Origin of the sequence: Enterobacter sp. kpr-6, from assembly GCF_900116015.1 — a bacterium.
Classification (GTDB): domain Bacteria; phylum Pseudomonadota; class Gammaproteobacteria; order Enterobacterales; family Enterobacteriaceae; genus Enterobacter_D.
Window position 1 is genome coordinate 1 of sequence record NZ_FOYH01000005.1, and the last position, 230,686, is coordinate 230,686.

General features: G+C 55.9%; 198 protein-coding genes, 1 tRNA gene, 1 other RNA gene, 5 pseudogenes and 1 other annotated feature (1 of these 206 cut by a window edge). Of the genes and pseudogenes, 120 read left to right on the forward strand and 85 right to left on the reverse strand.

From position 1 onward, the window contains the following. Positions 1-173: 173 nt before the first annotated feature. On the reverse strand, positions 174-1,202 hold the full coding sequence (gene rsmC / locus BM373_RS13420) for a 16S rRNA (guanine(1207)-N(2))-methyltransferase RsmC (RefSeq protein WP_090462208.1): 1,029 nt from the start codon (positions 1,200-1,202) through the stop codon (positions 174-176). Positions 1,203-1,305: 103 nt separating this feature from the next. Here rsmC and BM373_RS13425 point away from each other — a divergent pair, with 103 nt between their 5' ends. From BM373_RS13425 to BM373_RS13460, 8 genes are all read left to right on the forward strand, one after another. Next, positions 1,306-1,719 carry a DNA polymerase III subunit psi gene (locus BM373_RS13425; RefSeq protein WP_090462209.1) on the forward strand — a complete coding sequence of 138 codons (414 nt, stop codon included), beginning with the start codon at positions 1,306-1,308 and terminating at the stop codon, positions 1,717-1,719. After that, the gene (rimI, locus tag BM373_RS13430; RefSeq protein WP_090462211.1) at positions 1,688-2,128 is read left to right on the forward strand and encodes a ribosomal protein S18-alanine N-acetyltransferase; all 441 of its coding nucleotides are present in this window, start codon (positions 1,688-1,690) and stop codon (positions 2,126-2,128) included. The genes BM373_RS13425 and rimI overlap by 32 nt, the downstream gene beginning before the upstream one ends. 19 nt (positions 2,129-2,147) lie before the next feature. Beyond that, positions 2,148-2,825: a pyrimidine 5'-nucleotidase gene (gene yjjG, locus BM373_RS13435; RefSeq protein ID WP_090462213.1), complete on the forward strand. Its 678-nt coding sequence runs from the start codon at positions 2,148-2,150 to the stop codon at positions 2,823-2,825. Between the two features lie 93 nt (positions 2,826-2,918). Continuing rightward, a complete protein-coding gene (gene prfC, locus BM373_RS13440; protein WP_090462215.1) occupies positions 2,919-4,508 on the forward strand; it encodes a peptide chain release factor 3 in 1,590 nt (529 codons plus the stop codon). A gap of 418 nt (positions 4,509-4,926) precedes the next feature. After that, entirely contained in the window at positions 4,927-5,550 is a 624-nt protein-coding gene (osmY, locus tag BM373_RS13445; protein ID WP_090462217.1) for a molecular chaperone OsmY, read from the forward strand. A 115-nt stretch (positions 5,551-5,665) separates the two neighbouring features. Continuing rightward, on the forward strand, positions 5,666-5,827 hold the full coding sequence (locus BM373_RS13450; protein ID WP_143102665.1) for a DUF1328 domain-containing protein: 162 nt from the start codon (positions 5,666-5,668) through the stop codon (positions 5,825-5,827). Positions 5,828-5,944: 117 nt separating this feature from the next. After that, complete coding sequence (locus tag BM373_RS13455) at positions 5,945-7,018, forward strand: patatin-like phospholipase family protein (protein ID WP_090462220.1); 1,074 nt, start codon at positions 5,945-5,947, stop codon at positions 7,016-7,018. After that, positions 7,015-7,809: a TatD family hydrolase gene (locus tag BM373_RS13460; RefSeq protein ID WP_090462222.1), complete on the forward strand. Its 795-nt coding sequence runs from the start codon at positions 7,015-7,017 to the stop codon at positions 7,807-7,809. The genes BM373_RS13455 and BM373_RS13460 overlap by 4 nt, the downstream gene beginning before the upstream one ends. Here BM373_RS13460 and BM373_RS13465 read toward each other — a convergent pair. Next, the gene (locus BM373_RS13465) at positions 7,784-8,647 is read right to left on the reverse strand and encodes a YjjW family glycine radical enzyme activase (protein ID WP_090462224.1); all 864 of its coding nucleotides are present in this window, start codon (positions 8,645-8,647) and stop codon (positions 7,784-7,786) included. The two genes, BM373_RS13460 and BM373_RS13465, sit on opposite strands and share 26 nt — an antisense overlap. Then, complete coding sequence (locus BM373_RS13470; protein WP_090462226.1) at positions 8,619-10,169, reverse strand: YjjI family glycine radical enzyme; 1,551 nt, start codon at positions 10,167-10,169, stop codon at positions 8,619-8,621. The genes BM373_RS13465 and BM373_RS13470 overlap by 29 nt, the downstream gene beginning before the upstream one ends. Positions 10,170-10,440: 271 nt before the next feature. Between BM373_RS13470 and deoC the strand changes: the two genes are divergently transcribed. The 4 genes from deoC to deoD all read left to right on the forward strand — a co-directional run bounded on the left by deoC (position 10,441) and on the right by deoD (position 14,711). Beyond that, positions 10,441-11,220 (forward strand): deoxyribose-phosphate aldolase, encoded by a 780-nt coding sequence (gene deoC, locus BM373_RS13475; RefSeq protein WP_090462610.1) that lies wholly within the window; start codon positions 10,441-10,443, stop codon positions 11,218-11,220. Positions 11,221-11,286: 66 nt separating this feature from the next. Beyond that, entirely contained in the window at positions 11,287-12,606 is a 1,320-nt protein-coding gene (deoA, locus tag BM373_RS13480) for a thymidine phosphorylase (RefSeq protein WP_090462228.1), read from the forward strand. 89 nt (positions 12,607-12,695) lie between these two features. Beyond that, a complete protein-coding gene (gene deoB, locus BM373_RS13485; RefSeq protein WP_090462230.1) occupies positions 12,696-13,919 on the forward strand; it encodes a phosphopentomutase in 1,224 nt (407 codons plus the stop codon). A gap of 72 nt (positions 13,920-13,991) precedes the next feature. Then, complete coding sequence (gene deoD / locus BM373_RS13490; RefSeq protein ID WP_090462232.1) at positions 13,992-14,711, forward strand: purine-nucleoside phosphorylase; 720 nt, start codon at positions 13,992-13,994, stop codon at positions 14,709-14,711. A 219-nt stretch (positions 14,712-14,930) separates the two neighbouring features. On the opposite strand, the gene lplA is transcribed toward deoD, so the two are convergent. Next, positions 14,931-15,947: a lipoate--protein ligase gene (gene lplA / locus BM373_RS13495; RefSeq protein WP_090462233.1), complete on the reverse strand. Its 1,017-nt coding sequence runs from the start codon at positions 15,945-15,947 to the stop codon at positions 14,931-14,933. A gap of 21 nt (positions 15,948-15,968) precedes the next feature. After that, positions 15,969-16,616, reverse strand: a complete 648-nt coding sequence (locus tag BM373_RS13500) for a YtjB family periplasmic protein (RefSeq protein ID WP_090462234.1) — start codon at positions 16,614-16,616, stop codon at positions 15,969-15,971. A gap of 103 nt (positions 16,617-16,719) precedes the next feature. On the opposite strand from BM373_RS13500, the gene serB reads away from it, so the two are divergent. The 3 genes from serB to nadR all read left to right on the forward strand — a co-directional run bounded on the left by serB (position 16,720) and on the right by nadR (position 20,398). Beyond that, entirely contained in the window at positions 16,720-17,691 is a 972-nt protein-coding gene (serB, locus tag BM373_RS13510; protein WP_090462237.1) for a phosphoserine phosphatase, read from the forward strand. Between the two features lie 10 nt (positions 17,692-17,701). Then, the gene (radA, locus tag BM373_RS13515; protein ID WP_090462239.1) at positions 17,702-19,084 is read left to right on the forward strand and encodes a DNA repair protein RadA; all 1,383 of its coding nucleotides are present in this window, start codon (positions 17,702-17,704) and stop codon (positions 19,082-19,084) included. 78 nt (positions 19,085-19,162) lie between these two features. Further along, positions 19,163-20,398, forward strand: a complete 1,236-nt coding sequence (nadR, locus tag BM373_RS13520) for a multifunctional transcriptional regulator/nicotinamide-nucleotide adenylyltransferase/ribosylnicotinamide kinase NadR (RefSeq protein ID WP_090462241.1) — start codon at positions 19,163-19,165, stop codon at positions 20,396-20,398. 148 nt (positions 20,399-20,546) lie between these two features. On the opposite strand, the gene ettA is transcribed toward nadR, so the two are convergent. After that, entirely contained in the window at positions 20,547-22,214 is a 1,668-nt protein-coding gene (ettA, locus tag BM373_RS13525; RefSeq protein ID WP_090462243.1) for an energy-dependent translational throttle protein EttA, read from the reverse strand. Positions 22,215-22,449: 235 nt separating this feature from the next. On the opposite strand from ettA, the gene sltY reads away from it, so the two are divergent. Then, complete coding sequence (gene sltY, locus BM373_RS13530) at positions 22,450-24,387, forward strand: murein transglycosylase (RefSeq protein WP_090462244.1); 1,938 nt, start codon at positions 22,450-22,452, stop codon at positions 24,385-24,387. A gap of 54 nt (positions 24,388-24,441) precedes the next feature. After that, a complete protein-coding gene (trpR, locus tag BM373_RS13535; RefSeq protein WP_090462246.1) occupies positions 24,442-24,771 on the forward strand; it encodes a trp operon repressor in 330 nt (109 codons plus the stop codon). Here trpR and yjjX read toward each other — a convergent pair. Then, positions 24,762-25,277 (reverse strand): inosine/xanthosine triphosphatase, encoded by a 516-nt coding sequence (yjjX, locus tag BM373_RS13540; protein ID WP_090462613.1) that lies wholly within the window; start codon positions 25,275-25,277, stop codon positions 24,762-24,764. The genes trpR and yjjX overlap by 10 nt on opposite strands. A 52-nt stretch (positions 25,278-25,329) precedes the next feature. On the opposite strand from yjjX, the gene gpmB reads away from it, so the two are divergent. Next, a complete protein-coding gene (gene gpmB, locus BM373_RS13545) occupies positions 25,330-25,977 on the forward strand; it encodes a 2,3-diphosphoglycerate-dependent phosphoglycerate mutase GpmB (RefSeq protein ID WP_090462248.1) in 648 nt (215 codons plus the stop codon). Here gpmB and robA read toward each other — a convergent pair. Further along, entirely contained in the window at positions 25,974-26,843 is an 870-nt protein-coding gene (gene robA / locus BM373_RS13550; protein WP_090462249.1) for an MDR efflux pump AcrAB transcriptional activator RobA, read from the reverse strand. The genes gpmB and robA overlap by 4 nt on opposite strands. A gap of 211 nt (positions 26,844-27,054) precedes the next feature. Between robA and creA the strand changes: the two genes are divergently transcribed. Genes creA through creD form a run of 4 tightly spaced genes read left to right on the forward strand, consistent with a single transcriptional unit; the run spans position 27,055 to position 31,080 of the window. Continuing rightward, entirely contained in the window at positions 27,055-27,531 is a 477-nt protein-coding gene (gene creA, locus BM373_RS13555; RefSeq protein ID WP_090462251.1) for a protein CreA, read from the forward strand. 13 nt (positions 27,532-27,544) lie between these two features. Then, the gene (gene creB / locus BM373_RS13560; RefSeq protein WP_090462253.1) at positions 27,545-28,234 is read left to right on the forward strand and encodes a two-component system response regulator CreB; all 690 of its coding nucleotides are present in this window, start codon (positions 27,545-27,547) and stop codon (positions 28,232-28,234) included. Continuing rightward, entirely contained in the window at positions 28,234-29,658 is a 1,425-nt protein-coding gene (gene creC, locus BM373_RS13565) for a two-component system sensor histidine kinase CreC (RefSeq protein WP_090462255.1), read from the forward strand. The genes creB and creC overlap by 1 nt, the downstream gene beginning before the upstream one ends. 57 nt (positions 29,659-29,715) lie before the next feature. Further along, positions 29,716-31,080, forward strand: a complete 1,365-nt coding sequence (gene creD / locus BM373_RS13570; protein WP_090462257.1) for a cell envelope integrity protein CreD — start codon at positions 29,716-29,718, stop codon at positions 31,078-31,080. A 35-nt stretch (positions 31,081-31,115) separates the two neighbouring features. Here creD and arcA read toward each other — a convergent pair whose 3' ends face one another. Further along, a complete protein-coding gene (gene arcA, locus BM373_RS13575) occupies positions 31,116-31,832 on the reverse strand; it encodes a two-component system response regulator ArcA (RefSeq protein WP_090462259.1) in 717 nt (238 codons plus the stop codon). A 95-nt stretch (positions 31,833-31,927) separates the two neighbouring features. Between arcA and yjjY the strand changes: the two are divergent. From yjjY to thrC, 6 genes and pseudogenes are all read left to right on the forward strand, one after another. Next, a pseudogene (gene yjjY, locus BM373_RS13580) lies at positions 31,928-32,067 on the forward strand (protein YjjY). A gap of 395 nt (positions 32,068-32,462) precedes the next feature. Beyond that, positions 32,463-33,149 (forward strand): tRNA/rRNA methyltransferase, encoded by a 687-nt coding sequence (locus BM373_RS13585; protein ID WP_090462261.1) that lies wholly within the window; start codon positions 32,463-32,465, stop codon positions 33,147-33,149. 212 nt (positions 33,150-33,361) lie between these two features. After that, a complete protein-coding gene (gene thrL, locus BM373_RS13590) occupies positions 33,362-33,427 on the forward strand; it encodes a thr operon leader peptide (protein ID WP_090462616.1) in 66 nt (21 codons plus the stop codon). After that, positions 33,363-33,483 (forward strand) — a sequence feature (Thr leader region). It overlaps the preceding gene by 65 nt. Positions 33,484-33,507: 24 nt before the next feature. Further along, positions 33,508-35,970, forward strand: coding sequence for a bifunctional aspartate kinase/homoserine dehydrogenase I (thrA, locus tag BM373_RS13595; protein WP_090462263.1), 2,463 nt, complete (start codon positions 33,508-33,510; stop codon positions 35,968-35,970). 1 nt (position 35,971) lies between these two features. After that, the gene (thrB, locus tag BM373_RS13600) at positions 35,972-36,901 is read left to right on the forward strand and encodes a homoserine kinase (protein ID WP_090462265.1); all 930 of its coding nucleotides are present in this window, start codon (positions 35,972-35,974) and stop codon (positions 36,899-36,901) included. 3 nt (positions 36,902-36,904) lie between these two features. Then, entirely contained in the window at positions 36,905-38,191 is a 1,287-nt protein-coding gene (gene thrC / locus BM373_RS13605; RefSeq protein ID WP_090462267.1) for a threonine synthase, read from the forward strand. Positions 38,192-38,391: 200 nt separating this feature from the next. Here the strand turns inward: thrC and yaaA are convergent, their stop codons facing one another. Both yaaA and BM373_RS13615 read right to left on the reverse strand, forming a co-directional pair. Further along, positions 38,392-39,165: a peroxide stress protein YaaA gene (gene yaaA / locus BM373_RS13610; RefSeq protein ID WP_090462268.1), complete on the reverse strand. Its 774-nt coding sequence runs from the start codon at positions 39,163-39,165 to the stop codon at positions 38,392-38,394. Positions 39,166-39,220: 55 nt separating this feature from the next. Next, positions 39,221-40,672 carry an alanine/glycine:cation symporter family protein gene (locus BM373_RS13615; protein WP_090462269.1) on the reverse strand — a complete coding sequence of 484 codons (1,452 nt, stop codon included), beginning with the start codon at positions 40,670-40,672 and terminating at the stop codon, positions 39,221-39,223. A 192-nt stretch (positions 40,673-40,864) separates the two neighbouring features. On the opposite strand from BM373_RS13615, the gene tal reads away from it, so the two are divergent. The 4 genes from tal (at position 40,865) to BM373_RS13635 (ending at position 45,036) form a co-directional block, all read left to right on the forward strand. After that, positions 40,865-41,818 (forward strand): transaldolase, encoded by a 954-nt coding sequence (gene tal / locus BM373_RS13620; protein ID WP_090462271.1) that lies wholly within the window; start codon positions 40,865-40,867, stop codon positions 41,816-41,818. 111 nt (positions 41,819-41,929) lie between these two features. Further along, positions 41,930-42,517 carry a molybdopterin adenylyltransferase gene (gene mog / locus BM373_RS13625; protein WP_090462273.1) on the forward strand — a complete coding sequence of 196 codons (588 nt, stop codon included), beginning with the start codon at positions 41,930-41,932 and terminating at the stop codon, positions 42,515-42,517. A 124-nt stretch (positions 42,518-42,641) separates the two neighbouring features. Further along, the gene (locus BM373_RS13630; RefSeq protein WP_090462275.1) at positions 42,642-43,949 is read left to right on the forward strand and encodes an MFS transporter; all 1,308 of its coding nucleotides are present in this window, start codon (positions 42,642-42,644) and stop codon (positions 43,947-43,949) included. A 145-nt stretch (positions 43,950-44,094) separates the two neighbouring features. Continuing rightward, entirely contained in the window at positions 44,095-45,036 is a 942-nt protein-coding gene (locus tag BM373_RS13635; protein ID WP_090462277.1) for an Rpn family recombination-promoting nuclease/putative transposase, read from the forward strand. Between the two features lie 50 nt (positions 45,037-45,086). On the opposite strand, the gene satP is transcribed toward BM373_RS13635, so the two are convergent. After that, positions 45,087-45,653, reverse strand: a complete 567-nt coding sequence (satP, locus tag BM373_RS13640; protein WP_090462279.1) for an acetate uptake transporter — start codon at positions 45,651-45,653, stop codon at positions 45,087-45,089. A gap of 298 nt (positions 45,654-45,951) precedes the next feature. Between satP and dnaK the strand changes: the two genes are divergently transcribed. The 4 genes from dnaK (at position 45,952) to BM373_RS13660 (ending at position 50,874) form a co-directional block, all read left to right on the forward strand. Beyond that, entirely contained in the window at positions 45,952-47,868 is a 1,917-nt protein-coding gene (gene dnaK, locus BM373_RS13645) for a molecular chaperone DnaK (RefSeq protein WP_090462281.1), read from the forward strand. 85 nt (positions 47,869-47,953) lie between these two features. Then, positions 47,954-49,093: a molecular chaperone DnaJ gene (dnaJ, locus tag BM373_RS13650; protein ID WP_090462283.1), complete on the forward strand. Its 1,140-nt coding sequence runs from the start codon at positions 47,954-47,956 to the stop codon at positions 49,091-49,093. 335 nt (positions 49,094-49,428) lie between these two features. Next, positions 49,429-50,382, forward strand: a complete 954-nt coding sequence (locus BM373_RS13655) for a LysR family transcriptional regulator (RefSeq protein ID WP_090462284.1) — start codon at positions 49,429-49,431, stop codon at positions 50,380-50,382. Between the two features lie 153 nt (positions 50,383-50,535). After that, the gene (locus tag BM373_RS13660; protein WP_090462286.1) at positions 50,536-50,874 is read left to right on the forward strand and encodes a phage holin family protein; all 339 of its coding nucleotides are present in this window, start codon (positions 50,536-50,538) and stop codon (positions 50,872-50,874) included. Between the two features lie 33 nt (positions 50,875-50,907). Here the strand turns inward: BM373_RS13660 and BM373_RS13665 are convergent, their stop codons facing one another. Both BM373_RS13665 and BM373_RS13670 read right to left on the reverse strand, forming a co-directional pair. Beyond that, positions 50,908-51,453: a glycoside hydrolase family 108 protein gene (locus BM373_RS13665; protein WP_090462288.1), complete on the reverse strand. Its 546-nt coding sequence runs from the start codon at positions 51,451-51,453 to the stop codon at positions 50,908-50,910. Further along, positions 51,443-51,877 (reverse strand): winged helix-turn-helix domain-containing protein, encoded by a 435-nt coding sequence (locus BM373_RS13670; protein WP_090462290.1) that lies wholly within the window; start codon positions 51,875-51,877, stop codon positions 51,443-51,445. Before BM373_RS13670 ends, BM373_RS13665 begins: the two co-directional genes overlap by 11 nt. Before the next feature lie 398 nt (positions 51,878-52,275). Here BM373_RS13670 and BM373_RS13675 point away from each other — a divergent pair, with 398 nt between their 5' ends. The 3 genes from BM373_RS13675 (at position 52,276) to nhaA (ending at position 58,785) form a co-directional block, all read left to right on the forward strand. Continuing rightward, positions 52,276-54,342: a glycoside hydrolase family 18 protein gene (locus BM373_RS13675; protein ID WP_090462291.1), complete on the forward strand. Its 2,067-nt coding sequence runs from the start codon at positions 52,276-52,278 to the stop codon at positions 54,340-54,342. Positions 54,343-54,420: 78 nt separating this feature from the next. After that, complete coding sequence (locus BM373_RS13680) at positions 54,421-57,459, forward strand: chitinase (protein WP_090462293.1); 3,039 nt, start codon at positions 54,421-54,423, stop codon at positions 57,457-57,459. 165 nt (positions 57,460-57,624) lie between these two features. After that, positions 57,625-58,785, forward strand: a complete 1,161-nt coding sequence (gene nhaA / locus BM373_RS13685) for a Na+/H+ antiporter NhaA (RefSeq protein WP_090462295.1) — start codon at positions 57,625-57,627, stop codon at positions 58,783-58,785. 104 nt (positions 58,786-58,889) lie between these two features. Here the strand turns inward: nhaA and rpsT are convergent, their stop codons facing one another. Further along, entirely contained in the window at positions 58,890-59,153 is a 264-nt protein-coding gene (gene rpsT, locus BM373_RS13690; RefSeq protein WP_032966233.1) for a 30S ribosomal protein S20, read from the reverse strand. Between the two features lie 104 nt (positions 59,154-59,257). On the opposite strand from rpsT, the pseudogene BM373_RS21845 reads away from it, so the two are divergent. The 7 genes and pseudogenes from BM373_RS21845 (at position 59,258) to rihC (ending at position 66,207) form a co-directional block, all read left to right on the forward strand. After that, positions 59,258-59,473 (forward strand): annotated as a pseudogene (locus BM373_RS21845) (DUF2575 domain-containing protein). A gap of 7 nt (positions 59,474-59,480) precedes the next feature. After that, the gene (gene ribF / locus BM373_RS13700; protein WP_090462299.1) at positions 59,481-60,419 is read left to right on the forward strand and encodes a bifunctional riboflavin kinase/FAD synthetase; all 939 of its coding nucleotides are present in this window, start codon (positions 59,481-59,483) and stop codon (positions 60,417-60,419) included. Positions 60,420-60,456: 37 nt separating this feature from the next. Further along, the gene (ileS, locus tag BM373_RS13705) at positions 60,457-63,273 is read left to right on the forward strand and encodes an isoleucine--tRNA ligase (protein ID WP_090462301.1); all 2,817 of its coding nucleotides are present in this window, start codon (positions 60,457-60,459) and stop codon (positions 63,271-63,273) included. Next, positions 63,273-63,770: a signal peptidase II gene (gene lspA / locus BM373_RS13710; protein ID WP_090462302.1), complete on the forward strand. Its 498-nt coding sequence runs from the start codon at positions 63,273-63,275 to the stop codon at positions 63,768-63,770. Before ileS ends, lspA begins: the two co-directional genes overlap by 1 nt. 54 nt (positions 63,771-63,824) lie before the next feature. Continuing rightward, complete coding sequence (gene fkpB / locus BM373_RS13715) at positions 63,825-64,274, forward strand: FKBP-type peptidyl-prolyl cis-trans isomerase (RefSeq protein WP_090462304.1); 450 nt, start codon at positions 63,825-63,827, stop codon at positions 64,272-64,274. Position 64,275: 1 nt separating this feature from the next. After that, positions 64,276-65,226 carry a 4-hydroxy-3-methylbut-2-enyl diphosphate reductase gene (ispH, locus tag BM373_RS13720; protein WP_090462306.1) on the forward strand — a complete coding sequence of 317 codons (951 nt, stop codon included), beginning with the start codon at positions 64,276-64,278 and terminating at the stop codon, positions 65,224-65,226. A 66-nt stretch (positions 65,227-65,292) separates the two neighbouring features. Then, positions 65,293-66,207 (forward strand): ribonucleoside hydrolase RihC, encoded by a 915-nt coding sequence (rihC, locus tag BM373_RS13725; protein ID WP_090462308.1) that lies wholly within the window; start codon positions 65,293-65,295, stop codon positions 66,205-66,207. 235 nt (positions 66,208-66,442) lie between these two features. On the opposite strand, the gene BM373_RS13730 is transcribed toward rihC, so the two are convergent. Both BM373_RS13730 and BM373_RS13735 read right to left on the reverse strand, forming a co-directional pair. Beyond that, positions 66,443-69,100, reverse strand: coding sequence for a glycoside hydrolase family 38 N-terminal domain-containing protein (locus BM373_RS13730; RefSeq protein ID WP_256214643.1), 2,658 nt, complete (start codon positions 69,098-69,100; stop codon positions 66,443-66,445). A gap of 12 nt (positions 69,101-69,112) precedes the next feature. Beyond that, positions 69,113-71,071 (reverse strand): fructose-specific PTS transporter subunit EIIC, encoded by a 1,959-nt coding sequence (locus BM373_RS13735; protein WP_090462310.1) that lies wholly within the window; start codon positions 71,069-71,071, stop codon positions 69,113-69,115. Positions 71,072-71,293: 222 nt separating this feature from the next. Here BM373_RS13735 and BM373_RS13740 point away from each other — a divergent pair, with 222 nt between their 5' ends. Further along, positions 71,294-71,854: a glucose-6-phosphate isomerase family protein gene (locus BM373_RS13740; protein ID WP_090462312.1), complete on the forward strand. Its 561-nt coding sequence runs from the start codon at positions 71,294-71,296 to the stop codon at positions 71,852-71,854. Beyond that, a complete protein-coding gene (locus tag BM373_RS13745; protein WP_090462314.1) occupies positions 71,847-72,629 on the forward strand; it encodes a glucose-6-phosphate isomerase family protein in 783 nt (260 codons plus the stop codon). The genes BM373_RS13740 and BM373_RS13745 overlap by 8 nt, the downstream gene beginning before the upstream one ends. Before the next feature lie 159 nt (positions 72,630-72,788). On the opposite strand, the gene BM373_RS13750 is transcribed toward BM373_RS13745, so the two are convergent. From BM373_RS13750 to BM373_RS13770, 5 genes are read right to left on the reverse strand one after another with little or no spacing between them, the layout of a single operon-like run. Further along, the gene (locus BM373_RS13750; RefSeq protein ID WP_090462316.1) at positions 72,789-73,604 is read right to left on the reverse strand and encodes a PTS system mannose/fructose/sorbose family transporter subunit IID; all 816 of its coding nucleotides are present in this window, start codon (positions 73,602-73,604) and stop codon (positions 72,789-72,791) included. Further along, positions 73,604-74,401 (reverse strand): PTS mannose/fructose/sorbose/N-acetylgalactosamine transporter subunit IIC, encoded by a 798-nt coding sequence (locus tag BM373_RS13755; RefSeq protein WP_090462318.1) that lies wholly within the window; start codon positions 74,399-74,401, stop codon positions 73,604-73,606. The genes BM373_RS13750 and BM373_RS13755 overlap by 1 nt, the downstream gene beginning before the upstream one ends. Beyond that, positions 74,398-74,907 carry a PTS sugar transporter subunit IIB gene (locus BM373_RS13760; protein WP_090462319.1) on the reverse strand — a complete coding sequence of 170 codons (510 nt, stop codon included), beginning with the start codon at positions 74,905-74,907 and terminating at the stop codon, positions 74,398-74,400. The genes BM373_RS13755 and BM373_RS13760 overlap by 4 nt, the downstream gene beginning before the upstream one ends. A gap of 9 nt (positions 74,908-74,916) precedes the next feature. Then, a complete protein-coding gene (locus BM373_RS13765; protein ID WP_090462321.1) occupies positions 74,917-75,345 on the reverse strand; it encodes a PTS sugar transporter subunit IIA in 429 nt (142 codons plus the stop codon). Between the two features lies 1 nt (position 75,346). Next, positions 75,347-77,086: a class I mannose-6-phosphate isomerase gene (locus tag BM373_RS13770; protein ID WP_090462323.1), complete on the reverse strand. Its 1,740-nt coding sequence runs from the start codon at positions 77,084-77,086 to the stop codon at positions 75,347-75,349. Positions 77,087-77,271: 185 nt separating this feature from the next. Between BM373_RS13770 and BM373_RS13775 the strand changes: the two genes are divergently transcribed. The 8 genes from BM373_RS13775 to folA all read left to right on the forward strand — a co-directional run bounded on the left by BM373_RS13775 (position 77,272) and on the right by folA (position 87,646). Then, complete coding sequence (locus BM373_RS13775) at positions 77,272-78,279, forward strand: LacI family DNA-binding transcriptional regulator (RefSeq protein WP_090462325.1); 1,008 nt, start codon at positions 77,272-77,274, stop codon at positions 78,277-78,279. A gap of 137 nt (positions 78,280-78,416) precedes the next feature. Continuing rightward, on the forward strand, positions 78,417-79,238 hold the full coding sequence (gene dapB, locus BM373_RS13780) for a 4-hydroxy-tetrahydrodipicolinate reductase (RefSeq protein WP_090462327.1): 822 nt from the start codon (positions 78,417-78,419) through the stop codon (positions 79,236-79,238). A gap of 454 nt (positions 79,239-79,692) precedes the next feature. Then, positions 79,693-80,841 (forward strand): glutamine-hydrolyzing carbamoyl-phosphate synthase small subunit, encoded by a 1,149-nt coding sequence (gene carA / locus BM373_RS13785; RefSeq protein ID WP_090462329.1) that lies wholly within the window; start codon positions 79,693-79,695, stop codon positions 80,839-80,841. Between the two features lie 18 nt (positions 80,842-80,859). Beyond that, a complete protein-coding gene (gene carB / locus BM373_RS13790) occupies positions 80,860-84,084 on the forward strand; it encodes a carbamoyl-phosphate synthase large subunit (protein ID WP_090462331.1) in 3,225 nt (1,074 codons plus the stop codon). 143 nt (positions 84,085-84,227) lie between these two features. Further along, positions 84,228-84,461, forward strand: coding sequence for a YgdI/YgdR family lipoprotein (locus tag BM373_RS13795; protein WP_090462334.1), 234 nt, complete (start codon positions 84,228-84,230; stop codon positions 84,459-84,461). Between the two features lie 145 nt (positions 84,462-84,606). After that, positions 84,607-85,137 (forward strand): glutathione-regulated potassium-efflux system oxidoreductase KefF, encoded by a 531-nt coding sequence (gene kefF, locus BM373_RS13800; protein WP_090462336.1) that lies wholly within the window; start codon positions 84,607-84,609, stop codon positions 85,135-85,137. Then, on the forward strand, positions 85,130-86,992 hold the full coding sequence (kefC, locus tag BM373_RS13805; protein ID WP_090462337.1) for a glutathione-regulated potassium-efflux system protein KefC: 1,863 nt from the start codon (positions 85,130-85,132) through the stop codon (positions 86,990-86,992). The genes kefF and kefC overlap by 8 nt, the downstream gene beginning before the upstream one ends. Positions 86,993-87,166: 174 nt before the next feature. Beyond that, positions 87,167-87,646 (forward strand): type 3 dihydrofolate reductase, encoded by a 480-nt coding sequence (folA, locus tag BM373_RS13810; RefSeq protein ID WP_090462339.1) that lies wholly within the window; start codon positions 87,167-87,169, stop codon positions 87,644-87,646. Positions 87,647-87,839: 193 nt separating this feature from the next. Here folA and apaH read toward each other — a convergent pair whose 3' ends face one another. The 6 genes from apaH to lptD are packed head-to-tail and all read right to left on the reverse strand — an operon-like array spanning position 87,840 to position 94,566. Beyond that, a complete protein-coding gene (gene apaH / locus BM373_RS13815) occupies positions 87,840-88,688 on the reverse strand; it encodes a bis(5'-nucleosyl)-tetraphosphatase (symmetrical) ApaH (RefSeq protein ID WP_090462341.1) in 849 nt (282 codons plus the stop codon). Positions 88,689-88,692: 4 nt separating this feature from the next. Beyond that, a complete protein-coding gene (gene apaG, locus BM373_RS13820) occupies positions 88,693-89,070 on the reverse strand; it encodes a Co2+/Mg2+ efflux protein ApaG (protein WP_090462342.1) in 378 nt (125 codons plus the stop codon). 3 nt (positions 89,071-89,073) lie between these two features. Then, positions 89,074-89,895 (reverse strand): 16S rRNA (adenine(1518)-N(6)/adenine(1519)-N(6))-dimethyltransferase RsmA, encoded by an 822-nt coding sequence (gene rsmA / locus BM373_RS13825; RefSeq protein ID WP_090462344.1) that lies wholly within the window; start codon positions 89,893-89,895, stop codon positions 89,074-89,076. After that, a complete protein-coding gene (pdxA, locus tag BM373_RS13830; protein WP_090462346.1) occupies positions 89,892-90,878 on the reverse strand; it encodes a 4-hydroxythreonine-4-phosphate dehydrogenase PdxA in 987 nt (328 codons plus the stop codon). The genes rsmA and pdxA overlap by 4 nt, the downstream gene beginning before the upstream one ends. After that, a complete protein-coding gene (gene surA / locus BM373_RS13835; protein WP_090462348.1) occupies positions 90,878-92,164 on the reverse strand; it encodes a peptidylprolyl isomerase SurA in 1,287 nt (428 codons plus the stop codon). The genes pdxA and surA overlap by 1 nt, the downstream gene beginning before the upstream one ends. A gap of 53 nt (positions 92,165-92,217) precedes the next feature. Then, on the reverse strand, positions 92,218-94,566 hold the full coding sequence (lptD, locus tag BM373_RS13840) for an LPS assembly protein LptD (protein ID WP_090462350.1): 2,349 nt from the start codon (positions 94,564-94,566) through the stop codon (positions 92,218-92,220). A 197-nt stretch (positions 94,567-94,763) separates the two neighbouring features. Here lptD and djlA point away from each other — a divergent pair, with 197 nt between their 5' ends. Further along, positions 94,764-95,582, forward strand: coding sequence for a co-chaperone DjlA (gene djlA, locus BM373_RS13845; RefSeq protein WP_090462351.1), 819 nt, complete (start codon positions 94,764-94,766; stop codon positions 95,580-95,582). A 118-nt stretch (positions 95,583-95,700) separates the two neighbouring features. Here djlA and hemW read toward each other — a convergent pair whose 3' ends face one another. From hemW to BM373_RS13870, 5 genes are read right to left on the reverse strand one after another with little or no spacing between them, the layout of a single operon-like run. Continuing rightward, positions 95,701-96,837 (reverse strand): radical SAM family heme chaperone HemW, encoded by a 1,137-nt coding sequence (gene hemW / locus BM373_RS13850; protein WP_090462354.1) that lies wholly within the window; start codon positions 96,835-96,837, stop codon positions 95,701-95,703. Continuing rightward, positions 96,830-97,423: an XTP/dITP diphosphatase gene (locus BM373_RS13855; protein WP_090462356.1), complete on the reverse strand. Its 594-nt coding sequence runs from the start codon at positions 97,421-97,423 to the stop codon at positions 96,830-96,832. Before BM373_RS13855 ends, hemW begins: the two co-directional genes overlap by 8 nt. A 9-nt stretch (positions 97,424-97,432) precedes the next feature. Then, the gene (yggU, locus tag BM373_RS13860; RefSeq protein WP_090462358.1) at positions 97,433-97,723 is read right to left on the reverse strand and encodes a DUF167 family protein YggU; all 291 of its coding nucleotides are present in this window, start codon (positions 97,721-97,723) and stop codon (positions 97,433-97,435) included. After that, positions 97,720-98,286 carry a YggT family protein gene (locus tag BM373_RS13865; protein ID WP_090462360.1) on the reverse strand — a complete coding sequence of 189 codons (567 nt, stop codon included), beginning with the start codon at positions 98,284-98,286 and terminating at the stop codon, positions 97,720-97,722. The genes yggU and BM373_RS13865 overlap by 4 nt, the downstream gene beginning before the upstream one ends. Positions 98,287-98,304: 18 nt before the next feature. Continuing rightward, positions 98,305-99,009 carry a YggS family pyridoxal phosphate-dependent enzyme gene (locus BM373_RS13870; RefSeq protein ID WP_090462362.1) on the reverse strand — a complete coding sequence of 235 codons (705 nt, stop codon included), beginning with the start codon at positions 99,007-99,009 and terminating at the stop codon, positions 98,305-98,307. Positions 99,010-99,026: 17 nt separating this feature from the next. On the opposite strand from BM373_RS13870, the gene BM373_RS13875 reads away from it, so the two are divergent. Then, positions 99,027-100,007 (forward strand): type IV pilus twitching motility protein PilT, encoded by a 981-nt coding sequence (locus tag BM373_RS13875; protein ID WP_090462364.1) that lies wholly within the window; start codon positions 99,027-99,029, stop codon positions 100,005-100,007. Here BM373_RS13875 and BM373_RS13880 read toward each other — a convergent pair. Beyond that, positions 100,004-102,262 (reverse strand): FAD-dependent oxidoreductase, encoded by a 2,259-nt coding sequence (locus tag BM373_RS13880; protein ID WP_090462366.1) that lies wholly within the window; start codon positions 102,260-102,262, stop codon positions 100,004-100,006. The two genes, BM373_RS13875 and BM373_RS13880, sit on opposite strands and share 4 nt — an antisense overlap. Before the next feature lie 66 nt (positions 102,263-102,328). On the opposite strand from BM373_RS13880, the gene BM373_RS13885 reads away from it, so the two are divergent. Then, on the forward strand, positions 102,329-103,021 hold the full coding sequence (locus BM373_RS13885; protein WP_090462368.1) for an IclR family transcriptional regulator: 693 nt from the start codon (positions 102,329-102,331) through the stop codon (positions 103,019-103,021). A 126-nt stretch (positions 103,022-103,147) separates the two neighbouring features. Here the strand turns inward: BM373_RS13885 and ruvX are convergent, their stop codons facing one another. The 8 genes from ruvX to metK form a co-directional block, all read right to left on the reverse strand. Beyond that, on the reverse strand, positions 103,148-103,564 hold the full coding sequence (gene ruvX, locus BM373_RS13890) for a Holliday junction resolvase RuvX (protein ID WP_090462370.1): 417 nt from the start codon (positions 103,562-103,564) through the stop codon (positions 103,148-103,150). Beyond that, positions 103,564-104,127: a YqgE/AlgH family protein gene (locus BM373_RS13895; RefSeq protein WP_090462372.1), complete on the reverse strand. Its 564-nt coding sequence runs from the start codon at positions 104,125-104,127 to the stop codon at positions 103,564-103,566. Before BM373_RS13895 ends, ruvX begins: the two co-directional genes overlap by 1 nt. Positions 104,128-104,222: 95 nt before the next feature. Further along, positions 104,223-105,170 (reverse strand): glutathione synthase, encoded by a 948-nt coding sequence (gene gshB / locus BM373_RS13900; protein WP_090462374.1) that lies wholly within the window; start codon positions 105,168-105,170, stop codon positions 104,223-104,225. A 12-nt stretch (positions 105,171-105,182) separates the two neighbouring features. Beyond that, the gene (rsmE, locus tag BM373_RS13905; RefSeq protein ID WP_090462375.1) at positions 105,183-105,914 is read right to left on the reverse strand and encodes a 16S rRNA (uracil(1498)-N(3))-methyltransferase; all 732 of its coding nucleotides are present in this window, start codon (positions 105,912-105,914) and stop codon (positions 105,183-105,185) included. A 163-nt stretch (positions 105,915-106,077) separates the two neighbouring features. Continuing rightward, positions 106,078-106,785 carry a deoxyribonuclease I gene (endA, locus tag BM373_RS13910; protein WP_090462377.1) on the reverse strand — a complete coding sequence of 236 codons (708 nt, stop codon included), beginning with the start codon at positions 106,783-106,785 and terminating at the stop codon, positions 106,078-106,080. A gap of 94 nt (positions 106,786-106,879) precedes the next feature. Further along, entirely contained in the window at positions 106,880-107,380 is a 501-nt protein-coding gene (locus BM373_RS13915) for a SprT family zinc-dependent metalloprotease (RefSeq protein ID WP_090462379.1), read from the reverse strand. Positions 107,381-107,465: 85 nt separating this feature from the next. Then, positions 107,466-108,899: a sugar porter family MFS transporter gene (locus BM373_RS13920; RefSeq protein ID WP_090462381.1), complete on the reverse strand. Its 1,434-nt coding sequence runs from the start codon at positions 108,897-108,899 to the stop codon at positions 107,466-107,468. 235 nt (positions 108,900-109,134) lie between these two features. Next, the gene (gene metK / locus BM373_RS13925) at positions 109,135-110,286 is read right to left on the reverse strand and encodes a methionine adenosyltransferase (protein ID WP_090462619.1); all 1,152 of its coding nucleotides are present in this window, start codon (positions 110,284-110,286) and stop codon (positions 109,135-109,137) included. A 665-nt stretch (positions 110,287-110,951) separates the two neighbouring features. Between metK and yqgB the strand changes: the two genes are divergently transcribed. Both yqgB and speA read left to right on the forward strand, forming a co-directional pair. Further along, entirely contained in the window at positions 110,952-111,083 is a 132-nt protein-coding gene (gene yqgB, locus BM373_RS13935) for an acid stress response protein YqgB (protein WP_090462383.1), read from the forward strand. A gap of 8 nt (positions 111,084-111,091) precedes the next feature. Continuing rightward, entirely contained in the window at positions 111,092-113,068 is a 1,977-nt protein-coding gene (speA, locus tag BM373_RS13940) for a biosynthetic arginine decarboxylase (RefSeq protein WP_090462385.1), read from the forward strand. A gap of 89 nt (positions 113,069-113,157) precedes the next feature. Here speA and BM373_RS13945 read toward each other — a convergent pair whose 3' ends face one another. Together BM373_RS13945 and BM373_RS13950 are read right to left on the reverse strand one after the other, a co-directional pair. Further along, positions 113,158-120,756, reverse strand: a complete 7,599-nt coding sequence (locus tag BM373_RS13945; RefSeq protein ID WP_090462386.1) for a two-partner secretion domain-containing protein — start codon at positions 120,754-120,756, stop codon at positions 113,158-113,160. A gap of 13 nt (positions 120,757-120,769) precedes the next feature. Further along, positions 120,770-122,497 carry a ShlB/FhaC/HecB family hemolysin secretion/activation protein gene (locus BM373_RS13950; RefSeq protein ID WP_256214644.1) on the reverse strand — a complete coding sequence of 576 codons (1,728 nt, stop codon included), beginning with the start codon at positions 122,495-122,497 and terminating at the stop codon, positions 120,770-120,772. Positions 122,498-123,017: 520 nt separating this feature from the next. On the opposite strand from BM373_RS13950, the gene speB reads away from it, so the two are divergent. Then, the gene (gene speB / locus BM373_RS13955; protein ID WP_090462388.1) at positions 123,018-123,938 is read left to right on the forward strand and encodes an agmatinase; all 921 of its coding nucleotides are present in this window, start codon (positions 123,018-123,020) and stop codon (positions 123,936-123,938) included. A gap of 237 nt (positions 123,939-124,175) precedes the next feature. Here the strand turns inward: speB and BM373_RS13960 are convergent, their stop codons facing one another. After that, positions 124,176-124,934 carry a metalloprotease LoiP gene (locus tag BM373_RS13960; RefSeq protein WP_090462390.1) on the reverse strand — a complete coding sequence of 253 codons (759 nt, stop codon included), beginning with the start codon at positions 124,932-124,934 and terminating at the stop codon, positions 124,176-124,178. A 278-nt stretch (positions 124,935-125,212) separates the two neighbouring features. On the opposite strand from BM373_RS13960, the gene tkt reads away from it, so the two are divergent. The 7 genes from tkt to BM373_RS13995 all read left to right on the forward strand — a co-directional run bounded on the left by tkt (position 125,213) and on the right by BM373_RS13995 (position 132,846). After that, positions 125,213-127,204 (forward strand): transketolase, encoded by a 1,992-nt coding sequence (tkt, locus tag BM373_RS13965; protein ID WP_090462392.1) that lies wholly within the window; start codon positions 125,213-125,215, stop codon positions 127,202-127,204. Between the two features lie 297 nt (positions 127,205-127,501). Next, entirely contained in the window at positions 127,502-127,945 is a 444-nt protein-coding gene (cmtB, locus tag BM373_RS13970; RefSeq protein ID WP_090462623.1) for a PTS mannitol transporter subunit IIA, read from the forward strand. A 30-nt stretch (positions 127,946-127,975) separates the two neighbouring features. Continuing rightward, positions 127,976-129,364: a PTS mannitol transporter subunit IIBC gene (locus BM373_RS13975; protein WP_090462394.1), complete on the forward strand. Its 1,389-nt coding sequence runs from the start codon at positions 127,976-127,978 to the stop codon at positions 129,362-129,364. A gap of 13 nt (positions 129,365-129,377) precedes the next feature. After that, positions 129,378-130,655, forward strand: coding sequence for a zinc-binding dehydrogenase (locus BM373_RS13980; RefSeq protein WP_090462396.1), 1,278 nt, complete (start codon positions 129,378-129,380; stop codon positions 130,653-130,655). Further along, on the forward strand, positions 130,652-131,623 hold the full coding sequence (gene glpX / locus BM373_RS13985) for a class II fructose-bisphosphatase (RefSeq protein WP_090462398.1): 972 nt from the start codon (positions 130,652-130,654) through the stop codon (positions 131,621-131,623). The genes BM373_RS13980 and glpX overlap by 4 nt, the downstream gene beginning before the upstream one ends. 15 nt (positions 131,624-131,638) lie before the next feature. Next, positions 131,639-132,148 (forward strand): MltR family transcriptional regulator, encoded by a 510-nt coding sequence (locus BM373_RS13990; RefSeq protein WP_090462399.1) that lies wholly within the window; start codon positions 131,639-131,641, stop codon positions 132,146-132,148. After that, positions 132,145-132,846: a nucleoside/nucleotide kinase family protein gene (locus tag BM373_RS13995; RefSeq protein ID WP_090462401.1), complete on the forward strand. Its 702-nt coding sequence runs from the start codon at positions 132,145-132,147 to the stop codon at positions 132,844-132,846. Before BM373_RS13990 ends, BM373_RS13995 begins: the two co-directional genes overlap by 4 nt. 38 nt (positions 132,847-132,884) lie before the next feature. Here BM373_RS13995 and BM373_RS14000 read toward each other — a convergent pair whose 3' ends face one another. From BM373_RS14000 to BM373_RS14040, 9 genes are all read right to left on the reverse strand, one after another. Further along, positions 132,885-135,452 carry a glycoside hydrolase family 38 N-terminal domain-containing protein gene (locus tag BM373_RS14000; protein WP_090462403.1) on the reverse strand — a complete coding sequence of 856 codons (2,568 nt, stop codon included), beginning with the start codon at positions 135,450-135,452 and terminating at the stop codon, positions 132,885-132,887. Next, positions 135,449-137,473 (reverse strand): DUF5054 domain-containing protein, encoded by a 2,025-nt coding sequence (locus BM373_RS14005; RefSeq protein WP_177220154.1) that lies wholly within the window; start codon positions 137,471-137,473, stop codon positions 135,449-135,451. The genes BM373_RS14000 and BM373_RS14005 overlap by 4 nt, the downstream gene beginning before the upstream one ends. A 4-nt stretch (positions 137,474-137,477) precedes the next feature. Further along, positions 137,478-138,692 carry a CehA/McbA family metallohydrolase gene (locus BM373_RS14010; RefSeq protein WP_090462406.1) on the reverse strand — a complete coding sequence of 405 codons (1,215 nt, stop codon included), beginning with the start codon at positions 138,690-138,692 and terminating at the stop codon, positions 137,478-137,480. Then, complete coding sequence (locus BM373_RS14015) at positions 138,692-140,326, reverse strand: PTS transporter subunit EIIC (protein WP_090462408.1); 1,635 nt, start codon at positions 140,324-140,326, stop codon at positions 138,692-138,694. Before BM373_RS14015 ends, BM373_RS14010 begins: the two co-directional genes overlap by 1 nt. A 238-nt stretch (positions 140,327-140,564) precedes the next feature. Then, complete coding sequence (locus tag BM373_RS14020) at positions 140,565-141,218, reverse strand: ABC transporter ATP-binding protein (protein ID WP_090462410.1); 654 nt, start codon at positions 141,216-141,218, stop codon at positions 140,565-140,567. Continuing rightward, the gene (locus BM373_RS14025) at positions 141,212-141,889 is read right to left on the reverse strand and encodes an ABC transporter ATP-binding protein (RefSeq protein ID WP_090462412.1); all 678 of its coding nucleotides are present in this window, start codon (positions 141,887-141,889) and stop codon (positions 141,212-141,214) included. Before BM373_RS14025 ends, BM373_RS14020 begins: the two co-directional genes overlap by 7 nt. After that, positions 141,877-142,584 carry an energy-coupling factor transporter transmembrane component T gene (locus BM373_RS14030; RefSeq protein ID WP_090462414.1) on the reverse strand — a complete coding sequence of 236 codons (708 nt, stop codon included), beginning with the start codon at positions 142,582-142,584 and terminating at the stop codon, positions 141,877-141,879. Before BM373_RS14030 ends, BM373_RS14025 begins: the two co-directional genes overlap by 13 nt. Continuing rightward, positions 142,585-143,163 carry an ECF transporter S component gene (locus tag BM373_RS14035; RefSeq protein WP_090462415.1) on the reverse strand — a complete coding sequence of 193 codons (579 nt, stop codon included), beginning with the start codon at positions 143,161-143,163 and terminating at the stop codon, positions 142,585-142,587. Positions 143,164-143,189: 26 nt separating this feature from the next. Continuing rightward, entirely contained in the window at positions 143,190-143,609 is a 420-nt protein-coding gene (locus tag BM373_RS14040; protein WP_090462417.1) for a PPC domain-containing DNA-binding protein, read from the reverse strand. A gap of 372 nt (positions 143,610-143,981) precedes the next feature. Between BM373_RS14040 and epd the strand changes: the two genes are divergently transcribed. The 6 genes from epd (at position 143,982) to BM373_RS14070 (ending at position 150,234) form a co-directional block, all read left to right on the forward strand. Then, positions 143,982-145,001, forward strand: a complete 1,020-nt coding sequence (epd, locus tag BM373_RS14045; protein ID WP_090462419.1) for an erythrose-4-phosphate dehydrogenase — start codon at positions 143,982-143,984, stop codon at positions 144,999-145,001. Between the two features lie 57 nt (positions 145,002-145,058). Continuing rightward, positions 145,059-146,222: a phosphoglycerate kinase gene (gene pgk / locus BM373_RS14050; protein ID WP_090462421.1), complete on the forward strand. Its 1,164-nt coding sequence runs from the start codon at positions 145,059-145,061 to the stop codon at positions 146,220-146,222. 94 nt (positions 146,223-146,316) lie between these two features. Next, positions 146,317-147,393 carry a class II fructose-bisphosphate aldolase gene (gene fbaA, locus BM373_RS14055; protein ID WP_090462423.1) on the forward strand — a complete coding sequence of 359 codons (1,077 nt, stop codon included), beginning with the start codon at positions 146,317-146,319 and terminating at the stop codon, positions 147,391-147,393. Between the two features lie 307 nt (positions 147,394-147,700). Beyond that, positions 147,701-148,564: a small-conductance mechanosensitive channel MscS gene (locus BM373_RS14060; RefSeq protein WP_090462425.1), complete on the forward strand. Its 864-nt coding sequence runs from the start codon at positions 147,701-147,703 to the stop codon at positions 148,562-148,564. Positions 148,565-148,729: 165 nt separating this feature from the next. Beyond that, positions 148,730-149,362: an arginine exporter ArgO gene (gene argO, locus BM373_RS14065; protein WP_090462626.1), complete on the forward strand. Its 633-nt coding sequence runs from the start codon at positions 148,730-148,732 to the stop codon at positions 149,360-149,362. Positions 149,363-149,457: 95 nt separating this feature from the next. Further along, positions 149,458-150,234 (forward strand): oxidative stress defense protein, encoded by a 777-nt coding sequence (locus BM373_RS14070; RefSeq protein WP_177220155.1) that lies wholly within the window; start codon positions 149,458-149,460, stop codon positions 150,232-150,234. A gap of 34 nt (positions 150,235-150,268) precedes the next feature. Here the strand turns inward: BM373_RS14070 and argP are convergent, their stop codons facing one another. Beyond that, positions 150,269-151,162 carry a DNA-binding transcriptional regulator ArgP gene (gene argP / locus BM373_RS14075; protein ID WP_090462427.1) on the reverse strand — a complete coding sequence of 298 codons (894 nt, stop codon included), beginning with the start codon at positions 151,160-151,162 and terminating at the stop codon, positions 150,269-150,271. A gap of 173 nt (positions 151,163-151,335) precedes the next feature. Between argP and rpiA the strand changes: the two genes are divergently transcribed. Further along, positions 151,336-151,995, forward strand: coding sequence for a ribose-5-phosphate isomerase RpiA (rpiA, locus tag BM373_RS14080; protein WP_090462429.1), 660 nt, complete (start codon positions 151,336-151,338; stop codon positions 151,993-151,995). A 251-nt stretch (positions 151,996-152,246) separates the two neighbouring features. Then, entirely contained in the window at positions 152,247-153,479 is a 1,233-nt protein-coding gene (gene serA, locus BM373_RS14085; protein WP_090462431.1) for a phosphoglycerate dehydrogenase, read from the forward strand. Positions 153,480-153,587: 108 nt separating this feature from the next. On the opposite strand, the gene BM373_RS14090 is transcribed toward serA, so the two are convergent. From BM373_RS14090 to zapA, 3 genes are all read right to left on the reverse strand, one after another. After that, positions 153,588-154,184: a 5-formyltetrahydrofolate cyclo-ligase gene (locus BM373_RS14090; protein WP_090462433.1), complete on the reverse strand. Its 597-nt coding sequence runs from the start codon at positions 154,182-154,184 to the stop codon at positions 153,588-153,590. A 26-nt stretch (positions 154,185-154,210) separates the two neighbouring features. After that, a non-coding RNA gene (gene ssrS, locus BM373_RS14095) (6S RNA) lies at positions 154,211-154,394 on the reverse strand. A 41-nt stretch (positions 154,395-154,435) separates the two neighbouring features. Further along, entirely contained in the window at positions 154,436-154,765 is a 330-nt protein-coding gene (gene zapA, locus BM373_RS14100) for a cell division protein ZapA (RefSeq protein ID WP_090462435.1), read from the reverse strand. A 215-nt stretch (positions 154,766-154,980) separates the two neighbouring features. On the opposite strand from zapA, the gene BM373_RS14110 reads away from it, so the two are divergent. From BM373_RS14110 to BM373_RS14145, 8 genes are all read left to right on the forward strand, one after another. Beyond that, a complete protein-coding gene (locus tag BM373_RS14110; protein WP_143102667.1) occupies positions 154,981-155,559 on the forward strand; it encodes a YecA/YgfB family protein in 579 nt (192 codons plus the stop codon). A gap of 27 nt (positions 155,560-155,586) precedes the next feature. After that, complete coding sequence (pepP, locus tag BM373_RS14115; RefSeq protein ID WP_090462440.1) at positions 155,587-156,903, forward strand: Xaa-Pro aminopeptidase; 1,317 nt, start codon at positions 155,587-155,589, stop codon at positions 156,901-156,903. Then, positions 156,900-158,078: a 2-octaprenyl-6-methoxyphenyl hydroxylase gene (gene ubiH, locus BM373_RS14120; RefSeq protein WP_090462441.1), complete on the forward strand. Its 1,179-nt coding sequence runs from the start codon at positions 156,900-156,902 to the stop codon at positions 158,076-158,078. The genes pepP and ubiH overlap by 4 nt, the downstream gene beginning before the upstream one ends. Before the next feature lie 10 nt (positions 158,079-158,088). Continuing rightward, entirely contained in the window at positions 158,089-159,291 is a 1,203-nt protein-coding gene (gene ubiI / locus BM373_RS14125; protein ID WP_090462443.1) for an FAD-dependent 2-octaprenylphenol hydroxylase, read from the forward strand. A gap of 448 nt (positions 159,292-159,739) precedes the next feature. Further along, the gene (gcvT, locus tag BM373_RS14130; RefSeq protein WP_090462445.1) at positions 159,740-160,834 is read left to right on the forward strand and encodes a glycine cleavage system aminomethyltransferase GcvT; all 1,095 of its coding nucleotides are present in this window, start codon (positions 159,740-159,742) and stop codon (positions 160,832-160,834) included. A gap of 23 nt (positions 160,835-160,857) precedes the next feature. Next, complete coding sequence (gene gcvH / locus BM373_RS14135) at positions 160,858-161,247, forward strand: glycine cleavage system protein GcvH (RefSeq protein WP_090462447.1); 390 nt, start codon at positions 160,858-160,860, stop codon at positions 161,245-161,247. Between the two features lie 132 nt (positions 161,248-161,379). Continuing rightward, positions 161,380-164,253 (forward strand): aminomethyl-transferring glycine dehydrogenase, encoded by a 2,874-nt coding sequence (gene gcvP, locus BM373_RS14140; protein ID WP_090462448.1) that lies wholly within the window; start codon positions 161,380-161,382, stop codon positions 164,251-164,253. Positions 164,254-164,319: 66 nt separating this feature from the next. Next, positions 164,320-165,063 carry an SDR family oxidoreductase gene (locus BM373_RS14145; RefSeq protein ID WP_090462450.1) on the forward strand — a complete coding sequence of 248 codons (744 nt, stop codon included), beginning with the start codon at positions 164,320-164,322 and terminating at the stop codon, positions 165,061-165,063. Between the two features lie 154 nt (positions 165,064-165,217). On the opposite strand, the gene BM373_RS14150 is transcribed toward BM373_RS14145, so the two are convergent. The 7 genes from BM373_RS14150 to tagK all read right to left on the reverse strand — a co-directional run bounded on the left by BM373_RS14150 (position 165,218) and on the right by tagK (position 173,068). Next, complete coding sequence (locus BM373_RS14150) at positions 165,218-166,651, reverse strand: 6-phospho-beta-glucosidase (protein WP_090462452.1); 1,434 nt, start codon at positions 166,649-166,651, stop codon at positions 165,218-165,220. A 234-nt stretch (positions 166,652-166,885) separates the two neighbouring features. Beyond that, positions 166,886-167,932, reverse strand: a complete 1,047-nt coding sequence (gene tssA, locus BM373_RS14155) for a type VI secretion system protein TssA (RefSeq protein ID WP_090462454.1) — start codon at positions 167,930-167,932, stop codon at positions 166,886-166,888. Positions 167,933-167,942: 10 nt separating this feature from the next. Beyond that, positions 167,943-168,947 carry a type VI secretion system baseplate subunit TssG gene (gene tssG / locus BM373_RS14160; protein ID WP_090462456.1) on the reverse strand — a complete coding sequence of 335 codons (1,005 nt, stop codon included), beginning with the start codon at positions 168,945-168,947 and terminating at the stop codon, positions 167,943-167,945. Next, on the reverse strand, positions 168,944-170,827 hold the full coding sequence (gene tssF, locus BM373_RS14165; RefSeq protein ID WP_090462458.1) for a type VI secretion system baseplate subunit TssF: 1,884 nt from the start codon (positions 170,825-170,827) through the stop codon (positions 168,944-168,946). Before tssF ends, tssG begins: the two co-directional genes overlap by 4 nt. A gap of 15 nt (positions 170,828-170,842) precedes the next feature. Then, a complete protein-coding gene (tssE, locus tag BM373_RS14170) occupies positions 170,843-171,337 on the reverse strand; it encodes a type VI secretion system baseplate subunit TssE (RefSeq protein WP_090462460.1) in 495 nt (164 codons plus the stop codon). Then, positions 171,334-172,164, reverse strand: a complete 831-nt coding sequence (locus tag BM373_RS14175) for a type VI secretion system accessory protein TagJ (protein WP_090462462.1) — start codon at positions 172,162-172,164, stop codon at positions 171,334-171,336. The genes tssE and BM373_RS14175 overlap by 4 nt, the downstream gene beginning before the upstream one ends. Further along, the gene (tagK, locus tag BM373_RS14180) at positions 172,151-173,068 is read right to left on the reverse strand and encodes a type VI secretion system-associated protein TagK (protein WP_090462464.1); all 918 of its coding nucleotides are present in this window, start codon (positions 173,066-173,068) and stop codon (positions 172,151-172,153) included. Before tagK ends, BM373_RS14175 begins: the two co-directional genes overlap by 14 nt. Positions 173,069-173,414: 346 nt before the next feature. On the opposite strand from tagK, the pseudogene BM373_RS14185 reads away from it, so the two are divergent. From BM373_RS14185 to BM373_RS14200, 5 genes and pseudogenes are all read left to right on the forward strand, one after another. Continuing rightward, positions 173,415-175,031 (forward strand): annotated as a pseudogene (locus BM373_RS14185) (AAA family ATPase); the annotation flags it as partial. A 1-nt stretch (position 175,032) separates the two neighbouring features. Continuing rightward, positions 175,033-175,745 (forward strand): annotated as a pseudogene (locus BM373_RS21895) (RHS repeat-associated core domain-containing protein); the annotation flags it as partial. After that, positions 175,737-176,075 carry a polymorphic toxin type 8 domain-containing protein gene (locus BM373_RS21990; RefSeq protein WP_371261120.1) on the forward strand — a complete coding sequence of 113 codons (339 nt, stop codon included), beginning with the start codon at positions 175,737-175,739 and terminating at the stop codon, positions 176,073-176,075. The pseudogene BM373_RS21895 and the gene BM373_RS21990, both read left to right, overlap by 9 nt. After that, positions 176,051-176,440 carry a DUF2750 domain-containing protein gene (locus BM373_RS14195; protein ID WP_090462468.1) on the forward strand — a complete coding sequence of 130 codons (390 nt, stop codon included), beginning with the start codon at positions 176,051-176,053 and terminating at the stop codon, positions 176,438-176,440. Before BM373_RS21990 ends, BM373_RS14195 begins: the two co-directional genes overlap by 25 nt. A gap of 497 nt (positions 176,441-176,937) precedes the next feature. Then, positions 176,938-177,231, forward strand: coding sequence for a hypothetical protein (locus tag BM373_RS14200; protein ID WP_090462470.1), 294 nt, complete (start codon positions 176,938-176,940; stop codon positions 177,229-177,231). Positions 177,232-177,298: 67 nt separating this feature from the next. Here BM373_RS14200 and BM373_RS14205 read toward each other — a convergent pair whose 3' ends face one another. From BM373_RS14205 to BM373_RS14215, 3 genes and pseudogenes are all read right to left on the reverse strand, one after another. Further along, positions 177,299-177,520, reverse strand: coding sequence for a SymE family type I addiction module toxin (locus BM373_RS14205; RefSeq protein ID WP_090462472.1), 222 nt, complete (start codon positions 177,518-177,520; stop codon positions 177,299-177,301). Continuing rightward, positions 177,481-177,770, reverse strand: a pseudogene (locus BM373_RS14210) (family 1 glycosylhydrolase); the annotation flags it as partial. The pseudogene BM373_RS14210 and the gene BM373_RS14205, both read right to left, overlap by 40 nt. Positions 177,771-177,783: 13 nt before the next feature. Then, positions 177,784-178,512: a MurR/RpiR family transcriptional regulator gene (locus tag BM373_RS14215; protein ID WP_090462629.1), complete on the reverse strand. Its 729-nt coding sequence runs from the start codon at positions 178,510-178,512 to the stop codon at positions 177,784-177,786. Positions 178,513-178,817: 305 nt separating this feature from the next. Here BM373_RS14215 and BM373_RS14220 point away from each other — a divergent pair, with 305 nt between their 5' ends. After that, positions 178,818-179,477, forward strand: a complete 660-nt coding sequence (locus tag BM373_RS14220; protein WP_090462474.1) for a PAQR family membrane homeostasis protein TrhA — start codon at positions 178,818-178,820, stop codon at positions 179,475-179,477. Positions 179,478-179,544: 67 nt separating this feature from the next. Here BM373_RS14220 and ygfZ read toward each other — a convergent pair whose 3' ends face one another. Continuing rightward, entirely contained in the window at positions 179,545-180,528 is a 984-nt protein-coding gene (gene ygfZ / locus BM373_RS14225) for a tRNA-modifying protein YgfZ (protein ID WP_090462631.1), read from the reverse strand. Between the two features lie 241 nt (positions 180,529-180,769). On the opposite strand from ygfZ, the gene sdhE reads away from it, so the two are divergent. Continuing rightward, the gene (gene sdhE / locus BM373_RS14230) at positions 180,770-181,036 is read left to right on the forward strand and encodes an FAD assembly factor SdhE (RefSeq protein ID WP_090462475.1); all 267 of its coding nucleotides are present in this window, start codon (positions 180,770-180,772) and stop codon (positions 181,034-181,036) included. Further along, positions 181,017-181,433 carry a protein YgfX gene (locus BM373_RS14235; protein ID WP_090462477.1) on the forward strand — a complete coding sequence of 139 codons (417 nt, stop codon included), beginning with the start codon at positions 181,017-181,019 and terminating at the stop codon, positions 181,431-181,433. The genes sdhE and BM373_RS14235 overlap by 20 nt, the downstream gene beginning before the upstream one ends. 6 nt (positions 181,434-181,439) lie before the next feature. Here BM373_RS14235 and fldB read toward each other — a convergent pair whose 3' ends face one another. Beyond that, the gene (gene fldB, locus BM373_RS14240; protein ID WP_090462479.1) at positions 181,440-181,961 is read right to left on the reverse strand and encodes a flavodoxin FldB; all 522 of its coding nucleotides are present in this window, start codon (positions 181,959-181,961) and stop codon (positions 181,440-181,442) included. Between the two features lie 160 nt (positions 181,962-182,121). Here fldB and xerD point away from each other — a divergent pair, with 160 nt between their 5' ends. From xerD to BM373_RS14280, 8 genes are all read left to right on the forward strand, one after another. Next, complete coding sequence (gene xerD, locus BM373_RS14245; RefSeq protein WP_090462481.1) at positions 182,122-183,018, forward strand: site-specific tyrosine recombinase XerD; 897 nt, start codon at positions 182,122-182,124, stop codon at positions 183,016-183,018. A gap of 24 nt (positions 183,019-183,042) precedes the next feature. Beyond that, complete coding sequence (dsbC, locus tag BM373_RS14250; protein WP_090462483.1) at positions 183,043-183,756, forward strand: bifunctional protein-disulfide isomerase/oxidoreductase DsbC; 714 nt, start codon at positions 183,043-183,045, stop codon at positions 183,754-183,756. Positions 183,757-183,761: 5 nt separating this feature from the next. Further along, on the forward strand, positions 183,762-185,495 hold the full coding sequence (gene recJ, locus BM373_RS14255; RefSeq protein ID WP_090462485.1) for a single-stranded-DNA-specific exonuclease RecJ: 1,734 nt from the start codon (positions 183,762-183,764) through the stop codon (positions 185,493-185,495). A 90-nt stretch (positions 185,496-185,585) separates the two neighbouring features. Then, positions 185,586-186,684, forward strand: a protein-coding gene (gene prfB / locus BM373_RS14260) for a peptide chain release factor 2 (protein WP_143102668.1) whose coding sequence is annotated in 2 segments (ribosomal slippage) — positions 185,586-185,660 and positions 185,662-186,684 — 1,098 coding nt in all. Because the reading frame shifts where the segments join, the coding sequence is not laid out codon by codon here. Positions 186,685-186,693: 9 nt separating this feature from the next. Beyond that, positions 186,694-188,211, forward strand: coding sequence for a lysine--tRNA ligase (lysS, locus tag BM373_RS14265; RefSeq protein ID WP_090462487.1), 1,518 nt, complete (start codon positions 186,694-186,696; stop codon positions 188,209-188,211). Positions 188,212-188,388: 177 nt separating this feature from the next. Then, positions 188,389-189,087, forward strand: coding sequence for an amidase activator ActS (gene actS / locus BM373_RS14270; protein WP_090462489.1), 699 nt, complete (start codon positions 188,389-188,391; stop codon positions 189,085-189,087). Positions 189,088-189,177: 90 nt separating this feature from the next. Continuing rightward, positions 189,178-189,251: transfer RNA gene (locus tag BM373_RS14275), tRNA-Gly, on the forward strand. A gap of 124 nt (positions 189,252-189,375) precedes the next feature. After that, on the forward strand, positions 189,376-190,341 hold the full coding sequence (locus BM373_RS14280) for an apurinic/apyrimidinic endonuclease family protein (protein ID WP_090462491.1): 966 nt from the start codon (positions 189,376-189,378) through the stop codon (positions 190,339-190,341). A gap of 3 nt (positions 190,342-190,344) precedes the next feature. On the opposite strand, the gene BM373_RS14285 is transcribed toward BM373_RS14280, so the two are convergent. Further along, entirely contained in the window at positions 190,345-191,259 is a 915-nt protein-coding gene (locus BM373_RS14285) for a LysR family transcriptional regulator (protein WP_090462634.1), read from the reverse strand. A gap of 147 nt (positions 191,260-191,406) precedes the next feature. Between BM373_RS14285 and BM373_RS14290 the strand changes: the two genes are divergently transcribed. After that, positions 191,407-192,156, forward strand: a complete 750-nt coding sequence (locus BM373_RS14290; protein WP_090462493.1) for an SDR family NAD(P)-dependent oxidoreductase — start codon at positions 191,407-191,409, stop codon at positions 192,154-192,156. 33 nt (positions 192,157-192,189) lie between these two features. Here the strand turns inward: BM373_RS14290 and BM373_RS14295 are convergent, their stop codons facing one another. The 4 genes from BM373_RS14295 to katG form a co-directional block, all read right to left on the reverse strand. Continuing rightward, entirely contained in the window at positions 192,190-193,098 is a 909-nt protein-coding gene (locus BM373_RS14295) for a manganese catalase family protein (RefSeq protein ID WP_090462495.1), read from the reverse strand. 38 nt (positions 193,099-193,136) lie between these two features. Continuing rightward, positions 193,137-193,649, reverse strand: a complete 513-nt coding sequence (locus BM373_RS14300; RefSeq protein ID WP_090462497.1) for a ferritin-like domain-containing protein — start codon at positions 193,647-193,649, stop codon at positions 193,137-193,139. Positions 193,650-193,737: 88 nt separating this feature from the next. Further along, positions 193,738-194,214: a YciE/YciF ferroxidase family protein gene (locus tag BM373_RS14305; protein ID WP_090462499.1), complete on the reverse strand. Its 477-nt coding sequence runs from the start codon at positions 194,212-194,214 to the stop codon at positions 193,738-193,740. Between the two features lie 392 nt (positions 194,215-194,606). Further along, complete coding sequence (katG, locus tag BM373_RS14310) at positions 194,607-196,787, reverse strand: catalase/peroxidase HPI (protein WP_090462501.1); 2,181 nt, start codon at positions 196,785-196,787, stop codon at positions 194,607-194,609. Between the two features lie 230 nt (positions 196,788-197,017). Between katG and BM373_RS14315 the strand changes: the two genes are divergently transcribed. The 7 genes from BM373_RS14315 to crtB all read left to right on the forward strand — a co-directional run bounded on the left by BM373_RS14315 (position 197,018) and on the right by crtB (position 208,674). Beyond that, complete coding sequence (locus BM373_RS14315) at positions 197,018-201,631, forward strand: ATP-dependent helicase (RefSeq protein WP_090462503.1); 4,614 nt, start codon at positions 197,018-197,020, stop codon at positions 201,629-201,631. Positions 201,632-201,901: 270 nt separating this feature from the next. Then, positions 201,902-202,825: a polyprenyl synthetase family protein gene (locus tag BM373_RS14320; protein WP_090462637.1), complete on the forward strand. Its 924-nt coding sequence runs from the start codon at positions 201,902-201,904 to the stop codon at positions 202,823-202,825. A gap of 18 nt (positions 202,826-202,843) precedes the next feature. Next, the gene (gene fni, locus BM373_RS14325; protein WP_090462505.1) at positions 202,844-203,887 is read left to right on the forward strand and encodes a type 2 isopentenyl-diphosphate Delta-isomerase; all 1,044 of its coding nucleotides are present in this window, start codon (positions 202,844-202,846) and stop codon (positions 203,885-203,887) included. Beyond that, entirely contained in the window at positions 203,884-205,125 is a 1,242-nt protein-coding gene (locus tag BM373_RS14330; RefSeq protein ID WP_090462507.1) for a glycosyltransferase, read from the forward strand. The genes fni and BM373_RS14330 overlap by 4 nt, the downstream gene beginning before the upstream one ends. Further along, the gene (crtY, locus tag BM373_RS14335) at positions 205,122-206,273 is read left to right on the forward strand and encodes a lycopene beta-cyclase CrtY (protein WP_090462508.1); all 1,152 of its coding nucleotides are present in this window, start codon (positions 205,122-205,124) and stop codon (positions 206,271-206,273) included. The genes BM373_RS14330 and crtY overlap by 4 nt, the downstream gene beginning before the upstream one ends. Further along, on the forward strand, positions 206,270-207,748 hold the full coding sequence (locus tag BM373_RS14340) for a phytoene desaturase (protein ID WP_090462510.1): 1,479 nt from the start codon (positions 206,270-206,272) through the stop codon (positions 207,746-207,748). The genes crtY and BM373_RS14340 overlap by 4 nt, the downstream gene beginning before the upstream one ends. Beyond that, positions 207,745-208,674, forward strand: coding sequence for a 15-cis-phytoene synthase CrtB (gene crtB / locus BM373_RS14345; protein ID WP_090462512.1), 930 nt, complete (start codon positions 207,745-207,747; stop codon positions 208,672-208,674). The genes BM373_RS14340 and crtB overlap by 4 nt, the downstream gene beginning before the upstream one ends. On the opposite strand, the gene BM373_RS14350 is transcribed toward crtB, so the two are convergent. Continuing rightward, the gene (locus tag BM373_RS14350) at positions 208,613-209,140 is read right to left on the reverse strand and encodes a sterol desaturase family protein (protein ID WP_090462514.1); all 528 of its coding nucleotides are present in this window, start codon (positions 209,138-209,140) and stop codon (positions 208,613-208,615) included. The two genes, crtB and BM373_RS14350, sit on opposite strands and share 62 nt — an antisense overlap. A 279-nt stretch (positions 209,141-209,419) precedes the next feature. Here BM373_RS14350 and BM373_RS14355 point away from each other — a divergent pair, with 279 nt between their 5' ends. The 5 genes from BM373_RS14355 (at position 209,420) to BM373_RS14375 (ending at position 214,411) form a co-directional block, all read left to right on the forward strand. Further along, the gene (locus tag BM373_RS14355; protein ID WP_090462516.1) at positions 209,420-210,442 is read left to right on the forward strand and encodes a methionine ABC transporter ATP-binding protein; all 1,023 of its coding nucleotides are present in this window, start codon (positions 209,420-209,422) and stop codon (positions 210,440-210,442) included. After that, positions 210,435-211,103, forward strand: a complete 669-nt coding sequence (locus BM373_RS14360; RefSeq protein WP_090462518.1) for a methionine ABC transporter permease — start codon at positions 210,435-210,437, stop codon at positions 211,101-211,103. Before BM373_RS14355 ends, BM373_RS14360 begins: the two co-directional genes overlap by 8 nt. Positions 211,104-211,130: 27 nt before the next feature. Beyond that, positions 211,131-211,943, forward strand: coding sequence for a MetQ/NlpA family ABC transporter substrate-binding protein (locus tag BM373_RS14365; RefSeq protein ID WP_090462520.1), 813 nt, complete (start codon positions 211,131-211,133; stop codon positions 211,941-211,943). Positions 211,944-212,099: 156 nt separating this feature from the next. Then, complete coding sequence (locus BM373_RS14370; protein WP_090462522.1) at positions 212,100-213,281, forward strand: acetyl-CoA C-acetyltransferase; 1,182 nt, start codon at positions 212,100-212,102, stop codon at positions 213,279-213,281. 449 nt (positions 213,282-213,730) lie between these two features. Next, positions 213,731-214,411: an oligogalacturonate-specific porin KdgM family protein gene (locus BM373_RS14375; RefSeq protein WP_090462524.1), complete on the forward strand. Its 681-nt coding sequence runs from the start codon at positions 213,731-213,733 to the stop codon at positions 214,409-214,411. A gap of 212 nt (positions 214,412-214,623) precedes the next feature. Here BM373_RS14375 and BM373_RS14380 read toward each other — a convergent pair whose 3' ends face one another. Further along, on the reverse strand, positions 214,624-215,799 hold the full coding sequence (locus BM373_RS14380; protein ID WP_090462526.1) for an oligogalacturonate lyase family protein: 1,176 nt from the start codon (positions 215,797-215,799) through the stop codon (positions 214,624-214,626). Positions 215,800-216,267: 468 nt separating this feature from the next. Between BM373_RS14380 and kduI the strand changes: the two genes are divergently transcribed. Together kduI and kduD are read left to right on the forward strand one after the other, a co-directional pair. Continuing rightward, entirely contained in the window at positions 216,268-217,104 is an 837-nt protein-coding gene (gene kduI / locus BM373_RS14385) for a 5-dehydro-4-deoxy-D-glucuronate isomerase (protein ID WP_090462528.1), read from the forward strand. A gap of 61 nt (positions 217,105-217,165) precedes the next feature. Next, entirely contained in the window at positions 217,166-217,927 is a 762-nt protein-coding gene (gene kduD, locus BM373_RS14390) for a 2-dehydro-3-deoxy-D-gluconate 5-dehydrogenase KduD (protein WP_090462530.1), read from the forward strand. A gap of 192 nt (positions 217,928-218,119) precedes the next feature. Here kduD and BM373_RS14395 read toward each other — a convergent pair whose 3' ends face one another. The 6 genes from BM373_RS14395 to BM373_RS14420 form a co-directional block, all read right to left on the reverse strand. Beyond that, the gene (locus tag BM373_RS14395) at positions 218,120-219,250 is read right to left on the reverse strand and encodes an oligogalacturonate lyase family protein (RefSeq protein WP_090462531.1); all 1,131 of its coding nucleotides are present in this window, start codon (positions 219,248-219,250) and stop codon (positions 218,120-218,122) included. Positions 219,251-219,314: 64 nt separating this feature from the next. Next, positions 219,315-220,604, reverse strand: coding sequence for an ABC transporter substrate-binding protein (locus BM373_RS14400; protein ID WP_090462532.1), 1,290 nt, complete (start codon positions 220,602-220,604; stop codon positions 219,315-219,317). A gap of 13 nt (positions 220,605-220,617) precedes the next feature. Continuing rightward, a complete protein-coding gene (locus BM373_RS14405) occupies positions 220,618-221,745 on the reverse strand; it encodes an ABC transporter ATP-binding protein (protein ID WP_090462534.1) in 1,128 nt (375 codons plus the stop codon). 12 nt (positions 221,746-221,757) lie between these two features. After that, positions 221,758-222,660 carry a carbohydrate ABC transporter permease gene (locus BM373_RS14410; RefSeq protein ID WP_090462535.1) on the reverse strand — a complete coding sequence of 301 codons (903 nt, stop codon included), beginning with the start codon at positions 222,658-222,660 and terminating at the stop codon, positions 221,758-221,760. Continuing rightward, positions 222,653-223,543 carry a carbohydrate ABC transporter permease gene (locus BM373_RS14415; RefSeq protein WP_090462537.1) on the reverse strand — a complete coding sequence of 297 codons (891 nt, stop codon included), beginning with the start codon at positions 223,541-223,543 and terminating at the stop codon, positions 222,653-222,655. The genes BM373_RS14410 and BM373_RS14415 overlap by 8 nt, the downstream gene beginning before the upstream one ends. Before the next feature lie 481 nt (positions 223,544-224,024). After that, the gene (locus tag BM373_RS14420; protein ID WP_090462538.1) at positions 224,025-224,351 is read right to left on the reverse strand and encodes a cupin domain-containing protein; all 327 of its coding nucleotides are present in this window, start codon (positions 224,349-224,351) and stop codon (positions 224,025-224,027) included. Between the two features lie 141 nt (positions 224,352-224,492). Here BM373_RS14420 and BM373_RS14425 point away from each other — a divergent pair, with 141 nt between their 5' ends. After that, on the forward strand, positions 224,493-225,185 hold the full coding sequence (locus BM373_RS14425) for an aspartate/glutamate racemase (RefSeq protein ID WP_090462540.1): 693 nt from the start codon (positions 224,493-224,495) through the stop codon (positions 225,183-225,185). On the opposite strand, the gene BM373_RS14430 is transcribed toward BM373_RS14425, so the two are convergent. Beyond that, positions 225,182-226,108 carry a LysR family transcriptional regulator gene (locus BM373_RS14430; protein WP_090462542.1) on the reverse strand — a complete coding sequence of 309 codons (927 nt, stop codon included), beginning with the start codon at positions 226,106-226,108 and terminating at the stop codon, positions 225,182-225,184. The two genes, BM373_RS14425 and BM373_RS14430, sit on opposite strands and share 4 nt — an antisense overlap. A gap of 119 nt (positions 226,109-226,227) precedes the next feature. On the opposite strand from BM373_RS14430, the gene lysA reads away from it, so the two are divergent. Then, complete coding sequence (gene lysA / locus BM373_RS14435; protein WP_090462543.1) at positions 226,228-227,490, forward strand: diaminopimelate decarboxylase; 1,263 nt, start codon at positions 226,228-226,230, stop codon at positions 227,488-227,490. Here the strand turns inward: lysA and BM373_RS14440 are convergent. Further along, complete coding sequence (locus BM373_RS14440; protein ID WP_090462545.1) at positions 227,487-228,500, reverse strand: LacI family DNA-binding transcriptional regulator; 1,014 nt, start codon at positions 228,498-228,500, stop codon at positions 227,487-227,489. The two genes, lysA and BM373_RS14440, sit on opposite strands and share 4 nt — an antisense overlap. A 421-nt stretch (positions 228,501-228,921) precedes the next feature. Between BM373_RS14440 and BM373_RS14445 the strand changes: the two genes are divergently transcribed. Together BM373_RS14445 and BM373_RS14450 are read left to right on the forward strand one after the other, a co-directional pair. Continuing rightward, entirely contained in the window at positions 228,922-230,259 is a 1,338-nt protein-coding gene (locus BM373_RS14445; protein ID WP_090462547.1) for a PTS sugar transporter subunit IIC, read from the forward strand. Positions 230,260-230,266: 7 nt separating this feature from the next. Further along, positions 230,267-230,686: the beginning of a glycoside hydrolase family 1 protein gene (locus BM373_RS14450; RefSeq protein ID WP_090462549.1), read on the forward strand. It continues 1,008 nt past the right edge of the window; 420 of the gene's 1,428 nt are visible here — the first part of the coding sequence; its start codon is at positions 230,267-230,269; its stop codon lies off the right edge, out of view.

Sequence of the window (230,686 nt, forward strand, 5' to 3'; positions counted from 1 at the left end):
AAGGACACTAACACCTGAAGCTAGCGCGTCTACCAATTCCGCCACCTTCGCAGACCATCGATACTTTTAAAGTATCGTAACCACGGAGGCGCATTCTAGATGTTTTATACTGTTCGTCAATAGTTAATTATGTGCCGCGTCCTAATTTGTAGTAAAAAGCGGCACTTCGACGATTAGCGTTTAGCCTGGCGGGTTAACACCGTGCGGTAAACTTTAAAACGGCCGTTTTGGGCCAGCACTTCGTGGAAGCCAAAGGTCTCGTCCAGCACCTGCGGATAGGGCAGGAAGGCGTTCGCAACAATGCGCAATTCGCCGCCGGTACCCAGATGACGTACCGCACCGCGGATCAGCGTTTGTGCCGCTTCCAGACTGGTTTGCAGACCATCATGGAAAGGCGGGTTAGAGATGATCATGTCAAAGCGACCGGTCACCTCCGAGAAGACATTGCTGGCGAAAACGTCACCTTCCAGACCGTTAGCGGCAAGCGTTGCACGGCTGGCTTCGATGGCCGATGCGCTCACGTCGCACAGCGTCAGGCGCACTTTTGGCGAGTGGCTCGCCAGTACCGTGGACAGCACGCCCGCGCCGCAGCCAACATCAAGCACTTTGCCTTTGGTGTGCGGTGTCAGGGTGGAAAGCAGCAGATTACTGCCCACATCCAGCCCGTCACGGCTGAACACGCCCGGCAAGGTTTTGATGGTCAGATCGCCCAGCGCATAGGCATCCCAGTATTTTTCCGCATCAAACGACGGCTGTTTTTCGAGGCGACCGTGGTACAGACCACAGCGGCGGGCGCTGTCGATTTTGGTCAGCGGGGCATACTCTTCCAGCATCTGTTCGGCGCTACGCACACCGCTGCGGTTTTCGCCGACCACAAAAATATCAGTACCGACCGGCAGCAGGGACAGAATGTTCATCAGCTGGAACTGGGCTTCCGGCTTGTTCTTCGGCCAGTAGTAAATAAAGGTATCGCTGTCGCCCACATCGGTGGCGTCGGCGACCAGGCTAAAGCGCGCGCGCTCGTCCATCTGGCGGCTCAGCGTCTGCCAGTGGTGGAACTGCTGGGTGTGCGCACGGCTCGCTAAGGTTTCCAGGCGAGCAGGCAGGTCATCCTGCATATCTCCGGCAAACAGAATACGGCTCTCTTCGAAATCATCACTGTGGCGCAGCAAGACTTCACTTGCCGGGGTAAACGCAGACATTAAACACTCCTCATTAAACTCAGGCGGCGATTATAGTAGTTTGTTGGCGCAGATACGACGAATTTGCTATATTTGCGCGCCTGACAAACAGGAGTGATTCGCTATGACATCCCGACGCGACTGGCAATTACAGCAACTGGGCCTGACCCAGTGGTCTTTGCGCAGGCCCCAGGCGTTGCAGGGCGAGATTGCGATTTCGCTACCGGCCCACATTCGTCTGGTGATGGTGTCAGACGCGCTACCTGCACTGACAGAACCGCTTATCAGCGATGTCCTGCGCGCGCTAACGGTCACCCCCGATCAGGTGCTGCAACTCACGCCCGAGCGGGTCGCGATGCTCCCACAGGGGAGTCGTTGCAACAGCTGGCTACTGGGCACAGAAGCCCCTTTGCTGCTGGAAGGCGCACGCGTGTCGTCGCCAGCATTTGATAAGTTACGGGCAAACCCGGCGGCCTGCGCCGCACTATGGCAACAAATCTGCGAACATGAACACGATTTCTTCCCTCACCACGACTGATTTAGCGGCTGCATTCCAGATTGAACAACGCGCCCATGCCTTTCCGTGGAGTGAAAAAACCTTCGCCAGCAATCAGGGCGATCGTTACCTTAATTTGCGCGTCATGTCCGGCGAGACGCTGGCCGCCTTTGCGATTACGCAGGTCGTGCTTGATGAAGCGACGCTGTTTAACATCGCCGTCGACCCGGCGTTCCAGCGTCAGGGGCTGGGCCGGGCGCTGCTTGAACACCTGATCGGCGAGCTGGAAAAGCGCGACGTGCTGACCCTCTGGCTGGAAGTGCGGGCATCAAATTCAGCGGCCATCGCGCTGTATGAAAGCCTCGGCTTCAACGAAGCCACCGTGCGGCGCAACTATTATCCGACCGCCGACGGACGCGAAGACGCCATCATTATGGCGCTACCGATTTAAACAGAATAAAGGTTATGCCATGAACTGGGACTGGATTTTCTTTGATGCCGACGAAACGCTGTTCACATTCGATTCGTTTGGCGGCTTACAGCGGATGTTTCTCGATTACAGCGTCAAATTCACCGCCGAAGATTTTCAGCACTATCAGTCGGTTAATAAGCCTTTATGGGTGGATTACCAGAACGGTGCCATCACCGCATTACAGCTTCAGCACCAGCGTTTTGAGGGCTGGGCGGCGCGGCTTAACGTGCCCGCAGGCGATCTGAATAACGCGTTTCTTAATGCCATGGCGGAGATCTGCACGCCGCTGCCGGGCGCGGTGTCGCTGCTGAAGTCGCTGAAAGGCCACGCCAAACTGGGTATTATCACCAACGGCTTTACGGCCCTGCAGGAGATCCGCCTTGAACGCACCGGGCTGCGCGACTATTTTGATGCTTTAATTATTTCGGAGCAGGTTGGCGTGGCAAAACCGCATCCGCGTATTTTTGATTATGCGCTGGAGCAGGCGGGAAATCCGGATCGCAGCCGCGTACTGATGGTGGGCGATACCGCCGCCTCTGACATTCTGGGCGGCATGAACGCCGGGCTGTCGACCTGCTGGCTGAACGCGCATCACCAAGAACTGCCGGAAGGTATTGAACCGACGTACACCGTTACCTCCCTTCGCGAACTGGAGCAACTCCTGTGTAAACATTGATTGTCAGTCAAAAGCACTTGAGTACAATAGCCGCAATTTTGAATTCCATGCTGCGTGGCGTCAGGCCGCGCATTAATACAGAAGAAAGCCATTATGACGTTGTCTCCTTATTTACAAGAGGTGGCTAAGCGCCGCACGTTCGCTATCATCTCGCACCCCGATGCCGGTAAAACCACCATCACCGAAAAGGTGCTGCTGTTCGGACAGGCGATCCAGACCGCCGGTACGGTAAAAGGCCGTGGCTCTAACCAGCACGCCAAATCCGACTGGATGGAAATGGAAAAGCAGCGAGGTATCTCCATTACCACCTCCGTGATGCAGTTCCCGTATCACGACTGCCTGGTGAACCTGCTCGACACCCCAGGCCACGAAGACTTCTCCGAAGATACTTACCGCACGCTGACGGCGGTGGACTGCTGCCTGATGGTGATTGACGCCGCGAAAGGCGTTGAAGATCGTACCCGCAAGCTGATGGAAGTGACCCGTCTGCGCGATACGCCGATCCTCACCTTTATGAACAAACTCGACCGCGATATCCGCGACCCGATGGAGTTGCTCGATGAAGTCGAAAACGAGCTGAAAATCGGTTGTGCGCCTATCACCTGGCCGATTGGCTGCGGCAAGCTGTTTAAAGGCGTGTATCACCTCTATAAAGATGAAACCTATCTCTATCAGACCGGTAAAGGCCACACCATTCAGGAATTGCGCATCGTTAAAGGTCTGAACAACCCGGAACTCGACAGCGCGGTTGGCGAAGAGCTGGCCCAGCAGTTGCGCGATGAACTGGAGCTGGTGCAGGGCGCATCCAATGAATTCGACCAGGAACTGTTCCTCGCGGGCGAAATCACCCCGGTCTTCTTCGGTACCGCACTGGGTAACTTCGGCGTAGACCACATGCTCGATGGTTTAGTTGACTGGGCACCCGCGCCGATGCCGCGCAATACCGATACCCGCACGGTAGAAGCTCAGGAAGAGAAATTTACCGGCTTCGTGTTTAAAATTCAGGCCAACATGGATCCGAAACACCGCGACCGCGTGGCATTCATGCGTGTGGTGTCCGGTAAATATGAGAAAGGCATGAAGCTGCGCCAGGTGCGCACCGGAAAAGATGTAGTGATTTCCGACGCGTTGACCTTTATGGCGGGCGACCGTTCGCATGTAGAAGAGGCTTTCCCTGGCGACATCCTCGGTCTGCATAACCACGGTACCATCCAGATCGGCGACACCTTTACCCAGGGCGAAATGATGAAGTTCACCGGTATTCCGAACTTCGCCCCGGAACTGTTCCGTCGTATTCGCCTGCGCGATCCGCTCAAGCAAAAGCAGCTGCTCAAAGGCCTGGTTCAGCTTTCGGAAGAGGGCGCGGTGCAGGTGTTCCGTCCGATCTCCAACAACGATCTGATCGTGGGTGCGGTTGGTGTGCTGCAGTTCGACGTTGTAGTTGCGCGTCTGAAGAGCGAGTACAACGTCGAAGCGATCTACGAATCGGTCAACGTTGCGACCGCCCGCTGGGTGGAAAGCAACGATGTGAAGAAATTCGAAGAGTTTAAACGTAAGAACGAAATTCAGCTGGCGCTGGATGGTGGCGATAACCTGACGTACATCGCGCCGACCATGGTTAACCTGAATCTCACGCAGGAACGTTACCCTGACGTTCAGTTCCGTAAAACACGCGAACACTAATCTGCTTTACTCATCTGCTTTAGAGGCCGCGGCAGCCGCCGCGTCCTCTTACTTTCCCTGTCTTTTTAACCCCTTGCGGAATGTTCTTAAATACCCCGCTTTTCCCTCTTGTTGCTCATTTTTTACCCAATTGCGCAAGCGCTTTTATGATTGTTAGCTATATTTAACAAAGTGGTTACCTGATGTGTAGATGAACGGCCTGTTCAATACGTGAATTATAGCCTTTCAGTCTGCACTGCGGATTAACTGCAATATTAAAAACTGGAACAGAGCAATGTGCAGGAACGCGACCAGTAAGCTACTTTTATTGTGACCGATGCCATTGATTTCTGAATTGGGTGATCTTCACCACAGCAGTAGAGCGGCCACATGGCGGCTTGAGGCCCAAATTGCGGGCAAACTGAACAGGACTAAATCGATGACTATGACAAGACTGAAGATTTCTAAAACTCTGATGGCAGTGATGCTGGGTTCGGCACTGGCTAGCGGTTCCGTTCTTGCGGAAACCAACACGGTCGATAAAACGCAATCCACCGCTGACCGCGCAGGGGACAAAATCGATAGCTCTATGAATAAAGTCGGTGACTTCATGGATGACAGCGCCATTACCGCCAAAGTTAAAGCGGCACTGGTCGATCATGAAAGTATTAAGAGCACGGATATCTCGGTGAAAACCGACAAAGCCGTTGTGACATTAAGCGGGTTTGTAGAAAGCCAGGCTCAGGCTGAAGAAGCGGTGAAAGTCACCAAACAGGTTGAAGGTGTCGCATCAGTCAGCGATAAGCTGCATATCCGCGACGGCGGCGACAAATCCCAGTCTGTTGAAGGCTATGCGGGTGACACCGCGACCACCAGCGAAATCAAAGCCAAACTGTTAGCCGATGACATCGTCCCGTCACGTAAAGTGAAAGTCGAAACCACCGATGGTGTGGTTCAGCTCTCCGGTACGGTGGATTCCCAGGCACAAGTCGAGCGTGCGGAAAGTATCGCCAAAGCGGTCGATGGTGTTAAGAGCGTGAAAAACGATCTCAAAGCGAAGTAAGGAAAGGGCCCGGTGAGTGCCGGGCTTATAAAGCAGCAGACCGATAAAAAATCGCAGTGAGCAGCCTGAGCGCTCATAACAGCGGTCGACGTTAACTATGGTAAAGGAGAGTCTTATGTTTCGTTGGGGCATTATATTTCTGGTTATTGCGTTAATCGCCGCCGCTCTGGGTTTTGGTGGCCTGGCAGGTACGGCAGCAGGCGCGGCGAAAATCGTCTTTGTCGTCGGGATCATTATCTTCCTGGTCAGCCTGTTCATGGGCCGTCGGCGTCCATAGCGTGCGCTAAATAAGCTAAACCATTGCAAAGCCAGTCCTCGTGACTGGCTTTCACGGTTTTAGCCGCCGGGAAAATGCGTTACTTTGTCAAAGATAACCATCTTAAAGGAAAGCAGAGTGGGGCAGCGAATTCCCGTAACGCTCGGTAATATTACACCGCTTGCGTTAAGTCCGTTTCGTCCGGGTCGACTCGCTTTAGTGTGCGAAGGCGGCGGGCAGAGAGGCATCTTTACAGCCGGGGTTCTGGACGAATTCATGCGCGCGCAATTTAACCCGTTCGATCTCTTTTTTGGCACCTCTGCGGGGGCGCAAAACCTTTCGGCTTATCTCTGCAACCAGCCCGGCTACGCGCGTAAAGTGATTATGCGCTACACCACGAAGCGTGAATTCTTTAACCCGGTGCGTTTTGTGCGCGGCGGGAATCTTATCGATCTGGACTGGCTGATTGACTCCACCGCCAGCCAGATGCCGCTGGCAATGGACACGGCCTCGCGCCTGTTCGACAGCGGGAAGTCCTTTTATATGTGCGCCTGTCGCGGCGATGACTACACGCCCGGTTACTTTTCACCGACCAGCGCCACCTGGCTTGATCTGATCCGCGCGTCCAGCGCGATCCCCGGCTTCTACCGCCCCGGCGTCATGCTTGAGGGCATTAACTATCTCGACGGCGGAATCAGCGATGCGATCCCGGTGCAGGAAGCGGCAAAACGCGGCGCGCAGACGATCGTGGTGATCCGCACCGTGCCGTCGCAGATGTATTACACCCCGCAGTGGTTTAAGCGCATGGAGCGCTGGCTGGGCGACAGCAGCCTGCAACCTTTTGTGAATCTGGTGCATCATCATGAAAACAGCTATCACGCGATCCAGAAATTCATCGAAAAACCGCCGGGCAAACTGCGGATCTTTGAAATTTACCCGCCAAAGCTGCTAAAAAGTATGGCGCTCGGCAGCCGTTTACCCGCGCTGCGCGATGACTATAAATTGGGCCGCCTGTGCGGACGTTATTTCCTCGCCACGGTCGGTAAACTGCTGGTGGATGAGCCGCCGCTGTTGCGCCACGCCCCGCGGATCGTCACGCCTGCGACCGTGGTTGTGCCGCCGGTGGTGGTCGCCAACGATGCCGTTGCCACACCGCTGGTGGATGCACCGCAGGCGAACGACACTCTGTTTAATGATGAGGATACCGCGTGACGTTTCGCTTTATCGATACTCACTGCCATTTTGATTTCCCGCCGTTTACGGGCGATGAGGCGAACAGCCTCGCCCGGGCTGCCGAGGCGGGAGTGACCGGGATTATCGTTCCGGCGACCGAAGCGGCAAACTTTGCCCGCGTCACCGCCCTTGCCGATGAGCATGATGCGCTCTATGCCGCGCTGGGATTACACCCGATAGTCATTGAAAATCACACAGACGCCTGCCTGGAAAAACTGGAAGAGGTGCTAAAAACGCGGCCGAAAAAGTTGCTGGCGATGGGTGAGATCGGGCTTGATCTCTACCGTAACGATCCGCAGTTTGATCGTCAGGAGCAGATCCTGGATGCACAGCTTAAGCTGGCGAAGCGCTACGATCTGCCGGTGATCCTCCACTCGCGGCGCACCCACGATAAACTGGCGATGCACCTGAAGCGCCACAATCTGCCAAAAACCGGCGTGGTACACGGTTTCGCTGGCAGCCTGCAACAGGCGCAGCGCTTTATCGATCTGGGCTACTGTCTCGGCGTGGGCGGCACCATTACCTACCCGCGCGCGAGCAAAACCCGCGATGTCATCGCGCAACTGCCCCTCTCGTCGCTGCTACTGGAAACCGACGCACCGGATATGCCGCTGAACGGTTTTCAGGGCCAGCCTAACCGCCCTGAGCGGGTGGCGAAGGTGTTCGACACCCTGTGTGAGTTGCGTCCTGAAGCGCCGGACGTGATCGCCGCCACTATCCTCGATAACACCCGCCGCCTGTTTTTTACAGATACAGCGCAGGCAGCGTAACGCTTTTCACCCCCCGTGATTGCAAAGCGGCGGCCAGCGGCTCTACATCCGCCGCCGTCGCACTGCGCCACTGCCGGGCCTCGCCGTAGACACCGTGAGCGTGAAAGGCGTTGAGCCTCACCGGGACGTCACCCAGCGAACCGATAAATTCACCCAGCGCATCAATGTGCTGCAAATAGTCCGTGCGATCCGGGATAACCAGCAGGCGCAATTCGGCCAGTTTGCCCTGCGCCGCCAGCCAGCGAATGCTCTGTTTTACCTGGGCGTTGTCGCGCCCGGTCAGGGCAAAATGGCATTCGCTGTCCCAGGCTTTCAGGTCGATCATCGCGCCGTCCAGCACCGGGCGTAATTTTTGCCAGCCGGTTTCCGGGAGCAGGCCGTTGCTGTCCACGAGGCAGGTGAGACGGGTAAGCGCGGGATCGGCTTTGATCGCCGAAAACAGCGTGAGCAAAAAAGGCAGTTGCAGCGTCGCTTCCCCGCCGCTGACGGTGATACCTTCGATAAAACCCGCCACGCTTTTTAGCTTCAATAGCACGTCGTTTACGCTCATCGTCTGCGCCATCGGCGTCGCGCGCTTCGGGCACATCTGTAAGCAGGTATCGCACTGCTGGCAGGCAGAATGATCCCACGTCACCCGGCCATCCACACAGGACAGCGCCTGATGCGGGCAGCCGGGGACACATTCACCGCAGTGATTGCAGCGCCCCATCGTCCACGGGTTGTGACAGTTTTTACAGCGCAAATTGCAGCCCTGTAAAAACAGAGCCAGGCGACTGCCCGGCCCGTCCACGCAGGAGAAGGGGATGAGGTTACTGACTAAAGCGCATCTGCTGTTCATGACTGACCACGCGCGGTTGTCGTTCCAGAATGCGCGTATTGCGCGCCGCCTCTTCACCGAGCCAGGTGGTGTTGATACGCGAGCCTTCCGTCCTGAATTTTTCCAGATCCGACAGGCGCACCATATACCCGGTTACGCGCACCAGATCGTTGCCCGCGACGTTGGCGGTAAACTCGCGCATCCCGGCATTAAACGCACCGAGGCAGAGCTGAACCACCGCCTGCGGATTGCGTCTGATGGTTTCATCAAGGGTTAAAATGTCGCTGATCCCGGCATGGTACCAGGCATGGTGAGGGGCAACGGTTTGCAGATGGGTGATGGGGTCCGGTTCATCGCCGTAAGGCAGACGCGCGCCCGGCGTGGTGCCGGAATCGGAGCTGATGCCGGACTGCGCGTGCAGCATCGCCCGCTGCTGCCAGCCATGTTTTACCGGCGTGTTCGCAACAAATTCAGCCAGTTGCGCGCTGATGCGGTAGCCAAGCTGATTTGCTGCGTCATCTTTCCCGTAGCGCCCGGCAATGCTCGCCTTTTCGCACAGCGTATTCACCGCTTCAGCAAGACCGTACAGGCCAAACATCGGCACAAAACGCTGCGGATCGATCAGCCCTTCTTTCACCAGGAAGCTATTCTCAAAGAAGCGGGATTGTTCATATAAAAAGTCACATCGCGCGTCGATGATGGCGATCTGCTGCTGGCAGTAATGCGGTAGCGTGCGGGTAAAGAAGTCGTCAACGGAAGTACTGCGTTCGGCGATAGCCTTCAGATTCAACCGCACCAGCGTACTGCCGCCGCCCGCCAGCGGGAGCGAGTTGTAACAACTCACCACTCCATAACCGCCTTTTGTGAAAATTTTATCATTCACCGGGCCGTTAGAAATATGCGGCTTGCTGCATTCACAAATATTTTTTGCCACGTTTAACAGCAGATCGTCCGGCGTGATTTCCGGGTCATAAATAAAGGTCAGATTCGGCGCAACCTGCTTTAACTCTGCGTCAGCACGTAAAATGGCGCGGGTCACCGGCGTATCGTGCGGGCCAATATTGGCGTGCATGAACGCGTCAGGCAGGGTGCGATCAAGGTAGCGCCAGAAACGTTTTATTCGAATATCGATTTCGTCTTGTGTTAGAATTTTAACATAGGGTTGCAGCAGGGCGTCGAGATGACCGAGGAACACCGGCATCGAGGTCACTGACGGTACGTGGTGATAAAGAATGGTGAGCATCGAGAGCGCATCATCAAAGTCTTTCGCCCCTTCCAGCTCAAGCCATGCCGAACCGTTGGTGAGAAATTTCGCATAGTCCGGCAGAACGTAGCGGGGTTTGTATGGCGCGTGCCCCTCGAACATATCGCAGATCGCGCCGTCATCCAGCGCCTGGCGGGCATCTTCAGGCAAGGCAGGGTAAGGCAGAGCGTTCTCCGCCTCCAGCGCCAGAAAATGTCGCTTTTGTTCGGATGAGAGTACAGGGCTTGTCACAATTTGCTGGCAACGTTGCAGCAAAGATGGGGTCACGGACGCAGACATACGATTTCCTCAGGTTCCTTGAGTGGATCGGCAGTGTAGGAAATTTGTCTGCCCGGACTTTTGATCCCGCCCCATACCTGGCGGAATAGCGCGCCCTGGTAGTATTAAAAGTTTGATCAAGATCGCAAAGCAGTTATGCAAATATGAACGTCGTTTTCATTAACTGTGATGAATGTCGAAGTGTCGTGGCGGGTGAATGTTAGAATACTCACAGACCCGCCGGGTAAAATTTGAACCGGCAAATGCCGTCTTCAGCTCACTGGAGAAAGTTATGACTGATTTAAACGCAAGCAGCCTGCGCGCATTAAAACTGATGGATCTGACCACCCTTAACGATGATGACACCGACGCGAAAGTGATCGCGCTGTGCCACCAGGCGAAGACCCCGGTTGGCAATACCGCCGCTGTCTGCATCTACCCGCGTTTTATTCCGATTGCGCGCAAGACGCTGAACGAGCAGGGCACTCCGGATATTCGCATCGCCACTGTGACCAACTTCCCGCACGGTAATGACGATATCGACATTGCGCTGGCAGAAACCCGCGCGGCCATCGCCTACGGCGCTGACGAAGTTGACGTGGTGTTCCCGTACCGTGCGCTGATCGCAGGCAACGAGCAGATCGGTTTCGATCTGGTAAAAGCCTGTAAAGAAGCCTGTGCCGCGGCGAACGTGCTGCTAAAAGTGATCATCGAAACCGGTGAGCTGAAAGAAGAAGCGCTGATTCGCAAGGCATCTGAGATCTCCATCAAAGCCGGTGCTGATTTCATCAAAACCTCTACCGGTAAAGTGCCGGTTAACGCCACGCCGGAAAGCGCGCGCATCATGCTGGAAGTGATCCGTGATATGGGCGTTTCTGAAACCGTGGGCTTTAAGCCAGCGGGCGGTGTGCGTTCGGCGGAAGATGCTGCGCAGTTCCTGGCGATTGCTGATGAACTGTTTGGCGCGAGCTGGGCTGATTCCCGTCATTACCGTTTTGGTGCCTCCAGCCTGCTGGCAAGTCTGCTGAAAGCGCTGGGTCACGGCGACGGTAAAAGCGCAAGCAGCTACTAAGTTTTTGCCCGGTCAGCCTTGCGCTGCCGGGCAACAGCCTTCCACTCTTTTCCCCTGGGGGTTCCCTTGTTTCTCGCTCAAGAAATTATTCGTAAAAAACGTGATGGTCACGCGCTGAGTGATGAAGAGATCCGTTTTTTCATCAACGGCATCCGCGATAACACCGTTTCTGAAGGCCAGATCGCGGCACTGGCGATGACCATTTTCTTTCATGACATGGCAATCGAAGAACGTGTTTCGCTGACGATGGCGATGCGCGATTCCGGCAGCGTTCTGGACTGGAAAAGCCTCAATCTCAACGGCCCGATTGTGGATAAACACTCCACCGGCGGCGTGGGTGATGTCACATCGCTGATGCTCGGCCCGATGGTCGCGGCCTGCGGTGGCTATATCCCGATGATTTCCGGGCGCGGCCTGGGTCACACCGGCGGTACGCTCGATAAGCTCGAAGCCATTCCGGGCTTTGACATCTTCCCGGACGATGCACGTTTTCGCGCGATCATTAAAGACGTGGGCGTGGCGATCATCGGCCAGACCAGCTCGCTGGCCCCGGCGGATAAACGTTTTTACGCCACCCGCGACATTACCGCCACCGTCGATTCTATTCCGCTGATCACCGCTTCTATCCTCGCCAAAAAACTGGCCGAAGGACTGGATGCGCTGGTGATGGACGTGAAGGTCGGCAGCGGCGCATTTATGCCTACCTATGAATTGTCTGCTGAACTGGCGCAGGCGATTGTCGGCGTGGCGAACGGCGCAGGAGTACGCACCACCGCGCTGTTAACGGACATGAATCAGGTGCTGGCCTCCAGCGCCGGTAACGCGGTAGAGGTGCGCGAAGCGGTGCAGTTCCTGACCGGCGAGTACCGCAATCCGCGTCTGCTGGAAGTGACCACCGCGCTGTGCGTCGAGATGCTCATTTCCGGTAACCTGGCGAAAGATGACGCCGAAGCCCGCGCTAAATTGCAGGCGGTGCTGGATAACGGCAAAGCGGCGGAAATCTTCGGTCGCATGGTCGCGGCACAAAAAGGCCCGACCGATTTCGTTGAAAACTACGCTAAATACCTGCCGACCGCGATGCTCAGCAAAGCGGTGTATGCGGAAACCGAAGGCTTCGTGGCTGAAATGGACACGCGCGCGCTGGGTATGGCGGTGGTTTCCATGGGCGGCGGTCGTCGTCAGGCGTCCGATACCATTGATTACAGCGTTGGCTTCACCGATATGGCCCGTCTGGGCGACAGCGTTGACGGTCAGCGTCCGCTGGCGGTTATCCATGCTAAAGACGAAGCAAGCTGGCAGGACGCCGCGCGCGCCGTGAAAGCGGCTATCCGCGTGGATGACGCAGCGCCTGAGCAAACCCCTGTGGTTTACCGCAGGATCACCTAATAACCGCCCGGCCTTCTTCCCGTTACAGGGAGAGTTCGGGTATACTGATCTGATCGCTTTTTTACAGCGCGCAAGGTACGGAGAAATATATGAAACGTGCATTTATTATGGTGCTGGACTCCTTCGGCATCGGTGCGACTGAAGATGCGGAGCGCTTCGGCGACGCAGGTTCAGACACCCTCGGCCACATCGCAGAAGCCTGTGCGAAAGGTGAAGCTGACCATGGTCGTAAAGGCCCGCTCAATCTGCCTAACCTCACCCGTCTGGGTCTGGCGAAGGCGCATGAAGGCTCTACCGGTAAAATTGCCGCGGGTCTTGATGGTAACGCCGAAGTGATTGGCGCTTACGCCTGGGCACATGAACTCTCCTCCGGGAAAGATACCCCGTCGGGCCACTGGGAAATCGCTGGCGTGCCGGTTCTGTTTGACTGGGGCTACTTCAGCGACCATGAAAACAGCTTCCCGCAGGAGCTGCTCGACAAACTGGTTGAGCGCGCAAACCTGCCGGGTTATCTCGGCAACTGCCACTCCTCCGGGACGGTGATTCTGGACGAACTCGGCGAAGAGCATATGAAAACCGGCAAGCCGATTTTCTATACCTCCGCAGACTCGGTGTTCCAGATTGCCTGCCACGAAGAAACCTACGGTCTGGACAAGCTGTATGAGCTGTGCGAAATCGCCCGCGAAGAGCTGACCGAAGGTGGCTACAACATTGGTCGCGTGATTGCCCGTCCGTTTGTCGGTGACAAACCGGGTAACTTCCAGCGTACCGGTAACCGTCACGATCTGGCCGTTGAACCGCCAGCGCCGACCATCCTGAAAAAACTGGCTGAAGAGAAAAATGGCCAGGTAGTTTCCGTGGGTAAAATCGCGGATATCTATGCTCACGTCGGTATCACGAAAAAAGTGAAAGCGACCGGTCTGGATGCGCTGTTTGACGCCACCGTCAAAGAGATGAAAGAAGCGGGCGACAACACCATCGTCTTTACCAACTTCGTGGATTTCGACTCCTCATGGGGTCACCGTCGCGATGTGGCAGGCTATGCGGGCGGCCTTGAGCTGTTCGACCGTCGTTTGCCGGAGCTGCTGGAACTGGTGAAAGAAGATGACATCATTATCTTCACCGCCGACCACGGCTGCGATCCGACCTGGAAAGGCACCGATCACACCCGTGAGCACATTCCGGTGCTGATTTACGGCCCGAAAGTGAAGCCTGGCTCGCTCGGTCACCGTGATACCTTCGCGGATATCGGTCAGACGCTGGCGAAGTACTTCGGCACGTCCGACATGGAATACGGTAAATCCATGCTCTAAACGTCTTGCCCGGCGGCGCATTGTCTGCCGGGCCTACGGTTTTGTAATTTCGTATTTTAAAAGGATAGAACGATGGCTACCCCACACATTAATGCAGAAATGGGCGATTTCGCAGACGTTGTACTGATGCCAGGCGATCCGCTGCGCGCTAAACACATTGCGGAAACTTTCTTTGAAGACGTGCGTGAAGTGAACAATGTGCGCGGCATGCTGGGTTACACCGGCACCTACAAAGGCCGTAAAGTGTCGGTAATGGGTCACGGCATGGGTATCCCGTCCTGCTCCATCTATACCAAAGAGCTGATCACCGATTTCGGCGTGAAGAAAATCATCCGCGTGGGTTCCTGCGGCGCGGTGCGTGCCGATGTTAAACTGCGTGACGTTGTGATCGGCATGGGTGCCTGCACCGATTCCAAAGTGAACCGTCTGCGTTTTAAAGATCATGATTTTGCGGCGATTGCGGATTTTGACATGGTGCGCAATGCGGTTGACGCGGCAAAAGCGCTGGGCGTTGAAGCCCGCGTCGGCAACATTTTCTCTGCCGATCTGTTCTATACGCCGGACCCGACCATGTTCGACGTGATGGAAAAATACGGCATTCTGGGCGTGGAAATGGAAGCGGCAGGGATTTACGGCGTGGCGGCGGAATTTGGTGCGAAAGCACTGACCATCTGCACCGTGTCTGACCATATCCGCACCCACGAGCAGACCACTGCTGCTGAGCGCCAGACGACGTTCAACGATATGATCAAGATTGCGCTGGAATCAGTCCTGCTGGGCGATAAAGAGTAACGCTTACCCCCTCACCCCGGCCCTCTCCCCAGGGGAGAGGGGGAAGGGCAGTCCGAGCTCAATCTGTCCCCTCTCCCCGCGGGAGAGGGTGAGGGGAAGGGCAGCCCACACTCGATCTGTTCCCTTTTCCTGCGGGAGAGGGCTAGGGTGAGGGGAGAAAGGCAGTCCGTGCTCGATCTGTCCCCTCTCCCTGTGGGAGAGGGTTAGGGTGAGGGGAAACTACCGCACTGCCCCCGCAATCCACGCCGACAACTCCCGCAACTCTTTTTCCTGCTCCGGGAACTCCGCAATCAGCGCGTCACACGCCTGTGCCAGCCGGTCCGACCGATACAGACACCCCTGCAAACGTGCGGCCAGCGCTTCTAACGGCGCGGGATTCAGGCTATCCGTAAACACCTGAGTACGGGTGATATGACCCTTTTCAACGTCAAAGTGCAGTTCGACGCCGCCCCAGGTAAAGCGCTCATCCAGCAAATGGCTAAAGGCGGGTGCCTGACCAAAGTTCCACTCCCAGCTGCTCTGACGGGCGAAGGTTTCGGCGAAGTTGGGCAGATCCGGCGTCTTGTCCGGGGAGATCACTTCCGCGTCCACCGATTCGCCGTAGTAATCGAAAAACGCCTGCGTCACCGCCTCGCAAATCTTCTCGTGGCTGATGCCGGGCAGCAGATCGACCAGGTTTGCCACCCGGCCCCGCACGGAAGTAATCCCTTTTGCCTGGAGCTTTTTCTTGTCCGGATTCAGGTAGTTTGCCAGGCGGCTGAGATCGGCGTTTAACAGCAGCGTGCCGTGGTGGAAGCCACGATCCGGCGTTTCCCGGTAGGCGGAACCGGATACTTTGCGGTCGCCGTCGGCGGTTTTTACCACCAGATCGTTACGCCCGGACGCTTCCGCCGTCGCACCCAGCGCGGTCAGCGCATTGAGCACAATGGCGGTGGAAATGGTTTTATCGTACTCCGGCTTGCCCGCCATAAAGGTAAAGCAGGTGTTGCCGAGATCGTGAAACACCGCACCGCCGCCGCTGCTGCGCCGGGCCAGCCGCACGTTATCTTCTTCCATGCGCCGGGTATTGCACTCTTTCCACGGGTTTTGCGCGCGGCCAATGACCACGGTATCGGCGTTGCGCCACAGAAACAGCACCCGCTGAGTGGCGGGCATCTGGCGAAAAATGCACTCTTCGACCGCCAGGTTAAACCAGGGATCGTATGAGTCAGAAATTAATAAACGCAGTGTGGACATGACAGATTTCCTTTCCGGGGATCACGGTTCTTTTTTTTCCGCCTCTTCCTCTTCCGGCACCGGCTTGCTGGCCGTTAACAGGAAGGGAGATTGTTGCCAGCGGGTGCGCTTGCCCTGCAATAAGGTGCGGGTGAGCACGACGCCAATCGCCAGCGAGAGCAGCAGCATCAGGCGTAAAATATTGGTGGTGTTATCGACCTGGCGGGCTTCGGTAGCCAGCGTGTGGGTATCCAGCGTCAGACGCAGATACCCGAGCGGGCCATTTTTGCCCTGAATAGGTTCGACGATTTGCTGATTAAAGTAGCCGCCCGCTTTTTTACCATCCAGCGCCAGGCGGTCGCGCACCTCAACGCTCTCGCCGGCGCGCACCACCAAATCGCCCTGTTCATCGTACACGCCCGCGTCAAGAATGCGGCTCTCGTCGGTCAACTGGCGCAGCACCGCGCTGATGCTCTTTTCATCCGGGGTTTCCGTACGCATGTGCGGGGCGAGATTGAGCGTAACCTGACGGGCAAGCGTGCGGGCGAGCTCCTCAAGCTGCGGATTACGCGCGCGCTGGTGGCTCTGACTGAACCAGGACGCACCCTGCATCAGGGCGACGAGAAGGGCGAGACAGATCAAGACAATCACGGCGCGATGCAGCCGGAATTTCAGTTTTGCGCGAGCCATAGAGTACCTGCTGAAAATTTAACGCTTCATGTTGCCAGAAGCGATGGATACAGGGTAGCCTCATGCGTTATTTTCACCCGCGAATGTGTTTACAGGAGCTTTAATGCCTAACAGTCTGACCTGGTGCGACCTGCCTGAAGATGTTTCTCAGTGGCCAGGGTTGCCGCTCTCGTTAAGTGGCGATGAGGTTATGCCGCTGGATTATCACGCTGGTCGCAGTGGCTGGCTTCTGTATGGTCGCAGCCTGAACAAAGCCCGTCTGACGGCGTATCAACGCAAACTGGGCGCGGCGATGGTGATTGTGGCGTCCTGGTGCGTGGACGATTATCAGGTTATTCGCCTTGCCGGATCGCTGACGCCGCGCGCGACGCGTCTGGCGCACGACGCGGGGCTGGACGTCGCGCCGCTCGGTAAGATCCCGCATCTTAAAACGCCGGGCCTGCTGGTGATGGACATGGATTCCACCGCCATTCAAATCGAATGTATCGACGAACTGGCGAAACTGGCCGGAACGGGTGAAATGGTTGCGGAAGTGACCGAGCGTGCGATGCGCGGCGAGATCGATTTTGCCGACAGCCTGCGTCACCGCGTGGCAACCCTGAAAGGGGCCGATGCCAACATTTTGCGCCAGGTGCGCGACGTGCTGCCGCTGATGCCGGGCCTGACGCAACTGGTCCTGAAACTCCAGTCGCTGGGCTGGAAGGTGGCTATCGCCTCCGGTGGCTTTACTTTCTTCGCCGATTACCTGCGCGAGAAGCTGCACCTGAGCGCCGTGGTCGCCAACGAACTGGAGATCATGGACGGTAAACTGACCGGGCAGGTGCTCGGCGATATCGTCGATGCGCAATATAAAGCCAACACCCTGACCCGTCTGGCCGCTAAATACGAAATCCCCGCCGCGCAGACCGTAGCCATTGGCGACGGAGCCAACGATCTGCCTATGATTAAAGTGGCGGGGCTGGGCGTGGCGTATCACGCCAAACCAAAAGTGAATGAAAAAACAGAAGTGACTATTCGTCACGCTGACCTGATGGGCGTGTTCTGCATCCTGTCGGGCAGTTTGAATCAGAAATAACGAGGTAAACGTGGCAAAAGCGCCGAAACGGGCATTCGTCTGTAATGAATGTGGGGCGGATTATCCGCGCTGGCAGGGGCAGTGCAGCGCCTGCCACGCCTGGAATACCATCACCGAAGTGCGCGTGGCGGCATCGCCGACGGTAGCGCGCAACGAGCGCCTGAGCGGTTACGCGGGTAATGCCGGCGTGTCGAAAGTGCAGAAACTTTCGGAGATCAGCCTTGAAGCGCTGCCACGTTTTTCCACCAGCTTTAAAGAGTTTGACCGTGTGCTCGGCGGCGGCGTGGTGCCAGGCAGTGCGATCCTGATTGGCGGCAACCCGGGTGCTGGGAAATCAACGCTGCTGCTGCAAACCCTGTGCAAGCTGGCCGAGCAGATGAAAACCCTGTACGTGACCGGCGAAGAGTCGCTGCAACAGGTGGCGATGCGCGCGCACCGTCTCGGCCTGCCGACGGCGAACCTGAACATGCTGTCGGAAACCAGCATCGAGCAGATTTGTATGATTGCCGATGAAGAGCAGCCGAAGCTGATGGTGATTGACTCGATCCAGGTCATGCACATGGCGGATATCCAGTCCTCGCCGGGCAGCGTGGCGCAGGTGCGTGAAAGTGCGGCCTATCTGACGCGCTATGCCAAAACGCGCGGCGTGGCGATTGTGATGGTCGGCCATGTCACCAAAGATGGCTCGCTCGCCGGGCCAAAAGTGCTGGAGCACTGTATCGACTGTTCGGTACTGCTCGACGGCGATGCCGATTCCCGTTTTCGTACCCTGCGCAGCCATAAAAACCGCTTCGGTGCGGTCAATGAACTGGGCGTGTTTGCTATGACCGAGCAGGGCTTGCGTGAAGTGAGCAACCCGTCGGCAATCTTCTTAAGCCGTGGCGATGAAGTCACCTCCGGCAGTTCGGTGATGGTGGTCTGGGAAGGGACGCGCCCGCTGCTCGTTGAAATCCAGGCGCTGGTCGATCAGTCGATGATGGGCAACCCCCGCCGCGTGGCCGTGGGGCTTGAGCAGAACCGTCTGGCGATCCTGCTGGCGGTACTGCACCGTCACGGCGGTCTGCAAATGTCGGATCAGGATGTGTTCGTCAACGTGGTCGGCGGCGTGAAAGTCACCGAAACCAGCGCGGATCTGGCGCTGCTGCTGGCGATGGTTTCCAGCCTGCGCGACCGTCCATTGCCGAGTGATCTAGTGGTGTTTGGCGAAGTGGGGCTGGCGGGGGAAATTCGTCCGGTGCCGAGCGGCCAGGAGCGGATCTCCGAGGCGGCAAAACACGGCTTTAAACGCGCGATTGTGCCCGCGGCCAACGTGCCGAAAAAACCGCCGGAAGGTATGCAGGTCTTTGGTGTGAAAAAGCTTTCGGATGCGCTAACCGTTTTTGACGACTTATAATCACATCTTGTCGTCTTTCTGACGGCTGTTCTCCAGGCCCGGCAAGCGCCGGGCAGATCCACTTAGCAGGAGGCTCTTGTGTCATCATTTGACTATCTAAAAACGGCCATCAAACAGAAGGGCTGCACCTTGCAGCAGGTGGCGGACGCCAGCGGTATGACCAAGGGCTATCTCAGCCAGTTGCTTAACGCCAAAATCAAAAGTCCCAGCGCGCAAAAACTTGAAGCATTGCATCGCTTTCTTGAACTGGAGTTCCCCCGTCGGCACAAAACCGTCGGCGTGGTTTTTGGCAAGTTTTACCCTCTGCACACCGGACATATCTATCTGATCCAGCGCGCCTGTAGCCAGGTGGACGAGCTGCACATCATTATGGGATATGACGATACTCGCGATCGCGAGCTGTTTGAAAATAGCGCGATGTCGCAACAGCCAACCATCAGCGACCGCTTGCGCTGGCTGCTTCAGACTTTTAAGTATCAGAAAAATATCCGTATTCATGCTTTTAATGAAGAGGGGATGGAGCCGTATCCGCACGGCTGGGATGTCTGGAGCAACGGCATCAAAGCCTTTATGGAAGAGAAGGGTATACACCCGGACAGGATCTACACCTCCGAAGAGGCCGATGCCGAACAGTATCTGGCGCATCTGGAAATCGAAACGGTGCTTATCGATCCCAAACGTACTTTTATGAACATCAGCGGCGGCCAGATCCGCGCCAATCCGTTCCGCTACTGGGATTACATTCCTACCGAAGTGAAGCCGTTTTTTGTGCGTACCGTGGCGATTTTGGGCGGTGAATCAAGCGGCAAGTCGATGCTGGTAAACAAGCTCGCTAACATCTTCAACACCACCAGCGCGTGGGAATACGGGCGTGATTATGTCTTCTCGCATCTCGGCGGCGACGAGATGGCGCTGCAATATTCCGACTACGATAAAATCGCGCTCGGTCAGGCACAGTACATTGATTTTGCGGTGAAATACGCTAATAAAGTGGCGTTTATTGATACTGATTTTGTCACTACGCAGGCGTTCTGCAAAAAGTATGAAGGGCGTGAGCACCCGTTCGTGCAGGCGCTGATCGACGAATACCGCTTCGACCTGGTGATTTTGCTGGAGAATAACACCCCCTGGGTGGCCGACGGGCTGCGCAGCCTGGGCAGTTCGGTAGACAGAAAAGAGTTCCAGACGCTGCTGGAGTCGATGTTGCATGAGAACAAGATAGCGTATGCGCATGTGAAGGACGCGGATTATGATTCGCGGTTTTTGCGCTGCGTGGAGCTGGTGAAGGAGTTGATGGGGGAGCGGGGGGAGTAAGAACACCCTCACCCCGGCCCTCTCCCTGAGGGAGAGGGGGAAAGGCCAGCCCGCACCCGCTGAGAGATAGAGAGTGAGGGGGAATCCGCACTCGATCTGTCCCCTCTCCCATGGGGAGAGGGCCAGGGTGAGGGGAAGCCCGTTAACCTTACTTAGAAATACGCTTGTACTTAATACGCTTCGGCTCCAGCGCGTCTGCGCCCAGCGTGCGTTTCTTGTACTCTTCGTACTCGGTAAAGTTACCTTCAAAGAACTCCACTTTCCCTTCATCCTGGTAATCCAGAATGTGGGTCGCGATACGGTCAAGGAACCAGCGGTCGTGCGAGATCACCATCGCGCAGCCCGGGAATTCCAGCAGGGCGTTTTCCAGCGCGCGCAGGGTTTCGATGTCCAGGTCGTTGGTCGGTTCATCGAGCAGCAGCATGTTGCCGCCCACCTGGAGCAGTTTGGCTAAATGCAGACGGCCACGCTCACCACCGGACAGTTCGCCCACGCGTTTACCCTGATCCACACCTTTGAAGTTAAAGCGGCCCACGTAGGCGCGGCTTGGCATTTCGGTGTTGCCGATTTTCATGATATCCAGCCCGCCGGAGACTTCTTCCCACACGGTTTTGCTGTTATCCATTGCGTCACGGAACTGGTCAACGGAGGCCAGTTTCACGGTTTCACCCAGCTCAATGTTGCCGCTGTCAGGCTGTTCCTGGCCGGACATCATGCGGAACAGGGTCGATTTACCCGCGCCGTTCGGACCGATGATGCCGACAATCGCGCCTTTCGGTACGGAGAAGCTGAGATCGTCGATCAGAACGCGGTCGCCGTAGGATTTACGCAGATTGGTGACCTCAACGACTTTATCGCCCAGACGCGGTCCAGGTGGAATAAACAGTTCGTTGGTTTCGTTACGTTTCTGGTATTCGGTGTTGTTCAGCTCTTCAAAGCGGGCCAGACGCGCCTTGCCCTTAGACTGACGGCCTTTCGCACCCTGACGTACCCACTCCAGCTCTTTCTCAATGGATTTACGGCGAGCCGCTTCCTGAGAGGCTTCCTGCGCCAGACGCTGATCTTTCTGCTCAAGCCAGGAGGAGTAGTTGCCTTCCCATGGAATACCTTCACCGCGGTCAAGCTCCAGGATCCAGCCCGCTACATTATCAAGGAAGTAACGGTCGTGGGTGATCGCCACCACGGTGCCTTCGAAGTCGTGCAGGAAGCGTTCCAGCCAGGCGACGGATTCGGCGTCCAGGTGGTTAGTCGGTTCGTCGAGCAGCAGCATGTCTGGCTTTTCCAGCAGCAGACGGCACAGCGCGACGCGGCGGCGTTCACCACCGGAAAGTTTTTCGATTTTGGCGTCCCAGTCCGGCAGACGCAGCGCATCGGCGGCGCGCTCCAGTTGCACGTTCAGGTTATGACCGTCGTGCGCCTGGATGATCTCTTCAAACTTGCCCTGTTGCGCGGCGAGTTTATCGAAGTCTGCGTCCGGTTCAGCGTACTTCGCATACACTTCGTCCAGACCTTTCAGCGCGCTGACCACTTCAGCCACCGCTTCTTCCACGGACTCACGCACGGTGTGTTCCGGGTTCAGCTTCGGTTCCTGCGGCAGGTAACCCACTTTAAGACCCGGCTGCGGGCGCGCTTCCCCTTCGATATCGGTATCAATACCGGCCATGATGCGCAGCAGCGTGGATTTACCGGCACCGTTCAGGCCCAGTACGCCGATTTTTGCGCCAGGGAAGAAGCTCAGAGAGATGTTTTTCAGAATATGACGTTTCGGCGGAACCACTTTGCCGACACGATGCATGGTATAAACGAATTGAGCCACGTTGGACTTCGCCTCTTTTATCGTGATGTGAATATCCCGCTCAGGGGATAGGTGTTAACTGCGGAGTGTAGCCGTTTTCGCCGCCCAATCCCAGTCGACCCACGCGCGAGTGTTAAATTGCGCCTGAATGGTAAAAAAGTGTTCAGAGCGTGGCGCATTCTGGCCTGCCTGGTTAGCATAAAGTAACTGAACGCATGATGCGGCGAAGCGATTTATTTATAAGAGGAAATAGCCTGTGCAGAAAGCTAAACACGCCGCCTGGCGGTGGCTGGCGGTAAGCTGTTGTTTGCTGTCTATCAGTCATATGGCGCGAGCCGATTCGCTGGAAGAACAGCGCGACCGTTATGCACAAATTAAGCAGGCGTGGGACAACAAACAAATGGATGTGGTGGCGCAACTGATGCCCACGTTGCAGGATTATCCGCTCTATCCCTATCTGGAATACCGCCAGATCACCAGCGATCTGATGAACCAAACCAGCGTCAAAGTCTCGCAATTTATCGCCGCCAACCCGACGTTGCCGCCTGCCCGATCTCTGCAATCCCGTTTCGTGAATGAACTGGCACGACGCGAGGACTGGCGCGGTTTGCTGGCCTTCAGCCCGCAAAAACCGGGCAGCACCGAGGCGCAATGTAACTACTACACCGCGAAGTGGAACACCGGCCAGGCGACCGAAGCCTGGGAAGGCGCGAAAGAACTGTGGCTGACCGGGAAAAGCCAGCCTAATGCCTGCGACACCCTGTTCGGTGCGTGGCGCGCCTCCGGGACGCAGGATCCGCTGGCTTACCTTGAGCGTATTCGCCTGGCAATGAAAGCCGGGAATACCTCGCTGGTCAGGGTGCTGGCCAGTCAGATGCCTGTGGAGTATCAGACCATCTCCACGGCCATTGTGACGCTGGCGAACGATCCCAACAGCGTCCTGGATTTTGCCCGCACCACTGGCGCGACCGATTTTACCCGTCAGATGGCGGAGGAAGCCTTTACCAGCGTCGCGCGTCAGGATGTGGAAAACGCCCGCCTGATGTTGCCGTCGCTGGTGCAGGCGCAGCAGCTTAATGAAGATCAGACCCAGGCGCTGCGCGATATTATCGCCTGGCGGCTGATGGGTAACGACATCACCGACGAGCAGGCCCGCTGGCGTGACGATGCGATTATGCGCAGCCAGTCCACGTCGCTGGTCGAGCGCCGCGTGCGCATCGCGCTGGGGGCAGGCGATCGCCGTGGGCTGAATACCTGGCTTGCCCGCCTGCCGATGGACGCCAAAGAGAAAGATGAGTGGCGCTACTGGCAGGCTGATTTACTGCTGGAGCGTGGGCGTGAGGACGAAGCCAAACCGATTTTGCGCTCGCTGATGCAACAGCGCGGTTTCTATCCGATGGTGGCGGCGCAGCGGCTTGGTGAAGATTATCCGCTGAAGGTCGATAAGGCGTCCGGCACCGTCAGTCCGGCACTGGTGCAGGGGCCAGAAATGGCGCGCGTGCGCGAGCTGATGTACTGGGGGCTGGATAACACCGCCCGCAGCGAATGGGCGAATCTGATCACCAGTCGCACGGCGGGCGAGCAGGCACAACTGGCGCGTTACGCCTTTGAGCGGCAGTGGTGGGATCTGAGCGTGCAGGCGACGATCGCCGGGAAGCTCTGGGATCATCTCGAAGAGCGCTTCCCGCTGGCCTATAAAGATCTGTTTGATCGCTACACCAGCGGCAAGGATATTTCACAGAGCTACGCGATGGCCATTTCGCGTCAGGAGAGCGCGTGGAACCCGAAAGTTCGCTCGCCAGTGGGCGCAAGCGGCCTGATGCAGATCATGCCCGGCACCGCGACGCACACGGTGAAAATGTTCTCTATTCCTGGCTATACCAACCCGGCGCAGCTTCTGGATCCAGAAACGAACATCAACATTGGCACCAGCTATCTGCAATACGTCTATCAGCAGTTTGGCAATAACCGCATCTTCGCTTCAGCGGCCTATAACGCCGGGCCGGGTCGCGTGCGCACCTGGCTCGGTAACAGCGGCGGGCGCATTGACGCGGTGGCGTTTGTCGAAAGCATTCCGTTCTCTGAAACGCGCGGGTATGTGAAAAACGTGCTGGCCTACGACGCCTATTATCAGTATTTCATGGGCGGTAAGCCGACGCTGCTCACCGCAACGGAGTGGGGTCGCCGTTACTGATCGGTGTGGGTTGTGTTATGCTGATGTACTCGTTAGCGAGTATGGCGGTATAACATGACCCAACAATCCCCTTATTCAGCCGTTGTCGCTGAACAGCGCCACCAGGAATGGTTGCGCTTCGTTGAACTGCTTAAGCAATCCTATAAACAGGATCTGCATTTGCCGTTGTTGAATCTGATGCTGACGCCGGACGAGCGTGAAGCATTAGGCACGCGGGTACGCATTATTGAAGAACTGTTGCGCGGTGAGATGAGCCAGCGCGAGTTGAAAAACGAACTGGGCACCGGGATTGCGACCATCACCCGTGGCTCTAACAGTCTGAAAGCCGCGCCCGCTGAACTGCGTTTATGGCTTGAACAGGCGCTGCTCCGCGATCAGCGGTAGACCGCGTTGTGGAACGGGCTTAACGCGAGGATCACCGCCTGGTGATAGACGCTTGCCCGCGTCAGCTTACCTGCGGTGAAGACGCCAATGGCACCCTCTTTGCGTCCTATCTCATCAATGCCGGTGTAGTGTGACATCACCGGCCCCAGGGCTTCACCCGCCCGCACTTTATCCAGAATCACCGCCGGCAGCGGCAGGGTAGCGGAACGCGCTTCGCCGCGCTGATCCTGGCTTTCAATGACCACCCAGCTAAAGGTGCTGTCATCATCAATCCCCGCCTCAATCGCCACCCAGAAATCGGCCTGCGGTTTTTCACGGCGCGCATTTTCGACGCGATTACGTGCGCCAGCCCGCGTTTCTGTGCTGCCAAAAGGCTGTTCAGGAACGCCACTCTCGACGGCGACAGACTCAATATGGCAGGATCCTTCGCCGAAAATCTCGTTAAATGCGTGCAGAATAGCCTTAATTTTGGCGGGATTAGTGGTAGCTGAGACAACATGGTGCATAATCATTATCAACTCAGAAAAAAATTTCATCGCAGTATAACGGATAAAAAGCATGTTACAGGTATACCTTGTTCGCCACGGTGAAACGCAGTGGAACGCCGAGCGTCGTATTCAAGGGCAGTCAGACAGTCCGCTGACTGCAAAAGGGGAACAGCAGGCATGGCAGGTGGGTGAGCGGGCTAAAATGCTCGGCATCACGCACATTATTGCCAGCGATCTGGGACGTACGCGTCGCACGGCGGAAATCATCGCGCAAGCCTGCGGCTGCGAGATCACCTTTGATTCGCGTCTGCGTGAACTGGACATGGGTGTGCTCGAACAGCGCCATATTGAATCGCTGACCGAAGAGGAAGAGGGCTGGCGGCGTCAACTGGTGAACGGCACCGCGGATGGCCGTATCCCGGATGGCGAGTCGATGCAGGAGTTAAGCGATCGTATGCACGCGTCGCTGGCGACCTGTCTGGATCTGCCGGAAGGCAGCCGACCACTGGTGGTCAGTCACGGCATGGCGCTTGGGTGTCTGGTCAGTACGATCCTTGGGCTGCCTGCGTATGCGGAACGCCGTCTGCGTCTGCGTAACTGCTCAATCTCACGCATTGATTATCAGCAAAGCCCGTGGCTGGCGTCTGGCTGGGTGGTGGAAACTGCCGGGGACGTCTCGCATCTGGATGCCCCGGCGCTGGATGAATTGCAGCGTTAACGGCGAATGGGAATCAGGTACTCGCAGCGCAGTTGAATAGGCGGTTCCTGATTCCTGGCTTCATCGCGCGGGAAGAAACGTTCGATATCCACTCCCCGACGGCGGGTCAAATCCAGCATCGGCATACAGGTGCCATATAACGTCAGGATGAACTCCTGCAGCTTATTACCCGGCCCTTCATAAACGAACATCACGTACTCACCGCCTTCCAGTTTGACGGGATGGGCGTTTTCCATATGTCCATTGGCCAGATCGGGCGTAACGGCCGTGGTGTAATAGACTTCCTGTTCATCATCTTTATTCGGGCTTGGGCGCGATTCATGCAGCCCGTAAAGCGTCGCCGGAAGGCTTGGCGCATTACCCAAAAATTCCTGCCAGAACTGAATGCGCATTTGATGGCGGAAGGTAGAGATTTCTTCCAGCGTGCAGGAATAACTCTGCGTGGTACCGACGAGATCCGTTTCCGGCAGGGTGACAAACTGATATTGCGGCATAGCAAATTCACCCAGTTGCAGCGGCGGGCGAATGCCATACACGCTCCAGTCAGGCGAACGGCGATACAGCGCAGGCGTAAATTTAAACTGCTTTTTGAAGGCACGCGTGAAGGTTTGCTGAGAATCAAAACGGTATTGCAGGGCGATATCCAGAATGGGCCGCGCGGTTAAACGCAGTGCCACTGCCGAGCGGGACAGCCGACGTGCGCGGATATAAGCCCCGATGGGCAGACCGGTCACATCTTTAAACATCCGTTGCAAGTGCCACTTGGAATACCCGGCCTTCGCCGCCACATTATCCAGTGATAATGGCTGATCCAGGTGACTTTCCAGCCAGCTAAGCAGATCGCGAATAATCCCAGCCTGATCCATATAATGTCCTCATCCTTTAACAGCGGGTGCCTGATACTAAGGTAGCGGATGATAGCACTTTTTGTTGTTTTAGCATTCAGTGTTTTTTTTGTCCATCCGTGCTTTGAATGATTAGTTATGCTAATTATGTCCATATAATTCAGTTGGTTATGAACGTTTATGCTTCAATATCAAATAATTACTTCACGTCATTTTAAAGAATGGTAACAATATGAAATGTAAGTGCTTAATTCTGTGTTTAATGATGAGCGGTGTCGCGCAGGTGGCACACGCTGAAGAGATTGGTTCGGTCGATACCGTATTTAAAATCTTCGGTCCCGATCACAAAATCGTGGTGGAAGCGTTTGACGATCCTGATGTTAAAAACGTGACCTGCTATTTAAGCCGTGCGAAAACGGGCGGTATTAAAGGGGGCCTGGGGCTGGCGGAAGATACCTCCGATGCGGCCATTTCCTGTCAGCAGGTTGGCCCCATTGAGTTGAGCGAAAAGGTGAAAACCGGCAAAGCACAGGGCGATGTCGTGTTCCAGAAACGCACCTCGCTGGTGTTCAAGAAATTACAGGTGGTGCGTTTTTATGACGCCAAACGTAATACGCTCGCCTACCTGACTTACTCCGACAAGGTTGTTGAAGGTTCGCCGAAGAACGCTTTAAGCGCGGTGCCGATTATGCCGTGGGCTGCAAAATAAAAGGGAATGAGTGATGTCGCAACCGCTGATCTGGCTGGTCGAAGATGAAATCAGCATCGCAGAAACGCTGATCTATATGCTGCAACAGGATGGTTTTGCGGTGACGGCGTTTGAACGCGGCCTGCCAGCGCTTGAGGCTGCCACGCACCGGTTGCCGGATCTGGCGATTCTGGATGTCGGTCTGCCGGATATCAGCGGGTTTGAATTGTGCCGCCAGTTGCTGGCCCGCGAGCCGGGGCTGCCGGTTCTGTTTCTCACCGCCCGCAGCGATGAAATCGACAAACTGCTGGGGCTGGAAATAGGGGCCGACGATTACGTCGCGAAGCCTTTTTCGCCCAGAGAAGTGTGCGCGCGGGTGCGTACCATTCTCCGGCGCTTGCAGAAATCGACGCTCAGGCCCGCGATTATTCGCGTGGGGCAGTTCGAAATGGAGGAGTCGGCGGCGCTGATCCGCTGGTACGGCGAACCGCTGCTGCTGACGCGGTACGAATTTTTGCTGTTAAGAACCCTGATTTTGTCCCCCGGCCAGGTCTTTTCCCGCCAGCAACTGATGGACAACGTGTGGACCGATGCGGAAGAGAGTTTTGATCGCACCGTCGATACGCACATCAAAACGCTGCGTGCCAAACTGCGCGCCATCAATGAAAGCGTTTCGCCTATCAATACCCATCGCGGAATGGGTTACAGCCTCGGAGTCCGTTGATGCGCATCGGAATGCGTTTGCTGCTGGGGTATTTCCTCATCGTGGCGGTAGCCGCCTGGTTTGTGCTGGCGATATTCGTTCAGGAGATCAAACCCGGCGTGCGGCGGGCCACCGAAGGCTCGCTGGTGGACGCGGCGACCCTGCTGGCGGAAATCGCCCGTGAGGATATTCTTGCGGGACACCCACAAAACGGCGAACTGGCCGGGGCGTTTAGCGCCGTGCATAACCGCGCGATCAACGCCAACATCAGCGGCATCCACAAAGTACGCAATGAATACCATGTCTACCTGACCGATGCGGCCGGGAAGGTGATCTTTGATTCAAAAGGCGTGGCGCAAGGGCAGGATTACTCCCGCTGGAACGACGTCTGGCTGACGCTGCGCGGCAAATATGGCGCACGCAGTACGCCAACCGATCCCGAAAATGCAGAAAGCTCAGTGATGTATGTGGCCGCACCGGTAATCGATCAGGGCCGCATTATTGGCGTTGTCAGCGTCGGCAAAGCCAACAGCGCGCTGAATCCGGTTATTAAACGCAGTGAGCGGCGCATTCTGTGGGCGGGCGGGGCGCTGCTGGGAATTGCGTTGCTGATCGGCGCTGGCATGGTCTGGTGGATCAACCGCTCCATCAGCAGGCTGACGTATTACGCTGATTCCATTACTGAAAATAATCCGGTGCCGTTGCCTTCGCTTGGCAGCAGTGAACTGCGCAAACTGGCGCGGGCGCTGGAAAGCATGCGTATTAAGCTCGAAGGGAAAAATTACATCGAGCAGTATGTCTATGCGCTGACGCATGAGCTTAAAAGCCCGCTGGCGGCGATACGCGGCGCGGCAGAAATCCTGCGGGAAGGGCCGCCGCCGGAGGTGGTGGCGCGATTTACCCATAATATTCTGAGCCAAAACGCGCGGATGCAGTCGCTGGTGGAAAAGCTGCTTTCGCAGGCGAAGCTGGAGAACCGGCTCGATATCGCTTTCACGCCGGTGAATACGCGGGCTTTATTTTTGCAGCTCCAGGATGAACGCAGCGTGGCGCTGGCAGCTAAAGCCCTGCATCTGGAGTGCGGCGAGGAAGAGACGATCGTTTCCGGTGATGAAAACCTGCTCGCTCAGGCGCTGGGCAATTTGCTGGATAACGCCATTGATTTTACGCCATCCGGCGGCGCGATCCGGCTTTACACCTCTGAGCAGGGCAGCCGCGTTGAGGTTGTGGTCGAAGATAGCGGAAGCGGAATTCCTGATTTCGCTCAGGCCCGTATTTTTGAGCGCTTCTACTCACTCCCGCGGTCAAACGGCCAGAAGAGCAGCGGGCTGGGCCTGGCTTTCGTTCAGGAGGTGGCCCGCTTACATCAGGGTGACATCCGGCTGGAGAATCGTCCGCAGGGTGGCGTGACTGCCACGCTCACACTTCACCGTCACTTCACATAACTTCAATTTCTTCCCATTTAACGCCTCTATGCTGCACGCATCATAAAAGGAGGCGTTATGTTCAAATCACCATTGTTCTGGAAAATATTCACGCTGGCAGGCTGTATGGTTGTCCTGCTGATCCCCTTAACCATGCTCAGTAATCTCATCGAGGAGCGCGCAAATTACCGCGCTGATGTCGCTGACACGCTACGTCAGAGCAGCGCGGGGGCGCAGAAGCTCACCGGCCCTTTGATTGCGGTCCCCATCACCGAGATCACCACCGTTATTCAGGCCGACGGCGATAACCCGGCAAAAGAGATCAAACGTGAAAAAAATTACATTCGCTACTGGCTGCCCGAGTCGCTGATGGTGGACGGCAAGCAGCAGGTGGAGACTCGCGACATCGGCATCTATGAGGGACAAATCTGGCACGGCGATATCTCAATCAAAGCGGAGTTCGACCCAAAGCGACTGGGTATTAAGGCCGATGAAAACACGCTCATCGGTGAGCCTTTTGCGGTGCTGATGGTCAGCGATTCACGGGGTATTGGTCAGGTGAGGGCGACGAAAATCAATGGTGAGACGCTGAGCGTGGAGCCGGGCACCGGTTTGACCAGCGATCTGGAAGGGATACATATCCCGCTCGGAAGTGCCGACAGGCTTTCACAGGTGCAGACGCTGGAGATGGATTTTCGTCTTAACGGCACCAGCGAGTTTTCTGTGGTGCCGCTGGGAAGAAACAGCGCAATGACGCTCAACAGCGACTGGCCGCATCCGGGATTCATGGGCGACTTCCTGCCGGAAAAACGTGAGGTCAGCGCCAGTGGTTTCCAGGCGAGCTGGCAGAGCTCCTGGTTTGCCAATAATCTGGACAGCAAAATCGCTGACCGGGAGTTGTCTCAGTGGCAGTATTTACCCGCTTTCAGCGCCAGCATCGCCACCACCGCCGATCAGTATCAGTTGACCGATCGCGCGCTGAAGTATTCCATCCTGCTGATTAGCCTTACCTTTATGGCGTTTTTTGTATTCGAGATGCTCACGGCGCGGCAGTTGCATCCGTTGCAGTATCTGCTGGTAGGACTCTCGCTGGTGATGTTCTATCTGGTGTTGCTGGCGCTTTCCGAACACATCGGCTTCACGCCTGCCTGGATCATCGCCAGCATACTGGGAGCCATGATTAACGGTGTTTATTTGCAGGGTATTATGCAAAGCCGCTACGTCAGTATGGCGTTTGCCGGTGCGTTACTGCTGCTTGATGGCGTGATGTGGGGACTGTTGAATTCAGAGGATAATGCGCTGTTGCTGGGGACGGGGGTGCTGTTTGCGGCGCTCAGTACGGTGATGATCCTGACCCGCCGCTTTGACTGGTACTCGCTGTCGCATAGCAACAAAAAAGCGCAGCCTCAGCCCGCCGACGATGAGTTACGGATTTGGAAATAAAAAAGCGGCGCTGAGCGCCGCTTTTTTTTGAAGACTTATTCCTGCAAATCGCCGCAGAAACGGTAACCTTCACCGTGAATAGTGGCGATGATTTCCGGCGTATCCGGCGTGGATTCGAAATGCTTACGAATGCGACGGATAGTCACGTCCACAGTACGGTCGTGCGGCTTAAGCTCGCGGCCAGTCATCTTTTTCAGCAAATCGGCACGGGACTGAATCTTGCCCGGATTTTCGCAGAAGTGCAGCATGGCGCGGAATTCGCTGCGCGGCAGTTTGTACTGCTCACCGTTAGGGCTGACCAGAGAGCGGCTGTTGATATCCAGCTCCCAGCCGTTGAACTTGTAGCTATCAACGCTGCGACGTTCTTCACTGACGGCACTCAAATTCATGGTGCGGGACAGCAGGTTACGTGCACGGATAGTGAGTTCGCGCGGGTTAAAAGGTTTGGTGATGTAATCGTCAGCGCCAATTTCCAGGCCAAGGATTTTATCGACTTCGTTATCACGACCCGTCAGGAACATCAGCGCAACGTTTGCCTGCTCACGCAGTTCGCGCGCCAGCAAAAGCCCGTTTTTCCCAGGCAGGTTGATATCCATAATCACCAGATTAATGTCATTTTCGGAAAGGATCTGATGCATTTCAGCGCCATCCGTCGCTTCAAAGACATCGTAGCCTTCTGCTTCGAAAATGCTCTTTAACGTGTTGCGTGTTACCAACTCGTCTTCAACAATAAGAATTTGCGGGGTCTGCATGTTTGCTACCTAAATTGCCAACTAAATCGAAACAGGAAGTACAAAAGTCCCTGACCTGCCTGATACATGTCGCAAATTAACATGAACGGCGTAACATGACTAAAGTACGTAATGGCGTTCTTGATGCACTTTCCATCAACGTCAACAACATCATTAGCTTGGTCGTGGTTACTTTCCCCTGGACCCGACAGTGTCAAAAACGGCTGTCATCCTAACCATTTTAACAGCAACATAACAGGCTAAGTGACACCGGACACCCAATAAAACTACGCTTCGTTGACATATATCAAGTTCAATTGTAGCACGTTAACAGTTTGATGAACTCATCGCATCTTACTGTCATCGACATTAACAATTTATCAATAAACCAAGTAGTTGCAACACAAAATTAGTAAACAGAGTGAATCCAAGGGCAGGTAAGCAGTGCTAATCCAATAAATCAGGATAAACATAGGGATATGCAAGTTCTGTTAACATAAAGTCCGGTAATAAACTTAAGCAACAGTGTAGTCCTTTTTAAGCGTTCAAAAGGCAAATTTCAGTGATTGCTGTTGCAAAATTGTAAATTCGCATCGCGTATTATCTTTAAGAAATCAGCGACGGCGCGCAATAAGATTAAGAGAGTCACAAATGCAGCTATCTATTATTTTAGTTTCACCTGCCAGACCTGAAAACGTCGGTGCCGCCGCCCGGGCGATGAAGACCATGGGATTTACCGATATGCGCATTGTGGCGAGTGACGCCCATTTGCAGGAAGGGGCGCGCCGCGTGGCGCACGGTGCGGGTGATGTACTTGATAATATTACAGTTTACCCGACGCTTGCTGAAGCGTTAGCGGGCATTCAGTTTACCGTTGCGACCACCGCACGTAGCCGATCAAAATTTCATTACTACGCAACGCCTAATGAGCTGGTGCCGCTGTTACGGGAAAAGAGTGAATGGCTGAATCACGCCGCACTGGTTTTTGGTCGTGAAGATTCTGGGTTAACCAATGAAGAGCTGGCGCTGGCCGATATTTTAACGGGTGTGCCGATGGTGGCGGATTATCCGTCGCTGAATCTCGGCCAGGCGGTCATGGTGTATTGCTATCAGTTAAGCGAACTCATGCAGCAAATTGGTGAACAGGTCAGTAAAAGTGATGATAACCAGCTACAGGCGCTGCGCATTCGGGCGCGTATGCTGCTGGAAAAACTTAACGTCAGTGACGACACCAAAATGGTCGACTGGCTGGAGCAGCGCATCGGTCTTTTTGAACAGCGCGACACGGCTATGTTGCACCGATTGCTGCATGATATTGAAAAAAAGATGGCAGAGTAATTCCCTGATTTTATCTTTATCCATGGTTTAAGTGGCTGCTTTTCCCCTGAGAGGTGCAGGGTATTCGCTTAATGCGGTATCCCTCACAGTACCATCAGCAGGGAGCACAAAAGGTCACAAATTTAAAAATTCGTTGACTTAGCGGGCCGGATACTTTAACCAATATAGGCATACAGCACAGACAGATAAAAACTACAGAGCACACAACATCCATGAATCGCATCAGCACCACCATTATTACGACCACCACCATTACCACAGGTAACGGTGCGGGCTGACGCGTACAGGAAACACAGAAAAAAGCCCGCACCTCTACAGTGCGGGCTTTTTTTTCGACCAAAGATCAAGGGGTAATACCATGCGAGTCTTGAAGTTCGGCGGTACATCAGTGGCAAATGCAGAACGTTTTCTGCGGGTTGCCGACATTCTGGAAAGCAATGCCAGGCAGGGGCAGGTTGCCACCGTGCTGTCTGCCCCTGCCAAAATCACTAACCATCTGGTGGCCATGATTGAGAAAACCATCAGTGGTCAGGATGCCGTACCCAATATCAGTGATGCTGAACGTATTTTTGCCGAACTTCTGCAGGGTCTGGAAGAGGTGCAGCCGGGCTTCCCACATGCCCGGTTAAAAGCGGTGGTCGATCATGAGTTCGCACAGATCAAACACGTTCTGCACGGCATCAGCCTGTTAGGACAGTGCCCGGACAGTATCAACGCCGCCATCATCTGCCGGGGTGAAAAGCTCTCAATCGCTATCATGGCCGGGCTTCTGGAAGCGCGCGGTCATCAGGTTTCGGTTATCGATCCGGTCGAAAAATTACTCGCGCATGGTCATTACCTCGAATCTACGGTCGATATTCCTGAGTCCACCCGCCGTATTACCGCCAGCAAAATTCCTGCTGACCATATGATCCTGATGGCGGGCTTTACCGCCGGGAATGAAAAAGGCGAACTGGTGGTACTGGGCCGTAACGGTTCAGACTATTCAGCCGCCGTGCTGGCCGCCTGTCTGCGCGCCGATTGTTGTGAAATCTGGACCGACGTTGACGGCGTATATACCTGCGATCCGCGTCAGGTACCCGATGCCCGCCTGCTGAAATCAATGTCGTATCAGGAGGCGATGGAGCTTTCTTACTTCGGTGCGAAAGTGCTGCACCCGCGCACCATTACTCCTATCGCCCAGTTCCAGATCCCCTGCCTGATTAAAAACACCGGTAACCCGCAGGCACCCGGCACGCTGATTGGCGCGAGCGCCGATGAAGACGGCCTGCCGGTAAAAGGCATCTCCAATCTGAATAACATGGCGATGTTCAGCGTCTCCGGCCCCGGCATGAAAGGTATGGTCGGCATGGCGGCGCGCGTATTCGCGACCATGTCACGCGCCGGGATTTCGGTAGTGCTGATCACCCAGTCGTCGTCCGAATACAGCATCAGCTTCTGCGTGCCGCAGGCCGATTGCGCCCGCGCTCAACGTGCGATGGCCGATGAGTTTTATCTGGAGCTGAAAGAAGGGCTGCTGGAACCGCTGGCGGTGATGGAGCGGTTGGCGATCATCTCCGTGGTCGGTGATGGCATGCGCACGCTGCGCGGCATCTCGGCAAAATTCTTTGCGGCGCTGGCCCGCGCCAACATCAACATTGTCGCAATCGCCCAGGGCTCTTCTGAGCGTTCAATTTCAGTGGTGGTGAATAATGACGATGCCACAACGGGCGTGCGCGTCACTCACCAGATGCTGTTTGCCACCGATCAGGTGATTGAAGTCTTTGTCATCGGCGTGGGTGGCGTAGGCGGTGCCTTGCTGGAGCAGTTAAAGCGTCAGCAAACCTGGCTTAAGAATAAACACATCGATCTGCGCGTCTGCGGTATCGCCAATTCAAAAGCGCTGCTGACCAACGTGCACGGGCTGAATCTGGAGAACTGGCAGGCGGAAATGGCCGAAGCCAAAGAGCCGTTCAACCTGGGGCGCTTAATTCGTCTGGTGAAAGAATATCACCTGCTAAACCCGGTGATCGTCGACTGTACCTCCAGCCAGGCGGTGGCGGATCAGTACGCCGACTTCCTGCGCGAAGGGTTCCACGTCGTCACGCCGAACAAAAAAGCCAACACTTCGTCGATGGATTATTACCATCAACTGCGTTATGCGGCGGCCAAATCGCGCCGTAAATTCCTCTACGACACCAACGTGGGCGCAGGTCTGCCGGTCATTGAAAACCTGCAAAACCTGCTGAACGCCGGTGATGAATTGCAGCGTTTCTCCGGCATCCTTTCCGGTTCGCTGTCGTTTATTTTTGGCAAACTGGATGAGGGGATGAGCCTGTCAGAAGCTACCGGCATCGCGCGTGAAATGGGCTATACCGAGCCGGATCCGCGTGATGATTTATCCGGGATGGACGTGGCGCGCAAATTGCTGATCCTCGCCCGTGAAACCGGACGCGAGCTGGAGCTTTCTGATATTGTCATTGAACCCGTGCTGCCTGAAAGTTTCGATGACAGCGGTGATGTCACCAGCTTTATGGCCCGTCTGCCGCAGCTTGACGATGCCTTTGCCGCGCGCGTGGCGAAAGCCCGTGATGAAGGCAAAGTGCTGCGCTACGTCGGCAACATTGAAGACGACGGCGTGTGCCGGGTGAAAATCGCTGAAGTGGACGGCAACGATCCGCTGTATAAAGTGAAAAACGGCGAGAACGCGCTGGCGTTTTACAGCCACTATTATCAACCGCTGCCGCTGGTTCTGCGCGGTTACGGGGCGGGCAATGATGTGACGGCGGCGGGCGTGTTTGCCGACCTGCTGCGCACCCTCTCATGGAAGTTAGGAGTTTAACATGGTGAAAGTGTATGCCCCGGCTTCCAGCGCCAATATGAGCGTCGGATTTGACGTGCTGGGTGCGGCGGTCACGCCAGTGGATGGTTCACTGTTAGGCGATACAGTGACGGTGGAAGCGGCGGAGCAGTTTAGCCTCAATAACGTGGGCCGTTTCGCCAGCAAACTGCCTGCGGAACCGCGTGAGAATATCGTCTATCAATGCTGGGAGCGTTTCTGTCTTGAGATCGGCAAAACTATCCCGGTGGCGATGACGCTGGAAAAGAGTATGCCGATTGGCTCGGGCTTAGGCTCCAGCGCCTGTTCGGTAGTGGCCGGCTTAATGGCAATGAACGAGTTTTGCGGCAAGCCGCTTAACGACACACGCCTGCTGGCGCTGATGGGCGAGCTGGAAGGGCGTATCTCCGGCAGTATCCATTACGACAACGTTGCCCCCTGTTTCCTCGGCGGCATGCAGTTGATGATCGAAGAAAACGGCATCATCAGCCAGCAGGTGCCAGGCTTTGATGACTGGCTGTGGGTACTGGCGTATCCGGGCATTAAGGTCTCTACCGCCGAAGCCCGCGCGATCCTGCCCGCGCAGTATCGTCGTCAGGATTGCATCGCGCACGGTCGCCATCTGGCGGGCTTTATTCACGCCTGCTACACGCAGCAACCGCAGCTTGCGGCGAAGCTGATGAAAGATGTGATTGCTGAACCGTATCGCACCAAACTGCTGCCAGGTTTCCATGAAGCCCGTCAGGCGGTGGCGGATATTGGCGCGCTGGCCAGCGGCATCTCCGGCTCCGGGCCAACGATGTTTGCGGTGTGCGATAAACCTGATACCGCGCAGCGTGTGGCTGACTGGCTACGCCTGAACTATCTGCAAAACAACGAAGGCTTTATTCATATTTGCCGGCTGGACACGGCGGGCGCACGAGTACTGGGATAACACATGAAACTCTACAATCTTAAAGATCATAACGAGCAGGTCAGTTTTGCCCAGGCGGTGACGCAGGGGCTGGGGAAAAACCAGGGGCTGTTTTTCCCGCACGATCTGCCGGAGTTCAGCCTGACCGACATCGACGCGATGCTGGAGATGGACTTCATCACCCGCAGCAGCAAAATTCTGGCGGCCTTTATCGGCGATGAAATCCCGCAGGATGAACTTGAAGCCCGCGTTCGCGCCGCGTTCGCTTTCCCGGCTCCGGTCAGCCACGTTGAAGAGGACATCGGCTGTCTGGAACTGTTCCACGGCCCGACGCTGGCATTTAAAGATTTCGGCGGACGCTTTATGGCGCAGATGCTGACGCACATCAGCGGCGACAAGCCGGTTACCATTCTGACAGCCACCTCCGGCGACACCGGGGCGGCGGTCGCCCATGCGTTTTACGGCCTGAAAAACGTGCGCGTGGTGATCCTCTATCCACAGGGGAAAATCAGCCCGCTTCAGGAAAAACTGTTCTGCACGCTGGGCGGCAACATTGAAACTATCGCCATCGACGGCGATTTTGATGCCTGCCAGGCGCTGGTGAAACAGGCGTTTGACGATGAAGAAATGAAGGTCGCGCTGGGGCTTAACTCCGCCAACTCGATTAACATCAGCCGTCTGCTGGCGCAGATTTGCTACTACTTCGAAGCGGTCGCGCAACTGCCGCAGGAAGCACGTAATCAACTGGTGGTTTCCGTCCCCAGCGGTAACTTTGGCGATTTAACCGCGGGCCTGCTGGCGAAATCTCTCGGCCTGCCGGTGAAGCGTTTTATCGCGGCCACCAACGCCAACGACACCGTACCGCGTTTCCTGCAGGCGGGAGAATGGTCACCGAAAACCACTCAGGCGACGCTGTCTAACGCGATGGATGTGTCACAGCCGAACAACTGGCCGCGTGTGGAAGAAATTTTCCGCCGCAAAATCTGGCGTCTGAACGAGCTGGGCTATGCTGCCGTGGACGATGAAACCACCAAAGAGACGATGCTGGAGCTTAAGGCGAAGGGCTATCTTTCCGAGCCGCATGCGGCGGTGGCCTATCGTGCGCTGCGCGATCAGCTGAATCCGGGCGAATACGGGCTGTTCCTGGGGACAGCGCATCCGGCGAAATTCAAAGAGAGCGTGGAAGCGATCCTCGGCGAAGAACTGGCCCTGCCGCGCGAGCTGGCAGAGCGCGCCGACCTGCCGCTGCTGTCGCATAATCTGCCTGCGGATTTTGCTGCGCTGCGTGAATTGATGATGAGCAAAGCGTAAGTTTTCTGTTTTACCCTCACCCCGGCCCTCTCCCTCAGGGAGAGGGAGAAAGGCGGGATCGGCATCGAACTGTCCCCTCTCCCCTGGGGAGAGGGTTAAGGTGAGGGCAGTTTTAGTCCCTTCTCCCCTGGGAAGAGGGTTAAGGTGAGGGCGGTTTTAGTCCCCTCTCCCCGGGGGAGAGGGTTAGGGTGAGGGGAAAATTACTGCTCCCGGCGCTTAAACACCAGCTCGCCTTTCCCTGACGTCTCCTCGTCAAAGAAATAACCATCCACATCAAACGCTTTCAACTGCTCAGGTTTAGTCAGGCGGTTTTCAATGATATAGCGGCTCATCAGCCCGCGCGCTTTCTTGGCATAAAAACTGATCACTTTAAACTTGCCGTTTTTCTCATCCAGAAACACCGGTTTGATCATCTCAGCCTTGAGCTTTTTCGGCTTCACCGCGCGGAAGTATTCGTCTGAAGCGAGGTTGATAACAATCTCATCCCCCTGCGCTGCCAGCGCCTCATTGAGCTTATCGGTGATGGTGTCGCCCCAGAACTGGTAGAGATCGCTGCCTTGCGCATTTTGCAGGCGGATACCCATCTCCAGGCGATAGGGCTGCATCAGATCCAGCGGGCGCAGCACGCCGTACAGCCCGGAAAGCATGCGCAGATGCTGCTGGGCAAAATCAAAATCGGCTTCGCTGAAGGTTTCTGCCTGAAGACCGGTATACACGTCGCCTTTAAACGCCAGAATGGCCTGGCGGGCGTTATCCGGGGTGAAATCGGGCTGCCAGTCGTGAAAGCGGGTGACGTTCAGATCGGCCAGTTTATCGCTGATACCCATCAGCGCTTTAACGTCCGACGCCGTCAGTTCACGCGCCACTTTGATAAGTTGCTGTGAATGATCCAGCAGTTCAGGCTGGGTGTAGCGGGCGGTCGCCAGCGGACTTTGGTAATCCAGGGTCTTGGCCGGTGAAATCAGAATAAGCATATCCAGTCCTTGCAGAAATTTTGGCTGACTGTAACAAAAAAAGGGCGTGGCTTGATCAATTGTTGCGATTGCTGTCCTGGTTTAGCGAGGCGTGATTCCAGGCACCCGGCGCAAGCTGGCGGTCAATATCCGGGTAGCGTTTTGAATCAAAAACGGGCCGGATCCCCAGTTTGCGCTGGCGCAGATAATCGCTGGCGATAATGCGCACCACGGGGGACAACAGCAGAATGGCCGTCAGGTTGATAATGGCCATCAGCGCCATCAGCACATCGGCTAACTGCCAGATCATCGGCAGAGAGATGAGCGAGCCGGTTACTACCATCACCACAGTAAACAGCCGCAGCAGCCAGACATTTCGCCTGCTGTGCGCGCGCAAAAAGATCAGGTTATTTTCCGCGTAGATGTAGTTCACCACAACCGAGGTAAAGGCGAAAAACAGGCTAATCAGCGCGACAAAGCCCGCCGCCCAGTCGCCGGTGAGTGACACCATCGCCTGCTGTATAAGCTGGATACCGCTATCCGAAGACTCGGTGGAATAGTCGCCCGCCAGCAGAATGAGCATTGCGCTGGCCGTGCTGACGATAATGGTGTCGATAAAAACGCCAATCATCTGCACAATTCCCTGCGCTGCGGGGTGTGGCGGCCATGACGCGGCAGCGGCGGCAGCGTTGGGTGTCGAGCCCATGCCCGCTTCATTCGACAGCATCCCGCGCTGAAATCCGCTGGTCAGCGCCTGGCTGATGGTATAACCAAGAGTGCCCGCTGCGGCTTCCTGCCAGCCAAAGGCGCTCTTCACAATCAGCGCGATAATGCCGGGCCACTGATCGAGATGCCAGAGACTCAGTAAGAGGCTGGCGCTGACCCAAAGGGTGGCTAATACCGGCACCAGCCACTGCATCAGGCGGGCCACGCCGCGCAATCCCCGGACAATCACCAGCAGGCTCAGTGCCGCGAGGAATAACCCGGCGGCAAGGCCGGGGATGTCCCAGGCAAAATGTAAGGCATTAGCGACGGAGTGAGCCTGAACGGTATTGAAAATGATCCCGTAGGCAAGCAGTAAAACGATCGAGAAGAGGACGCCCATCCAGCGCATACCCAGTCCACGGGCGATATACCAGGCGGGGCCGCCGCGAAACTGCTGGTGTTCATCACGCTCTTTATACAACTGCGCCAGCGAGCACTCGGCAAAGGAGGTCGCCATGCTCAGCAGCGCGGACATCCACATCCAGAAGACTGCGCCCGGTCCGCCTGCGACAACCGCCAGCGCCACGCCAGCAAGATTGCCGCTGCCAATACGTGCACCCAGGCTGGTACACAGCGCCTGGAAAGAGGTTAACCCGCCGGGCTGCGGGGTGACGCTGCTTTTCAGGCTGCGGCCAGCGTAGCGGAGATAGCGAAACTGGATAAACCGGCTGCGAACAGTGAACCAGATCCCTGCGCCCATCAGCAGGTAGATCATCACTGCGCCCCAGAGTATTTCATTGATAAATGAGAAAAAATCAGGCATTAACATCCCTCTTGTTGATGCCGTTATCGTGCCATTAGCGTTGTGCGCGGATGGCTGCTCGTCAGGTAAACGGCGAGTCTACCATACTCTGCGGATGCGCATTGTCTGCGGTTGCGCCAGCGTAGTGGCGTGATATTATCAGGGCAGACCGGTTACATCCCCCTAACAAGCTGTTTAAAGAGAAACACTATTATGACGGATAAATTGACCTCCCTTCGTCAGTTCACCACCGTGGTGGCCGACACTGGAGACATCGCGGCAATGAAGCTGTACCAGCCGCAGGATGCCACAACTAACCCTTCTCTGATCCTTAACGCAGCCCAGATCCCTGAATACCGTAAACTGATTGACGATGCTGTTACCTGGGCGAAAAACCAGAGCAGCGACCGTGCTCAGCAGATCGTTGATGCGTCTGACAAACTGGCCGTCAATATCGGTCTGGAAATCCTCAAGCTGATCCCAGGCCGTATCTCTACCGAAGTGGATGCGCGCCTCTCTTACGATACCGACGCGTCCATCGCCAAAGCGAAAAGCCTGATCAAACTGTATAACGATGCGGGCATCAGCAACGATCGTATTCTGATCAAACTGGCTTCTACCTGGCAGGGTATTCGTGCCGCTGAACAGCTGGAAAAAGAAGGCATCAACTGTAACCTTACGCTGCTGTTCTCCTTCGCTCAGGCGCGTGCCTGTGCCGAAGCGGGCGTATTCCTGATCTCTCCGTTCGTGGGCCGTATCCTCGACTGGTACAAAGCGAATACCGACAAGAAAGAGTATGCCGCTTCTGAAGATCCGGGCGTTGTTTCCGTGACCGAAATCTACGAATACTACAAGCAGCACGGTTATGAAACCGTTGTGATGGGCGCAAGCTTCCGTAACGTCGGCGAAATCATTGAGCTGGCTGGCTGCGACCGTCTGACCATCGCGCCGGCACTGCTGAAAGAACTGGCTGAAAGTGAAGGCACTATTGAGCGTAAACTGAGCTTCAGCGGTGAAGTGAAAGCCCGCCCTGAGCGCATTACCGAATCTGAGTTCCTGTGGCAGCACAACCAGGATCCGATGGCGGTAGACAAACTGGCGGACGGTATCCGTAAGTTTGCGGTCGACCAGGAAAAACTGGAAAAAATGATCGGCGATCTGCTGTAATCATACTGGCGTGGCCGGGTTCCCGGTCACGCTACCTCTTCTGAAATCTGTCTGTCCCTCTCTTCGCCGTGTATCATTCTGTTTAACCAGACTTGTTTAAACGGAAATCTCATGAACACTTTACGCATTGGCTTAGTCTCCATCTCAGATCGCGCATCCAGCGGCGTTTATCAGGATAAAGGCATCCCCGCCCTCGAAGAATGGCTGGCGCGCGCATTAACAACGCCGTTTGAAATTGAAACCCGGCTGATCCCCGATGAGCAGGCGATCATCGAGCAGACTCTGTGCGAACTGGTAGATGAAATGAGCTGCCATCTGGTGCTGACGACCGGCGGTACGGGCCCGGCGCGTCGTGATGTGACCCCGGACGCCACGCTTGCGATTGCCGATCGGGAAATGCCCGGTTTTGGTGAGCAGATGCGGCAGATCAGCCTGCACTTTGTGCCGACGGCGATTTTGTCCCGTCAGGTGGGCGTGATCCGTAAACAGGCGCTGATTCTGAATCTGCCAGGCCAGCCAAAATCCATTAAGGAGACGCTGGAAGGGCTGAAATCGCCGGACGGAAAGGTGGTTGTCGCGGGTATTTTTGCCAGTGTACCTTATTGTGTACAGTTGCTTGAGGGGCCGTATGTGGAAACCGATAGCGATGTGGTAGCAGCATTTCGCCCAAAAAGCGCCATTCGCGAGATAATCTCCTGAAAATAGTGCGTTCATGAATTAAGCCGCACCGTCTCTGGCGTGTTACTTTATTTACGGTATAGTAATTTTTACTTTACAGTATGTGTTTAAATAATTTATCACGCCTGTTTACAAATGGTCGGCTATGTCAAATTACACACGTCCCCTCAATCGTCAGGATTATAAAACGCTGTCGCTCGCTGCATTAGGCGGGGCGCTGGAGTTTTATGACTTCATCATTTTTGTCTTCTTTGCTGCCGTCGTGGGAGAACTGTTCTTCCCGGCTGACATTCCCGAATGGCTTCGTCAGGTGCAGACCTTCGGTATTTTTGCCGCAGGCTATCTGGCGCGTCCGTTGGGCGGCATCATCATGGCGCACTTTGGCGATCTGGTCGGCCGCAAGAAAATGTTTACCCTCAGCATCCTGCTGATGGCGGTACCGACGCTGGCGATTGGCCTGTTGCCGACCTACGCCTCGATGGGCATTCTTGCGCCGCTATTGCTCCTGCTGATGCGCGTGCTTCAGGGAGCGGCCATCGGCGGTGAAGTGCCGGGGGCGTGGGTGTTCGTTGCGGAGCATGTACCCGCGCGTCGCATCGGCATTGCCTGTGGCACGCTGACCGCAGGATTGACCGTTGGGATTTTACTGGGTTCGGTGGTCGCCACGCAGGTAAACACCCGCCTGACGCCGCAGGACGTTCATGATTTTGGCTGGCGTATTCCGTTCCTGCTCGGCGGTGCGTTTGGCCTGGTGGCGATGTATTTACGCCGCTGGTTGCAGGAGACGCCGATTTTTCTCGAAATGCAGCAGCGTAAAGCGCTGGCACAGGAACTGCCGGTCAAAGCGGTGGTGGCTAACCATAAAAAGGCAGTGATTGTCTCGATGCTGCTGACCTGGCTGCTGTCTGCCGGGATTGTTGTGGTGATCCTGATGTCACCCGTCTGGCTGCAAAAACAGTACGGCCTGGCCCCGGCGCTGACCTTAAAAGCTAACAGTATCGCCACCATTATGCTCTGCATCGGCTGCCTGCTGGCGGGTCTCGCGGCGGACCGGTTTGGTGCCAGCAAAACCTTTATTGTCGGTAGCCTGTTGCTCGCCTGCTCAAACTGGATCTTCTATCACTTTGCGGGTGCGCACCCGGAACATCTGTTCCTTTTATACGGACTGGTGGGGCTGTGCGTAGGTGTCGTCGGCGCAGTACCTTACGTCATGGTGCGCGCGTTTCCGGCGGAAGTGCGATTCACCGGGATCTCGTTTTCCTACAACGTGTCGTATGCCATTTTTGGCGGCCTGACGCCGATTGCGGTCACCATGCTGATGGGCGTATCGCCAATGGCCCCGGCCTGGTACGTGCTGGCGCTGTCGCTGGTAGGATTAATGCTGGGGATCTGGCTGCGTCAGGATCTGTATCATAACGATGCGCGGGCGCAGTCCCTGCAACACACCTCGTAAGAATTTGCCGGGTAGCGGAAGGTTACCCGGCCTGCGCTTTATCGTTCACATTTTTTCCGAGCCTCCTCGCAGGGTTTTCACCTCATTCTGACAACGATCAGGATGAGGTAAATACTGCGAGCAGGTTTTGTTTAATGGAAAAAACATGACAAGGACATCGTCGTCTACGCCGCATGATGCGGTATTCAAACACTTTATGACCCATCCCGACACCGCGCGCGATTTTCTGGAGATTCATCTTCCCGAACATCTTTTGCAACTGTGCGACCTCTCAACGCTACGTCTCGAATCAGGCAGTTTTATAGAAGAAAACCTGCAGTCCCGCTATTCCGATGTGCTTTGGTCGCTGCAAACCCGGCATGGCGCGGGCTATATTTATGCCCTGCTGGAACATCAAAGTACGCCTGACAGACAAATGACGTTGCGGCTCATGCGCTATGCGCTGGCAGCAATGCAACGCCATGTTGACGCCGGGAACGAGAAACTCCCGCTAGTGATCCCCGTTCTTTTTTATCACGGAGCTATCAGTCCGTATCCCTATTCACTGCGCTGGCTGGATGGATTTGAAAACCCGGCGCTGGCGCAGGCACTCTATACGCAGGCTTTCCCGCTGGTTGATGTGACGGTCATTCCCGACGATCGGATCCTGACGCATCGCAGAGTGGCGATCCTGGAGTTCCTGCAAAAACATATTCGTGCGCGGGATCTCATGGAGTTTCATGCGCATTTGGCTTCACTACTTTTGGGAAGCTACACTACCGGGCACCAGCTACGGACAGTCATTCACTATATTGTGCAGGCCGGAAATGCCACCGATCACGGCGCGCTTATTCGTTTGCTGGCAAAAAAAGCACCGCAACATAAGGATATTCTAATGACGATTGCAGAACAGCTCAGGCAGGAAGGTCACGGAGAAGGATTGCTTCAGGGGCGTAAAGAAGGGCGAGGCGAAGGTTTAGTGCAAGGCCGTCTGGAGGCCACCATGCGTATTGCACAAGCGATGCTTGATAGTGGGCTTTCACACGCGCAGATCATACAGCTCACAGGATTATCAGAAGAAGCGCTGAATACGCTGACGCACTCTTAAAACATCAGCGCAATCATGCTCCAGCGTCAGCCGCTGGAGCATTGAATAAATCAGTGCTTTTCACCAATCGGCAGCACCGTGCGGCCAAATTGTTCGTTCAGAACTTCGCCCATTGCCAGGTAAATGGCGCTTGCGCCGCACACCAGACCAATCCAGCCCGCGATGTGAACGATGCTTTCATTATCGGCCAGGTGCCCAATGCACAGCAGGGCAAACAGCACGGTCAGGCTCAGGAACACGAATTGCAGCATACGTGCGCTTTTCAGGGTGCCAAAGAACATGAACAGGGTGAACACGCCCCAGATGCCTAAATACACGCCCAGGAAGTGGCCGTTAGCCGCTTCAGTCAGGCCCATCTTCGGCATCAGTAGAATGGCCACCAGCGTCAGCCAGAACGAGCCGTAAGAGGTAAATGCAGTTAAACCGAAAGTATTGCCTTTTTTGAACTCCAGCAGACCCGCAAAAATTTGCGCAATACCGCCGTAGAAAATGCCCATCGCCAGGATAACGCCGTCCAGCGGAAACAGACCAATATTATGCAGATTAAGCAGAATAGTGGTCATGCCGAAGCCCATTAAGCCCAGCGGTGCCGGATTAGCCAACTTAGTGTCGCCCATAAGTCCTCAAAAGAAATCATCAATAAAATGGTGAAAAGTAAAAACCCCGCACCAGGGATAGAGGAGGCGGGGCGCGGCATCATAATGAGCACCGTTAACTGTGTCTATGATCTGAGCAGGGTGAAATTAAAAAATTTTTTAGTCGCCCCCCTTGATGCCTTCCGTTACGTCCCCATCTTGTAGTCAACCGAAGTGAGTGGATCTGGAAAAAAACAGCCTGGGCAGTTGAAACCGCATCATTTGCCCTTATTACAGATACACAACCACATGCTGACAAATTTTTAGTGGAGACGTTTAGATGGGTAAAATTATTGGTATCGACCTGGGGACTACCAACTCTTGTGTAGCGATTATGGATGGCACAACCGCACGTGTGCTGGAGAACGCTGAAGGCGATCGCACCACGCCTTCTGTTATTGCATATACTCAGGACGGTGAAACTCTGGTTGGTCAGCCGGCTAAACGTCAGGCAGTGACAAACCCGCAAAACACACTGTTTGCGATTAAACGCCTGATCGGTCGCCGCTTCCAGGATGAAGAAGTTCAACGTGACGTTGCCATCATGCCGTACAAAATCAGCGGCGCTGATAACGGCGATGCATGGATTGACGTGAAAGGCCAGAAAATGGCACCGCCGCAGATCTCTGCTGAAGTGCTGAAAAAAATGAAGAAAACGGCAGAAGATTACCTGGGTGAGCCGGTAACTGAAGCGGTTATCACCGTTCCGGCTTACTTCAACGATGCTCAGCGTCAGGCAACCAAAGATGCCGGTCGTATCGCTGGTCTGGAAGTCAAACGTATCATCAACGAACCGACTGCTGCGGCGCTGGCTTACGGCCTCGACAAAGAAGTGGGCAACCGTACTATCGCGGTCTATGACCTGGGCGGCGGTACTTTCGATATCTCTATTATCGAAATCGACGAAGTTGACGGCGAAAAAACCTTCGAAGTTCTGGCAACCAACGGTGATACCCACCTGGGTGGTGAAGACTTCGACAGCCGTATGATCAACTACCTCGTTGAAGAATTTAAGAAAGACCAGGGTATCGATCTGCGTAACGATCCGCTGGCGATGCAGCGTCTGAAAGAAGCCGCTGAAAAAGCAAAAATCGAGCTGTCTTCTGCACAGCAGACCGACGTGAACCTGCCGTACATCACCGCAGACGCGACCGGTCCGAAACACATGAACATCAAAGTGACTCGCGCGAAACTGGAAAGCCTGGTAGAAGACCTGGTGAACCGTTCCATCGAGCCGCTGAAAGTGGCGCTGCAGGATGCTGGCCTGTCTGTTTCTGACGTGCAGGACGTGATCCTGGTCGGCGGTCAGACTCGTATGCCAATGGTTCAGAAGAAAGTGGCTGAGTTCTTCGGCAAAGAGCCGCGTAAAGACGTTAACCCGGACGAAGCAGTGGCAATCGGTGCTGCGGTCCAGGGCGGCGTACTGACCGGTGATGTGAAAGACGTTCTGCTGCTGGACGTAACCCCGCTCTCTCTGGGTATCGAAACCATGGGCGGCGTAATGACAGCGCTGATCACTAAAAACACCACCATCCCGACCAAGCACAGCCAGGTGTTCTCGACTGCGGAAGACAACCAGTCTGCGGTAACGATCCACGTGATTCAGGGTGAGCGTAAACGCGCTTCTGATAACAAATCACTGGGTCAGTTCAACCTGGATGGGATCAACCCGGCACCGCGCGGCATGCCGCAGATCGAAGTGACCTTCGACATCGACGCCGACGGTATCCTGCACGTTTCCGCGAAGGACAAAAACAGCGGCAAAGAGCAGAAGATCACCATCAAAGCATCGTCTGGTCTGAACGAAGAAGAAATTCAGAAAATGGTGCGCGAAGCAGAAGCGAACGCGGAATCTGACCGTAAGTTCGAAGAGCTGGTGCAGACCCGTAACCAGGGTGATCACCTGCTGCACAGCACCCGTAAGCAGGTTGAAGAAGCAGGCGAACAACTGCCGGCTGACGACAAAACGGCTATCGAGTCTGCGCTGAGCGCGCTGGAAACTTCTCTGAAAGGCGAAGACAAAGCGGATATCGAAGCGAAAATGCAGGCACTGGCGCAGGTTTCCCAGAAGCTGATGGAAATTGCTCAGCAGCAGCATGCCCAGCAGCAGGCGGGTGGCGCTGATGCTTCTGCAAACAACGCGAAAGATGACGACGTAGTCGACGCTGAGTTCGAAGAAGTTAAAGACAAAAAATAATCGCCCTTTGAACGGGTAATACACTGGCACGGGCGAAGAGGTTTCCTCTCCGCCCGTGCACGCATGTTAGGGGCAGAAAAAAAAGATGGCAAAGCAAGACTATTACGAGATTTTAGGCGTTTCCAAAACAGCGGAAGAGCGTGAAATCAAAAAGGCTTATAAACGCCTGGCCATGAAATTTCACCCGGACCGCAACCAGGGCGATAAAGAGGCCGAAGCCAAATTCAAAGAAATTAAAGAAGCCTACGAAATCCTCACCGATGCCCAAAAACGCGCGGCCTACGATCAGTACGGTCATGCGGCGTTTGAGCAGGGCGGCATGGGTGGCGGTCACGGCGGCTTTGGCGGCGGCGGTGCCGACTTCAGCGACATCTTCGGCGATGTGTTTGGCGATATCTTCGGCGGTGGCCGGGGGCGTCAGCGCGCGTCACGCGGTGCCGATTTACGCTACAACATGGAATTAACGCTGGAAGAGGCCGTTCGCGGCGTCACCAAAGAGATCCGCATTCCGACGCTGGAAGAGTGTGACATTTGCCACGGCAGCGGCGCAAAAGCCGGTACGCAACCGCAAACCTGTCCAACCTGTCACGGTTCCGGTCAGGTGCAGATGCGTCAGGGCTTCTTTGCGGTACAGCAGGCCTGTCCGCACTGTCAGGGTCGCGGGACCATCATTAAAGATCCGTGCAACAAGTGCCACGGTCATGGTCGCGTTGAGAAGAGCAAAACGCTGTCGGTTAAAATCCCGGCGGGTGTCGATACCGGTGACCGTATCCGTCTGTCCGGTGAAGGCGAAGCGGGTGAGCACGGCGCGCCAGCAGGCGATCTGTACGTTCAGGTGCAGGTTAAACAGCACCCGATTTTTGAGCGAGAAGGCAACAACCTGTACTGCGAAGTGCCAATCAACTTTGCGATGGCAGCTCTGGGCGGTGAGATCGAAGTCCCGACGCTGGATGGCCGCGTGAAGCTGAAAGTGCCTGGCGAAACGCAGACCGGCAAGCTGTTCCGTATGCGCGGTAAAGGCGTGAAATCAGTCCGTGGCGGTGCGCAAGGCGATCTGCTGTGCCGTGTGGTCGTTGAAACGCCGGTAGGTCTGAACGACAAGCAGAAGCAGTTGCTTAAAGATTTGCAGGACAGCTTCGGTGGCCCGACGGGTGAGCACAACAGCCCGCGTTCCAAAAGCTTCTTTGATGGTGTAAAAAAGTTCTTTGACGATTTGACGCGTTAATTTCGATGTAACATATCAAAAAAGCTAATATTACATTTGTAAACCGGTGTCGTTTAATTAACGGCACCGGTTTTTTTTTGGTTTTGAAATTGTGATCGCGATGAAAAGTGAATTAAGTATTTATGCCCTGTGAACTCATCATCCTGAAAAATATAAAAATAAAATTATAAGATAAATCTTAACTAAAAATGTAAATGGGCTAAACTATGCGCGAAACGAGACGATCAATTACTCATCGTCACTCAAAAATCATCTTTTTACGAAATATCATTTCAGGTTGTAACGTTATCCTAAGAAGATATTTGATATATTTGTAAGCGTAGGATTTTCGTCAAATGTCTAATATGTCTGCGATCAAAGACTTCGATTACAATTTGATTAAGGTTTTTGATGCGACGATAGCAACCGGAAATGCTACACGGGCTTCGCATCATTTGTCAGTGACACCGGCGGCGGTGAGTCTGGCATTACAACGACTTCAGGCGTTTTACAAGGAAGAGTTATTTACCCGTTCCCGAAATGGTCTGGTGCCGACAGCCAGAGCGAAAGAGCTGCACCGATCGTTTTCTCAGGCGATGGAGCTGATTCATCACACTTTTCATCTCCAGGATGATACTCAACAACGTGAAATAAGAATTCTGGGTAATGAAAGTGTTGAAGAGTTTTATCTGTCGGTGTTATTTGAGCTAAATCTTCTGGATGATTTATTCATTAGTTTTCATCGAAAAAAACATCACCAGGCAGATGAGATCAAAAGGTTAATTTGTGAGGGCGAAATTGATCTGTTTGTTGGGGATATGCCAATAAATGATGATAACGTTGAAACAATCGTTTTTGAACGGCTAAGCCAGTTTGTGTTAGTTTGCGCGGCGGATAACCCTTTGGCAGGCTTAGAAAAAATCTCGGCCTATAACTTTTATGCCGCCCAGCACGCCGTTTATCAAAATACTATGCAGGAGAACGTTTACAGTAATGAGAAGAGTTTACTTTCCTCCACAGCGGAGTATACCGGGCGAAGAAAAATTGCCTACCGTTCCGATTCTGTAAACGGGATGATAAATGTTATTGAGAAGAGTTCAATGGTTGGCATTCTGCCTGAGCGCCTGGCCCGCTTCTATATGAATAACCGTCAGCGTAATCTGGTGGCGATGCCATTACCGGAGGAAGTCACCTTTCGGCCACTCACAGTTTATGCCTCATGGTTGCGTAACCGGAATAAATTTAAAAAGCGCTATGATATTAAAGATATTGTTGAGTTATTACGCACGGGCTCCGGGTTCCGTAAATGAGACGTAATGATTTCCACAAAAGATATCGCAGAGGTTAATGTTATTTTTTTAGTTGTTCTTAGCGCTTTTTGGGGTAATTGATTAGTTTGCTTGCCCGTTCGTGAATATCCTGTTGCGACGTTAATCTTACTTGCATCGTAATGGAGCACGATCTTGAATACATTTACACACATCGAATCATCGAAAGTTATTCTTCTGGAGTTAGAAGTCCTGGTTCTTGTTTTGGTCATCGGAGGGTGGGGCGGATTCGTCAGCTATCTGATGAAACGAAAAAACACCGCAGTGCACCGTAATATTATGGAGTGTTTAACACAAATTATTATTTCGTGTTTCACTGGCTTCATATTAAGCGCAATTGCCATAGATCGGCAGATGACGCTTAACATGACGATTATGGTGGCGGGTCTGGGTGGCGTCTTTGCCACGCCGATTCTGCGGTTGCTCAGCAACAAGGTGAAGGATTTTTTGCTGAAGAACGACAAACTTTCCTGAAAAGAATGCCGGGATTGCTCCCGGCATTTAGGTTTAGCGAACGACGACGCGCTCACGCAGCCAGCCATAAATAAAGGCTTCATTCTGCGGTCTGGCTTCTGTCACACCGAGGTAATAATGCCCCTGACTACAATTCAGCGCCGCAATAAGCACCGTTTCACCTTCTTTTCCCCGGTCCTCTAAGAAACAGTTCAAAGCCTGTAAAGTATTGCGGCCAATAATGCCATCGGCAGCAATATCCGCGTAGCGCTTTTCCTGCAAATTAAAGACATTCAGCCAGCGCTGTAACCAGCGGGACGGTTGTGCCGGGCCGACATTCACGCCCGCATCACACAGTTCATAGGCCACTAATAAAGAAACTTTTGCCACCTTGTCAAAGCCTGGTTTTATCCAGTAATTAGCTTCCAGGATTTCCCAGGCTTCCGAACGGGTTAAATCCCGCATATCGCCCGTATATCCCCATTCACGCGCGGTTCTTTCGGTAATACCCCAGTTGGTGGGGCCGCCGCGATCGGCGGGATGGTTAACATAGCCGCCTTCTTTTTCAAGAATACCGTCGAGCACCGGATTATTCGCCATGATGTTTTCCCCGCATAAATAGAATTTTTGCTAAATGAGCCGTTAATTTTTTCCAGAATGGCGCAGGGGCGGCAGCCGGCGCGTCTTCAGTAATCTGATTGATGGTGATGGTATCGTTAACTTTGATCCCCAGTCGTGGAATGGTGATAAAGAAGTCCAGGATACCGAGCGCTTTCAGATCCCGGCGAATGAGATACAGAAGCTGGGTTAAGTTCGCATCGCTGACAAACTGGCCGCGTGAGCCCCATAGCGCAGTGGTCAGTTGTTGTTTTTCAATCAACGGGTTATGCGCATTTTCAATAATATAACTCAGGCAACGCGCACGCATTGACGTCATTTTAATGGTCACTGCGTTTTTGGTATTCCTTAATTCGCACTTGCCTTCGTTATATAAACAATCATTGTTGATAAGATATTTGTTCATTACATACCTGTGTAAGAGCATTGCTCCGTGAAAAGTCCTTTGGTGAGGCAAATAATATTTATGGCGATGTATTGTTACCAGCATAAACAGATATCTTCAGCAATTGTGTCTTTATAAAATGACGCTGCATCACAAAAATGGCTATGAATTAAATACGATTTAATTGTCAGTTAAATCAGACTTGAAACCCGAACGGAGAAACGCCTGGCCATAAAGCAGTTGAGGTCACTGACAGGTCATTTATCAGATGTGCAGACGGTATCAATTCCCTGTGAGGGAATATCATATTCTCATTTCCTTTTTTGCGATGCCTTGTGATTTGAGTGGCAGGGGCTTTTCGAACATTCTGATGGCACAGCAAATCGCTGTTTTAACCAATTAATGAAAGGATTTTCGAAATGGCTACTAGCAAATTAATTCAGGGTGACGATTACACGGAAATGAGTAATGCCGCCGATGGCTTTAACCCGGCAACAGAAGTAGAAAAATATAGCTATACTTCTGCCCGCGTGACTAAACCAGTTTATAACAAATATAAAGGTACGAATAAGCCGAAAGTATTCGGTTATTATACCGACTGGTCCCAGTACGATGGCCGTCTGTCTGGTCAGAATGAACCGGCTAACCGTGGCCGTGGTTACGACCTGGCAAAAGTTTCTCCAACTGCTTATGACAAAATCATTCTGGGCTTTGTCGGCATCGTTGGCGATAAAGGTGAAAAACAGTACGTTATCGAACAGGCTGCGATTAACACCAAAAAATCCACTAACGAACCGACCTTCCTCGACCCGTGGGGCGATTTCCAGTCTTCTACCAACGTAAACGTTGACGGCGGCTGGGAAGAGATGGACTGGGCGACAGTTACTCAGGAAAAAGCTAAAGGCATCATCGGCGGTCTGCGTAACCTGCAAAAAGCGGCAAAAGCACAGGGCCACACCCTGGCGCTGTCCATGAGCATCGGTGGCTGGACCATGAGTAACGGTTTCCACGAAATGGCGAAAACTGCGTCTTCCCGTAAAACCTTCGCCGCAGGCGTGGTGAAACTGTTCAAACAGTTCCCGATGTTCAGCGAAGTGGATATCGACTGGGAATACCCGAACAACATCGGTAATAACAACCCGCACGGCCCGGAAGATGGCGCGAACTATGCGCTGCTGATCGCTGAGCTGAAATCCCAGCTGAACGCCGCAGGCCGTAGCGATGTGAAAATCTCTATCGCCAGCTCCGCTGTGGTAGAAACCCTGGGCTACTCCAACGTGAAAGCGCTGCTGGAAGCCGGTCTGTACGGCATCAACGTGATGACCTATGACTTCTTCGGTACGCCGTGGGCAGAAACCCTGTCTCACCACACTAACCTGAAAGCGTTAGTGACCGGTGGCTGGGGCGTGGATAGCGTGATTGACTATCTGATCGCTGAAGGCTTCCCGTCTGACCGCATCAACATTGGTTATGCTGCTTACACCCGTAACGCCCGCAACGTTGAGATCGAAAGCTTCTCTCCGCTGAAAGGCTCATACAACGCAGGTCAGGGCACCACCACGGGTACTTTCGAATCCGGTTGCACCGAATGGTACGACACCATTTACAACTACCTGGATCTGGAAAACCAGAAAGGTCGTAACGGCTTTAACGTTTACACCGACAAAGTGGCCGATGCGGACTACCTGTACAACCCGCAGTCCAAACTGTTCATGTCTCTCGATACTCCGCGTTCAGTGAAGGCGAAAGGTGAATACGCAGCCAAACACAAGCTGGGCGGCCTGTTTACCTGGACTATCGACCAGGACAACGGTGTGCTGGTGAACGCCGCGCGTGAAGGTCTGGGCTATGAGCTGGTGACCAAAACTGTCGATATGGCTCCGTTCTACTTTGAAGGGATCAACATCGAAGGTGGCAACACTGAAACCGAAGAACCAACCACCATCAACCATGCACCGGAAGCGATGATCGCGCTGAACGTGGTAGGCGGTTCTGTAGTACAGCTGACTGCGGAAGGGTCAACCGACGCGGACAACGACGAACTGAGCTATAGCTGGGGCGTACCTGCTGGCGTGAGCGTGGCAGATAAAACGGCAGCCGTTATCGAGTTCACCGTTCCTGAAGTCGCGGCGAAAAAAGAACTGAACTTCACTCTGTTCGTGCGTGATGTTCATAACGAGCCGTCTTCTCAGCAGCGTTTTGTGCTGACGGTTGTTCCGGCGCTGGGTAACGCCGCAGAGCAGGAAGAAGAGGAAGAGGAAGAAAACAATACGCCGAACCCAACGCCTGTTGAGCCGGAAGAAAACACCGCTTCCACGCCGTTCCCGCTGTGGAATGCCAATACCGTGTATGGCGGTAACTGGGGCACCTTCGAAACCGTAAGCTGGAAAGGTCACAACTACCGTGTGAACTGGTACTCCCAGGGTCAGCAGCCGGATAAAAACTGCGCGCCGTACTCTGTATGGACCGATCTGGGTGCTTATTAATCTGAATTAATTTGACCCCGTTGCCCCGGGCAGGATCCCGGGGCTTTTTTTTACCTATCAAGGACCAGGAAGATTCATATGTCCTCTCAACTGACGATCAAAACGAACAAGATCGACGCATTCAACTGGTATCAAAAAGTCGTTGTCACTATCACCAATACCGGCACGCAGGCGGCCGATTTGAATCGCGCCACCCTGAGTTTTTCTGCCAGCGGTCATCCCGATCCCTGGGGCGTATTTGATGGCTCGCTTATCGGCAACCAGCCGCTGACGCTGAACAACACGCCGCAGGGTGTGAGCGAAGACAACGAAATCATCATCAATAACAGCACGCCGCTGATGCTCAAACCCGGTGCCAGCGGCAAAATCAGTTTTAGCCTTGCAGCCAGCAGCGTACCTTTGCTGTTTGATAACCTGACACTGCGCCTGGCGAACGAAGCGGACAGCACCCCAATCCCGCCGGTCGACGAGCCGGAGCCGGTGATACCTGAGCCGGAAGAAGAACCCACGCCTGAGCCAGAAGAGATCCCGGAAACGCCCGAAGAACCCCTCGATCCTGTGACGCCGATTGAGCCTGTCACCGGCAGCGGTATTTCCCTTAGCCACAGCAGCGTTAACAGCAATAGCTGGTATCAACGTCTGACCTTTACCCTCACCAACGGCTACAACCAGCCGGTGGATATCAACAAGCTGGCGATCCACTTTACCGCCTCTGCCCGTCCGGACATTTACTCTCCCTTTACCGGCAGTCTTGCGGGCAATCAGGCCCCGACATTCACCAGCGACGGCGGATGGCCGATTCAAAAAAACGGTATCATCATTAATAACAACGGCCCGCTGTGGCTGGCGGCAGGCGCGTCCGGAACGCTGGAGTGCGCCCTGGCTGCCACGCAAACCCCGGTCAAATTAGCCGATATCAGCGCGACGCTGGCGAGCGATCCCGGCAGTCAGGGCACGCTCGCCGTGAGCTTTCCGGCGCTGAGCGCAACGGCCGGATTGCTGCCGACTTTCACCCTGACTCGTCCCGACGGCAGCCAGAAAAGCTACACCGGCGCGTGGGGCGAAACGCAGATCATCGACGGCCTGAGCCGGGGTGAATACCGCCTGAATGTGGATACGCTGGAAAACGCCACCCTTAAACTGACGCCGAAACAGGCGCAAACGGCGATCACCCTGGCCAGCAGCAACGATCGCCAGCAGTGTCAGATCGACTGGCTGCCCGCCGTTTATTATGCCGATGTGGAGTTGACCCTGGCGGATGCGCCCGACCTGGAGGGGGGCTGCGTTCAGGTTGAACTGCGCCAGCATGACGCCGTGGTGCGTGCCGTCACCCTGACCTTTGGCGCGACCACCACCGTCAACAAGCTGGTGGCCGGAGAGCGCTACGATATCGCCCTCATCCCCACGACCATCAATAACGTACAAATCGTGTCACCGCTGTTTGGCGCGAATTTTATCGCCGGACAGAACCAGCGCGCCGCGCAAACGGTGCATTTCCAGCAGCAGCAGGTGAATACGGCGAATTTTGTTGAGGTGCAGGCGACCATCCTCGGCTTGCCATCCGGCACACCAGGACAGCGCTATCGCTTCACCACCGCAAGTGGCAGCATTCAGTACATCGTGATGCTCTCCAGCGATACCGCCAAACAGAAGCTACCGCTGCGGTTTGCCAGCGGTCAGTACAGCGTACCGGCGATGAAAATCAGCCAGAGCGGGGCGATTTATCAAAGCGCGTTCCCGACCACGCTGACGCTGGCGCAAAGTAAAAATGTCATCACCCTGCCGTTTGAGAAGGGCGTGCATTTACAGGTGCGCGGCTGGCCTGCGTATCTGGCACACGGTGGCGTCACCGTGAATGCCTCCTCAAGCGTTGCCGCCTATGCGGGCGTGCCGGTGGATGCGCTGTTTAAATACGACGGCTTTGATGGCGGCGGCGATCCCATTCCGGCTGCGGAAGTGGATGCCAACGGCGACGGCTTCCTCGATCTCAATTTGCTGCCGATCCACAAAACCATGGATGTGGCGCGCAAAATCGAAAAAGAGGCCGGGCGTCCGGTGATGCCGGTGATGGTGGTGTATACCGCCAACGCCAGCGGTGGCAGCGCGCTGCCAGATTTGCAGGATATCCAAAAGCTGCGTAACCACTTCGGCAACTTTATTACCCAGTGCGTGGCTGCACAGTCTTACAAAGACGCGGATCATCCGGTGCCCGCCACCTTTGTGATGAACCCGGATTTCCTCGGCGCGATGCAGCAAGAGCCTTACGGTTATACCGCCGTGCGGGCTAAAAACAGCATGCAGGTGAATCAGCAACTGGCGGAAGCGGTGAATGCGCTGGCGGGACAATTGCACTACAGCGTGCCGGTACTGCCGCGATTTAGCGACGATCTGTACGGCTATCTGCAGGCCATTAACTATGTGAAGCACCAGTTTGCGCCAGATGTGCCGTTTGGCTGGCAGACGAACGTCTGGGCGACCGGTAGCGCTGACTGGCTGCTGCGCGACAATGCCGATCCGTCTGCACAGGCGCAGCAGATCGTGGCGTTCATTGACGAACTGGGGGTGTATAAAGGCAACTACGTGCCGGACTTTATCGTTTTCGATAAATTTGAGCGTGACTGCTTCAGCCCGGATGCGCTGGCGCACTACGGCTGGAACGCCACTTGCTGGTTTAACTATCTCAACATGGTGAAGGGCACCGCGTCCGGTCTGAATAAACCGGCGATGATCTGGCAGATACCGGGCGGCCATATGCCGACCCGCGAAGAGGGGACTTCCCTGATCACGTCCAGCCATTTTGCCTCTGGCGGCACGTTCCTGATGGGGGATGCGCGGATTGGTTCCAGCATCAGCGCGATTACGCCAGCGTTGACCACGCTTGCGCTCAATCGGAACACCTACGGTGCGGCGACGGTGGGTGAGTTCCTGTTAAAAGACAATGGCTACGACTGGGGCCAGATGCAGGCGAAAAACCTGCCGGAGTACAACATCTTCTCTGTACTGTGGGGCGGTGGCTCAACGGTCAGTCTCACCACTATCGGCTCAAACGGCGATGACGGCGGCTGGCTGGCGGAGAAAATGCGCGAGTATGCCGCGTCACCCCGCTTTTTTATCTGATGTTTTATGAATAATCACGCGCCTTCGGGCGCGTTTTTTTATGGCGTTGCGCCGAATCATGGATTTGGCGAACGGGCGGGCGATTAAACCATAATCTGCTTTTATCGCGCTTTCATACTCTTTAAGATGTCTAACGTGCATTTTCTGGCTGTCTGAGAGAGTAAAATGAAGTATTTACATCGATTTATTAATAGCGATGCCTCCGGGGGAGTGGTGCTGATCATCGCGGCGGCATTAGCGATGCTGCTGGCTAACCTGGACGCGACGCAGGGCATTTACCACGGTTTTCTTAGCACGCCGGTAGAACTGACCATCGGTTCGCTCGAAATCCATAAAGATGTGCTGCTGTGGATTAATGATGCCCTGATGGCGATTTTCTTCCTGGCGGTAGGTATTGAGGTGAAAAGCGAGCTGGTGCAGGGCTCTCTGGCGACACGCCAACAGGCGGTGTTCCCGGTGATTGCCGCACTGGGCGGGATGGTCTTCCCGGCGCTGGTCTATTTGCTGTTTAACGCGCACGACCCGATTGCCCGCCACGGTTGGGCCATTCCTACCGCAACGGACATCGCTTTTGCTTTGGGTGTGCTGGCGCTGCTGGGTAGCCGCATTCCTGTCACGCTGAAGATTTTCCTGATGGCGCTGGCGATCATTGATGACCTGGGTGCCATCGTCATTATCGCGCTGTTTTATACCAGCCAGCTTTCGATGCTTTCCCTTAGCGTAGCCGGGGGCGCGATAGCGGTACTGGCGCTGATGAACGCCCTGAACGTGCGGCGCACCGGGATCTATATTCTCGTCGGGCTGGTGCTGTGGGCGGCGGTGCTGAAGTCCGGGGTACACGCCACCATTGCCGGGGTCATCATCGGCTTCTTTATTCCGCTGAAAGAGAAAGAGGGCAGGTCGCCGGCTAAAGATCTTGAGCACGTGCTGCGCCCGTGGGTGGGCTGGCTGATCCTGCCGCTGTTTGCTTTTGCAAACGCGGGTGTTTCGCTTCAGGGCGTGACGCTGGGTGGATTAACCTCAATGCTGCCGTTGGGGATTATGGCGGGACTGTTTATCGGCAAGCCGCTTGGCATCACCATTTTCACCTGGCTTGCGCTGCGACTGAAAATGGCGAAGCTGCCACACGGCGCATCGTTTTCGCAAATCATGGCGGTTGGCGTGCTGTGCGGGATTGGCTTCACCATGTCTATCTTTATTACGACGCTCGCCTTCGCAGAGCTGGATCCCAAACTGGTGGACTGGGCCAAACTGGGCATTCTGATAGGTTCAGTGCTGTCGGCTGTGGTGGGTTACGGGCTGCTACGTCTGAAGTTTAAAGCCTGATAACAATCGGGCCTGCGTGATATTTCGCAGGCCCATTGCCGGATTACAGGCATAAAAAAACCCGCCTGAGCGGGTTTCTTTAACAAAGTACAACAAGCGGGCGATTAAGCCAGTTTGCTGATCTGCGCGGCCAGGTTAGCCTTATGACGCGCTGCTTTGTTTTTGTGGATCAGACCTTTAGCGGCCTGACGATCCACGATCGGTTGCATTTCGTTAAATGCTTTCTGCGCAGCTGCTTTGTCGCCAGCTTCGATTGCTGCGTATACTTTCTTGATGAAAGTACGCATCATAGAGCGACGGCTTGCGTTGTGCTTGCGTGCCTTTTCAGACTGAACGGCGCGCTTCTTAGCTGATTTGATATTAGCCAAGGTCCAACTCCCAAATATGATCTATGTGGACAATTCAAAGGCCGAGGAATATGCCCTCTGCACCTTCTTTTGTCAATGGATTTGTGCAAATAAGCGCCGCTAAGTTGCAACGCTCGTTACGTGTGATGGCGCAGGATTCTACCAGCAAGCCGCACGTGAATACAGCTTTTCTGCCATAAAAATCACAGTCAAAGGCGAGATTTTTGCCGTACCTGGCAGAAGGGCAATGAAATCAAGACGGCTTTCTGTTTCGTGAAGCCAATCGCCGGTTAACCTTGAACGCTGTACAAGGTATACTCTGCCGATTTCCCTGTTTTTGAGCCAGACATGAAGCTGATACGCGGCATACATAATCTCAGCCAGGCCCCGCGTGGGTGTGTGTTGACCATTGGTAATTTCGACGGCGTGCATCGTGGTCATCAGGCCCTTTTACAGGGACTGCGTGAAGAAGGCGTTGCGCGTGGTCTGCCGGTTGTGGTGATGATTTTTGAACCGCAACCGCTTGAACTGTTCGCTGGTGACAAAGCGCCTGCTCGCCTGACGCGTCTGCGTGACAAGCTGCGCTATCTGGCTGAATGCGGCGTGGACTACGTGCTGTGCCTGCGCTTTGACAGGCGTTTCGCGGCACTGACGGCACAAAACTTCGTCAGCGATTTGCTGGTGGAGCGCCTCGGCGTGAAGTTTCTCGCCGTGGGTGATGATTTCCGCTATGGCGCTGGTCGTCAGGGCGATTTCTTGTTATTACAGAAAGCGGGGCTGGAGTACGGTTTTGACGTCACCAGCACGCAAACGTTCTGCCAGGCGGGAGTTCGCGTCAGCAGCACGGCGGTGCGCCAGGCGCTCGCCTGTGACGATCTCGCGCTTGCTGAAAACCTGTTGGGGCACCCGTTCACCATTTCCGGGCGCGTGGTGCACGGCGATGAACTGGGCCGCACCATTGGTTTTCCCACAGCGAATTTACCGCTGCGTCGGCAGGTCTCCCCGGTGAAAGGGGTCTACGCGGTAGAAGTCGCGGGTCTGGGGGAGCAACTGCTGCCGGGCGTTGCCAATATCGGCACCCGTCCAACCGTGGCGGGCGTGCGTCAGCAGCTTGAAGTTCATCTCTTAGACGTTGTAATGGACCTCTACGGTCGCCATATAGATGTCATACTGCGTAAAAAAATACGCAACGAGCAGCGATTTGCCTCACTGGATGAGCTCAAAGCGCAAATTGCCAAAGATGAGTTAACCGCCCGCGAAATTTTAGGGCTAAAAAACCCGGCTTAACGCCAAAATACGTTTTAAATACGGAACCGAGAATCTGATGAGTGACTATAAATCTACCCTGAATTTGCCGGAAACAGGGTTCCCGATGCGTGGCGATCTCGCCAAACGCGAACCGGGAATGCTGGCGCGTTGGACCGATGATGATCTGTACGGCATCATCCGTGCGGCGAAAAAAGGCAAAAAAACCTTCATTCTGCATGATGGCCCTCCTTATGCGAATGGCAGCATTCATATTGGTCACTCGGTTAACAAGATTCTGAAAGACATTATCGTGAAGTCCAAAGGACTCGCCGGTTTTGACTCGCCGTATGTGCCGGGTTGGGACTGCCACGGTCTGCCGATCGAGCTGAAAGTAGAGCAGGAATTTGGCAAACCGGGTGAGAAATTCACCGCCGCAGAATTCCGTGCCAAGTGCCGTGAATACGCCGCCACTCAGGTAAACGGTCAGCGCGAAGACTTTATTCGTCTGGGCGTGCTGGGCGACTGGTCGCACCCGTACCTGACCATGGACTTCAAAACCGAAGCCAACATCATCCGTGCGCTGGGTAAAATCATCGGCAACGGCCACCTGCATAAAGGCGCGAAGCCGGTGCACTGGTGCGTGGACTGCCGCTCTGCACTCGCCGAAGCGGAAGTCGAGTATTACGACAAAACCTCCCCATCCATCGACGTGGCATTTGCCGCCGCCGATCAGGATGCGATCAAAGCGAAATTTGGTCTGCCGGGCGTCAGCGGTCCGATCTCTCTGGTGATCTGGACCACGACCCCGTGGACGCTGCCGGCGAACCGCGCTATCTCTCTGTCAGCTGAGTTTGAGTATGCGCTGGTGCAGATCGAAGGCCAGGCGCTGATCGTGGCAAAAGATCTGGTCGAAAGCGTAATGAAACGCATCGGCGTCACTGAATTCACCGTGCTTGGCACCGTGAACGGCGCTGAACTCGAACTGCTGCGCTTTAACCATCCGTTTATGGGCTTTGACGTACCGGCGATCCTGGGCGATCACGTTACCCTCGACGCGGGTACCGGTGCGGTGCACACCGCGCCAGGCCACGGCCCGGACGACTATGTCATCGGCCAGAAATACGGTCTGGAAACCGCTAACCCGGTTGGTCCGGACGGCTGCTATCTGCCGGGGACTTACCCGTCGCTTGATGGCGTTCACGTCTTCAAAGCCAACGATTTAGTGGTTGAACTGCTGCGTGAGAAAGGCGCACTGCTGCACGTTGAAAAACTGCTGCACAGCTACCCGTGCTGCTGGCGTCACAAAACGCCGATCATCTTCCGTGCCACCCCGCAGTGGTTTGTGAGCATGGATCAGAAAGGTCTGCGCGCGCAGTCGCTCTCTGAGATCAAAGGCGTGCAGTGGATCCCGGACTGGGGCCAGGCGCGTATCGAATCGATGGTCGCTAACCGCCCGGACTGGTGTATCTCCCGTCAGCGCACCTGGGGTGTGCCGATGTCGCTGTTCGTGCATAAAGAGACCGAAGAGCTGCACCCGCGCACGCTGGAACTGATGGAAGAAGTGGCGAAGCGCGTTGAACAGGACGGCATCCAGGCCTGGTGGGATCTCGACGCCCGCGACATCATGGGTGACGACGCCGACAACTACGTGAAAGTGCCGGATACCCTGGACGTGTGGTTCGACTCCGGTTCCACCCACTCCTCGGTTGTGGATGTGCGCCCGGAATTCGCCGGTCACGCTGCCGACATGTATCTGGAAGGTTCCGATCAGCATCGCGGCTGGTTCATGTCCTCGCTGATGATCTCCACCGCCATGAAAGGCAAAGCGCCGTATCGTCAGGTGCTGACCCACGGCTTCACCGTGGATGGACAGGGCCGCAAAATGTCCAAATCCATCGGTAACACGGTCTCCCCGCAGGATGTGATGAACAAACTGGGCGCGGATATTCTGCGTCTGTGGGTGGCGTCCACCGATTACACCGGTGAAATGGCGGTCTCCGACGAGATCTTAAAACGCGCTGCCGACAGCTATCGTCGTATCCGTAACACCGCGCGCTTCCTGCTGGCGAACCTGAACGGTTTCGATCCGGCGAAAGACATGGTGAAACCGGAAGAGATGGTAGTACTGGATCGCTGGGCAGTCGGCTGTGCGCAGGCCGCGCAGGAAGATATCGTCAAAGCGTATGAATCCTACGATTTCCACGAAGTGGTGCAGCGCCTGATGCGCTTCTGCTCCATCGAAATGGGCTCGTTCTATCTCGACATCATCAAAGACCGTCAGTACACCGCGAAGGCTGACAGCGTTGCCCGTCGTAGCTGCCAGACCGCGCTGTATCACATCAGCGAAGCGCTGGTACGCTGGATGGCACCGATCATGTCCTTCACCGCGGATGAAATCTGGGGTTACCTGCCAGGCGATCGCGAAAAATACGTCTTCACCGGCGAATGGTACCAGGGCCTGTTTGGTCTGGCCGATACCGAAGCCATGAACGATGCCTTCTGGGACGAGCTGCTGAAAGTGCGCGGCGAAGTGAACAAAGTCATCGAGCAGGCGCGTGCCGATAAGAAAGTGGGCGGTTCTCTGGAAGCGGCAGTGACCCTGTACGCCGAACCGGAACTGGCAGCAAAACTGACCGCGCTGGGCGAGGAATTACGATTTGTCCTGTTGACCTCAGGCGCACGTGTTGAGGATTATGCCAGTGCTCAGGCCGACGCCCAGCAGAGCGAATTGCTCAAAGGGCTGAAGGTGTCGCTCGCGAAAGCCGAAGGTGATAAATGCCCGCGTTGCTGGCACTACACCACCGATGTGGGCAAGGTGGCGGAACACGCAGAAATTTGCGGACGCTGTGTCGTTAACGTTGCCGGTGACGGCGAAAAACGTAAGTTTGCCTGATGAGTAAACCGATCTTTTCAACAGGGCTACGCTGGCTGTGGCTGGTGGTAGTCGTGCTGATTATCGATCTGGGCAGCAAATTCCTGATCCTCCAGAGCTTTGCTCTGGGGGATACGGTATCGCTGTTCCCGTCGCTTAATCTGCATTACGCGCGCAACTATGGTGCCGCATTCAGTTTCCTGGCCGATAAAGGCGGCTGGCAGCGCTGGTTCTTCGCCGGGATCGCTATCGGCATTTGCGTCATACTGATGGTGATGATGTATCGCGCGAAGGCGTCGCAGAAGCTGAACAACATCGCCTATGCGCTGATCATTGGTGGCGCGCTGGGTAACCTGTTCGACCGTCTGTGGCACGGCTTTGTGGTCGATATGATCGACTTCTATGTCGGCAACTGGCACTTCGCGACCTTCAACCTCGCCGATACCGCCATTTGTATCGGTGCGGCGCTGATTGTGCTGGAAGGTTTTTTACCTTCAGCGGCGAAAAAAACAGCGTAAATAACACCCGCCCGGTGGCGCGACGCGTACCGGGCAAAACACAGGCAAATCTGCATGTCTAAATCTGTACAGAGCAACAGCGCGGTGCTGGTGCATTTCACGCTGAAACTTGAAGATGGTTCCACGGCGGAGTCAACCCGCAACAACGGTAAACCGGCGCTGTTTCGCCTGGGCGACGGTTCGCTGTCCGAAGGTCTTGAGCAGCACCTGCTGGGCCTGCACGCGGGCGACAAAAAAGCCTTTTCGCTGGAGCCTGACGCAGCGTTTGGGATCGTCAGCCCGGATCTGATTCAGTATTTCTCGCGCCGTGAATTTATGGACGCGGGCGAACCTGAAATCGGCGCAATCATGCTCTTTACCGCTATGGATGGCAGCGAAATGCCAGGGGTTATCCGCGAGATTAACGGCGATTCCATCACCGTGGATTTCAATCACCCGCTGGCCAACCAGACCGTTCATTTTGATATAGAAGTACTGGAAGTCGATCCGGTACTGGAGGCATAAGATGCAGATCCTGTTGGCCAACCCGCGCGGCTTTTGCGCAGGTGTAGACCGCGCTATCAGCATTGTTGAAAACGCGCTGGCGATTTACGGCGCGCCCATTTATGTGCGTCATGAAGTGGTGCACAACCGCTATGTCGTCGACAGCCTGCGCGAGCGCGGCGCGATTTTCATCGAGCAGCTAAGCGAAGTGCCGGACGGTGCGATCCTGATTTTCTCGGCGCACGGCGTCTCGCAGGCAGTGCGCAATGAAGCCAAAAGCCGTGATTTGACCGTCTTTGACGCCACCTGCCCGCTGGTCACCAAAGTGCATATGGAAGTGGCGCGTGCCAGTCGTCGCGGCGAAGAGTCCATTCTGATTGGTCACGCCGGGCACCCGGAAGTCGAAGGCACCATGGGCCAGTACAGCAACCCGAAAGGTGGCATGTACCTGGTGGAATCCCCGGAAGATGTGCTGACCCTGGATGTGAAAAACGAAGCGAAGCTGTCGTTTATGACCCAGACGACGCTTTCGGTGGATGATACCTCCGAGGTGATTGACGCGCTGCGTGCGCGATTCCCCAAAATCGTCGGCCCGCGCAAAGATGATATTTGTTACGCCACCACCAACCGTCAGGAAGCGGTGCGTGCGCTGGCAGAACAGGCGGATGTAGTGCTGGTGGTCGGGTCGAAAAACTCCTCCAACTCAAACCGTCTGGCTGAACTGGCACAGCGTATGGGCAAGGCAGCATTTTTGATCGACGACGCCACCGACATTCAGGAATCCTGGGTGGTTAACGCTGCCTGCGTAGGCGTGACGGCGGGCGCATCGGCACCGGATATTCTGGTGCAGAACGTGATCAAGCGTCTTCAGTCGCTGGGCGGCGGAGAAGCCATTCCGCTTGAAGGGCGTGAAGAAAATATCGTTTTTGAGGTGCCGAAAGAGCTGCGCGTGGACATCCGTGAAGTCGAATAATTTATTCGCGCGCTGAAAATGAGACGATGCCAGACCCTTGTGTCTGGCATTTTTTATGGAGAAAACATGTCCCAGCCGATTATTCTCGATACCGATCCCGGCATTGACGATGCCGCCGCGATCGCCGCGGTGCTTTTTGCCCCTGAACTGGATCTCAAACTCATGACCACCGTGGCGGGCAACGTCTCGGTGGAGAAAACCACCCGCAATGCGCTGCAACTCCTGCACTTCTGGCAGGCCGATGTGCCGCTGGCGCAGGGCGCGGCAACGCCGCTGCTGCGTCCGCTACGCGATGCCGCTTATGTGCACGGCGAATCCGGTATGGAAGGGTATGATTTTATTGATCATCAACGTCAGCCGCTGGCGAAACCGGCGTTTCAGGCGATCCGCGATTTGCTGATGCATTCTCCTGAACCGGTCACGCTGGTGGCGATTGGCCCGTTAACCAATATTGCGCTGCTGCTGTCCCAGTACCCGGAGTGCCAGTTCAATATCCGCCGGCTGGTGATTATGGGCGGCTCCGCCGGGCGCGGGAATTTCACCCCAAACGCGGAATTTAATATCGCCATCGACCCGGAAGCCGCCGCGCGGGTGTTTCAAAGCGGGCTGCCGATCGTGATGTGCGGGCTGGACGTGACCAATCAGGCGGTGCTGACGCCGGAGTATCTGGCGGCGCTGCCCACGCTCAATAAGACCGGGGAAATGCTTCATGCCCTGTTCAGCCACTATCGCAGCGGCAGTATGAACAGTGGGCTGCGGATGCATGATTTATGCGCCATTGCATACCTGGCGCGCCCGGAGATTTTTACGCTTAAGCCTTGTTTTGTAGCGGTGGAAACCCAGGGGACCTATACCGCTGGCACCACGGTAGTGGATATCGAAGGCCGCCTCGGCCAGCCCGCCAACACCGAAGTAGCGCTGGGGCTGGATGTGGAAGGTTTCCGCCGTTGGGTGGCAGAGGTGCTGGCGCTGGCACCGTGAGTATCGTTGTCCCTCACCCCGGCCCTCTCCCACGGGGAGAGGGGGAAGGGCAGTCCGCACTCGATCAGTCCCCTCTCCCTCAGGGAGAGGGTTAGGGTGAGGGTGGAAGGGTTTTGTTCCCTCTCCCTGAGGGAGAGGGCCAGGGTGAGGGTGGAGGGTTTTGTTCCCTCTCCCTGAGGGAGAGGGTCAGGGTGAGGGTGGAAGGGGTTTAGTCCCCTCTCCCTCAGGGAGAGGGCTAGGGTGAGGGTGGTCCCAGCACCACTGCCAGCGTCAAATAATCCCGTGCCGCCACCATCACATCTCCCGCCAGCGGCGCAACGCGCTCCTCGCGCAGCGACAACTGAAACAACTCCATCTTCCGCGTACTCTTCAGCGCCAGTTTTTCCGCCTGCTCGCCGGGGTTAAACACGCGCAGAATAATTTCATTGCGGGCCGCGCCGGGCTTGCACACACTCATCAGCAGATTCGGGTTATCCAGCGTCAGCCACCGGGCGTAGCTGGCGATCCCCTCGTTGACCAGCGGCAGGCTAAAGCGCTCCAGCCGCTCTTCAAAGGTATTGAGCGTTTGTAACTGGTAGCTCAGATAGCGCTCCCGGTAGCGGTTCGCCTGAGCCAGCAGCGCAGCGTCGGTTTTTGCCGCATCCAGCAGCAGCGCATAGTGAAACGTCATCGGCTGCAACAGTTGCGCATCCGGGGTTTCCACCACTTTATTGTTGATGCCCGACGCCCGGCCAGGCCGCCAGGGGGTGTCGTCTTTCCCCAGCAACCCCACGCTGCGGTAGAGCGTCAGCGCCAGGGTATCTTCATCCGGCAGCACCTCGTACTCTTTGATCCCCTGGGTTATCGCCGCCATCACGTTTTTCCCGTCGCGCAGGCAGACCAGATTTTCCATCGTGTAGATCGGCACCGGTTTTTCGACAAAACCCTGCTCCCGCCAGCCGTCAAGATAACGGCTGCGCGTGTCGCGGCGGATCAGCGAAAAGCCCTGATCCGCCCAGGATTCTGCCGGGTTCACCACCGGGGTTTTGATCTGCACCCGCAGACGGTGATCCTGCGCGACATTCACCAGCGCGTGCATGATCCGCAGCAACGGCTCCCTGGCGCGTAGCTCAAGCGTGGTGGTAATGGTCATCGGCGTTAAACCGGCGCGGGCTTTGCGGGCGTTCATATCCGCAGGCAGCAGGAGGGTGCTCTCCAGCGTCATGCGTGAAAGCAGATCCCCCGTCTCGCAGGCGATAAGCCGGAACGCACCCGCCTCGATGGGCGTCTCACCTTCCAGCGGGGCGAAATCAAACTCATCGCCATCATCGCCGCAGTCCACAAAACGCAGAAAATCAGTGACGCTCTGCCCGGTCAGACGATTTTCCAGCGTCAGGCCACCGTCAACGAAACGCAGCGCATAGTGGTCATTTTCAATGGCCGTCACCGTCGCCTGAGAGAGCACATTCGCGGCACCGCCTTCTTCCACCAGCAGCGTCTGATAGCCGAGACCGCGCATCGGCGGGACGCGAAGCAGCACTTCGTTGCGCCAGTAACCTTCCACCGGCTGAAGTTTTTCCCCGCCTGCGGTGACAATAACGATTTGCCCGCCATCAAGCGGGGTCTGTTCCACCACGGTCAGGGCGACCGCTTCGCCGTTCTGCGTTAAGGCAAACTCTTTCTGCCGGGTAAAAATCACCGCCGAAACCAGCCCGTCGAGGGGCGAGATATCGCCATTAAAGATGGTCAGAATGTTGTTCTGCCCAAGCTGGCAGGCGATCTGGTGGCTGATTTTCTTCTTTAACAGATTGATCAGGCTGAGGGCAGAGCGCTCAACGCTCACCAGTCGCGCCATATTATTCTGGTTCACCGCATCGGCGTTCGAGGCTTCAATGCCGTTGTGCGCATGAGCGGAAAAGACCTTTTTCCACATCTCGTCCATCAGCGGCGCGGGCCAGCTTACGTTTAGCTGCTGCGCAATGACGGTGAGCGGTTCGAGCTTATCCAGCAAAAGCTGCTCGGTGCGCCAGGTCTGGCGTTTAAGATCGTAGCGTGTGGAGTGGCAGGTGCGGTGGATGCGCGATTTCTGGCAGGCAAACAGCTCCCCGTCCAGAGTGTGGCTGAATTCGCTCTCCGACCACGCATCGCGCATGTAGGATTCATAATCCGCCATCTGAAAATGCCACGGCAGATCCTGCGCGTTAAGCGCCCGCACGGTGGTGGGGAAGGAGGCGTTCGGCAGCACCTGATCGCCGCCGCAGGGCAGGAGGATTTTATCGGTACGGGTGTTCATCGCGGCAAGCTGTTCCAGGATCGGCAGCAGGCGGCCTTCCAGATATGCCTTATCGGTGGATAAAAACTTACCGGGGCCGTAGCCGTAATAGAGATAGTTGGTGGCGATGGTTTGCTGGTTCGGCGCGCGCCAGTTGAGGTTCAGATCGCCCTGGATCTGATCGGTGTAGATCCCGCGTTGCAGTACGCAATAATCAATCCCCAGATCGCGGAACAGGGCGGGCAGATACGCGTGCTGGCCGAAAATGTCCGGCAGGTAGCCCACGTTCATGCTGTGCCCGAAGCGTTCCGCCGTCGCGATCCCATACTGTAAATTGCGGATCAGCGATTCAGTGCGGATCAGCAGCGAATCACATTGCGTATACCAGGGCCCGACAAACAAACGGCGGGCGCTAATCAGCGCTTTTAAGCGCGCTTCGTTTTCCGGGCGCACCTGCAAATAGTCGTCCAGCACAATGGCGAGGCCGTCAAAGGTGTAGCTGGTAAAGCTGGCATCGGTTTCCAGCAGTTCGAGCAGGTAATCGAGGTTTTCCACCAGCAAAATATGCGAGTCTTCGCAGGTGAAATACCACTCCGCATCCCAGTGGCAGTGCGCCACCACGTAAATCTGTTTCTTTTTCATCGTAACGTCCTGTTATTCAATCGCCATCCGGCCGCGCTTAATCAGGTGATAGCGAACAAACACATTGGCGAGGGCAATAAATGCGATCCCCGAGGCCATGCCCGTGAGATACGCAGGCAGATTTTGCACCAGCGGCCAGCCCCAGATTGCCGGCAGCGGAAGCCACTGCACCGAGCCCAGGCTAATCGCGATGACCGCGCCCAGCACCGCGCCGAGCATATTAATCGAGATGGTGATCAGCGGATTTTTCAGCATAAAAGGGATCGCCCCTTCGCCGATGGCGAGAAAGCCCAGGATCAGCGAGGTGGTGCCCGTGATGCGCTGGTTTTCGTCAAACACCCGCTGGCGCACGATGTAGCGGTCGATAATCGTCGCCAGGCCAATACCAATCGGCGGGATCACAATCGCCAGCACGCGGGCGGTGAGCGGGAAAATATGATCCGCCGCCAGACCAATGGCGATCGCGCCTGCGGATTTGTTCACCGGGCCGCCGAGATCAAAGGCGGTGAGCGAAGCGATGATCATCGCCAGAATCAGGGTGCTGCCGGTGCCGTGAGCGACGATAAAACGCTGGAAGAACTGGTTAATGCCGCCAAACACCGGATCAACGAAATAGAAATTGATAAAGAAAATCGCCAGCACGGTGAGGCCCGGCACGATCAGCATCGGTTTCATCGCCTGCAAATGCTTGTGCAGCCGGATATGCCGGTTCAGGTGATCCGCGATAAGCCCGGCGAGCAGGCCAAGGATCAGCGCGCCGAGAAACCCGGACGGAATACCGCCGCTGCCGCCCCACAGGGTGTAATGCAATCCTCCGGCGAACGCACCGCCGATAAAACCCGGCACGAGTCCGGGGCGGTCGGCGATGCTGTAAGCCATGTACGCCGCAAAGACCGGGTACATAAACTTCATGATCATTGAACCGTAGAGCGTCAGGAAATGCAGGATCACCAGCGTCTCGCTGGCGTGATCGGCATAGCGGTTGCTGCCGATATCCGTCACCCCAAAAATGCTGGCGGCGAGCTGGCCGATGCCAATCATCAGCCCGCCCGCGACAATCACCGGGATCATGTACGAAATGCCGCTCGACACGCCCATATAGAGCGTGGAGAGAAAACGTGGCTGCTGCCCCTGCGCGGGTGCAGTCTGCTCGCGCGTTTCCGCCATGATCCCGTCGGGCTGATGCAGCAGCCGCTCAATCAGGCCATCGGCATTTTTTAACGGTTCAGAAACCGAGGTGGAGACATAGGGTTTGCCGTTAAAACGCGCTTTGCCCTTCGGCGGAACCGAGGTGGCAAAAATCACCCCCTGCGCCCGGGCGATCTGCGCGTCGGTCACCGCGTCCTCAATGCCGCTCGCGCCCTGTTTCTCGCAGAGCATAGTGATACCGCGCGCCGCGCCCGCTTTCTCCAGCGCTTCGGCGGCCATATAGGTGTGGGCGATACCGGCTGAACAGGCGGTGATCACAATAATGCTCTGGCTGCTGGCCGGGAGAACAGGCTTTGCCGGCGTGTTGTTCACGCCGTCGAGCGTGGCAAGAAAAGCCGCGACGGAATCTGCCTTTTTCAGCGCGGCGACGTTGGCCTCATCCATTAGCGCGGTGCTGAGCGTGGAGAGCAGGCGCAAATGGCCTTCGTCATCTTTTTCCGGTACCGCCAGCAGGAACACCAGATCCACCTGATCTTCGCCATCCATGGTGGGCCAGTCAGCGACAGGTTTTGTCAGGCGGGCGACAGCAAAGGCAGGCTGTAAAACGGTGGGGGATTTGCCATGGGGAATGGCGATGCCCTGTTCAAATCCGGTTTCAGAGAGGCTTTCCCGGTGCCACACCGCCTGTAAAAAAGCGGCTTTATCCGTGATTTTCCCCGCGTCAAACAGGCGCTGGCACAGGTTTTCTAAAATGATTTCCCGGCTGCTCCAGGGTTGATCCAGAAAAATCAGCGCGTCCGATGTGACATGACTCAGCAACATACACCCTCCTGTGATGTTGGCGGTACGAAATGTGCAGGCTAGGTTAATCGATTAACTTAAAACGAAAAGGGTGATTAACGCGATTAACCTGTCATAACTAAAATTATTAGCAGCTTTTAGCGCCGGGTTGTGAGGCCCTTCACAGGGTAAAACCGCGCGCGAGGTTATTCGATTAACTTGCTGGTATAAGTACAGAGTTCTCCTCGGGCGGAGACTAAAAATATGAGTGCTTTTCTGTTACCACCGCAGGTGGCATGGGCTGACGGCGTATTATCCGGCGGCCCGCTGATCCGTAAATCAACCCGGATGCAGGCGCTTGCCGGTGTTTTTTCTAATCAATCCGCATGGTCTGAGTGCGATCCCGAACGGGTGGTGTACGACGTTGAACTGTTTGACTCGCCCTCGGCTGAAGGCGAGTTATACGTGGGTGTCACGCATCTGTATGCCGGGCGCGTCGGCGATGAGTTCTTTATGACGCGCGGCCATTTCCATCAGCGACGGGAGCAGGGCGAAGTCTATTTCGGGCTGCATGGCGAAGGGCTTCTGCTGCTGCAAAGCGAGCAGGGCGAAGCGCGGCTGGAGTACGTTTTCCCCGGCTCGGTACACATCATTCCAGGCAACACAGCGCACCGTTTAATTAACACCGGCGCGGTAACCCTTTCCGCACTGGCGGTCTGGCCATGCGCGGCCGGGCATGATTATGCATCGCTGGCAGGCGGTTTTGCCCTGCGTGTGGTTGATGATGACGGCGTGGTGCAGACGAAGGAGGTGCAAAATGGCTGATGCGTCTCTCAGGTTTGGCCTCGACATGGCGGTGCATCACGATCCGCTGGGCTTCAGCTACGGCGACGACGTGATGGGGCCGATGGCGGAGATCCGCACTCTCGATCAGATCCGCGCCTCATTACGCGATCCGAACTGCGAAGGTCCTCATGAGTTGTACGCCATTGCGATGGATGTGGCGCGTCTTGAGGATCGCGACGAGCTGAAAAAGCGGATGCTGCTGTTTGGCGTGGTGACGTATGCCGCCGGGAAACTGGGCGATGAACCGGTGCGCAGCCAGGGGCATGTACACCGCATCAGCCAGCACAGCGGCTGGTCACCGCCGGAGCTGTATGAGATCTGGCAGGGGAAAGCGATCATTTACATGCAGGAGTATGTCGAAGACGATCCGGGGCGCTGCTTTGCGGTGCTCGCAGGGCCTGGTGATAAAGTGCTGGTGCCGCCCGGCTGGGGCCATGCCACGATCTCGGCGTCGGTAGATGAACCGCTGACTTTTGGGGCCTGGTGCGATCGGGAGTACGGCTTCGAATATGATGCGGTGCGCGCCCGCAAAGGGCTGGCGTGGTATCCGCTGGTGCAGGATGAACATATTATCTGGCAGCACAACCCGCATTATGTGCCGGGGCGTTTACAGGTCATCACCGCCCGGCGCTACAGCGAGTTTGGTATTACCGATGCGCCGCTGTACCAGCAGTTTATTGATGACCCGGCGCGGTTCCAGTTTATTTCAAAGCCAGGACTGGCGGGGCAGAAGTGGGTGGGATTTCATCCTTAAGATCGGTTTACCCCTCACCCCGACCCTCTCCCCAAGGGAGAGGGGGAAAAGCAAGTCCGCGCTCGGGCTGTCCCCTCTCCCTCAGGGAGAGGGTTAGGGTGAGGGTGGAATTCTCCCTCTCCCTCAGGGAGAGGGCCGGGGTGAGGGTGGAAAACTGAATCACCCAAACACCCCCACCGCCACACCCACCGCCGCAAGCACCAGCAACAGCAGCATCGCTTTCACCGGCGACACGCCGCGTTTCGCCATCAGATACCAGGTGCCGAGCACCACCACCAGCGGCAGTAACTGGGGGAAAATCCCGTCGAGCATCTGCTGGACGTGAATGTTCACCCCGTCTTTGGTCACAAATTCCAGCCCGGTGCCGAGTTTCACGTAGCTTGCCGCCACGCCGCCCATCACAAAAACGCCGAGCAGCGACAGCGCTTCACGCAGGCGCGTCGATTTACTGCTGACCAGCATTTCCACCGAGCCGGAACCCATCTGGTAGCCTTTCAGAAACAGGAACCAGGAGCCGGGAATAATGATCCCAAGCCAGGCGACGGTATAAAAAATCGGGCCGAGCACGCTGCCGCCCGCTGCCAGCGCCATGCCGATACTCAGCAGGATCGGGATCAGCATCCCTGGGATCATCGAATCGCCGATCCCCGCCAGCGGTCCCATCAGCCCCACTTTCAGGGTGTTGATCGTTTCGCCATCGACCGGTTCACCGTTGGCTTTTTTCTCTTCCAGCCCCAGCGCCATGCCGTTGACGATCGCGCCGATCTGCGGTTCGGTATTATAAAAAGAGGCGTGGCGACGCAGCATCTCAGTGCGCTCGGCGGCGTCCGGGTAGAGCTTGCGGGCGACGGGCAGCATGCTGAGACAAAAGCCAAACGACTCCAGCCGCTCAAAGCTCATCGAGGAGAGATTGTGCATCATCCATGCGCGCCAGCAGCGGCGCAGATCCTTACGGGTCAGTTTACGCGCTTCCATCAGAATTCATCCTCGTCATCAGCGGCCGCGACAGGTCGTACAGCAGGCAGCGCGTCCGGTTTGTAGTTGTAGTGAATGAGCGCCAGCAGCGAGCCGACAATCACCAGCGCCACCATGTTCAGCTTCAGGAAAACGATACAGATGAAGCCCACCAGGAAGTAAATCAGCAGGCTGTAACTCTTAATAATTTGCTTCAGCAGAATGGCGATCCCCACCGCCGGAAGAATGCCCCCGAGCACGTTCATAATGGAGAGAACCATCCTCGGCAGGCTGTCCATCAGGCCGCTGATGTACTGCGCGCCAAAATAGACGGCGATAAAGGTCGGCACAAAGCGCAGCAGGAAGTTGGTGGCCTGCGGGAAAATCGCGCTGTTGAGGTATAAGCCCCGATCGTCGCCGTGTTCAATGGCGATATCGGCGCGATGGTTCCAGTAAGAGTTCAAAACCATCATGGCGTTAAACAGGATCGTCCCGGCGATGCCGATGGTCGCCGCCAGCGCAACGGCGACTTCCGGGCCTTTGCCGGACAAAATGCCCAGCGCAATCGCCGGATAAGCCACAAAGTTCAAATCGGCGGGCATCGAGCCGCCGGGCGTCACCATCGCGATGTACACTGCCTGCACCGCTACGCCTATCATAATGCCGGTTTTGACATCGCCCAGAATCAGGCCGACCAGCATCCCGGAAACCAGCGGTCGGGTAATCAGATACCAGCCTCCCGTCAGGCCGAACAGCCAGGGGCTGCTGAGCGCCCCCAGGTAACAAAGAATGCCGATAAGTGTGGCTTCAAAAATCATGATGATCCCCTCATGTCGATTTTTTGTCGGGCGTCCTGCCAGCTAAAGCTACTGGCATCGGGCACCAGGCGGAAATCGATGTGGTGCCCCTTAACGACCAGCCACTCAAACGCGGCGGCCTCTTCGCTGTTTACCGACTGATTCGGCCCGATGGTGGTGGTGCTCGCGCGGGCGCTCATCGGCCCGACGTTGATTTTGCCGTTGGCGTTTTTCAGGCTGATGCCTGCTTCTTCAAGGCGTTGCAGAATGACGGGCGATTTGGCGATCACGAAATAGCGCTTTTCGCTGGCGATCACTTTCGGCAGTTTTTCAATCGCCGTCGCGGTATCGAACAGCCAGACTTTGGTGTCCGGCACCGCGCCTTTCATCACCGAAGAGAGCAGGGGATCGGCGGCGACGGCATCATCAATGGCGATAATCCCGTCGCAGGGCAGTTCTTTGGCCCAGCGCGTCACGAGCTGCCCGTGGATCACGCGGTCATCTATACGAACAAACGAAAGACTCATAGCGGTTCCTTAAAAATCATCGGATTGGGTTGATGCGACGGGGATCGCCTGCACCAGCGTCGGCTGAGTGAGTTGCAGCAACTGCTTCGCGGCGTCATGAACGTCAGTCAGCGGCATCACGTCATCTGTTTGCAACAGCATCGGAAAGTTAACCCCGGCGATGACCGCGACCGGCGGCGCGGTGTCGGCGGCAAAAGCGTGGGTACAGGCGACATTCCACGGCGTGCCGCTTTGCATATCGCAGAGCACCAGCACGCCATCTGCGCCTGAGCGCGCCTGCTCCAGCACGGCGGCAAAGTTGCGTTTAAAGCCGTCGATGCCTGCATTGTCGTCGAGTGAGACGGCATAAACATGCGGCAGTTCGCCGTAGACCATGCGGGCGCTTGCCAGAAATGCCTCCGCCAGCGGCCCGTGCGTGGCAATCATAAAATGGATCATCCTACCCCCTTACCCAGGCTTTCATGGTGGCAAGCGTCTGACCCACGCCGTCGCCATAAGGTGAAATGCGGTACGCGCCGACGGCGGCCGGAATAATGAAGGTTTCGGCGTAGTTGACCACAAAGGGGGCAAACGCCCCGGTCGGGCTGTCCACCCGCGCCTGTGCCCCTTCAACCAGGTTAAGCACATTGACGCCGCCGTCGGTGTGATGGATGACCGGCGCGCTGAACCAGTGGCGGCGGGTTTCAATAAATTCCCGCTCGTGCAGCCCGGTACGCTCCTCGCGCCAGCCTTCTCCTTCGGCGACAGGCTCAATGCGGTTAACCAGGTTTTCTTCCACCCAGGCGGTGTCGCGGCTCCAGTCAATTACCTGCTCGCCGTGATGCAGATGCACCGGGCGCGGCAGCCCGTCAAGCCCGACGCGGCCCCAGTCCCACAGCTTAAAGGTGAAGATGTACGGCGTGGCGCTGATCTCCAGCACCATGGTGCCCGCGCCTGAGCAGTGCACCGTGCCTGCCGGGATCAGGAAGTGATCGTGTTTACGCGCCGGGAACTGATTCACAAACCGCGCGTCGTCGAAGGCTTTCTCGCCGCGTTCCGCCTGCGCCAGATCGTCGAGCATCGCCTGCGGTTCGGTGCCGGTTCGGGTGCCCAGATAGACCGTCGCGCCCGGCTCCGCCTCCAGAATGTAGTAACTCTCATCCTGGGTGTAGTGCATCCCAAACTGCTGCTGGATGTATTCGGTCAGCGGATGTACCTGGAAACTCAGATTCTGCCCGCCAATGGTATCGAGAAAATCAAAGCGGATCGGGAACTCCGCGCCGAAGCGGGCGTGTACTTTTTCACCCAGTAACGGACGCGGGTAAAGCAGCACCAGATCCTGAGAGGGGATCTCGATCCGCACCTTGCCGAAACGCAGTAACAGGCTGTTTTCCTCGGGCACGCAATCAAAACACCACGCGTAATTCGGCGCGGTGGGATCGAGATCGAACTGGTTTTTCATCCACTGGCCGCCCCACACGCCGGGGTCAAAAAACGGCACCACGCGAAACGGCTGGCGGGTGGTCTGCTCAAGCCCTTCGCGCAGCGCTTCGCCGCTGACCATCGCCGGGGCGTCGGCAAGGGTGGTATCAAGCAGGAAATCCGCGCGCTTAAGCAGCGGGGTTTTATGCCGATCGAAGACGCGCCACTCGATAAAAAAGGCGCGTTTGTAGCGGCGCAGCATATCTTCCGTCTGGTTCTCAACGCCCCAGTTTCCCTGCTCGCCACGCCGCATCCGCTGCTGGATCTCCCATCGCGGGAGATCGGCGTACACCAGCACATCGCCCTGGTGAACCAGTGCCGCGCCGGGGCCGTAAATCACCGTTAAACCGGATGCGCCCGACACCTGTTCACACAGGGCGGTGAGGGCGGTGGGATCAAAAAATTCATCAAGATGGTGGCAGGAGAGCACGCCAAAAACGCGATCGTCCGTCAGATGACGCGCCAGCAGATCGTAGATCGCCTGTTCACTGCGGCGCGCGGTTTCCACGTTTATCGTCAGATCCGCGCCGAGCAGGGGCAGGAGCTTGTCTTCCAGTTCCTGCAACCGCACGCCGGGGTAGCAGTCAATCACCAGCACCGTGTGTGGCAGGCCGTTCAGGCGCTGGCTGACCGCCGCAGCGATGTCCGCCCAGCCCGCCCATGCGCTGTCGTCGTATCCCTCAACTCTGACTTCCGGTTGTTTATCGTAATTTGGCATCGTCGTTCTCTCCTTTGGTAAAAATAAGATTAATCGATTAACCTTGATTTAAAAGATCGGTTAACGCGATTAACCCGCCATAATCAGCAAAAATTGGCGTTTTTGAGCGGGCGCTGTGAAGAGAGTCACACGAAAAAGAGACGGTTAAGGTTATTCGATTAATCAGAAGTCAATCGGGAGGGATGATGACCACAATAACTCTGGCGCAGGTCGCGCTGCGGGCGGGCGTATCGACCGCGACCGTATCCATGGTGCTGCGCAATCGCGGGCGCATATCGCAGGCCACGCGCGAACGGGTGCTACAGGCGCTGGATGAATCCGGCTATGTCTATAACCAGACGGCGGCTAATCTGCGTAACCGCAGTAGTAATCAGGTCGGCCTGTTGCTGCACGACATTACTAACCCTTTTTATAGCGAGATGACGGCGGGGCTCAGTCACGAAATGGAGCGTCACGACCTGCTGCTGTTTCTGGCGAACAGCGAAGAGTCCGGCGAGCGGCAGCAAAAATTTGTCGATTCGCTGATGCGCAACAGCGCCTGCGGCATGGTGCTCTGTGCCGCCCGCGAAACGCCACAGACCTTTTTCGACGCCCTGAAGCGGCGCAATATTCCGGCCATTATGGTGGTGCGGCCGTTAAGCGATCCCGATTTTGATTTCGTCGGCACCGATAACTTTCTTGGCACGCAAATGGCGACGGCGCACCTGCTGAAAATGGGCCACCGTAACATCGCCTTTATCGGCGGCAGTCTGAGTTCCGGTTCGCGTTCGCAGCGTATCGGCGGTTTTACCAGCAAGCTGCTGGAAAGCGGCGTTTCACCGCAGGCGGAGTGGATGGTGACGTCGCAGGCGACGCAAAGCGATGGCGCGCGGGTCGCCGAAGCGCTGCTGCGCCGCTACCCGGAAATCACCGCCGCGGTGTGTTACCAGGATATTGTGGCGCTCGGCGTGATGCAGGCGCTGCGCAAAATGGGGCGCGAGCCGGGGCGGGATTTTGCGCTGGTCGGCTTCGATGACATCAGCGAAGCGGCGCTGGTGCAGCCCGCGCTGACCACCGTGTCGGTCGCAGCGAAAGAGATAGGCCGTAAAGCGGGCGAACTGTTGTTCAGTCGTATTCAGGGCAATGATGAGCCACCAAAACGCATCATTTTGCCGCCCGCGCTGGTGGTGCGGGGATCGTGCGGTTTTCGCTAGGCATCATGTCTTTTACTGATATTTTCCGGCGTATATCATTAAATTCTAATTATCGGTGTTTTCGGCTGGCAGCGGCTTTCCCGGCTGGTTAATCTGGAAACGATTTTTGAGCATTTCATTAACAAAAGAGTACAACTATGCATGATGCACACATCCGCGTTGCCATCGCGGGAGCCGGTGGTCGTATGGGCCGCCAGTTGATTCAGGCTGCAATGGGAATGGATGGCGTCGAACTGGGCGCAGCCCTTGAGCGGGAAGGGTCATCACTGCTGGGCAGCGATGCGGGCGAGCTGGCGGGCGTTGGCAAAACGGGCGTGACGGTTCAAAGCAGTCTGGAGGCGGTAAAAGAAGATTTTGATGTCTTTATCGACTTTACCCGCCCGGAAGGGACGCTGGCGCACCTCGCGTTCTGCCGCGAGCACGGCAAAGGCATGGTCATTGGCACCACCGGTTTTGACGATGCGGGCAAAGCGGCCATCAGCGAGGCGGCAAAAGAGATCGGCATTGTCTTCGCGGCCAATTTCAGCGTCGGCGTCAACGTTATGCTGAAGCTGCTGGAGAAAGCGGCGAAGGTGATGGGCGACTACACCGACATCGAAATCATTGAAGCGCATCACCGGCATAAAGTGGATGCGCCATCAGGTACGGCGCTGGCGATGGGCGAAGCCATTGCACAGGCGATGGACAAAGATTTAAAAGCGTGCGCCGTGTACAGCCGCGAAGGCTATACCGGTGAGCGCGTGCCGGGCAGCATCGGTTTTGCCACCGTGCGCGCAGGCGACATTGTTGGTGAACATACCGCGATGTTTGCGGATATCGGCGAGCGTATTGAGATCACCCATAAGGCGTCGAGCCGCATGACCTTTGCCAATGGTGCGGTCCGTTCGGCGTTGTGGCTGAAATCGAAAGATAATGGCCTTTTTGATATGCGGGATGTGCTTGATCTCAACAACTTATAGCGTTTATTACCCATCGTGATGTGGTTATTGTAATCGTAAGTATTTGATTGCATAGGGCAATAATTTATTGCCCTTTATTTTATCTCTCTCATGCTGTTTTCGTCGCAAATCATTCAAAAAACAACCTCTTCTGGGCTTTTTTTGTTTCAAAAATGTAAATTTTGACCATCTGGTCTGGTTTTTGGCATTTTTTAACCGACACTGACGTTCTTTATGGCGCGCAAGCGTTTTCGTACCCATTCTGGCTGATCTTTTTATGTCATTTGCAGGTTAATTACAGCCAGTGCCGCAAAATAACGATTAAAAATGCGCTTTATGGTAGACTTTTGCTCACCGCGTCTCTAGAATGCCGCCGTTTGCCGAAAATTCGCGGGTAAGCAAATTTGCATTGATTCACGCCGTCATTATGAATTAATATGCAAATAAAGTGAGTGAATATTCTCTGGAGGGTGTTTTGATTAAGTCAGCGCTATTGGTTCTGGAAGACGGAACCCAGTTTCACGGTCGGGCCATAGGGGCAACAGGTTCGGCGGTTGGGGAAGTCGTTTTCAATACTTCAATGACCGGTTATCAAGAAATCCTCACTGATCCTTCCTACTCCCGCCAAATCGTCACTCTTACTTATCCCCATATTGGTAATGTCGGCACTAACGTTGCTGATGAAGAATCTTCTCAGGTTCATGCGCAGGGTCTGGTCATTCGCGACCTGCCGCTGATTGCCAGCAACTACCGTAACGTTGAAGATCTCTCTTCTTACCTCAAACGCCATAACATCGTGGCGATTGCCGATATCGATACCCGTAAGCTGACGCGTCTGCTGCGTGAAAAAGGTGCGCAAAACGGCTGCATTATCGCGGGCGATAGCCCGGATGCGCAGCTTGCCCTTGAAAAAGCGAAAGCGTTCCCTGGCCTTAACGGGATGGATCTCGCCAAAGAAGTGACCACCAGCGAAACCTATAGCTGGACGCAGGGGAGCTGGCGGCTTGAAGGCGACCTGCCGGAAGCGAAGAAAGAAGAAGACCTGCCGTTCCACGTGGTCGCTTACGACTACGGTGCCAAGCGCAACATCCTGCATATGCTGGTGGATCGCGGCTGCCGCCTGACCGTGGTGCCAGCGAAAACTCCGGCGGAAGATGTCCTCAAGATGAACCCGGACGGGATTTTCCTCTCCAACGGTCCCGGCGACCCGGCACCGTGCGACTACGCCATCGACGCGATTCAAAAATTCCTTGAAACCGACATTCCGGTATTCGGCATCTGCCTCGGCCATCAGTTGCTGGCACTGGCAAGCGGCGCGAAAACCGTCAAGATGAAGTTCGGTCACCACGGTGGCAACCACCCGGTGAAAGATATTGATAACAACACGGTGATGATTACCGCGCAGAACCACGGCTTTGCGGTGGATGAAGCGAGTATGCCCGCTAACCTGCGCGTGACGCACACCTCGCTATTCGACAACACCCTGCAGGGCATCCATCGCACCGATAAACCGGCGTTCAGCTTCCAGGGTCACCCTGAAGCCAGCCCCGGCCCGCACGATGCCGCGCCGCTGTTCGACCACTTTATCGAGCTTATTGAGCAATACCGTCAGTCCGCGAAATAATCAGGAGTTAAGAGAGCCATGCCAAAACGTACAGACATAAAAAGTATCCTGATTCTGGGCGCGGGCCCGATTGTTATCGGTCAGGCGTGTGAGTTTGACTACTCCGGCGCACAGGCGTGTAAAGCGCTGCGCGAAGAGGGTTATCGCGTCATTCTGGTGAACTCCAACCCGGCCACCATCATGACCGACCCGGAAATGGCCGATGCCACCTATATCGAGCCGATCCACTGGGAAGTGGTACGCAAAATCATCGAAAAAGAGCGCCCGGACGCGGTGCTGCCGACCATGGGCGGCCAGACGGCGCTGAACTGTGCGCTGGAGTTAGAGCGCCAGGGCGTGCTGGAAGAATTTGGCGTGACCATGATTGGCGCGACCGCTGATGCGATTGATAAAGCCGAAGATCGCCGTCGTTTCGATATCGCCATGAAGAAAATTGGCCTCGATACTGCCCGTTCCGGCATCGCGCATAATATGGAAGAAGCGCTGGCGGTGGCCGCTGACGTGGGCTATCCGTGCATCATCCGTCCTTCCTTTACGATGGGCGGCACAGGCGGCGGCATCGCTTATAACCGCGAAGAGTTCGAAGAGATTTGCTCGCGTGGCCTCGACCTTTCCCCAACCAAAGAGCTGCTGATTGATGAGTCGCTGATTGGCTGGAAAGAGTACGAAATGGAAGTGGTGCGCGACAAGAACGACAACTGCATCATCGTCTGTTCTATCGAAAACTTCGACGCGATGGGTATCCACACCGGTGACTCAATTACCGTTGCGCCAGCCCAGACGCTGACCGACAAAGAGTACCAAATCATGCGTAACGCCTCGATGGCGGTACTGCGTGAAATCGGCGTCGAAACCGGCGGTTCAAACGTGCAGTTCTCCGTGAACCCGAAAAACGGTCGCCTGATTGTTATCGAAATGAACCCGCGTGTTTCCCGCTCCTCCGCGCTGGCGTCGAAAGCCACCGGCTTCCCGATTGCTAAAGTGGCAGCGAAACTGGCGGTGGGTTACACGCTGGACGAACTGATGAACGACATCACCGGCGGACGTACCCCGGCGTCGTTTGAACCGTCCATCGACTACGTTGTGACCAAAATCCCGCGCTTTAACTTTGAGAAATTTGCGGGCGCAAACGACCGTCTGACCACGCAGATGAAATCCGTCGGCGAAGTGATGGCGATTGGTCGCACGCAGCAGGAATCCCTGCAAAAAGCGCTGCGCGGCCTGGAAGTGGGCGCGACCGGTTTTGACCCGAAAGTGAGCCTGGATGATCCGGAAGCGCTGACCAAAATCCGCCGTGAACTGAAAGATGCCGGTGCCGAGCGTATCTGGTACATCGCTGATGCCTTCCGTGCGGGCCTGTCGGTAGACGGCGTGTTCAACCTGACCAACATCGACCGCTGGTTCCTGGTGCAGATTGAAGAACTGGTGCGCCTGGAAGAGAAAGTCGCCGAAGTGGGCATCAACGGCCTCGACGCGGATTTCCTGCGCGCGCTTAAGCGTAAAGGCTTTGCCGATGCGCGTCTGGCGAAACTGGCGGGCGTGCGTGAAGCGGAAGTGCGCAAACTGCGTGAGCAGTACAACCTGCATCCGGTTTACAAGCGCGTGGATACCTGTGCGGCGGAATTCTCCACCGACACCGCTTACATGTACTCCACCTATGAAGAAGAGTGCGAATCCAATCCGCATCCGGATCGCGACAAAATCATGGTACTGGGCGGCGGGCCGAACCGTATCGGTCAGGGCATTGAGTTTGACTACTGCTGCGTACACGCGTCGCTGGCGCTGCGCGAAGACGGGTACGAAACCATCATGGTTAACTGTAACCCGGAAACCGTCTCTACCGATTACGACACCTCCGACCGCCTCTACTTCGAGCCGGTCACCTTCGAAGACGTGCTGGAAATTGTGCGTATCGAGAAGCCAAAAGGCGTGATCGTGCAGTACGGTGGGCAGACGCCGCTGAAACTGGCGCGCGCGCTGGAAGCCGCTGGTGTGCCGGTTATCGGGACCAGCCCGGACGCCATTGACCGCGCCGAAGACCGCGAGCGCTTCCAGCAGGCGGTCGATCGCCTGAAGCTGAAGCAGCCAGCGAACGCCACGGTGACGGCGATTGATTCCGCTATCGAACGCGCCAAAGAGATCGGCTACCCGCTGGTGGTGCGCCCGTCCTACGTGCTGGGCGGCCGCGCAATGGAAATCGTCTACGACGAAGCCGACTTACGCCGCTACTTTATGACCGCTGTTAGCGTGTCCAACGACGCGCCGGTACTGCTGGATCGCTTCCTGGATGACGCGGTAGAAGTGGACGTGGATGCCATCTGCGACGGTGAAACCGTACTGATTGGCGGCATTATGGAACACATCGAACAGGCAGGCGTGCACTCCGGCGACTCTGCGTGTTCTCTGCCTGCGTACACCCTGAGCCAGGAAATTCAGGACGTGATGCGCCAGCAGGTGCAGAAGCTGGCCTTTGAGTTGCAGGTGCGCGGTCTGATGAACGTGCAGTTCGCGGTCAAGGACAACGAAGTCTACTTAATCGAAGTTAACCCGCGTGCCGCGCGTACCGTGCCGTTTGTCTCCAAAGCCACCGGCATTGCGCTGGCGAAAGTCGCCGCGCGCGTGATGGTCGGGCAGACGCTGGCCCAGCAGGGCGTGACCAAAGAGATCATCCCGCCGTATTACTCGGTGAAAGAAGTGGTGCTGCCGTTCAACAAATTCCCGGGCGTTGACCCGCTGTTAGGGCCAGAAATGCGCTCCACCGGGGAAGTGATGGGCGTGGGCCGCACCTTCGCGGAAGCCTTTGCCAAAGCGCAACTCGGCAGTAACTCCACCATGAAGAAACGCGGTCGTGCGCTGCTCTCCGTGCGTGAAGGCGATAAAGAGCGGGTGGTGGATCTGGCGGCGAAGCTGTTAAAACAGGGCTTCGAGCTGGATGCGACCCACGGCACGGCGATTGTGCTCGGTGAAGCCGGGATTAACCCGCGTCTGGTGAACAAGGTGCATGAAGGGCGTCCGCACATTCAGGACCGTATTAAGAATGGCGAGTACACCTACATCATCAACACCACCGCAGGCCGCCAGGCGATTGAGGATTCCAAACTCATCCGCCGCAGCGCGCTGCAATACAAAGTGCATTACGACACCACGCTGAACGGCGGTTTCGCCACCGCGATGGCGCTCAATGCCGATGCCACCGAGAAAGTGATTTCGGTGCAGGAGATGCACGCGCAAATCAGTAAATAAGCGCTCACTCTGTTGCCGGGCAGCGCAATCTGCCCGGCCTGTTGAGCGTGTCCCCCTTCAGAGTGTTCTGCTTTTGCCCCATATCTCAGTCAGTTAATCTAAAGTTGTACAAGAGATAATTAACAAAATGCGGGGAGAACACCATGCAACATAAACTTCTGCTGGCCTCACTGTTGGCCGCCACGACCCTGCTGTCAGTCGCGGGCTGTAGCTCTAATCAGGCAGTTAAAACCACCGACGGAAAGACCATCGTTACCGACGGTAAGCCGGAGGTCGATGATGACACCGGGCTGGTGTCATATGAAAACGCCGAAACCGGAAAAACCGAGCAGATTAACCGCGATCAGGTTAAAGGCATGAATGAGCTGGATAACTGATCTCACGATGTGAAAAAACGCCCTGGCCTGTGCCGGGGCTTTTTTTTGAGCAATTGTTACGGCGATGTATTTTTCTCTGTAAGCCGGGCGCGTATCTGTCTACACTCACTTTCGGTACAACAGTGCTGCACAGACAGGTAAACCAATGATTCTTATTATTTATGCGCATCCGTATCCGCGTCATTCGCACGCGAATAAACGGATGATTGAACAGGCAGGGACGCTTGATGGTGTGGAAATTCGTTCGCTTTATCAGCTCTATCCCGACTTTGATATTGATATTACTGCTGAACAGGCGGCGCTGACGCGGGCCGATCTGATTGTCTGGCAGCATCCGATGCAGTGGTACAGCGTGCCGCCGCTGCTCAAACTGTGGATGGACAAAGTGCTCTCCCACGGCTGGGCCTACGGCGAGGGCGCAAAGGCGCTGCACGGTAAACACCTGCTGTGGGCGGTGACGACTGGCGGCGGTGAGCACCATTTTGATATTGGCTCATACCCTGGTTTCGGCGCGCTTGCGCAGCCCCTTCAGGCCACCGCCCTGTACTGCGGAATGCAGTGGCTGCCGCCTTTCACCATGCATAACACCTTCGTCGGCGATGATGAATCGCTCCATGCGCAGGCCCGTCATTATAAACAGCGCCTGATGGACTGGCAGGAGGCACACCATGGATAGCCATACGCTGATACAGGCGCTGATTTATCTCGGATCGGCAGCGCTGATCGTACCCATTGCCGTGCGCCTCGGCTTAGGCTCGGTGCTCGGCTATCTCATCGCCGGGGGAATTATCGGCCCGTGGGGATTACGGCTGGTCACCGACGCGGAATCTATTTTGCATTTTGCCGAAATCGGCGTGGTGCTGATGCTGTTTGTCATTGGCCTGGAGCTGGATCCGCAGCGGTTGTGGAAACTACGTGCCTCTGTGTTTGGCGGCGGGGCGCTGCAAATGGTGCTTTGCGGTCTGCTGCTCGGCGCGTTTTGTATGGCCCTCGGATTACGCTGGCAGGTGGCAGTACTCATCGGCCTGACGCTGGGGCTCTCCTCCACGGCTATCGCGATGCAGGCGATGAATGAGCGCAACCTGATGGTATCGCAGATGGGACGCAGTGCATTTGCGGTGCTGCTGTTCCAGGATATTGCGGCGATCCCGCTGGTAGCGATGATCCCGCTGATGGCCGCCAGCGGCGAGGCGATTACCCTCGTCTCCTTTACGCTCTCGGCCATTAAAGTGGTGGTGGCGCTGGCGCTGGTGGTGCTGATTGGTCGCTACGTAGCGCGCCCGGCGCTGAGGTTTGTCGCCCGCTCAGGCCTGCGCGAAGTGTTCAGCGCCGTGGCACTTTTTCTGGTATTCGGTTTCGGCCTGCTGCTGGAAGAGGCCGGACTGTCGATGGCGATGGGCGCATTCCTGGCCGGGGTGCTGCTCGCCAGCTCTGAGTATCGTCATGCGCTGGAAAGCGATATCGAACCTTTCAAAGGGCTGCTGCTGGGGCTGTTTTTCATCGGCGTCGGCATGTCGATCGATTTCGGCACCCTGATCAGTCACCCGCTGCGGATTGCGATTTTGCTGGTGGGTTTCCTCGTCATCAAAATGCTGACGCTGTGGCTGATTGCCCGTCCGTTAAACGTCCCGGCCCGCCAGCGGCGCTGGTTTGCGGTGCTGCTGGGGCAAGGGAGTGAGTTTGCGTTCGTGGTGTTTGGCGCAGCGCAGATGGCAAACGTGCTCGATCCCGAATGGGCCAAAGCGCTGACCCTGGCGGTGGCGCTGTCGATGGCGGTCACGCCGCTGTTACTGGTGCTGCTGACCAGACTGGAAAGCAGTTCGGAGGATAACTCGCGCGAAGCAGACGAGATCGATGAAGAACAGCCCAGGGTGATCGTCGCCGGTTTTGGTCGCTTCGGGCAGATCGCCGGACGTTTGTTGCTCTCCAGCGGGGTGAAAATGGTCGTTCTCGATCACGATCCTGACCACATCGAGACGCTGCGTAAATTCGGCATGAAAGTGTTTTACGGCGATGCCACTCGCGTGGATCTGCTGGAGTCGGCGGGGGCGGCGAAAGCGGAGGTGTTTATTAACGCCATCGACGATCCGAAGGCCAACCTGCAACTGACTGAGCTGGTAAAAGAGCACTTCCCGCATTTGCAGATCGTCGCCCGCGCCCGTGATGTCGACCACTATATCCGTTTGCGGCAGGCCGGTGTCGAACGCCCTGAACGTGAAACGTTTGAGGGGGCGTTAATGCTCGGCAGGCTGGCGCTGGAAGAGCTGGGGCTGGGGCAGTATGAAGCGAAAGAGCGTGCCGATCTGTTCCGCCGCTATAATACTCAGATGGTGGATGAGATGGCGGCGGGGGAAAACGATACCCAGTCGCGCGCCGACGTCTACAAGCGCACCAGCGCGATGCTGACTGAAATCATTACCGAAGACCGGGCGCATCTTTCGCTTATCCAGCGCCACGGCTGGCAGGGTACGGAAGAAGGAAAACACACGGGCGACAGCGCCGATGAACCGCCTGTAAAGCCGCTGTCATAAGCCTTTACAGGTAAGCGACTGATTTCCTGTGAACTGTCATGCTGGCGTGCCGATCGCTATTCGTGGGCCCGCCAGCATAATGGAAAATTTTCATACTCTTTACCTTGCCGCCAGTCGACGAAGGATTGCGCTTTCCGTATAGTGGCGACAATTTTTTACACCGGGATATATTCAATGATCAGTCTGATTGCGGCGTTGGCGGTGGATCGCGTTATCGGCATGGAAAACGCCATGCCATGGAATTTGCCTGCCGATCTCGCCTGGTTCAAACGTCATACTTTAAACAAACCTGTAGTGATGGGCCGCCTGACCTGGGAATCCATCGGGCGTCCGCTGCCAGGACGTAAAAACATCGTGATCAGCAGTAAGCCTGGCACCGACGATCGCGTGCAGTGGGTTTCATCTGTGGATGAAGCGATGGCCGCCTGCGGTGATGCCGAAGAGATTATGGTGATCGGCGGCGGGCGTGTGTATGAGCAGTTCCTGCCGAAAGCGCAAAAACTCTATCTGACGCATATTGATGCCGAAGTGGAAGGGGATACCCATTTCCCGGACTACGAGCCGGACGACTGGGAGTCGGTGTTCAGTGAGTTCCATGATGCCGATGCGCAGAATTCGCATAGCTATTGTTTTGAGATTTTAGAGCGGCGGTAGGGTTTTGCCCTGTGGTTCCCCTCACCCTAACCCTCTCCCGGTGGGAGAGGGGACAGATCGAGCGCGGACTTGCCTTTCTCCCTCTGTTTCCCCTCACCCTAACCCTCTCCCGGTAGGAGAGGGGACAGAAGATCGAGCGCGGACTTGCCTTTCCCCCCTCTCCCTGAGGGAGAGGGCCGGGGTGAGGGGTGTTTTATAGCAGCGAAGCCTCGTCGCCACCCACTTCCAGATGCCGGTTCGAACTTTGCGCAAAGTACGTCTTATCTTCCCAGCGCAGACACGTCAGTACGCCCCCCCAGCAGCAGCCGGTATCCAGCGCGTAAACATTTTCCGGCGTACCTTTGCCTTCCAGCGATGCCCAGTGACCAAAGGCCACGCTGTACTCTTCCATCACCGGGCCTGGGATCATAAACCACGGCTTCAGTGGCGCGGGCGCGCTTTCCGGCACGTCTTTGCAGTACATATCCAGTTGACCGTTCGGGAAGCAGAAGCGCATGCGGGTAAACGCATTGCTGATAAAGCGTAAGCGCGACAGGCCGCTCAGTTCCTCGCTCCAGTGGTTCGGCATGTCACCGTACATGGCATCAAGAAACAGGGGATAGGTGTCGCTGGCGAGCACGGCTTCAACGTCTCTGGCGCAGGTTATGGCTGTCTCCAGATCCCACTGTGGGGTGATACCCGCGTGCGCCATGACCAGTTTTTTCTCTTCGTCCACCTGCAACAGCGGCTGACGACGCAGCCAGTTGATCAGCTCATCCGCGTCCGGGGCTTCCAGCAGCGGCGTGATACGATCTTTGGGCTTATTGCGGCTAATCCCGGCATACACGCCCAGCAGATGCAGGTCATGGTTACCGAGCACCATCCGTACCGAGTCACCGAGAGACTTTACAAAGCGCAGGACTTCCAGCGATGCCGGGCCGCGTGCAACCAAATCGCCGGTGAGCCATAGGGTGTCCGTCGCAGGATCAAATTGAACCTGTTTTAACAATGCGATCAGTTCATCGTAGCAACCATGAATGTCGCCAATAAGATATGTAGACATGGATTTAGTGGATTAGTGTTGGAACGGCAAGTCGGAAGACCGGGATGGCGAGGCGGAACGGCTGACCGTCCGCGTCGATCATTTCATAATGGCCCTGCATGGTGCCCAGCGGCGTTTCGAGCACCGCGCCGCTGGTATATTGGTATTCACCGCCCGCTTCAATGTGGGGCTGAACACCGATAACGCCTTCACCCTGAACTTCAGTTTCACGGCCATTGCCATTAGTGATAAGCCAGTAGCGCCCTAACAACTGCACAGGCGCTCGCCCCAGATTGCGTATGGTGACAGTGTAGGCAAATACAAAACGCTCTTCGTCGGGTGAGGACTGGGATTCAATATAAACGCTTTGCACCTGAACACATACGCGGGGCGAATTAGTCATGGCTTAACTCTCCTTTGACGGCGCGTTATCGATAAGGTAATTCGCCATCTGGCAATATTGTGCAACGGTAATGTTCTCTGCACGCACCGTTGGGTCAATCCCCAACTGCGTCAGCACGTCAAGAGAGAACAGATTGCCGAGGCTATTACGAATCGTTTTACGGCGCTGATTGAACGCTTCAGTGGTAATGCGACTCAGAACCCGAACATCTTTTACCGGGTAAGGCGGCGTGCTGTGCGGCACCAGTCTTACCACGGCGGAATCCACTTTCGGTGCTGGCGTAAAGGCCGTTGGCGGGACTTCGAGCACCGGAATGACATTGCAGTAATACTGCGCCATCACGCTTAATCGACCATACGCTTTACTGTTCGGCCCCGCAACCAGACGGTTTACCACCTCTTTTTGCAGCATAAAGTGCATGTCAGCAATGGCACCAGTATAGCTAAACAGGTGGAACATCAACGGCGTGGAGATGTTATACGGCAGGTTACCAAACACGCGTAGCGGTTGACCCAGCGTTTGCGAAAGCTCGAAGAAATTCATCGTCATCGCATCTTGCTGATAAATAGTCAGTTTAGGCGCAAGGAACGGATGAGTTTGCAGACGGGCCGCCAGATCGCGATCCAGCTCGATGACCGTCATTTTATCCATGCGCTCACCCACCGGTTCGGTGAGTGCGCCAAGGCCCGGACCGATTTCTACCATCGCCTGGCCTTTTTGAGGATTGATCGCCGCAACGATACTGTCGATCACGAACTGATCGTTGAGGAAGTTTTGCCCGAAGCGTTTGCGGGCGAGATGGCCCTGATGGACTCTGTTATTCATTGAGTATTAACAATCATTTTGATGGCGAGATTAAGCGCCGTAATAAAACTGCCGACATCGGCTTTCCCCTGGCCCGCCAGTTCAAGAGCGGTCCCGTGGTCAACGGATGTGCGAATAAAGGGCAGGCCGAGCGTGATATTCACACCACGGCCAAAGCCCTGGTATTTTAGCACGGGCAGGCCCTGATCGTGGTACATCGCCAGCACGGCATCTGCGTGCTCAAGATATTTGGGCTGAAACAGCGTGTCGGCGGGCAGCGGCCCGCTCAGATTCATCCCCCGCGCCCGCATTTCTTCGAGCACCGGAATGATGGTGTCGATCTCCTCCGTACCCATATGTCCGCCTTCACCCGCGTGAGGGTTCAGGCCGCACACCAGCACATGCGGATCGCGGATACCAAATTTGGTCTGCAAATCGTGATGAAGAATGCTGATGATTTCACGCAGCAATTCAGGCGTGATGGCATCAGGAATGGCTTTGATCGGCAGATGGGTCGTGACTAACGCCACACGCATCTCTTCCGTCGCCAGCATCATCACCACTTTCGGGCTGTGCGAACGCTCTTCAAAAAACTCGGTATGCCCGGTAAAGGGCACACCCGCGTCGTTGATCACGCCTTTATGCACCGGCCCGGTGACCAGCGCCGCAAATTCGCTGTTAAGGCAGCCATCGCAGGCGCGCGCCAGGGTTTCAACCACATACGCACCGTTAGCCACGTTTAATTGCCCGGCGATGACGTCGCTGTGCAGGGCCACGGGCAGAATGGTCAACGTATGTGCGCGCTGCGGCTGTGCCGGGAAGTCAGGCTGATAGGGGAGGAGCGTAAGCGGCAGACCGAGCAGAGTTGCCCGGTCTGTGAGAAGTGTTGCATCGGCGCAGACCACTAATTCCATCGGCCAGTCGCGCTGGGCGAGCTGAATGACGAGGTCCGGGCCAATCCCGGCGGGTTCGCCGGGAGTGATAACCACACGCTGAGCGTTCATTAGTTACTCAGAATTTTGACGTAAGCGCCTGCGCGCTGTTCCTGCATCCAGGTCGCCGCTTCTTCAGAGAATTTACGGTTCATCAGCATACGGTAAGCACGATCTTTCTGCGCCGCGTCGGTTTTATCCACATTGCGGGTGTCCAGCAGTTCGATCAAATGCCAGCCGAAAGAGGAGTGGACAGGGCCGCTGATCTGGCCTTTGTTCAGCTTGCTTAATGCATCGCGGAACGCCGGATCGTAGATGTCTGCGGCTGCCCAACCCAGATCGCCGCCCTGGTTAGCAGAGCCGGGATCCTGAGAGAACTCTTTTGCAGCGTTAGCAAAGCTGGTTTTGCCACTTTTGATATCCGCTGCAATCTGCTCGATTTTCACGCGCGCTTGCTCGTCGGTCATGATCGGTGACGGCTTCAGCAGAATATGACGGGCATGAACTTCGGTTACCGAAATACTCTGGCTTTGACCGCGCAGATCGTTCACTTTCAGGATGTGGAAGCCCACGCCTGAACGGATGGGGCCGACAACATCGCCTTTTTTCGCGGTGCTAAGCGCCTGAGCAAAAATGCCCGGCAGTTCCTGAATGCGTCCCCAACCCATCTGGCCGCCCTGCAGCGCCTGCTGATCGGCAGAGTAGGTGATCGCCAGTTTGGCAAAATCATCACCGTTACGTGCCTGCTCAACAATGGATGTCGCCTGGCTACCGGCTTCATTAACCTGATCGGAGGTTGGATTTTCCGGCAGCGGAATGAGGATGTGGCTCAGATTCAGTTCGGTGCTGGCATCGTTTTGCGTGCCGACCTGCTTCGCCAGAGCGTCCACTTCCTGCGGCAGGATAGTAACGCGGCGACGCACTTCACTGTTACGCACTTCAGAGATCAGCATTTCTTTGCGGATCTGGTTACGGTAGGTGCTGTAGTTCACCCCATCGTAAGCCAGACGGCTGCGCATCTGATCCATCGTCATATTATTTTGTTTCGCGATGTTGGCGATCGCCTGATCGAGCTGCTCGTCAGTGACCTTCACACCCATTTTGGTGCCCATCTGTAAAATGATTTGATCCGTGATTAACCGTTCCAGAATCTGATGGCGCAGCGTGGCGTCATCGGGTAACTGCTGGCCCGCCTGACCGGCGTTAGCTTTCACTGATTGCATCAAACCATCAACGTCACTTTCCAGCACAACGCCATTATTGACGACGGCAGCGACTTTATCGACAACCTGCGGCGCGGCGATACTGGTATTCGCAACCATCGCGATACCAAGAAGCAGCGTTTTCCAGTTCTTCATACATTTTCCATTTCTATTAACCGCAAAGCGGATTACGTTGCAAATCAACTACATCACAATGAGCTACGATAAGGCAGAATGTTCGAACGCAGCATTTGCTGTGTGCCCAGACCGTAGTTAGAACTCAGACCACGCAGTTCGATATTAAATCCAATGACTTTATCGTATTTGCTTTGGTTGTTTGAAGTATCCCAGCCGTTCAGCTTGCGTTCATATCCAACGCGGATAGCGTAACAGCAGGAGTTATATTGCAGACCGACCATCTGATCCGCCGGTTTGCTGGTATTGGTATCAAAGTAGTACGCGCCGACGACAGACCAGCGATCGACGATCGGCCAGCTTGCCGCACCGCCTACCTGAGAAATGCCTTCGTTATATTGCTCTGAGGTCGCAAAGTTTGGCAGCGTCGCCTGGATGTACTCCGGGCTGGCATAACGATAGCTCAACTGTAACAGACGGTCTTCATCACGACGGTACTCCAGCGTGGAACTGCTGGTGGCGACGTTGTTAAGACGCGTATCGTATTGCACCCCACCACGCAGGCCCCAGCGATCGGAGATGCGCCAGTAAGTATCGCCCGCCCAGACCAGTGAACCTGTATTTTTGTCTTTCTCCCACTGGATATTGTCATCACCGGTACGGGATTCGGTGAAATAGTAGATTTGACCAACGGAAACGTTAAAACGTTCAACCGCTTCCTGATCATAAATACGTGACGTAACACCCGTTGTAACCTGGTTGGCAGAGGCAATGCGGTCAAGGCCACCGTAGGTACGATCGCGGAACAGGCCGCTGTAGTCGGACTGCAACAATGACGAGTCATAGTTATTGATGTTGCTCTGATCGCGATACGGCACGTAGAGATACTGCGCACGCGGCTCCAGCGTCTGGGTGAAGCCCTCGCTCCAGTTCATATCGCGCTCGAAGACCATTTTGCCGTCGACTTTGAACTGCGGCAGGACGCGACTCACTGAACTCTCATAATGAGTTCGATAAGTCGCATTGAAGTCATCAATATTGGTCTGCTGATAATGCGTCGCCATCACTTTGGCTTCGGTATTCAGGCTTCCCCAGTCGTTTGATAACGGCAGATTGATGGTCGGTTCAAAGTGAACACGTGTGGTTTCAGGCATGTAATCTGTGGTGTTCACAAAATTCACGGCCTGCGCATAAACACGAGTGTCAAACGGTCCAACGTCATTCTGATAGAAGTTGACGTCCAGTTGCGGTTCGGCGGAATAAGAACTTTGAGTTTGAGTATCAAAGACCTGGAATTGCTTCGTCGACACCGTAGCGTTAAAGTTTTCAATCCAGTAACCAGCACTAAATATTTGCGTGGCGTAGCCATCGGTACTGGAACCATACTTTGACGTAAAGTCGTTAAAATAGGTTGGATCGCTGACTTTTGTATAGTCAACGTTAAATCGCCAGACTTCGTCCATTACACCGGCATGCCGCCAGTAGAACAACCAGCGATGACGATCGCCATCTGCAGGGTATTCGTTTTCGTAAACTTTGTCCGACGGCAGATAGTCAAATTCAACAAGGCCGATACCCGCCTGAGTCAGGTAGCGGAATTCGTTCTCCCACTGCACGTTACCGCGCTTGTGAATATAGTGCGGGGTAATGGTCGCATCGAAGTTTGGCGCAATGTTCCAGTAATACGGCAGGTAGAACTCAAAATAGTTCGTGGTGCTGTATTTCGCATTGGGGATCAGGAAACCGGAGCGGCGCTTATCGCCAATTGGTAACTGTAAATAAGGGCTGTAGAACACCGGCACCGGACCGAGTTTAAAGCGCGCGTTCCAGATTTCCGCGACCTGTTCTTCACGGTCGTGAATGACTTCCGAGCCCACCACGCTCCAGGTATCGGAGCCCGGCAGACATGAGGTAAAGGTGCCGTTATCCAGAATGGTGTAGCGGTTCTCACCGCGCTGTTTCATCAGATCGGCGGTCCCGCGTCCCTGACGACCCACCATCTGGTAATCGCCTTCCCAGACGTTAGTATCTTTCGTATTCAGATTCGCCCAGGCTTTAGGCCCTTTCAGGATCACCTGGTTGTCATCATAGTGAACGTTACCCAGGGCATCGACGGTGCGTACCGGATCGGCCTGACCTTCAGCCTGCTGCTGATGAAGCTGCATTTCGTCGGCCTGTAACCGGCTGTTACCCTGCTGCACATCGACGCTGCCGGTGAACACGGCATCGTCCGGATAATTGCCTTTCGCATGGTCAGCATTGATGGTGACAGGCAGATTATTGGTTTCGCCGGTCACCAGAGGGCGGTTGTAGCTTGGGATGCCCAGCTTACACTGCGAGGCAAGATCGGCCGCCTGCCCATACTGACTGTACAGGGCTGCGCTGATCATCGTGGCCAGAAGGGTGGGAATACGTTTTTTCATACGTTGTATTTGTTGTTCCGTCATCAGTGGCTTTTCGGCATGTAAACGCTCAGAGACTAACTTACTCACCTTCACAGCGCTAGTGTTAATCCTGCCCGCTTTCGAGCCTCCCGAAGAAGGCTGTGCCTGTGCACGGCATAGAATGACGGGTATGATAATGCAAATTTTAGCCGACGGCATGACGATTTGGGGAGTATATGCAGTATTGGGGAAAAGTGATTGGTGTCGCCATCGCCCTGTTAATGGGCGGCGGCTTTTGGGGCGTGCTCCTCGGGCTTTTAATCGGGCATATGTTTGACAAGGCGCGCAGCCGTAAAATGGCGTGGTTTGCGAATCAACGTGAACGTCAGACGCTGTTTTTTGCCACCACCTTCGAGGTGATGGGGCATCTGACCAAATCCAAAGGTCGCGTGACGGAAGCGGATATTCAGGTCGCCAGTCTGTTTATGGATCGTATGAATCTGCACGGTGAGTCGCGCGCCTCTGCGCAACATGCGTTCCGCGTTGGCAAGACGGATAACTACCCGCTGCGTGACAAAATGCGTCAGTTCCGCAGCGTCTGTTTTGGCCGCTTCGATTTGATTCGGATGTTTCTGGAAATTCAGATTCAGGCCGCGTTTGCCGATGGTTCATTACACCCGAACGAGCGCGAAGTGCTGTATGTAATTGCTGAGGAGCTGGGCATCTCCCGGATGCAGTTCGATCAGTTCCTGCGCATGATGCAGGGCGGAGCGCAGTTTGGCGACGGGTATCAGCGTCAGCAGCAGTCCGGTGGCGGCTGGCAGCAGGCATCTCGCGGGCCGACGCTGGAAGACGCCTGCAACGTGCTGGGAGTGAAGCCCACCGACGATGCCACCACCATCAAGCGCGCCTATCGTAAGCTGATGAGCGAGCATCACCCGGATAAGCTGGTGGCAAAAGGCTTACCGCCGGAAATGATGGAGATGGCGAAGCAAAAAGCGCAGGAAATCCAGAAAGCTTACGAGCTGATCAAAGAGTCAAAAGGATTCAAATAACGGCGGGTTCGCTTTTCCCCTCACCCTAACCCTCTCCCCATGGGAGAGGGGACAGATCGTGCGCGGTGCCGCTTTTCCCCCTCTCCCTGCGGGAGAGGGCCGGGGTGAGGGGCAAACATTACTCCGCGAGAAAAAGCTCCAGCAGGGAGTTTAAAAACAACTTACCGTGCTCCGTGATCTGCCAGTACTCCTCGCTTTCCGTCAGATACCCCAGCGCAACAGCCTCGTCGATCTGCTTACGGATCGCCGACTCATCAAGCCCCGTGTAGCGCGTAAACTCTGCGCGCGGCGCGGCTTCCAGCAGGCGGAAGCGGTTCATAAAGAACTCAAACGGCTTGTCGGCCTCTTCAACATCATGCTGCTTATCAAGATAGTTGCCCTGCATATAGCCGCGCGGATGACGCGTCTTCGCCGTACGCATAATCCGCCCGTCCGGGAAAGTCACTTTGCCGTGTGCGCCACAGCCAATCCCCAGATAATCGCCAAAGCGCCAGTAGTTGAGGTTGTGCTCACACTGATAGCCCGGCTTCGCATAGGCCGACGTTTCATATTGCTGATAGCCTGCGGCGGTTAACAGTTTGTCGCCCTGCTCGAAAATATCCCACAGTGCGTCGTCGTCCGGCAGCACGGGTGGGCGAGAGCTGAACAGCGTATTGGGCTCGATCGTCAACTGATACCAGGAGAGATGCGGGGGATTAAGGGCAATCGCCTGACGCAAATCATCCAGCGCTTCTTCCAGCGACTGATCCGGCAAACCGTGCATTAAATCCAGGTTAAAACTGCGCAGTCCCAGCCCCGTCGCCAGATGTGCGGCACGTTTAGCTTCACCGGCATCGTGGATGCGCCCCAGACGCTTGAGTTTGGTTTCACTGAAACTTTGCACGCCAATGGAGATCCGGTTGACGCCCGCCCGCTGGTAATCGACAAAGCGGTCGGCTTCCACCGTGCCAGGGTTAGCCTCCATGGTGATTTCCGCATCGGAAGCCAGCTTCAGACGAGCACGGACGCCGTCCAGCAGGGTTTGCATCGCCGGGCCGGAGAGCAGGCTCGGCGTGCCGCCCCCGATAAAAATAGTCTTCACTTCACGCCCCTGAGCGTAAGCGACGTCACCGTCCAGATCGCGTAACAGGTGCGCGACATAGTCGTCATGCGGAACTTCGCCCTTTAACGCGTGGGAATTGAAGTCACAGTACGGGCATTTCTGCACGCACCAGGGGATGTGAATATAAAGACTCAGGGGTGGCAAATCAGCCATTACGCAGTGCTTCCAGTAACAGTTTTAACGCTTGCCCACGATGGGACACGGCGCTCTTTTCTTCGCGGGTGAGTTCCGCAGCGGTTTTGCACAGGGCCGGGACATAAAAAATCGGATCGTAACCGAAACCGCCTTCCCCGGCGGATTGACGTGCAATCACGCCCGGCCAGCTACCGTGGCACACCAGCGGGGTCGGATCGTCAGCGTGACGCATGTACACCAGCACACAGTGGAACTGCGCCTGACGCTTATCGTCCGGCACGTCCTGCAACTCTTCGAGCAGCTTTTCCAGATTCTGCTGGTCGGTGGCATCAACGCCTGAAAAACGGGCGGAATAGATGCCCGGCGCGCCGCCGAGCACATCCACTGCCAGCCCTGAATCATCGGCGAGAGCCGGTAATCCGGTTACCTGAGCGGCATGGCGCGCTTTGATAATCGCGTTTTCGATAAACGTCAGGCCGGTTTCTTCAGCAGACTCAACGCCCAGTTCGGTTTGCGCCACCACGTCCAGCCCAAAATCATTGAGCAGCGAGGCGAGCTCACGCACTTTACCGGCGTTACCGGTCGCGAGGACAACTTTTTGCATGGGTAGATCCTAATTAAGTAATGCCGCGACGTCTGTCGGGATGTGTTGCGGATGAATAATTTTAACCTGCTTATGGCGGCCCAGTTCGCCTTTTTCGATGGTGATCTGACTTTTGGCCACGCGGAACTGTTTGGCGAGAAATTTCACCAGATGGGCATTCGCCTTGCCGTCAACCGGCGGGGCGGTGATGGCGACTTTTACCTCGTCGCCATGCAAACCGACAATCGAATCCCGGCTGGCTTTGGGCTGAATATACAGCCGCAAAACCAGCCCGTCATCGCAGGCGCTGACTGCACTCACAGCGCCATCCACAGCCCCGGCAACAGCATATTGCCGGTCGACTGTAACAGTTCAGCGATCCCCATATTGAGCACGTACAGCAGCAGCACCAGGATCATCGGCGAGAAATCGATCCCGCCCATCGAGGGCAGCAGACGACGGATCGGGCGCAGCAGCGGTTCGGTCAACTGCATCAGCACAAATTCAACCGGGCTGCGGCCCTGGCTGACCCAGCTCATCAGCGCCATCACCAGCAGCACCCAGAAAATAATCAGGCCGATGGTTTTCAGCAGGATCAGCACCGCGGCGATCCAGATAATCGGCTCGAAGGTGATGACCGAAAACAGCACGATTGCTTTGATGACGCAGAGAATAAAGGCGATCAGCAGCGATGAACTGTCAATCGGCCCCATTGCCGGGATGACGCGGCGCAGCGGGCCAACGATAGGCTGAGTAATTTTGACGACAAATTGTGAGAACGGGTTGTAAAAATCAACGCGCGCCCACTGCATCCAGACGCGCAGCAACAGCACCATTGTGTAAAGTTCAATGATCGTTGAAAGCAGGAAAGTCAACGTATTCATGGCGTTCCTTAGTTTTCCTTAATTTTTTGTGTAATCGCGGGCACCAAAAATCGCGGTACCGATACGCACCATCGTGCTGCCAGCCGCAATCGCGGCGTCCATATCCTCCGTCATCCCCAGAGATAACGTATCGACGGCTGGATAACGCAATTTAAGCGCGTCAAATGCTACAGCCATTTGCTGTGCCACCGCAAACTGCCTTTCAAAATCTGACACTGGCGCGGGGATAGCCATCAGCCCGCGCAGGCGAACGCCCGGCAGCGCCACAACCTGATCGGCCAGCGCATCAAGTTCGCTTAATGCAATGCCAGATTTGCTCTCTTCATCGCTAATATTGATTTGAATCAGGATGTTAAGCGGGGGGAGATGGGCCGGGCGCTGCTCGCTTAAACGGCTGGCGATTCGCAGGCGATCGACCGTATGGCACCAGTCAAAATGTTCGGCCACCAGGCGGCTTTTATTGGACTGTAGCGGGCCAATAAAATGCCACTCCAGCCCCGCGATCCCTTCATCCTGAAAGTGGCGGATTTTATCGACGCCTTCCTGAACGTAGTTTTCCCCAAATGCGCGCTGCCCGGCGGCGATGGCTTCTGCGACGGCGCTCGCAGGTTTCGTTTTGCTGACTGCAAGCAGGGTAACTTCTTCTGAAGCACGGCCGCAACGCATTGTAGCCGCTGAGATTTTATCCCGGACCTGTGCCAGGTTATGCGCAATGTCGTTCATTTTGTCCTGGAGGCTGTATGAATATGGAAGAAATTGTGGCCCTTAGTGTAAAGCATAACGTCTCGGATCTACACCTGTGCAACACCCGGCCCCCGCGCTGGCGACGGCTGGGCAAACTGGAAGCGGCCCCCTTTCCGCCCCCCGATATCGAGACGCTGATGCGCGAGGCGCTGAGCGACGAACAGCAGGGTGAATGGTGGGCAAACCGGCAGGTTGATTTTGCGATTGAAGTCAGTCAACGGCAGCGGCTGCGCGCCAGTGCGTTTATGCATCATCACGGCGCATCGCTTGCACTGCGACTGCTGCCGACCCGCTGCCCGCAACTGGACGCCCTGGGCGTGCCTGCGGCCATTGATGAAATTCTGGCACGGGAAAATGGCCTGATTCTGGTGACCGGGGCGACCGGCAGCGGTAAGTCCACCACCCTTGCAGCCATTGTCGATGCGCTAAACCACCGGATGCACGGGCATATCCTGACTCTCGAAGATCCGATTGAATATGTGCATGAGGGGGTGCAATGCCTGATCCAACAGCGCGAAATCGGTCTGCACTGTCCGTCGTTTGCCGACGGATTACGCGCGGCGCTGCGTGAAGATCCCGACGTGATTTTACTGGGTGAATTGCGCGACAGCGAAACCATCCGGCTGGCGCTCACCGCAGCCGAAACCGGGCATCTGGTACTCGCCACGCTGCACACGCGCGGCGCAGCGCAGGCTATTGAGCGGCTGGTGGATACCTTCCCGGCGCAGGAAAAAGATCCGGTCCGCAGCCAGCTTGCGGGCAGCCTTCAGGCGGTGCTGGCGCAAAAGCTGGAGCCGGATAAACAGGGCGGACGCGTGGCGCTGTATGAACTGCTGGTCAATATCCCGGCGGTGGCGAATTTAATCCGCGAAGGCAAAACCCACCAGATCCCCGGCGTGATGCAGACCGGACAGCAGGCGGGGATGCAAACCTTCGCGCAAAGTTACCAGCAGCGGGTGGCGCAGGGCAGGCTTTAGCGCACGTGCAGCGCATAAACTGCCGGCAGCGCGCCTGCGGTGGCGAGGATCTCCAGGCGAAGGATGTGCGCCGTTTGCGGCGTGGCAAAACGATGTTCGCAGACCGAACGGTGGTTATGGTCAACGTCCGCGATTAACTGGTCGTCTGCCCACAGGCGATAACGCGTGATGCAGTGCGGAGTCACGGGCAGCGGATGGCCCATCTGCACGGTTTCCATGGCGTTATCAAAATCGTTGTCATGAATTAACGTCACCTGGCTAAAACGGTGCGCGGCGGGCCAGTGCAAACTGATCCACGGCTGCGCATCTTCCGGCGCAGGCACCCAGGCGTTGGTTTGCTGCTCCGGGCGCAGACGACCATTGAGCAGGTTGTGCGGCTCAAAGCAGTGCAGCGGGGCGCTTAACTGCATTGCGGGCATGATCTGCTGCGGGCGGCGGCGCGGTAGCCAGAAGTCGAACTCGTCCACGCCGTAATCGCCGTCGGCGATCTGGCGGGTATGTTTGGCAACGCGGGCATTCAGGCTGTTAAACACCGTCATAATGCCGGGCAGCGCCACGTCAGTCAGGGCAATTTCAACGTCGTCAGTGGCGTCGAAGGCAACAAAAACGTACTGATCGCGCTCGCTTTGCCAGCTAAACGTGCAGCGGTGATCCTGTTCGCCATTAACCGGGAATGCGCATTCATCATACGCAAGCTCCGGGGTGAAATTCCCGGCGCGCTGGCTTCCGAGCAGTCTGACGGTGACGTTTTGCGGCGTCCGGGCGCGCAGTGTCACGGTAAAATCGGGCAGTGACTCTCCGGCTTTGACCGGTAACAGGATCGCCATGCGCGCGGAAAGTGGCTCCCATTTGCCGTTGGGCGGCAACCGGGCCAGATGATATTCACTGCTGGCGGTGACGGTTGCGCCAGCAGCCGGATCGGTGAGGAACTGACGCGGGATATAGCAGCCCGTCGCCTGCAAATGCTGTTGTAGCTCGCCAATTTTCTCAGGCGCAGCCAGTTCGTGCGTCGTTAGCTTTTGCTGGTGGCACAGCGCTGCTGCACGCCCAACAACTTCACCGAGCAGCCCGCAGGTGCACATCACGCGGGCGCTGCCGAAGGCGACGTGGGAGGCGGAGATCAGCCGCCCGGTCAAAAACAGATTGTCGAGCGAGCGGCTGTAGAGGCTGCGATAGGGGATCGTGTAGGTGCCTTTGCTGTGAAACTGGCGGCAGCCGTCGTGGGTGCTGTAAACGCCGTCTGCCGGATGAAGATCGATGGACCAGCCGCCGTAGGCCACGGCGTCGTAGTGGTCGCGCTGTTCAATAATGTCCTGCTGGCAAAGCAGATGATCGCCCATAAAACGGCGGCTCTCGCGCTTGCCGGGGATCGCGCCGACCCACTCAATGGTCATGTTCGCCGCTTCCGGAAACTCACCCGAATTTTTGATGTAGTTCCAGACGCCCCAGACGATCTTCCACAGCTCCCATTTGATGGCTTCGCTTTCGTGAACGGTATCGAGACGCCCGCCCCATTCGAGCCACCACAGATCGCAGCCGTTGAGGGTGGAGGTGAGCCGTTTGTAGCGCGGGATAGCGGTGATATCGTCAAGCGCAAAAGAGGGCGGGACGAAATTCACCGGGCCGTCGGTGTGTTTGGTGTAGAAGTAAATCGAGTGCCCGAGTTTATGCCCGAAGCTGTCACCCGGTGCCATTTTCTCGCCCAGTTCGCTGATGTCTTCCGCGCCTTCCCGGTATTCCGCGCCTGCGAGATAGCCGAGCACGCCATCGCCAGTGGCATCGCAAAACTGCGTGGCGCTGACCTCATAAAAGGTCTCATTGATTGGGTTAAAGGCTTTCACCTGGTGAATGCACTGCTCCCAGGCCTCGACCTCATACACGGCGGTGTTGAGCAGCAGCGTCAGTCCCGGCTGGCTTTTGGCGAGATCCAGCAGCACCAGATCAAACATCACCGGGTTGCCTTCTTTATTGCGCCACAGGTTTTCTTCGAGGATCTCGCCCATAATGCCGCCTTCCCGTGCCCAGCGGTTATTATTACCCATATGCGAGGTCGCGCCGTTGGCCCACAACCGGACTTCGCTGGAGGCATTACCGCCGAGCACCGGCCTGTCCTGGATCAGCACCACCTGTAAGCCATCGCGGGCGGCAGCCAGCGCCGCGCACAGTCCGGCCAGACCGCCGCCTGCGACCAGCAGGTCAGTTTGTAGCTGCCGGACAGGAAATGATCGGGTATCGCGCCGGGGAAAGATTTTCATTGTCTTGTTTCCTTCTGTGCTGACGGTAAAATCACACGCTGTTAAAGCTGAATAATGAGCGCCGCTATGTCATCCCAACCAAACCAAAGCCTGATTGACGGGATCCGCTGTCTGCAATACCTGGTCTCCAGTGGCCGTGCAATCGGCTGTCGCGAGCTGGCGCGTCTGATGGGCATTAACACTACCCGCGTCAATCGCCTGCTGATGACCATGGCCTCCATCGGTCTGACGATGCAGGACGAGCAGCGCCGTTACCTTCCCGGCCCCGGCATTCACGCCCTTGCAGCCCAGGCGATCCGCGGGTCGGCCCTGTTCTCCCAGGCGCTACCTCTGTTAGAACGCCATGCCCCGAAAGATATCGTGGTGGCGATGGGCGTCCTCTGGGAGGATCAGGTCATCTACATCTACCACTCCGAACCCGGCAGCCAGGTCACCCAGGCGCTGGCTGGATTTCATATGCTGCCTGCCTGGCAGTCGGTCATCGGTATGTCGCTGCTGGCGGCGGAAAGCGACGAGGCACTCATTCCGCGCTTTACGCCTGAACAGTGGCAGCAACTTCATCCGCACCTCGTCCAGCAACGCACCCAGGGTCATGTGGTGTGGCATCACGACGACGGCGAAGTATCAATGGCGCAACCCTTAGGCGCTCGCCCGGCGGCGCTGGCTTTTGCCGGTATGTGGCAGGTGAATGACGACGTGGTAAATACGCGCCTGGAAGCGCTGCATCAACTGGCCGCACAGCTCACGCAAAAAGCCTGATTTGCTCGTATATTGTTTCTTTTATAGAAACATTAAGATGAATGCAAAAATCCTGGCTCTGAAGTGTGAGGGCGATCGAGAGAATGCTACCCGCCTGCGGCACAGCGAGGCGGGAAAGGGCGGCGGTTAGCCGTGCTGGTCGAAGTAGCTTTCGAGGATGATAACAGCGGAGGCAGAGTCAACGTTGCCTTTGGTGAGGGAGCGGAAGCCGCCATGTTCAAACAGCCCGGCGCGGGCTTCAACCGTGCTCAGACGCTCATCATGTAACTGAACACGCACACCGAAGCGGCCATGGATTTTATTGGCGAAATTGCGTGCCCGCGCGGTCAGCGGCTGCTCAGTGCCATCCATATTCAGCGGTAACCCGACGATCACTTCATCGGGCTGCCACTCTTTCAGCAGGCGCTCGATCAGTTTCCAGTCCGGTGTACCGTCCTGGGCTTTGAGTGCCGTCAGCGGGCGGGCGGTGCCGGTGATGCGCTGCCCAATCGCCACGCCAATACTTTTGGTGCCAAAATCAAACGCCAGCAGAGTGCCGCTCATCAGGCATGCCCCGCAGAGTCAGGCATTGTGGAAATATCAATGCCAATCAGTTTAGCCGCTTCGCGCCAGCGATCGGCAATAGGCGTTTTGAACAGAATGTTTTTATCGGCCGGGGCTGTCAGCCAGGCGTTATCCAGAATCTCCTGTTCGAGCTGGCCCTTTTCCCATGAGGAGTAGCCCAGCGCGACCAGCACGTCTGTCGGCTGCGCATCGGTGCCGAGCGTTTCCAGCACATCGCGCGAAGTGGTGATCACCGTGTTATCGGAAATACGAATGCTGGAGGCAAATTTAGCAGGCGGCGTATGCAGAATAAAGCCGCGATCTTCCGCCAGCGGGCCGCCGAGGAACACAGGTTTATCCAGCCGGATGTCCGGGTCACGCGATTCAGGGTTAATTTTGAGTTTCTCGAGAACGCCTTCGACTTTCAGGTTTTCCAGAGGCTTATTGATGATGATCCCCATCGCGCCCTCATCGTTATACTCGCAGATATAGATCACGGCACGACGAAAAAGAGGATCCTGGAGAGCAGGCATGGCAATCAGAAAGTGATGCTGTAAATTCATTGTCAGAGGTTCTGTTTCCTGGTTCACAAAAGCAACAAGCGCTCAGTATGCGGGCAAAGCGGCGCGTATAGCAAGCTGGCGCGCCGCCGTCATGCTTATTTGCCCAGACGTTTTTCAATGGCGTCCATCAGCATACCGGTGATAGAAACCGGGAAAACGGCTTCAATTTCACGAATGCAGGTGGGACTGGTGACGTTAATTTCGGTCAGGCGATCGCCGATGATGTCGAGACCAACAAAGATCAGACCTTTGGCTTTTAGCGTCGGTGCAACGCGGCGGGCAATTTCCCAGTCGCTGTCGCTGAGCGGACGCGGCTCGCCACGGCCACCGGCCGCCAGATTGCCACGCGTTTCGCCGCCCTGCGGAATACGCGCCAGGCAGTACGGCACCGGTTCGCCATCCACCACCAGCACGCGCTTATCACCGTCTTTAATCGCGGGCAGATAGTTCTGCGCCATGCAGTAGCGATTGCCCAGCATCGTCAGGGTTTCAGCGATAACCGGCAGGTTAGGATCGCCTTCTTTGACGCGGAAAATCGACGTACCGCCCATGCCATCCAGCGGCTTGAGGATGATGTCATGATGCTTTTCCCAGAAGGCTTTTAGCTGGGCTTTGCTGCGCGTCACCAGCGTTTCCGGGGTCAGATCGGCAAACCAGGCGGTGAACAGCTTTTCGTTACAGTCACGCAGGCTCTGCGGTTTGTTAACGATCAGCGTGCCTTTCTCTTCCGCGCGCTCAAGGATATAAGTGGCGTAAATAAATTCGGTGTCGAACGGCGGATCTTTACGCATCAGCACCACGTCGAGTGAGGCCAGATCAATATCCTGCTCGCCGCTGAAGTCATACCATTTGTCGTAGTTTTGCTCGACGGAGAGCAGACGCGTGCGGGCGCGGGCTTCACCGTTGATCAGATAAAGATCCGCCATTTCCATGTAGTGCAGCTCGTAGCCGCGACGTTGTGCTTCCAGCAGCATAGCGAAGCTGGAATCTTTCTTGATGTTGATGTCTGCGATGGGATCCATCACGATGCCGAGCTTAATCATTGTTCTTCTCCTTTACCCCAAATCGCCGAAGCGGACTTGCAGGGCGGTAATGGCGGTGAGTGCAGTCGTCTCTGTGCGCAAAACACGTGGCCCTAACAGAATATCAGTAAACTGGTAGCGTGCGGTCATGGCGATTTCATCTGCCGTCAGGCCGCCTTCCGGACCAATCAGCAGGCGCACACGCTCAACGGGTAACGGCAGCGTGTTGATGCTGGCGCTGGCCCGCGGGTGCAGGTTCAGCTTCAGACCGTCATCGGCTTCTGCACACCAGTCTTCCAGATCCATCGCCGGGCGGATCTCAGGAATGCGGTTGCGACCACACTGTTCGCAGGCGGCAATGGCGATTTTCTGCCACTGCTGGATTTTCTTGTTCAGACGTTCAGCATCCAGTTTAACGCCGCAGCGTTCAGAAAAGAGTGGCGTAATGAGGCTTACACCCAGCTCAATGGATTTCTGGATAGTGAATTCCATTTTTTCACCGCGCGACATGACCTGGCCCAGATGGATATGCAGGGGCGATTCACGGTCATCGGTTTCCGCGGTGCGAACATTCACCACCACGCTTTTTTTATCCGCGCGCAGGATCTCCGCGTCAAAAATCTGATTGCTGCCGTCAAAGAGCTGCACCGCCTGCCCGGCGCTCATGCGTAAGACGCGACCCACGTGATTCGCCGCGTCATCGCTAAGCGCCACGTCCTGGCCTGCGGTTAAAAATTCGGGGTGGTAAATGCGGGGTTTACGCATGTGTTGATTTCCGTGTAGTTGATTTTTCCCCTCACCCTAACCCTCTCCCGGGGGAGAGGGGACAGATCGAGCCAATCATGCCTGGATCGAGCACAAGTCCGCTTTTCACCCTCTCCCCGGGGGAGAGGGCCGGGGTGAGGGGCCTTAATTTTCTCAGTGTAAGTTAGCGGTTTTGCGCCTGACAAGCATCAAGCACATAACGGTTATGATTTCCCTGCACCTTCGCGATGCGGCGTTCGCGCTCACATTCCCAGTTATTGACCGGGTAAAGTTTATCCCAGGCGGTAAACAGCTGCGTTTGCGAGCGTGACAGGGTGAGCTGGTACTGGTCGCGCATATAGAAATAGGTGCGGGCGATCATGCCGCGGGCGCGGGCGGGTGGTTCTGCGAGTTTTTCCTTAAAATCGACCTTCATCTCGCATTGTCCGTACTGACCTTCGCCGCCGTTCCACTGGCTGTACATCAGGTTGCCGCGATCGGCGTTCACTTCGCCCAGCGCCGGTTGCAGGTTGTGCATGTCGCTTTCCATTTTGCGATAGACCGGATCTTTGCTGCAATTTTTGCGACCGCCATCCTGCCAGCACTGGCGCTGGTGGCCAAACTGCCAGGCCGGAACTACGTGTTCCCACTCAATACGCCGGGCGCGGTTTTCATTTTTACGCACTTTATAACCGCACGATTCCAGATCGACGACGCCTTTTTTACCCTGCCAGTTAATCTTGCAGCCGCAGTAAAAATCGCCGGGCGCATCTGCATGGATTTTAACGCCTGCCGCTTTGGCCTGCGAAAAACTGTTGATGCCTTGCGCCAGAGCAGGCATAGCGCAGCATCCTGCCAGCAGGCTAAGAATAAAAGTAAGTTGACGGAACATGTTGAACTCCAGGCCAGTTGAGCCCGCACCGTAGCGAATGGCGTTGCCGGATGCAATCAGTTAGCGCAGAAAAACACGTTAATGGTTCCGGTAATCAGACGCAGGCAATCAGGGGTTCACCGCAATGCACGCAGCGGTAAACGGCCTCATTGCGCAGCACTTTATTGTGCCGACGCACGGTAAGCTGATGCTCCTGGCAGCGACAGCGGTAAGGAAAGGTATTCTGACGAACAGAGTGAAGCTCAAACTGATGAGTGCGGTGGGCGGGAACGCCTAACACGCTCTCCATCATCCACTTCCACTCTTTCCCGTGCGGCGCGACCCGGCCAAAGTGCTTCCACACCAGCAAATGCGCCAGTTCGTGGGGAACGACTTCATTGATAAAAGCCTGCTCGTTTTCCAGTAACAGCACCGGATTTAAGCGGATCTCATAGCGTTCAGCCCATGCGGTACCCGCGGAGGTTCCCCGCTGCTGATACACCAGTTTAGGTTCGGGATAATGGCGTTCGAGCTTCAGGTTCGCCTGAGCGAGATGCTGGCGCAGGCTGCGCATAATGGCCTGTTGCAGAGCGATGGGGAGACGGGGCGTTTTCATAGAGGGCCAGAATAATGGGGCCGACGGACAAGTGCAAGACGTGCGGAGAGGAGAGCCCGGCAGCGTGCGCCGCCGGGCGACAGGGTTAATCGTGTGAACCAATCTCGCGCAGTTTGCGGCCTTTCATCAGGTTACGCTCGATGTGCTCAAGTGATACATGCTTGGTTTCCGGCACCAGCCAGATGGTCAGCACGATAAAGAACAGGTTCAGCGCGCCGTAGACCCAGAAGGTGTTGGCGTTGCCCAGCGTGTTGAGCATGGTCAGGAACGTTGCGCCGACAATCATATTGGCGATCCAGTTGGTCGCGGTTGAGCAGGTGATACCGAAATCACGGCCTTTCAGCGGCTGGATCTCAGAACACAGAACCCAGATTAACGGACCAGCGCTCATCGCAAAACCAACGATAAACATCAGCAGCATGGCGACAGCAATGTACTGCTCGTTTGGCGACTCGATACCGAAATGCATCATGGTACCCAGAATACCCATGCCCGCCGCCATCACCATAAAGCCCAGCGTCAGCGTTGGCTTACGGCCCCAGCGGTCCACCAGACCGATTGCGATAAAGGTGGCCAGCACGTTGGTCAGACCGACAATTACCGTGCCCCACATCTGCTCGGTGGTATTGGCGTAGCCTGCCAGTTCAAAGATTTTCGGTGCGTAGTACATGATCACGTTCATGCCGGTGAACTGCTGCATCACCTGAAGCAGCACGCCCAGGAAGACCGCGCGACGGAAATTGCTGTTCTCTTTAAACAGCGCCCAGCCGCTCTGCTTAACCTGCAGGCTTTCGCGGATCTCATCCAGTTCGTTTTTCGCTTCTGCGCTGGTATCACGCAGACGCAGCAGCACGCGCTCGGCATCGTGGAAGCGGCGCTTCGCGGCGTACCAGCGCGGGCTGTCCGGCAGGAAGAACACGCCAATCAGCAGCAGGATCGCCGGGATGATGATAATGCCCAGCATCCAGCGCCACGCACCGCTGTAGCTGAACGCGGTATCCGACAGATACGCGCCTAAAATCCCGATGGTGATCATCAGTTGATACATTGAAATCATGCTGCCACGAATTTTTTCGGGCGCGATTTCAGACAGATATAGCGGAGCGGTATAAGACGCGACACCGACCGCCAGCCCCAGCAACACGCGGGAGAGGATCAGGATTTCGACGTTTGGCGCGGCGGCGGAGAACAGCGAGCCGAGCACAAACAGGATTGCGCCGATCATCAGGCTTTTTTTACGCCCGAGACGGTAAGACAACCAGCCGCTGCCGACAGCACCGACGGCGGCACCAAACATCATGGAGCTGACCACCCACTCCTGGGTGTGCGGGCTGATTTTGAATTCATCAGCAATAAAGGGCAGGGCCCCTGCGATGACGCCGATATCCAGGCCAAAAAGTAATCCCGCCAGCGCGGCGAGGAAGCAGACAAAAAAGGTCATTGCCTTATTTGAGCGTCCCTTTTTTTTATTATCAGGCATGATGCCCTCCCGTTGGGTTATCTGTTTTATCAACGTCATAGACTGGCAGACAGATGATGTTGATGTAATCGCTTACACGATTGTCAAGAAATGTTAGTCAGGTAAAACATAGCATTAAGGAGGGGAGGGGCAAGGCAGGCGCGGTGTTTTCAGACTAAACCGAACGGGTGAGATAACGTGCTGATGAAATCGCTTTCATCCCAGGCGTGGAGGGGGTTACGCAGGCAAAAAAAATCCAGCCCGCAGGCTGGATCCAATGGATGGCGGAGAGGTCTTACAGACCGGCCGCATCACGCAGCAGTTGCGCTTTGTCGGTTTTTTCCCACGGGAAATGTTCGCGACCAAAGTGACCGTAAGCAGCGGTTTCTTTGTAGATCGGGTGCAGCAGATCCAGCATCTGGATCAGGCCGTACGGACGCAGATCGAAGAACTCGCGTACCAGCAGGGTCAGTTGCTCAGACGGCAGCTTTTCAGTGCCGAAGGTTTCGACCATGATGGACGTCGGCTCTGCCACGCCGATAGCGTAGGACACCTGGATTTCACAACGATCGGCAAGGCCCGCTGCCACGATGTTTTTCGCGACATAGCGCGCCGCGTATGCCGCGGAACGGTCAACTTTCGACGGATCTTTACCGGAGAACGCGCCGCCACCGTGACGAGCCATGCCGCCGTAGGTATCAACGATGATCTTACGACCGGTCAAACCGCAGTCGCCCATTGGACCACCGATAACGAAACGGCCCGTCGGGTTGATGAAGAATTTGGTAGAGGCATTCAGCCATTCCGCAGGCAGAACCGGCTTGATGATCTCTTCCATCACGCCTTCCTGCAGCGATTTCTGGTCGATATCTTCAGCGTGCTGAGTGGACAGGACCACCGCATCAATACCCACGATTTTGCCGTCGTCGTATTGGAAGGTGACCTGGCTTTTCGCATCCGGACGCAGCCACGGCAAGGTGCCGTTTTTACGCACTTCAGCCTGACGCTGCACCAGACGGTGGGCGTAGGTGATCGGCGCTGGCATCAGCACGTCGGTTTCATTGGTCGCATAGCCAAACATCAGGCCCTGGTCGCCCGCGCCCTGCTCCAGCGGATCGGCACGGTCAACGCCCTGGTTAATGTCCGGGGACTGCTTGCCGATTGCGCTCAGCACGGCACAGGAATTGGCATCAAAGCCCATGTCAGAGTGCACGTAGCCGATGTCACGAACGGTGTTACGGGTGATCTCTTCGATATCAACCCAGGCGCTGGTGGTGATCTCACCACCGACTAAAACCATCCCGGTTTTAACGTAGGTTTCGCACGCGACGCGTGCTTTCGGATCCTGCTCCAGGATTGCATCCAGTACCGCATCAGAGATTTGGTCTGCGATTTTATCAGGATGTCCTTCTGAGACGGATTCGGACGTAAAAAGGTGTTTTGCCATGTTCTGATTCACCTGGGGGTAATTTAATAAGCTCAGACCCTGCGCCATACACCCCGTTCAGGGTGACAGGTAAAAGACACAGGAAGTCTAAGTGTTAATCTGTATAGATGGATTAACATCTGGACGGCTATTTTAGGTCAATTCTTAAGCCCATTTCCAGCCTTTTTTTGACTCCTCCCGCATTATGCGTGAAGCGTGTCTGGCGATTTTTCCTGGTTACGCAGCAAACCCGGCTTTTTTATTTTGCTTTTTACCCCCTTTGTCGGTATAAAACGCCGCACGCGGCTATCCCCCGCCACGCAGTGTTACGGGGGGTAAAAAAGCGCACGACAACATCATCGTGTCGCCACTTCCCGCCGGGTAAGCAGTTAATCTGTCTGAGCTTATCGCCGATCATCAAACGGTTGGCGTGGAGGTGATACGAAATAATGAACCGTTGTTTACCGCTGAATCTGTCACGCCGTCCGGTCGTGCATCTGTCTCCCGCAACCCGCAATTCTTTACTGCAATCCTGCCGATGTTATACCCATTTCGGCGCTTCTCAGGACTCCAGAGCCGGTAAGACCTTGTGATTCCTGAACAAGGGCGCTCCTGGTCTGACAGGGGTTTTCTCGTGGTTTCGCCGGCCTGTCATCATTAAGTCCGGATACGTGTTTTACTATCATATGAACAAGAAACCGATCGCGCAGTCGATCACACAGCGCAATGTGCTGGGAAATCAGACTGTTTATGGGTTGTTATCGCAGTTTTTCGCTGCGATAGTGGTCAACTGTTTTACACTTACTAAGACAAATTGAGGTTCGCTATGTCTGACGACATTTCTATGGATTCGCCTTCGTCAGCAGGCGAACAGGGTGTACTACGCTCCATGCAGGAGGTTGCAATGAGCTCCCAGGAAGCCAGCAAAATGCTTCGCACTTACAATATTGCCTGGTGGGGCAATAACTACTACGACGTTAACGAACTGGGCCACATCAGCGTGTGCCCGGATCCCGACGTCCCGCAAGCGCGTGTCGATCTTGCTGAACTGGTAAAAGCGCGTGAAGCACAGGGACAGCGCCTGCCCGCACTGTTCTGCTTCCCACAGATCCTGCAACACCGCCTGCGTTCGATTAACGCCGCGTTCAAACGTGCGCGTGAGTCTTACGGTTACAACGGCGACTACTTCCTGGTTTACCCGATTAAGGTTAACCAGCACCGCCGCGTGATTGAATCACTGATCCATTCCGGTGAACCGCTGGGTCTGGAAGCCGGTTCCAAAGCGGAACTGATGGCTGTACTGGCGCACGCCGGTATGACCCGCAGCGTGATTGTCTGTAATGGTTATAAAGACCGTGAATATATTCGCCTGGCGCTGATCGGCGAGAAGATGGGCCACAAGGTCTATCTGGTGATCGAGAAGATGACCGAAATCGCCATCGTGCTGGAAGAAGCCGAGCGTCTGAACGTGGTGCCGCGCCTCGGTGTGCGTGCGCGTCTGGCGTCACAGGGCTCCGGCAAATGGCAGTCGTCCGGCGGTGAAAAATCCAAATTTGGTCTGGCGGCAACGCAGGTTCTGCAACTGGTGGAAATTCTGCGCGAGCGCGGTCGTCTGGACAGCATTCAGTTGCTGCACTTCCACCTCGGTTCGCAGATGGCCAACATCCGCGACATCGCCAACGGCGTGCGTGAGTCTGCGCGTTTCTACGTTGAACTGCACAAACTGGGTGTCAACATTGAGTGCTTCGATGTGGGCGGCGGCCTGGGCGTGGATTATGAAGGGACCCGTTCGCAGTCCGACTGTTCCGTGAACTATGGCCTGAATGAATACGCCAACAACATTATCTGGGCGATTGGCGACGCCTGTGAAGAACACGGCTTGCCGCATCCAACGGTGATCACCGAGTCTGGCCGTGCGGTGACCGCGCACCATACTGTGCTGGTGTCGAACATCATCGGCGTTGAGCGTAACGAATATACCGAACCGACCGCGCCGTCTGCCGAAGCCCCGCGCGCGCTGCAAAGCCTGTGGGAAACCTGGCAGGAGATGCACGAGCCGGGTACGCGCCGTTCGCTGCGTGAATGGCTGCACGACAGCCAGATGGATCTGCATGACGTTCACGTCGGCTACTCTTCCGGTTCGTTCTCGTTGCAGGATCGCGCCTGGGCTGAACAGCTTTATCTGAGCATGTGCCACGAAGTGCAGAAGCAGCTCGATCCGAGCAACCGCGCGCATCGTCCGATCATCGACGAACTTCAGGAGCGCATGGCGGACAAGATGTACGTCAACTTCTCGCTGTTCCAGTCGATGCCGGATGCGTGGGGGATCGATCAGTTGTTCCCGGTGATGCCGCTCGAAGGGCTGAATCAGGCACCGGAGCGCCGCGCGGTACTGCTGGATATCACCTGTGATTCTGACGGTGCTATCGATCACTACGTGGACGGCGACGGGATTGCCACCACCATGCCGATGCCGGAATACGATCCAGAAAATCCGCCGCCGCTGGGCTTCTTTATGGTTGGCGCGTATCAGGAAATTCTTGGCAACATGCACAACCTGTTCGGCGATACCGAAGCGGTTGACGTGTTTGTGTTCCCGGATGGCAGCGTGGAAGTGGAGCTGTCCGACGAAGGCGATACCGTGGCCGATATGCTGGAATATGTGCAGCTCGATCCGAAAACGTTGCTGACGCATTTCCGCGATCAGGTTAAACAAACCGATCTGGATGCGGCACTGCAACAGCAGTTCCTGGAAGAGTTTGAAGCGGGCCTGTACGGGTATACCTACCTGGAAGACGAGTAAGATTTCCCCTCACCCTGACCCTCTCACGTGGGAGAGGGAACAGTTTGGGCGAACGAAAAGGCCATCTCCTGCGAGATGGCCTTTTTTATTTACGCCAGGTGGTCGTCTTCAAAACCCACGCGCACGGCTGCGTAGATATTGATCGGCGTTCGTGACATCAATGGGATCCACGCACCTTTATTAATGGTGGTGCCGTTGCCGTTCGTCGCCGCTGGCGCTTTCGGCGTCACCGTTCCCGGTTTAGCCGTCGCAGAGCCAGGCGACAGGGTAGGGTAACTGGTATTAGGCACAGGCCATTTCTTCGCACCCTGTGCAGGCTTAGGAGCCGGGGCGGGCTTCGGCGCAGGCGCAGGTTTTGGAGCCGGGGCGGGCTTCGGCGCAGGTGCAGGTTTTGGAGCCGGAGCGGGCTTCGGCACAGGCGCAGGCTTTGGAGCCGGGGCTGGCTTCGGCGCGGGTGCAGGGTTCGGAGCCGGGGCTGGCTTGGGTGCCGGTTTAGGCGCAGGTGCGGGCGGTTGCGCTGCATTCGAACCGTTCTGATTCTTGTCTTTCGCCGACATACCTATACTCCAGGAGATATCATTGCCCGCTATTTTTTCATCTTTCGTCACATCCGAAAGTTTACTGGTATCGGTATTGATCGCGCCGCTTGTGCCCTTCCCGGTGGTGATGTCCCCCACGCTAATCGTCGATTTCTGCGTTTCCGCATAGTGCACTTCATCGACCGTATTCACGTAGACGTCAACCCCGCCGCCTTTGATCTGTCCTTTCGGCGACACGCTGATACTGGCCCCGGCACCGCCATACGCGCCATCTTTCTCAACGTGATCCTGCACGTCGCTGGCATTGATTTTCCCGCCAACGTCCACGTGTCCGGTTTTGTTATCCGAAATCAGATGTGAACCGGCCATATTCAAATCGCCGCCAGTGTTAACGTTCAGCGCCTCTGCGGTATGAATGCCCGACTGCTGCCCGGTGGTTGCCGCGTCATTGAATTCAGAACCACCGCCCCCGTTGGCGGCGGCATCAATGGCCAGCCCTTTCTTTCTCCCGCCGGTTTCAACGCTCACCCCAAGAGATAATCCCCAGTTAGCGCTGGAGGCGTCATCGCGGGCGGTATCCTGCACAGAGCTTACGTTCATATCGCCCGCCACATCGATATCCGCGCTCTTCGCCGTGATATCCGCGCCGTGCATCGTCATGTCGCCCCCCGCATTCACGGAAACGTTATTGCCGTTGATGGAGGTGTTTTCATGGCTGGTGGTGCTGCCAGACGACTGCGCTTTGCTGCCGTCATAGCCAAGCGACACCGCAGCGCCGAAATCCTGTTGGCCGATGCCTTTACTGCCGGAAATAGTCAGCCCGCCGTTATGCTCGCTGCCGGACGTCTCATAACGGGTGGTGGATTGCGCCGCGTTCAGGGAGACGTCCCCGCCTGCATTAATGCTCGCTTTATCCGCCGCGTTCATCTCAGTGCCGTTGAGTTCAACGTCCTTTTTGGCGTTGATGGTGATGTTGCTGCCATTAATATGGGTGGTGTTTTCTGCGGTCGCGGTGCTGGTGGCGGCGGTTTTTTTGGTGTTACCGCCGATAGTGAGAGACGCGCCAGCCATGTCGCCAAACACCACATTACTCACCTGTCCGAGCGCTTCCGCACTCATGGATGCGCCATTCACATCCTGGCCGTCCACCGCGTTTTTAATCATGGTGCCCGCTTTATCAACGCTATCGAGAAGAGAGCTATGCACCTCGCCGCTGAGACCTGCAAAACTTTCTTTGTGGGTTTGAGTCGTGCTGTGTTCATCCACATATTTAGTGGTCGCCACATCGCTGGCATTAATCTCAACATTATTTTTCGCCGAGATATCCGCGCCGCCAATATCAGCCGTTTCACCGGCTTCAATCTTCACGCTGTCGCCGAAATTCAATTGTGCGTTGCTATTGGTTTTGCTCTGCTTCGTTTCCGTCTCGCTGACGGTTTCCATCCCCAGTTTGAAGCCGACGCCTGGATTGGTTTGACTGCCGGTTTCCACGTCCTTATCTGAATCAGGGGTCGTCATGGTACTGGATTTGCCGTTCATGGCCCCGCTTTTGGCTTCGGCGGAATAGCCCACCACGTTGGCATCAATAGAGGCGATAAATTCACGTGATTTGGTGGTGGACTGCTCCCAGGCGACATCTTCCGACGTTTTAATGGTGACATTTTCACCCGCATGAATATCGCCGGTTGCGGCGGTGTAGCTGCCACCTTCCATCACCACGTCTTTAGCGGCGTTGATTTCAAGCGTGCCGCCCGCGTTAACATTTGCGCCAATCCCTTTTGCGCTGGCGCTCTGTTGATGTTGCTCAACGTAGCTGCCTGCGCCGGTAATCTGGCTGTCGATGGTGTGAGAGGCGTCGATTTGATGCAAATCGTTAAAGGTCACATCGCCGCTGGTGGCGGTCATGCTGATGTTATTTTCAGCCGTGATATCCGCCGCGTTCGCGGTGATGGATTTTGCCTCCATGCTGATGTTGCCTTTTGCGGTGATGGCATCGTCATAGGCATGGATCTTCTGCTTACCGTTTTCGTCGCGCCCGACGCTGGCGGTCAGGGTGATATCGCCTTCGCGTGCCGACAGGGAGATATCGCCCCCGGCATTGAGCGCCGCACCGGTATTATTGATGTTGCCGTGGGCGGTGGAGATATCCAGGGCCCCGCCCGCAGAAATCCCGCTGTTGATGCCGCTGCTGGCGTTGGTGATATCGCCCCCAGAAACCAGCGTCATATTGCCGCCGGATGCGATCCCGCCGCTCACATTGTTAATGGCGTCAGCGTTGACGTTCACCTCATTACCGGCGTGAATATTTGCCGTGCCGCTGCTGACGTCGCCGTTCTCAATCTGACGGAGCGTTTCCGGGCACAGATAGATCACCGGCACCAGCACATCCACACCATTAACTTTTTGGCTGACGTACCAGACGATGTCCTGATCAAGCTGGCTACGCTGTTCATCGGTTAACGCTTCGCCGACCACCAGGCCCAGTTCAGGATCTTTTGCCGCTTCTCCGGCATTGTTCATCAGATCCTGCACCAGCGCATCGCCTTCCAGCCCGTCGCGGATGGCAAAGAAGCTGCCGACGGATTCTGCGATCTGGCGGCGGATCAGCTCAGAGGTAAAGTAGTTGTCGCCAATGACCGTCACCGGTGACGCAGGTTTGTAGCCCACTTCTTCAAAGAAATAATCGGAACCGGTGAACTGGCTCTGGTCGATCATCTCCGGGCGGGTTTCATACATCGGCACAATATGATTAGTCGGGGTGGGGGAGGGCTTGCCCTCTTTTTGCGCAATGGCGGCCTGCTTAAATTCATCGGAGAATTCAAACATGCCGGGGATCGCGGCCATCTCTTCGATCACCGGCGTCGGGCGGATGCCCGTGGCGATTTCACCGATCTTTTTGGGATTAACTATCACATCGTAACCCGCAAGGGCGGTATCAATGCTGTGATCGCCCACGTCAACGGTGGCAATGGCGGTCTGGGTATTTACCACGCCCGCCCCGGCGAGCCCGTTATTCAGTGTACCGCCGTCATGGTTGAAATTACGGCCTGCGGTGATTTCGCTCTTTTCCTGTGGGACGATATAAAACATCGTGTTTTTTAACGTTGCACTGTCGTAGTAATACCACTGCCACTCCCTGGATAAATTCGCCATGCTGCTGTTGATCCAGTTTTCGCCGAAAATTTTAGCCAGAGTGGTCTTAAGCTGCGGCGACTGGTTTGCTGCATCAATTAAGGAATACAAATACCAGTTAGTATCAACTTCAATGCCTTTATTATCGCCGATACCCCCAAAGACAAAATTCAGGTAATCATAGAGGGAATTAAATTCCAGCGTGGTGGAATGATCCACCGCGACGCGCCAGTCATAGGTGATGGTAATCGGCGTATCCAGCGGCGTTTTCAGGTAATCGTAAACGGAAAGGGAATGATATTTTGGCGAGTTGTAGATATCGCCAGTAATAGTAATATCCTGCGCCGCCTGAATCAGTCCACCTTCGTTAGTGATGCTGTGTGCGGTATATATTCCGCGCTGATTAACATTTATATTCCCTCCGGCGCTGATTTCCGCCTTATGCTCAAGCGTCAAATCAGAGGTGAGTAACGGCAGCGAGAAGACCGTATCCATGTTGATTTTCGTGGTCACGTTGGTGACGGTGGCATAATGCCCGTGACTGTTTTCGGTGGTGCCGCCTGATACGGTACCGCCACTGTATTTACTGATGTTTTTTATCTGTTCCGCGTCAAGATTGATATTCTTCTCCGCGCGAATAATCCCGGCAGCGTTTTCAATATTTTTAGCGATTATCGACATATCGCCCATGCTCATCACGTTGCCTTGCAGGCCGTTGTAGACATTGCCGTTACGGGCATCCAGCGACATATCGCCAATTGACCACAGCAGGGCGTTTTGCGCATTGGTGATATTTTCCGCAGTGAGCGTCAGATCGCCACCGGTCACAATTGACTGAGTGTTAATCACATTCTTATCGGCCCGCGCCGTAAAGTCTCCCATCACTTCCAGCTCTTTATTATTGGTAAAGCTGCCGTGGGTTATAAAATTGAGGTCATTCCCGGAGAGAATGTGACCGTTCTCATTATTAAGCGTGAGGTCGTCGTCTATTTCCAGCGTCAGCGTATTGGCCGCTTCCATCGCGCCGCCGGTATTATTCATATGGACCAGATCGAGATTAAAATCGCGATCGGCTGTGATAAAACCGCCTGCGGTATTGTTCAGCGAGCCGCTGGCAAGATTGACGTTATAGCCCGCAAGCGTGGCGTTTTTGGTATTGGTGAGGGAGTCTGCAATATTCAGCGTCAGGTTTTTATCCACGGCGACAATCGCCCCGTGATCGTCATTCGTCAGTTGATTCGCCGTCAGGGTGACATCACCCCCTGCCACGATGGTTGACTCCGCCCCGCTGTTATTTATCGTATCGGCGGTAATATTCAGCGTGCCGTCAATGGCCTGCACAATCCCCGACGCAGAGTTCACCACCGTGCCTATTGCATTGAGCACGGTATTCACCGATGCGGAAATAACCGCCCGATCGGTGTTAGTCACTGAGCCAATATGATCAAGGGTTAAATTATTCATGGCGGACAGCACATGATTGCTGCCCTGATTGACCAGGCTGTGAATATTGCGGAGCGTTAAATCCGTCCCGGCCTGAATAATCCCTTCGTTTTTCAGGGTATCGCTATTTTCGATAGTGACCTGAGCGTCGCTGACAATCTGACTTTGATTATTAAAGGTAGTTATCCCGGACAGGGTCATTGCCGCCGTGGACGAGAGAAACGCGTTATTACTGTTGGTCAGGCTGCCAATATCGGCCAGTGACATCACGCCGCCGGAGGAGAGAATGGCATTGTCATTGAGCAGCGAATCCACCGCTGAAATGGTCAGCGTATCGCTGGCGTAAATTGTCCCTGCATGGGTATTTTCCAGCTCGTCAATATTTTCCATGTTCAGGCTGGCGGCCTGGATCGTGGCACCCTCATTGATGAGCGTGTCCAGATTCGCCAGGTTAAGACTGTTTTCAGCCAGTATGACCGCCGCGGTGGTGTTATAGAGAGAGGTGGCATTGGTGGTGATCGTCTGGCCCTGGATCCAGCCATCGCTGGCGTTGGTGACCGACATGCCCGCCTTGCCATTAATAGCCATCGCTTTTTCCGCGAGGATCTCACCGCCACGTGTGTTGATCATCTCTTTATCAACATTAACGGTAATATCAGAAGCCGCGCTGAGCGAGCCGCCATCGTTATTCAGACGGGCGACATTCACCTGCACATCTTTTTTACCGCTGATGGTGCCGCTGTTAGTCATCTCCGCGCTGGCGTCCGTGGCGGTAATGGTGACATCACGAGCCTGGATTTTGCCTTTGTTATTAACGGATTTGCCGTTAACGTTCAGCGCGACGTCATTTTTATTACTGACGATCGTTCCGCTGTTATCCAGATTGCCGCCCGTATTCAGCGTCAGGCGGGCATCATCGCCGCTGATGGTGGCTGAGTTCACCAGATTATCGCGGGTGGTCAGTTGCATTTCGCCATGAGATACGCCGATGTTACCTTTGTTATTCAGCGCGCTGGCGTTCATTACCAGTTTTTTATCGGCAAAAACACGGCCACTGTTATCCACGTCGCCCACGGTTAATGTCTGCGTATCCGTGGCGTACATAATACCGTTATTTTTCATGCTTCCGGAAGCGATGGCGACACTGCCTGTTGCGCTGACTGAACCGTTATTTTCAAAGGCTTTTTTCAGGTTAATCTGTAAGGTGCCTTTTTTCGCCAGCATCACCCCTTCGCTATTTTTCACGCTGCCCGCGTTGATATTAATATTTCCGCTGTGGCTGACGACCTGCGCATCCGAGACGATGGCGCTAAAGGGCGCGGGTTTGCCGTTAACCATCACCACAAAGTCCCCGTCTTTCAGGGTGACCGTGCCGTTACCGATTACATTACCTTTGGCATCCAGCGCTTTTAATTTACCGGTGAGGATATACTCATTTTCGACATTAATTTCGATGGCCGGGATGGTGGTCATCGTGGTGCTGTTGGTCAGTAAAGTGGCGGCATTTTGCACCAGCGAACTGGCGTCAATGCGCAGGGTTCCCCCCTGAGAAATGACGTCGCTGTTAAGGGTCACGCCTGCCAGCGCTTTAATCGCAATATTGGCCTGCGCCGTGGTGCCCGTGGATTTATTCAGCGTGACGTTATTCCCGGCAAGCGTAATATTTTTATCGCTGCGTAATCCGGTGAGAATAACATCGCCGTTGGCATTAATATCAATATCTTTACTGGCGACAATACCGCCCGCATGACGCACGCCCGCCCCGGATTCGGTGCTGATCAACTGGATCTTACCGCCGTACATCGATCCCAGCGCGCTGCCGTCAATCGCAACGGCGGGCGTGGTGGCGTCGCCTTTATTACGCACGGTGTGGCTACGCGTTTGCAGGTTATAGTTGTTCTGACCTGCCAGCACTTTGACATCTGCGGCTCCGGCAATTTCACCTTCCAGTTGGGCGCTGCGGCTGACAATATCGAAATAGCTTAACCCGTCGGTAGAAATCCCCTGGCCGGTGAGAGTAACGTTGCCTTTTTCCACGGAAAGCGAATAAGTGCCGTCGCTTTTAGCCTGAACTTTGCCGGTACTTAACGTCAGGCCATTAGCATTAATGGTGGTTGCGCCATTGACCGAAATGCCGTTTTCGTTAGCGATAATGATGTCGGATTTTTTACCAAAGACTTCCATTGTCCCGTTAATATAAGAGGCCTGCGCACCGGTTACTTCGCTAATAATCGCGCTGGCTTCCTGCTGTAGCTGACCATTTTTTACCGCATAGCCACCAATTTTTGTCACGCCATCGGTTTTGCTGTTGTTAAATACCAGGCCTTTTTTATCGACATTAAACTGGTCGAATTTATTGTGCGAAACGCCTTTGGCATTCGGATTAACAATATTGACCATCGGCGTGTCGTTGGCCGTTTTTCCCATCGTCGGGCCACCAGGCTGACGCGGATCGGGCACCGTTCCGGCGGCTTCCGCCAGCGGTGAAAAAATACTGGCCAGAGATAAATAGAGAGGGGCAAGGCGTAAATGCAAATTGCTCTCTGTTATTTTGTCTTTTTTAATCGTTTTCATTGTGTTCCCTTACTTAGAATTTTAATTCCAGCTTGTAATAAACGACGGTGTTGTCTGTTTTTTGATGTGCAAAGGCGTCGGGCTTTTTAACCGGCCAGCCAGCCATAATGGAAGTGAAGAAATATTCGCCCGTCAGATTTGCGCCCACAGATGCGCCCATCATGAACTGGCTATGACAGGTATTAACACCCTCAGGGCAATTATCTTTGGCGAAGCCAAAATCATAGCCAACAAAGGGCGTAAATTGATGGACTCCGGCGAGGCCAATAGCAAACGGAAATTGCAGCGTGTTGGAAATCCACGCGCCGCTATCCACCAGTAGCGTGTCATCTTTAAAACCGCGCACGGTATATTCATCCCCGAGGGACATTTTGGCATCGCTGACTAATACATCCGGGGTGTACTGAAACCCGCTGTTTAATTCGTAGATTCCCCCCAGGCGGCCCAGGTTAAACAGCGGGCGCGTCCAGCTCGCCACGCCGTTATATTTCACGTAATCGAGATCGAACCCGTCGAGATCCTTATCGCCCGTCCAGGCTGCGCCAAACCAGGGGACCGCGGCCGACACGCCCAGATCGCCATAGAACCAGCCGTCCATCAGTGCGCCGACCCAGGTGACGCCGGAGGAGAGCGTGGTGTAGGACTTTGAACTGACGTCGATCTGGCTGTATTCAATGCCGTTGTAGTTGTCGCGTTTTTCCAGCTTTACCCAGCCGCTGGTTTTACCGGTGGCATTGCGCGAAAGCAGGCGAGAAACGCGCAAAGAGGCTCGTTCAGAATCCCCGTCGGAGGCGTAACTTTCATTGTTGCCCAGCAGGGTTTTTTCATAGCGTGATTGATACCAGGCACCATCAAAACTCCAGTAGCCGAGCGGAATGCTGTAGTTGAGTGACAAGGCATCCTGACTGTCCGGGCTGTGATTCAGATCGTTCCATGAATAATAGGCGCTAAAAATATCATTCATACCGGCAATATTTTTTGCCGCGAGGCTGGCGTAATATTGCCGCCAGCCCTCCGCTTCGATACCGGAATTATTCAGCCCGACCGTCATCGACAAGGGGAAAGACGGTTGATGCAGCAGATTTAAATCGGAATAACCATCCAGCACCGACGGCTGAACCTGAAGATTATCCTGACCGGAGACGCGAAGCAGGTTTTCTACCGCCTGATCGATATCCTGCATGTTGAGGACGTTATCTTTTGAAAAGGGGTAGGCGGCAAACAGGCGCGTTTTTTCCCGCAGCGTGGGTGCCTGCCCGTTAACCTTCACGTCGTTAATTTTTCCCCACATCACCCGCAGTTTAAGCACGCCGCTTTTAATATTTCCTGGTTCAATCGCAATCAGGGTGGTGGCATAACCACGAGAAATATAAAAATCGGTCAGTTCTTTTACCAGGGCGAAGATTTCTGCTTTACCTAACGCCTTGCCGCGATAGCGCGCAATGATGGCCTCGCGCTGTGGCGCATCGGTGAACAGATCGTCATTGAGGATCTCTATCTGCTCTATTTTAAAGGTCCAGGTGGAATTGACGTCTGCGTCGCGGTTGTCATCCGTTTCCCGGTTAACACGTTGTTGTTGCAGAAATTGCTCGGTACGTTTGGCCTCCTCAATGAGAAACTGGTTATTTTGTTTTTCCAGCCGGTCAAGCTCGTGTTTATTTTGTTGAATGGGCAGTGGACCTGCCGCATGAGCCAGAGAAATAAATGGAACGAATAAGAGTGCTTTATTAAGACTAGCCACGTGCCTTCCTTGATATTCATGACGTTTAACAATTGCCGCTGTCATGTCTGAATAGTGCTGCTGTGCTACCATCTATTAACATGCTTTATTAACGGAAGGTTAGTGTAACGGGGCAGTGTTAAATGTCTATTTTATAAGCCCAAATATATTCTTAAAATGCATTGTTATATTGATGAGGCGAATTTCTAACGATCGTTTTTATAATATAAATAATTTATATTTCTTTTTGTTTATATAAAAGACAGGATGTATTGGGGATATTAATAATGACGGCCATAATGCCTAAAAAAGCCGGACGACTGGAGGCACCCGCCAGGTTGAACCATACTGTAAAACCCGATAGCGTTTTAAGCGCGGCAATGAGGGTGACAGGGCGGTAAAGATGGCGGATCTTGAACCCGCCGGGAATTACAGGGATAATCCGCCTCACATGCACTTATCGAACGCTAACCCTTCCTCGTCGGGCCTAACGACGCGGAGGGGTTTTTTTATGTCGACTTTCCAACAAGAGGTCATCTCTATGAGCACCTTAGGTCATCAATACGATAACTCTCTGGTATCTAACGCATTTGGTTTTTTACGTCTTCCGATGAACTTCCAGCCGTATGACAGCGATGCTGACTGGGTGATCACGGGTGTGCCGTTTGATATGGCAACGTCAGGTCGTGCCGGTGGTCGTCATGGCCCGGCGGCGATCCGTCAGGTATCGACGAATCTGGCGTGGGAGCACAACCGCTTCCCGTGGAACTTCGACATGCGTGAGCGCCTGAATGTCGTTGACTGTGGCGATCTGGTGTATGCCTTCGGTGACGCCCGTGAAATGAGCGAAAAATTGCAGGCCCACGCAGAAAAACTGCTGGCAGCCGGTAAGCGTATGCTCTCTTTCGGTGGCGACCACTTTGTGACCCTGCCGCTGCTGCGCGCGCACGCCAAACACTTTGGCAAAATGGCGCTGGTGCATTTCGATGCGCACACCGACACCTACTCCAACGGCTGCGAATTCGACCACGGCACCATGTTCTACACCGCGCCGAACGAAGGCCTGATCGATCCGAACCATTCTGTGCAGATTGGTATCCGCACCGAGTTCGATAAAGACAATGGCTTTACCGTGCTGGATGCCTGCCAGGTGAACGACCGCACCGTGGATGACATCATTGCTCAGGTGAAACAGATCGTCGGCGATATGCCGGTGTACCTGACCTTTGATATCGACTGCCTGGATCCGGCTTTTGCGCCGGGCACCGGCACGCCGGTGATTGGCGGGCTGACCTCCGATCGCGCGATTAAACTGGTTCGCGGTCTGAAAGATCTGAACATTGTGGGGATGGATCTGGTGGAAGTGGCTCCGGCTTACGACCAGTCAGAGATCACCGCCCTGGCTGCGGCGACGCTGGCGCTGGAAATGCTGTATATCCAGGCGGCGAAGAAAGGCGAGTAAGGACTTACCCCTCACCCTAACCCTCTCCCCATGGGAGAGGGGACAGATCGAGCACCGACTGGGTTTTCCCCCTCTCCCTCAGGGAGAGGGTCTGGCTTTTCTCCCTCTCCCCAAGGCAGTGAGCCGGGGTGAGGGTCTGCTTTTCCCCCTCTCCCTGAGGGAGAGGGCCGGGGTGAGGGTTTGCTTTTCTCCCTCTCCCTGAGGGAGAGGGTCGGGGTGAGGGTGTGCCTCAGCGGATTACTTAATCCCGTCCGCCGCCATGCGTTCACGCACATGCTGCGCACGTGCTTCTGACGCCGGGTGGTCATCGAACATCGAGCTCTGGCGGCCCGCTTCCAGTTTAGACAGCTTCTCAAAGCTGGTTGCCAGCCCGGTTGGGTTGATCCCACGCTTGCGCAACAGATCGTAAGAGTAGTCGTCCGCTTCCGATTCCTGGCGCTGCGAGAACTGAGAATTCACCAGCTTCTCACCCAGATCGCCAAGCTGCGACTGCGACAGGCTGCCGACCACGCCACCCGCTGAGGCTGCGGCCACGCGCACGGCGTTGGTGCCCAGCGCAACCTGCATCCCGCGCTTCACGTGACCAAGCGCCACGTGGCCCATTTCATGGCCGATCACCGCTTCCACTTCGTTGTCGTTCATCATGTCCATCAGGCCGCTGTAAACGCGGATGCAGCCGTTCGCCATGGCGAAGGCGTTAACATCTTTCGCCACGTAAACCTTGTAGTTCACCGGCTGGCCATTGATCTCATTGCCGAGGGCCGCAGAAATTTTGCTCAGGCGCTGGCTGTAGGTGCTGCTCGCCGGGGCAATCTGCGCTTTCCCGTCCATCTCTTTACAGGCTTCATCACTGAGGGCAATGACCTGCTGATCGCTTAATGAATAAGCCTGGAACGCCTCTGCGCCTGAGCTCATTAAGCCGTTTGAATCCATATTCTGACAACCGGTTAACGCCGTTGCGATACCCAGAGCAAGCAATGCTGAGCGAATCTTCATCTCTTATCTTCCGCAATGAATGATGCATATTTTTGATAATGTGCCCGCCGCCTGGGGCGGGGGTTCTGCGCTAAGTATAAAGAAGGAAACGATACGCGGGCGAGTGTTTGCGCAACCTGCGAGGCTGATCCAGAGATTTCTTAAACCGGCAAAAGGATGCTCCATATACATGAGTTGCCGCTTGGGTTACATTGTTGGCACTTTTTTCCGGCGTAGCCCAAAACGCGCTGTAGTCAAGTCGCGGGGCGTGGCCTTTAACTATCCGATCTGGAGTCAAAATGTCCTCACGTAAAGAGCTTGCCAATGCTATTCGTGCGCTGAGCATGGACGCAGTACAGAAAGCCAAATCCGGTCATCCGGGTGCCCCGATGGGCATGGCAGACATCGCCGAAGTTCTGTGGCGCGATTTCCTGAACCATAATCCGCAAAACCCGGCCTGGGCTAACCGCGACCGCTTCGTGCTGTCCAACGGCCACGGTTCTATGCTGATTTACAGCCTGCTGCACCTCAGCGGCTACGATCTGCCGATTGAAGAGCTGAAAAACTTCCGCCAGCTGCACTCCAAAACCCCGGGCCACCCGGAAGTGGGTTACACCGCAGGCGTCGAAACAACCACCGGCCCGCTGGGCCAGGGCATCGCTAACGCAGTCGGTATGGCGATCGCAGAAAAAACGCTGGCAGCGCAGTTTAACCGCCCGGGCCACGACATCGTTGACCATCACACCTACGCCTTCATGGGCGACGGCTGCATGATGGAAGGTATCTCCCACGAAGTCTGCTCGCTGGCCGGTACCCTGGGCCTCGGCAAACTGGTGGCGTTCTATGATGACAACGGCATCTCCATCGACGGTCACGTTGAGGGCTGGTTCACCGATGACACCGCAAAACGCTTTGAAGCCTACGGCTGGCACGTCGTGCGCGGCGTGGACGGTCATGACGCCGACGCCATCAAACGCGCCGTTGAAGAAGCGAAAGCCGTTACCGACAAACCGTCCCTGCTGATGTGCAAAACCATCATCGGTTTCGGTTCCCCGAACAAAGCCGGTACCCACGACTCCCACGGTGCGCCGCTGGGCGACGCAGAAATCGCACTGACCCGCGAGCAACTGGGCTGGAAACACGCGCCGTTTGAAATCCCGTCTGAAATCTACGCGCAGTGGGATGCCAAAGAAGTCGGCACCGCGAAAGAAAACGCCTGGAACGACAAATTTGCCGCCTACGCGAAAGCCTTCCCGCAGGAAGCCGCAGAATTTACCCGCCGTATGAAAGGCGAAATGCCGGCTGATTTCGACGCGAAAGCCAACGAATTCATCGCTAAATTGCAGGCGAATCCGTCCAAAATCGCCAGCCGTAAAGCCTCTCAGAATGCCATCGAAGCCTTTGGCCCGCTGCTGCCTGAATTCCTCGGCGGTTCCGCTGACCTGGCACCCAGCAACCTGACCATCTGGTCTGGCTCGAAAGCAATTAACGAAGACGCTGCCGGTAACTACATCCATTACGGCGTGCGCGAATTCGGTATGACCGCCATCGCCAACGGCATCGCGCTGCACGGCGGTTTCCTGCCGTACACTTCCACCTTCCTGATGTTTGTGGAATACGCGCGTAACGCGGTGCGTATGGCTGCGCTGATGAAACAGCGTCAGGTCATGGTCTACACCCACGACTCCATCGGTCTGGGCGAAGATGGCCCGACTCACCAGCCGGTTGAGCAGGTGGCTTCCCTGCGCGTAACGCCGAACATGAGCACATGGCGTCCGTGTGACCAGGTTGAATCTGCCGTGGCGTGGAAATACGGTGTTGAGCGTCAGGACGGCCCGACCGCGCTGATCCTCTCCCGTCAGAACCTGGCCCAGCAGGAACGTACCGAAGAGCAACTGGCAAACATCGCACGCGGTGGTTACGTGCTGAAAGACAGCGCTGCACAGCCTCAGGTGATCTTCATCGCCACCGGCTCTGAAGTTGAGCTGGCTGTTGGCGCATGGGAAAAACTGACCGCTGAAGGCATCAACGCGCGCGTGGTTTCCATGCCGTCTACCGATGCGTTCGACAAGCAGGATGCCGCTTACCGCGAATCCGTGCTGCCGAAAGCTGTGTCTGCCCGCGTGGCCATCGAAGCGGGCATCGCTGACTACTGGTTCAAATATGTGGGCCTGAACGGTGCCATCGTTGGCATGACCACCTTCGGTGAATCTGCTCCGGCAGAGCTGCTGTTCGAAGAGTTTGGCTTCACCGTTGAGAACGTGGTGAGCAAAGCGAAAGAACTGCTGTAATCGCGTAAAAGTAAAAACGGGTCGCAAAAGCGGCCCGTTTTTTTATGCGTGACCTCACTAAAAAAGAGTTTGGCAAGCGCTTAAATGTGATTCGTCCTGCAAATATACTATTATTGTTTGTGTGGTTATTGAGCGTGGGATCACGTTTGTATTATTGCTTTTTTATAATTATTTGATTTTATTAGCCATCTAAAAGCATTTTTTGTTTTCCTCGCTATTTCCCCCGCATTGATTTTGCTTATTCCCGCGAGTATTTTATTTTCACCCAAACAGGGATATAAATCAGGGGGCATAATGATGCGATTAAGGGATTATTTCCCGGATGGTGCTATTGCTATTGAAAATGCAGTAAAGGACTGGCAGCAGGCAATAGACTTTTCAATGGAAGCATTACTCAAACAACATTACATCACTCATGAATATATCGATGCGATAAAAGCATCAACGCTTAACCATGGCCCGTATTATATTCTTGCGCCCGGTGTGGCAATGCCTCACGCCCGGCCTGAGAATGGGGCATTAAAAACCGGCCTTTCATTAGTACTGCTTAATCATTCAGTATTATTCCCGGCGTGCGATGAGCCCGTCAAATTACTTATTGGTTTATCAGCGGCAAATTCCGACGCGCATATCGGCGCAATCCAGGCGCTGAGCGAACTATTATGCGAAGAAGAAAATATCAACAGACTATTAACGGCCAATAGCGAAGCGCAACTCAGAAATATTATCGCCGAGGCGTAATAACTCTCTTCCCTACAGGATATTATTATTATGGAAAATAAGTCTGCTCGTGCAAGAATCCAGGCTTTTGGCGGCTTTTTAACCGCGATGGTGATCCCCAATATCGGCGCATTTATTGCGTGGGGATTTATCACCGCGCTCTTCATTCCCACAGGCTGGCTGCCCAATGCGCATTTCGCCAAAATTGTCGGCCCCATGATCACCTATTTACTGCCGGTGATGATCGGTTCGACAGGTGGCGCGCTCATCGGCGGTAAACGTGGCGCGGTAATGGGCGGTATCGGCACGATTGGGGTCATTGTCGGCGCGGATATCCCAATGTTTTTAGGGGCGATGATCATGGGGCCATTAGGCGGCCTGCTGATTAAGCATATTGATAAAGCATTAGAGCATCGTATTCCCGCCGGTTTTGAAATGGTGATTAACAACTTCTCGCTGGGGATTGCCGGGATGGTGTTATGCCTGCTGGGATTTGAAATCATCGGCCCGGCGGTGCTGATTGCCAACAACATGGTCAAAGAGAGCATTGAAGCACTGGTTCACGCCGGATATTTACCGCTGCTCTCGGTCATTAATGAACCGGCGAAAATCCTGTTCTTAAATAATGCCATCGATCAGGGTGTGTATTATCCGCTGGGGATGCAGCAGGCTTCCGAGCACGGTAAATCCATCTTCTTTATGGTGGCCTCAAATCCCGGCCCCGGTTTAGGTCTGCTTCTGGCGTTTACCCTTTTTGGTAAAGGCATGAGTAAGCGCTCTGCGCCGGGCGCGATGATTATTCATTTCCTCGGCGGCATTCATGAGCTTTATTTCCCCTACGTTCTGATGAAGCCGCTGACGCTTATCGCCATGATTGCAGGCGGTATGTCAGGCACCTGGGTCTTTAATTTACTGGATGGCGGCCTGGTGGCCGGGCCAAGTCCGGGATCGATTTTTGCGTATCTGGCCTTAACGCCGAAGGGGGGTTTCCTCGCTACCCTGGCAGGGGTCACCACCGGCACGCTGGTCTCTTTTGCGATCACCTCGTTTATTTTGAAAATGGAAAAACAGGCAGATGCTGAGGGCGAAGATGAATTTTCGCAGTCAGCGAGCGCAGTCAAAACCATGAAACAAGAGGGCGCATACGCAGCTCACCGTATTACCCGCATCGCGTTTGTTTGCGACGCCGGAATGGGCTCCAGCGCAATGGGCGCAACCACTTTCCGCAAGCGTCTGGAAAAAGCAGGAATGGTGCTGAACGTGCAGCACTACGCCATAGAAAACGTGCCGCAGGATGTGGATCTGATTGTGACGCACGCCAGTCTGGAAGAGCGCGTTAAACGCGTAAGTCAAACGCCACGGGTGCTGATTAATAATTACATCGGCGATCCACAGCTTGATGTTCTGTTTACCCAGTTAACCGCTGAAAATAAAAAATAATGCCGGAGTCAAAATGAAAACTAAAGTTGCTGCCATTTATGGCAAGCGGGATATCCGTATTCGTGAGTTTGAACTTCCCCCTATTACCGATAATGAGTTATTAGTCAGCGTTATTTCGGACAGCGTATGTTTATCCACCTGGAAAGCAGCACTGTTAGGCAGCGATCATAAACGCGTGCCGGATGATTTAGAAAACCATCCGGTAATTACCGGTCATGAATGCGCAGGCGTTATTGTTGAAGTGGGCAAAAATCTAACCGGGAAATATAAAAAAGGGCAGCGCTTTGTTTTACAGCCTGCCATGGGGTTGCCGAGCGGATATTCCGCCGGTTACAGCTATGAATATTTTGGCGGCAACGCCACGTATATGATCATCCCGGAACTGGCGATTAATTTAGGTTGCGTATTGCCCCTGCACGGCTCCTATTTTGCGGCGGCGTCACTGGCTGAACCGATGTGCTGCATTATTGGGGCCTATAACGCCAATTATCACACCACGCCTTATGTCTATGAGCACCGGATGGGAATTAAGCCCGGCGGCAATCTGGCGCTGTTAGCCTGCGCCGGGCCGATGGGGATCGGGGCCATTGATTACGCGATTAATGGCGGCATAAAACCTGCGCGCGTGGTGGTGGTAGATATCGACGAAAAACGGCTGGCGCAGGCCCGCACGCTGTTGCCCGTTGAGCAGGCGGCAGCGAAAGGCATCGAGCTGATTTATGTTAATACGCAGGGGACGGAGAACCCCACGGCGATGCTTCGCGCGCTGACTGACGATGCCGGCTTTGATGATGTGTTTGTTTACGCCGCCGTACCTGCGGTGCTGGAGATGGCCGATGAACTGCTGGCGGAAGATGGCTGCCTGAACTTCTTCGCGGGCCCGACGGATAAACATTTCAAAGTCCCGTTTAACTTTTACAACGTGCATTACAACAGCACGCACGTGGTGGGTACCTCTGGCGGCTCCACCGACGATATGAAAGAGGTCATTGCATTGAGCGCATCCGGCCAGCTTCAGCCCTCTTTTATGGTCACGCACATTGGCGGCCTTGATGCGGTGCCGGAAACGGTGCTGAACCTGCCGGACATTCCGGGCGGCAAAAAGCTTATCTATAACGGCGTCACCATGCCGCTGACGGCGATTGCCGATTTTGCTGAAAAAGGCAAAACCGACCCGCTGTTTAAAGCGCTGGCGGAGTGCGTCAGCGACACGCACGGCATCTGGAATGAACGGGCAGAGAAAACGCTGCTGGCGCACTTTAACGTTTATACCGGGGAGGATACGCAATGATGTCACTGGCGTGGCCGCTGCTGCGCATCACGGAACAGGCGGCGCTCGCCGCCTTTCCACAAACCGGGTGCGGCGACAAAAATAAAATCGACGGTCTGGCGGTCACCGCCATGCGCAAGGCGATGAACACCGTCGCCATGCAGGGGCGGGTGGTGATCGGTGAAGGGGAAATCGATCGTGCCCCGATGCTCTACATCGGTGAAGCGGTCGGCACAGGCAGCGGGCCCGCGGTGGATATCGCCGTCGATCCGATAGAAGGTACACGGATGGTGGCCATGGGGCAAAGCAACGCGCTGGCGGTGATGGCGTTTGCGCCCCAGGGAAGCCTGTTTCATGCCCCGGATATGTACATGAAAAAGCTGGTGGTGAATCAGCGGGCGCGCGGGGTGATTGATCTTACTCAGCCGCTGGATGAAAACCTCAGGCGCGTGGCGAACGCTCTCGGCAAACCGCTGGAGTCACTGCGCATGGTGACGCTGGATAAACCGCGTATGCACGCCGCCATTGCGCAGGCGAAGCAGCTCGGCGTTAAAGTTTTCGCGCTGCCGGATGGCGACGTGGCGGCCAGCGTGCTGACCTGTCAGCACGATAATACCTTTGACCTGATGTACACCATCGGCGGTGCGCCGGAAGGGGTGATCTCCGCCTGTGCCGTCACGGCGCTCGGGGGCGATATGCAGGCGGAACTGATCGATTTTAGTGAGGCTAAAGGCAACACGCCTACCTGTCGGGAAATCGCGCGCAATGAGCGTCGCCGCTGCGCCAGCATGGGCGTTGAGGTCAATCGCATTTACACCCTGAATGAACTGGTGAAGCACCACGACGTTCTGTTTTGTGCGACGGGCGTGACCGATGGCGAACTGCTTAAAGGCGTTCATGAATACCAGGGGAGGGTGAAAACGCAGACATTACTCATCAATGGCGCAGACCGAACGTGTAATATAATAGATTCCCTGCATGGCTGGTGATCTAACGAGAAACGAATGACGACGCTGACAGAAGACGACGTGCTGGAGCATCTGGACGCTCAGGAGGATTTACTCTCCTTTATGACCGCCGCGAATGAGATGTTGCTGCGGGCAATCCGGCAGTTTTTGCCGTCGTTATTCGTTAATAATGATGCCGAAATCGTTGAATACGCAGTAAAACCGCTGCTGGCGCAAAGTGGGCCGCTTGATGATATTGATGTGGCGTTACGCCTGATTTATGCGCTGGGTAAAATGGATAAATGGCTGTATGCCGACATTACCCATTTTTCTCAGTTCGGACAGTATCTGGCAGAACAGGCGTGCGCGCCGGGTTATACCGATGAAATAACCTGGGATTTTATCAGCAATATTAACAGCATAACGGCTAACGCAACGCTCTATAACGCGCTGAAATCCATGAAGTTTGCGGATTTTGCCGTCTATTCAGAAGTGCGTTTTAACGCCACTACCAAAACAGCGCTGGCGCTCGCGGTAACGACGATCATAAAGGAACTCACGCCGTGAAATTAACGCTGACGATCAACGGGCTGGCAACGCAGGCCACATGGGACGATCGTGAAATAGAACACCTCCACAAGCCGCTGCTCAGGCGGCTGGCAAACATAGATTCCGATCACCGGACCATTATCTTTCTCAGCGCGCCGCCGGGGACGGGGAAATCCACCCTCACGGCGTTCTGGGAATATCTCTGCGCACAAGACTCAACGCTGCCTCAACTCCAGGCGCTGCCGATGGATGGTTTTCATCACTATAACGACTGGCTGGAGGCGCATCAGCTCAGAGGGCGCAAGGGCGCGCCGGAAACCTTCGACGTGGATAAACTGGTACAAAACCTGCGGCAAATTCGCGCAGGTGATGGGGGCTGGCCGCAATATGACCGCCAGCGCCACGATCCGGTGGAATCGGCGATCCCGGTTTCTGCCCCGCTGGTTATCGTGGAGGGAAACTGGCTGCTGCTTGACGATCCACGCTGGGATGCCGTGCGAAAATATTGTGACTTTTCTCTTTTTATTCATGCTCCGGAGGCGGCGTTAAAAGCGCGGCTGGTGGCGCGAAAAATCGCCGGGGGATTAACCCGCGAGCAGGCAGAAGATTTTTATCAGCGCACGGACGGGCCAAACGTCCGCAAGGTGTTAACCCAAAGCCTTGCAGCCGATGTCACGTTACAGATGGATGCCGACGGGCATTTATATTCGGCGTAGAAGATGTGCTTTCGCCCGGCAGCCTTGCCGGGCGTGTTTTACGCCAGTTTCACATTCACATGCTCAGATGGCTTCACTTCATGTTTATCCAGCGGCTCGCCCAGCGCGTTGCAGGTCTGCCAGTGGGCGGGAAGCGTAAGTGGGTACTCACCAGGGTTGTAGAGTCGCACCAGGGTTTCGCCGTACAGCACGTCCACGCCGCTTAACGCCATGCCTTCCGGAATATCCTCCAGCAGGTGTCGCACCGTGACGGGGTGCACAGGCAAAAAGAGATCGAAATTATCCAGCCGGTGCAGACAACGCTGATCGCACTGCCATTGCCAGAGCGTGGGATTGACGCGATAACGCTGGGCCATCTCCACGCGCGCAACGGGCGTCAGCGGTGCCAGGCACAGCGCGAAATCAAACGTCAGAGGCCCCAATAAATTCGCTTCCGGCGTGGCTAAACGCTGGCCCGACGCCCGGCCCGGACGCCAGAGCAGATCGTCTTTTCCCAGATGCTCCGCGCCCCGAAACAGCGTGACGCGAAGCTCGCGGTCGGCGTATTCATACTCTTTCAGGCCACGGGCAAACAGATGGAAATCGTCGTGAGCGCGCAATTGATGCATGAACGGTTCGATGTCCACCGGGCGTTCGCTAAAACCCTGGGCGTCGGTAATGTTCTGGTTCTGGCGGGTGATCCAGCCGAAAGGCATATCCGCCTGCACCGCGTTAATCGCTTCCCCGGTATCAAAAATAAGCTGCATCCGGTGTTCGCGGACCTGATTATCGATATCCAGATGAAAGCGAATAAGCTGCTCTTCCAGGGTGACGGTCAGCGTGACAGCGACCGGTTTTTGCTGCTCGCTGCGCCCGCTGCGATCCGCGTTGAGGCATTCGGGCAGCATTAATGTACTGGCGACGGTCATCTCCTGTTTGGCGGGGTGCTGCTTAACGCCCACCAGTTCCATCCAGCCAGCGCGCAACTCGTGGTCGCCTGCCAGCGGCGAGAAGTCATACAGATCGCCGTCGTTGCCCAAATCACTGAGCTGCACCAGCCGCGTTAGCGTGCGCTGGCTGCGCTTGTCGAACAGTTGCAGGTTCTGATCGTGCCAGCTAATGCGGTAGTGCTGATTTTCAATAAAGGTCTGGCGCAGAGGCTTCATCCACGGCAGCGCCACGGGTTCGGCACAATTCACAAAAAAGACCGCCATGCCCAGTCTGGGTACCGGGGCGTGAAGAATATCGACCCGGTTAAGGTAGTAATAGTCTGCGGAGAAGGTTTCGACCTCGCCATCCGGGGTCAGTAAGACCGCGCGCGGCCTGCGAATGCGCTGTTGTTCCAGCAGCACAAATTCCAGCGCGACGCCCTGCTCATCGGTCAGCGTAAAGGTGGCTGCCGGGGAGATCAGAACCTGATCGTGCACGCACACCGTCGGGGCACTGGTGCCGTTGACCAGTAAAAAGCGGTAGTCCCGATCGGCAGCGAGATTCGCCAGCAGCAACTGGGCGTGCAGGCTGAACAGCGCGTCGCCGGTTTGCTGCGCGTGGGCGCAACGGGTGAGCACATCACGGTTGGTTTCATCGCTGTTGCAGCCGCCCATGCTGTCGTGGGCGTGTGATTCCAGCAGCATACGCCAGGCTTTTTCCAGCATCTCCTCGCTACAGGCCAGTCCGTTGGCGCGGGCCAGCGCCAGCAACGGTTCGGTTTGATGGATAAGCTGCGTTTCGGCGGCGTCGTTGGCCTTTTTAATGTCGTAGCGTGAAGAGCCGATGGTTTTGTGCACGCGGGACAGACGCGGCTGGCGGAACTCGCCCTCGTAGAGCGGCAGGTCGTTTTCGTTCAGGGCAGCGAAATAATCCTCATAGCTGCTGGCGATGTAATGGTCGTCGGAGTGAGCGTCCACTTTCGCGATAAGCCTGTCGAACTCTGCATCGCAGCTTACCTGATCGCCCCCAATCGGGCAGAGCAGATGGCGGCTGGTGGTCAGTTGTTTGAGCTTTTCAACCAGCGGCCAGGTTTCAAGTTTGAAGTGATGCAGCGAGAAATTGCGGTAGCGCCCGCCGCGCTCCGGATGCGCCAGCGAATAACCAAAGGGAATAATCGCCGTTTTCACCGCGTCGCCACTGGCCGTCTGCCAGCACACCTCCGTAGGGCCCATGTGCTGTGGATCGTAACCCCGGCGCAGCAAAATATTGTGCAGATTAAAGGCGGCGGCGATCTGCGGCAGTTGCGCGTGGCTGCCAAAAGTATCCGGCAGATAAAGCACATCCATGCAGCCCCCGGCGGCCTGCGCGTGATGAATGCCGATGCGCAGATTGCGGAACATCGATTCGGTGGCGATGTTAAAAAGGTCCGGCTGCGTGTACCAGGGGCCGGTCAGCAGGCGTCGCGCCTTCACCAGCGCGTTCACCCGTTCAGTGAGCGCCGGGCGGATTTGTAAAAAGTCGCTCAGCAGCGAGCTTTGTCCGTCGAGGTGGTAGATCAACGCCGGGTTAGCTTCCAGCGCGTCGATCAGCTTGCTAAACGCTTTGACCGCGAACACCTGCGTGTCCAGCGTGGTGAAATACCATTCCCTGTCCCAGTGGGTGTGTGACACCGCATGGATAATCCGTTGGTCGCTCATTCGCTCTCCTTGTCACTCACCAGATGCAGCAGGTATTCGGCGTGAATATCCTCTTCGTACCACATCGGGAAATTGGTGCCCCAGATGTTGTTATAGAGGTGCGCGAAGAGGCTGTCGGGCTGGTCATGGGGTTCGCCAAACCACAAAATGCGCGGCTCGTGCAGGGCGATCAGCGGCGCGTCGAGGGGTTGCAGTCGCCAGTCAGGGGCATTCACCGATTCCACGCCGTGCAGGTTGCGGTTGCCGTTGTGCACGACGTGCTGCCAGTCAATGATCTGCCCAATCTTGCGGCACAGGCTCTGTGATTTATTAATAAGCCCGAATTGCAGCCAGATCTCTTCCGGCAGGCGGTTGGCCTGCTTGCCGATCACTGAAACCTGATAGCGGATCTCCGCGTGTTGCTTGCTGAAGCGCCAGCCGTGCAGCACTTTTTCCGGCAGGCGCAGCACCATCCCCGGCTCGTTTTGCACAAAGCGGGTGTCGATAAACAGCCGGTAGTCGTCCGGCGTTTCATCAATCCAGACGCTGTGCAGTTTCAGCGTGGCGCACCGGGATGTCACCGGAACGGCGGTGAGTTCCAGTCCCGGCTTGGTGAAATCAGCAATCGCCCAGTCGTGGGTGGAGTCCAGATTTTGCAGATAATGCCCGGCAAAACGCTGGTATTCGTCATCGCTCACCTGGCGATAAATGAGTTTCGCCAGCGGTGCGGCGGCGTAGTTTTTGCCGTTGACTCTCAGCGCGCTCAGGCTGCCATCCGGCGCAATATCGAGGTGATAATCGCCCAATGTCAGCGAGCGGTCATGGGTCAAAATGCCATCGGGCGTGACGGGGGCGGCGGGGATAAATTTCTCGCGCACCTCCGGGGGCAGGCAGGCGAGGGCGTTTTCAACGTAGTCGCGCTGCTCCTGCCATGAGGCGGCGATATTCCGGTAGCCCGGCTCATTGCGATGCGGCAGCCGGGCAGCAAACTCAGCGATAAACCGGTACGGTTTGGGAATGCCGTTTTCAATCTGGTCGGCCTGTCTCGCCACGTCGAATTCGGCGGGCAGGTAGTGGTTGTAATCTGACAGATGCAGTTTGAGATCCATCCCCCAGGTGTGCTCCGGCACCATGATGAGCTGGGCCATCGCCTGACGGCAGGCTTCATCAACGGGCGAAAGATGCCCGGCTGACACCTCCTGCCCCAGCAGGCGGATCAACCGCTGGTAGCGGCTCACTTTGCCCGGATCGGTCGCCAGACCGTGATTCCAGGTATCGCCGATCTCACGGCTGATCACCGGCAGGCGATCTTTAATCGTCGTCACCCGCGCGGCAAAGTCATCCAGCGTGGACGCGCTGACCACCGCATCCGGGTAACGCGCCCGGTAGCGGTTAATGGTGGCGTAAACCTGGTCGGCATCCGGCGGCGCGCAGTTGTCGGCGGCGTGGCAGAACACCAGCAATTCATCGAGCGGCTCGCAGTAGTATTCGTTGCCGTACCCGCCAGGGGAGTAGTTGACGATGATTTCCGCCTCGCCCAGCCGCCAGCGAAACAGCAGCGGCACATCCGGCGAGGTGGAGGCCTCGTTAACGCCGAGGTGCAGATAAGTGATCCCGGCCCCGGCCAGCCAGGGAACGATCGCCTGAGTGTAGCCGGGCACGTCGGTCATTTTAGCGGCGATGGTTCGCTTGTTGAAATGCAGATCGAGATCCAGCGCGTAATCAAGACCGAATTGCAGGGTGCTGGCGTTAAGCAGTTCGCTGTGCGAGGTAAACGGCAGACCATGCCAGGCGATGTCGCCCCGCTCAATAGCGGCGATCAGCTCCCGGCGCGACGTTTCGCTGGCCGTTTGCAGAAAGCGGGTGATAAGCCACGCGCCGCAGGTCCAGATAAAGTTCTTCTGCGTCGGCGTGTTGACCTCCTGCGCAAGGCGGATCACCGACGGAATAAATTCATGCAGGTATTTGTCTTCGATGATGCTGGCCAGATCGGTAAAACCAATATCCAGATGCGTTTTGTAGATGATATGGACACGTTGCAAGGGACTATCCTCGATAAACAGGGTTGGTAATAAGTTGGGCGACGGGGCCGTGGTTGACGCGCAGCAGGGCGAAAGCGGCATCGTTGATGTCGATGTGCTGATCCACGTGGCCGTTGTGGGGCAGCGTGATGACGTGCCGGTCGGTGTAAAGCAGCACGTGGTTATCCGGATGGGTGCTCAGACTGACATGCAGCAGGCTGCCGGATGCGGTTTCGCCAGGCCCGGCCTCGCCGATGCAGAACTGGTGCAGGTCGGTAGGCCCGTCGCTTTTCAGGTAGCAGCGCCCCTGAGCGAGGGCATTCAGAATGTCTTCCCGTTCGGTGCTTTGCGCCCGCGTCCAGGTGTACGCGCAGATCAATCCTTTCTCTTTATGAAAGTCGCTGCCCGCCACGACGCTTATCCGCTTGCCCGCGCAGAGTTGCTGATACCACCAGGCAAACGCCTGCTCGTTGTTGGTGCTGGCGTCCCATGGCCCGTTCCAGATCTCCAGCCAGTCGTAATCACTCAACGGGTTCTGCCACGGGCAATGGCGGCAGAAAGGGTGATTGATGCCGATGCGCGCGCCGTTTTGCCGCGCTTCATTCATTCTGGCGGCGATGTCGGCGGCGGTGAAATGGGGCAGAAACGAGGCCACTGGCTGCGCTGTGCCGGTGAAATTAACGTGGCCCCGCTCGCTGGTCAGTTCCATGCCGGGGATCAGACACAGCGGCGAGTTAATGCCTGCGATCTCGCGGTTTTGCGAGGTGGTGTTGTGATCGGTAAAACAGAGAAAATCGAGGCCCTGCGCCTGCGCACGACTGATGAGCTCTGCAATGGTTAACTTCCCGTCGCTGTGGACAGAATGCAGATGGGTGTCGCCTTTTAACCAGCGGTAGTGCTTTTTAAACAGCGTGACGGTGACCGTCACTTCGCAGGCGGCGCGGATTTTATACAGGCCGAGCAGGACGCTCCACGTGCCGTCAACGATGGCGGTGCGCGTGTAGCCTTCGGTGGCGAAATTTTCACTGATGATAAACTGCCGTCTGGCCCCGCCGCTCCAGCCTTTGACTTGCCCGTTTATTTCAAGGCCCAGATCGACCACGCTCTCGCCGCTGACCTGGTATTCCACCCCGATTTTTTCGATGCCCGCGCCCGGCGTGAAATCAACGCGGGCGATCTGTTTTTCATCGCGCGGGGTGAAGGTCAGCGTCCGGTGGAATGTCTCCTGAAGCGCGTTCATCAGGCTTCCTCCTCATCCAGCAGTTCCTTGCAGTCGCCCGCGATCATGATGACTTCTGCGCCATAGATGATCTGAAAGCCGTTATCGCCCACCCGGACAAACCCTTTTGCGCCGAGCGTTTTCTTCCACAGGATTTCGTTCGCCACCCGGGTGGGATCTTTCACTTCGACACGCAGGCGGGAGATGCAGTTATCGAACTGTTCGATGTTCTCTTTGCCGCCAAACGCGGCGATGATGCGCGGGGCAAGCGACGGGGTTTTCTCCTGCTGCGCCTGCCGCGCTTTATAATCCTGTTTGGTATAGAGCTTCGTTTCCCCCTCGCCGCGCTCGTCGCTTTCGCGCCCCGGAGTCATAACGTTAAAACGCAGGATCAGATAGCGAAATAAGCCGTAATAGATGACGAAAAACAGCGGCGTTAACCATAAATAACCCCACAGGTTGAGCTTATTCGGTTGCAGAAGCACGGGCAGAATATCTTTCAGGCTGCCGCCATAAATCGACACGTTAGCCATTTCGGTTAATACAAATGCCAGTCCGGTTAACGGGACATGGACAAAATAAAACAGCCACGGGGCGACAAATAAAAAGGTGTATTCAATGGGTTCGGTGACGCCAAATAACATCATGGTGGCGACCACGGGAATTAATAATCCGGCGACCACCTTTTTTTGTGGCGCGCGCGAGCACTGATAAATCGCCAGCGCCGCACCCGGCAATGCGCCGAAATGAACGACCACCCGGCCCGACTGAAAACCGCGCACCAGCAGTTCGGGCGTCTCTTCACAGCCCAACTGGGCCATATAAATATTGGTGGTGCCGCTCACCAGTTGCCCGCAAATCTCCATCGAACCGCCCAGTTCAGTCAGGCGAATGGGCGTGGTGATCAAATGATGCAGGCCGACGGGCAGTAATGATTTATCGGCAATCGCCCAGATAAAAGTTCCGGCTAAACCTGAGTTAGCTATGAGCTTGCTGAACTGCGCCAGCATCCCGCCCACGGGCGGCCAGATAAAAAACAGCGTGACGCCGAGCAGCGATCCCACCATCAGCGTCACAATCGGCACCGTGCGGGTTCCGGCGAAAAAGGAGAGCACCAGCGGGAGCTTAACGTTATAGAGCCGGTTGTGCAGATACGAGGTCACGAGGCCGACAATCATGCCGCCAAACACGCTCATGCGGTAAGAGAACATGCCCAGTTCCGTGGTGTAGATAGAGGCTTTTTGCACCGCCGTGGTGGGATCCAGATGCTGATGTTGCACGAACCAGTCGGCGGTGGTGGTTTGCGGCGTGAGGCCGTTTAACTCCAGCAGAACGCTGATAATAAAGTGCATTGCCATAAAGCACACCGCGCCGGAAAAGGCGGCCCAGGCCTTCTCTTTTTTGGCCAGCCCGAACGCCACGCCAATGGAGAAAAAGAGCGGCAAATTACGGAAGACGACATCTCCCGTTGCCTTCAGCACGCTAAAAAAGGCAAACCAAAACGAGTCGCGGGTAATGACCGAATCCAGATGCAGGGCCGCAATCGTCCCGCTACTGGTAAATGCGCTGCCAAAGCCCATAAACATCGAGCCGATGGTAATAATCGAAATAGGCACCAGCATGGCCTGACCGACCATTTGCATTTTTTGTTTCATCACAAGTCCTTTTGATTTTATCTGTCATCCTGACTATTCCAATTAGCGCAGTGAATGAGTTAAATATAATCAGGGTGAATATAGATAGAGCGCTAATAATATTAGCATTGGGAAAGGGCGTGTTTTGTGATGAAAATAACGGAAGGTAAGCGCCTGTACTTATTTAGCCATTTAAGTCAAACAGGCGAAAAGTAAATAAAATAAGGGGGGCGGGATTATTTATTATTCATGAAATTTATTATTTTCCGGTAATAACACCGTCCTTCAGGCGGATCACGCGCGTAAAATGGCGGCGAATAAATTCCGCATCGTGGCTTATCGCCAGTACGGTGGTGCCCCTTTCGCGGCAGACGGCAAGCCAGCGTTCGAATACCGCTAGCCATGCATCGTCAAAATCTCGGCTGGGTTCATCCAGTAACAGCACGGGCGGGGCGATGGCTTCAAGGCTGGCGACGGCGACCATCCGGCGCTGCGCGGTATGCAGATCCAGCGGATGCGCGCTGGCCACGTCGTCAAGGTTGCACAACGTCAGGGCAGCAGCGGTGCACTGCGCGATTTCCTGTTGCGGGCGCTTTTGCAGCCGCAGGCCAAAGGTCACTTCCTGGGTGACATCGCTGTGAAAGATCTGATTTTCCGCTTCCTGAAACAGCACGCCTAACCTTTGCGCCCGCGCGGCATCCTGCATTTTTGCCAGCGGTGCGCCGTCGAGTGTTACCGTGCCCGCAGAAGGTTTCAGCAATCCGGCCATCACGCGCAGTAACGTTGATTTACCCGCGCCGTTGTCGCCGGTCAGCGCCACCCATTCTCCCGGTTCCAGGCTGAGTGACACCTCCCGTAAACAATCTGCCGTGGCACCCGGCCAGCGATAACGCACTTTATCGAGAGTTAACATAGCGGGTTTAATTCTCCGTCGTGTAACTGCCAGGCGTGCTGACAAAAGCGCAGAAAGGGATCGCGCTGGCGTTCAAAAAGGATAATCAGCGCCTGGTGTTCCTGCGCCCACGTTTGCAGGCGCGTAAGCAGCGTGAGCGTCGCCGCTGCCGTCAGGCGGCTGAACGCTTCGTCGAGAATTAATATTTTGGGCTGCATCGCCAGCGCGCAGGCGATAACCACCCGCTGTGATTCGCCGCCGGATAACGTCGCCGGATGGCGGTGGCGCAACGGCTGGCAGTCGGTTAAGGTCAGCGCCGCCTCAAGCCGGGCCAGGATCGTCGCTTCATCCAGACAGAGGTTTTCTGGCCCAAAGGCGACTTCTTCTTCCACGCTAAAGGTGCAGCCCGAAAGCTGAAGGTAAGGGGATTGCTGCACCAGTTGGATGGTTTGTGCCTGCTCAACAAGAGAAAGCTCACCGATGGGATGACCGCATAAGCTCCCCGTTCCACTGATGCTGCCCGGCAGCCACGTCGGATACCAGCCCGCCAGCAACTGCGCGAGCGTGCTTTTACCACTGCCGTTGCCGCCCAGGATCGCCACCATGCCAGGTTCGGTGAGGTTAAGCGAAAACGCCCTGGCGGGGACTGACGAGTGCGCTGGCAGATAGCTGAAATTATCTAACGTAACCATATCCAGGCTCCCATTTCGGCCAGCATGAACGCCACCATCACATAGCGAAAGAGGCGTTGCCCGGCGCTGTCAGGCGGTGCCCACAGCGTCGTGCGGGTGCGGTGCAGACGAAACGCGCGCATATCCAGGGCGGCTCCGCGTATAGAGAGATCGTTCAGGGCGCTGTGCGTTAACGGCACAATCAGCGCCGGAATCGCGCGCAGACGCTGATACCAGCGCCCGCCAAGCGGCACACCGCGCGCCCGTTGCGCCTCGTGAATACTCGCCAGACGGTGCTTTAACTGCTCCACAATCAGCAGCGGGCCGGAGAGCAGATAAGCCAGACCTGGTGGCAGTCGGCTGGCAAACAGCGCACGAACAAATAGTGGAACGGGTACGCAGGCCATCCACAGTTGAGAGGTGGCGACGACGATCAGAATGCGCTGCCAGAGCACGATTGCGTGGGCAAAGGCGAGCGGATTACGCGGCTGACCGCTAAGCCAGGCGGCCAGCCAGCCGCCGTGCACCAGCCACATTCCCACCCCCAGTGAAAGCATCAGCCAGACGACATACCGCGCCCGCTTGCGGGCCGCAGGGACGATCAACAGGCTGACAAACGACAGCGTGCTTACCGCCGTCAGTAGCAGGCTGGCGGGCATCAGCAGCGCCGTGCATGCCGCCACGCCCCACAGGGAGAGGGAAGTAAACGGATGCATTTAACGTACAGCCGACATCGCCGGGAAGTGGCGCAATGTGCGCTGCGGAAGCTGGCGCAGTAATCCCCAGACGATAATCGCCGTCAGGATCTTATCGACCAGGTTCGCGCCCAGCACCGTCAGTGCCACCGATTCCATCAGATCGTTGCCCATTGAATGCACCCAGGCGACCACCAGATCGGCCCCGCTGCCGGTTACACCGCCAAACAGCGCGGTACGGATGGGCACGGCGACAACGGTAACGGCAAGGGTAATGACGACACCGCTGGCGATCACTTTTGGCAGGGTCTTAAACCAGCCAAGCCGCGCCAGCACGCCTGCCACTAAGCCAATCACCATGGCGACCGGCGCAAAGGCGGCGGCGATGGGATCGGTAAGCAGCCCCCACAGCAGGTTGGTTAATAACCCGGTCAGCATGCCAATAAACGGCCCGAGCAGCACGGCGCTGATAAGAGTGCCGATGGAATCGAGAAAAATCGGCAGCTTAAGCAGGCTGATAAGCTGCCCGCCAATCATATTAATGGCGACAGAAATGACGATCAGGGCCAGCGTCTGGCTGGAAAGTTGGCGACGCGCCATAACAACCTCAGAGTAATAAAAGTGGGTTAACGGGATTTCACGACAAGTTCTTCATACCCGGAGAGCGGGCACGGCTCGCGTGAGAAAGAGAGGGCGGTTAATTCGCCAATGACCAGCTCAAGCGTGGTGCGCACCGTACAGCCAGGCATGACATGGCCGCCCAGCACCGCACCGTTTTCATCGGCGATGCTGAGGTGCAGATGTTCTCCGGTAGACTCCAGCGTGCCGCTAAGCGACAGCACTTCAAACTTGCCGGAAAGTAAGGTGGTGTCTTCGCGGCCCGCATAGCGCAGCGCGACATCCGTTAAACTGCCGGTGCAGCCCGCAATCCACGCGGCGTGCAGTTGATGGTGTGTAATAAAGAGGCGTAACTGGCTCAGAACTTCCTGGCCGGGGGCCAGACGCAGCGCATAAAAGCGGGCATCTGATTGAGGGGATAAGGTCATAGCGTAAGTTAACTCCGAGACTCGGACGTGCCAGCATCATACGGATGGCGGTAAGTTGAATCACTGATGTATATCAGGAAAAAAGCGCGGCGCTACGATGATTTTCGTATACGGGAATGCGGATTCCAGTAATAGAATAATCGCGCGTGCCATTTGCGTTAAAGTGTGACGCAGATCAGATAACCGTTTTAACCCGCCGGGCGCGGATTCCTTTTATTCCACAATTCGCTTATTCTGGCTGAAGCGTTTCAGTTGATGAAGTGTTCGTCATTTAACCAATCATTTGCAGTTTGTGACACGTAAGGTTCCACCCGACTGACGGCTGAACTATTCTGTCAGCCACATGAAGTGGAATGGCCTTGCAGGAGATCTATGACCGTACGCATAGCGATAAATGGCTTCGGTCGCATCGGGCGTAACGTGGTTCGTGCTTTATATGAATCCGGGCGTCGTGCGGAAGTAAGCGTGGTGGCAATCAATGAACTGGCGGATGCTGCGGGCATGGCGCATTTATTGAAATATGACACGACGCATGGCCGTTTTGCGTGGGACGTGCGCCTGGAGCGTGAACAGCTTTTTATCGGTGACGATGCTATCAGGCTCCTGCATAAGCCTGATATCGAATCCCTGCCATGGCGCGAACTCGGCGTCGACATCGTGCTTGATTGCACCGGTGTGTATGGCAACCGTCAGGATGGCGAAGCACATCTGGCGGCGGGCGCGAAAAAGGTGCTTTTTTCTCACCCCGGCAGCAGCGATCTCGACGCCACCATCGTGTTCGGCGTGAATCAGCATACGCTGCGCGCCGACGACCGCATGGTTTCTAACGCCTCCTGCACCACCAACTGCATTATTCCGGTGATTAAACTCCTCGACGACGCTTACGGAATTGATTCCGGGACGGTCACAACGATCCACTCGGCGATGAACGATCAACAGGTGATCGACGCCTGGCACCCGGATCTCCGACGCACTCGCGCTGCCAGCCAGTCGATCATTCCGGTCGATACAAAACTGGCCGCAGGCATCACCCGCTTCTTTCCTAAATTTAATGATAAATTTGAAGCGATTGCCGTGCGTGTGCCGACCATCAATGTGACGGCCATCGATTTAAGCGTGACGGTAAAGGAACCGGTAAAAGCGTGTGAAGTCAACCTGTTGCTGCAAAAAGCGGCACAGGGGACATTTCATGGTATAGTTGACTATACGGAATTACCGTTGGTGTCCACAGATTTTAACCACGATCCGCACAGTGCCATTGTTGATGGTACCCAGACGCGGGTTAGCGGTGCCCACCTGATCAAAACGCTGGTCTGGTGTGATAACGAATGGGGCTTTGCTAACAGAATGCTCGACACGACGTTAGCCATGGCCGGGCAAGGTTTCAGGTAGAGCGCTTCTGGCGCTCGCAAAACTTTAAGAATCAACGAATCAACGAGAGGATTCACCATGTCTGTAATTAAGATGACCGATCTGGATCTGGCTGGTAAACGTGTTTTTATCCGTGCGGATCTGAACGTACCGGTTAAAGATGGGAAAGTAACCAGCGATGCGCGTATCCGAGCTTCTTTGCCGACCATCGAACTGGCACTGAAACAGGGTGCAAAAGTGATGGTAACCTCCCACCTGGGTCGTCCGACCGAAGGTGAGTACAACGAAGAATTCTCTCTGCTGCCGGTTGTTAATTACCTGAAAGACAAACTTTCAAGCCCGGTACGTCTGGTTAAAGACTACCTGGACGGCGTTGAAGTGGCTGCCGGTGAACTGGTGGTTCTGGAAAACGTTCGCTTCAACAAAGGCGAGAAGAAAGACGACGAAGCGCTGTCCAAAAAATATGCCGCGCTGTGCGATGTGTTTGTTATGGATGCGTTTGGTACTGCACACCGTGCGCAGGCTTCTACCCACGGTATCGGTAAATTTGCTGACGTGGCGTGCGCAGGCCCGCTGCTGGCTGACGAACTGGAAGCACTGGGTAAAGCGCTGAAAGAACCGGCTCGCCCGATGGTTGCCATCGTTGGTGGTTCTAAAGTTTCTACCAAACTGACCGTGCTGGATTCCCTGTCTAAAATCGCTGACCAGCTGATCGTGGGTGGCGGTATCGCCAACACCTTCGTTGCCGCTCAGGGCCACAATGTGGGTAAATCCCTGTATGAAGCTGACCTGGTTGACGAAGCAAAACGCCTGCTGACCACCTGCGACATCCCGGTTCCGACCGATGTTCGCGTGGCAACCGAGTTCTCTGAAACCGCAACCGCCACACTGAAATCTGTAAACGACATCAAAGATGAAGAGCAGATTCTGGATCTGGGCGACGCTTCCGCTGAGAAACTGGCTGAAATTCTGAAAAACGCCAAAACCATTCTGTGGAATGGTCCGGTAGGCGTGTTCGAATTCCCGAACTTCCGTAAAGGTACGGAAATCGTGGCGAATGCTATCGCTGACAGCGAAGCGTTCTCCATCGCAGGCGGTGGTGATACCCTGGCTGCAATCGATCTGTTCGGCATTTCTGACAAAATCTCTTACATCTCCACTGGCGGCGGTGCATTCCTCGAGTTCGTGGAAGGCAAAGTGCTGCCAGCAGTCGCTATGCTTGAAGAGCGCGCTAAGCAGTAAGTATTCAAGGGGCAGGGAAACCTGCCCAACTTTCAGCGTGCTTTGATAGCAGGGCTCGCAATTTTCAACGGCCGAAGATACAGGACAACGAAACATGTCTAAAATTTTTGATTTCGTAAAACCGGGCGTCATCACGGGTGACGACGTACAGAAAGTGTTCCAGGTAGCAAAAGAAAACAACTTTGCTCTGCCTGCTGTTAACTGCGTGGGTACTGACTCCATCAACGCCGTTCTGGAAACCGCTGCCAAAGTTAAAGCACCGGTTATCGTTCAGTTCTCTAACGGTGGTGCTGCATTCATCGCCGGTAAAGGCTTCAAAGGCGAAGGCCAGCAAGCGGCTATCCTTGGCGCAATCTCTGGTGCTCACCATGTTCACCAGATGGCTGAACATTACGGCGTGCCGGTAATTCTGCACACTGACCACTGCGCGAAGAAACTGCTGCCGTGGATCGACGGTCTGCTGGACGCGGGTGAAAAACATTTCGCCGCTACCGGTAAACCGCTGTTCTCTTCTCACATGATCGACCTGTCTGAAGAGTCTCTGGAAGAGAACATCGAGATCAGCGCTAAATACCTGGAGCGCATGTCCAAAATGGGCATGACTCTGGAAATCGAACTGGGTTGCACCGGTGGTGAAGAAGATGGTGTGGACAACAGCCACATGGACGCTTCTGCCCTGTACACTCAGCCGGAAGACGTTGATTACGCGTACACCAAACTGAACGCAATCAGCCCGCGCTTCACTATCGCGGCGTCCTTCGGTAACGTTCACGGCGTGTACAAGCCGGGTAACGTTAAGCTGACCCCGACCATCCTGCGTGATTCTCAGGAATACGTTTCTAAGAAACACAACCTGCCGCACAACAGCCTGAACTTCGTCTTCCACGGCGGTTCCGGTTCTTCTGCTCAGGAAATCAAAGACTCCGTAAGCTACGGCGTGATCAAAATGAACATCGATACCGATACTCAGTGGGCTAACTGGGAAGGTATTCTGAAGTACTACAAAGAAAACGAAGCTTACCTGCAGGCTCAGCTGGGCAACCCGAAAGGCGACGACCAGCCGAACAAGAAATACTACGATCCGCGTGTATGGCTGCGTGCCGCGCAGACCAGCATGGTCGCTCGTCTGGAGCAGGCATTTAAAGAACTGAACGCGGTTGACGTTCTGTAATCTTTTTAATGTCTGAATAATGGCTTCCTTCGGGAGGCCATTTTTTTTGCCTGTGTATTCCCCTCACCCTAACCCTCTCCCCAGGGAGAGGGGACCGATCGAGCGCGGACTGGCCTTTCCCCCTCCCCATGGAGAGGGCACGGACTCGCTTTTCTCCCTCTCCCTGTGGGAGAGGGCCGGGGTGAGGGGCATGCATTAATCCATTGAAATTTGGCAGATGATCCCTTTTTTGTTTACCCTTTACTGACCTGGCTCACGTTTTTGCCGTGAGCGTTGAGCCGTTTTTGGCAAGAAAAAGGAACAGTAAATGGAAGATCTCAACGTAGTAGGCAGCATCAATAACGCGGGCGGCTGGCTGGTGCGCAACCAGGCGTTACTGCTGAGTTACGCGGTTAACATCGTGGCGGCTATTGCCATCATCATTATCGGGATGATCATCGCCCGCATCATTTCTAACGCCCTTAACCGCCTGATGGTGGCACGCCACATTGATGCGACGGTCGCTGACTTTTTATCGGCGCTGGTGCGCTATGGGATCATCGCCTTTACGCTGATCGCCGCATTAGGACGGGTTGGGGTTCAAACCGCCTCGGTGATCGCAGTGCTCGGTGCCGCAGGTCTGGCGGTCGGTCTGGCGCTGCAGGGCTCGCTCTCTAACCTGGCCGCAGGCGTCCTGCTGGTGACCTTCCGTCCCTTCCGTGCAGGTGAATACGTGGATTTAGGCGGCGTTGCTGGCACCGTGCTGCACGTGCAGATTTTCTCCACCACCCTGCGTTCGGCCGATGGTCGCTTTGTGGTGATCCCTAACGGGAAAATCATCGCCGGGAATATTATCAACTTCTCCCGCGAACCGGTGCGTCGTAACGAGTTGATTATTGGCGTCGACTATAGCGCAGATATCGATCAGGTCAGAAAACTGCTGATGGAAATCATTGAATCGGATGACCGCATTCTTAAAGATCGTGAGATGACCGTGCGCATGAATGAACTGGGCGCATCGTCTGTGAATTTTGTGATCCGCATCTGGAGCAAGAGCAGCGATCTGCAAAACGTTTACTGGGACGTGCTGGAACGCATCAAGAAAACCTTCGATGCGAACGGTATCAGCTTCCCGTATCCGCAGATGGATGTGAATTTCAAACGTGTAAAAGAAGCAAAACCAGAAGAATAAACGCACCTGGGCCGGGCGGTATGCCCGGCCTGCCCGCCCGTTGACGGTTTATGTCAGCCACTACCGCATTAATCTCACTTATACCCGATTAAAATTATCCATTTCCGCTAATAGCATGAGCGAGATATAGTCTGCGTTATTCACCAAATGCACAGGCTTATTATCGTGTTATCTTATTATTTTCAAGGGCTTATACTTGGCGCGGCCATGATTTTGCCCCTCGGCCCGCAAAACGCTTTCGTCATGAATCAGGGCATTCGCCGCCAGTACCATTTGATGACGGCCACGCTGTGCGCGTTCAGCGATCTCCTGCTGATTTGCGCCGGGGTGTTTGGCGGCAGCGCGCTACTGATGCAGTCCCCGTGGCTGCTGGCGCTGGTAACCTGGGGCGGCGTGGCGTTCCTGCTGTGGTATGGCTTTGGCGCACTGAAGACGGCGCTTGGCACTTCAATTGAACTTGAAAGCGCGCAGGTGCTGAAGCAGGGGCGGGGCAGGATTGTGGCGACCATGCTGGCGGTGACCTGGCTTAATCCGCATGTGTATCTGGATACTTTTGTCGTGCTGGGCAGCGTGGGTGGGCAACTGGCCCAGGAGCCGAAGCGCTGGTTTGCCCTCGGCACGATCAGCGCCTCTTTCCTGTGGTTCTTTGGCCTCGCGGTACTGGCTGCCTGGCTTGCGCCGCGCCTGCAGACTGCCCGCGCTCAGCGCATTATTAATGCGCTGGTGGGCATCGTTATGTGGGTTATCGCCTACCAGCTTGCCCGCGACGGCGTGCAACATTTGCAGGCGCTGTGGTAATCAGACCAGGATTATGGACAAGTTCGCCGGACACGCTAAGCTTGCTCGCAGATGCCTGTATTCCTGAGGCGATGACGAGACATGGAGGAGCTACAGTGAAGTTTAAAGTAATGGCCCTGGCGGCATTAGTTGGATTCGGTGCAGTGTCGGTTCAGGCGAATGAATTGCCAAACGGCCCGCACATTGTGACTTCTGGTACGGCAAGCGTTGATGCGGTGCCGGATATCGCCACTCTGGCGATTGAAGTCAACGTGGCGGCAAAAGATGCCGCTTCCGCAAAAAAACAGGCTGACGATCGCGTTGCGCAATACCTGAGCTTCCTTGAGCAAAACGGTGTGGCCCGCAAAGACATCAATTCAGCCAACCTCCGTACCCAACCCGATTATGACTATCAGGATGGCAAAAGCATTCTGAAAGGCTATCGCGCCGTGCGTACCGTTGAGGTGACCCTGCGTGAACTGGATAAACTGAATTCATTGCTTGATGGCGCGCTCAAGGCCGGACTCAATGAAATTCGCTCCGTCACGCTGGGCGTTGCCGAGCCGGAAGCCTTCAAAGATAAAGCCCGTAAAGCGGCGATTGATGATGCTGTCCGTCAGGCGGAGCAGTTAGCGGCTGGCTTTAACAGCAAGCTGGGTACGGTGTACAGCGTGCGCTACCACGTCTCCAATTATCAGCCAAGCCCGATGGTACGGATGATGAAGGCCGAAGCTGCGCCCGCTTCCGCGCAGGAAACCTACGAGCAGCCGACCATTCAGTTTGACGATCAGGTTGATGTGGTGTTTGAGCTTCAGCCTGACAACGCCGCAAAAGGAACCGCGCCTGCGCAAACGTCCACACCGGCTACGCCAGCCACGCCGTCCGCGCAATAATTCCCGCATGACTCCACGCCCGTGGAGTCATTTTTTAATCCTGACGCAGTACGCGATGACCGTGCGCCAGCAGCGCATCGGTGACGTTGCGCATCATGCGGCTTTCTGGCGCAAAGCGGTGCCAGTAAAGCATCCGGCGCTGAAACAGGCCGGGCGTGAGGTCAATCAGTTCGCCGCTGGCTAACTCTTTCTCAATTTGCAGATGCGGGATCATACAGCAGGTGGTGCTCTGGCGCGCCAGCTGGACGAAGGCTTCTGAGGAATTCACGATGTGGCACGGCACGCTGCCTGGCGGCAAATCAAAGTTTTGCTGTAAAAAGGCCTGATGCATGTCGTCGAGGTGGTCGAACGCCACGGCAGGTGCTTTCAGCAGCGCCTGACGCGTAACCCCGTTCGGGAAATAGCGCTCCGCAAAGGCTTTTGAGGCGACAAACAGATAATCCAGCGCCCCCAGTTGATCGACCAGACAGCTCGGCAGAGCCTGAGGCTGGATGGACACCGCACCCACCACTTCGCCCCGACGCAGGCGCTCCTGAGTGCGGGTTTCATCTTCTACCTGCAAATTCAGGCGGATAGGGGAGTCAGCCAGCACCGGAGCCAGCGCCGGCAGCAGCCAGGTTGCCAGACTGTCGGCGTTGACCGCCAGCGACAGCAGCAGCGGCGTGGAACCCGTTTGTTCATCGCCCAGCCACTCATCTTCCAGCAACTCCACCTGACGCAGCAACGCCAGCAGTTTTTGCCCCTGCTCGGTTGGACGTGGCGGTACGGTACGCACCAGCAGCGGCTGACCGAACATATTTTCAAGCTGTTTAATGCGTTGAGAAACGGCGGACTGAGTGATACACAGCTTTTGCGCGGCGCGCTCAAACCCACGTTCTCTGATGACCGCGTCAAGCGCCTGTAGTGTTCTGTAGTCCGGACGTTTCATTGCTCTGGGGTGCTCCAAAAGGTGATTAGCAGCACTATGACACAAATTTCCTCCAGGTACAGACGAAATCCATTCATCGCTGTTTCACCTCATAATGTGACGTGGCTCACAGGGACATTTCACGGTGGGGTCTTTATAATGCGTTAAGAATTTCTCACCACAGGCAAGCGATCATGACGCAGGATGAACTGAAAAAAGCAGTAGGATGGGCGGCGCTCAAGTATGTTGAGCCAGGCACGATTGTCGGCGTGGGCACCGGCTCCACTGCCGCGCACTTTATCGATGCGCTCGGGACGATGAAAGGGCAGATTGAAGGCGCGGTGTCCAGCTCGGACGCTTCCACGGCAAAACTGCAAAGTCTCGGTATCACCGTTTTTGATCTCAATGAAGTTGACCGGCTGGGCGTGTACGTCGATGGTGCCGATGAAATCAACGACCAGATGCAAATGATCAAAGGCGGCGGCGCGGCGCTGACGCGCGAAAAAATTATCGCCTCGGTCGCCGACAAATTTATCTGTATCGCCGATGCATCAAAAGAAGTGGCGATCCTCGGTGCCTTCCCGCTGCCGGTGGAAGTGATCCCGATGGCGCGCAGCGCGGTGGCGCGTGAACTGGTCAAGCTGGGCGGTCGCCCGGAGTACCGCCAGGGCGTGCTGACCGATAACGGCAACGTGATCCTTGATGTACACGGCCTGGAAATTATCGATCCCATCGCGCTGGAAAATGCCATTAACGGCATTCCGGGCGTAGTAACGGTAGGGCTTTTCGCCAACCGTGGCGCGGATGTGGCGCTGATCGGCGGCCCGGATGGCGTGAAAACCATCGTAAAATGATCTGACGGGGGGCGCTCTCCCCCCGGTAAAAATTTTTGCGGCGCTCATTTCGGTGACATGTATCACGTTTTAAGGCCAGCGCTGCGTTTCCTGCCGCTTTCGCTTTTATTGCCAGCATTTTCCTCTGCCAAACTTCGCTGTATGACTTTTCTTCATACGGGCGACGCAAACGTTCATATTGCCGCAATAGTTTTTTTTGATATGTTGGCTAAAGCGAACACACATAAGTTATGACAAACAGGGTCGGGGAAATGGCAAAAGTATCACTGGAAAAAGACAAAATTAAATTTCTGCTGGTTGAAGGCGTGCACCAAAAAGCAATCGATAGCCTTCGTGCAGCGGGTTATACCAACATCGAATTCCACAAAGGTGCGCTTGATAGCGAACAGCTTAAAGCGTCCATCCGTGATGCCCATTTTATCGGCCTGCGATCGCGCACCAACCTGACGGAAGAGATCTTCGCGGCGGCTGAAAAGCTGGTGGCCGTGGGCTGTTTCTGTATTGGTACGAACCAGGTGGACCTTAACGCGGCGGCCAAACGCGGCGTGCCGGTATTCAACGCACCATTCTCCAACACCCGCTCGGTCGCCGAACTGGTGATCGGTGAATTGCTGCTGCTGATGCGCGGCATCCCGGAAGCTAACGCCAAAGCGCACCGTGGGATCTGGAATAAACTGGCAACGGGCTCCTATGAAGCGCGTGGCAAAAAGCTGGGCATTATTGGTTACGGTCATATCGGCACCCAGCTTGGCATTCTGGCGGAATCGCTGGGGATGCACGTCTTCTTCTATGATATTGAAAACAAACTGCCGCTCGGTAACGCTACCCAGGTTCAGCATCTCTCCGACCTGCTGAACATGAGCGATGTGGTGAGCCTGCACGTGCCGGAAAACGCCTCCACTAAAGATATGATGGGTGCGGAAGAGCTGGCGCTGATGAAGCCGGGTTCACTTCTGATTAACGCCGCGCGCGGCACCGTGGTGGATATTCCGGCGCTGTGCGATGCGCTCAAGCGTAAGCATCTGGCGGGCGCGGCCATTGACGTGTTCCCGACTGAACCTGCGACCAACAGCGATCCGTTCAACTCACCGCTGTGCGAATTCGACAACGTGCTGCTGACGCCGCACATCGGCGGTTCGACGCAGGAAGCGCAGGAAAATATCGGCCTGGAAGTGGCGGGCAAGCTGGTGAAATACTCCGATAATGGCTCAACGCTGTCGGCGGTGAATTTCCCGGAAGTTTCGCTGCCGCTGCACGGTGGCCGTCGTCTTCTGCACATCCACGAAAACCGTCCGGGCGTGCTGACCGCGATTAACCAGATTTTTGCCGAGCAGGGCGTGAACATCGCGGCGCAGTATCTGCAAACCACGCCGCACATGGGCTATGTGGTGATTGATATTGAAGCGGAAGAAGATGTCGCGCAGAAAGCGCTGCAAAGCATGAAGGCGATCCCTGGGACAATCCGCGCCCGTCTGCTGTACTGATTATTACCCTCACCCCGGCCCTCTCCCTCAGGGAGAGGGGGAAAAGCGAGTCAGTGCTCGATCAATTCCCTCTCCCCTGGGGAGAGGGCTAGGGTGAGGGGGCTTTTCTCACCACTCCCAAATCTTCGACGGCGTCACCACCGCAGGCAGCGGCACATCCCACTCTTCAACCGGCAGTACATCCACAAACTGGCAATCGTGCGCATACCCCACAGGCGTCAGCGCATACTGTTGCCAGTTTTGCAGCGTCCGGTCGTAAAATCCGCCACCCATCCCGAGGCGTTGTCCTCCCGCATCGAAGGCGACCAGCGGCGTGATCAGCACGTCAAGCTGCGCCAGCGGCAGCACATCGCGCACGTCGAGTTTGGGTTCGTAAATTTTCAGATGATTCACTACCAGTTCGCTGTGCGGATGGTAATGCAAAAAAAGCAGATTGCCCGGACTAAACGGATGCAGCACAGGTAAGTAGACCCGCTTGCCGCTACGCCAGAGCTGTTCGATCAGCGGGCGCGTATCCAGTTCGCCATCAAAAGAGAGAAACAACGCGACCGTGTGCGCCATGACCACAGGCGGATATGCCATCATACGAGCGGCGGCCTGGTCGGCGAAATGCAGTTGTTGATCGGCGGTTAATGCGCGTCGGTGCTGGCGTATTTGCTGGCGAATCTGTTGACGAGAAGTCGGGATAAGTAAGGGTTGTGTCATGATGGTAGAGGCTTGGTAGAAGAAGGGGAATCTCCGAGATGCCGCCGCAGGCTGTAACCCTTGAACCCTTGGTTCAAGGTGAATGTGTCGTCACGGTTTTAAGGCTTCTCGGACGGACCGAGCATGCTCACCAACCGTGGAGCGCCACATTCTGTTGGTATGAAATATCGGCTCAGGGGACTGGCCCGCTTGCGAACATCTCAGAGAAATTTTTTCTTCAAAGTCACTCTACCATAGTCGACATTGAAGTGTTATTCAAACTTAGGCCCCGGCCTTTCAGTTATGCGACCCTGATCAAGCAATGCCTGTTCGATGGTCTGCTGTAACATCCGAATACGCTGCTCCATGTTAGCGGCGTAGTCGCGGGTTTTTGCCTTTTCCTGAGCCAGTTCATAGCTGATGTTTAACGCAGCGATGAAAACCAGTTGCTCAGTATTTGTGACTCTAGTGCGTACTTTCAGATCTTGCAACCGCTGATTCAGATCTTCCGCGGCCTGATTAAGGGCATCCTGTTGCTCAGGCGGGCAATTCACTCGCAGTGAACGGCCAAAAATTTGGATATCGACGGGTTGTGCAGACATGCCACCTTCCTGCTGTTTGACTGCGCTCTGCCTTCCCAGCCGAGCCCTAGCTGCGAAGGGGCGACACTATAGCTACCCCGATGAGCGTATTCAAGCTCTTTATCAGGCTTTCCCTCAATGAAATACATGAGGTAACGTGATGCCTGACGGGTATATCACCAGGGTCCAAAGTGGTAGCATACCATGAATATTCCTCTCAACGACGATGAATGCGCATGTCAATACAGAACGAAATGCCTGGTTACAATGAACTGAACCAGTTACTCAACCAGCAGGGTGTGGGCTTAACCCCGGCTGAAATGCACGGTCTGATCGCGGGCATGCTGTGCGGCGGTAATCACGACAGCTCCTGGCTGCCATTGCTGCACGACCTCACGAACGAGGGGCTGGCATTTGGGCATGAGCTGGCGGAAGCGCTGCGTAAACTCCACGCCACCGTCAGCGATACGCTGGAAGATGATGGTTTCCAGTTTCAGCTCTACCTGCCGGATGGTGACGAGGTGAGCGTGTTCGAACGTGCCGACGCCATGGCAGGCTGGGTGAATCACTTCCTGTTAGGACTTGGCGTCACGCAGCCGAAGCTCGATAAAGTGACGGGCGAAACGGGCGAAGCGATTGATGATTTACGCAATATCGCCCAGCTTGGCTACGATGAAGACGAAGATCAGGAAGAGCTGGAGATGTCGCTCGAAGAGATCGTCGAGTATGTGCGCGTTGCCGCGCTGCTCTGCCACGATACCTTCACCCGCCCGCAACCAACGGCCCCGGAAGTGCGTAAGCCAACTCTGCATTAATAAAAATCGTGATGATATGGAGGTGTCATGACCCAGCAAGAATATGAACGCCGTCGCCAGACGCTACTGGCGCAAATGGCACCCGCCAGCGCGGTACTCATTTTCGCCGCGCCAGAAGCAAACCGCAGCGCTGACAGCGAATATCCCTACCGCCAAAGCAGCGATTTCTGGTACTTCACCGGTTTTAACGAACCTGAAGCGGTACTGGTGCTGATTAAAAGTGATGACACCCACAACCACAGCGTCCTGTTCAATCGGGTTCGCGATATCACCGCTGAGATCTGGTTCGGCCGCCGCCTTGGGCAGGATGCCGCGCCGGAAAAACTCGGCGTCGATCGCGCGCTGGCCTTCAGCGAAATCAACGAGCAGCTCTACCAGCTTCTGAACGGGCTGGACGTGGTTTACCACGCGCAGGGCGAATACCGCTATGCTGACGAGATCGTGTTTGCCGCTCTCGACAAACTCCGCAAAGGCTCCCGCCAGAATTTAACCGCGCCTGCGTCCCTCACCGACTGGCGACCTCTCGTGCATGAGATGCGTTTGTTTAAATCGGAAGAAGAGATCGACGTCCTGCGCCGGGCGGGGGAAATCAGCGCGCTGGCCCATACCCGCGCGATGCAAAAATGCCGCCCCGGTATGTTTGAATACCAGCTTGAAGGCGAAATCCACCACGAATTTAACCGTCACGGCGCGCGCTATCCGTCGTACAACACCATTGTTGGCAGCGGTGAAAACGGCTGCATCCTGCACTACACGGAAAACGAAAGCCAAATGCGCGACGGCGATCTGGTGCTGATCGACGCGGGTTGTGAATATCAGGGCTATGCGGGCGACATCACCCGCACCTTCCCGGTTAACGGCAAATTCACAACGGCGCAGCGGGCCATTTACGACATCGTGCTGGAATCGCTTAACACCTCTCTGCGGCTGTTCCGCCCAGGTACCTCCATTCTGGAGGTGACGGGCGAGGTCGTGCGGATCATGGTCACTGGCCTGGTCAAGCTCGGCATCCTCAAAGGTGAGGTTGATGAGCTCATCGCCGACAACGCGCATCGCGCCTTCTTTATGCATGGCCTGAGCCACTGGCTGGGGCTGGATGTGCATGACGTCGGTGTTTATGGCGCGGATCGCTCGCGCACGCTGGAGCCTGGCATGGTGCTGACCGTAGAACCGGGTTTGTACATCGCGCCAGACGCCGATGTACCGCCGGAGTATCGCGGCATTGGCATTCGCATTGAAGACGACATTCTCATTACCGCAGACGGCAACGAAAACCTGACGGCGAGTGTGGTGAAAAACGCGGACGACATCGAGGCGCTGATGGCGGCGGCGAAAGGCGTATGAGCGTCATCATTGTTGGCGGCGGGATGACGGGCGCGACGCTGGCGCTGGCCATTTCACGTTTATCGAACGGCACGCTGCCGGTTCATCTGGTGGAAGCCAATGCGCCTGATACCGCTGCGCATCCAGGCTTTGATGCCCGTTCGATTGCGCTGGCGGAAGGCACCTGCCAGCATCTCACCCGGCTGGATATCTGGAAAAGCCTTGCCGAGTGCGCCACGCCGATCACCTCGGTCCACGTCAGCGATCGCGGTCATGCCGGGTTTGTGACGCTGGAAGCGCAGGATTATCGCGTGGACGCGCTGGGGCAAGTGGTTGAGCTACATGACGTCGGGCAACGACTGTTTACGTTGTTAAAGCGTGCGCCGGGCGTGACGCTACACTGTCCGGCGCGGGTGCGTGATTTTACCCGCACCGCAGAGCAGGTAAGCGTGACGCTTGAAAACGGCGACACGCTGAACGGGCAGTTGCTGGTCGCCGCTGACGGATCGCGTTCATCGCTGGGTGCGCAGTGCGGCATCACCTGGCAGCAAACGCCGTATCAGCAGGTCGCGGTGATCGCCAACGTGACCACCTCGGCAGCAAAACCGGGCCGCGCATTTGAGCGATTTACCGCTCACGGTCCGCTGGCGCTGTTGCCGATGTCGCAGGGGCGCTACTCGCTGGTCTGGTGCCACGCGCAGGATAAACAGCAGGAAGTGATGGCGTGGTCGGACGAAAAATTCTGCCACGAACTGCAGCAGGCTTTCGGCTGGCGGCTTGGTCGCATCGTACATGCGGGGGCGCGAAGCGCCTATCCGCTGGCGCTCACCACCGCATCATCATCTGTTTCGCACCGTACCGTGCTGGTGGGTAACGCCGCGCAAACGCTGCATCCGATTGCCGGCCAGGGTTTCAACCTGGGTATGCGCGATGTGATGAGTCTTGCTGAAACGCTGACTACCGCATGGGCGACGCAGGCAGACGTGGGGCACTATGCACTGCTGTGCCACTACCAAAAACGTCGTCAGGCCGACAAAGAGGCCACCATTGGCGTAACCGATGGACTGGTGCATCTGTTCGCGAACCGCTGGGCACCGCTGGTCGTCGGGCGCAACCTCGGGCTGATGGCGATGGAATTATTTACCCCGGCACGCGATGTGCTGGCGCAGCGGACACTGGGTTGGGTCGCGCGTTAAGGAGTTCTGAGTGCAAAGTGTAGATGTGGCAATTGTAGGCGGTGGTATGGTTGGACTGGCCGTCGCCTGTGGGTTACAGGGGAGCGGGCTGCGCGTGGCGGTTCTGGAACAAAATGCACCGGTCGCGCTTTCCGACAATGCCCCCCCTGAGCTTCGCGTGTCGGCTATCAATGCCGCCAGCGAAAAACTCCTTACCCGCCTCGGCGTGTGGTCTGAGATCGTGGCGCACCGTGCCAGTTGCTATCACGGCATGGAGGTGTGGGATAAAGACAGCTTTGGTCGCATTACCTTTAACGATGAAAGCATGGGTTACAGTCATCTCGGGCATATCATCGAAAACGCCGTGGTGCACCAGGCGCTGTGGCAAAAAGCGCAGCAGAGCACGGACGTCACCCTGATCACGCCCGCTGAACTGCAACAGGTGGCGTGGGGCGAAAACGAAGCCTTTCTGACGCTCAAAGACGCCAGCATGATCACCGCCAGGCTGGTGGTGGGTGCGGATGGCGCAAACTCCTGGCTACGCGATAAAGCCGATATCCCGCTGACCTTCTGGGATTATCATCATCATGCGTTAGTCGCCACCATTCGCACCAGCGAACCGCATAACGCCGTCGCGCGGCAGGTTTTCCACGGCGACGGTATCCTCGCGTTTCTGCCCCTTAGCGATCCGCATTTATGCTCTATCGTCTGGTCGCTGTCGCCGCACCAGGCGAAAGCGATGCAGGAAGCCGATGACGCGACGTTCAACCAGGCACTGTGCGTGGCGTTCGATAATGCGCTCGGGCTGTGCCAGGTAGAAAGCGAGCGGCAGGTCTTCCCGCTGACGGGCCGTTATGCCCGGCAGTTTGCGGCGCACCGGCTGGCGCTGGTGGGCGACGCGGCCCACACTATTCACCCGCTGGCCGGGCAGGGCGTCAATCTGGGCTTTATGGATGCCGCAGAACTGATCAACGAACTGCGTCGTTTACACCGCGAAGGCAAAGATATCGGGCAGCATCTCTATCTGCGTCGCTACGAGCGTAGCCGCAAGCACAGTGCCGCCCTGATGCTGGCAGGTATGCAGGGGTTCCGTGAACTCTTTGCCGGGCAAAATCCGGCGAAAAAACTGCTCCGCGACGTTGGCCTGAAGCTGGCTGACACCCTTCCCGGTGTGAAAACGGGTCTTATCCGCCAGGCAATGGGCCTTAACGATCTGCCAGAGTGGTTACGTTAAGTTTTTCCCTCCGCTTTAAATTATGACCCCCATCACATTCTCCCTTCCCGCCACCGGGAAGGGAGGAATTTCCTCATTTGAAATAATCTAATTTCACTCGCTTTTTCGCATTACTTTTTCTCATCTCTTCTTTTTTCGATTTCGGGAAATCAACGCTATTTGCGGTGAATAATATCGTTTTAAACCGGGTTCATCATTTTGCGTATGAATATAAAAAGCGGTTACAGCTTTTTTGCAGGATAAAACGCTGACACGGGTGTGTGGCAAAAAGACCATAAGCTAATGTGATGACCCATTTTTGCTTATGGTTAAGGGCGCTTTTCAGTGATAAGTTCAGGGGAAAGGTAACGTTTGCGTCGGCTCTCATCCTGAAGGCTGACGCCGGGTTTCGTGGCGCGTTTATTCCCCCTGAAATCCTTAATAGCCCCGCTTATTCAATGAGGAAAAGATGGCTCAAGAAACCCCTTTGTTTGAACAACACGTCCTGTGCGGCGCGCGTATGGTGGATTTCCACGGCTGGATGATGCCGCTGCACTATGGTTCGCAGATTGATGAGCACCACGCCGTGCGCACCGATGCGGGCATGTTCGACGTTTCGCACATGACCATCGTTGATCTGAAAGGCGAGCGCACCCGTGAGTTTCTCCGTTACCTGCTGGCGAACGATGTGGCTAAGCTCACCAAAACGGGCAAAGCGCTCTACAGCGGCATGCTTAACGCCTCCGGCGGCGTGATTGACGATCTGATCGTTTACTACTTCAGCGAAGATTTTTTCCGCCTCGTCGTCAACTCCGCCACCCGTGAAAAAGACCTCGCCTGGATCACTCAACACGCTGAACCGTACGCTATCGACATCACCGTGCGTGACGATCTGTCGCTGATTGCCGTGCAGGGCCCGAATGCGCAGGCGAAAGCCGCGACGCTGTTTACTGAAGAGCAGCGCGAAGCCGTAGAAGGCATGAAGCCATTCTTTGGCGTGGAAGCGGACGATCTGTTTATTGCCACCACCGGCTACACCGGCGAGGCGGGTTACGAAATTGCGATGCCGAACGAAAAGGCACCTGCATTCTGGCACGCGCTGGTTGAAGCGGGTGTCAAACCCTGCGGTCTGGGCGCGCGCGACACGCTGCGTCTGGAAGCGGGCATGAATCTCTACGGCCAGGAGATGGATGAAGGGGTTTCCCCGCTGGCGGCCAACATGGGCTGGACGATTGCCTGGGAGCCAGCCGACCGTGATTTCATTGGTCGTGAAGCGCTGGAAATGCAGCGTGAGAAGGGCACCGAACAACTGGTTGGCCTGGTCATGACTGAAAAAGGCGTCCTGCGTAATGAGTTGCCCGTGCGTTTTACTGACGCCTCCGGCAATCTGCAGGAAGGTCAAATCACCAGCGGGACGTTTTCGCCTTCACTGGGTCACAGCATTGCGCTGGCCCGGGTGCCTGCGGGCATCGGCGACACCGCGATTGTCCAGATCCGCAACCGTGAAATGCCGGTTAAAGTGACGAAACCCGTTTTTGTCCGCGCCGGTAAATCGGTTATTTAAGCGTTTTTATCAGGAGATTTTTCATGAGCAATGTACCGGCTGAACTGAAATACAGCAAAGAACACGAATGGCTGCGCCAGGAAGCGGACGGCATTTATACCGTGGGTATCACCGAGCACGCGCAGGAGCTGCTGGGCGACATGGTGTTTGTCGATCTGCCGGAAGTGGGCGCGACCGTCAGCGCAGGCGATGACTGTGCAGTTGCGGAATCCGTCAAAGCGGCATCGGATATCTATGCGCCAGTTGGCGGCGAAATCGTGGCTGTTAACGATGCGCTGAGCGACTCCCCGGAACTGGTCAACAGCGAGCCTTATGCAGGTGGCTGGATCTTTAAAATCAAAGCCAGCGATGAAGCGGAAGTTGCCGCGTTGCTGGACGCCACGGCGTACGAAGCGCTGGTGGACGACGAGTAATTTATCACCCTCACCCTAACCCTCTCCCTGAGGGAGAGGGGACGAAAACCTCCCTCTCCCTCAGGGAGAGGGCCGGGGTGAGGGTAAAGCCTTGCAATCACATCACACTGCACGTTTCAGGAACCATCGCTCATGACTCAGACTTTAAACCAGCTTGAACATCGCGGCGCATTTATCGAACGCCATATCGGGCCGGATGCGTATCAGCAGGAAGAGATGCTGAAAACCGTTGGCGCAGATTCACTCAACGCCCTGACAGGCCAGATTGTGCCCAAAGATATTCAGCTCGCCGCGCCGCCGCAGATCGGTGAAGCGACCACGGAATTCGCCGCGCTTGCTGAGCTGAAGGAGATGGCCTCGCGCAACAAGCGTTTTAAGTCTTACATCGGCATGGGTTACACCGCCGTGCAGTTGCCGCCGGTGATCCTGCGCAACATGCTGGAAAATCCGGGCTGGTACACCGCCTACACGCCGTATCAGCCGGAAGTCTCGCAGGGCCGTCTGGAAGCGCTGTTGAATTTCCAGCAGGTGACGCTGGATCTGACCGGGCTGGATATCGCCTCCGCTTCGCTGCTCGATGAAGCGACCGCCGGGGCGGAAGCCATGGCGATGGCAAAACGCGTCAGCAAACTGAAAAACGCCAACCGCTTTTTCGTCGCCGCCGACGTGCACCCGCAGACGCTGGACGTGGTGCGCACTCGCGCGGAAACCTTTGGCTTCGATGTGATTGTCGATGACGCCGATAAAGTGCTCGATCATCAGGATGTGTTCGGCGTGCTGTTGCAGCAGGTCGGCACCACCGGTGAAGTGCACGATTACACCGCGCTGATTAGCGAGCTGAAAGCGCGCAAAGTGGTGGTCAGCGTAGCCGCAGATTTTATGGCACTGGTGCTGTTAACCGCGCCGGGCAAACAGGGTGCCGACATCGTGTTTGGCTCAGCCCAGCGCTTTGGCGTGCCGATGGGCTACGGCGGCCCACACGCGGCGTTCTTTGCCGCAAAAGATGAATTCAAACGCTCCATGCCAGGCCGCATCATCGGCGTATCTAAAGATGCCGCCGGTAACACCGCGCTGCGCATGGCGATGCAGACCCGCGAGCAGCATATCCGCCGCGAGAAAGCGAACTCCAACATCTGTACCTCGCAGGTTCTGCTGGCCAACATCGCCAGTCTGTATGCGGTCTATCACGGTCCGGTTGGCCTGAAGCGCATTGCCAGCCGTATTCACCGTCTGACGGATATTCTGGCGACCGGCCTGCAACAAAAAGGCTTTAAACTGCGCCACGCTCATTTCTTCGACACCCTGTGTGTGGAAGTGGCGGACAAAGCCGCCGTGATTGCCCGCGCCAGCGCACATGAAATCAACCTGCGTAGCGACATTATCAACGCCGTGGGCATCACGCTGGATGAAACCACCACCCGTGAAGACGTGCTGGCGTTGCTGAATGTGATTGCCGGTGACGATCACGGTCTGAACATTGAAAAACTGGATCAGGACGTGGCCCTCGACAGCCGCTCGATCCAGGAAACTATGCTGCGCGATGACGCGATCCTGACGCATCCGGTGTTTAACCGCTATCACAGCGAAACCGAAATGATGCGCTACATGCACAGCCTTGAGCGCAAAGATCTGGCGCTTAATCAGGCGATGATCCCACTCGGCTCCTGCACCATGAAGCTCAACGCCGCCGCAGAAATGATCCCAATCACTTGGCCGGAATTTGCCGAGCTGCACCCGTTCTGTCCGGCGGATCAGGCCGAAGGCTACCACCAGATGATCAATCAGCTTTCCGACTGGCTGGTGAAACTGACCGGTTATGACGCGCTGTGTATGCAGCCAAACTCCGGCGCACAGGGCGAGTACGCGGGCCTGCTGGCGATCCGCCACTATCACGAAAGCCGCAACGAAGCGCATCGCGATATCTGCCTGATCCCAAGCTCTGCCCACGGCACCAACCCGGCCTCGGCGCAAATGGCGGGGATGCAGGTGGTGGTGGTGTCGTGTGATAAAAACGGCAACATCGATTTGACCGATCTGCGCGTCAAAGCGGAGCAGGCGGGGCATAACCTCTCCTGCATCATGGTCACTTACCCGTCCACCCACGGTGTGTATGAAGAGACGATCCGCGAAGTGTGCGACATCGTGCATCAGTTCGGCGGCCAGGTATATCTGGATGGCGCGAACATGAACGCGCAGGTGGGGATCACGTCGCCTGGCTTTATCGGCGCGGACGTGTCGCACCTGAACCTGCACAAAACCTTCTGCATTCCGCACGGCGGCGGCGGCCCGGGCATGGGACCGATTGGCGTGAAAGCGCACCTTGCGCCGTTTGTGCCGGGTCACAGCGTCGTGCAGATCGAAGAGATGCTGACGCGTCAGGGTGCCGTTTCTGCCGCGCCGTTTGGTAGCGCCTCTATTCTGCCTATTAGCTGGATGTACATCCGCATGATGGGCGCGGAAGGCTTAAAACAGGCAAGCCAGGTCGCAATCCTCAATGCGAACTACATCGCAACGCGCCTGAAGGACGCTTTCCCGGTGCTCTACACGGGCCGTGACGGACGTGTGGCGCACGAGTGCATTCTCGATATTCGTCCGCTGAAAGAAGAGAGCGGTATCAGCGAACTGGATATCGCCAAGCGCCTGATTGACTACGGTTTCCACGCGCCAACCATGTCCTTCCCGGTTGCGGGCACGCTGATGGTTGAACCGACAGAATCGGAAAGCAAAGTTGAACTGGATCGCTTTATCGATGCGATGCTGGCGATCCGCGCTGAAATCGACCGTGTGCAGCAGGGCGAGTGGACGCTTGCGGATAACCCGCTGGTTAACGCGCCGCACACTCAGAACGAGCTGGTGGCAGAGTGGGATCACGCCTATACCCGCGAGCAGGCGGTCTTCCCGGCGGGGTTCAGTAACAAATACTGGCCGACCGTGAAGCGTCTCGACGACGTGTATGGCGACCGTAATCTGTTCTGCTCCTGCGTGCCGATGAGCGAATATCAGTAAATAATCTGTTCTATACTCCAGCCGGGTTAGCGTTAACGCACCCGGCTTTTTTATTGGGAGAGAAATGTGGCAATAGCACTTGTGACCGGCGCAAGCCGCGGAATTGGCCGGGCTACCGCGCTGCAACTGGCAGGCGACGGATTTACCGTGGCGGTGAATTATCATCACAACATTAATGCCGCGACGAACGTGGTGAACGAGATTGTCAGTGCGGGTGGCCGCGCGTTTGCCGTGCGTGCCGATATTTCTGATGAGCATCAGGTGCTGGCGATGTTTGACGCAATCGACCGTGAAGGCGAACCGCTGACGGCGCTGGTGAATAACGCGGGCATTTTGTTTGAGCAGAGCACGATCGAAAACCTGACGGCGGATCGCATCAACCGCGTACTGGCAACCAACGTGACCGGATATTTTCTGTGCTGCCGCGAGGCGGTTAAGCGTATGTCGCATAAGCATGGCGGGATCGGCGGCGCGATTGTGAATGTCTCTTCAGCCGCGTCACGGCTGGGTGCACCGGGGGAATACGTGGATTACGCCGCCTCGAAAGGCGCGGTGGACTCGCTGACCACCGGCCTGTCGCTGGAAGTCGCCGCGTACGGCATTCGTGTGAACGGCGTGCGGCCTGGGTTAATTTATACCGATATCCACGCCGATGGCGGCGAGCCGGGACGGGTGGATCGTGTGAAGGCCTCGCTGCCCATGCAGCGCGGCGGCCAACCGGAAGAAGTCGCGCAGGCGATTGTGTGGCTGATTAGCGATAAAGCGTCGTATGTGACAGGGAGTTTTATTGAGCTGGCGGGTGGGAAATAACACCCTCACCCCGGCCCTCTCCCTGAGGGAGAGGGGGGAACTACACCCTCACCCCGACCCTCTCCCTGAGGGAGAGGGGGAAAGGTAAGTCCGCGCTCGATCTGTCCCCTCTCCCCAGGGGAGAGGGTTAGGGTGAGGGGAAAGCGGGCTAAAATCAGAGATTCTCGCCGTTGCTGGCAATCACCTCTTTATACCAGTCAAAGCTCTTCTTACGTGAACGTGCCATATCGCCCGTACCGTCGTCGTGCTTGTTCACATAGATAAAACCGTAGCGTTTGCTGTACTGACCGGTGGTAAAGGAAACACAGTCGATGCAGCCCCACGGGGTATAACCCATCAGGTCCACGCCGTCGTATGTCACCGCTTTAACCATTTCGTCCACGTGCGCGCGCAGGTAATCGATGCGGTAATCGTCATTGATGCTGCCGTCTTCTTCCACTTTGTCATACGCGCCGAAGCCATTTTCTACGATAAACAGCGGCTTCTGATAGCGCTCGTACAGCTCGCACAGCGCGTAGCGCAGGCCAACCGGGTCAATCTGCCAGCCCCAGTCGGAGGCTTTAACGTGCGGGTTCGGTACGCTGCCCTGGAAGCCGGAAATCGCATCGCCGCTGCCGCCTTCTGCTTTGACCGCGTTGGTCATGTAGTAGCTGAAGCCCAGATAATCACAGGTGCCTTCGCGCAGGATCTGCTCGTCGCCCGCTTCCATTTTGATGTTGAATTCGCGGCGTTCCCACTCGTTCAGCACGTAGGTCGGGTAGTAACCGCGCAGTTGCACGTCGGTAAACACATAACGCTCACGCATGGATTCCTGCGCATACATCACGTCTTCCGGCTTACAGGAGAACGGATACAGCGGCACCATCGCCAGCATGCAGCCGATTTTCATTTCCGGGTTGATGCGATGGCCGATTTTTACCGCCATGGCGCTTGCCACGAACTGATGGTGCAGCACCTGATACATGGTTTCTTCAGGGTTGTCGTGTTCGGTGTAAACCACGCCGGAGCAGCAGTAGCCAAACAGCGGTGCGCGCCAGTTACGCTGGTTGTTGATTTCGTTGAAGGTCATCCAGTATTTGACCTTGCTTTTGTAGCGCTCGAAGACCACTTCGGAGAAGCGCACAAAGAAATCAACGACTTTACGGTTCGTCCAGCCGCCGTACTCCTGCACCAGGTGCAGCGGCATTTCGAAGTGGGAGAGGGTGATTACCGGCTCAATGTTGTACTTGAGCAGTTCATCAAACATGTCGTCGTAGAATTTCAGGCCTTCTTCGTTTGGCTCGGCTTCGTCGCCTTTCGGGAAAATGCGCGTCCAGGCGATAGAGGTACGGAAACATTTGAAGCCCATTTCGGCAAAGAGCTTGATGTCTTCTTTATAGTGGCTGTAAAACTCGACCGCTTCATGGTTCGGATAGTATTTGCCGGGCACCACTTCCTGGGTGATCTCACGCGGCACGCCGTGTGCGCCGCCGGTCAGCACGTCACAAATGCTTGGGCCTTTGCCGCCTTTGTCCCAGCCGCCTTCAACCTGATGCGCCGCAACCGCGCCGCCCCATAAAAAGTCTTTCGGTAATGTCAGCTTTTTCATCGATCATTTTCTCAGTGAATGCGGTAAATAACGATTTACCGGCAATGTCAGTCTGAAAATGAGTCTAACAAAGGGAAAAGAGAAGTCACGATATAACAAGTCGCGCCAGGCGTGACTTGTTACTTCGGTAAAACAGCCTGTTTTTTTATGCTATTTTCTTCGCCAGTTTTCGGCCAAGGGATTCAAGAATATAAATAACCGGGATCTGCGCTGCGAAATAGAGTGATAAATTATTCACTCTGGTGGATCCCACTTCTCCAGCAGTTCTGCCGGGATTTCATTAATGATCTCCGAAAATCGTTTCCCCACCAGACGCTCAGCCTGACGCAGCAACGGTATGGTTGGACTGCTGGGTTCGTTTGCTTCAAACCAGCGGCGGATAACCCGCAGGCGTTCGAGCGCATCATGGCGATGGCTGATGGGGCCGTGTACGAAGGTTGCCGGAGCGGGATGTTCCGGCGCAACACTGGCTGCCGGGATATTCTCTATGCGGGCGGGAATATCGTTGCCTGCCACAATGGTTTGCTGAACAGAGGGCTGAATTTGGGACGGAAGGATTTCCGGTGTGGTTACCTGCACGGCTCCGGAAAGAAGTGTAAGCAACTGCCGCAGGCGGGAGAAATCGGGTGCCAGATCGTGCAGCGTCTCATTTGCCCATTGTTGCAGTCGCTCAATACTTTCTGCTGCCTGACGAAACGCTGCCAGCGGCAGCGCGCCACGGGCCTCCAGATCGGCCAGTTGCTGGCGTACCGACTCCGGCGCAAGCGTATCAGCCGGACGCGAGGCAGACAGCGATCGTTCCACGTCCCGCATCTGGAGACGCATGGCGGCGTTATTTGACAAGGGGATACTGCGGATATCCGCCATGAGACCTTCGTGATCCAGCAGCGCTGCCAGCGCGTTGCTGCGTGACAGGGCGGCATCTTCTGCGGAGGTATCTTCATTTGCCAGCAGCTGTGGATGCAGGGTGTCAGGATAGGTAATACACAGGTTTTCCAGCAGCACGAAGATTTCTGCCAGCCCCTGCGCTCCGGCCAGTTGTGTGCGGCAGCGCAGCAACAGGATCAGTACACGAATATCCTTACTGCGCGTAAGTAAGCGGCGGGCATCCCGCTCGATTTCCGGCCAGTTAACGTTTTCCGGCGTACTGATAAAGTCACCGTATTGAGCCTCCGTCTGAGGCGCGGCGCGACTGAATAACAGCAGGTATTCCGGATCGTACTCCAGGTCAGGACCACAGGGCTGTTCGGGACTGACTGGCTCGGTCAGGGATATCTCCATAGTATTGTTCTCAGTAGGTTAAATAGTGCTCAGGTTCAAAAATCATGCCCGTGATCGGGCGGTCATTCATGGCTTTGCCTGCCCAGGCCGTCCAGCCAAGTTGCTGCGCGTCTCCGATGATTGCAGGTGGCGCGGCATGGGGTTTAAGCTGTAGCTCAATTTCCCAGCAGTATTCAAAGCCGATGAAAGCGCGCACCAGCTCTGTCAGCACCGGCAGGTTATTGCCGCCGGGCAGAAAACGCAGGTAGTCGGTTAGCGTCAATGGGCCGATAACCAGCCGGAATTTGTACTGCATGTCCGGCACCTCCCTGCCAATCAATGCGCCATTACCAATCACGGAGGATTGCGCTGCTACCCCCAGACGGGTGACTTCATCATCTGCCACAGCTATCCAGTGGAGGATGAATTCTTTCACTGCAAAAGGTACGCTGAAATAGTGCGCCAGCGTGGCGGCCAGTCCATCAGGATTGCGGGATTCACGCACCAGATGCGCTGCGGCGGCAAGACGAACGTGATCCGGTAAAGGGCTGCTTCTGTTCTCCCGCAAATCCTGTCCGCTGAGGCTGGCGATGTAAAACGCGAAACGATCATATTCCGGTTTGTCCAGCCCGCCTCCGGCTGACTGGCTGCTGCGCCACGCCTGGTAAAACTGAGTCAGCCAGCGATGGTGAAAGAGATTGGAGAAACTGACCAGCGTGGGATCGTGGCGACTTTCCGCCCGGTTCAGCGCCAGTTCGGTATAGTGCAGTGGCAGCGGACCGTTTGGCCCCCAAAGACCGAGGCTATACAGGCTCAGGTGCAGACGACCCTCCTGCCATGCAACCTGCGCAATTTCCCGTGGTGCAAAAGTCAAAGCGGGCGTTTGCCCGAGACGGAATTTTTCCATCCGTGGCTGCCAGGAACTGCCTGCCGGAGCGTCACAGAGTTGCGCATCCACGCGTCGCATCAGGTTCAGAAAACCATAACGCCAGGGAGTCTCCTGAGCCGGTGTGAAGGTGTCGTACGCCTTATTCATACGCTTCCCCGCTGACCGCTTCTGACCGGCCAGGTCATGATATGGCCGCGTTGCATGGAGCGCAGCGTCATCTGCGAGAAGGTGTTAATGGAAACATGGCGGGCAATATAGTGCTCCAGCACCAGTCCGAAAAGCCAGGGGCTGATGCCGGAAAACCCTTCTTCATCCACCGTCAGTTCACAACTGACGCCCCGGCCATAGACCAGCAAACCTGCCCCCGGCAGGCGGCGGGTTATCGGGTTCGTATTACAGCCAATCAAACTGCGCACTTGGCGCGACTGCGGGCTGTCGTGAGTACTAATAAACAGATTAAGCAGATCGCGCAGCGCCTGGCCGCCGGTGCGGTGATCCAGATCGGCCAGCGGTAGATAGTTAAATGACAACTGGCGGATCAGTCTCCAGGCCAGTTCCCGTTCTGCCAGCGGCGGCTGCGGCGGACGGGGGGGCTTTATCAGCCCGACGCCCGCCACGGGGATAGCAGCATCAACGGTCAAATCATCCCGTCCATTGCGCGGGATAAGGCAGGGAAGATCGCGGTTGGTGACCATTGCTGTCACAGTAATATGGCGCAGGTTTTCCGGGTAGGGCGCTTCATACTGGTCCACCAGCGACAGAAAGACCTCCGATCCTGTATAGGATGTACGGGTACCATAGCGGCGGGCGTTCTCCGACAGTCGCCGGGGTTCGCGGCGCAGTGAGAAATAGCGGCCGTGATTGCCTTCGTCGTTATTGCGGGTATGGTACAGCGGGCGGAAAGCCATTTTTTGTGTGGTCTCTGCTTCCAGACCTTCAACTTCCTGTACGGAAAAAATCTCGTAATCCAGCGGACGGGTACGATCCACCACAAGATGCTGTTCCGTCACGCTGTGCGTGACCTCGATCCGGGTGGTGGTGCGAGGAAACAGATTGATCACCGGCGTACAGAACAGACTGAACTGCGAGGCGTCTGTCTGATGAATAAGCCAGTCGGGTGGCAGGCGATTAAGCAATACGACGATTTCCGCTACGCCACTATTCACTTTTTGCAGCCCGGCGGACAATCCTGTTGGGGTAAAAAAATAGAATCGTTCCGGGCAGGTAAAATATTCATGCAGCAGATTATGACCGTGGAAGACATTCCAGCTCAGCGGCAACAGCCCCTGATCCGGCGCAAGTCCCTCATGCGCCACTGGCTGTTTCAGATTGATATCCAGCGCACCGTCAAAGTGGCCAGGAACGTCTGCCAGTGTAGCAACGGCGCTGGTGTGCAACAGTTCAAACAAGTGCGACGCAATACGCTCTTCACCACAGAGATAAAATGGTAGTCTCTCCAGCCCAGCTAGCTGGCTGAACGTCAGCTCCCCGAAGGTGCGTAGGGTGATGCGCAGTGCGCCTGCGACATGAATATTCGATGGCAGATAGCGGTGCAGGGCGGGCATATCCGGCGGCGCGGCGGTCAGGCGCACGTCATCGATAGACAATGGCCATAGCGTAACATCCTGGCTGCTGCGAAACTGGCAGGCGGTCTTCTCGCCATCCGGGATGGCAGAAAAAAAAGCGGTATCGCGGGGGACGGTGAACCCTTTCGCCAGATCGCCCTCTTGCTCATCAGGGTACAGTCGCGCCACGCCCATTGACGGCGTGGGGGCAACGTAATTGGGGCTGATAACCTCCAGCAGTCGCTGGGTGAAACGCGGGAATTCGGCGTCAATTTTCAGCTGCGTACGGGCAGTCAGAAAGCTGAATGCCTCAATCATGCGCTCCACATACGGATCGGCAATGTCTGTCCCCTGCATACCCAGCCGGGCGGCGATTTTAGGGTGACGGGCAGCGAACTCCGCGCCCGTTTCCCGGAGGTAGCTCAGTTCGCGGTTGTAATACTCCAGTAACCGTGGATCCATAAATAATGCCCTGTATTAAAAAAATGTAATGCGGTTTTGTTCCATATCCAGCGCGCTGCGTACCAGAAATTCCGTGGGCCAGGGCTGCGTCAGGATTTGCCCGCGAATCTCAAATTGCAGGGTGTTATGGCTGCCCTGCCGGGACTCATCCTGTAACGGCGCGATCTGTATCGTTGAAGCATTCAGCCGGGGTTCAAAGCGAATAATGGCGCACAGGATCGCCCGGCGAATATCATCCCATTTATGTTCGTACATAAAGCTTCCCGCTAGCGGCGGCAGGCCATAGTTCAGAACAGAGGAGGCGGCATGGGGATAGCGCCGGGCATCAATATCGTCCTCATGGCTGACGGTATTGAGCAGAAAGGAGAGATCCCGGCGAATAATTTCCTTCATTTGCACTGGCGTGACGCTGATATCCCGGTCGTGTTTCTGGTGCGGAGCGTTATCGCACAACCGGTCAAACAGGGTGGGCAGCAGGTGGTTAGCAGGGATAAAACGCGGGGTGCTCATACGTCGCATCCTTCCGGTTCATGGAAGGTACATGTCGTCAGATCCAGCAGATTGATATCACCGTGACTGGAAAGCCAGACTTTCTGCCCCAGTGCCCGTACTGCGGTCTCTCCAGGACCATCCTGCCAGGCGGTTTCACGGCACAGGCGGAGAGCGTCGCAGGCGCTGTCTGAACCGCTGTAACGGGTAAACAGCCATGCGCCGTGGGTTTCGCCATTCACCAGTGTGATATTGACCGGTTTCCAGAGTAAATCCGTCAGTCGTGTGGGGAGAGGCGATTCCAGTGACCGGATCTGGGAGAATGGCAGCCAGATATATACACCGCCAGTGACCAGTTCGAGCACCGGGCCGATGCGGGAGTCGCTGTCGCTTACCCAGTCAAATGCGCCGCCGTTCCACTGTCCGCTGATTTCCATGATGGCCTCCAGCGCGGTCGTGCGGTGCTCGTCAGCCTTACGGGTTTCACCGTTTACCTCACAGGCGAGGGCTGCCAGTAATGATTCCGTCCAGACAGGCGGCGGCAGAATAAAACCGGGTTGCTGTTCCCCCTGAAAAACCGTATGGCGGAATATCTCACAGCGAACTAACTCCCGGAACAGTCGGGCTTCCTCGGTATAATTTGCATCCATCCGGACGCACAACTGGAGCTGCTGCAGCGCCCGCGACCATTCGCCGGTGATGCATAATAACTGAAAGAGACCGTGGCGGTAGGCAGCCTGCGCCGGGTTATTCCGTACCTGTTGCTCAGCCAGGCGAATGCCATCTTCAATAGAATGGTCCTGCAACAACACCGACAGGCTGACGGGAAAATCGTTATTTTTTTTCATGGGAGGTGTTTCCATTTTTCTGCGCGGGGGTGATCCGATAATGGCTGTCGATGCCGATAATCCGGTGCTCGCGCTGTGTCAGATCGGGCAGGGGGGTGCCGTGTGTTTTTTGGGGCGACCGTTCCGGAGAAAGCAGACGCAGAATATCGGGAAGCGGTTCTCTGGCAGGCAAGGCAGTTTCTTCGTCACCTGTGGCGTCCAGTGTATCCAGAATATCGTCAATACTGAGCGTACCGGCCACCATCTCCTGTAAGGTATCCGTCTGAGATCCGCTGTCGTACAGTGTGGTCAGATCCTGTGTGACGATACTTTCATTCAGCGGGAAAGGATCCTTCCGGATTTTGGGCTCCTGCTCCGGAGATAACAATGCCTGCTGATACTCCTGGTAAAGCTGAACCAGCGCGTTGTCGGTTTCCGCAGAGCCGTTATGGGATGCTGTACCACGGGCAGGAATAATATCGAAGGGATCCTGTTGCGGATTAATCTGCTGCTGTTTAAACCAGTCCAGATCCAGAAATTCGGCAACGGACTCAGGCGGCGGAACCGAATGATGTGTCAGGGGAGCGGGACGAGATGGAAGAGGCTGTTCACTACGCAAGATAAGACGCCAGGAAGATAATCCCCATTCAATGAGATCTCCGTCGTTCAACCGCATACGATGATGTGGCTCCACGATCTGCTCATTTACCGTGCAACACCATTCGTCAGAGTAATTGATAATCCACCAGGCTTCCTCATGGCGTACCAGACTGAGGGCGACATTATCACTTTCGGTGGAATTCAGGACGGGAAGCCAGGGGGATTCATGGGTGAAAATTACCTGCGTCCCTGCCGCGTAAACCGTGTCATCCCTGACGCCCTGAACCTGAATTTTCTGTAGAACCCATGTTTTTTTGTATTTCATTATATTGTTCTTATATGTGTTTTACGCTTTTAAATGCGGCGTCAATTTGTTCTCTATGAATAAATAAAACCAATTAAATTCACATTATAAATGTATTTCTCTCTATTCATAAAAAAGGCGTAATTGTCTTTTTTGAAATATTATATTAGCAATAAAAATTTACGCTCAGGATCTGCGGTATAATGTGTTGGGTTTATTATCCTAATCGTTATTTTGTATTTATTTCTGTGATCTGTATCATTGTTTCATTCGGAGGTTTTTACGATCCTATTAGTGAGTATTTCTTATTAATTGTTATTTGATTATGTCCTTTTTTATATGGATTTTTTGTCATCGGGAGTAAGAAATGGATATTCCTGTTTCACGCAGCGCCCTGTATGGAAAACTGGGCAGGCCGTTATTCCGGTCACTGGAATCGGCGACTGTGTTTTGTAAACTACGCGGTAATCCCTGGGTTGAGTTGACCCATTGGTTGCATCAGCTAATACAGCAGCCGGATAACGATATCCTTCATGTCCTCCGGCATTACCAGATTCCGCCTTCCGATGTAGAAAAAATACTGCTCCGTCAACTGGACATGTTGCCCTCCGGTGCAAGTGCTATCAGCGATTTCTCCCACCATATCGATCTCTCCATTGAAAAAGCCTGGATGCTGGCAAGTATCCGCTATAGCGACAATAAAATTCGTAGCGGCTGGCTGTTGCTGGCATGGCTGAGCACACCGGAGCTTCGCCGGGTGCTGGAAGGTATCTGCGCGCCGCTGGCCGGGCTGCCGTCGGATGAACTGTCAGACATTCTCCCGTCTTTGATCCAGAAATCGCCAGAAGCGCAGGAATTACCCTGCGACGGTGCTGCGCTGTCGCCTGCGCTCCCCGGTGAAAACAGTCAGGCGGTTCATGGCGAGATGCAGAGTGGTCAGTCCGCACTGGCAAAATATTGTCAGGATATGACTGCGCAGGCCCGCGAAGGCAAAATCGATCCTGTTACGGGCCGTGAGCATGAAATTCGCACCATGACGGATATTCTGCTGCGCCGCCGTCAGAATAATCCTCTGCTGACCGGGGAGGCAGGCGTCGGTAAAACGGCCGTTGTGGAAGGGTTTGCGCTGGCAATCGCGCAGGGGGATGTTCCGCCCGCACTGCGTGATGTGCGTTTGCTGACGCTGGATGTCGGTGCTCTCCAGGCTGGCGCAAGCATGAAGGGTGAATTTGAAGCGCGTCTGAAAGCGTTGCTGGAAGAGGCCGGGCGTTCTCCACAACCGGTAATTTTGTTTGTTGATGAAGTTCACACTCTGGTGGGAGCCGGAGGCGCATCCGGTACAGGCGACGCAGCCAATCTACTGAAACCGGCACTTGCGCGTGGCACGCTTCGCACGATCGGCGCGACTACCTGGAGTGAGTACAAACGGCATATCGAAAAGGATCCAGCACTAACCCGTCGTTTTCAGGTGTTACAGGTGGCGGAGCCGGAAGAACTCTCCGCCATTGAGATGGTACGAGGGCTGGTGGACACGCTGGAAAAACACCACAACGTCCTGATCCTTGATGAGGCTGTGCGTGCAGCAGTACAGCTTTCCCATCGCTACATTCCTGCCCGGCAACTGCCGGACAAGGCCATCAGCCTACTGGATACAGCCAGCGCACGCGTGGCGCTGTCGCTGCATACGCCACCCGCCAGCGTGCAGTATCTGCGCCAGCAACTGAAAGCGGCTGAACTTGAACAAGCGCTGCTGCAAAAACAGGAAAAAATGGGCATCCACAGCGAACGGGGCGAAGCGCTGGCTGAGCGCATTTGTGTGCTGACAGAGGAGTTGTCTGCTGCCGAATCCCGCTGGCAGCAGGAACTGGAAAAAGTACATACCTTGCATGAGCTGCGGGCTGCTGAGCCAGATGACGACCAACAGGACGCGCTGCAACAGGTGCAGGATACGCTGAAAGCCTGGCAGGGCGACGTGCCGGTGGTATAACCTGCTGGGGGGTGAGCATCAGGTGCCGGTGATGAGTAACCGGCTGCCGGGCTACGGCAGTGAGCGCTACAGCTACAACGAATGGGGTGAACTGGAAACCCGGCAGGGCCAGGAGTACCGGTGGAACGCACAGGGGCAGCTGACCACGGTCATCAGCAGCAACAGCCGGACGCATTACCGGTACGACGCGCTGGGCAGACGCATCAGTAAGGTGAGCACCGGCGGCCACACCCGCCAGGCGGAACGGAGCCGGACGGAATTTATCTGGGAGGGCTACCGTCTGCTGCAGGAAATCCCGGCCGGGGGAGAGCGGCGGACGTACCTGTACGATGCGGAGCAGCCGTACACCCCCGCAGCGAGCGTCACGGGGCGAAAGGGATACCAGCAGGTGTGGTACTACCACACGGACCCGGCGGGGACGGTGCAGGAGGTGACGAAGGCGGACGGCACGCTGGTGTGGGCGGGTTATCACGCGGCGTTCGGTGAGATGCGGGCGGATATCAGCGGGAGTAGGGAGTATTACCCCCAGCCGCTGCGGATGCCGGGGCAGTACTTTGATGAAGAGACGGGCCTGCACTATAATCTGTTCAGGTATTATGCGCCGGAGTGCGGGAGGTTTATCAGTCAGGACCCGATAGGGCTGGCAGGGGGGGGATTAACCTCTATCAGTATGCGCCTAACCCTTTAAGTTGGATCGATCCGCTGGGGTTATGTAGTGGACGATCTGGTAAACAGGCAAGGCTTAGAGAATTAGCGAATGATCCGAAACAACCGCGACATGTCCGGGGTTGGATTCAGCAAGAGTTAAATTCAATTGCTAGAGGAAAAAGAACAAATATCCGAAACCCACCGGGCTACCAGTTAGCACACGGTCGAGGATATGAGTCATCTAAAGGCTATGGATATAAATACTCCGAACCACAGCACATTGATTTACATAGGCGACAACATAAATATGATGATTATGGTCGTAAAAATAAACCCGGTGCTAGCGGAAAGTATGAGGATGATGAATTATGCAATTGTCAGAAAAAGAAATAGAAATAATGTCTGCTAAAAATAATAAAGAGCGATATTTTTATTTCGTTAAAAAAGTCGTTGATAGCGAAGCCGTATGGGTTCTAGATGATGAAGGTTTTGCTTTAAGTGGCGGTGACAATGATGAAGATATTCTTATGTTATGGCCCGCTCGTGAATATGCTGAAAATTGTATAATTGATGACTGGAAAAAATATAAGGCCAAAGAGTTATCACTTAATTATGTTATGGGAGAACTATTGCCGGATTTGTTAGTTAAGGGAATTAAAATAGGTGTTTTTATGGTTCCTTCCATCTCTAATACTCCAGTTGTCAATGCCGAAGATTTATTGCTTGATTTAGAAAACGAAAATAGTAAATACAATTAAAAATGTGCCGGGTAAGAATTAACACTTCCTAGCTTATCTGACCCGATAGGGCTAAGAGGCGGGTTAAACCTCTACCAATATGCGCCTAATCCGCTGGGGTGGGTCGATCCGCTAGGATTAAAATGTGGCAGTGCTTCCGGTCAGTTACCTGAATTAAGAGGTAAGTCAGTTAATCAAATAGAAGATATTCTGTCACAACATGGTTTTACTCAGACGAAAGTTAGCAACAGTGCTGCAAAAAATCAGGTATGGAGTCACGCGGACGGTTCAGAGGTAAGGATCCATCCATATGGAAATCAATCAATGAATATGAGCAATGGGCAGTTGACACCTAAATCTGGATTGAACGCTCATGTCCATAAACAAAATCATTTATGCGATCAGTTGGATGATTTGGGAAATGTCTCATCAGATCCTAATTTAACTCATATTGGTGTGAAGAATCCTGCTGACTATCCGACTGTCCGAGGAAGACCTCACGGGAGTGGTAGATAATTATGAGTATTGAATATCATTTAATAGTTAATGGTTCATTGCTGGATGATGTTTTTAAAAAAATTAAATCGGCATTTGAAGATAATGAATTTTATTGTTTGGAGTATTTCTCTGATAACACTATTGGTCTTTCTATAAAAGGTTCCTCATCTGATTGGGGGGCTGATTTTGAAATAACCAAAACTGACAAAGACTTGTTCATTGAAATTCATTCTGGTAATTACAAAAAGATACTAGCGGTTATAGAAAACCTCCTCTTTGATAATCATATATCTTTCGAATTTGAAGAAGAGTAAATAAAAGCCGGGATAGACCTTAAATCTTCCCGGCTTATTTTTATTTACCCCACCGCCGTTCAGCCCACTAAACAACCGCCTCCTTAATCCCCTTCACCGCCTGCTGCACCTGATAAAGCTGCTCGCGCAGCGCCTGCACCTCGTCGCAGTCGGCGATCAGCACGATGCACCCCTGCGAAATCTTCACGGTCACGCCGGTTCCGGTGTCAAAACCCGCCTCTTTCAGGCAGTCGTCTTTAAAATGGATACCGGGAAAATGCGCGTCCAGGCGATAGAGGTACGGATACATTTGAAGCCCATTTCGGCAAAGAGCTTGATGTCTTCTTTATAGTGGCTGTAAAACTCGACCGCTTCGTGGTTCGGATAATATTTGCCGGGCACCACTTCCTGGGTGATCTCACGCGGCACGCCGTGTGCGCCGCCATTCAACTCGTCACAAATGCTTGGGCCTTTGCCGCCTTTGTCCCATCCGCCTTCAACCTGATGCCCGCAACCACGCCGCCCCATAAAAAGTCTTTCGGTAATGTCAGCTTTACCATCGATTTGTTTTTTTTATGCTATTTTCTTCGCCAGTTTTCGGCCAAGAGATTCAAGAATATAAATAACCGGGATCTGCGTGGTGACGTCATAAACTCCGGCGATACGCATCTGCGGTGCATGCCAGGAAATATTAAAATCGGCCAGTTTTGCCAGCCGCGAATGCTCATGGCTGGTGATGGTCATCACTCTGCAGTTATGCAGACTGAACTGGCTGGCGAAGCGCAGGATCTCTTCGGTTTCGCCCGACACAGAAAGCACAATCGCCAGCGCGTTTTTCGCCATGTCGTTTGTCACCGGGAAATAAGGATCGTCGATATGGTTACTGAATTTTCCTATATTCGAAAAAAAGCGTGCGCCATATTTTGCCAGCGATCCAGACGTGCCCGCGCCGACAAAAATAATACGTTCAGAAGCTAATATAATTTCAACCGCCTGATCGAGAAGCTGATCGAATTCATCATTATTTACGCTTCTGAAAAAACTGATAATTTCGCTGGCCCCAAAATTGGCCTGCTGCGGTTCATTCTGCTCTAAATATAATTTATAGCGCACGCGGAATTCCGAATAACCTTCGCAACTGAGCTTGCGGCAAAAACGTAGCACCGTGGTCGTTGAGACGCCCGCCGCGTCCGCCAGCTCGCGAATGGTCATGTAAATCACTTTGTCGCGATTCTTGATGACGTAGTTATAGACCATCATTTCAAGATGATTGAGGCTGGCAACGGCAGAGTGGGTAAACAGGGTCACGGGCTTTTGATCCTTTAACGGCATCGGAACAGCAGGAAATGGCGTGCCTTATGCTGCCATAAAACCCGCGAAACAGGAATCCGCCGCCTGTTTGTTGTGATTTTGTAAAAGCGTAACGGGTGTACCTTAAAAACGCCTCGTCATTACTGAAAGTAATGATGTTAATATTTATTTTAGCGAACAGGTGTGCACTGGAATCATTCTCAGTTACTCTATGAGTGCACCCGCATTTGTCGTTTTATCTTCATGCAAATGTGTAAGGGTACTGATGTATTACTTTCGCTTTCCTGGAGTATGCCATGGTTGAAAAACCGTTAATCGCGCAGGGATATTCGCTGGCTGAGGAAATAGCCAATAGCATCAGTCACGGTATCGGGCTGGTGTTTGGGATTGTCGGTCTGGTGTTGTTGCTGGTGCAGGCGGTGGACAGTAACGCCAGCGCATTGGCTATCACCAGCTACAGTCTGTACGGTGGCAGCATGATTTTGCTGTTTTTAGCCTCAACGCTCTATCACGCTATTCCACATCCACGCGCCAAAATCTGGCTGAAAAAATTCGACCATTGCGCCATCTATTTACTCATCGCCGGCACCTATACGCCGTTTTTGCTGGTCGGGCTGGATTCGCCGCTGGCGCGCGGGCTGATGATTGTCATCTGGAGCCTGGCGCTGCTGGGGATTTTATTCAAGCTGACCATCGCGCATCGCTTTAAAGTGCTCTCGCTGGTCACTTATCTTGCTATGGGCTGGCTGTCGCTGGTAGTCATTTACGAGTTGGCGGTGAAGCTCGCCGTTGGCGGCGTGACGCTGCTTGCCGTTGGTGGCGTGGTCTATTCGCTGGGCGTGATTTTTTACGTCTGCAAACGCATTCCGTATAACCATGCCATCTGGCACGGTTTTGTGCTCGGTGGCAGCGTGTGCCACTTCCTGGCGATCTATTTATATATCGGGCAGGTTTAACGCACTGCCGGGTGGCAACCAGACATGATAAATAAGCCCGGCAAACTTGCGCCGCCGGGCGATACCATTAATCTTCGTCGAGCGAGTAGGGCAGCGGTTCGATAGCCAGCGTAAAGCTATCGTCACGCACGCGGAACACGCTGTCCGGCTCCATATCGTTGTTCATCACTACCTGTACCAGCACGCGCCCGTCTTCAAGCTGAACGGCGGCCAGCACCGTACCGGTACGACGCCAGTTATCACCCAGCTTCAGTTCCAGGTCTTCGCCCGCATCAGGGACGCGGCTGGCTTTACCTGCCAGATACCACAGTGCTCGCTTGTTTGCGCCACGGAATTTAGCGCGCGCCACCATCTCCTGACCGGTATAGCAGCCCTTTTTAAAGCTGATACCGCCGAGGGCTTGCAGGTTCGTCGCCTGCGGAAGGAACTGTGCGCTATTGGCGGCATCAATCACCGGAATACCAGCCTCGATATTCAGCGCCAGCCATTGTTGACTATTATTAAGCTGAGCTTCGCCGTGCAGTTTTTCCGTGATGAGCGTAGCGGTGGCGATATCGGTCACCAGCAGGAAACGCTCTGCCGGATGCTCAAACCACAAAATACTGGTGGCCCCGTCCTGCACGACCTGATTTTCACTGTCAGGAAGTGCCGCAAAAAGATTTGCCAGCGCGGCGCGCGCCTGGAACCCGGCAACGCCCAGCAGAACGTGTTCGTCATCGGCGGCGATGTTCACCTTTGAAAACACCGCATATTTTTTTAGCTGGGTGAGTTGTTCGTCGCGAACGCTGCGACGCTCAATCCACGCAAAGCCTTCGCCCCGGCGAAACAGGCGTAAGTTACTCCACATTTTGCCCTTCGCATCGCAATGTGCGACCAGCAAATGCTGATGTTCAGTTAAAAGCGCAACGTCTGTGGTCACCTGACCTTGCAGATACTTTTCGCTATCTGCGCCCGTAATGGAGGCCAGCGCCCAGTCGTCGAGCGTCATAAGCGTCAGCGGCAGGCGCGCAGAGGCGGAAGGCTGACGCGGAGGAAACGGTGTAAAAGCCATATTAATGTCCTGAAGCTTCACGCGGTATGAATGCTTCATGGTAAAAGAGACGCAGACCAATGCAAGCAGTAATCGCAGCTTACGCACAGGTTGCGAGGTATTACGCATAAAGCGGTAAGCCTTACATTTTTAATGGTTTATTCTGGAAGAAGGCTTCTAATCTTGAATATTCCCGCTAGGGTAAGATCAAAAAAGCGTTACACTAGCAGCATCCTTCACGGTCGTTATGCAGGAAAAGAACATGGATATTACCAATAAAGCCCGCATTCACTGGGCATGCCGTCGCGGTATGCGTGAACTCGATATCTCCATCATGCCGTTCTTTGAGCATGAGTACGATACGCTCAGCGATGATGACAAGCGGTTGTTTATCCGCTTGCTGGAAAATGACGATCCGGATTTATTCAACTGGTTGATGAATCACGGTAAACCTGCGGATACGGAGTTGCAGAGAATGGTGCAGTTAATTCAGACACGGAATCGGGAACGTGGTCCTGTGGCAATCTGATTTACGCGTCTCGTGGCGCTCACAGTGGCTCTCTTTATTACTCCACGGTTTAGTGGCGGCACTGATATTGCTGATCCCCTGGCCGCTGAGCTTTACGCCGCTGTGGTTAGTCCTGCTGTCGCTGGTGGTGTTTGATTGCGTGCGCAGTCAGCGGCGCATCAACGCCTGCCACGGTGAAATCAAACTGCTGATCGACGCCCGCCTGCGCTGGCAGGGAACGGACTGGGATATCAGCGGCACCCCCTGGATGATGAACAGCGGTGTGATGTTACGGCTTCGGCGCATCACCGACGGCAAGCGGCAGCACTTATGGCTGGCGGCAGACAGTATGGATGCGCGGGAGTGGCGGGAGTTGCGCCGGATGATCTTACAACAACCGGCGCAGGGGCAGCACTGAGGGCAATCAGGCGAACTGCTCCGCCATCTCGCCAAGAATTTGTTCGCACCAGTTTTGCAGGCGGTCTTCGCTGAGATCGTACTGATTGGTTTCGTCCAGCGCCAGACCGACAAAAAGCTGCCCGTCAGCGATAATCGGTTTTGGGCTGGTGAACTCATAACCTTCGGTGGGCCAGTAGCCAATAAACTTCACGGCTTTTTGCGCCAGCTTATCGTGCAACATACCCAGTGCGTCGAGGAACCATTCGCCATAACCGAGCTGATCGCCCATGCCGTACAGGGCGATGATTTTTCCGTCAAGGTTGAGTCCATCGAGCTGATCCCAGACTGCTTCCCAGTCTTCCTGTAGCTCGCCAAAATCCCAGGTCGGGATGCCCAGGATCAGCACATCGTACTGCTCCATCAGGGTTGGCGCGTCATCCTTCAGGTTATGCAGCGTGACCAGTTCCGGGCCGATAATCTCGCGGATTTTCTCGGCGGCCATTTCCGTATAGCAGGTGCTGGAACCGTAAAAAAGACCGATGTTCATAGCGTAAATGTCTCAATTCCTGATGTGGCTTTGCGCACAGTGTATCAGAATCAGAACGCATTCAGGCATACCCGCATCCTTCAGGCTGCATGTGTGCTGGCGTCCTGCAACGAGAATGATTTAGGGTATAATGCGCCGACTGCGAAAAGAAGGGGCCGCAATGGAACAGGATCTGGCACGTATTGAACAATTCCTTGACGCCCTGTGGCTGGAGCGCAACGTTGCAGAAAATACGCAAAGCGCCTATCGCCGGGATTTGCGTATGCTGGTCGAGTGGCTGCACCACCGGTCAAAGACGCTACTCAGCGCGCAAGGCGACGATCTGCAAGACTTGCTAGCCGAGCGTGTTGAGGGTGGTTATAAAGCCACCAGCACGGCTCGTCTGCTCAGTGCCTCGCGGCGCTTTTTTCAGTATCTGTACCGTGAAAAAATCCGCGCCGACGATCCGAGCGCACTGTTAGCCTCACCGAAACTGCCGCAGCGTCTGCCGAAAGATCTCAGTGAAAAGCAGGTTGAGCGTTTGCTGCAAACGCCGCTGGTCGATCAGCCGCTGGAGTTGCGCGACAAAGCCATGCTGGAAGTGTTGTATGCGACCGGGCTGCGCGTCTCTGAGCTGGTGGGGCTGACGATGAGCGATATTAGCTTGCGTCAGGGCGTGGTACGGGTTATCGGTAAGGGCAATAAAGAACGGCTGGTGCCGCTCGGCGAAGAAGCGGTGTACTGGGTAGAAAATTACCTGGAGCATGGCCGCCCCTGGTTACTGAACGGCGTCTCGGTTGATGTGCTTTTTCCCAGCCAGCGTGCCCAGCAAATGACCCGTCAGACCTTCTGGCATCGTATTAAGCACTATGCCATTCTCGCCGGGATCGACAGTGAAAAGCTTTCCCCGCACGTGTTGCGACACGCGTTTGCCACCCATCTGCTAAACCATGGCGCTGACCTGCGCGTGGTGCAGATGCTGCTTGGTCACAGTGATTTATCGACGACGCAAATTTACACGCATGTGGCAACGGAACGCTTGCGGCAACTTCATCAACAGCATCACCCTCGGGCGTGAAGGCTGGCTATTTAAGGATATGTTATGAAAAAAGGTTTAGTGATGTTCACCCTGCTGGCGGCAACGTTTAGCACAATGACGCAGGCTGACGATGCTGCGATCAAGCAATCGCTGGCAAAACTGGGTGTGCAGAGCACGGAAATTCAGCAAGCGCCCATCGCCGGGATGAAAACCGTGCTGACCAACAGCGGCGTGCTGTACGTTACCGAAGACGGTAAGCACATCATTCAGGGCCCGATGTATGACGTCAGCGGCGCAACGCCGGTTAACATCACCAACAGCATGCTGATGACGCATCTCAATGCGCTGGAAAAAGAGATGATTGTGTATAAAGCGGCAAAAGAACAGCACGTCATCACCGTATTCACCGATATCACCTGCGGCTACTGTCATAAGCTGCACGAAGAGATGGCCGACTATAACGCGCTGGGCATTACCGTGCGTTACCTGGCCTTCCCGCGTCAGGGGATGCAAAGTGAAGCGGCGCAGGATATGAAGTCAATCTGGTGCGCCAAAGATCGCAATAAAGCCTTTGACGATGCGATGGGCGGTAAAGGCGTGAAGCCTGCAAGCTGTGATGTCGACATCGCAGACCACTACGCGCTGGGCGTTCAGTTTGGCGTGAGCGGCACCCCGGCTATCGTGCTCAGTAACGGCTATGTCGTGCCGGGTTATCAGGGCCCACAGGAAATGAAAACGTTTCTTGATGAGCATAAAAAACAGACTGGCGGTAAATAATTTTCGTGAAACTTCGCAGACACCTTCGCCGCCGTGAGCCCGATCTTGCGGCGGAACTTCCCGATACCCTCTCGCCATTATTACGCCGTTTGTACGCCAGCCGGGGGGTAAGTTCTCCGACCGGGCTGGAGCGCAGCGTAAAAGGAATGCTGCCCTGGCAGCAACTGAGCGGGATTAATGAAGCCACCGAACAGCTTTATCAGGCGTTCGTGCAGGGCCTGCGGATTATCGTGGTAGGTGATTTCGATGCCGATGGCGCGACCAGTACTGCTCTGAGCGTGCTGGCGCTACGTGCGATGGGTTGCCCGGACGTGGCGTACTTAGTGCCTAACCGTTTTGACGATGGCTATGGCTTAAGCCCGGAAGTGGTCGATCAGGCCCATGCGCGCGGCGCGCAGATGATCCTCACGGTGGATAACGGCATCTCCTCCCATGCGGGCGTCGATCGCGCTCATGACCTGGGCATTCCGGTGGTGGTCACCGATCACCATCTGCCGGGCGATACCCTGCCTGCGGCGGAATCTATTGTTAACCCCAATCTGCGCGACTGTGCGTTTCCGTCAAAAGCGCTGGCGGGGGTGGGAGTGGCGTTTTACCTGATGCTGGCGATGCGCTCACATCTGCGTGATAAGGGTTGGTTTGAGGCGCGCGGTCTGGCCATCCCTAATCTGGCGGAATTGCTGGATCTGGTGGCGCTCGGCACGGTTGCCGACGTGGTGCCGCTTGATACCAACAACCGCATTCTGACCTGGCAGGGCTTAAGCCGTATTCGGGCGGGCAAGTGCCGTCCGGGCATCAAAGCGCTGCTGGAAATCGCCAATCGTGATGCGCAAAAACTGGCGGCCAGCGATCTCGGTTTTGCGCTCGGCCCACGGCTGAATGCCGCCGGGCGTCTGGATGATATGTCGGTCGGCGTGGCGCTGCTGCTGTGTGACAACATCCCTGAAGCCCGCATGCTGGCGAATGAACTGGATGCGCTAAACCAGACGCGCAAAGAGATAGAGCAGGGCATGCAGGCCGAAGCGCTGGCGCTGTGCGAAAAGCTGGAGCAGGGCCACGAGGCGCTCCCCGGCGGGCTGGCGATGTATCACCCCGAGTGGCATCAGGGCGTGGTGGGGATTCTGGCTTCCCGCTTAAAAGAGCGCTTCCACCGCCCGGTGATCGCTTTTGCCCCCGCAGGTGAAGGCATGCTGAAAGGCTCTGGTCGCTCAATTCAGGGGCTGCATATGCGCGATGCGCTGGAGCGGCTCGACACGCTTTACCCCGGCATGATGCTCAAGTTTGGCGGGCATGCGATGGCGGCAGGTTTGTCGCTTGAACTGGCGCGTTTTGAAGAGTTCCAGCAGCGTTTTGGCGCGCTGGTCACCGAGTGGCTGGACCCGGCGCTGTTACAGGGGGAGATCGTCACCGACGGCCCGCTGGACGCGCATGAGATGACCCTTGAGGTCGCTGAAATGCTGCGCGACGCCGGGCCGTGGGGCCAGATGTTCCCGGAGCCGCTGTTTGACGGGCAGTTTCGTCTGCTGCAACAGCGCATTGTCGGTGAGCGCCATTTGAAAGTGATGATCGAACCGCTCGGCGGTGGCCCGCTGCTGGATGGCATCGCCTTTAACGTCGATACCAGCATCTGGCCGGATAACGGCGTGCGTGAGGTGAGCCTCGCTTACAAACTGGATGTGAATGAGTTTCGCGGCAACCGCAGCGTTCAGCTTATCATCGACGACATTTGGCCACTTTAGCGCCAGTATTCACTACAACTGAGGGCGTAAATCCGGTAGACTTTCGCCCTTATAACCGCATTTTGACTCGTCCATAAAAGAAAACAGACCATGTTTGAAATCAATCCGGTAAAAAACCGCATTCAGGACCTCACCGAGCGCTCCAGTGTTCTTCGGGGGTATCTTTGACTACGATGCCAAGAAAGAGCGTCTTGAAGAAGTAAACGCCGAGCTGGAACAGCCCGACGTCTGGAACGAACCTGAACGCGCACAGGCGCTGGGTAAAGAGCGTTCCTCCCTCGAAGCTATCGTTGAAACTCTGGATGCCATGCAGCAGGGCCTGGAAGACGTTTCCGGTCTGCTGGAGCTGGCCGTTGAAGCCGACGATGAAGAGACCTTCAACGAAGCCATCGCTGAACTCGACGTGCTGGAAGAGAAACTGGCGCAGCTTGAGTTCCGCCGCATGTTCTCTGGCGAATACGATAACGCTGACTGCTACCTGGATATCCAGGCCGGTTCTGGCGGCACAGAAGCGCAGGACTGGGCCAGCATGCTGGCGCGTATGTACCTGCGTTGGGCCGAAGCGCGCGGCTTCAAAACCGAAATTATCGAAGAATCTGAAGGTGAAGTCGCCGGTCTGAAATCCATCACGATCAAGATCATCGGCGATTACGCTTACGGCTGGCTGCGTACTGAAACCGGCGTGCATCGCCTGGTGCGTAAGAGCCCGTTTGACTCCGGCGGCCGCCGTCACACCTCATTCAGTTCGGCGTTTGTCTACCCGGAAGTTGAAGACGATATCGATATCGAAATCAACCCGGCGGATCTGCGCATCGACGTTTACCGCGCTTCCGGTGCGGGCGGTCAGCACGTTAACCGTACGGAATCGGCGGTGCGTATTACCCACCTTCCGACCAACACCGTTACGCAGTGCCAGAACGACCGTTCCCAGCACAAAAACAAAGACCAGGCCATGAAGCAGATGAAAGCGAAGCTTTATGAACTGGAAATGCAGAAAAAGAACGCTGAGAAGCAGGCGATGGAAGACAACAAGTCCGATATCGGCTGGGGTAGCCAGATCCGTTCTTACGTGCTGGACGATTCACGCATCAAAGATCTGCGTACCGGTGTCGAAACCCGTAACACGCAGGCGGTGCTGGACGGCAGCCTGGACCAATTTATTGAAGCAAGTTTGAAAGCGGGGCTATAAGGAATCAACATGTCTGAACAACAAGCACAGAGCGCTGACGCGGCAGTCGATCTTAATAACGAACTCAAAGCCCGCCGCGAGAAGCTGGTACAACTGCGTGAGCAGGGTATCGCTTTCCCGAACGATTTCCGTCGTGACCATACGTCCGATCAACTGCACGCCGACTTTGACGCCAAAGAGAACGAAGAGCTGGAAGCGCTGAACATCGAAGTGGCCGTCGCTGGCCGCATGATGACCCGTCGTATCATGGGTAAAGCCTCTTTCGTGACCTTGCAGGACGTGGGCGGCCGTATTCAGTTGTACGTCTCCCGTGACGATCTGCCGGAAGGCATCTACAACGAGCAGTTCAAGAAATGGGACCTTGGCGATATCCTCGGCGCGCGCGGCAAGCTGTTCAAGACCAAAACCGGCGAGCTGTCGATTCACTGCACCGAACTGCGCCTGCTGACCAAAGCCCTGCGCCCGCTGCCGGATAAATTCCATGGCTTGCAGGATCAGGAAGCGCGTTACCGTCAGCGTTATCTGGATCTGATCTCCAACGACGAGTCCCGCAACACCTTCAAAATTCGTTCCCAGATCATGGCGGGCATCCGTCAGTTCATGGTGGGCCGCGACTTTATGGAAGTGGAAACCCCGATGATGCAGGTGATCCCAGGCGGCGCGTCTGCACGTCCGTTTGTGACGCATCACAACGCGCTGGATCTGGACATGTACCTGCGTATCGCGCCGGAACTGTACCTGAAACGTCTGGTGGTGGGTGGCTTCGATCGCGTGTTCGAAATCAACCGCAACTTCCGTAACGAAGGCATCTCCGTTCGCCATAACCCTGAGTTCACCATGATGGAACTCTATATGGCGTATGCTGATTACAAAGATCTGATCGAACTGACCGAGTCACTGTTCCGCACCCTGGCGCAGGATATCCTCGGCACCACCGAAGTGCCTTACGGCGACCAGACGTTTGACTTCGGCAAGCCGTTTGAAAAACTGACCATGCGCGAAGCGATCAAGAAATACCGCCCGGAAACCAATATGGCGGATCTGGATAACTTCGACAGCGCAAAAGCCATCGCAGAAAGCATCGGCATCAAAGTTGAGAAGAGCTGGGGTCTGGGCCGTCTCGTGACCGAGATCTTTGAAGAAACGGCGGAAGCGCATCTGATTCAGCCGACTTTCATCACTGAATATCCGGCTGAAGTGTCTCCGCTGGCGCGTCGTAACGACGAGAACCCGGAAATCACCGATCGCTTTGAATTCTTCATCGGTGGCCGTGAAATCGGTAACGGCTTCTCTGAGCTTAACGATGCAGAAGACCAGGCACAGCGCTTCCAGGATCAGGTTGACGCGAAAGCGGCTGGCGATGACGAAGCGATGTTCTTCGATGAAGACTATGTGACGGCGCTGGAGCACGGCTTACCGCCGACGGCGGGTCTGGGCATTGGTATCGACCGTATGGTTATGCTGTTCACCAACAGCCACACTATCCGCGACGTGATCCTGTTCCCGGCGATGCGTCCGGTTAAATAATTCTGCTGATTAGCAAAAAAGCCCTGACGTTTGCGCGTCGGGGCTTTTTTATGGCTTCGTTGCGGGGATGCGTAAGGCTTAATATGGCTAATGCATTTTGCATCGCGGCCATGGCTGCTATGATAGATAGCCATGTTTATCCCCCTCCGAGGACCCATTTTGATAGCAGGATGCCTGATGAGAAACCCGTGTCGAATTCTACTCTGCCTGGCGTTTAGCCTGATGCTGGCGGCGTGTTCGTCGAAAAACGCATCGGACGGCGGAACGTACACCGTCAAACGTGGTGATACGCTGTCTAAAATTTCGCGCATGACCGGCACCAGCGTGAGAGAGCTGGCGCGGCTCAATAACATTTCTCCGCCTTATACAATTGAAATCGGTCAGCGCCTGAAGGTGAATGGTTCGGGTAAATCCAGCTCGTCTGGCAGCAAATCGTCGGGCAGAGCGGTTGCGGTTGTGCCGCCAGCCTCCTGGCCACCTGTGGGGCAGCGCTGCTGGCGATGGCCGACCAGCGGAACCATCGTTCTGCCATACTCCAGCGCCGATGGCGGTAACAAAGGGCTGGATATCGCCGGATCGCGCGGACAGCCGGTTTACGCAGCCGGTGCCGGGAAGGTGGTGTACGTGGGAAATCAGCTGCGCGGCTATGGCAATCTCATCATGATCAAGCACAGCGAAGATTACATCACCGCTTACGCGCACAACGATACGCTGCTGGTGAACAACGGGCAGAGCGTCAAAATTGGTCAGAAAATCGCGACGATGGGCAGCACCGATGCCGATTCGGTAAAACTGCATTTCCAGCTGCGCTACAAAGCCACGGCCATCGATCCGGCGCGCTACTTGCCGCCGCAGGGCAGTCCGCCGAAGTGCTGATGCGGCTAAGCGTTTAATTTATCGTCAGTTAACGCAAAAGCTGACTTGCCAGACGGTGCGTAAGGTTTATAATGCCCTACGCACCTCAAAGCGGGCGTAGTTCAATGGTAGAACGAGAGCTTCCCAAGCTCTATACGAGGGTTCGATTCCCTTCGCCCGCTCCAAAATCTTCCTGATTATCGCTTTATTTCCCCTTGTTCCCTGTAGCGCCCCAACATTAACCCTGTCGTCACCCGGTTTTCGCCCGGTCAACTGCTACGCTTACAGAAGTTGATTCCCGGAGGACGCATGAAATTAGGTTTCGCCTGTAAGTTTCTGGACGCAAAAGCGGTTCAGCCTTTTCCCTTTAAAGCCACCACCCGCACCCGATTTCTGAGCCTCGATAACGACGAACGAATTAAGCTCATCCACGCGCTTTCCGTCACCAACCTGACCCATCTGCACCTCATGTTTGAGCAGCTTGCAACGCTGCCGCCTGCGCTGCGGATGATGCGTATCGGCAGCGATCTGCTCCCGCTCTACACCGTGCCGGAAGCCACCGTTCTCTATAACGACTTTTTACCGGAACTCTACCCGCTGTTCACCCGGTGCGGCGACTTTGCCAGAGCGCACGACATCCGGCTGTCGTTCCATCCCGGGCAGTATTCGGTGCTGGCCTCCGATAACGTGCTGGTGGTCGAAAGAGCCCTGGAGGATGTGGAATACCACGCCCTGTGCGCGCGGCTGATGGGCTACGGGCAAACCTTCCAGGATTTTAAAATCAATATCCACATGAACGGCAAAGCGGGATTCCCCGGCTTTCAGCATGCCTTCGGGCGGCTCAGCCCGGAAGCCCGCCTGATGCTGACGGTCGAGAATGACGAGATCTCCTGCTCGCTGGACGACGTCTTACAGGCAGCCGATCTCTGCCCGGTAGTGGTCGATATTCATCACCACTGGGTGAAAGAAAATGAATTTATTCAGCCCGACGATCCGCGTATCGCGCGGGTAAAAGCGTCATGGCGGGGCGTCAGGCCGGTGATGCACTACTCCATCTCTCAGGAAGGGCTGATCCCGGAAACGGGCTTCCCCGACCAGCCCGCGCTCGACGTGAAGAAAACCAAACTCAGGGCGCACTCCGATTTTTACTTCAACCCGACGCTGAACGACTGGGCGCTCTCTTTCAGCGATTTCGACATCATGTGCGAGGTGAAAATGAAAAATCTCGCCCGCGACAGGCTGTATGACTACGCGAAGTCGCAGCGGCGGATATGATTTTCACTGCCAGCCCCCGCTGACCCGTGGCGGGAAGCTCTCCGCCAGCCAGTCGATAAATACCCGCAGGCGATGGGTGACGTGGCGGTTTTGCGGATAGACCACATGGAACAGATAGGGCGCAGGCCGCCATTCGCGCAGGATCTCCACAAGCTGGCCCGCGTTGAGCGCCGCCTCCGCCGAATAGCTGAAGGTCTGAATAATCCCCAGTCCCGCCAGCCCGGCGGCGAGATGGCCGTTGCTCTCATTCACCCCGATGCGGTGATCGACTTTAATTTCAGTTTTTTCACCGTCGCGGGCAAAGCGAAAGGGAAACGCGCGGCCCGTCTGCGGCGACAGGTAGCTCACCAGCCGGTGACCGTTTTTTAGCTCGTCCGGGTAGGCGGGAGTGCCGAAGGTTTTCAGGTAGTCCGGCGTCGCGCAGGTCAGCAGCGTCGCGGTGCCAATGGCGCGGGCGATAAGCGTGGAGTTGTCCAGCGGGCCGCCGCGTATCACGCAGTCTACGTTATCGCTGATCAGATCCACGGTGCGATCGGAGACGCCCAAATCAATGCGAATATCCGGGTAACGCGCGACGAAGTCGGGCAGGGCGGGGATCAAGAGATCGCGGGCGCTGGAGCCGCCAACATCAATGCGCAACAGGCCGCGCGGCTTGCCCTGCACGGCGCTAAAGCAGGTGTCGATCTCTTCCAGATCGCGCAGCAGCCGGGCTGTTTTCTCGTAATATTCCCGGCCTTCCGGCGTCACCGTAACCCGTCGGGTGGTGCGCTGCAACAATCGCACGCCGAGGTGCGCTTCCAGTTCCCGCACCAGCTTGCTCAGCGTGGCGTTGGGCATCTCCAGTGAATCCGCCGCACGGGTAAAATTGCCCGTCTCCACCACCCTGCCAAACGCCCGTATCGCCACCAGTTGATCCATCGTTTTTACCCGCTGATTGTGCACTGTCATGAATAGTCATTTTCATTTTGCACTATTTTTCAATAAAAGGCGCGGCGCTAGAGTAGCGGCATGCCTGAGACGACAGCGTATTCAGGCCCACCTAAACACGGAATATGAGGAGTCACAATGAGCGAATCACTGAAAGGTAAAATCGCGCTGGTCACCGGCGGCACCACGGGCATTGGTCTGGCTACAGCGAAAGTGCTGGCGCAGCAGGGCGCACGTGTCTTTATCACCGGTCGCCGCCAGGCGGAACTGGATGCGGCAGTTAATGAAGTGGGCCACGCTGCCACCGGGATCCGCGCGGACGCCTCGGTACAGGCCGATCTTGATGCGGTGTATGCGCAGATCGCCAAAAGCGCCGGACGACTGGACATTCTCTTCGCCAACGCCGGGGGCGGCGACATGCTGCCGTTAGGGGCGATCACCGAGGAGCATTTCGACCGCATCTTTGGCACCAACGTGCGCGGCGTGCTCTTTACCGTACAGAAAGCGCTGCCGCTGCTGGTTGATGGGGCGTCCATCGTGCTGACCGGTTCTACCGTATCCATTAAAGGCACCGCCAGTTTTAGCGTCTACAGCGCCAGCAAAGCCGCGGTGCGTAACTTTGCCCGTTCATGGGCGCTGGATTTAAAAGATCGCGGTATTCGCGTCAACGTGGTCAGCCCGGGCCCGGTACGCACGCCAGGTTTAGGCGGGCTGGTGCCGGATGAGCACCGTCAGGGACTGTTCGATGCGCTGGCCGCGCAGGTGCCAATGGGTCGCCTGGGTGAACCGGAAGAAGTGGGCAAAGCGGTGGCGTTTCTCGCCTCAGACGCTGCGAGCTTTATAAACGGCGTGGAATTGTTTGTGGATGGCGGGATGGCGCAGATCTAAATAAGAAGGGCGACCCGAGAGTCGCCCTTACGTTTATTTATTTTTCGGCGGTTTGTTATCCGCGGCGGTGTTCTCAATCGGCGGCACCGCGCCAATATCCGTACCGGTCACCGGATTCACCGATGGATCGGAGGCTGTACGCAGGACGAGATTTTTCAGATTCGCTGCCTGATCCGGTGGCAGTTGCACGCTCGCCGTGCCATCACCGCCATCGACTGCCGGTTTCGGATCGGCCACGAAGGTGAAGTTCTCATCAGAGTTCCAGCTCCCCCGCACGTCTCCGCCCTCTGACATGTTGTAATAGACGGTGGAGTATTTCTCGATCGGCGGCAGTTTGCCTGGCGGGAAGTTATTCTGAATCGAATACAGCGCCTTCTCAAACGAGATCTGGTGCGCCACTTCACGCGTCATCAAAAAGCCCAGCGCATCTTTCACGCCCGGATCGTCAGTCATATTGATCAGGCGCTCATAGAGAATTTTAGCGCGCGCTTCGGCGGCAATATTCGAGCGCAGATCGGCGGTCACTTCACCGATGGTATCAATATAGGCTGCAGTCCACGGTACGCCTGCTGAGTTTGTCAGCGGCGGACCCCCACCGTAAAGCAGGGAGGTCAGGTGGCTGTCATTACCGTTACCGGTAATGGTGCGGTACAGCTCGCCCTCTTTTTCGGTGCCTTCTGCCAGGTCGCCTTTCGCGCCTTTATTGAGCATCCCCACCAGGGAGCCAATAATTTCCAGATGGCTTAACTCCTCGGTGGCGATGTCCATCAGCATATCTTTACGCCCCGGATCATCATCGCCCAGGCCCTGGGTAAAGTAGCGGCACGCAGCCGCCAGCTCGCCCTGTGGGCCACCGAACTGTTCCAGTAACAGGTTAGCCAAGCCCGGATTCGGGCCGGCTACACGTACTGTGTATTGCAGTTGTTTAACATGTCTGAACATTGCTCACTCCTGAAGCCAGGGAAATTAAAGCGTTACTGTTATTTTTTTGCTTCTACGCCCGGTTCTGCGGAGCGAACCAGGAACTGCTCAGTAACGTCCGGCAGGTGGGTATATAGCCATTCAGCCATTGCCACTTCCTGATCGCGGATGGTGGTGAACACGCGGACACCTTCGGTATCGCCTACCAGTTCAGCGGCAGCGATAAGGGAGGTGTAACTGGCGATCTCCATATTTTCAAAGACATAACCACTGATTGCGCCTTTGACGACTTCATCTTCTGCCAGCATTCCGCCCATGGCCTGGCCCATCGCGGCCATCTTGCCCATTGCGTCTTTGAGCACAGAACGGGACGTATCATGACGGTCGATAACCGACTGGATCATGTCCTGTTGCTGGCGGGTTTCCACAATGTGTTGCTCAATGCGGGCTTTTAAATCCGGGTAGTGCTCCAGACGGCCTGCCATTTTTTCCAGCATGCTTTCTGCCTGTTTTTCCATGGCGAAGGCATCGCGTACCCAGTCAAGATAATGTTCCTGATAATTCGTACTCATGTTGTACCTCACCTGTATCTTTTGTCTGACCGTTAGCCGGTCATGAGAGTGCGGCGGCGTAAGAACACCGCCGATCTACAAATAAAAATTAAGATTGTTGCTCAGCGATCACCGTGAGTTTCTCGTCGGTGGCTTTCTCTTCTTTCAGTGTTTCGGCCAGCAGTCGGGCAGCGTCTTTGTAGCCGAGCTTAACGGCCATCGCGTAAAGCGTGCCGTAGGTGGCGATTTCATAGTGCTCAACTTTCTGTGCTGCACCAATCAGCCCCGCATCACGAACCGGGCCTGCTTCTACTGAATCGATAATTTCCTGCGCTTCTTCTACCAGGCCTTCAAGCGCGTGGCATTTCATACGTTTGATGCGCACGCCGTCGGTGCTTTCGACCAGCTGGTCAAGGCGTTCAATTTGCCCCTGGGTTTCTTCCAGATGCTGTTTAAACGCAGCGACAAGTTTTTCATTGGTCGCGGCACGGGCCATTTTCGGGAGGGCTTTAGTAATCTGTTTTTCTGCACTGTAAACATCAGATAAGTCATGAATAAATAAATCTTCAAGTGTCTTGATGGTCATTTTTTTCTCCATTAAATAACAGTTGAAAAAGAGAGTACATCGCCGTTTCGTCGAGTACTAAGCATAGTAGAAATTTATCTTTAGGCAGGCGAGCCCGCTAATTTATCGCGGATTGAGATTCTTCCTGGTAAGAGTGAAGGCAGAGGTGACGGGCGCTACAGGCGGGGCGTGCATAATATATTATGTAAACATTTATTCATGCAAAAGTCGTAGAAATAGACTATGAACATATCTGGATATATTTGAAGGTGACGTCTTTAATCTGCGTGAAACATTATTTCACGTGGCAGGATGCTTTTATTTATCAATGAAGAAAGCGCGGTCGGATAATAAAGGAATGCGAGGGGATGGGAAAACGACCCGGCAGGAAAATTCCCTGCCGGGTAAAGGCATTACAGCAAATCGAAACGATCGAGATTCATCACTTTCACCCACGCCGCCACGAAATCATTGACGAATTTCTGGTGAGCGTCATCGCTGGCATAGACCTCGACCAGCGCACGCAGGATCGAGTTAGACCCAAAGACCAGATCGGCGCGCGTGGCGGTGAACTTCACCTCACCGCTGGCGCGATCGCGGCCTTCAAAGCGCTCTGATTTCTCGTCGGTGGCTTTCCACACGTTGCGCATAGAGAGCAGATTCACGAAGAAATCATTGCTCAGTACGCCCACGCGGTCGGTCAGAATGCCCTCTGTGCCGCCGTCATAGTTGGCCCCCAGCGCACGCATCCCGCCAATCAGCGCGGTCATTTCCGGCGCGGTGAGCGTCAGTTGCTGCGCTTTATCAATCAGCAGCGTCTCCGTGGACATATCGTCACTGACGCGACGGTAGTTGCGGAAGCCATCAGCCAGCGGCTCCATCAGCTTAAACGACTCAACATCGGTCTGATTCTGACGCGCATCCACCCGGCCCGGCATGAAGGGGACATTAACGCTCACGCCCGCCGCAGCCGCAGCCTGTTCCACGCCGACCACGCCTGCCAGCACGATAATATCTGCCAGCGATGCACGTCGGGAGGACTGCTGAATATCTTTCAACACCGACAGCGCGTGCTGAACGCCAGCGTTCACCGCCCAGTCTTTCTGCGGAGCCAGCGCAATACGCGCGCCGTTTGCGCCGCCGCGTTTGTCGCCGCCACGGAAGGTGGACGCCGAGGCCCAGGCCACGGAAACCAGTTCGCTGACGGACAGGCCAGAACCGGCAATCTCCGCTTTCAGGCTGGCGATATCAGCAGGGGTCGGTTCAAAAATCGCTTCCGGCAGCGGGTCCTGCCAGATCAGATCTTCTTTCGGTACTTCCGGCCCGATATAACGGGATTTTGGCCCCATATCGCGGTGCGTCAGTTTAAACCAGGCGCGGGCGAAGGCTTCATTAAAGGCCTGCGGATCGTTGAGGAAACGACGGGAAATCTTCTCGAAATCAGGATCAAAACGCAGCGTCAGATCGGTCACCAGCATCGTCGGCTTACGTTTTTTCTCCGGGTTAAACGGATCCGGGATCAGATCCGGTGCATCCACCGCTTCATACTGAATCGCCCCTGCCGGACTGCGGGTTTGCTGCCATTCGTATTTGAACAGGTTCTCGAAGAAATAGTTGCTCCACTGGGTCGGGGTCTGCGTCCAGACCACTTCCAGCCCGGAGGTGATTGCATCGGCACCCGCGCCGCTGCCGTAGCTGGACGCCCAGCCAAGGCCCTGTTGCTCCATTGATGCGGCTTCAGGCTCTGCGCCCACGTGGTCTGCCGACGCAGCACCGTGGGTTTTGCCGAGGGTATGGCCGCCTGCGATCAGGGCGACGATCTCTTCATCATCCATCCCCATATTGCCGAACGTGGCGCGAATAGCCGGGCCCGCAGAGGCAGGATTGCCGCTGGCGTTCGGGCCTTCCGGGTTAACGTAAATCAGGCCCATTTCGGTGGCACCCAGCGGGCGCTGGGCGAGGCTTTCCGGGTGGCGGTGCTCAAGCCAGGTTTTCTCATCGCCCCATTCCACATCCAGGTCCGGTTCCCACACGTCTTCACGACCTGCGCCAAAACCGAAGGTACGGAAGCCGGAGTTTTCCAGCGCCACGTTACCGGCCAGAATGAACAGATCGGCCCAGGAGATTTTCTGGCCATATTTTTGTTTTACCGGCCACAGCAGGCGGCGGGCTTTATCGAGGCTCACGTTATCCGGCCAGGAGTTCAGCGGCGCAAAGCGTTGCTGACCACGGCCTGAACCGCCGCGCCCGTCGAGGGTACGGTAGGTACCCGCGCTGTGCCAGGCCATACGGATGAACAGCCCCATGTAGCTGCCCCAGTCGGCGGGCCACCACTCCTGCGAGTCAGTCAGCACCGCGCGGATGTCACCTTTCAGCGCGGAATAGTCGAGCTTTTTGAATTCTTCACGGTAGTTAAAGTTATCGCCCAGCGGATTCGAGCGGTTCGAGTGCTGATTCAGCAGATCGACGCGTAACTGATTCGGCCACCAGTCATGATTACTGGTGCGGGTGGTCGGGGGTTTCTTTTCGCTGTGTTCATGAAAAGGGCACTTGCCAGCAGAGGCTGAGGGGACGTTCTCATCAATAGTGCTCATAACTTGCTCCGTTTATTTTTATCACTGCCGCTACGATATAGGCTGCTTTAAGATTGGGATACTTGATTGAATCGACGGATTCGATAGCTAATATCTTATAAATATCACCTTTCCCCGCTGCGGTTTGCGTTACGCCTCGCAATTCCCTTGCTAACTGAAGGGTTAAAGACCTTTCAAAACAGGCGTAATGGGCTAACTTTGAGCTATCTCTTTTTGACCGCCTGGATGCCATGCACAACGATCACCCCAACGACGATCCCTTAAACCTTTTTGCCGCGCCGACCCGCGACTGGTTTGTGGCTGCATTTCGCGCACCGACCGGGGCCCAGTGCGAGGCGTGGCGGGCGATTGCCACGGGAAAGCCCAGTCTTATCGTCGCGCCCACCGGTTCCGGCAAAACGCTGGCGGCCTTTTTACATGCCATCGACGCGCTGTTTAAAGAGAAGGCGCACCCGCCTCAGAAGCCCGACAAAAAGAGCGCCACGCGCATTCTTTACATTTCGCCGATCAAAGCGCTGGCCACCGACGTGGAACGCAATCTGCGCATTCCCCTTGAAGGCGTCAGCGCGGAACGGCAGCGCCAGGGACTGTCGGCCACCCCGATCACCGTGGGTGTGCGTTCCGGGGATACGCCCACCGCTGAGCGGGCAAAACTTCTGCGCACGCCGCCGGATATCCTTATCACCACCCCAGAATCACTGTTTTTGCTGCTCACCTCCCAGGCGCGGGAGACGCTGCGCGGGATCAACACCATCATCGTCGATGAAGTTCACGCCATGGCCGGTTCCAAACGCGGGTCGCAACTGGCGCTGAGTCTGGAGCGCCTCGACGCCCTGCTCGCCGTTCCCGCCCAGCGCGTCGGGCTGTCGGCCACCGTGCATCCGGTGTCGCGCATCGCGGAATTTCTCGGCGGCAGCCAGCCGGTGACTCTCGTTAACCCGCCGTCCGGCAGAAAACTGGATCTGCGGGTCGTCGTGCCCGTCGAGGATATGACCGATATTCCGGGCCGCCCGGATGCGGGGGATTCCTCCGGGCGGGCAGGGGCGGGCGGCTCGATCTGGCCGCATGTTGAAGCGCGCATTCTCGACGAAGTGCTGGCGCGGCAATCAACCATCATCTTCACCAACACCCGTGGACTGGCGGAAAAGCTCACCGCCCGCCTCAATGAACTCTACGCGCTACGCCAGGGCGAACAGCCAGTGGTTGAGACTGCCGCGCTGCACTCCTTTTCCGGCGGCGTGGAAAAGCGCTCGGAGGGAGTGGGTGCATATATTGCCCGGTCGCACCACGGATCGGTGTCCAAAGAGCAGCGCAAGGAGATCGAATCGGCGCTGAAAGCGGGCGAATTACGCTGCGTGGTGGCGACCTCAAGCCTCGAACTGGGCATCGACATGGGGCTGGTGGATCTGGTGATCCAGGTCGGTGCGCCGCCGTCGGTGGCCAGCGCCTTGCAGCGCGTGGGCCGCGCCAGTCATCAGGTGGGCGGCACCTCGTCAGGGGTGATGTTTCCGCGTACCCGCCGCGATCTGGTGGACGCCACGGTGATCGTGCGGCGGATGCGGGAAAAACGGCTCGAAACCCTCACCCCGCCGCGCAATCCGCTGGACGTGCTCGCCCAGCAGACCATTGCCGCCGTCGCCATGGACACGCTGCGGGTGGATGAGTGGTACGACACCGTGCGCCGCGCCGATCCCTTTCGCACTCTGCCTCGCGCGGCCTTTGACGCCACGCTGGATATGCTGGCGGGGAAATATCCCTCGGACGCTTTCAGCCAGCTTCGCCCGCGCCTGATCTGGGATCGGGAAAACGATTTGTTGATGGCGCGCCCCGGTGCCCAGCACCTGGCGGTGACCAGCGGCGGCACCATCCCCGATCGCGGCATGTACACGGTGATCCTGCCTGAAGGCGAGGAGCAGGCGGGATCGCGGCGGGTGGGGGAGCTTGACGAAGAGATGGTGTTCGAATCGCGGGTTAACGACATCATCACCCTCGGCGCGACCTCCTGGCGCATCCAGCAGATCACCCACGATCAGGTGGTAGTAGTGCCTGCGCCTGGCCGTTCGGCGCGGCTACCGTTCTGGCGTGGCGAGGGCGTGGGCCGCCCGGCGGAACTGGGGGAAGCCATCGGTGAATTTCTGCGGGCGACAGGCTCGCAGCCGGAACCGGCGCTGCTTAACGCCCTGCAACGGGACGGACTGGACGCGAGCGCCGCGCAAAATCTTCTGACGCTGCTCCGTGAACAGCAGGAGGCCACCGGCATTCTGCCCACCGACCGGACGCTGGTGGTGGAGCGCTGCCGCGATGAAACCGGCGACTGGCGGGTGATCCTGCACTCGCCTTACGGCAAGCGGGTTCATGCGCCCTGGGCGCAGGCGATTGCCGACCGGATCCGTCTGCGGATGGGACTCGATCCGGCGATTGCCGCCAGTGACGACGGCATCATCGCCCGCTTCCCGGATACCGACGGCAGGGTGCCGGGCGCAGAGCTGTTTATTTTCGATCCCGACCGCCTGCAACGCGCTGTGGCGGAAGGCGTAGGCAACTCGGCGCTGTTTGCCGCCCGCTTTCGGGAGTGCGCCTCGCGCGCGCTGCTTCTGCCCCGGCGCTCGCCCGGCAAGCGTTCTCCCCTCTGGCAACAGCGGTTACGCGCCAGCCAGCTTCTGGCGGTGGCCCGCGAATATGCGGATTTTCCGGTGCTGCTGGAGACCGCCCGCGAATGTTTGCAGGATGTCTACGACCTGCCCGCGCTGCACCGCCTGATGGAGCGGGTGCAGCAGGGCGAGATCCAGCTTTGCGACGTGAACACCCAGACGCCGTCCCCCTTCGCCGCGCCGCTGCTGTTTGGCTACGTGGCGGAATTTATGTACGCCAGCGATGCGCCGCTGGCCGAACGCCAGGCGTCGATGCTGGCGCTCGACAGCAGCCTGCTCGGTGAACTGTTAGGCCAGACGGACATCAGCGAACTGCTCGATCCGGCTGTCGTCGTGCAGGTAGAAGAAGAACTGCAACACCGCGCCGCCGGGCGTCAGGCGGTGGGGATGGAAGGGCTGGTGGATCTGCTGCGCGATCTCGGCCCGCTTAGCGAAACAGAAATTATGCTGCGTACCGAAGAGACGCCCGACGCCTGTGCAGACCATTTGCGGGCGCTGGAGAAAGCCCGGCGAATCATCCGCGTGACTATTGCCGATGAAAAGCGCTGGGCGGTGGTTGAAGATGCCGCCCGGCTGCGCGATGCGCTCGGCACGCGCCTGCCGCCGTCGCTGCCCGCCGCGTTTCTGACGCCGCTGTCCGATCCCCTGCGCGATCTGCTGCGCCGCTACGCCCGCACTCATACCCTGTTTACCACCGCACAGGCGGCAGCGCATTTTGGCCTTGGCGTCGCGGTTGCCGGGGATGCGCTGACGGCGCTTCGCGAGCAGGGCACTCTGCTCTCCGGCAACTTCAGCCAGAGCGCGACCGCCGACGGCGAATGGGTCGCCAGCGAGGTGTTCCGTCGCCTGAAACTGCGATCGTTACAGGCTGCGCGCGAGGCAACCCGTCCGGTGGCGGTGCAGGCGTGGGTGATGCTGTTACTGGAGCGGCACGGGCTGGTCAGCGACGCCACCGCGCATACCGACGCGGCCCACGGCGCATACGAAGGCATTAACGGCGTGGCGCGGGTGATTGAGCAACTGGCGGGCGTGGCGCTGCCCGCCTCGATCTGGGAGGCGCAGATTTTCCCCGCCAGAGTTGCCGATTATCAGCCTGCGATGCTCGACGAACTGCTGGCGACCGGGGAGGCGATCTGGTCAGGGCATAAAGCGGCGGGCAAAAACGACGGACTGGTAGCGCTGCACCTGCGCGAGTTTGCCGCTGAAACGCTGACCCCGCCTGATGACGATCCTGACCGCCTCTCGCCGCGCCATCATGCGGTGCTGGCAGCGCTCGCGGACGGCGGGGCTTATTTCGCCTGGCAAATTCAGGCGCAACTGGCGGATACCGATCCGCAGGAAGTACAGGCCACGCTGTGGGATCTGGCGTGGCAGGGCTATGTGACCACCGATTCGTGGGTGGCGCTGCGGGGGCTGACCGGTCCGGCAGGCGTGACCAGTCGTCGTCCGTCGCGCGCGCTGCGCACCCGGCGCGGGCGGCTGGTGAGTTATACCAGCATGGGTGCGCGGGAGCGGCAGCCCGTCAGTACAGCCACGGTAGCGGGGCGCTGGTCGCGGATATTGCATGAACCGGTGGCCCCAACAATTCAGGCGCTGGCGCTGGCAGAAAATATGCTCGATCGCTACGGGATCATCACCCGGGGGGCGGCTGTGAGCGAGCAGATCCCCGGCGGTTTCCCGGCCCTGACGCCGCTGCTGCGCGGCATGGAAGACGCCGGGCGCATCCTGCGCGGTCATTTTGTAAAAGGGCTGGGCGGGGCGCAGTTTTCTGACACCGCGACCATCGACCGGCTGCGCATGATCGATGAAGCCCGACGCCAGGAGAGCGTGGCGGTGACGCTTTCCGCCCTCGATCCCGCCAGTCCGTTTGGCGCGATCACCGGCTGGCCGCCATGTGCGGCGACCAGCCGTCCCACCCGACGCAGCGGCGCGCTGGTGGTGATCTGGCGCGGCAGGCTGGTGCTTTATCTGGCGCAGGGCGGGAAGGAGTTGCTGACGTTTGACGATCAGGAGATGGCGCACTGGCAGAAAGCGGCGCTGACATCGCTGGCGACGGCGCTCGGACGGCGCAAACACGGCACCTTTACGCTTGAACTGGTCAACGGCAAACCTGTTGCCACCTCCCCGCTCGACCCCACCCTGCGCGCCGTCGGATTCTCCCGCGTGCCGAAAGGGTATAGCTGGTACGGGTGAAGCGGGTGATGAGATTTCCCCCTCACCCCGGCCCTCTCCCCATGGGAGAGGGGGAAAACCCAGCCCGCCGAACTATCCCCTCTCCCTCAGGGAGAGGGGCAAAGCCAGCCCGCCGAACTACTCCCTCTCCCTCAGGGAGAGGGCCGGGGTGAGGGTAGAGGTGAGGGTTTGTTTATTCAGTGTAAAAAACCTGTTGCGTTATGGCGCACCCCTCCGGCCCGGTCTACGTTTAAATCAACAAGTAAAGAAATTCTGATGGGTGATGTCGCAATGTTGAGCCGTAGTGATAGCGCTGTTTCGCACAATTGCGACCCGGGCGTACTAAAGAAGTCGATTGAAGACCATTTGCAGGCGCTGCTGCCGGAGCCGGAAAGCCATGACGTGGTGAGCCTGGCAATGCGTGAAAGCGTCATGGCCCCCGGAAAACGCATCCGACCGCTGTTGATGCTGCTGACCGCTCACGATCTCGGCTTTCGTGGCCCGAAGCACACGTTGCTGGATCTCGCCTGCGCGGTGGAGATGATCCACACCGCCTCGCTGGTGCTGGACGATATGCCCTGTATGGATAACGCCGATATGCGGCGCGGGCTGCCAACCACCCACAAAAAATTTGGTGAAAGCGTGGCGATCCTCGCCGCCATCGGTCTGCTGTCAAAAGCGTTCGGACTGGCTTCGGCAAGCCCGGAGCTGGCAGGAGAAAGCCGCGCCCAGGTGGTCAGCGAACTCTCCGGTGCGGTGGGTGTACAGGGGCTGGTGCTGGGGCAGTTCCGCGATCTCAGCGAGGGCCGTTCAGCCTGCTCAACCGAATCCATTCTTGATACCAACCATCTCAAAACCGGCATCCTGTTTAGCGCGATGCTGCAAATCATTGCCATCGTCAGCGGATCGGGCGATGTCACCCGGCAAAAATTACGCGAGTTTGCGCTGGATTTCGGCCAGGCGTTTCAGCTTATGGACGATCTGTGCGATAGCCACGCGACCACCGGTAAAGATCCGCATCAGGACGCGGGGAAATCAACGCTGGTCAATGTGCTGGGAAAAGATGCCGCGTATAAAAAGCTCCACGAACATATTCAGTCTGCGGATCGCCATTTAACCGTTGCCCACCTCCAGGGTAATGCCATCCGTCAGTTTATGCATGCATGGGTTGAAAACATCACGGCAATGAATACGCCGATCATGAAGATCGCCTGAATACCCAAGGAAGCAGGAATGAAAGAAGCCAGTCTGGTTCAGCGTAAGAACGATCATCTGGATATCGTGCTCGATCCCCGCCGCGCGCAATCAACGGTCACGTCGGGATTTGAGCACTGGCGTTTTACCCACTGCGCGCTGCCGGAACTGGATTACGCCGCCATCGATCTCTCCACCTCACTGTTTAATAAACGTCTTGATGCTCCGCTGCTGATCAGTTCCATGACCGGCGGCGCGGCGCGTTCCGGGGAGATTAACCGCCATCTGGCACAAGCGGCGCAGGCGCTGAATATTGCGATGGGCGTCGGTTCGCAGCGCGTGGCGCTGGAAAGTCGCTACGACAGCGGGCTGGATAAATCGCTGCGCCAGTTAGCGCCGTCGATTCCGCTGCTGGCGAATCTGGGGGCGGCACAGCTTTCCGGCGCGCAGGGGCTGGATTATGCCCGCCGTGCGGTGGAGATGATTGAAGCCGATGCGCTGATCGTCCATCTCAACCCGCTTCAGGAGGCGCTCCAGCCCGGTGGTGACCGCGACTGGTGCGGGCGGCTGGCGGCGATTGCCGCCGTGGTGCGCGCGCTGCCGGTGCCGGTGGTGGTCAAAGAGGTGGGCGCGGGGATTTCACCGCAGGTGGCGGGGCAGTTGATTGATGTCGGCGTATCAATGATTGACGTCGCGGGCGCGGGCGGCACCAGTTGGGCTGCCGTCGAAGGCGAACGGGCGACATCCCGCCATCAGCGGGATGTGGCGAAGGTCTTTGCCGGGTGGGGCATTCCTACCGCCGACGCCCTGACGGGGATCTGCACCGCCTATCCGCAGGTGCCGGTGATCGCGTCCGGTGGTATCCAGAATGGCGTTGACGCCGCGAAAGCGATCCGCCTGGGCGCGTCGCTGGTCGGTCAGGCCGCCGCCGTACTCGGCAGCGCGGGCGCATCGACGGAAGAGGTTATCGACCATTTTAACGTGCTGATCGAACAACTCCGGGTGGCCTGTTTCTGCACCGGCAGCGCCAACCTGACCGCGCTGAAAAACGCCGAACTGCACAAGATCCAGGGCGGCGTATGAGTCATTTTGCGGTGGTTGCACCGCCGCTGTTCAGTCATTTACAAGCGATGCGCGCGCTGGCGCACCAGCTTGTCAGTCGTGGGCATCGCGTGACCTTTATCGCCGAAGGGGAGGGGGACGATTTTTACCCCCTTTCACCGGCGCTGCGTGACGCCCAGCGCGAGGTGACGCACACCAGCGCCGGGCATCTGTTTCGGGTGATTGGCGCGCTCTCCCGGCTGACGGACGTTTTATGCCAGCAGTTGCCGGACATCGTGCAGCGGCTGGCGGTGGATGCGCTGATTGTCGATCAGATGGAGCCTGCCGGGGGCCTGGTGGCCCAGGCGCTGGGCCTGCCTTATATCTCGGTGGCGTGCGCGCTGCCGGTCAACCGCGAGCCGCACTATCCGCTGCCGGTGATGCCGTTTAACTACCGCCAGGATGAGAAAGCGCAGCGGTTGTACCACGCCAGCGAACGTATTTATGACCGCCTGATGCAGCCGCACGGGCGCGTTATTGCTCATCATGCTCAACGCTTTGGCCTGTCGCCGCGCCAGCGCCTCGACGAATGTTTATCGCCGCTGCTGCAAATCGCCCAGTGCATTCCGGCGCTTGATTTCCCCCGTCATCAGCCGCCCGCCTGTTTTCATTATGTGGGTGCGCTCCGGGATACCCCGCCGGTGGCGGTAAAAAGTCATCCACGGGCGGTGCCGCCGCGTGCCTGGGCCTCGCTCGGCACGCTTCAGGGCCATCGCGCCGGCCTGTTTCACAAAATCGCTGCCGCCTGTCAGGACGTGGGGGCGAAAGTGATGATCGCCCATTGCGACGGGCTGACCGACGCCGAGGTGGAATCGCTCTATCGCAGCGGAGCCAGCGCGGTGCGCGGCTTTGTCGATCAGCCTGCGGCGATCCGCGATGCCGATGTGGTGATCACCCACGGCGGGCTGAACACCGTGCTTGATGCCATCGCAGCGGCGACCCCGCTGCTGGCGATCCCCATTACGTTCGATCAGCCTGCGGTGGCGGCGCGCGTGGCGTACAGCCAGATTGGGCGGCGCGTCTCACGCTTTGCCACCCGCAGCCACATGGCGAAGCAGCTCGACGCCTTACTCAATGACGATCGCTACCGCCAGCGCATCACCGCCGCCTGCGAGCAGTTGCGCAGAGCCGGAGGCGCGCCCCACGCGGCCTCGCTGATCGAACAGGCGATAACTCCATTTCGCCCGACACACCCGCTACGGAGCATGGAACTACGGTGAGGGATCTGATTCTGGTTGGCGGCGGGCTGGCAAACGGCCTGATCGCCTGGCGCTTAAAACAGCGCTGGCCCGCGCTTAACGTCTTAATGATTGAATCCGGCCCGGCGGCGGGCGGCAATCACACCTGGTCATTTCATCATGACGATCTCAATGCGACGCAGCACGCCTGGATTGCGCCGCTGGTGGCCCACGCCTGGAAAGGCTATGACGTGCACTTTCCCGCCTTTACGCGCCATCTGCCCGGCGGCTATTACTCGGTCACCTCCGCGCACTTCGCCGACTGTCTGGCGCAGGCGCTGGGCGACAATCTGTGGCTGAACTGCGAGGTCACGGCGCTCACCCCGGACAGCGTGACGCTGGCGAGCGGCGAGCAGATCCCCGCGCGGGCGGTGATCGACGGGCGGGGAATGCAGCCGGATGCGAATCTGTACACCGGCTATCAGGTGTTTGTCGGTCAGGAGTGGCAGCTTGATGCGCCGCACGGCCTGACCGCGCCGATCATCATGGACGCGACGGTGGCGCAAACTCAGGGCTACCGTTTTGTTTATACGCTGCCGCTCTCCCCGGACACCCTGCTGATTGAAGACACGCGCTACGCCGACAGCCCGCAGCTTTCGCTGCCCGCGCTGCGCGAAACGATCGGTGAATACGCGGCGGCAAAACAGTGGTCGTTGCGCACCCTGCAACGTGAAGAATCCGGCTGTCTGCCGATTACGCTTTCCGGGGATATCACCGCTTTCTGGCAGACCGCCCACGGGCAGCCGCGCGCCGGACTGCGTGCCGGGCTGTTTCATCCGACCACCGGCTATTCGCTGCCGCAGGCGGCGGCGCTGGCGGATCGGATTGCCGCCCACGTACCCTTTGACGCGGCCAGCCTGTTCGCGCTGACGCGTGAATTATCCATGCAGAACTGGCGGGCGCAGGGCTATTTCCGCCTGCTCAACCGGATGCTGTTTCTGGCCGGGAAAAGTGAAAACCGCTGGCGGGTGATGCAGCGTTTTTACACCCTGCCGGATGCCACTGTTGCGCGGTTCTACGCCGGCAAACTGACGTGGCGCGACAAAGCCCGCATTTTAACAGGAAAGCCCCCGGTACCGCCGGGCGAGGCGTTACGCGCGGCGTTTACCTTTCAACGAGGGATCAAATGAAAAAAGCGGTCATTATTGGCGCAGGATTTGGCGGACTGGCACTGGCGATCCGCCTGCAGGCAGCGGGCATTCCCACCGTGGTGCTTGAGCAGCGCGATAAGCCCGGTGGACGGGCGTATGTGTATCAGGATCAGGGCTTCACCTTTGACGCCGGGCCGACGGTGATCACCGATCCCAGCGCTCTTGAAGAACTCTTTACCCTGGCGGGAAAACGTCTGGCGGATTATGTCACGCTGCTGCCGGTGAAGCCGTTTTACCGCCTGTGCTGGGAGAGCGGCAAAACGCTGGATTACGATAACGATTCGGCGGGGCTGGAGGCGCAGATCGCCCGCTTTAATCCGCGCGATGTGGAAGGCTACCGCAAGTTTCTCGCCTATTCGCAGGCGGTGTTCCAGGAAGGCTATCTGCGTCTGGGGACGGTGCCATTTTTGTCGTTCCGCGACATGCTGAGTGTCGGGCCGCAGCTACTGAAATTGCAGGCGTGGCAGAGCGTATACCAGGCGGTGTCGCGCTTTATTGAGGATGAGCATCTGCGGCAGGCGTTTTCTTTTCACTCGCTGCTGGTGGGCGGTAATCCTTTTGCCACATCTTCTATATATACCTTGATCCATGCGCTTGAGCGGGAGTGGGGCGTCTGGTTTCCCAAAGGCGGCACCGGCGCGCTGGTTGACGGCATGGTGCGGCTGTTCCGCGATCTCGGCGGCGAACTGGAGCTTAACGCTAAGGTAACGCAGATCGAGGTGCAGGATAACCGCGCCCGTCAGGTGACGCTGGCAGATGGCCGTACCTTTGCCGCCAGTGCGGTGGCTTCTAATGGCGATGTAGTTAACACCTATAAAAAGCTGCTCGGAAAGTCGGCCATCGGGCAGAAGCGGGCCACAACGCTTACGCGCAAAAAAATGAGCAACTCGTTATTTGTGCTCTATTTTGGCCTTAACCAGCCGCACCCGCAGCTTGCGCATCACACCATCTGTTTTGGCCCGCGCTATGAGGCGCTGATCCATGACATTTTTAACGGCGCGACGCTGGCTGACGATTTTTCGCTTTACCTGCACTCGCCCTGCGTGACCGATCCGACGCTCGCGCCGCCGGGCTGCGGCAGTTTTTACGTGCTCGCCCCGGTGCCGCATCTGGGTAATGCGCCGCTGGACTGGTCAGTGGAAGGCCCCCGCCTGCGGGAGCGGATTTTTGATTATCTGGAAGCGCGCTATATGCCGGGCCTGCGCGAGCAACTGGTGACGCACCGGATGTTTACCCCGGCGGATTTCCGCGACACCCTGGATGCGCATCTCGGATCGGCGTTTTCGCTGGAACCGCTGCTCACCCAGAGCGCCTGGTTCCGGCCGCACAACCGCGACAGCGACATCACCAATCTTTACCTGGTGGGCGCGGGGACGCACCCCGGCGCAGGCGTCCCCGGCGTCGTCGGCTCGGCAAAGGCCACCGCCCGTTTAATGCTGGAGGATTTACAATGAGCACGCAGACGTTACTCGACCACGCGACGCACACCATGGCGGCAGGCTCCAACAGCTTTGCCGCCGCCGCGAAGCTCTTTGATCCGCAAACGCGCCGCAGCGTGCTGATGCTCTATACCTGGTGCCGCCATTGTGATGACGTGATTGACGATCAAACCCTGGGGATGCAGGGATCAGAACTCGACGAAGAGCAGGCGCAAAAGCGGCTGGCACTGCTGCGCATCGCCACGCTTCAGGCTTACGAAGGGCTGAAGATGGAGGAACCGGCGTTCGCGGCGTTTCAGGAAGTGGCGCTGATGCACGATATTCCCTCCCGGCTGGCGTTCGATCATCTCGACGGCTTTGCCATGGATGTGGCGGGCGCGCGTTACGACACGCTCAATGACACGCTGCGCTACTGCTATCACGTGGCGGGCGTGGTGGGGCTGATGATGGCGAAGGTTATGGGTGTGCACGATGAACGGGTGCTCGATCGCGCCTGCGATTTGGGGCTGGCGTTTCAGTTGACCAATATCGCCCGCGACATTATCGACGATGCCGCCGTGGGCCGCTGCTATCTCCCGGCACAATGGCTGCACGAGGCGGGGCTGACGCCGGACAATTACGCCCTGCGCGAGAACCGGCTGGCGCTGGCGCACGTTGCCGCGCGGCTCATCGACGCTGCCGAACCCTATTACGCGTCGGCGCTGGCGGGCGTTGGCGCACTGCCGCCGCGTTGTGCGCTGGCAATCACTACCGCGCGCAGCGTGTACCGGGAAATCGGCGTGAAAGTGAAAGCGGCGGGGGCGCGGGCCTGGGAGACACGGGCGCGCACCAGTAAAAGCGAGAAAATCGCCCTGCTGATGGCCGCGCCCGGCCAGGTGGCTATGGCGAAGATGAAGGCGGTGGTGCCTCGCGCTGCGGATCTGTGGCAGCGTCCTGTTTAGGGCGGCGGGCATGTCGCCTGCGCAATTCGGCCTGAAGATCGGACGGCTTGCTGGCATATAAAAAGCCGAAGGAGACGCAGTCTTTGCGCCCGCGTACCGCATGATGCAGCCGGTGCGCCTGATACAACCGCTTTAAATACCCTTTGCGCGGCACCCAGTGAAACGGCCAGCGCTGATGCACCAGCCCGTCATGTACAAGAAAATAGAGCGCCCCGTATGCGGTCATCCCGGCACCAATCCACTGTAACGGCCAGACGCCCATGGTGCCGACGGCAATCAGCGCAATCGCTACCAGCGCAAAAATCACCGCAAACAGATCGTTAAGTTCGAACCAGCCCGTGCGCGGCGTATGGTGCGATTCGTGCCAGCGCCAGGCGAAGCCATGCATGATGTAGCGGTGCGTAAAGGCGGCGATGCCTTCCATTGCGATGATACTTATCACCACGATTAAAGCGTTAATCCACATAGCGGGAGGGTTCTCCTTTGAGCAGCCAGGATTAAGCATAGTCGCTGGTTGCGGCGGCGCGCGGGGCTTTACCTCCCTTTTATTAAGGCAGGGCGGGCTTATTGCATTTTCTGGCAATGCATTGCCGGATAAATTCGCAGCGCTTAAACGCAGACCTGACGCCATTTAGAACAAAAAGTTATAACTCATATCAATATTTCTATTTCAAAAATAATTGCGGCTGATTATTATCTTCCAGACATCCATACTGCTAAACCGCCAAACGGACAAAACAACAATATGATCGTCCTGAGTAATATTTCTAAGATTTTCGACCATGGAAAGGTGCCGATCACCGCCGTGGACAGCGTTAACTTGACGATTGAGCAGGGGCAAATTTACGGCATTATCGGTTACAGCGGCGCGGGTAAAAGCACGCTGATCCGGTTGCTGAACGGGCTGGAAAAACCGACCTCCGGTAGCGTGACGATTAACGGCCATGATATTTCTGCCGCCCGTGGCGAAGCGCTGCGCCAGGCCCGCCTGAAAATCAGCATGGTGTTCCAGCACTTTAACTTGCTGTGGTCGCGCACGGTGGCAGAAAACATCGCGTTTTCCATGCAGATCGCGGGCGCGTCGAAAGCGGCGATCAACGCCCGCGTCAGCGAACTGGTCGAGCTGGTGGGGCTGACCGGCCGCGAAAATGCGTACCCGTCGCAGCTAAGCGGCGGGCAAAAACAGCGTGTCGGCATCGCCCGCGCGCTGGCGAACAATCCTGACGTACTGTTATGCGATGAGGCGACGTCAGCGCTCGATCCACAAACCACCGATCAGATCCTCGATCTGCTGCTGGATATTAACCGCCGTTTCAAACTGACGATTGTGCTTATCACCCATGAGATGCATGTGGTGCGCAAGATTTGCGACCGCGTGGCGGTGATGGAGAACGGCAAAGTGGTGGAAGAGGGCGATGTGATTAACGTCTTCACCCATCCGCAGCAGCCGATCACCCGCCAGTTTGTGCGCCAGGTGAGCCAGTATGCGGAAGAAGAAGCCTTTAACCCGGAACTGGCGAACGAGCAGCACGGCAGCGTGATCAAGTTGACCTTTACCGGACACAGCACGCACCAGCCGGTTGTCGGCGAACTGACCCTGCGCTATGGCCTGCCGTTTAACATTCTGCACGGCAAAATGACGCAAACCGCGCACGGCGTGTTCGGGCAACTGTGGGTGCAGGTGGTGGCAAATGATGAACAACTGAACAATATCCTCGCAGATTTGCGCACAAGCGATATTGAAGGCGAGGTGATTAAACATGGCTGAGAACTTACTGCCGCATCTGAAGTGGGATCAACTGTGGGCCGCCACGCTTGAAACCTTATATATGACCGCGCTCTCCGGCGTGGCGACCTTCGCACTCGGCATCGTGCTGGGGCTGGCGCTGTTTCTGACCGCCAAAGGCGGACTGTTCCAGAACAAGCCGGTTTACAGCGTGATTTCGCTGATCGTGAACGTGTTCCGCTCGATCCCGTTCATTATCTTGATTGTGCTGCTAATCCCTTTCACCAAGACGCTGATCGGCACCATTCTCGGCGCAAACGCCGCGCTGCCGGCGCTGATTGTCGGGGCCGCGCCGTTTTATGCGCGTCTGGTGGAAATCGCCCTGCGTGAAGTGGACAAAGGGGTGATTGAAGCGACGCGTTCCATGGGCGCACGTCTCAGTACCCTTGTTTTCCGGGTGTTAATCCCTGAATCCTCGCCTGCGCTGGTGTCCGGTATTACCGTGACGCTGATTGCGCTGGTGAGCTACAGCGCCATGGCCGGGGTGATCGGCGCAGGCGGTTTAGGAAATCTTGCTTATCTGGAAGGATTCCAGCGTAACCACAACGACGTCACGCTGGTGGCGACGGTGACTATCTTAATCATCGTCTTCATCATTCAGTTCTGCGGCGACGTGGTGACTTCTCTGTTAGACAAACGCTAAACATAACAATTATTGGAAACCAACATCATGAACAAAACACTGACACTGATCGCCGCCGCAACCTTAAGCGCCCTGAGCTTTGCTTCCTGGGCGGATACTCTGACCGTTGGCGCGTCTAACGTGCCGCACGCCGAAATTCTGGAGCAGGCGAAGCCGATTCTGGCAAAAGAGGGTATCGATCTGGAAATCCGTCCGTTCCAGGATTACATCCTGCCGAACACGGCGCTGGCCAGCCGCGACATCGACGCTAACTACTTCCAGCACATTCCTTACCTGAACAGCGTGCTGAAAGATCATGAAGGCGACAAAACGTATGATTTCGTCAATGCGGGCGCGATCCACATTGAGCCGATTGGCATTTACTCCAAAAAATACAAATCGCTGAAAGATCTGCCGGAAGGCGGGAAAATCATCATGCGTGACGCAGTGGCAGAAGAAGGCCGTATCCTCTCTATCTTTGAAAAAGAGGGCGTGATCAAGCTGAAGCCGGGCGTGAGCAAAGTGAATGCGCGCATCAGCGACATCGTGGAAAACCCGAAAAAACTGCAGTTCCTGCCGAACGTGGAAGGTTCTCTGCTGCCGCAGATGTATAACAACGACGAAGGCGATGCGGTGGTGATCAACGCCAACTACGCTATCGACGCGGGCCTGGACCCGGTGAAAGATCCGGTGGCGGTAGAAAGCGGTGAAAACAACCCGTATGCCAACATTATTACCGTGCATCGCGGCGACGAGAAGAAAAAAGATATCGTGGCGCTGGTGAACGTGCTGCACTCCAAAGAAATCCAGGACTGGATCCGCACCAAATACAAAGGCGCGGTGATCCCGGTTAACAACTAATTTTGCCTCGAACGCGGTAGCGCCCGCTGCCGCGTTTTTCCCTCGTGATGTCGTATGAAAATCCTCTGTGATAACTCTCACCAATTTTAAACAATTCAGAAAATAAGTTTTAACAATACTCTACTATTGCCGGGTCGATTTGAGCCGGGGTATGAGATGAAAGATGTCGTGATTGTCGGGGCGGTGCGAACGCCTATCGGCTGTTTTCAGGGCGCGTTGTCCCGCCATTCTGCGGTTGATCTCGGCAGTCTGGTGGTCAAAGCGCTGATTGAACGCAGCGGCGTACTGCCTTCGCATATTGATGAAGTGATTTTAGGCCAGGTGCTGACCGCCGGAGCCGGGCAAAACCCTGCCCGTCAGACGGCGATCAAAGGCGGCCTGCCGAATACGGTGTCAGCGATCACCATCAACGACGTCTGCGGTTCGGGGCTGAAGGCGCTGCATCTGGCGACGCAGGCGATCCAGTGCGGCGAGGCCGATATTGTGATTGCCGGTGGTCAGGAGAATATGAGCCGTGCGCCGCATGTGCTGACCGACAGCCGTACCGGTGCGCAGCTCGGCAACAGCCAGCTGGTGGACAGTCTGGTGCATGACGGGCTGTGGGACGCGTTTAACGATTACCATATGGGCGTGACGGCGGAGAATCTGGCGCGGGAGTACGGCATCAGCCGCGAGCGTCAGGATGCGTATGCTTTAAGCTCGCAGCATAAAGCGCGCGCGGCGATTGATGCCGGGCGTTTTCGCGATGAAATCGTGCCGGTGAAGGTCAGTCGTCAGGACGGGCAGTGGCAGTGGGTGGAATCTGATGAACAGCCGCGCACCGATGCCAGCGCCGAAGGACTGGCCGGACTCAGCCCGGCCTTTGAAATGAGCGGATCGGTGACGGCGGGCAACGCCTCATCCATTAATGATGGCGCGGCGGCGGTGCTGATGATGAGCGAAAGCAAGGCGCTGGAGATGGATCTGCCGATCATGGCGCGCATCCGGGCGTTTGCCAGCGTCGGCGTGGACCCGGCGCTGATGGGGATCGCGCCGGTGTACGCCACCCGCCGCTGTCTTGAACGTGCCGGGTGGCAGTTGCAGGATGTCGATCTGATCGAAGCCAACGAAGCCTACGCGGCGCAGGCGCTGTCGGTGGGGCAGATTCTGGAGTGGGATGAACGCCGGGTGAATGTCAACGGCGGGGCGATTGCGCTCGGGCATCCGATTGGCGCGTCCGGCTGCCGTATTCTGGTGTCGCTGGTGCATGAGATGGTCAAACGCCGGGCGCATAAGGGGCTGGCGACGCTGTGTATTGGCGGTGGTCAGGGCGTGGCGCTGGCGATTGAACGCGACTGACGGCGGTTCTTAGCCGGGTAGCGCTGCGCGACCCGGCCTGAGGATACGCACCGGACATAATATTATTTTACCCAGGCAAATTCTCATTAATGACCTACTCTTTAAATGGCAACTCCCGCTGCAAATAGCTGCGTAATGCACTTGCTAATAATATCCCTCTCTTAATATCACTCTGGTTATTATTTTCCCGCTAATTTTATTGATTTGCGTAAAGTCTCATTTTATTCGTTTTAAATAAAATGAAATCAAAGCAAAGCGCCTTTTTCGTGTGATCTGTATCTTTATTTATGGGCTTAAATGCGCATTTTTATTGATGCGCATCACGCTGTTTTTCACCCGATTTTTAAAAGCAGATAATTACGATCCGGATCACTAAAACAAAGAGACAATATAAATAAAATCTAGTTTCATAAAAACGGAACGATATTTTATTATTTTGAGGGTTTCTCATGTTTAAAAAATCTCTGGTCCTTGCGTCTCTTATTAGTGCATCTTTCGCCGCTCAGGCGGTTACGGTTGATCTGCGTCATGAATACAAAGACAGCGGTAGCAATGCAGATCGCGTTGCGGTTTCACACCGTTTTGATAACGGCCTCGGTTTCGGGGTAGAAGCAAAATGGAAAACGGGCGGCGATGATGAAAATCGTCCGTTTAACGAAATCGTCGGCAACGGTCACGAAGAATCTATCAACTGGCGCTGGAAAGCGACGGACAATATTGCGCTGACACCAGGCTTCAATATTGAAAGTAAAGACAATAGCTCCATCTACAAACCGTATCTGCACGCGCAATACAGCTTTGATAACGGCTTCTACATTGCAGCCCGTTACCGTTACGAATACACCCGTATCCCTAACGGCGCGGCAGTAGACGATAAAGTGAATAAAGTGGATACCTGGGTAGGTTGGGCGATGGGCGACTGGCGCACTGAGCTGAACTATGTTTATGCGAAAAGCGCTGAAGACCAGATCCGCGAAGATAACAAAACCTACTCCAACGAATATAACGTTAAGCTGGCTTATAAGTGGGATAAAAACTGGTCCCCATACGGTGAAGTCGGTAACGTCGGTGTGAAAACCACCGATGAACGTCAGACCCGTTTCCGCGTAGGCGTGGCGTACTCTTTCTAATTTATCCTTACCCTCATGAGAAACCCCGGAGTATTTGGCCGGGGTTTTCTCGTGTCTGTTATTTAATATTAAAATAACCCGGTTATTCTGTTAATAAATTGTATTAGTTGGATGGGGTTATTCTTAAGGTGGAATAAGGTATCGGCAGATTGCGGATAAAAAAAGGCCCCCACAGAGGAGGGCAAGGCCAGTTACAGAAACACTAACTCAAATTATGATTGCAACATGTCACGCTGCTCGGGAAGCGTCGCGATATAAAGCGCAGGTTTACCGTCTTTATCGGAGCTAAATAAAATCGCACTGTCGTCCGGCGTGAAGGACGGATGCGGGTGAGTCACCTGGCGACTGTTCGCAAAAGTGGCCCAGGAAGTATCGTGACGCGCGACGCGGAAATAAGCGCGCTTCGCCACATCAAAAGCATAAATATACGGGTCGTTATCGATGGTGTACCCGCTGGTGTCTTTCACATCCACCGGCGTACCGGAACCGTCACCGACCAGCAGCGTACCGTCAAAGTTACTCATCAAATGCGAACAGGCCGGCATTTGCATGACGGCTTCATTCACGCCGGTGTCCGGGTTGAAGCTGTAAATCGTGCGCCCTTGTTCGCCCTTCAGATAGGAGACGTACACCAGCGCGGAACCGTTCGGTACCCAGAATTCGTGGGTGCAACTTTCGCCTTCAGCGTGCTCTTTGACTTTGCGTACGTTGCTGCCGTCTTCATTGACCAGCCACATGCGCGCATCCACCAGATCGTGCGGACCTTCGTGACAGAAGGCGACGGTGTTGTCGTCAAACGGACGGTAAATCGGGTGGCCGAGCCAGTTTTTCTCTTCGTGGATCACCGCACTTTCCCCGGTCTGCAAATCAACGCGCAGCAGGCGGCAGTGTGGGCCTTTATGGAAGAAATCATGGAACAATTGCCAGGTGTTCAGCGGCGTCCAGTCGCTTTTAGCGATCTCAATGCCGACCAGCTTGGTGCAATCGCTGTTGGCAACCCAGGTGCCGTACCCGACCCACTCATCGGCTACACGATACACTTCGCGTTCGGCAAACGTGGTGAGATTGACTTCCAGCAGGGTGCGATCGTTTTTCACGTAATAGAGCGATTTATCGTCCGGAGAAAGGAAACCGCCAAAGGTGTTATCGCCTGCGCCTTCGGTAAGCTGCACCGCTTCGGCTTTAGCAATATTCAGCAGGTAGTAGTTCCAGTGTCCGTCGAACTCACCGGCGAAAAGCAGGTGGCTGCCATCGTTAAAAAAGCACTTCTGATAGAAGTAATTACGATGACACGTCACTTCCGGAGGGGTAAGACGGGTAACTTCCGCGCCGGTATCCGGATCGCGGCTCACGTCATAGTTCAGTTTTACCCGCATGCCTTTCGCCATTGTGCACTCCTTTATCATGACCGGGTTAATGATGAGTTTAAAATCTGGGTATTAATTTATCAAAACACTGTTTCAATGGGTGTGACGTGTCACGCACTTTATGAGAAAAACGCCCGGCAATTTTATGATTTACCCTTTGCGTGTTAAGCAAAAAAAGCCCATCTTTGATTTTCAGCATTAAAAATCAGCCTGCCGGTAAGATTTCTAAGATTTTATAATTAACTGATTTATAAAGATTTTATTTTGTCGTAAATTAACAACATAATGGCTTCTCAGGTTGTCAACGCTTAACAATCGTGATCCTGTTTACACTTTTAATATTAAATGGCAAAAAAAGTGAAACGTTGTTTTATTCAGAATTGAAAAGACGTTTTAGCCGGGATACTATGTGCGCATATTGCAGTGGGGCGACTATTTCATCGTTTCATTGCCTGAGAGATCGGTCGCACATCAATTTCGGAGGTTATTGTGGAAGTCAGACAAAGCATCCACAGCGCGCATGCTAAAACGCTGGATACCCAGGGGCTGCGCGATGAATTTTTAGTTGAGAAAGTGTTCGTCGCAGACGAATACACCATGGTGTACAGCCATATCGACCGCATCATTGTGGGCGGCATCATGCCTGCTGAGAAGACGGTTTCCGTAGGTGGCGAAGTGGGTAAACAGCTCGGCGTGAGCTACTTCTTAGAGCGCCGCGAACTGGGCGTCATCAACATTGGCGGCGCGGGCACCATCACCGTTGACGGCGAGTGCTACGAAATCGGCCACCGCGACGCGCTGTATGTCGGCAAAGGCGCAAAAGAAGTGGTATTTGCAAGCGTAGATGCGGCGAATCCGGCGAAGTTCTACTACAACTGCGCCCCGGCACACACCACGTATCCGACCAAAAAAGTGACGCCAGCAGAAGTGGCTCCGGTCACGCTGGGCGATCCGCTGACCAGCAACCGTCGCACTATCAACAAATATTTCGTTCCCGATGTGCTGGAAACCTGCCAGCTCAGCATGGGGCTGACCGAGCTTGAGCCGGGCAACCTGTGGAACACCATGCCGTGCCATACCCATGAGCGCCGTATGGAAGTCTATTTCTACTTCAATATGGAAGAAGATGCGTGCGTATTCCACATGATGGGACAGCCGCAGGAAACGCGTCACATCGTGATGCACAACGAGCAAGCGGTGATTTCTCCGAGCTGGTCAATTCATTCAGGCGTGGGTACACGCGCGTACACCTTCATTTGGGGGATGGTAGGCGAGAACCAGGTCTTTGATGATATGGACCACGTCGCCGTTAAGGATCTGCGCTAGTCGCGGACAGCAAAGTCAACCATGCCTGTGGGTGCAGGCGCAGAAAAATAAAGGAACAAACATGATTCTGGATGCATTTTCTCTTCAAGGTAAAGTGGCCGTTGTCAGTGGGTGTGACACTGGCCTGGGCCAGGGTATGGCGATTGGTCTGGCGGAAGCGGGCTGCGATATCGTGGGTATTAACATCGTTGAGCCGACTGAAACCATCGAGCGCGTCACCGCGCTGGGCCGCCGTTTCCTGAGCCTGACCGCCGATCTGCGTCAGATCGACGGCATTCCTGAACTGCTGGAGCGCGCAGTATCTGAATTCGGTCATATCGACATTCTGGTCAACAACGCCGGTCTGATTCGCCGTGAAGATGCGATCAATTTCAGCGAAAAAGACTGGGATGACGTTATGAACCTGAACATTAAGAGCGTGTTCTTTATGTCTCAGGCGGCGGCGAAGCACTTTATCGCTCAGGGTAAAGGCGGCAAGATCATCAACATCGCGTCGATGCTCTCCTTCCAGGGCGGTATCCGCGTTCCGTCTTACACCGCATCAAAAAGCGCCGTGATGGGCGTGACCCGTCTGCTGGCGAACGAGTGGGCGCAGCACAATATCAACGTGAATGCGATCGCACCGGGCTACATGGCGACCAACAACACCCAGCAACTGCGTGCTGATGAAGAACGCAGCGCGGCGATCCTTGAGCGTATCCCGGCAGGCCGCTGGGGTCTGCCAAGCGATCTGATGGGTCCGGTGGTGTTCCTGGCATCTGGCGCATCCGACTACATCAACGGTTACACCGTTGCAGTAGACGGCGGCTGGCTGGCGCGTTAATTCGCGAAGGTCTGATAAGAAACCCCGCTTCGGCGGGGTTTTTTTATGCCCCTCACCCTCACCCTAACCCTCTCCCTGAGGGAGAGGGGACAGATCGAGTGCGGATTCTCCCTCTCCCTGAGGAAGGGGGGACGGATCGAATGCGGATTCTCCCTCTCCCTCAGGGAGAGGGCCGGGGTGAGGGTAAAAAACCTACACCCGCGCCAGATACAGCGCGGGCATGCCTTCGCCATCGGACGAATACAACACCCACTGGTTATCCGGGGAAAACGACGGGTGAGGGTGGGTGACCTGGCGGTCGCCGTCGAGCACTTTCCAGCTACTGTTGTGCTGGCAAATCGCCGTTTGCGCGCCGGTCTTCACATCAAACACCCAGATAAACGGATCGTTCAGGCTGATGTCGCCGGTGTTGTGCGGTGCGCCGTCGCCGACGATAAGCGAGCCATCGTAGTTACTCATCAAATGCGAACACGGCGGAATGGTCATCAGTTCGCGGTTCTCAAGCGTTGCCGGATCGGCGCTAACCAGGTAGCGGTGCGGGCTGCCCTCTTTGTGCGCCACGTAATACAGCGCTGAGCCGTCCGGCACCCAGAATTCGTGGGTAAAACTCTCGCCTGCCGCGTGCTGGCGCACCTTGCGCAGATGGCTGCCGTCCTCGTTGATAAGCCACATCCGGGCGTCGATAACATCGCGCGGACCTTCATGGCAAAACGCCACCGTGCTGTCGTCAAACGGGCGGTAGATCGGGTGCCCGAGCCAGCGTTTTTCCTGCAAAATGGTGCGCTGCTCGCCGGTTTGCAGATCGATATTGATCAGGCGGCACTCCGGTTGAGTAAAGTAAAAATCGCGGAACTTCGACCAGTCGGTAAGCGGCTGCCAGTCGGATTTTTTAATTTCAATCCCCACCAGTTTTGTACAGTCGGAATTCGCCACCCAGGTGCCGTAGGCAACCCACTCATCGTCCACTTCATAGACCACATGCTCTTCCAGCGTATGCAGATCCACGCGCCGCAGTTCGCGGGTATTTTTCACATACCACAGGCTGCTATCGTCAGCGGATAAAAAGCCGCCGAAGGTGTTATCGCCCGCGCCTTCGGTGAGCTGCGTGGCCTGCGAACGGGCAAGATCCAGCAGCCAGTAGTTCCAGTGACCTTCAAACGCGCCGCCAAAGACGATCTTTTGCCCGTCCCGGGTGAAGCATTTTTGGTAGAAATAATTGCGGTGACAAATAATGTGCGGCGGCGTTAAGCGGATAACCTCGTGCCCGGTTTCACTGTCCGTGTAATGACGGAACGCCAGTGAAATGATTTTTCCTCGAGCCATGACCCTCTCCTTAAAAAAATACCCCGCCACTGGCAGGGTATTGTCAGAAATAACAGCAGAAAAATTAACGCATTGCGCGTTTCAGGATACGTTCAGCCTGACGCTGGAAGTCTGCTGCGGCTTCTTCCACGGTTTTCTGGCCGTAGTCGATGTACTGCAAAGACGTCCCGAACTGCGCCACGATCTGCGGATCGTCAAAGTATGGCGATACGGAGAGTTTGGCTGGCAGAGACTGCGCCAGACGCAGACCGGATACTGACGGATCTTCTTCTTTAATGGTGCCGTTCGTGGTCAGCGTTTCGACCGCGACTTTGCTCAGCGGCACGCCGCGCTCAAGTCCCAGTGTTTCCACGCCTTCTTTGCTGTTCAGCAGGAAGTTAATCAGCTGAGCCGCTTCTTTCGGGTGCTTGGTGGTTTTACCGATAGAGAGCATCTGCGCAGGTTTGAAGAACAGGCCCGCGTCGGTTGCGTTCGGCAGCATCGGGTAGTGACCCAGCTCCAGCTTGGCTGGTGGCTTCAGGTTGTCGGAATATTTGGTAATGGTGGAGTTCCACATGTAGGTACCCGCCCATTCGCCTTCAATCCACGGCTTCATTTCATACATGTTGCTCTTACCGAACGACGCGTAATACTTGGTATCCGGCATTACGTGGCTGTCGACAAGGCTTTTGTAGGTCTGGAAGAACTCAACCCACTGCTCTTTGCTGTAGGAGAATTTTTTGGTTTTTTCATCCACGGCCGGAATGTTGTACTTCTGGATCATGTACGAGTTCAGCAGCGCCAGGGTGTCCTGATGCTCCAGCACCACCGGGTAATACTGTTTGCCCAGCTTGCTTTCAAACGCTTTGCCCGCGGCTTTCAGCTCGTCCCAGGTTTTCGGGTATTCGACGCCCGCTTTTTTCCAGGTCTCGTTGTTGAAGTAGAACACGCGCGCGGTCACGGAGATCGGAATGCCGTTCAGCTTGCCGTTCACGGTGGTGGATTGCAGTTCTTTCGGATCGAACTGGCTTAAGTCGATCACGTCTTTAACCTGGTTCAGATCGTAAAAACCTTCGCCGGTTTTCGAGAAAATCGGCAGCCAGTTCCAGTTGGTTTGCATCACGTCAGGCTCGGTGCCGCCTGCGATCTGCGTGGTCAGACGGGAAAGGTGCCCGTCCCAGCCGGTGTATTCTGATTTAACGTTAATCTCAGGGTGCTGCTTATGGAACTCTTCAATCGCTTTCAACGTCACCTGGTGACGGCCATTACCGCCCCACCAGGACATGCGCAGATCCACGTTTTCTGCCGCGTGAGACGGCAGGGCACACAGACCCAGAGTGGCGGAGATCGCTGCGCTTAAAAGCACTTTTTTCATTTTTATGCTCCAGTTAGAGAGAGATGTTCTGTTCGGTTTTCGCGTCAAAGATATGACACTTATCCATGTCAAACTTGAAGTACACCTTACGATGTAAACCTTTTGCTATCATCGGTTTAGCTACATCAGAAGGAATTCGGGCGGTCAGTTCGTAGTTCGCTATTTTGAGGTAGACGAAGAATTCGTGACCCATGTTTTCTACGCGCACCAGGTCGCCGGTGCCGCAGCCTTCGGCAAACGGCTCGTCAGAGACAGACACAAATTCCGGGCGCACGCCAAAGAAGACGTCCTGACCTGCGTAATTGGTGACTTTTTCCTGTTGCTTCGCATTGAGCGGCAGGGTGTCATCGCCCACCGTGATGTGCAGGCCACCGTCTTTCTCCACGATTTTCCCCGGCTTGATGTTCATTTCCGGCGCGCCGATAAAGCCCGCCACGAACATGTTTTTCGGGAAGTGGTAGAGGTTATCCGGGGTATCCACCTGCATAATATGACCCAGTTTCATCACGCAGATACGGTCGCCCATGGTCATCGCTTCGGTCTGATCGTGCGTCACGTAAACGGTGGTCGCCGGTTTACCGGAGCTTTTTAACTGCTTGTGCAGATCCGAAATACGGATACGCATCGAGGCACGCAGCTTGGCGTCAAGGTTAGAGAGCGGTTCGTCGAACAGGAACACGTCCGGCTTTTTCACAATCGCGCGGCCCACCGCCACACGCTGTGCCTGGCCGCCCGAAAGCTGGCGCGGCAGGCGATCCAGCAGTTCGTCCAGCTCAAGGATTTTGGCCGCTTCATCTACTTGCCTGTCGATCTGATCTTTCGGCAGCTTGCTGAGCTTCAGGCCAAACGCCAGGTTTTCACGCACTGTCATGTGCGGATAGAGCGCATAGTTCTGGAACACCATGGCGATACCACGCTCTTTCGGCGCGAGGTTGTTCACCACTTTCTCACCGATGCGGACTTCACCGCCGCTGATGGTTTCAAGCCCGGCCAGCATACGCAGGGTAGTGGATTTGGCGCAGCCGGACGGCCCGACAATCACCATGAACTCCCCGTCAGCGATTTTAAGGTCGATACCATGTACCGCTTTGAAGCCGTTGGAGTAAACCTTTTCCAGTTTGTTGAAAATCACTTCAGCCATGATATTTCCCTCTTAACCTTTAATTCCGCTGCTGGTAACGCCCTGCACGAAGTAGCGCTGAGCAAGGAAGAACACAATGATGGATGGCAGAATGGAGATACTCGCCATTGCCAGAATTTCGTTCCACGGCGCACCTTCGGTGACGTCGATGGACATTTTCAGCGCCAGTGCAATCGGGTACTTATCGACGCTGTAGACGTAGATCAGCGGGCCGATAAAGTCGTTCATGGACCACATGAACTGGAACAGCGCGACGGAGATGATGGCCGGTTTGAGGATCGGCACAACCACGTACCACAGCACCTGTGCGGAGTTACAGCCGTCGATTTGCGCTGCTTCTTCCATGTCACGCGGTACACCGCGTAAGAACTGGATCAGCATAAAGACGAAGAACCCTTGCGTGGCGAACGCGGTCGGCAGATAGAGCGGCAGATAGCTGTTCAGCATGCCCATTTCACGGAACATCAGGTACTGCGGGATCAGCAGCACGGTGCTTGGCAGCAGCATGGTGGCAATGAGCGTACCGAACCAGAAGTTCTTCCACGGGATCTCAAAGCGTGCAAAGCCATACGCCACGATGACCGAGGAGATAATGGTCAGGATCACTTTCGGGATCACGTACTTGAACGTGTTCCACATGTAATGGCCGAAGGTGTATTCGGTGCCGGTTTTCCAGCCATTCACAAAGCCATCGCTGGTCGGGTTCGACGGCCACAGACCGAGCGTGGTGAAGATCTCGTGGTTCGGTTTGAACGACGCCGAGAACATCCAGGCCAGCGGGTAGAGCATCAGCAGGCCCACGAACAGCAGGATCACATAACGGATGGCGGCGCTGATTTTTTCACGGCGCAGCGTGCGCGCGACTTCGCGATCCGCGTCGGTCATCTCAGGCGTAATTTGTTGAATGTCAGCCATTTTTGCCTCCCTTATCGGCGGAGTAGAACACCCAGTATTTCGAAGATTTAAAGGCAACGGAGGCAAAGAGCGCCACGACCAGGAACAGCACCCACGCCAGCGCCGCACCGTATCCCATATCGAAATACTTGAACGCCGTGTCGTAGATATAGAGCGAGAACAGATAGGTGTAGTAGGTCGGGCCACCGCCGGTGATCACGTAAGGCCCGGTAAATTCCTGGAACGCCTGCGTGGTCTGCATGATGAAGTTGAAGAAAATAACCGGCGTAATCAGCGGTACGGTCACTTTCATGAACATCTGCCATTTGGAGGCACCGTCAATCATCGCCGCTTCGTACTGCGATTGCGGTACGTTTTGCAGCGCGGCCAGGAAGATCACCATCGCGGAACCGAACTGCCAGACGCGCAGTAAGGTGACCGACATCAGCGCCAGCGAAGGCTCGCCCAGCCAGTTGATCGGATCTAAACCAAACACGCCAATGAAGTTGTTCAACAGACCGTCGATGGCAAACAGGGCACGCCACAGCACGGCGATAGCGACGGAGCTGCCGAGAATTGACGGAATATAATAGGCGGTACGGAAAAAGCCGATGCCGCGCAATTTGAAGTTCAGAACAAAGGCGATGCCTAATGCAAAAGCCAGTTTTAATGGAATGGTTAAAAAGACATACGCAAACGTCACGCCCATGGATTTCCAGAAAAGTGCATCTTCCGTCAGCATGTAGCGATAGTTTTCGATGCCGTTAAAAACCGGCGGACTCATTAAATCGTACTCGGTAAAGCTCAGCACGAAAGAGGAAACAAAGGGAAAAGCCGTGAAGATGATCAACCCTATTATATAAGGCGAGATCCAGGCCAACCCCAGTAGTCTGTTTTCATTCATACATACCTACCATCAATGGTTTATAAACGGATTCGGGTGTCGCTTACCGCGTCTGCTTTTTCACATGGCGGTGTTTTAACTGTCTGGAGCATGACATCAGCAATCTCATAACATGCTGATATCTTTGTTCTTAACGGGTTTCCCCTTAACGGAACCGGCGGTTTTTAAACTGAATGAACCGTGGTTCTTAGTTTGTAAAACATCGTTTTAATTTATTTTATTGCTATTTATTTCCGCGTCATTCATATATTGGCGGAAATGTGATCGAAGTCGAAACGGCGTTTCAAATAGGTGAGGTAACCGTCAGAATTGATAAAAACAAATCTGTTTTTAACGCGCCGTGACGACATGTATGGCAGTAGCAATCGGGCAATAGGGTATTAAAACTAATATTATTAGCAATTATTAGCGTGCTGATTTGTGGACGAGCAAACAAAAAAAAGCCTTCCCGGAAGGAAGGCGCAGGCCATACTAAATGGGATCAGGCTTTGAGGAAATCTTCGCGCACCGGCGTGAAGGTATCTAATAGCGTTCCGGCTTCCAGGCAAACACAGCCGTGCACGATATTTGGCTGCTTGTAGAGGGTGTCGCCTTTACTGACGACATGCTTTTCGTCACCAATGGTAAATTCGAATTTGCCTGAGAGCACATAGGTCAGTTGCTCATGGGGATGATTGTGCAGCGGGCCGACTGCGCCTGCGTCAAAATTGACTTCAACCGCCATCATTTTACCGTCGTGCGCAAGGATGCGGCGGGTTACGCCGTTGCCCAGATCGTCAAGCTGAGTGTCTTTATGAAAAATAAACATGTGGCTGTCCTGTAGTAAGTTAAAACAACGTTTCATTAAATTTATCCCAGATGGTTTTAAAAAGAAATTTCAAACCAAAGAAGTGGAAAGGCGATCACAAGTTTGTTTCACTGGCATAAGACGACACACAAGGGGATCAAAATGAAAACTATAGGATTACTGGGTGGAATGAGCTGGGAATCGACCATTCCCTATTACCGCCTGATTAATGAGGGTGTCAAAGCCCGCTTGGGCGGCCTGCATTCCGCCAGTCTGCTGCTACACAGCGTCGATTTTCACGAGATAGAAGCCTGCCAGTCCAGCGGCGACTGGCATAAAGCCGGAGTGATTCTGGCAGACGCCGCCGCCGGGCTGGAGCAGGCAGGCGCGCAGGGCATCGTGCTTTGTACCAACACGATGCATAAAGTGGCCGAACAAATTGAAGCGCGCTGCAGCGTGCCGTTTTTACATATTGCCGATGCGACGGGAAAAGCGATCGAAGCCGCCGGGCTTAATAAAGTGGCGCTGCTCGGCACGCGCTATACCATGGAGCAGGATTTCTACCGGGGCCGTCTGGCTGAGGTCAACGGCATTGCAACCACCATTCCTGATGAAGCCGACCGCGAGCGCGTCAATCAGATCATCTTTGAAGAGCTGTGTCTGGGCACCTTCAGCGATCTCTCCCGGCAATATTTCATCAATCTGATTGAGCGTATGGCGGAGCAGGGCGCGCAGGGGGTGATTTTTGGCTGTACCGAGATCGGCCTGCTGGTGCCGGAAGATCGCTGCCAAATTCCGGTCTTTGACACCGCCGCGCTACATGCGGCAGACGTGGTGGAGTTTATGCTCTCTTAACGCGTCTCCAGCACGGCTTCCAGCGGTTCGCGCAGGCGCGGCATCGCACTTTGCAGATGCTGCGTAAACGTCTCGACCAGTGCGGAAGCCGGGCGGTGCAACGGGCGAATCAGGCTGACGGTAAAGGGCACGTCGATGCTGAATCGCCGCACCACCACGCCGCTTTCGGCATAGTCCAGCGCCGTCAGCGGATTGACCACGGAAACGCCAGCGCCTGCACGCACCATCGCGCAAACCGACGCGGCGCTGTGGGTTTCCACCACCATTCGCCGCTTCACCTGATGCTCATTAAACAGCGCGTCGAGCAACTGACGGTAGCTGTCGGTGCGCGACAAACTGATGTAATTCTCGCCCTGAAAATCCTCCGGCGTCAGCACGGTTTTCTCAGCCAGCCGGTGTCCTTTGGGCAGCACACAGACTTCGTTAAGTGTGAGCAACGGCGTGCGTTCGGTGCCTGCGGGCGTGGAGAGCGTTTCCGTCAGCCCCAGATCGTGACGCTGGGCGGAGAGCCACTCCTCTAATAAAGGAGACTCCTGCGGGACGATATTCAGGCTCACATCCGGGTAGCGGGCGAGAAACGGCTGTAACAAGGGCGGTAAAAAGGACTGTGAAAACACCGGCAGGCAGACGACGGACAGCTCGCCCTGGCGAAATTCGCGCAGGCTTTCGGCGGCGCTGACGATCCTGTCGAGCCCGTACCACGAGCGCTGCACTTCCTCAAACAGGCGCAGCCCCTGCACGGTCGGATGCAGTCTTCCGCGCGTGCGCTCAAACAGCGTCAGGCCGATCACTTTTTCAAATCGCGCCAGCTCCCGACTAACGGTGGGCTGCGAGGTATGCAGCAGCCGGGCGGCGTCAGTCAGGTTTCCTGCCGTCATCACGGCGTGAAAGATTTCAATATGGCGCAGGTTAATGGCGGGCATGAGCAGGTCCGAGAAGCGGAAAGGTATATCATTTTTGCATAGACTCTCCACAAAACGATATTTTTTATTCTCTTTGCACTGTGGCGTAATGTGAAAAAAATCACTGACCGGAGTTCGCCATGCCACGTCCGCTTAACACCACTGAAACTGACCTCAACGCCGCAAACTTGCTGGCGCTGCCCGCTGAATTTGGTTGCCCGGTCTGGGTTTATGACGCGCAGATCATACGGGCGAAAATCGCCCAGCTTGGTCAGTTTGACGTGGTGCGGTTTGCCCAGAAAGCCTGCTCGAATATCCATATTCTGCGTTTAATGCGCGAGCAAGGCGTGAAGGTGGATTCTGTTTCGCTGGGTGAAATCGAACGTGCGCTGGCCGCGGGCTACGATCCGCACACTCACCCGGATGACGTGGTGTTTACCGCCGATGTGATCGATGCGCCGACCCTGGCCCGCGTGCGCGAACTGCGCATTCCGGTGAATGCCGGTTCGGTGGATATGCTCGAACAACTGGGCGAAGTGTCGCCGGGTCACCGCGTATGGCTAAGGGTTAACCCCGGTTTTGGCCACGGTCACAGCCAGAAAACCAACACTGGCGGCGAAAACAGCAAGCACGGTATCTGGCACAGCGATCTCCCGGCCGCCCTTGCTGCGATCGAACGCCACCAGCTCAAACTGGTGGGTATTCATATGCACATCGGCTCCGGCGTGGATTACGCTCACCTTGAGCAGGTGTGCGGCGCGATGGTGCGCCAGGTGATTGAATTCGGCCAGGATCTGGAGGCGATCTCCGCAGGTGGCGGGCTGTCGATTCCCTACCGTGAAGGGGAAGAGGCGATTGATACCGACCACTATTACGCGCTGTGGAACCGCGCCCGCGAGCAGATCGCCGCGCATCTCGGCCATGCGGTCAAACTGGAAATCGAGCCGGGACGTTTTCTGGTTGCCGAATCCGGCGTGCTGATTGCGCAGGTACGCAGCGTGAAAGCGATGGGCAGCCGCCACTTCGTGCTGATCGACGCGGGCTTTAACGATCTGATGCGTCCGTCAATGTACGGCAGCTATCACCACATCACGGCGCTGGCCGCCGACGGGCGCGATCTGAGCGCGGCACCGTTAATTGATACCGTGGTGGCCGGGCCGCTGTGTGAATCGGGCGATGTCTTTACGCAACAGGAAGGCGGGAAAGTGGAAACCCGCGCGCTGCCTACGGTGGTGCCGGGGGATTACCTGGTACTGCACGACACGGGGGCGTATGGCGCATCGATGTCTTCCAACTACAACAGCCGCCCGCTGCTGCCGGAAGTGCTGTTTGATGGCGGCGTGGCGCGTCTGATCCGTCGTCGTCAGACCATTGAAGAACTGCTGGCGCTGGAATTACTTTAAGCCGGGTGATGCGGCCCGACGGTAACTGAGTCGCGCAGGACCAGCGTGCCGGTAAACGGCGGGATGGCGTTGATCGGCTGGTGGTTCGCCAGCCGGATCGCCTGGTCGATCGCCGTGGTGATCATGTTGTCGATGGGCAGATAAACCGTCGACAGCCCCGGTTCAAGCCACTTTGCGCTCGGGGCGTCGTCGAAGCCAAACAGGGAAATATCCGCCGGGATCGAAAGCCCCGCCTGATGAATCGCTTTCGATGCGCCGAGCGCCATATCGTCATTACAGGTAAACAGCGCGCTGAATGCGACACCCTCCTGCAACAGCGCCCGGCACTGCTCGTAACCGCTGGTCATGCCCGCATCGCCGTAGCGCACTTTCGCCGGGTCCCAGCGAATCCCGTGTTTTTCCAGCGCCTTACGGTAGCCCATCAGCCTCGCCTTACCGGTGGGCGTGTGGATCGCCAGCGTAATGCAGGCGATATCCCGGTGCCCCTGGGCGATTAAATACTCAACCGCCTGAAGCGCCGCGTCCTGCTGTTCAAAGAAAATGCATTTATCCCGCGCCTGGCCAACGTCGCGGTTGATGACGATCAGCGGCATTTTGATTCGTTCAATCAGCGCCATGATCGCCTTTTCGCCCATAAACCGGGTGTAAAGGATTATGGCGTCGCAGCGCCTGTCGGCCAGCATCTGCACCGCTTCTTCTTCACGCGCGGGGGTGTCGTGCCCGTCGGTCACAATCAGTTGTTTGCCGTGGGTTTCCGTCTGGCGTGACGCCTGCTGCAACAGGCGGCCAAAATAAAACCCGTCGAAGGTGGAGACCACCAGACCAATGCTATTGCTGGTCCGGTTTGCCAGCGACTGGGCAAGAAAATTAGGCCGGTAGCCCAGCTCTTTCATCGCGCTGAAAACCTGCTGGCGCGTACTTTCTTTTACCTGACCGGTGCCGTTTAACACGCGCGAAACCGTCGCTTTCGAGACGCCTGCGCGCAATGAGACATCCCGCATTGTGACCATGACGAGTTCCTGTTTCGCGTGAAGAGGGGAGTTTACCACAGCTCCCCCTCACCCTGGCCCTCTCCCCATGGGAGAGGGGATGGATCGAGTGCAGACTCTCCTTTCCCCCTCACCCTAACCCTCTCCCTGGGGGAGAGGGGACGGATCGAGTGCAAACTCGCCTTTCCCCCTCTGCTATGGGAGAGGGGACGGAAAGTGCGCGGACTTGCCTTTCCCCCTCTCCCTGAGGGAGAGGGCCGGGGTGAGGGTAAAACCCGACTGGGATACCAATATTTTCACCACCCGCCAATTTGGAATACCACTTCCTATCCTGAGAACTCAATCACAGAACTTTTTCCAACCACTGACTATTTTTGGTATGCCAAAGGGTATCCGGCAGTCACCCTACACTATAAAAGCCCTTTTACTGAGGTACCAGCACATGGCTCTACAGGAAAAGCTCATCGATTCTCTGGGTAGTTTTGCTACAAAATTCAACAGCTATCGCTACATCATGGCGATCAAATCCGCCTTCATTACCCTGATGCCGGTGATCATCGTCGGGGCGTTCTCGGTGCTGATCTCCAACATGGTGCTGGACCCGAAAAACGGCCTTGCCAGCTTTCAGGCGCTGTCGTTCCTCGCGGCGCTCAAGCCCATCACCAGCGCGATTAACTACGCCACGCTTAATTTTCTCAACATCGGCGCGGTGTTTTTAATTGGCCTTGAACTCGGGCGCATCAACGGCATTAAATCGCTGTTCCCCGGCCTTCTGGCGGTGATCTGCTTTATCTGCGTCACGCCAACTACCGTGGAAATGCTGGTGGACGGCGAAATGCACGTGGTGAAAGACGTCCTGCTGCGTCAGTTCTCGGACACCCGCAGCCTGTTCCTCGGCATGTTTATCGCCATTTTATCCGTTGAACTCTATTGCTGGCTCGAAGGGCGCAAAGGGCTGAAGATCAAAATGCCCGACACCGTGCCGCCGAACGTCGCCGCCTCGTTCTCGGCGCTGATCCCGGCGATCATCACCACTACCGTGATCGCCACGTTTGGCTTCGTGTTCCACCAGGTCACCGGCATGTATCTGTACGACGCCATCTACCAGGTGGTGCAACAGCCGCTGGAGCGCGTGGTGCAAAGCCTGCCGGGTATTTTGCTGCTGATGTTTGTGGCACAGCTTTTCTGGGTGATCGGCATTCACGGTAACCAGATGATCAAACCGATCCGCGAGCCGTTGCTGCTCGGTGCGATCACCGTCAACATGAGCGCCTTCGAACAGGGCAAAGAAGTACCGAACATCATCACCATGCCGTTCTGGGATGTGTACATGAGTATCGGCGGCTCCGGTCTGACCATCGGCCTGCTGATCGCCGTGATGATTGCCACCAAACGCAAAGAGATGAAAGAGATCGCCAAGCTCTCCATTGGCCCTGGCCTTTTCAACATCAACGAACCGGTCATCTTCGGGATGCCGATCATGCTCAACCCGATCCTGGCGATCCCCTTCATCATCACCCCGCTGGTCACGGGCTCCATCGGTTACTTCGCTACCGTCACCGGTTTTGCGGGCAAAGCGGTCGTCATGGTGCCCTGGACCACGCCACCGCTGATTAACGCCTGGCTCTCCACCGCCGGTTCAATGGGCGCAGTGATCACCCAGCTTATCTGCATCGTTACCGCAGTAATTATCTATCTGCCGTTTGTGAAAATTGCTTCCCGCCGCGCGGAACAGGCGCAGTTACAGGCGGAGACAAATGAAATGGCGAAAAACGCCTGAGGATTGCATGAGCATAAAAACCATCACTATTCCGCCGTCGTTCATCCTGGGCGCGGCGGCCTCCGCCTGGCAAACCGAAGGCTGGAGCGGCAAAAAAGAGGGGCAGGATTCGTGGCCCGATCTCTGGTACAAAAACGACCGCCACGTCTGGCACAACGGCTATGGCCCGGCGGTGGCGACCGATTTTATCAACCGCTTTCGTGAAGACGTTCAGTTGATGAAAGAGGCCGGGTTAAGCCACTACCGCACCTCGATTAACTGGTCGCGCTTCTTTACCGACTATGAAAATGGCGTAGTGGACGAGGAGTACGCCGCGTATTACGACAGCCTGTTTACTGAGATGCATAAAAACGGCATCGAGCCGATGATCTGTCTCGAACACTACGAACTGCCTGGTTATTTGCTGGAAACCTACGGCGGCTGGGCG

Excerpts from the sequence above, each read along its gene's own strand:
- rsmC (WP_090462208.1), bottom strand. The coding sequence starts at position 1,202 with ATGTCTGCGTTTACCCCGGCAAGTGAAGTCTTGCTGCGCCACAGTGAT.
- BM373_RS13425 (WP_090462209.1), top strand. The coding sequence starts at position 1,306 with ATGACATCCCGACGCGACTGGCAATTACAGCAACTGGGCCTGACCCAG.
- rimI (WP_090462211.1), top strand. The coding sequence starts at position 1,688 with ATGAACACGATTTCTTCCCTCACCACGACTGATTTAGCGGCTGCATTC.
- yjjG (WP_090462213.1), top strand. The coding sequence starts at position 2,148 with ATGAACTGGGACTGGATTTTCTTTGATGCCGACGAAACGCTGTTCACA.
- prfC (WP_090462215.1), top strand. The coding sequence starts at position 2,919 with ATGACGTTGTCTCCTTATTTACAAGAGGTGGCTAAGCGCCGCACGTTC.
- osmY (WP_090462217.1), top strand. The coding sequence starts at position 4,927 with ATGACTATGACAAGACTGAAGATTTCTAAAACTCTGATGGCAGTGATG.
- BM373_RS13450 (WP_143102665.1), top strand. The coding sequence starts at position 5,666 with ATGTTTCGTTGGGGCATTATATTTCTGGTTATTGCGTTAATCGCCGCC.
- BM373_RS13465 (WP_090462224.1), bottom strand. The coding sequence starts at position 8,647 with ATGAACAGCAGATGCGCTTTAGTCAGTAACCTCATCCCCTTCTCCTGC.
- BM373_RS13470 (WP_090462226.1), bottom strand. The coding sequence starts at position 10,169 with ATGTCTGCGTCCGTGACCCCATCTTTGCTGCAACGTTGCCAGCAAATT.
- deoC (WP_090462610.1), top strand. The coding sequence starts at position 10,441 with ATGACTGATTTAAACGCAAGCAGCCTGCGCGCATTAAAACTGATGGAT.
- deoB (WP_090462230.1), top strand. The coding sequence starts at position 12,696 with ATGAAACGTGCATTTATTATGGTGCTGGACTCCTTCGGCATCGGTGCG.
- deoD (WP_090462232.1), top strand. The coding sequence starts at position 13,992 with ATGGCTACCCCACACATTAATGCAGAAATGGGCGATTTCGCAGACGTT.
- lplA (WP_090462233.1), bottom strand. The coding sequence starts at position 15,947 with ATGTCCACACTGCGTTTATTAATTTCTGACTCATACGATCCCTGGTTT.
- BM373_RS13500 (WP_090462234.1), bottom strand. The coding sequence starts at position 16,616 with ATGGCTCGCGCAAAACTGAAATTCCGGCTGCATCGCGCCGTGATTGTC.
- serB (WP_090462237.1), top strand. The coding sequence starts at position 16,720 with ATGCCTAACAGTCTGACCTGGTGCGACCTGCCTGAAGATGTTTCTCAG.
- trpR (WP_090462246.1), top strand. The coding sequence starts at position 24,442 with ATGACCCAACAATCCCCTTATTCAGCCGTTGTCGCTGAACAGCGCCAC.
- yjjX (WP_090462613.1), bottom strand. The coding sequence starts at position 25,277 with ATGCACCATGTTGTCTCAGCTACCACTAATCCCGCCAAAATTAAGGCT.
- gpmB (WP_090462248.1), top strand. The coding sequence starts at position 25,330 with ATGTTACAGGTATACCTTGTTCGCCACGGTGAAACGCAGTGGAACGCC.
- robA (WP_090462249.1), bottom strand. The coding sequence starts at position 26,843 with ATGGATCAGGCTGGGATTATTCGCGATCTGCTTAGCTGGCTGGAAAGT.
- creA (WP_090462251.1), top strand. The coding sequence starts at position 27,055 with ATGAAATGTAAGTGCTTAATTCTGTGTTTAATGATGAGCGGTGTCGCG.
- creB (WP_090462253.1), top strand. The coding sequence starts at position 27,545 with ATGTCGCAACCGCTGATCTGGCTGGTCGAAGATGAAATCAGCATCGCA.
- creC (WP_090462255.1), top strand. The coding sequence starts at position 28,234 with ATGCGCATCGGAATGCGTTTGCTGCTGGGGTATTTCCTCATCGTGGCG.
- creD (WP_090462257.1), top strand. The coding sequence starts at position 29,716 with ATGTTCAAATCACCATTGTTCTGGAAAATATTCACGCTGGCAGGCTGT.
- arcA (WP_090462259.1), bottom strand. The coding sequence starts at position 31,832 with ATGCAGACCCCGCAAATTCTTATTGTTGAAGACGAGTTGGTAACACGC.
- BM373_RS13585 (WP_090462261.1), top strand. The coding sequence starts at position 32,463 with ATGCAGCTATCTATTATTTTAGTTTCACCTGCCAGACCTGAAAACGTC.
- thrA (WP_090462263.1), top strand. The coding sequence starts at position 33,508 with ATGCGAGTCTTGAAGTTCGGCGGTACATCAGTGGCAAATGCAGAACGT.
- thrB (WP_090462265.1), top strand. The coding sequence starts at position 35,972 with ATGGTGAAAGTGTATGCCCCGGCTTCCAGCGCCAATATGAGCGTCGGA.
- thrC (WP_090462267.1), top strand. The coding sequence starts at position 36,905 with ATGAAACTCTACAATCTTAAAGATCATAACGAGCAGGTCAGTTTTGCC.
- yaaA (WP_090462268.1), bottom strand. The coding sequence starts at position 39,165 with ATGCTTATTCTGATTTCACCGGCCAAGACCCTGGATTACCAAAGTCCG.
- BM373_RS13615 (WP_090462269.1), bottom strand. The coding sequence starts at position 40,672 with ATGCCTGATTTTTTCTCATTTATCAATGAAATACTCTGGGGCGCAGTG.
- tal (WP_090462271.1), top strand. The coding sequence starts at position 40,865 with ATGACGGATAAATTGACCTCCCTTCGTCAGTTCACCACCGTGGTGGCC.
- mog (WP_090462273.1), top strand. The coding sequence starts at position 41,930 with ATGAACACTTTACGCATTGGCTTAGTCTCCATCTCAGATCGCGCATCC.
- BM373_RS13630 (WP_090462275.1), top strand. The coding sequence starts at position 42,642 with ATGTCAAATTACACACGTCCCCTCAATCGTCAGGATTATAAAACGCTG.
- BM373_RS13635 (WP_090462277.1), top strand. The coding sequence starts at position 44,095 with ATGACAAGGACATCGTCGTCTACGCCGCATGATGCGGTATTCAAACAC.
- satP (WP_090462279.1), bottom strand. The coding sequence starts at position 45,653 with ATGGGCGACACTAAGTTGGCTAATCCGGCACCGCTGGGCTTAATGGGC.
- dnaK (WP_090462281.1), top strand. The coding sequence starts at position 45,952 with ATGGGTAAAATTATTGGTATCGACCTGGGGACTACCAACTCTTGTGTA.
- dnaJ (WP_090462283.1), top strand. The coding sequence starts at position 47,954 with ATGGCAAAGCAAGACTATTACGAGATTTTAGGCGTTTCCAAAACAGCG.
- BM373_RS13655 (WP_090462284.1), top strand. The coding sequence starts at position 49,429 with ATGTCTAATATGTCTGCGATCAAAGACTTCGATTACAATTTGATTAAG.
- BM373_RS13665 (WP_090462288.1), bottom strand. The coding sequence starts at position 51,453 with ATGGCGAATAATCCGGTGCTCGACGGTATTCTTGAAAAAGAAGGCGGC.
- BM373_RS13670 (WP_090462290.1), bottom strand. The coding sequence starts at position 51,877 with ATGAACAAATATCTTATCAACAATGATTGTTTATATAACGAAGGCAAG.
- BM373_RS13675 (WP_090462291.1), top strand. The coding sequence starts at position 52,276 with ATGGCTACTAGCAAATTAATTCAGGGTGACGATTACACGGAAATGAGT.
- BM373_RS13680 (WP_090462293.1), top strand. The coding sequence starts at position 54,421 with ATGTCCTCTCAACTGACGATCAAAACGAACAAGATCGACGCATTCAAC.
- nhaA (WP_090462295.1), top strand. The coding sequence starts at position 57,625 with ATGAAGTATTTACATCGATTTATTAATAGCGATGCCTCCGGGGGAGTG.
- ribF (WP_090462299.1), top strand. The coding sequence starts at position 59,481 with ATGAAGCTGATACGCGGCATACATAATCTCAGCCAGGCCCCGCGTGGG.
- ileS (WP_090462301.1), top strand. The coding sequence starts at position 60,457 with ATGAGTGACTATAAATCTACCCTGAATTTGCCGGAAACAGGGTTCCCG.
- lspA (WP_090462302.1), top strand. The coding sequence starts at position 63,273 with ATGAGTAAACCGATCTTTTCAACAGGGCTACGCTGGCTGTGGCTGGTG.
- fkpB (WP_090462304.1), top strand. The coding sequence starts at position 63,825 with ATGTCTAAATCTGTACAGAGCAACAGCGCGGTGCTGGTGCATTTCACG.
- ispH (WP_090462306.1), top strand. The coding sequence starts at position 64,276 with ATGCAGATCCTGTTGGCCAACCCGCGCGGCTTTTGCGCAGGTGTAGAC.
- rihC (WP_090462308.1), top strand. The coding sequence starts at position 65,293 with ATGTCCCAGCCGATTATTCTCGATACCGATCCCGGCATTGACGATGCC.
- BM373_RS13730 (WP_256214643.1), bottom strand. The coding sequence starts at position 69,100 with ATGAAAAAGAAACAGATTTACGTGGTGGCGCACTGCCACTGGGATGCG.
- BM373_RS13735 (WP_090462310.1), bottom strand. The coding sequence starts at position 71,071 with ATGTTGCTGAGTCATGTCACATCGGACGCGCTGATTTTTCTGGATCAA.
- BM373_RS13740 (WP_090462312.1), top strand. The coding sequence starts at position 71,294 with ATGAGTGCTTTTCTGTTACCACCGCAGGTGGCATGGGCTGACGGCGTA.
- BM373_RS13745 (WP_090462314.1), top strand. The coding sequence starts at position 71,847 with ATGGCTGATGCGTCTCTCAGGTTTGGCCTCGACATGGCGGTGCATCAC.
- BM373_RS13750 (WP_090462316.1), bottom strand. The coding sequence starts at position 73,604 with ATGGAAGCGCGTAAACTGACCCGTAAGGATCTGCGCCGCTGCTGGCGC.
- BM373_RS13755 (WP_090462318.1), bottom strand. The coding sequence starts at position 74,401 with ATGATTTTTGAAGCCACACTTATCGGCATTCTTTGTTACCTGGGGGCG.
- BM373_RS13760 (WP_090462319.1), bottom strand. The coding sequence starts at position 74,907 with ATGAGTCTTTCGTTTGTTCGTATAGATGACCGCGTGATCCACGGGCAG.
- BM373_RS13765 (WP_090462321.1), bottom strand. The coding sequence starts at position 75,345 with ATGATCCATTTTATGATTGCCACGCACGGGCCGCTGGCGGAGGCATTT.
- BM373_RS13770 (WP_090462323.1), bottom strand. The coding sequence starts at position 77,086 with ATGCCAAATTACGATAAACAACCGGAAGTCAGAGTTGAGGGATACGAC.
- BM373_RS13775 (WP_090462325.1), top strand. The coding sequence starts at position 77,272 with ATGACCACAATAACTCTGGCGCAGGTCGCGCTGCGGGCGGGCGTATCG.
- dapB (WP_090462327.1), top strand. The coding sequence starts at position 78,417 with ATGCATGATGCACACATCCGCGTTGCCATCGCGGGAGCCGGTGGTCGT.
- carB (WP_090462331.1), top strand. The coding sequence starts at position 80,860 with ATGCCAAAACGTACAGACATAAAAAGTATCCTGATTCTGGGCGCGGGC.
- BM373_RS13795 (WP_090462334.1), top strand. The coding sequence starts at position 84,228 with ATGCAACATAAACTTCTGCTGGCCTCACTGTTGGCCGCCACGACCCTG.
- kefF (WP_090462336.1), top strand. The coding sequence starts at position 84,607 with ATGATTCTTATTATTTATGCGCATCCGTATCCGCGTCATTCGCACGCG.
- kefC (WP_090462337.1), top strand. The coding sequence starts at position 85,130 with ATGGATAGCCATACGCTGATACAGGCGCTGATTTATCTCGGATCGGCA.
- folA (WP_090462339.1), top strand. The coding sequence starts at position 87,167 with ATGATCAGTCTGATTGCGGCGTTGGCGGTGGATCGCGTTATCGGCATG.
- apaH (WP_090462341.1), bottom strand. The coding sequence starts at position 88,688 with ATGTCTACATATCTTATTGGCGACATTCATGGTTGCTACGATGAACTG.
- apaG (WP_090462342.1), bottom strand. The coding sequence starts at position 89,070 with ATGACTAATTCGCCCCGCGTATGTGTTCAGGTGCAAAGCGTTTATATT.
- rsmA (WP_090462344.1), bottom strand. The coding sequence starts at position 89,895 with ATGAATAACAGAGTCCATCAGGGCCATCTCGCCCGCAAACGCTTCGGG.
- pdxA (WP_090462346.1), bottom strand. The coding sequence starts at position 90,878 with ATGAACGCTCAGCGTGTGGTTATCACTCCCGGCGAACCCGCCGGGATT.
- surA (WP_090462348.1), bottom strand. The coding sequence starts at position 92,164 with ATGAAGAACTGGAAAACGCTGCTTCTTGGTATCGCGATGGTTGCGAAT.
- lptD (WP_090462350.1), bottom strand. The coding sequence starts at position 94,566 with ATGAAAAAACGTATTCCCACCCTTCTGGCCACGATGATCAGCGCAGCC.
- djlA (WP_090462351.1), top strand. The coding sequence starts at position 94,764 with ATGCAGTATTGGGGAAAAGTGATTGGTGTCGCCATCGCCCTGTTAATG.
- hemW (WP_090462354.1), bottom strand. The coding sequence starts at position 96,837 with ATGGCTGATTTGCCACCCCTGAGTCTTTATATTCACATCCCCTGGTGC.
- BM373_RS13855 (WP_090462356.1), bottom strand. The coding sequence starts at position 97,423 with ATGCAAAAAGTTGTCCTCGCGACCGGTAACGCCGGTAAAGTGCGTGAG.
- BM373_RS13865 (WP_090462360.1), bottom strand. The coding sequence starts at position 98,286 with ATGAATACGTTGACTTTCCTGCTTTCAACGATCATTGAACTTTACACA.
- BM373_RS13870 (WP_090462362.1), bottom strand. The coding sequence starts at position 99,009 with ATGAACGACATTGCGCATAACCTGGCACAGGTCCGGGATAAAATCTCA.
- BM373_RS13875 (WP_090462364.1), top strand. The coding sequence starts at position 99,027 with ATGAATATGGAAGAAATTGTGGCCCTTAGTGTAAAGCATAACGTCTCG.
- BM373_RS13880 (WP_090462366.1), bottom strand. The coding sequence starts at position 102,262 with ATGAAAATCTTTCCCCGGCGCGATACCCGATCATTTCCTGTCCGGCAG.
- BM373_RS13885 (WP_090462368.1), top strand. The coding sequence starts at position 102,329 with ATGTCATCCCAACCAAACCAAAGCCTGATTGACGGGATCCGCTGTCTG.
- ruvX (WP_090462370.1), bottom strand. The coding sequence starts at position 103,564 with ATGAGCGGCACTCTGCTGGCGTTTGATTTTGGCACCAAAAGTATTGGC.
- BM373_RS13895 (WP_090462372.1), bottom strand. The coding sequence starts at position 104,127 with ATGAATTTACAGCATCACTTTCTGATTGCCATGCCTGCTCTCCAGGAT.
- gshB (WP_090462374.1), bottom strand. The coding sequence starts at position 105,170 with ATGATTAAGCTCGGCATCGTGATGGATCCCATCGCAGACATCAACATC.
- rsmE (WP_090462375.1), bottom strand. The coding sequence starts at position 105,914 with ATGCGTAAACCCCGCATTTACCACCCCGAATTTTTAACCGCAGGCCAG.
- endA (WP_090462377.1), bottom strand. The coding sequence starts at position 106,785 with ATGTTCCGTCAACTTACTTTTATTCTTAGCCTGCTGGCAGGATGCTGC.
- BM373_RS13915 (WP_090462379.1), bottom strand. The coding sequence starts at position 107,380 with ATGAAAACGCCCCGTCTCCCCATCGCTCTGCAACAGGCCATTATGCGC.
- BM373_RS13920 (WP_090462381.1), bottom strand. The coding sequence starts at position 108,899 with ATGACGTTGATAAAACAGATAACCCAACGGGAGGGCATCATGCCTGAT.
- metK (WP_090462619.1), bottom strand. The coding sequence starts at position 110,286 with ATGGCAAAACACCTTTTTACGTCCGAATCCGTCTCAGAAGGACATCCT.
- yqgB (WP_090462383.1), top strand. The coding sequence starts at position 110,952 with ATGAACAAGAAACCGATCGCGCAGTCGATCACACAGCGCAATGTGCTG.
- speA (WP_090462385.1), top strand. The coding sequence starts at position 111,092 with ATGTCTGACGACATTTCTATGGATTCGCCTTCGTCAGCAGGCGAACAG.
- BM373_RS13945 (WP_090462386.1), bottom strand. The coding sequence starts at position 120,756 with ATGAAAACGATTAAAAAAGACAAAATAACAGAGAGCAATTTGCATTTA.
- speB (WP_090462388.1), top strand. The coding sequence starts at position 123,018 with ATGAGCACCTTAGGTCATCAATACGATAACTCTCTGGTATCTAACGCA.
- BM373_RS13960 (WP_090462390.1), bottom strand. The coding sequence starts at position 124,934 with ATGAAGATTCGCTCAGCATTGCTTGCTCTGGGTATCGCAACGGCGTTA.
- tkt (WP_090462392.1), top strand. The coding sequence starts at position 125,213 with ATGTCCTCACGTAAAGAGCTTGCCAATGCTATTCGTGCGCTGAGCATG.
- cmtB (WP_090462623.1), top strand. The coding sequence starts at position 127,502 with ATGCGATTAAGGGATTATTTCCCGGATGGTGCTATTGCTATTGAAAAT.
- BM373_RS13975 (WP_090462394.1), top strand. The coding sequence starts at position 127,976 with ATGGAAAATAAGTCTGCTCGTGCAAGAATCCAGGCTTTTGGCGGCTTT.
- BM373_RS13980 (WP_090462396.1), top strand. The coding sequence starts at position 129,378 with ATGAAAACTAAAGTTGCTGCCATTTATGGCAAGCGGGATATCCGTATT.
- glpX (WP_090462398.1), top strand. The coding sequence starts at position 130,652 with ATGATGTCACTGGCGTGGCCGCTGCTGCGCATCACGGAACAGGCGGCG.
- BM373_RS13990 (WP_090462399.1), top strand. The coding sequence starts at position 131,639 with ATGACGACGCTGACAGAAGACGACGTGCTGGAGCATCTGGACGCTCAG.
- BM373_RS14000 (WP_090462403.1), bottom strand. The coding sequence starts at position 135,452 with ATGAGCGACCAACGGATTATCCATGCGGTGTCACACACCCACTGGGAC.
- BM373_RS14010 (WP_090462406.1), bottom strand. The coding sequence starts at position 138,692 with ATGAACGCGCTTCAGGAGACATTCCACCGGACGCTGACCTTCACCCCG.
- BM373_RS14015 (WP_090462408.1), bottom strand. The coding sequence starts at position 140,326 with ATGAAACAAAAAATGCAAATGGTCGGTCAGGCCATGCTGGTGCCTATT.
- BM373_RS14020 (WP_090462410.1), bottom strand. The coding sequence starts at position 141,218 with ATGTTAACTCTCGATAAAGTGCGTTATCGCTGGCCGGGTGCCACGGCA.
- BM373_RS14025 (WP_090462412.1), bottom strand. The coding sequence starts at position 141,889 with ATGGTTACGTTAGATAATTTCAGCTATCTGCCAGCGCACTCGTCAGTC.
- BM373_RS14030 (WP_090462414.1), bottom strand. The coding sequence starts at position 142,584 with ATGCATCCGTTTACTTCCCTCTCCCTGTGGGGCGTGGCGGCATGCACG.
- BM373_RS14035 (WP_090462415.1), bottom strand. The coding sequence starts at position 143,163 with ATGGCGCGTCGCCAACTTTCCAGCCAGACGCTGGCCCTGATCGTCATT.
- BM373_RS14040 (WP_090462417.1), bottom strand. The coding sequence starts at position 143,609 with ATGACCTTATCCCCTCAATCAGATGCCCGCTTTTATGCGCTGCGTCTG.
- epd (WP_090462419.1), top strand. The coding sequence starts at position 143,982 with ATGACCGTACGCATAGCGATAAATGGCTTCGGTCGCATCGGGCGTAAC.
- pgk (WP_090462421.1), top strand. The coding sequence starts at position 145,059 with ATGTCTGTAATTAAGATGACCGATCTGGATCTGGCTGGTAAACGTGTT.
- fbaA (WP_090462423.1), top strand. The coding sequence starts at position 146,317 with ATGTCTAAAATTTTTGATTTCGTAAAACCGGGCGTCATCACGGGTGAC.
- BM373_RS14060 (WP_090462425.1), top strand. The coding sequence starts at position 147,701 with ATGGAAGATCTCAACGTAGTAGGCAGCATCAATAACGCGGGCGGCTGG.
- argP (WP_090462427.1), bottom strand. The coding sequence starts at position 151,162 with ATGAAACGTCCGGACTACAGAACACTACAGGCGCTTGACGCGGTCATC.
- rpiA (WP_090462429.1), top strand. The coding sequence starts at position 151,336 with ATGACGCAGGATGAACTGAAAAAAGCAGTAGGATGGGCGGCGCTCAAG.
- serA (WP_090462431.1), top strand. The coding sequence starts at position 152,247 with ATGGCAAAAGTATCACTGGAAAAAGACAAAATTAAATTTCTGCTGGTT.
- BM373_RS14090 (WP_090462433.1), bottom strand. The coding sequence starts at position 154,184 with ATGACACAACCCTTACTTATCCCGACTTCTCGTCAACAGATTCGCCAG.
- zapA (WP_090462435.1), bottom strand. The coding sequence starts at position 154,765 with ATGTCTGCACAACCCGTCGATATCCAAATTTTTGGCCGTTCACTGCGA.
- BM373_RS14110 (WP_143102667.1), top strand. The coding sequence starts at position 154,981 with ATGTCAATACAGAACGAAATGCCTGGTTACAATGAACTGAACCAGTTA.
- pepP (WP_090462440.1), top strand. The coding sequence starts at position 155,587 with ATGACCCAGCAAGAATATGAACGCCGTCGCCAGACGCTACTGGCGCAA.
- ubiH (WP_090462441.1), top strand. The coding sequence starts at position 156,900 with ATGAGCGTCATCATTGTTGGCGGCGGGATGACGGGCGCGACGCTGGCG.
- gcvT (WP_090462445.1), top strand. The coding sequence starts at position 159,740 with ATGGCTCAAGAAACCCCTTTGTTTGAACAACACGTCCTGTGCGGCGCG.
- gcvH (WP_090462447.1), top strand. The coding sequence starts at position 160,858 with ATGAGCAATGTACCGGCTGAACTGAAATACAGCAAAGAACACGAATGG.
- gcvP (WP_090462448.1), top strand. The coding sequence starts at position 161,380 with ATGACTCAGACTTTAAACCAGCTTGAACATCGCGGCGCATTTATCGAA.
- BM373_RS14150 (WP_090462452.1), bottom strand. The coding sequence starts at position 166,651 with ATGAAAAAGCTGACATTACCGAAAGACTTTTTATGGGGCGGCGCGGTT.
- tssA (WP_090462454.1), bottom strand. The coding sequence starts at position 167,932 with ATGGAGATATCCCTGACCGAGCCAGTCAGTCCCGAACAGCCCTGTGGT.
- tssG (WP_090462456.1), bottom strand. The coding sequence starts at position 168,947 with ATGAATAAGGCGTACGACACCTTCACACCGGCTCAGGAGACTCCCTGG.
- tssF (WP_090462458.1), bottom strand. The coding sequence starts at position 170,827 with ATGGATCCACGGTTACTGGAGTATTACAACCGCGAACTGAGCTACCTC.
- tssE (WP_090462460.1), bottom strand. The coding sequence starts at position 171,337 with ATGAGCACCCCGCGTTTTATCCCTGCTAACCACCTGCTGCCCACCCTG.
- BM373_RS14175 (WP_090462462.1), bottom strand. The coding sequence starts at position 172,164 with ATGAAAAAAAATAACGATTTTCCCGTCAGCCTGTCGGTGTTGTTGCAG.
- tagK (WP_090462464.1), bottom strand. The coding sequence starts at position 173,068 with ATGAAATACAAAAAAACATGGGTTCTACAGAAAATTCAGGTTCAGGGC.
- BM373_RS14195 (WP_090462468.1), top strand. The coding sequence starts at position 176,051 with ATGCAATTGTCAGAAAAAGAAATAGAAATAATGTCTGCTAAAAATAAT.
- BM373_RS14200 (WP_090462470.1), top strand. The coding sequence starts at position 176,938 with ATGAGTATTGAATATCATTTAATAGTTAATGGTTCATTGCTGGATGAT.
- BM373_RS14205 (WP_090462472.1), bottom strand. The coding sequence starts at position 177,520 with ATGTATCCGTACCTCTATCGCCTGGACGCGCATTTTCCCGGTATCCAT.
- BM373_RS14220 (WP_090462474.1), top strand. The coding sequence starts at position 178,818 with ATGGTTGAAAAACCGTTAATCGCGCAGGGATATTCGCTGGCTGAGGAA.
- ygfZ (WP_090462631.1), bottom strand. The coding sequence starts at position 180,528 with ATGGCTTTTACACCGTTTCCTCCGCGTCAGCCTTCCGCCTCTGCGCGC.
- sdhE (WP_090462475.1), top strand. The coding sequence starts at position 180,770 with ATGGATATTACCAATAAAGCCCGCATTCACTGGGCATGCCGTCGCGGT.
- fldB (WP_090462479.1), bottom strand. The coding sequence starts at position 181,961 with ATGAACATCGGTCTTTTTTACGGTTCCAGCACCTGCTATACGGAAATG.
- xerD (WP_090462481.1), top strand. The coding sequence starts at position 182,122 with ATGGAACAGGATCTGGCACGTATTGAACAATTCCTTGACGCCCTGTGG.
- dsbC (WP_090462483.1), top strand. The coding sequence starts at position 183,043 with ATGAAAAAAGGTTTAGTGATGTTCACCCTGCTGGCGGCAACGTTTAGC.
- lysS (WP_090462487.1), top strand. The coding sequence starts at position 186,694 with ATGTCTGAACAACAAGCACAGAGCGCTGACGCGGCAGTCGATCTTAAT.
- actS (WP_090462489.1), top strand. The coding sequence starts at position 188,389 with ATGAGAAACCCGTGTCGAATTCTACTCTGCCTGGCGTTTAGCCTGATG.
- BM373_RS14280 (WP_090462491.1), top strand. The coding sequence starts at position 189,376 with ATGAAATTAGGTTTCGCCTGTAAGTTTCTGGACGCAAAAGCGGTTCAG.
- BM373_RS14285 (WP_090462634.1), bottom strand. The coding sequence starts at position 191,259 with ATGGATCAACTGGTGGCGATACGGGCGTTTGGCAGGGTGGTGGAGACG.
- BM373_RS14290 (WP_090462493.1), top strand. The coding sequence starts at position 191,407 with ATGAGCGAATCACTGAAAGGTAAAATCGCGCTGGTCACCGGCGGCACC.
- BM373_RS14295 (WP_090462495.1), bottom strand. The coding sequence starts at position 193,098 with ATGTTCAGACATGTTAAACAACTGCAATACACAGTACGTGTAGCCGGC.
- BM373_RS14300 (WP_090462497.1), bottom strand. The coding sequence starts at position 193,649 with ATGAGTACGAATTATCAGGAACATTATCTTGACTGGGTACGCGATGCC.
- BM373_RS14305 (WP_090462499.1), bottom strand. The coding sequence starts at position 194,214 with ATGACCATCAAGACACTTGAAGATTTATTTATTCATGACTTATCTGAT.
- katG (WP_090462501.1), bottom strand. The coding sequence starts at position 196,787 with ATGAGCACTATTGATGAGAACGTCCCCTCAGCCTCTGCTGGCAAGTGC.
- BM373_RS14315 (WP_090462503.1), top strand. The coding sequence starts at position 197,018 with ATGCACAACGATCACCCCAACGACGATCCCTTAAACCTTTTTGCCGCG.
- BM373_RS14320 (WP_090462637.1), top strand. The coding sequence starts at position 201,902 with ATGTTGAGCCGTAGTGATAGCGCTGTTTCGCACAATTGCGACCCGGGC.
- fni (WP_090462505.1), top strand. The coding sequence starts at position 202,844 with ATGAAAGAAGCCAGTCTGGTTCAGCGTAAGAACGATCATCTGGATATC.
- BM373_RS14330 (WP_090462507.1), top strand. The coding sequence starts at position 203,884 with ATGAGTCATTTTGCGGTGGTTGCACCGCCGCTGTTCAGTCATTTACAA.
- BM373_RS14340 (WP_090462510.1), top strand. The coding sequence starts at position 206,270 with ATGAAAAAAGCGGTCATTATTGGCGCAGGATTTGGCGGACTGGCACTG.
- crtB (WP_090462512.1), top strand. The coding sequence starts at position 207,745 with ATGAGCACGCAGACGTTACTCGACCACGCGACGCACACCATGGCGGCA.
- BM373_RS14350 (WP_090462514.1), bottom strand. The coding sequence starts at position 209,140 with ATGTGGATTAACGCTTTAATCGTGGTGATAAGTATCATCGCAATGGAA.
- BM373_RS14355 (WP_090462516.1), top strand. The coding sequence starts at position 209,420 with ATGATCGTCCTGAGTAATATTTCTAAGATTTTCGACCATGGAAAGGTG.
- BM373_RS14360 (WP_090462518.1), top strand. The coding sequence starts at position 210,435 with ATGGCTGAGAACTTACTGCCGCATCTGAAGTGGGATCAACTGTGGGCC.
- BM373_RS14365 (WP_090462520.1), top strand. The coding sequence starts at position 211,131 with ATGAACAAAACACTGACACTGATCGCCGCCGCAACCTTAAGCGCCCTG.
- BM373_RS14370 (WP_090462522.1), top strand. The coding sequence starts at position 212,100 with ATGAAAGATGTCGTGATTGTCGGGGCGGTGCGAACGCCTATCGGCTGT.
- BM373_RS14375 (WP_090462524.1), top strand. The coding sequence starts at position 213,731 with ATGTTTAAAAAATCTCTGGTCCTTGCGTCTCTTATTAGTGCATCTTTC.
- BM373_RS14380 (WP_090462526.1), bottom strand. The coding sequence starts at position 215,799 with ATGGCGAAAGGCATGCGGGTAAAACTGAACTATGACGTGAGCCGCGAT.
- kduD (WP_090462530.1), top strand. The coding sequence starts at position 217,166 with ATGATTCTGGATGCATTTTCTCTTCAAGGTAAAGTGGCCGTTGTCAGT.
- BM373_RS14395 (WP_090462531.1), bottom strand. The coding sequence starts at position 219,250 with ATGGCTCGAGGAAAAATCATTTCACTGGCGTTCCGTCATTACACGGAC.
- BM373_RS14400 (WP_090462532.1), bottom strand. The coding sequence starts at position 220,604 with ATGAAAAAAGTGCTTTTAAGCGCAGCGATCTCCGCCACTCTGGGTCTG.
- BM373_RS14405 (WP_090462534.1), bottom strand. The coding sequence starts at position 221,745 with ATGGCTGAAGTGATTTTCAACAAACTGGAAAAGGTTTACTCCAACGGC.
- BM373_RS14410 (WP_090462535.1), bottom strand. The coding sequence starts at position 222,660 with ATGGCTGACATTCAACAAATTACGCCTGAGATGACCGACGCGGATCGC.
- BM373_RS14415 (WP_090462537.1), bottom strand. The coding sequence starts at position 223,543 with ATGAATGAAAACAGACTACTGGGGTTGGCCTGGATCTCGCCTTATATA.
- BM373_RS14420 (WP_090462538.1), bottom strand. The coding sequence starts at position 224,351 with ATGTTTATTTTTCATAAAGACACTCAGCTTGACGATCTGGGCAACGGC.
- BM373_RS14425 (WP_090462540.1), top strand. The coding sequence starts at position 224,493 with ATGAAAACTATAGGATTACTGGGTGGAATGAGCTGGGAATCGACCATT.
- BM373_RS14430 (WP_090462542.1), bottom strand. The coding sequence starts at position 226,108 with ATGCCCGCCATTAACCTGCGCCATATTGAAATCTTTCACGCCGTGATG.
- lysA (WP_090462543.1), top strand. The coding sequence starts at position 226,228 with ATGCCACGTCCGCTTAACACCACTGAAACTGACCTCAACGCCGCAAAC.
- BM373_RS14440 (WP_090462545.1), bottom strand. The coding sequence starts at position 228,500 with ATGGTCACAATGCGGGATGTCTCATTGCGCGCAGGCGTCTCGAAAGCG.
- BM373_RS14445 (WP_090462547.1), top strand. The coding sequence starts at position 228,922 with ATGGCTCTACAGGAAAAGCTCATCGATTCTCTGGGTAGTTTTGCTACA.